The 226684-nt window shown below is 36.0% G+C and carries 225 protein-coding genes, 6 tRNA genes and 1 pseudogene (2 of these 232 running past the window's edge); 158 read left to right on the top strand and 74 right to left on the bottom strand.

Annotated elements, in window-relative coordinates:
* The 6 genes from F1847_RS06115 to F1847_RS06090 form a co-directional block, all read left to right on the top strand.
* Positions 1 to 295 carry the 3' portion of an N-acetyltransferase gene (locus F1847_RS06115; RefSeq protein WP_150072194.1) on the top strand. Its footprint begins 158 nt before the window's first position, so 295 of the gene's 453 nt are visible here — the last part of the coding sequence; the start codon falls outside the window, past its left edge; its stop codon occupies positions 293 to 295.
* 116 nt (positions 296 to 411) lie between these two features.
* The gene (locus F1847_RS06110) at positions 412 to 732 is read left to right on the top strand and encodes a TusE/DsrC/DsvC family sulfur relay protein (protein ID WP_150072193.1); all 321 of its coding nucleotides are present in this window, start codon (positions 412 to 414) and stop codon (positions 730 to 732) included.
* Positions 733 to 741: 9 nt separating this feature from the next.
* On the top strand, positions 742 to 1233 hold the full coding sequence (locus F1847_RS06105; RefSeq protein ID WP_150072192.1) for a ComEA family DNA-binding protein: 492 nt from the start codon (positions 742 to 744) through the stop codon (positions 1231 to 1233).
* A 198-nt stretch (positions 1234 to 1431) separates the two neighbouring features.
* The gene (locus tag F1847_RS06100; RefSeq protein ID WP_150072191.1) at positions 1432 to 2583 is read left to right on the top strand and encodes an acyl-CoA dehydrogenase family protein; all 1152 of its coding nucleotides are present in this window, start codon (positions 1432 to 1434) and stop codon (positions 2581 to 2583) included.
* Positions 2584 to 2596: 13 nt separating this feature from the next.
* The gene (locus F1847_RS06095; protein WP_168194282.1) at positions 2597 to 3391 is read left to right on the top strand and encodes an electron transfer flavoprotein subunit beta/FixA family protein; all 795 of its coding nucleotides are present in this window, start codon (positions 2597 to 2599) and stop codon (positions 3389 to 3391) included.
* Between the two features lie 9 nt (positions 3392 to 3400).
* Positions 3401 to 4408, top strand: coding sequence for an electron transfer flavoprotein subunit alpha/FixB family protein (locus tag F1847_RS06090; RefSeq protein ID WP_150072189.1), 1008 nt, complete (start codon positions 3401 to 3403; stop codon positions 4406 to 4408).
* On the opposite strand, the gene F1847_RS06085 is transcribed toward F1847_RS06090, so the two are convergent.
* Genes F1847_RS06085 through leuC form a run of 8 tightly spaced genes read right to left on the bottom strand, consistent with a single transcriptional unit; the run spans position 4398 to position 11607 of the window.
* Positions 4398 to 4850 (bottom strand): Mut7-C RNAse domain-containing protein, encoded by a 453-nt coding sequence (locus F1847_RS06085; protein WP_150072188.1) that lies wholly within the window; start codon positions 4848 to 4850, stop codon positions 4398 to 4400. The two genes, F1847_RS06090 and F1847_RS06085, sit on opposite strands and share 11 nt — an antisense overlap.
* Positions 4847 to 6649: an aspartate--tRNA ligase gene (aspS, locus tag F1847_RS06080; protein ID WP_150072187.1), complete on the bottom strand. Its 1803-nt coding sequence runs from the start codon at positions 6647 to 6649 to the stop codon at positions 4847 to 4849. The genes F1847_RS06085 and aspS overlap by 4 nt, the downstream gene beginning before the upstream one ends.
* Before the next feature lie 46 nt (positions 6650 to 6695).
* Positions 6696 to 7472: a TatD family hydrolase gene (locus F1847_RS06075; protein WP_150072186.1), complete on the bottom strand. Its 777-nt coding sequence runs from the start codon at positions 7470 to 7472 to the stop codon at positions 6696 to 6698.
* Complete coding sequence (locus F1847_RS06070) at positions 7453 to 8301, bottom strand: metal ABC transporter permease (protein WP_150072185.1); 849 nt, start codon at positions 8299 to 8301, stop codon at positions 7453 to 7455. Before F1847_RS06070 ends, F1847_RS06075 begins: the two co-directional genes overlap by 20 nt.
* Positions 8302 to 8304: 3 nt before the next feature.
* Positions 8305 to 9036: a metal ABC transporter ATP-binding protein gene (locus F1847_RS06065; RefSeq protein WP_150072184.1), complete on the bottom strand. Its 732-nt coding sequence runs from the start codon at positions 9034 to 9036 to the stop codon at positions 8305 to 8307.
* A complete protein-coding gene (mazG, locus tag F1847_RS06060) occupies positions 9033 to 9815 on the bottom strand; it encodes a nucleoside triphosphate pyrophosphohydrolase (RefSeq protein ID WP_150072183.1) in 783 nt (260 codons plus the stop codon). Before mazG ends, F1847_RS06065 begins: the two co-directional genes overlap by 4 nt.
* A gap of 2 nt (positions 9816 to 9817) precedes the next feature.
* Entirely contained in the window at positions 9818 to 10318 is a 501-nt protein-coding gene (gene leuD / locus F1847_RS06055) for a 3-isopropylmalate dehydratase small subunit (RefSeq protein ID WP_150072182.1), read from the bottom strand.
* A gap of 14 nt (positions 10319 to 10332) precedes the next feature.
* Positions 10333 to 11607: a 3-isopropylmalate dehydratase large subunit gene (gene leuC / locus F1847_RS06050; protein ID WP_150072181.1), complete on the bottom strand. Its 1275-nt coding sequence runs from the start codon at positions 11605 to 11607 to the stop codon at positions 10333 to 10335.
* 371 nt (positions 11608 to 11978) lie between these two features.
* Between leuC and lhgO the strand changes: the two genes are divergently transcribed.
* From lhgO to dprA, 6 genes are all read left to right on the top strand, one after another.
* Positions 11979 to 13172, top strand: a complete 1194-nt coding sequence (gene lhgO, locus F1847_RS06045; protein WP_150072180.1) for an L-2-hydroxyglutarate oxidase — start codon at positions 11979 to 11981, stop codon at positions 13170 to 13172.
* Positions 13173 to 13415: 243 nt separating this feature from the next.
* Entirely contained in the window at positions 13416 to 14930 is a 1515-nt protein-coding gene (gene dnaX / locus F1847_RS06040; protein ID WP_150072179.1) for a DNA polymerase III subunit gamma/tau, read from the top strand.
* A 3-nt stretch (positions 14931 to 14933) separates the two neighbouring features.
* Entirely contained in the window at positions 14934 to 15272 is a 339-nt protein-coding gene (locus tag F1847_RS06035; RefSeq protein ID WP_150072178.1) for a YbaB/EbfC family nucleoid-associated protein, read from the top strand.
* Between the two features lie 5 nt (positions 15273 to 15277).
* Positions 15278 to 15886: a recombination mediator RecR gene (gene recR / locus F1847_RS06030; RefSeq protein ID WP_150072177.1), complete on the top strand. Its 609-nt coding sequence runs from the start codon at positions 15278 to 15280 to the stop codon at positions 15884 to 15886.
* Positions 15883 to 16482, top strand: coding sequence for a hypothetical protein (locus tag F1847_RS06025; protein ID WP_168194281.1), 600 nt, complete (start codon positions 15883 to 15885; stop codon positions 16480 to 16482). The genes recR and F1847_RS06025 overlap by 4 nt, the downstream gene beginning before the upstream one ends.
* Positions 16472 to 17524, top strand: coding sequence for a DNA-processing protein DprA (gene dprA / locus F1847_RS06020; protein WP_150072175.1), 1053 nt, complete (start codon positions 16472 to 16474; stop codon positions 17522 to 17524). The genes F1847_RS06025 and dprA overlap by 11 nt, the downstream gene beginning before the upstream one ends.
* Here dprA and F1847_RS06015 read toward each other — a convergent pair.
* The gene (locus F1847_RS06015; protein ID WP_150072174.1) at positions 17514 to 18779 is read right to left on the bottom strand and encodes a class II fructose-bisphosphate aldolase; all 1266 of its coding nucleotides are present in this window, start codon (positions 18777 to 18779) and stop codon (positions 17514 to 17516) included. The two genes, dprA and F1847_RS06015, sit on opposite strands and share 11 nt — an antisense overlap.
* Positions 18780 to 18900: 121 nt before the next feature.
* On the opposite strand from F1847_RS06015, the gene F1847_RS06010 reads away from it, so the two are divergent.
* Complete coding sequence (locus F1847_RS06010) at positions 18901 to 19305, top strand: hypothetical protein (protein ID WP_150072173.1); 405 nt, start codon at positions 18901 to 18903, stop codon at positions 19303 to 19305.
* Here the strand turns inward: F1847_RS06010 and pgsA are convergent.
* The gene (gene pgsA / locus F1847_RS06005) at positions 19302 to 20162 is read right to left on the bottom strand and encodes a CDP-diacylglycerol--glycerol-3-phosphate 3-phosphatidyltransferase (protein WP_150072172.1); all 861 of its coding nucleotides are present in this window, start codon (positions 20160 to 20162) and stop codon (positions 19302 to 19304) included. The two genes, F1847_RS06010 and pgsA, sit on opposite strands and share 4 nt — an antisense overlap.
* Positions 20163 to 20335: 173 nt before the next feature.
* On the opposite strand from pgsA, the gene F1847_RS06000 reads away from it, so the two are divergent.
* From F1847_RS06000 to F1847_RS05950, 11 genes are all read left to right on the top strand, one after another.
* Positions 20336 to 20410: transfer RNA gene (locus tag F1847_RS06000), tRNA-His, on the top strand.
* Between the two features lie 55 nt (positions 20411 to 20465).
* Entirely contained in the window at positions 20466 to 20831 is a 366-nt protein-coding gene (gene rplS, locus F1847_RS05995) for a 50S ribosomal protein L19 (RefSeq protein ID WP_150072171.1), read from the top strand.
* Positions 20832 to 20877: 46 nt separating this feature from the next.
* The gene (locus F1847_RS05990) at positions 20878 to 21519 is read left to right on the top strand and encodes a ribonuclease HII (protein WP_150072170.1); all 642 of its coding nucleotides are present in this window, start codon (positions 20878 to 20880) and stop codon (positions 21517 to 21519) included.
* Entirely contained in the window at positions 21516 to 21899 is a 384-nt protein-coding gene (locus F1847_RS05985; protein ID WP_150072169.1) for a YraN family protein, read from the top strand. The genes F1847_RS05990 and F1847_RS05985 overlap by 4 nt, the downstream gene beginning before the upstream one ends.
* Positions 21871 to 23661 (top strand): DUF6178 family protein, encoded by a 1791-nt coding sequence (locus F1847_RS05980; protein WP_150072168.1) that lies wholly within the window; start codon positions 21871 to 21873, stop codon positions 23659 to 23661. Before F1847_RS05985 ends, F1847_RS05980 begins: the two co-directional genes overlap by 29 nt.
* Positions 23662 to 23668: 7 nt before the next feature.
* The gene (locus tag F1847_RS05975) at positions 23669 to 25435 is read left to right on the top strand and encodes an adenosylcobalamin-dependent ribonucleoside-diphosphate reductase (protein ID WP_150072167.1); all 1767 of its coding nucleotides are present in this window, start codon (positions 23669 to 23671) and stop codon (positions 25433 to 25435) included.
* A gap of 23 nt (positions 25436 to 25458) precedes the next feature.
* On the top strand, positions 25459 to 26760 hold the full coding sequence (locus F1847_RS05970) for a homoserine dehydrogenase (RefSeq protein WP_150072166.1): 1302 nt from the start codon (positions 25459 to 25461) through the stop codon (positions 26758 to 26760).
* A 21-nt stretch (positions 26761 to 26781) separates the two neighbouring features.
* Entirely contained in the window at positions 26782 to 27264 is a 483-nt protein-coding gene (locus F1847_RS05965) for a chemotaxis protein CheD (RefSeq protein ID WP_150072165.1), read from the top strand.
* Positions 27261 to 28112 carry an HDOD domain-containing protein gene (locus tag F1847_RS05960; RefSeq protein ID WP_150072164.1) on the top strand — a complete coding sequence of 284 codons (852 nt, stop codon included), beginning with the start codon at positions 27261 to 27263 and terminating at the stop codon, positions 28110 to 28112. Before F1847_RS05965 ends, F1847_RS05960 begins: the two co-directional genes overlap by 4 nt.
* Positions 28113 to 28200: 88 nt before the next feature.
* Positions 28201 to 28434 (top strand): hypothetical protein, encoded by a 234-nt coding sequence (locus F1847_RS05955; protein ID WP_150072163.1) that lies wholly within the window; start codon positions 28201 to 28203, stop codon positions 28432 to 28434.
* 23 nt (positions 28435 to 28457) lie between these two features.
* Positions 28458 to 28676 carry a hypothetical protein gene (locus F1847_RS05950; RefSeq protein ID WP_150072162.1) on the top strand — a complete coding sequence of 73 codons (219 nt, stop codon included), beginning with the start codon at positions 28458 to 28460 and terminating at the stop codon, positions 28674 to 28676.
* Between the two features lie 54 nt (positions 28677 to 28730).
* Here the strand turns inward: F1847_RS05950 and F1847_RS05945 are convergent, their stop codons facing one another.
* Together F1847_RS05945 and F1847_RS05940 are read right to left on the bottom strand one after the other, a co-directional pair.
* Positions 28731 to 29321 (bottom strand): hypothetical protein, encoded by a 591-nt coding sequence (locus tag F1847_RS05945; protein ID WP_150072161.1) that lies wholly within the window; start codon positions 29319 to 29321, stop codon positions 28731 to 28733.
* A gap of 25 nt (positions 29322 to 29346) precedes the next feature.
* The gene (locus tag F1847_RS05940; protein ID WP_150071130.1) at positions 29347 to 29604 is read right to left on the bottom strand and encodes a hypothetical protein; all 258 of its coding nucleotides are present in this window, start codon (positions 29602 to 29604) and stop codon (positions 29347 to 29349) included.
* Here F1847_RS05940 and F1847_RS05935 point away from each other — a divergent pair.
* The gene (locus F1847_RS05935; protein ID WP_150071129.1) at positions 29560 to 30759 is read left to right on the top strand and encodes an IS110 family transposase; all 1200 of its coding nucleotides are present in this window, start codon (positions 29560 to 29562) and stop codon (positions 30757 to 30759) included. The two genes, F1847_RS05940 and F1847_RS05935, sit on opposite strands and share 45 nt — an antisense overlap.
* Positions 30760 to 30970: 211 nt before the next feature.
* Here F1847_RS05935 and F1847_RS05930 read toward each other — a convergent pair whose 3' ends face one another.
* Positions 30971 to 32269: an endonuclease Q family protein gene (locus tag F1847_RS05930; RefSeq protein ID WP_150072160.1), complete on the bottom strand. Its 1299-nt coding sequence runs from the start codon at positions 32267 to 32269 to the stop codon at positions 30971 to 30973.
* Between the two features lie 138 nt (positions 32270 to 32407).
* Between F1847_RS05930 and zapB the strand changes: the two genes are divergently transcribed.
* From zapB to F1847_RS05910, 4 genes are all read left to right on the top strand, one after another.
* Entirely contained in the window at positions 32408 to 32626 is a 219-nt protein-coding gene (gene zapB / locus F1847_RS05925; RefSeq protein WP_150072159.1) for a cell division protein ZapB, read from the top strand.
* 20 nt (positions 32627 to 32646) lie between these two features.
* A complete protein-coding gene (locus F1847_RS05920) occupies positions 32647 to 32955 on the top strand; it encodes a cell division protein ZapA (RefSeq protein ID WP_150072158.1) in 309 nt (102 codons plus the stop codon).
* A gap of 224 nt (positions 32956 to 33179) precedes the next feature.
* Positions 33180 to 34784 carry a ribonuclease Y gene (gene rny / locus F1847_RS05915; RefSeq protein ID WP_150072157.1) on the top strand — a complete coding sequence of 535 codons (1605 nt, stop codon included), beginning with the start codon at positions 33180 to 33182 and terminating at the stop codon, positions 34782 to 34784.
* A 16-nt stretch (positions 34785 to 34800) separates the two neighbouring features.
* Positions 34801 to 35586, top strand: a complete 786-nt coding sequence (locus F1847_RS05910; protein WP_240702769.1) for a TIGR00282 family metallophosphoesterase — start codon at positions 34801 to 34803, stop codon at positions 35584 to 35586.
* On the opposite strand, the gene def is transcribed toward F1847_RS05910, so the two are convergent.
* The gene (def, locus tag F1847_RS05905) at positions 35576 to 36073 is read right to left on the bottom strand and encodes a peptide deformylase (RefSeq protein WP_150072156.1); all 498 of its coding nucleotides are present in this window, start codon (positions 36071 to 36073) and stop codon (positions 35576 to 35578) included. The genes F1847_RS05910 and def overlap by 11 nt on opposite strands.
* Before the next feature lie 322 nt (positions 36074 to 36395).
* On the opposite strand from def, the gene F1847_RS05900 reads away from it, so the two are divergent.
* The 6 genes from F1847_RS05900 to F1847_RS05875 all read left to right on the top strand — a co-directional run bounded on the left by F1847_RS05900 (position 36396) and on the right by F1847_RS05875 (position 43708).
* Positions 36396 to 37457: a DRTGG domain-containing protein gene (locus F1847_RS05900; protein WP_150072155.1), complete on the top strand. Its 1062-nt coding sequence runs from the start codon at positions 36396 to 36398 to the stop codon at positions 37455 to 37457.
* Positions 37458 to 37462: 5 nt separating this feature from the next.
* Positions 37463 to 38770: an amidohydrolase family protein gene (locus F1847_RS05895; RefSeq protein ID WP_150072154.1), complete on the top strand. Its 1308-nt coding sequence runs from the start codon at positions 37463 to 37465 to the stop codon at positions 38768 to 38770.
* A 229-nt stretch (positions 38771 to 38999) separates the two neighbouring features.
* On the top strand, positions 39000 to 39392 hold the full coding sequence (locus F1847_RS05890; RefSeq protein ID WP_150072153.1) for a CBS domain-containing protein: 393 nt from the start codon (positions 39000 to 39002) through the stop codon (positions 39390 to 39392).
* A gap of 42 nt (positions 39393 to 39434) precedes the next feature.
* The gene (acs, locus tag F1847_RS05885; RefSeq protein ID WP_150072152.1) at positions 39435 to 41411 is read left to right on the top strand and encodes an acetate--CoA ligase; all 1977 of its coding nucleotides are present in this window, start codon (positions 39435 to 39437) and stop codon (positions 41409 to 41411) included.
* A gap of 84 nt (positions 41412 to 41495) precedes the next feature.
* On the top strand, positions 41496 to 42671 hold the full coding sequence (locus F1847_RS05880; protein ID WP_168194280.1) for an iron-containing alcohol dehydrogenase: 1176 nt from the start codon (positions 41496 to 41498) through the stop codon (positions 42669 to 42671).
* Entirely contained in the window at positions 42668 to 43708 is a 1041-nt protein-coding gene (locus tag F1847_RS05875; RefSeq protein ID WP_150072150.1) for an NAD(P)-dependent oxidoreductase, read from the top strand. The genes F1847_RS05880 and F1847_RS05875 overlap by 4 nt, the downstream gene beginning before the upstream one ends.
* On the opposite strand, the gene F1847_RS05870 is transcribed toward F1847_RS05875, so the two are convergent.
* A complete protein-coding gene (locus F1847_RS05870) occupies positions 43699 to 44361 on the bottom strand; it encodes a 2,5-diamino-6-(ribosylamino)-4(3H)-pyrimidinone 5'-phosphate reductase (protein ID WP_150072149.1) in 663 nt (220 codons plus the stop codon). The genes F1847_RS05875 and F1847_RS05870 overlap by 10 nt on opposite strands.
* Entirely contained in the window at positions 44354 to 44983 is a 630-nt protein-coding gene (locus F1847_RS05865; RefSeq protein ID WP_150072148.1) for a CDP-alcohol phosphatidyltransferase family protein, read from the bottom strand. The genes F1847_RS05870 and F1847_RS05865 overlap by 8 nt, the downstream gene beginning before the upstream one ends.
* A gap of 197 nt (positions 44984 to 45180) precedes the next feature.
* Between F1847_RS05865 and rplU the strand changes: the two genes are divergently transcribed.
* From rplU to F1847_RS05790, 15 genes are all read left to right on the top strand, one after another.
* Positions 45181 to 45489, top strand: coding sequence for a 50S ribosomal protein L21 (gene rplU / locus F1847_RS05860; protein ID WP_150072147.1), 309 nt, complete (start codon positions 45181 to 45183; stop codon positions 45487 to 45489).
* Positions 45490 to 45506: 17 nt separating this feature from the next.
* Positions 45507 to 45761, top strand: coding sequence for a 50S ribosomal protein L27 (rpmA, locus tag F1847_RS05855; RefSeq protein ID WP_150072146.1), 255 nt, complete (start codon positions 45507 to 45509; stop codon positions 45759 to 45761).
* 100 nt (positions 45762 to 45861) lie between these two features.
* Positions 45862 to 46473: a glycerol-3-phosphate 1-O-acyltransferase PlsY gene (gene plsY, locus F1847_RS05850; RefSeq protein WP_150072145.1), complete on the top strand. Its 612-nt coding sequence runs from the start codon at positions 45862 to 45864 to the stop codon at positions 46471 to 46473.
* Positions 46466 to 47884 carry a FapA family protein gene (locus F1847_RS05845; protein WP_150072144.1) on the top strand — a complete coding sequence of 473 codons (1419 nt, stop codon included), beginning with the start codon at positions 46466 to 46468 and terminating at the stop codon, positions 47882 to 47884. Before plsY ends, F1847_RS05845 begins: the two co-directional genes overlap by 8 nt.
* Before the next feature lie 5 nt (positions 47885 to 47889).
* Positions 47890 to 48651: a hypothetical protein gene (locus F1847_RS05840; protein ID WP_150072143.1), complete on the top strand. Its 762-nt coding sequence runs from the start codon at positions 47890 to 47892 to the stop codon at positions 48649 to 48651.
* On the top strand, positions 48641 to 50005 hold the full coding sequence (gene tilS / locus F1847_RS05835) for a tRNA lysidine(34) synthetase TilS (protein ID WP_168194279.1): 1365 nt from the start codon (positions 48641 to 48643) through the stop codon (positions 50003 to 50005). The genes F1847_RS05840 and tilS overlap by 11 nt, the downstream gene beginning before the upstream one ends.
* Positions 50002 to 51420: a DUF342 domain-containing protein gene (locus F1847_RS05830; protein ID WP_150072141.1), complete on the top strand. Its 1419-nt coding sequence runs from the start codon at positions 50002 to 50004 to the stop codon at positions 51418 to 51420. Before tilS ends, F1847_RS05830 begins: the two co-directional genes overlap by 4 nt.
* Before the next feature lie 179 nt (positions 51421 to 51599).
* Positions 51600 to 52157, top strand: a complete 558-nt coding sequence (locus F1847_RS05825) for an RsbRD N-terminal domain-containing protein (protein WP_150072140.1) — start codon at positions 51600 to 51602, stop codon at positions 52155 to 52157.
* Between the two features lie 18 nt (positions 52158 to 52175).
* Positions 52176 to 53234 (top strand): sulfate reduction electron transfer complex DsrMKJOP subunit DsrM, encoded by a 1059-nt coding sequence (gene dsrM / locus F1847_RS05820; RefSeq protein ID WP_150072139.1) that lies wholly within the window; start codon positions 52176 to 52178, stop codon positions 53232 to 53234.
* 17 nt (positions 53235 to 53251) lie between these two features.
* Entirely contained in the window at positions 53252 to 54874 is a 1623-nt protein-coding gene (gene dsrK, locus F1847_RS05815) for a sulfate reduction electron transfer complex DsrMKJOP subunit DsrK (RefSeq protein WP_150072138.1), read from the top strand.
* 22 nt (positions 54875 to 54896) lie between these two features.
* Positions 54897 to 55283, top strand: coding sequence for a sulfate reduction electron transfer complex DsrMKJOP subunit DsrJ (gene dsrJ / locus F1847_RS05810; RefSeq protein WP_150072137.1), 387 nt, complete (start codon positions 54897 to 54899; stop codon positions 55281 to 55283).
* Positions 55274 to 56038 carry a sulfate reduction electron transfer complex DsrMKJOP subunit DsrO gene (gene dsrO / locus F1847_RS05805; protein ID WP_150072136.1) on the top strand — a complete coding sequence of 255 codons (765 nt, stop codon included), beginning with the start codon at positions 55274 to 55276 and terminating at the stop codon, positions 56036 to 56038. The genes dsrJ and dsrO overlap by 10 nt, the downstream gene beginning before the upstream one ends.
* Positions 56039 to 56065: 27 nt before the next feature.
* The gene (dsrP, locus tag F1847_RS05800) at positions 56066 to 57256 is read left to right on the top strand and encodes a sulfate reduction electron transfer complex DsrMKJOP subunit DsrP (protein WP_150072135.1); all 1191 of its coding nucleotides are present in this window, start codon (positions 56066 to 56068) and stop codon (positions 57254 to 57256) included.
* 88 nt (positions 57257 to 57344) lie between these two features.
* Positions 57345 to 58742: a cobyrinate a,c-diamide synthase gene (locus F1847_RS05795; RefSeq protein ID WP_150072134.1), complete on the top strand. Its 1398-nt coding sequence runs from the start codon at positions 57345 to 57347 to the stop codon at positions 58740 to 58742.
* A 12-nt stretch (positions 58743 to 58754) separates the two neighbouring features.
* The gene (locus F1847_RS05790) at positions 58755 to 58943 is read left to right on the top strand and encodes a ferredoxin family protein (protein ID WP_150072133.1); all 189 of its coding nucleotides are present in this window, start codon (positions 58755 to 58757) and stop codon (positions 58941 to 58943) included.
* A gap of 35 nt (positions 58944 to 58978) precedes the next feature.
* Here the strand turns inward: F1847_RS05790 and coaD are convergent, their stop codons facing one another.
* Both coaD and F1847_RS05780 read right to left on the bottom strand, forming a co-directional pair.
* Complete coding sequence (coaD, locus tag F1847_RS05785; protein WP_150072132.1) at positions 58979 to 59482, bottom strand: pantetheine-phosphate adenylyltransferase; 504 nt, start codon at positions 59480 to 59482, stop codon at positions 58979 to 58981.
* A gap of 30 nt (positions 59483 to 59512) precedes the next feature.
* A complete protein-coding gene (locus tag F1847_RS05780; RefSeq protein ID WP_150072131.1) occupies positions 59513 to 60973 on the bottom strand; it encodes a hypothetical protein in 1461 nt (486 codons plus the stop codon).
* Between the two features lie 158 nt (positions 60974 to 61131).
* On the opposite strand from F1847_RS05780, the gene F1847_RS05775 reads away from it, so the two are divergent.
* From F1847_RS05775 to trmFO, 10 genes are read left to right on the top strand one after another with little or no spacing between them, the layout of a single operon-like run.
* Positions 61132 to 61521: a bacteriohemerythrin gene (locus tag F1847_RS05775; protein ID WP_150072130.1), complete on the top strand. Its 390-nt coding sequence runs from the start codon at positions 61132 to 61134 to the stop codon at positions 61519 to 61521.
* 21 nt (positions 61522 to 61542) lie between these two features.
* Positions 61543 to 63195: a hypothetical protein gene (locus F1847_RS05770; RefSeq protein ID WP_150072129.1), complete on the top strand. Its 1653-nt coding sequence runs from the start codon at positions 61543 to 61545 to the stop codon at positions 63193 to 63195.
* Between the two features lie 16 nt (positions 63196 to 63211).
* The gene (locus F1847_RS05765) at positions 63212 to 65215 is read left to right on the top strand and encodes a dynamin family protein (RefSeq protein WP_150072128.1); all 2004 of its coding nucleotides are present in this window, start codon (positions 63212 to 63214) and stop codon (positions 65213 to 65215) included.
* The gene (locus F1847_RS05760) at positions 65208 to 65876 is read left to right on the top strand and encodes a hypothetical protein (RefSeq protein ID WP_150072127.1); all 669 of its coding nucleotides are present in this window, start codon (positions 65208 to 65210) and stop codon (positions 65874 to 65876) included. The genes F1847_RS05765 and F1847_RS05760 overlap by 8 nt, the downstream gene beginning before the upstream one ends.
* Before the next feature lie 39 nt (positions 65877 to 65915).
* The gene (gene pilM / locus F1847_RS05755) at positions 65916 to 66968 is read left to right on the top strand and encodes a pilus assembly protein PilM (protein WP_168194278.1); all 1053 of its coding nucleotides are present in this window, start codon (positions 65916 to 65918) and stop codon (positions 66966 to 66968) included.
* A complete protein-coding gene (locus F1847_RS05750) occupies positions 66965 to 67507 on the top strand; it encodes a PilN domain-containing protein (RefSeq protein ID WP_150072125.1) in 543 nt (180 codons plus the stop codon). The genes pilM and F1847_RS05750 overlap by 4 nt, the downstream gene beginning before the upstream one ends.
* Positions 67507 to 68115, top strand: a complete 609-nt coding sequence (locus F1847_RS05745; RefSeq protein WP_150072124.1) for a type 4a pilus biogenesis protein PilO — start codon at positions 67507 to 67509, stop codon at positions 68113 to 68115. Before F1847_RS05750 ends, F1847_RS05745 begins: the two co-directional genes overlap by 1 nt.
* The gene (locus F1847_RS05740; protein ID WP_150072123.1) at positions 68112 to 68573 is read left to right on the top strand and encodes a pilus assembly protein PilP; all 462 of its coding nucleotides are present in this window, start codon (positions 68112 to 68114) and stop codon (positions 68571 to 68573) included. Before F1847_RS05745 ends, F1847_RS05740 begins: the two co-directional genes overlap by 4 nt.
* 3 nt (positions 68574 to 68576) lie before the next feature.
* Positions 68577 to 70535, top strand: a complete 1959-nt coding sequence (locus F1847_RS05735) for a secretin N-terminal domain-containing protein (protein WP_150072122.1) — start codon at positions 68577 to 68579, stop codon at positions 70533 to 70535.
* Positions 70536 to 70538: 3 nt separating this feature from the next.
* The gene (gene trmFO, locus F1847_RS05730) at positions 70539 to 71852 is read left to right on the top strand and encodes a methylenetetrahydrofolate--tRNA-(uracil(54)-C(5))-methyltransferase (FADH(2)-oxidizing) TrmFO (RefSeq protein WP_150072121.1); all 1314 of its coding nucleotides are present in this window, start codon (positions 70539 to 70541) and stop codon (positions 71850 to 71852) included.
* A 6-nt stretch (positions 71853 to 71858) separates the two neighbouring features.
* On the opposite strand, the gene yajC is transcribed toward trmFO, so the two are convergent.
* Genes yajC through F1847_RS05710 form a run of 4 tightly spaced genes read right to left on the bottom strand, consistent with a single transcriptional unit; the run spans position 71859 to position 75235 of the window.
* On the bottom strand, positions 71859 to 72197 hold the full coding sequence (gene yajC / locus F1847_RS05725) for a preprotein translocase subunit YajC (RefSeq protein ID WP_168194277.1): 339 nt from the start codon (positions 72195 to 72197) through the stop codon (positions 71859 to 71861).
* A 15-nt stretch (positions 72198 to 72212) separates the two neighbouring features.
* A complete protein-coding gene (gene tgt, locus F1847_RS05720; protein ID WP_150072120.1) occupies positions 72213 to 73334 on the bottom strand; it encodes a tRNA guanosine(34) transglycosylase Tgt in 1122 nt (373 codons plus the stop codon).
* 9 nt (positions 73335 to 73343) lie between these two features.
* The gene (locus F1847_RS05715) at positions 73344 to 74528 is read right to left on the bottom strand and encodes a pyridoxal phosphate-dependent aminotransferase (RefSeq protein WP_150072119.1); all 1185 of its coding nucleotides are present in this window, start codon (positions 74526 to 74528) and stop codon (positions 73344 to 73346) included.
* Between the two features lie 20 nt (positions 74529 to 74548).
* Positions 74549 to 75235 carry a hypothetical protein gene (locus F1847_RS05710; protein WP_150072118.1) on the bottom strand — a complete coding sequence of 229 codons (687 nt, stop codon included), beginning with the start codon at positions 75233 to 75235 and terminating at the stop codon, positions 74549 to 74551.
* A 182-nt stretch (positions 75236 to 75417) separates the two neighbouring features.
* On the opposite strand from F1847_RS05710, the gene F1847_RS05705 reads away from it, so the two are divergent.
* The 7 genes from F1847_RS05705 (at position 75418) to F1847_RS05675 (ending at position 85051) form a co-directional block, all read left to right on the top strand.
* On the top strand, positions 75418 to 76926 hold the full coding sequence (locus F1847_RS05705; RefSeq protein ID WP_150072117.1) for a flagellin: 1509 nt from the start codon (positions 75418 to 75420) through the stop codon (positions 76924 to 76926).
* Positions 76927 to 77203: 277 nt separating this feature from the next.
* Positions 77204 to 77827 carry a TetR/AcrR family transcriptional regulator gene (locus tag F1847_RS05700; RefSeq protein ID WP_150072116.1) on the top strand — a complete coding sequence of 208 codons (624 nt, stop codon included), beginning with the start codon at positions 77204 to 77206 and terminating at the stop codon, positions 77825 to 77827.
* The gene (locus tag F1847_RS05695) at positions 77812 to 78921 is read left to right on the top strand and encodes an efflux RND transporter periplasmic adaptor subunit (RefSeq protein WP_150072115.1); all 1110 of its coding nucleotides are present in this window, start codon (positions 77812 to 77814) and stop codon (positions 78919 to 78921) included. The genes F1847_RS05700 and F1847_RS05695 overlap by 16 nt, the downstream gene beginning before the upstream one ends.
* A 2-nt stretch (positions 78922 to 78923) precedes the next feature.
* Positions 78924 to 82043: an efflux RND transporter permease subunit gene (locus tag F1847_RS05690; protein WP_150072114.1), complete on the top strand. Its 3120-nt coding sequence runs from the start codon at positions 78924 to 78926 to the stop codon at positions 82041 to 82043.
* On the top strand, positions 82040 to 83440 hold the full coding sequence (locus F1847_RS05685) for an efflux transporter outer membrane subunit (RefSeq protein ID WP_150072113.1): 1401 nt from the start codon (positions 82040 to 82042) through the stop codon (positions 83438 to 83440). The genes F1847_RS05690 and F1847_RS05685 overlap by 4 nt, the downstream gene beginning before the upstream one ends.
* A gap of 7 nt (positions 83441 to 83447) precedes the next feature.
* Complete coding sequence (trmB, locus tag F1847_RS05680) at positions 83448 to 84485, top strand: tRNA (guanosine(46)-N7)-methyltransferase TrmB (RefSeq protein ID WP_168194276.1); 1038 nt, start codon at positions 83448 to 83450, stop codon at positions 84483 to 84485.
* 113 nt (positions 84486 to 84598) lie between these two features.
* Positions 84599 to 85051, top strand: coding sequence for a tetratricopeptide repeat protein (locus F1847_RS05675; protein ID WP_240702768.1), 453 nt, complete (start codon positions 84599 to 84601; stop codon positions 85049 to 85051).
* 27 nt (positions 85052 to 85078) lie between these two features.
* Here the strand turns inward: F1847_RS05675 and F1847_RS05670 are convergent, their stop codons facing one another.
* Positions 85079 to 86146 carry a branched-chain amino acid aminotransferase gene (locus F1847_RS05670; RefSeq protein ID WP_150072111.1) on the bottom strand — a complete coding sequence of 356 codons (1068 nt, stop codon included), beginning with the start codon at positions 86144 to 86146 and terminating at the stop codon, positions 85079 to 85081.
* Between the two features lie 90 nt (positions 86147 to 86236).
* Here F1847_RS05670 and F1847_RS05665 point away from each other — a divergent pair, with 90 nt between their 5' ends.
* Genes F1847_RS05665 through mqnE form a run of 3 tightly spaced genes read left to right on the top strand, consistent with a single transcriptional unit; the run spans position 86237 to position 90845 of the window.
* The gene (locus tag F1847_RS05665) at positions 86237 to 86860 is read left to right on the top strand and encodes a hypothetical protein (protein ID WP_150072110.1); all 624 of its coding nucleotides are present in this window, start codon (positions 86237 to 86239) and stop codon (positions 86858 to 86860) included.
* The gene (locus tag F1847_RS05660; RefSeq protein WP_150072109.1) at positions 86805 to 89744 is read left to right on the top strand and encodes a PD-(D/E)XK nuclease family protein; all 2940 of its coding nucleotides are present in this window, start codon (positions 86805 to 86807) and stop codon (positions 89742 to 89744) included. Before F1847_RS05665 ends, F1847_RS05660 begins: the two co-directional genes overlap by 56 nt.
* A 21-nt stretch (positions 89745 to 89765) precedes the next feature.
* On the top strand, positions 89766 to 90845 hold the full coding sequence (gene mqnE, locus F1847_RS05655) for an aminofutalosine synthase MqnE (protein ID WP_150072108.1): 1080 nt from the start codon (positions 89766 to 89768) through the stop codon (positions 90843 to 90845).
* Positions 90846 to 90867: 22 nt separating this feature from the next.
* Here mqnE and F1847_RS05650 read toward each other — a convergent pair whose 3' ends face one another.
* Positions 90868 to 91083: a DUF2905 domain-containing protein gene (locus F1847_RS05650; RefSeq protein ID WP_150072770.1), complete on the bottom strand. Its 216-nt coding sequence runs from the start codon at positions 91081 to 91083 to the stop codon at positions 90868 to 90870.
* Between the two features lie 651 nt (positions 91084 to 91734).
* Here F1847_RS05650 and F1847_RS05645 point away from each other — a divergent pair.
* Positions 91735 to 92106 carry a cyclophilin-like fold protein gene (locus F1847_RS05645; RefSeq protein ID WP_150072107.1) on the top strand — a complete coding sequence of 124 codons (372 nt, stop codon included), beginning with the start codon at positions 91735 to 91737 and terminating at the stop codon, positions 92104 to 92106.
* Positions 92107 to 92108: 2 nt separating this feature from the next.
* Here F1847_RS05645 and F1847_RS05640 read toward each other — a convergent pair whose 3' ends face one another.
* Genes F1847_RS05640 through F1847_RS05625 form a run of 4 tightly spaced genes read right to left on the bottom strand, consistent with a single transcriptional unit; the run spans position 92109 to position 94003 of the window.
* On the bottom strand, positions 92109 to 92963 hold the full coding sequence (locus F1847_RS05640) for an NAD(P)H-hydrate dehydratase (RefSeq protein ID WP_150072106.1): 855 nt from the start codon (positions 92961 to 92963) through the stop codon (positions 92109 to 92111).
* On the bottom strand, positions 92951 to 93505 hold the full coding sequence (locus F1847_RS05635; RefSeq protein ID WP_150072105.1) for a DUF3343 domain-containing protein: 555 nt from the start codon (positions 93503 to 93505) through the stop codon (positions 92951 to 92953). The genes F1847_RS05640 and F1847_RS05635 overlap by 13 nt, the downstream gene beginning before the upstream one ends.
* Complete coding sequence (locus F1847_RS05630; RefSeq protein WP_150072104.1) at positions 93505 to 93720, bottom strand: sulfurtransferase TusA family protein; 216 nt, start codon at positions 93718 to 93720, stop codon at positions 93505 to 93507. Before F1847_RS05630 ends, F1847_RS05635 begins: the two co-directional genes overlap by 1 nt.
* 25 nt (positions 93721 to 93745) lie before the next feature.
* Positions 93746 to 94003 carry a hypothetical protein gene (locus tag F1847_RS05625; protein WP_150071130.1) on the bottom strand — a complete coding sequence of 86 codons (258 nt, stop codon included), beginning with the start codon at positions 94001 to 94003 and terminating at the stop codon, positions 93746 to 93748.
* On the opposite strand from F1847_RS05625, the gene F1847_RS05620 reads away from it, so the two are divergent.
* Complete coding sequence (locus F1847_RS05620) at positions 93959 to 95158, top strand: IS110 family transposase (RefSeq protein ID WP_150071129.1); 1200 nt, start codon at positions 93959 to 93961, stop codon at positions 95156 to 95158. The genes F1847_RS05625 and F1847_RS05620 overlap by 45 nt on opposite strands.
* Positions 95159 to 95197: 39 nt before the next feature.
* On the opposite strand, the gene yedE is transcribed toward F1847_RS05620, so the two are convergent.
* On the bottom strand, positions 95198 to 96295 hold the full coding sequence (gene yedE, locus F1847_RS05615; protein WP_150072103.1) for a YedE family putative selenium transporter: 1098 nt from the start codon (positions 96293 to 96295) through the stop codon (positions 95198 to 95200).
* Between the two features lie 193 nt (positions 96296 to 96488).
* Here yedE and F1847_RS05610 point away from each other — a divergent pair, with 193 nt between their 5' ends.
* Positions 96489 to 97379 carry a selenium metabolism-associated LysR family transcriptional regulator gene (locus F1847_RS05610; protein WP_150072102.1) on the top strand — a complete coding sequence of 297 codons (891 nt, stop codon included), beginning with the start codon at positions 96489 to 96491 and terminating at the stop codon, positions 97377 to 97379.
* Here F1847_RS05610 and F1847_RS05605 read toward each other — a convergent pair.
* The 5 genes from F1847_RS05605 to F1847_RS05585 form a co-directional block, all read right to left on the bottom strand.
* Positions 97369 to 98127, bottom strand: coding sequence for an acyl-CoA dehydratase activase (locus F1847_RS05605; protein WP_150072101.1), 759 nt, complete (start codon positions 98125 to 98127; stop codon positions 97369 to 97371). The genes F1847_RS05610 and F1847_RS05605 overlap by 11 nt on opposite strands.
* A 9-nt stretch (positions 98128 to 98136) precedes the next feature.
* A complete protein-coding gene (locus F1847_RS05600; RefSeq protein ID WP_150072100.1) occupies positions 98137 to 99402 on the bottom strand; it encodes a double-cubane-cluster-containing anaerobic reductase in 1266 nt (421 codons plus the stop codon).
* Between the two features lie 119 nt (positions 99403 to 99521).
* Positions 99522 to 100577 (bottom strand): selenide, water dikinase SelD, encoded by a 1056-nt coding sequence (gene selD, locus F1847_RS05595; RefSeq protein ID WP_150072769.1) that lies wholly within the window; start codon positions 100575 to 100577, stop codon positions 99522 to 99524.
* On the bottom strand, positions 100564 to 101055 hold the full coding sequence (locus tag F1847_RS05590) for a molybdenum cofactor biosynthesis protein B (RefSeq protein WP_150072099.1): 492 nt from the start codon (positions 101053 to 101055) through the stop codon (positions 100564 to 100566). Before F1847_RS05590 ends, selD begins: the two co-directional genes overlap by 14 nt.
* Positions 101052 to 103031 (bottom strand): translation factor GTPase family protein, encoded by a 1980-nt coding sequence (locus tag F1847_RS05585; RefSeq protein WP_150072098.1) that lies wholly within the window; start codon positions 103029 to 103031, stop codon positions 101052 to 101054. Before F1847_RS05585 ends, F1847_RS05590 begins: the two co-directional genes overlap by 4 nt.
* A gap of 246 nt (positions 103032 to 103277) precedes the next feature.
* On the opposite strand from F1847_RS05585, the gene F1847_RS05580 reads away from it, so the two are divergent.
* From F1847_RS05580 to F1847_RS05550, 7 genes are all read left to right on the top strand, one after another.
* On the top strand, positions 103278 to 104390 hold the full coding sequence (locus F1847_RS05580; RefSeq protein WP_150072097.1) for a DEAD/DEAH box helicase: 1113 nt from the start codon (positions 103278 to 103280) through the stop codon (positions 104388 to 104390).
* Between the two features lie 128 nt (positions 104391 to 104518).
* On the top strand, positions 104519 to 105070 hold the full coding sequence (locus F1847_RS05575) for an archaemetzincin family Zn-dependent metalloprotease (RefSeq protein WP_150072096.1): 552 nt from the start codon (positions 104519 to 104521) through the stop codon (positions 105068 to 105070).
* 32 nt (positions 105071 to 105102) lie between these two features.
* Positions 105103 to 106377, top strand: coding sequence for a phenylacetate--CoA ligase (locus F1847_RS05570; protein ID WP_150072095.1), 1275 nt, complete (start codon positions 105103 to 105105; stop codon positions 106375 to 106377).
* A 161-nt stretch (positions 106378 to 106538) separates the two neighbouring features.
* Positions 106539 to 107711, top strand: a complete 1173-nt coding sequence (locus F1847_RS05565; protein WP_150072094.1) for a cytochrome c3 family protein — start codon at positions 106539 to 106541, stop codon at positions 107709 to 107711.
* Positions 107711 to 109417 carry a multiheme c-type cytochrome gene (locus F1847_RS05560; RefSeq protein WP_150072093.1) on the top strand — a complete coding sequence of 569 codons (1707 nt, stop codon included), beginning with the start codon at positions 107711 to 107713 and terminating at the stop codon, positions 109415 to 109417. The genes F1847_RS05565 and F1847_RS05560 overlap by 1 nt, the downstream gene beginning before the upstream one ends.
* On the top strand, positions 109417 to 110058 hold the full coding sequence (locus F1847_RS05555; protein WP_150072092.1) for a cytochrome b/b6 domain-containing protein: 642 nt from the start codon (positions 109417 to 109419) through the stop codon (positions 110056 to 110058). The genes F1847_RS05560 and F1847_RS05555 overlap by 1 nt, the downstream gene beginning before the upstream one ends.
* A gap of 19 nt (positions 110059 to 110077) precedes the next feature.
* Positions 110078 to 110443, top strand: coding sequence for a cytochrome c3 family protein (locus tag F1847_RS05550; RefSeq protein ID WP_150072091.1), 366 nt, complete (start codon positions 110078 to 110080; stop codon positions 110441 to 110443).
* Between the two features lie 37 nt (positions 110444 to 110480).
* Here the strand turns inward: F1847_RS05550 and F1847_RS05545 are convergent, their stop codons facing one another.
* Positions 110481 to 110759: a hypothetical protein gene (locus F1847_RS05545; RefSeq protein WP_150072090.1), complete on the bottom strand. Its 279-nt coding sequence runs from the start codon at positions 110757 to 110759 to the stop codon at positions 110481 to 110483.
* A gap of 142 nt (positions 110760 to 110901) precedes the next feature.
* Here F1847_RS05545 and trpS point away from each other — a divergent pair, with 142 nt between their 5' ends.
* On the top strand, positions 110902 to 111903 hold the full coding sequence (gene trpS / locus F1847_RS05540; RefSeq protein WP_370516790.1) for a tryptophan--tRNA ligase: 1002 nt from the start codon (positions 110902 to 110904) through the stop codon (positions 111901 to 111903).
* Here trpS and ligA read toward each other — a convergent pair.
* Positions 111880 to 113937 (bottom strand): NAD-dependent DNA ligase LigA, encoded by a 2058-nt coding sequence (ligA, locus tag F1847_RS05535; protein ID WP_206202386.1) that lies wholly within the window; start codon positions 113935 to 113937, stop codon positions 111880 to 111882. The genes trpS and ligA overlap by 24 nt on opposite strands.
* 369 nt (positions 113938 to 114306) lie before the next feature.
* Here ligA and F1847_RS05530 point away from each other — a divergent pair, with 369 nt between their 5' ends.
* The 5 genes from F1847_RS05530 to lepB all read left to right on the top strand — a co-directional run bounded on the left by F1847_RS05530 (position 114307) and on the right by lepB (position 118613).
* Positions 114307 to 114519, top strand: a complete 213-nt coding sequence (locus tag F1847_RS05530) for a hypothetical protein (protein ID WP_150072089.1) — start codon at positions 114307 to 114309, stop codon at positions 114517 to 114519.
* A gap of 81 nt (positions 114520 to 114600) precedes the next feature.
* On the top strand, positions 114601 to 115332 hold the full coding sequence (locus F1847_RS05525) for an ABC transporter ATP-binding protein (RefSeq protein WP_150072088.1): 732 nt from the start codon (positions 114601 to 114603) through the stop codon (positions 115330 to 115332).
* Complete coding sequence (locus F1847_RS05520) at positions 115316 to 116119, top strand: ABC transporter permease (RefSeq protein WP_150072087.1); 804 nt, start codon at positions 115316 to 115318, stop codon at positions 116117 to 116119. The genes F1847_RS05525 and F1847_RS05520 overlap by 17 nt, the downstream gene beginning before the upstream one ends.
* Before the next feature lie 53 nt (positions 116120 to 116172).
* The gene (gene lepA, locus F1847_RS05515; RefSeq protein WP_150072086.1) at positions 116173 to 117984 is read left to right on the top strand and encodes a translation elongation factor 4; all 1812 of its coding nucleotides are present in this window, start codon (positions 116173 to 116175) and stop codon (positions 117982 to 117984) included.
* A 17-nt stretch (positions 117985 to 118001) separates the two neighbouring features.
* The gene (gene lepB, locus F1847_RS05510; protein WP_150072085.1) at positions 118002 to 118613 is read left to right on the top strand and encodes a signal peptidase I; all 612 of its coding nucleotides are present in this window, start codon (positions 118002 to 118004) and stop codon (positions 118611 to 118613) included.
* Positions 118614 to 118633: 20 nt separating this feature from the next.
* Here the strand turns inward: lepB and phoU are convergent, their stop codons facing one another.
* A complete protein-coding gene (phoU, locus tag F1847_RS05505; protein WP_150072084.1) occupies positions 118634 to 119977 on the bottom strand; it encodes a phosphate signaling complex protein PhoU in 1344 nt (447 codons plus the stop codon).
* Between the two features lie 483 nt (positions 119978 to 120460).
* On the opposite strand from phoU, the gene F1847_RS05500 reads away from it, so the two are divergent.
* The 5 genes from F1847_RS05500 to F1847_RS05480 are packed head-to-tail and all read left to right on the top strand — an operon-like array spanning position 120461 to position 126133.
* Positions 120461 to 122749, top strand: coding sequence for a TonB-dependent receptor (locus tag F1847_RS05500; RefSeq protein WP_150072083.1), 2289 nt, complete (start codon positions 120461 to 120463; stop codon positions 122747 to 122749).
* Between the two features lie 17 nt (positions 122750 to 122766).
* Positions 122767 to 123588: an SAM-dependent methyltransferase gene (locus F1847_RS05495; protein WP_150072082.1), complete on the top strand. Its 822-nt coding sequence runs from the start codon at positions 122767 to 122769 to the stop codon at positions 123586 to 123588.
* Positions 123578 to 124930, top strand: coding sequence for an APC family permease (locus tag F1847_RS05490; RefSeq protein ID WP_206202385.1), 1353 nt, complete (start codon positions 123578 to 123580; stop codon positions 124928 to 124930). The genes F1847_RS05495 and F1847_RS05490 overlap by 11 nt, the downstream gene beginning before the upstream one ends.
* Before the next feature lie 3 nt (positions 124931 to 124933).
* On the top strand, positions 124934 to 125656 hold the full coding sequence (locus F1847_RS05485) for a DUF4198 domain-containing protein (RefSeq protein WP_168194275.1): 723 nt from the start codon (positions 124934 to 124936) through the stop codon (positions 125654 to 125656).
* A 24-nt stretch (positions 125657 to 125680) separates the two neighbouring features.
* Positions 125681 to 126133 carry a DUF4198 domain-containing protein gene (locus tag F1847_RS05480; protein WP_150072080.1) on the top strand — a complete coding sequence of 151 codons (453 nt, stop codon included), beginning with the start codon at positions 125681 to 125683 and terminating at the stop codon, positions 126131 to 126133.
* A 49-nt stretch (positions 126134 to 126182) separates the two neighbouring features.
* On the opposite strand, the gene F1847_RS05475 is transcribed toward F1847_RS05480, so the two are convergent.
* The 10 genes from F1847_RS05475 to F1847_RS05430 all read right to left on the bottom strand — a co-directional run bounded on the left by F1847_RS05475 (position 126183) and on the right by F1847_RS05430 (position 132598).
* Positions 126183 to 126257 (bottom strand) — tRNA-Glu (locus F1847_RS05475).
* Positions 126258 to 126273: 16 nt separating this feature from the next.
* A tRNA-Lys gene (locus F1847_RS05470) sits at positions 126274 to 126346 on the bottom strand.
* A 45-nt stretch (positions 126347 to 126391) separates the two neighbouring features.
* Positions 126392 to 127084, bottom strand: a complete 693-nt coding sequence (locus tag F1847_RS05465) for a molybdopterin-guanine dinucleotide biosynthesis protein B (protein ID WP_150072079.1) — start codon at positions 127082 to 127084, stop codon at positions 126392 to 126394.
* A gap of 9 nt (positions 127085 to 127093) precedes the next feature.
* Entirely contained in the window at positions 127094 to 127777 is a 684-nt protein-coding gene (locus tag F1847_RS05460) for a metal-dependent hydrolase (protein ID WP_150072078.1), read from the bottom strand.
* Positions 127778 to 127804: 27 nt separating this feature from the next.
* Positions 127805 to 127878: transfer RNA gene (locus F1847_RS05455), tRNA-Gly, on the bottom strand.
* Between the two features lie 50 nt (positions 127879 to 127928).
* Entirely contained in the window at positions 127929 to 128909 is a 981-nt protein-coding gene (locus tag F1847_RS05450) for a thiamine pyrophosphate-dependent enzyme (RefSeq protein WP_150072077.1), read from the bottom strand.
* 4 nt (positions 128910 to 128913) lie between these two features.
* Positions 128914 to 130083: a pyruvate ferredoxin oxidoreductase gene (gene porA / locus F1847_RS05445; RefSeq protein WP_150072076.1), complete on the bottom strand. Its 1170-nt coding sequence runs from the start codon at positions 130081 to 130083 to the stop codon at positions 128914 to 128916.
* A 1-nt stretch (position 130084) separates the two neighbouring features.
* Positions 130085 to 130378: a 4Fe-4S binding protein gene (locus F1847_RS05440; RefSeq protein ID WP_150072075.1), complete on the bottom strand. Its 294-nt coding sequence runs from the start codon at positions 130376 to 130378 to the stop codon at positions 130085 to 130087.
* A 14-nt stretch (positions 130379 to 130392) separates the two neighbouring features.
* Positions 130393 to 130941 (bottom strand): 2-oxoacid:acceptor oxidoreductase family protein, encoded by a 549-nt coding sequence (locus F1847_RS05435; protein ID WP_150072074.1) that lies wholly within the window; start codon positions 130939 to 130941, stop codon positions 130393 to 130395.
* A gap of 121 nt (positions 130942 to 131062) precedes the next feature.
* Positions 131063 to 132598, bottom strand: a complete 1536-nt coding sequence (locus F1847_RS05430; protein ID WP_206202384.1) for a B12-binding domain-containing radical SAM protein — start codon at positions 132596 to 132598, stop codon at positions 131063 to 131065.
* A 155-nt stretch (positions 132599 to 132753) separates the two neighbouring features.
* Here F1847_RS05430 and argF point away from each other — a divergent pair, with 155 nt between their 5' ends.
* From argF to F1847_RS05385, 9 genes are all read left to right on the top strand, one after another.
* The gene (argF, locus tag F1847_RS05425) at positions 132754 to 133665 is read left to right on the top strand and encodes an ornithine carbamoyltransferase (protein ID WP_150072073.1); all 912 of its coding nucleotides are present in this window, start codon (positions 132754 to 132756) and stop codon (positions 133663 to 133665) included.
* Between the two features lie 35 nt (positions 133666 to 133700).
* A complete protein-coding gene (locus tag F1847_RS05420; RefSeq protein ID WP_150072072.1) occupies positions 133701 to 134183 on the top strand; it encodes a peptidylprolyl isomerase in 483 nt (160 codons plus the stop codon).
* Between the two features lie 41 nt (positions 134184 to 134224).
* A complete protein-coding gene (locus F1847_RS05415) occupies positions 134225 to 135175 on the top strand; it encodes an ABC transporter ATP-binding protein (protein WP_150072071.1) in 951 nt (316 codons plus the stop codon).
* Positions 135168 to 136124: an ABC transporter ATP-binding protein gene (locus F1847_RS05410; RefSeq protein WP_150072070.1), complete on the top strand. Its 957-nt coding sequence runs from the start codon at positions 135168 to 135170 to the stop codon at positions 136122 to 136124. Before F1847_RS05415 ends, F1847_RS05410 begins: the two co-directional genes overlap by 8 nt.
* A gap of 355 nt (positions 136125 to 136479) precedes the next feature.
* Positions 136480 to 137826 carry a chromosomal replication initiator protein DnaA gene (locus F1847_RS05405; protein WP_150072069.1) on the top strand — a complete coding sequence of 449 codons (1347 nt, stop codon included), beginning with the start codon at positions 136480 to 136482 and terminating at the stop codon, positions 137824 to 137826.
* Complete coding sequence (locus F1847_RS05400) at positions 137810 to 139183, top strand: FAD-binding oxidoreductase (RefSeq protein WP_150072068.1); 1374 nt, start codon at positions 137810 to 137812, stop codon at positions 139181 to 139183. The genes F1847_RS05405 and F1847_RS05400 overlap by 17 nt, the downstream gene beginning before the upstream one ends.
* Positions 139184 to 139199: 16 nt before the next feature.
* The gene (locus tag F1847_RS05395; RefSeq protein WP_150072067.1) at positions 139200 to 140000 is read left to right on the top strand and encodes an ATP-binding protein; all 801 of its coding nucleotides are present in this window, start codon (positions 139200 to 139202) and stop codon (positions 139998 to 140000) included.
* An 11-nt stretch (positions 140001 to 140011) separates the two neighbouring features.
* On the top strand, positions 140012 to 140788 hold the full coding sequence (locus F1847_RS05390; protein ID WP_150072066.1) for a ZIP family metal transporter: 777 nt from the start codon (positions 140012 to 140014) through the stop codon (positions 140786 to 140788).
* A gap of 55 nt (positions 140789 to 140843) precedes the next feature.
* Positions 140844 to 142229: a sigma-54 dependent transcriptional regulator gene (locus tag F1847_RS05385; RefSeq protein ID WP_150072065.1), complete on the top strand. Its 1386-nt coding sequence runs from the start codon at positions 140844 to 140846 to the stop codon at positions 142227 to 142229.
* On the opposite strand, the gene tsaD is transcribed toward F1847_RS05385, so the two are convergent.
* Genes tsaD through F1847_RS05370 form a run of 3 tightly spaced genes read right to left on the bottom strand, consistent with a single transcriptional unit; the run spans position 142226 to position 144606 of the window.
* Complete coding sequence (gene tsaD, locus F1847_RS05380; protein ID WP_150072064.1) at positions 142226 to 143227, bottom strand: tRNA (adenosine(37)-N6)-threonylcarbamoyltransferase complex transferase subunit TsaD; 1002 nt, start codon at positions 143225 to 143227, stop codon at positions 142226 to 142228. The genes F1847_RS05385 and tsaD overlap by 4 nt on opposite strands.
* Positions 143228 to 143233: 6 nt before the next feature.
* Positions 143234 to 143812: a D-sedoheptulose 7-phosphate isomerase gene (locus tag F1847_RS05375; protein ID WP_150072063.1), complete on the bottom strand. Its 579-nt coding sequence runs from the start codon at positions 143810 to 143812 to the stop codon at positions 143234 to 143236.
* Between the two features lie 14 nt (positions 143813 to 143826).
* A complete protein-coding gene (locus tag F1847_RS05370; protein ID WP_150072062.1) occupies positions 143827 to 144606 on the bottom strand; it encodes a YdcF family protein in 780 nt (259 codons plus the stop codon).
* Positions 144607 to 145036: 430 nt separating this feature from the next.
* On the opposite strand from F1847_RS05370, the gene F1847_RS05365 reads away from it, so the two are divergent.
* Positions 145037 to 145240: a rubredoxin gene (locus F1847_RS05365; RefSeq protein ID WP_150072061.1), complete on the top strand. Its 204-nt coding sequence runs from the start codon at positions 145037 to 145039 to the stop codon at positions 145238 to 145240.
* 61 nt (positions 145241 to 145301) lie between these two features.
* Here the strand turns inward: F1847_RS05365 and F1847_RS05360 are convergent, their stop codons facing one another.
* Positions 145302 to 146612, bottom strand: a complete 1311-nt coding sequence (locus F1847_RS05360; RefSeq protein ID WP_150072060.1) for an ATP-binding protein — start codon at positions 146610 to 146612, stop codon at positions 145302 to 145304.
* An 82-nt stretch (positions 146613 to 146694) separates the two neighbouring features.
* Between F1847_RS05360 and F1847_RS05355 the strand changes: the two genes are divergently transcribed.
* From F1847_RS05355 to F1847_RS05345, 3 genes are read left to right on the top strand one after another with little or no spacing between them, the layout of a single operon-like run.
* Entirely contained in the window at positions 146695 to 147042 is a 348-nt protein-coding gene (locus tag F1847_RS05355) for a hypothetical protein (protein WP_150072059.1), read from the top strand.
* 3 nt (positions 147043 to 147045) lie between these two features.
* Entirely contained in the window at positions 147046 to 147708 is a 663-nt protein-coding gene (locus F1847_RS05350; protein WP_150072058.1) for a protein-L-isoaspartate(D-aspartate) O-methyltransferase, read from the top strand.
* Positions 147692 to 148153 (top strand): TIGR00725 family protein, encoded by a 462-nt coding sequence (locus F1847_RS05345; RefSeq protein ID WP_150072057.1) that lies wholly within the window; start codon positions 147692 to 147694, stop codon positions 148151 to 148153. Before F1847_RS05350 ends, F1847_RS05345 begins: the two co-directional genes overlap by 17 nt.
* On the opposite strand, the gene F1847_RS05340 is transcribed toward F1847_RS05345, so the two are convergent.
* From F1847_RS05340 to F1847_RS09350, 4 genes and pseudogenes are all read right to left on the bottom strand, one after another.
* Entirely contained in the window at positions 148099 to 148863 is a 765-nt protein-coding gene (locus F1847_RS05340; protein ID WP_150072764.1) for a pseudouridine synthase, read from the bottom strand. The genes F1847_RS05345 and F1847_RS05340 overlap by 55 nt on opposite strands.
* A 12-nt stretch (positions 148864 to 148875) precedes the next feature.
* A complete protein-coding gene (locus F1847_RS05335) occupies positions 148876 to 149790 on the bottom strand; it encodes a DMT family transporter (RefSeq protein WP_150072056.1) in 915 nt (304 codons plus the stop codon).
* A gap of 126 nt (positions 149791 to 149916) precedes the next feature.
* Positions 149917 to 150153 carry a transposase gene (locus F1847_RS05330; RefSeq protein ID WP_150072055.1) on the bottom strand — a complete coding sequence of 79 codons (237 nt, stop codon included), beginning with the start codon at positions 150151 to 150153 and terminating at the stop codon, positions 149917 to 149919.
* A pseudogene (locus F1847_RS09350) lies at positions 150126 to 150549 on the bottom strand (transposase). The gene F1847_RS05330 and the pseudogene F1847_RS09350 overlap by 28 nt, the downstream one beginning before the upstream one ends.
* 319 nt (positions 150550 to 150868) lie before the next feature.
* On the opposite strand from F1847_RS09350, the gene mnmG reads away from it, so the two are divergent.
* Together mnmG and F1847_RS05310 are read left to right on the top strand one after the other, a co-directional pair.
* Positions 150869 to 152740 carry a tRNA uridine-5-carboxymethylaminomethyl(34) synthesis enzyme MnmG gene (gene mnmG / locus F1847_RS05315; protein ID WP_150072052.1) on the top strand — a complete coding sequence of 624 codons (1872 nt, stop codon included), beginning with the start codon at positions 150869 to 150871 and terminating at the stop codon, positions 152738 to 152740.
* Entirely contained in the window at positions 152734 to 153813 is a 1080-nt protein-coding gene (locus F1847_RS05310; RefSeq protein ID WP_150072051.1) for a CCA tRNA nucleotidyltransferase, read from the top strand. The genes mnmG and F1847_RS05310 overlap by 7 nt, the downstream gene beginning before the upstream one ends.
* Positions 153814 to 153820: 7 nt before the next feature.
* Here F1847_RS05310 and F1847_RS05305 read toward each other — a convergent pair whose 3' ends face one another.
* Positions 153821 to 154579 carry a hypothetical protein gene (locus F1847_RS05305; RefSeq protein ID WP_150072050.1) on the bottom strand — a complete coding sequence of 253 codons (759 nt, stop codon included), beginning with the start codon at positions 154577 to 154579 and terminating at the stop codon, positions 153821 to 153823.
* 94 nt (positions 154580 to 154673) lie between these two features.
* On the opposite strand from F1847_RS05305, the gene F1847_RS05300 reads away from it, so the two are divergent.
* Positions 154674 to 156017: a sigma-70 family RNA polymerase sigma factor gene (locus tag F1847_RS05300; protein WP_150072049.1), complete on the top strand. Its 1344-nt coding sequence runs from the start codon at positions 154674 to 154676 to the stop codon at positions 156015 to 156017.
* On the opposite strand, the gene F1847_RS05295 is transcribed toward F1847_RS05300, so the two are convergent.
* Positions 156007 to 157509 (bottom strand): UvrD-helicase domain-containing protein, encoded by a 1503-nt coding sequence (locus F1847_RS05295; RefSeq protein WP_150072048.1) that lies wholly within the window; start codon positions 157507 to 157509, stop codon positions 156007 to 156009. The two genes, F1847_RS05300 and F1847_RS05295, sit on opposite strands and share 11 nt — an antisense overlap.
* A 22-nt stretch (positions 157510 to 157531) precedes the next feature.
* Positions 157532 to 158548: a tRNA 2-thiouridine(34) synthase MnmA gene (gene mnmA, locus F1847_RS05290; protein ID WP_150072047.1), complete on the bottom strand. Its 1017-nt coding sequence runs from the start codon at positions 158546 to 158548 to the stop codon at positions 157532 to 157534.
* Positions 158549 to 158615: 67 nt separating this feature from the next.
* Here mnmA and F1847_RS05285 point away from each other — a divergent pair, with 67 nt between their 5' ends.
* From F1847_RS05285 to F1847_RS05210, 16 genes are read left to right on the top strand one after another with little or no spacing between them, the layout of a single operon-like run.
* Positions 158616 to 160358 (top strand): YcaO-like family protein, encoded by a 1743-nt coding sequence (locus tag F1847_RS05285; protein ID WP_150072046.1) that lies wholly within the window; start codon positions 158616 to 158618, stop codon positions 160356 to 160358.
* A 16-nt stretch (positions 160359 to 160374) separates the two neighbouring features.
* Positions 160375 to 160809, top strand: coding sequence for an NIL domain-containing protein (locus tag F1847_RS05280; protein ID WP_150072045.1), 435 nt, complete (start codon positions 160375 to 160377; stop codon positions 160807 to 160809).
* A 47-nt stretch (positions 160810 to 160856) separates the two neighbouring features.
* Positions 160857 to 161948 (top strand): type IV pilus twitching motility protein PilT, encoded by a 1092-nt coding sequence (locus F1847_RS05275; RefSeq protein ID WP_150072044.1) that lies wholly within the window; start codon positions 160857 to 160859, stop codon positions 161946 to 161948.
* A 7-nt stretch (positions 161949 to 161955) separates the two neighbouring features.
* Positions 161956 to 163119, top strand: coding sequence for a type IV pilus twitching motility protein PilT (locus F1847_RS05270; RefSeq protein ID WP_150072043.1), 1164 nt, complete (start codon positions 161956 to 161958; stop codon positions 163117 to 163119).
* A 9-nt stretch (positions 163120 to 163128) separates the two neighbouring features.
* Positions 163129 to 163605 carry a hypothetical protein gene (locus tag F1847_RS05265; RefSeq protein ID WP_150072042.1) on the top strand — a complete coding sequence of 159 codons (477 nt, stop codon included), beginning with the start codon at positions 163129 to 163131 and terminating at the stop codon, positions 163603 to 163605.
* Positions 163602 to 164486, top strand: a complete 885-nt coding sequence (locus tag F1847_RS05260; RefSeq protein ID WP_150072041.1) for a UTP--glucose-1-phosphate uridylyltransferase — start codon at positions 163602 to 163604, stop codon at positions 164484 to 164486. Before F1847_RS05265 ends, F1847_RS05260 begins: the two co-directional genes overlap by 4 nt.
* Before the next feature lie 6 nt (positions 164487 to 164492).
* The gene (gene priA / locus F1847_RS05255) at positions 164493 to 166850 is read left to right on the top strand and encodes a primosomal protein N' (RefSeq protein WP_150072040.1); all 2358 of its coding nucleotides are present in this window, start codon (positions 164493 to 164495) and stop codon (positions 166848 to 166850) included.
* 42 nt (positions 166851 to 166892) lie between these two features.
* Entirely contained in the window at positions 166893 to 168515 is a 1623-nt protein-coding gene (locus tag F1847_RS05250) for an AAA family ATPase (protein WP_150072039.1), read from the top strand.
* A gap of 4 nt (positions 168516 to 168519) precedes the next feature.
* A complete protein-coding gene (locus tag F1847_RS05245; RefSeq protein WP_150072038.1) occupies positions 168520 to 168876 on the top strand; it encodes a PleD family two-component system response regulator in 357 nt (118 codons plus the stop codon).
* 11 nt (positions 168877 to 168887) lie between these two features.
* The gene (gene ahbC, locus F1847_RS05240; protein WP_150072037.1) at positions 168888 to 170072 is read left to right on the top strand and encodes a 12,18-didecarboxysiroheme deacetylase; all 1185 of its coding nucleotides are present in this window, start codon (positions 168888 to 168890) and stop codon (positions 170070 to 170072) included.
* Positions 170073 to 170101: 29 nt separating this feature from the next.
* Positions 170102 to 170692 (top strand): IMP cyclohydrolase, encoded by a 591-nt coding sequence (locus F1847_RS05235; protein WP_150072036.1) that lies wholly within the window; start codon positions 170102 to 170104, stop codon positions 170690 to 170692.
* A gap of 3 nt (positions 170693 to 170695) precedes the next feature.
* Positions 170696 to 171403 carry a type I 3-dehydroquinate dehydratase gene (gene aroD, locus F1847_RS05230; RefSeq protein ID WP_150072035.1) on the top strand — a complete coding sequence of 236 codons (708 nt, stop codon included), beginning with the start codon at positions 170696 to 170698 and terminating at the stop codon, positions 171401 to 171403.
* 1 nt (position 171404) lies between these two features.
* Entirely contained in the window at positions 171405 to 172244 is an 840-nt protein-coding gene (locus F1847_RS05225) for a shikimate dehydrogenase (protein WP_150072034.1), read from the top strand.
* A complete protein-coding gene (gene aroA / locus F1847_RS05220) occupies positions 172231 to 173514 on the top strand; it encodes a 3-phosphoshikimate 1-carboxyvinyltransferase (protein ID WP_150072033.1) in 1284 nt (427 codons plus the stop codon). Before F1847_RS05225 ends, aroA begins: the two co-directional genes overlap by 14 nt.
* Positions 173507 to 174034, top strand: coding sequence for a shikimate kinase (locus F1847_RS05215; protein ID WP_150072032.1), 528 nt, complete (start codon positions 173507 to 173509; stop codon positions 174032 to 174034). The genes aroA and F1847_RS05215 overlap by 8 nt, the downstream gene beginning before the upstream one ends.
* A gap of 10 nt (positions 174035 to 174044) precedes the next feature.
* Positions 174045 to 174692: an MBL fold metallo-hydrolase gene (locus tag F1847_RS05210; RefSeq protein WP_150072031.1), complete on the top strand. Its 648-nt coding sequence runs from the start codon at positions 174045 to 174047 to the stop codon at positions 174690 to 174692.
* Here the strand turns inward: F1847_RS05210 and F1847_RS05205 are convergent.
* Together F1847_RS05205 and F1847_RS05200 are read right to left on the bottom strand one after the other, a co-directional pair.
* The gene (locus tag F1847_RS05205; RefSeq protein ID WP_150072030.1) at positions 174687 to 175994 is read right to left on the bottom strand and encodes a UDP-glucose/GDP-mannose dehydrogenase family protein; all 1308 of its coding nucleotides are present in this window, start codon (positions 175992 to 175994) and stop codon (positions 174687 to 174689) included. The two genes, F1847_RS05210 and F1847_RS05205, sit on opposite strands and share 6 nt — an antisense overlap.
* Before the next feature lie 25 nt (positions 175995 to 176019).
* Positions 176020 to 177135 carry a D-alanyl-D-alanine carboxypeptidase family protein gene (locus F1847_RS05200; protein ID WP_168194273.1) on the bottom strand — a complete coding sequence of 372 codons (1116 nt, stop codon included), beginning with the start codon at positions 177133 to 177135 and terminating at the stop codon, positions 176020 to 176022.
* Positions 177136 to 177371: 236 nt separating this feature from the next.
* On the opposite strand from F1847_RS05200, the gene polX reads away from it, so the two are divergent.
* Genes polX through F1847_RS05185 form a run of 3 tightly spaced genes read left to right on the top strand, consistent with a single transcriptional unit; the run spans position 177372 to position 182427 of the window.
* Positions 177372 to 179105 (top strand): DNA polymerase/3'-5' exonuclease PolX, encoded by a 1734-nt coding sequence (gene polX / locus F1847_RS05195; RefSeq protein WP_150072028.1) that lies wholly within the window; start codon positions 177372 to 177374, stop codon positions 179103 to 179105.
* Positions 179092 to 181413: a hypothetical protein gene (locus tag F1847_RS05190; protein ID WP_150072027.1), complete on the top strand. Its 2322-nt coding sequence runs from the start codon at positions 179092 to 179094 to the stop codon at positions 181411 to 181413. Before polX ends, F1847_RS05190 begins: the two co-directional genes overlap by 14 nt.
* Before the next feature lie 15 nt (positions 181414 to 181428).
* Positions 181429 to 182427: a YeeE/YedE thiosulfate transporter family protein gene (locus tag F1847_RS05185; protein ID WP_150072026.1), complete on the top strand. Its 999-nt coding sequence runs from the start codon at positions 181429 to 181431 to the stop codon at positions 182425 to 182427.
* 120 nt (positions 182428 to 182547) lie between these two features.
* On the opposite strand, the gene hpt is transcribed toward F1847_RS05185, so the two are convergent.
* The 4 genes from hpt to F1847_RS05165 all read right to left on the bottom strand — a co-directional run bounded on the left by hpt (position 182548) and on the right by F1847_RS05165 (position 188111).
* Positions 182548 to 183081, bottom strand: coding sequence for a hypoxanthine phosphoribosyltransferase (gene hpt / locus F1847_RS05180; RefSeq protein WP_150072025.1), 534 nt, complete (start codon positions 183079 to 183081; stop codon positions 182548 to 182550).
* 14 nt (positions 183082 to 183095) lie between these two features.
* Positions 183096 to 185507 (bottom strand): DNA topoisomerase (ATP-hydrolyzing) subunit B, encoded by a 2412-nt coding sequence (gene gyrB, locus F1847_RS05175; protein WP_150072024.1) that lies wholly within the window; start codon positions 185505 to 185507, stop codon positions 183096 to 183098.
* A 40-nt stretch (positions 185508 to 185547) separates the two neighbouring features.
* Complete coding sequence (dnaN, locus tag F1847_RS05170) at positions 185548 to 186666, bottom strand: DNA polymerase III subunit beta (RefSeq protein ID WP_150072023.1); 1119 nt, start codon at positions 186664 to 186666, stop codon at positions 185548 to 185550.
* Positions 186667 to 186728: 62 nt separating this feature from the next.
* A complete protein-coding gene (locus F1847_RS05165) occupies positions 186729 to 188111 on the bottom strand; it encodes an NAD(P)/FAD-dependent oxidoreductase (protein WP_150072022.1) in 1383 nt (460 codons plus the stop codon).
* Positions 188112 to 188336: 225 nt separating this feature from the next.
* Between F1847_RS05165 and F1847_RS05160 the strand changes: the two genes are divergently transcribed.
* The 3 genes from F1847_RS05160 to F1847_RS05150 all read left to right on the top strand — a co-directional run bounded on the left by F1847_RS05160 (position 188337) and on the right by F1847_RS05150 (position 190961).
* Entirely contained in the window at positions 188337 to 190268 is a 1932-nt protein-coding gene (locus F1847_RS05160; RefSeq protein WP_168194272.1) for a Cache 3/Cache 2 fusion domain-containing protein, read from the top strand.
* A 43-nt stretch (positions 190269 to 190311) separates the two neighbouring features.
* A tRNA-Arg gene (locus F1847_RS05155) sits at positions 190312 to 190385 on the top strand.
* Between the two features lie 30 nt (positions 190386 to 190415).
* Positions 190416 to 190961 carry a macro domain-containing protein gene (locus tag F1847_RS05150; protein ID WP_150072021.1) on the top strand — a complete coding sequence of 182 codons (546 nt, stop codon included), beginning with the start codon at positions 190416 to 190418 and terminating at the stop codon, positions 190959 to 190961.
* Here F1847_RS05150 and F1847_RS05145 read toward each other — a convergent pair.
* The 6 genes from F1847_RS05145 to lptA all read right to left on the bottom strand — a co-directional run bounded on the left by F1847_RS05145 (position 190958) and on the right by lptA (position 196187).
* Complete coding sequence (locus F1847_RS05145; RefSeq protein WP_150072020.1) at positions 190958 to 191779, bottom strand: ATP-dependent Clp protease proteolytic subunit; 822 nt, start codon at positions 191777 to 191779, stop codon at positions 190958 to 190960. The genes F1847_RS05150 and F1847_RS05145 overlap by 4 nt on opposite strands.
* Positions 191780 to 191794: 15 nt before the next feature.
* Positions 191795 to 192277 (bottom strand): rhomboid family intramembrane serine protease, encoded by a 483-nt coding sequence (locus tag F1847_RS05140; protein ID WP_240702883.1) that lies wholly within the window; start codon positions 192275 to 192277, stop codon positions 191795 to 191797.
* A 255-nt stretch (positions 192278 to 192532) separates the two neighbouring features.
* Complete coding sequence (locus F1847_RS05135; RefSeq protein ID WP_150072019.1) at positions 192533 to 193543, bottom strand: hypothetical protein; 1011 nt, start codon at positions 193541 to 193543, stop codon at positions 192533 to 192535.
* Between the two features lie 5 nt (positions 193544 to 193548).
* Positions 193549 to 194961, bottom strand: a complete 1413-nt coding sequence (rpoN, locus tag F1847_RS05130) for an RNA polymerase factor sigma-54 (RefSeq protein ID WP_150072018.1) — start codon at positions 194959 to 194961, stop codon at positions 193549 to 193551.
* 2 nt (positions 194962 to 194963) lie between these two features.
* Positions 194964 to 195680: an LPS export ABC transporter ATP-binding protein gene (gene lptB, locus F1847_RS05125; protein ID WP_150072017.1), complete on the bottom strand. Its 717-nt coding sequence runs from the start codon at positions 195678 to 195680 to the stop codon at positions 194964 to 194966.
* Between the two features lie 24 nt (positions 195681 to 195704).
* On the bottom strand, positions 195705 to 196187 hold the full coding sequence (lptA, locus tag F1847_RS05120; RefSeq protein WP_150072016.1) for a lipopolysaccharide transport periplasmic protein LptA: 483 nt from the start codon (positions 196185 to 196187) through the stop codon (positions 195705 to 195707).
* A 151-nt stretch (positions 196188 to 196338) separates the two neighbouring features.
* Here lptA and ftsH point away from each other — a divergent pair, with 151 nt between their 5' ends.
* From ftsH to F1847_RS05080, 9 genes are read left to right on the top strand one after another with little or no spacing between them, the layout of a single operon-like run.
* Positions 196339 to 198129, top strand: coding sequence for an ATP-dependent zinc metalloprotease FtsH (ftsH, locus tag F1847_RS05115; RefSeq protein WP_150072015.1), 1791 nt, complete (start codon positions 196339 to 196341; stop codon positions 198127 to 198129).
* 2 nt (positions 198130 to 198131) lie between these two features.
* Positions 198132 to 198986 (top strand): dihydropteroate synthase, encoded by an 855-nt coding sequence (gene folP / locus F1847_RS05110; RefSeq protein WP_150072014.1) that lies wholly within the window; start codon positions 198132 to 198134, stop codon positions 198984 to 198986.
* Positions 198987 to 198990: 4 nt separating this feature from the next.
* Positions 198991 to 199812, top strand: a complete 822-nt coding sequence (gene cdaA / locus F1847_RS05105; RefSeq protein WP_150072013.1) for a diadenylate cyclase CdaA — start codon at positions 198991 to 198993, stop codon at positions 199810 to 199812.
* Positions 199790 to 200422, top strand: coding sequence for a YbbR-like domain-containing protein (locus F1847_RS05100; protein ID WP_150072012.1), 633 nt, complete (start codon positions 199790 to 199792; stop codon positions 200420 to 200422). The genes cdaA and F1847_RS05100 overlap by 23 nt, the downstream gene beginning before the upstream one ends.
* 6 nt (positions 200423 to 200428) lie before the next feature.
* Positions 200429 to 201787, top strand: coding sequence for a phosphoglucosamine mutase (gene glmM, locus F1847_RS05095; protein WP_150072011.1), 1359 nt, complete (start codon positions 200429 to 200431; stop codon positions 201785 to 201787).
* Between the two features lie 7 nt (positions 201788 to 201794).
* Positions 201795 to 201929: a hypothetical protein gene (locus F1847_RS09410; RefSeq protein ID WP_255449501.1), complete on the top strand. Its 135-nt coding sequence runs from the start codon at positions 201795 to 201797 to the stop codon at positions 201927 to 201929.
* The gene (locus F1847_RS05090) at positions 201926 to 202804 is read left to right on the top strand and encodes a 4Fe-4S binding protein (protein ID WP_150072010.1); all 879 of its coding nucleotides are present in this window, start codon (positions 201926 to 201928) and stop codon (positions 202802 to 202804) included. The genes F1847_RS09410 and F1847_RS05090 overlap by 4 nt, the downstream gene beginning before the upstream one ends.
* Positions 202776 to 203951 carry a class I SAM-dependent rRNA methyltransferase gene (locus F1847_RS05085; protein WP_150072009.1) on the top strand — a complete coding sequence of 392 codons (1176 nt, stop codon included), beginning with the start codon at positions 202776 to 202778 and terminating at the stop codon, positions 203949 to 203951. Before F1847_RS05090 ends, F1847_RS05085 begins: the two co-directional genes overlap by 29 nt.
* 15 nt (positions 203952 to 203966) lie before the next feature.
* The gene (locus F1847_RS05080; protein WP_168194271.1) at positions 203967 to 204737 is read left to right on the top strand and encodes a sulfite exporter TauE/SafE family protein; all 771 of its coding nucleotides are present in this window, start codon (positions 203967 to 203969) and stop codon (positions 204735 to 204737) included.
* 2 nt (positions 204738 to 204739) lie between these two features.
* Here the strand turns inward: F1847_RS05080 and F1847_RS05075 are convergent, their stop codons facing one another.
* The 4 genes from F1847_RS05075 to F1847_RS05060 are packed head-to-tail and all read right to left on the bottom strand — an operon-like array spanning position 204740 to position 207975.
* Positions 204740 to 205621: a hypothetical protein gene (locus F1847_RS05075; RefSeq protein ID WP_150072008.1), complete on the bottom strand. Its 882-nt coding sequence runs from the start codon at positions 205619 to 205621 to the stop codon at positions 204740 to 204742.
* Positions 205611 to 206297 carry a nucleoside phosphorylase gene (locus F1847_RS05070; RefSeq protein WP_150072007.1) on the bottom strand — a complete coding sequence of 229 codons (687 nt, stop codon included), beginning with the start codon at positions 206295 to 206297 and terminating at the stop codon, positions 205611 to 205613. The genes F1847_RS05075 and F1847_RS05070 overlap by 11 nt, the downstream gene beginning before the upstream one ends.
* Complete coding sequence (gene sfsA, locus F1847_RS05065; RefSeq protein ID WP_150072006.1) at positions 206279 to 207451, bottom strand: DNA/RNA nuclease SfsA; 1173 nt, start codon at positions 207449 to 207451, stop codon at positions 206279 to 206281. The genes F1847_RS05070 and sfsA overlap by 19 nt, the downstream gene beginning before the upstream one ends.
* A complete protein-coding gene (locus F1847_RS05060) occupies positions 207445 to 207975 on the bottom strand; it encodes an RNA methyltransferase (protein ID WP_150072005.1) in 531 nt (176 codons plus the stop codon). The genes sfsA and F1847_RS05060 overlap by 7 nt, the downstream gene beginning before the upstream one ends.
* A 163-nt stretch (positions 207976 to 208138) precedes the next feature.
* On the opposite strand from F1847_RS05060, the gene F1847_RS05055 reads away from it, so the two are divergent.
* The 20 genes from F1847_RS05055 to F1847_RS04960 all read left to right on the top strand — a co-directional run.
* Positions 208139 to 209161, top strand: a complete 1023-nt coding sequence (locus F1847_RS05055; protein ID WP_150072004.1) for an aspartate-semialdehyde dehydrogenase — start codon at positions 208139 to 208141, stop codon at positions 209159 to 209161.
* A gap of 3 nt (positions 209162 to 209164) precedes the next feature.
* Positions 209165 to 210265, top strand: coding sequence for a radical SAM protein (locus F1847_RS05050; protein WP_150072003.1), 1101 nt, complete (start codon positions 209165 to 209167; stop codon positions 210263 to 210265).
* Entirely contained in the window at positions 210253 to 211515 is a 1263-nt protein-coding gene (locus tag F1847_RS05045) for a hypothetical protein (RefSeq protein WP_150072002.1), read from the top strand. The genes F1847_RS05050 and F1847_RS05045 overlap by 13 nt, the downstream gene beginning before the upstream one ends.
* Complete coding sequence (gene rph / locus F1847_RS05040) at positions 211515 to 212225, top strand: ribonuclease PH (protein ID WP_150072001.1); 711 nt, start codon at positions 211515 to 211517, stop codon at positions 212223 to 212225. Before F1847_RS05045 ends, rph begins: the two co-directional genes overlap by 1 nt.
* Complete coding sequence (locus F1847_RS05035; protein ID WP_150072000.1) at positions 212222 to 212860, top strand: XTP/dITP diphosphatase; 639 nt, start codon at positions 212222 to 212224, stop codon at positions 212858 to 212860. The genes rph and F1847_RS05035 overlap by 4 nt, the downstream gene beginning before the upstream one ends.
* Positions 212854 to 213582 (top strand): peptidoglycan editing factor PgeF, encoded by a 729-nt coding sequence (gene pgeF / locus F1847_RS05030; RefSeq protein WP_150071999.1) that lies wholly within the window; start codon positions 212854 to 212856, stop codon positions 213580 to 213582. Before F1847_RS05035 ends, pgeF begins: the two co-directional genes overlap by 7 nt.
* A 4-nt stretch (positions 213583 to 213586) precedes the next feature.
* Entirely contained in the window at positions 213587 to 214840 is a 1254-nt protein-coding gene (locus F1847_RS05025; protein ID WP_150071998.1) for a 3-deoxy-D-manno-octulosonic acid transferase, read from the top strand.
* A 62-nt stretch (positions 214841 to 214902) separates the two neighbouring features.
* Positions 214903 to 215487 (top strand): biotin transporter BioY, encoded by a 585-nt coding sequence (locus tag F1847_RS05020; protein ID WP_150071997.1) that lies wholly within the window; start codon positions 214903 to 214905, stop codon positions 215485 to 215487.
* Between the two features lie 51 nt (positions 215488 to 215538).
* Positions 215539 to 215632 (top strand) — tRNA-Ser (locus F1847_RS05015).
* Positions 215633 to 216067: 435 nt separating this feature from the next.
* Positions 216068 to 218494, top strand: a complete 2427-nt coding sequence (locus tag F1847_RS05010) for a phage tail tape measure protein (RefSeq protein ID WP_150071996.1) — start codon at positions 216068 to 216070, stop codon at positions 218492 to 218494.
* A gap of 358 nt (positions 218495 to 218852) precedes the next feature.
* Complete coding sequence (gene fliL, locus F1847_RS05005; protein ID WP_150071995.1) at positions 218853 to 219347, top strand: flagellar basal body-associated protein FliL; 495 nt, start codon at positions 218853 to 218855, stop codon at positions 219345 to 219347.
* Positions 219348 to 219349: 2 nt separating this feature from the next.
* A complete protein-coding gene (gene fliM, locus F1847_RS05000; protein ID WP_150071994.1) occupies positions 219350 to 220330 on the top strand; it encodes a flagellar motor switch protein FliM in 981 nt (326 codons plus the stop codon).
* 19 nt (positions 220331 to 220349) lie between these two features.
* The gene (fliN, locus tag F1847_RS04995; protein ID WP_150071993.1) at positions 220350 to 220859 is read left to right on the top strand and encodes a flagellar motor switch protein FliN; all 510 of its coding nucleotides are present in this window, start codon (positions 220350 to 220352) and stop codon (positions 220857 to 220859) included.
* Positions 220860 to 220862: 3 nt separating this feature from the next.
* Positions 220863 to 221114: a flagellar biosynthetic protein FliO gene (locus tag F1847_RS04990; RefSeq protein ID WP_150071992.1), complete on the top strand. Its 252-nt coding sequence runs from the start codon at positions 220863 to 220865 to the stop codon at positions 221112 to 221114.
* Positions 221104 to 221802, top strand: coding sequence for a flagellar type III secretion system pore protein FliP (fliP, locus tag F1847_RS04985; protein WP_150071991.1), 699 nt, complete (start codon positions 221104 to 221106; stop codon positions 221800 to 221802). Before F1847_RS04990 ends, fliP begins: the two co-directional genes overlap by 11 nt.
* A 16-nt stretch (positions 221803 to 221818) precedes the next feature.
* On the top strand, positions 221819 to 222088 hold the full coding sequence (gene fliQ, locus F1847_RS04980; protein ID WP_150071990.1) for a flagellar biosynthesis protein FliQ: 270 nt from the start codon (positions 221819 to 221821) through the stop codon (positions 222086 to 222088).
* An 8-nt stretch (positions 222089 to 222096) separates the two neighbouring features.
* On the top strand, positions 222097 to 222879 hold the full coding sequence (gene fliR, locus F1847_RS04975; protein ID WP_150071989.1) for a flagellar biosynthetic protein FliR: 783 nt from the start codon (positions 222097 to 222099) through the stop codon (positions 222877 to 222879).
* 16 nt (positions 222880 to 222895) lie between these two features.
* Positions 222896 to 223966, top strand: a complete 1071-nt coding sequence (flhB, locus tag F1847_RS04970) for a flagellar biosynthesis protein FlhB (RefSeq protein ID WP_150071988.1) — start codon at positions 222896 to 222898, stop codon at positions 223964 to 223966.
* Positions 223967 to 223970: 4 nt separating this feature from the next.
* Positions 223971 to 226043 carry a flagellar biosynthesis protein FlhA gene (gene flhA, locus F1847_RS04965; RefSeq protein ID WP_150071987.1) on the top strand — a complete coding sequence of 691 codons (2073 nt, stop codon included), beginning with the start codon at positions 223971 to 223973 and terminating at the stop codon, positions 226041 to 226043.
* Positions 226044 to 226053: 10 nt separating this feature from the next.
* Positions 226054 to 226684: the 5' portion of a hypothetical protein gene (locus F1847_RS04960; RefSeq protein WP_150071986.1), read on the top strand. It continues 365 nt past the right edge of the window; the window shows 631 of its 996 coding nt (coding positions 1-631); it begins with the start codon at positions 226054 to 226056; its stop codon lies off the right edge, out of view.

The raw sequence follows: 226684 nt of genomic DNA, 5'->3' as shown, positions 1-226684 counted from the left end.
TTGTGCTTTACAGATTTGCTGGGAAGATTTAGCAGAGATAAGATCTTTGGTGGTAAGTGAAGAGTATCAAAAAAGAGGTATTGGTTTAGCCCTGGTAATGGCTTGTTTAGATGAGGCTAAAGAGCTTGAAATACCGAAGGTTTTTGTGTTAACCAGGGTACCTGCTTTTTTTGAGAAAATAGGTTTTGTAAGAGTTAATAAGTCTGAGCTACCTTATAAGGTATGGTCAGATTGTGTAAAATGTACCAAATTTCCCGACTGTGATGAGATACCTATGGTTAAAGAAATTTTTTAAAATTACCCTTGACTTTTTTTTAAAAACATATAAAAATAAGATACAAAAGTAAGTTTTAAAGTTTTAAATATTTTTGAAAAAAGGGTTTAATTAAAAAATAAAAGGAGGTGTTAGGTATGCCAACAGTTGAGTACAAAGGTAAGGTTTTTGAAGTAGATGAAGACGGTTTCTTAGCAGGTGGTCTTGATGCTTGGTGTCAAGAATGGGTTGAGTATGTAAAAGAGTTAGAAGGTATTCAGGAGTTAACCGAAGAGCATTGGAAAGTTATTAACGTTCTTCAGGACTATTACAAAAAGAACGGCGTAGCCCCTATGGTTAGGATTTTATCTAAAGTAACAGGTTTTCCTTTAAAGAAGATTTATGAATTGTTCCCCTCTGGTCCTGGAAAAGGAGCTTGTAAAATGGCTGGATTACCTAAACCTACTGGGTGTGTGTAAAAGATAACAATGTTTTTTTATAAAAGGGGTGGGATTACTCACCCCTTTTATTCTTTAGTTTTTTCTTTTCTATTATTTTCTATAATTTATTTGTTTTTAACTTCTGTAGGGTTAGCTAAAAAGTTAGACGTAAATCAAGCTACAGTAGAAGAGCTTGAAAAACTTCCTGGTATCGGCAAAAAAACCGCTCAAGCCATCGTAGATTATCGAGAAAAAAACGGCCCATTTAAGTCTTGGGAAGATTTAGAAAAGGTAAAGGGTCTTGGTCCTAAAAAGATACAGTTGTTAAGATCTTATCTTACCTTGGGAGAAGAGGGAGAGAAGGTTAAACAAGATAAAAAAGAAAATACTAAAGCTAAAGGTAAAAATACCTTTAATAGTTCTTCTTTTAAACCTTTGATCTATTATTATGTAGATGAAAAAGGAAAAATTCATTATACCCAATTTCCTGAAAGTGTTCCTCTAAAATATAGACATTCGTTAAGACCTGTAAATCCTTAACAAATTGTTAACCTAAAATAGATAAATACCAAGTGGTTGCTTGTTTTGGTTAGTAAAAAACCTTGATTAACCCATAGAAAACTAATGGTTATTGCCCCAAGATAGAGAATTTTCTCATAGATCTTGGTTTTTGTCTTGCTTAACGGGATTTTTTTAGTAAAATAGAGAAAATTTTGGATTTTTTGAAGGGGTGTTTTTATGGTTGATTATGGGTTGAATGAAGATCAAAAGATGCTAGTTGAGCTTATAAAGAGGATTGGAGAAGAGTATATCAAACCTTATGCTTTAGATTGGGACGAAAGAGAAATTTATGATGAAACACCTATCAAAGCTTTAGCCCAAGCAGATTTTTTTGGGATAATCGTCCCTAAGGAGTATGGTGGTTTAGGCTGGGGGAGTTTAGAGATGTGCCTTGCGGTGGAGCATCTTTCTTACTATTGTGCTGGAATATCTACTACTTACGCTGCTTCTTTTCTTGGGGCTTATCCTATTATTTTTTTTGGTAATGAAGAACAAAAATCTCAGTATTTACCTCGCATCGCTAAAGGAGAAAGTCTTTGTGCTTTTGCTTTAACAGAACCTCAAGCAGGAAGCGATGCCTTTGGTATAAAAACCACTGCCAAAAAAGAAGGGGAATATTATATATTAAACGGAGTAAAACAGTGGATAACCAACGGAGGTATTGCTGATATCTATGTAGTTATAGCTCTTACAGATCCTTCTAAAGGGGCTCGAGGGGCTAGTGCTTTTATTGTAGAAAAGGGAGATCCAGGGTTTTCAGTAGGAAAGAAAGAGAAAAAGTTAGGTTTAAGGGCCTCGGTTACTACCGAGCTTTTTTTTAACGATTGTGTAATCCCTAAATCAAGACTAATCGCCAGAGAGGGTATGGGTTTTATCGTAGCTTTAAAAACATTAGATTATGCCAGATGCGGAGCAGGAGCACAGGCTGTAGGTATAGCCCAGGCTGCAATGGAGGTTTCTTTAAAGCATGCTGCATCAAGGATTCAGTTTGGTCAACCGGTTTATCAGTTTCAAGCAGTGAGTCATACCTTTGCTGAAATGGCGATGAAAATAGAGGCAGCAAGAAGCTTACTTTATAGTGTGGCAAGATTTATAGACCGAGGAGCTAAAGATTTTTCTGGAGCTTCTTCTATGGTAAAATGTTTTGCTACAGACATGGCTATGTGGGTCACAGAAAGGGCCATCCAAATGATGGGTGGTTTGGGATATATGAGGGATTATCCTGTGCAAAAATACTTTAGAGACGCAAAATGCTTGCAGATTTATGAAGGAACCAACGAGATCCAAAGAAATGTGATAGCCAGAGAACTTCTCAAATACTATAAATAAAATGGGGTTAGAGATGGAAAAAATAATTCTTTGTATAAAAGGAGTGCCTAAGCCAGGCACAGTCAAAGTAGACCCTAAGACCCACACCTTAAAAAGAGAAAGTTTAGAGTTAATCCTTAACCCACCTGACAGACAAGCAATAGAGATGACAGCCCGGCTTAAAGAAACTTACGGTTTTAAAGTTTATGTTATTACTATGGGACCTCCCAATGTAATACCTCTTTTAAAAGAGGTATATGGGATAGTAGCCGATGAGATGGTACTTTTATCTGATAGAGCCTTTGCTGGTTCAGATACCTTGGCTACCAGTTATGTGCTTGCTCAGGCTATTAAAAGGTTGTCGCCTTATTCTTTGGTGCTTATGGGGCTTAAATCTATAGACGGAGAGACTTCACAAGTCCCTCCAGAAACCGCAGCTTTACTTGAACTACCCTCTCTTACCCATGTTAAAGCTATCTATAAAGAAGAAAATAGTTGGGTGGTAATCCGCCAAACAGAATACGGAGAAGAGGAGTTAGAAGTAAACCCTCCTTTTGTAGCTTCTATTTTACCTGAGGCTTTTGACTATTTAAGACCGCCTTCTTTAAAAAGACTTTTAGAAGCCAAGGTAAAGGAACCGATGGTTCTTGCCGCTAATGATTTGGATTTAATCCCTGAAAGATTAGGTCTTAATGGGTCACCTACCCAAGTAGTAGACGTTTTTGAGAAAAAGATAGAAATTAAAGGCCAGGTGATAGAAGGAGATCCTTCCTTTTTGGTAGAAAAACTTGTTTCAGTTTTAGAACAAAAAGGAATAATCAATCCTTAGAGGTGGGATATGTTTAAAAAATATAGATTAGAAAATCTTGAGAAGGGAAATCTTATAGCCTTTGGTGAGGTCTTTCAAGGAATGTTACATCCTTCATCCATAGAGATTTTAACCCCTTTGAAAGATTTAGGTTTAAAACTGAACAAAAAAGTAGTCCTTGTATGTCTGATAGATGATGTAGATTCTTTTAAAGATTTAGAACTACTTAAAAAATGTATAGCCGATGAAATTTGGATGGTTTGTCATCAAGAACTGGCTCATTTTAGAGATGATTTATATGCTGAAGTTTTGGTGGAAATGGTAAAAGCTACCGATCCTTGTGGTTTGTTTTTTCCTGCAACCTCGATAGGGTGCTCTTTAGCTCCTCGGATAGCAGGTAGGTTAAATTTAGGCCTTTGTGCCCATGTTAACCATTTAGAGATAGAAGATGGAAAGATAGTAATGACAAGGCCTACTTACGGAGAAAACATCATCGCTAAGCTTATTTCTAACACCAGTCCTGTGATGGCAACCTTATCTATAGGTGCGTTTTCTGCTATCTATGGCGAAAAAGAACCTAAGTTTTTTGAAGTAGAGATGCCTTCTGATTTTTCGTGGGTAAGTAAGCTTAAGGTTAGGAGGTTTACGCCGGCTGCAAAACAACCTAACAGACTCTCTACGGCTAAAGTGGTGATAGCTGGAGGAAGAGGACTTAGGTCTAAAGAAAACTTTCAGAAACTTTTTGAATTGGCAGAGGTTCTTAGAGCCGAGGTAGGGGCCACTCGTCCGGTATGTTATGAGGGTTGGGTTGAAGAAGATAGGATGATAGGCATAAGTGGGGTAACGGTAAGACCCAAGGTTTATATAGGTTTAGGGATCTCAGGGGCGTTACAACATACTGTAGGTATGGAAAACTCAGAATATATCGTGGCGGTAAACATCGATAAAGAAGCTCCTTTGGTTAAGATGGCACATCTTGGATTGATAGGAGATGCTCCTAAAGTGTTAGATCTTTTGATAAAAAGACTTAAGAAATAAGCTTTTTAAACTTTTCTTTAAGCCTTTTTATGTGGTCTCCTTCCCAGTAAAGTTTTTGGCAAAGGGGACAGTAGTTAAATTCATTATAAAAGCGATAGACCTTTTCAGGAATAAGGTCTTTAAAATCCTCTTTGTTTACCGGGATAAGTTCGGTTCCACATAAGGTACAAATGTTAAGTTGAAGGTCTGTTGTAAGGTTTAAACGGTTTATACAAAGTTTAAGTTGAGTTTTCAAGTTTTCTCTTGGTAAAAGCAAAAATTTTACCCCTGCTTTTTCTAACTTAGATGCGGTTTCAGGGCTGGTTATCAAGAAAAAACAATCTTTATGTTTTAAGATTTCTTGGTCGGTAATCTTACCTTTACAAAAAATCACTTGAAAACCTATAAACCTGAGCCATTTTCCTAAACCTTTAAGACTTTCTTCTAAAAAAAACTTTATCATTCAGGTTTAGGCTTTTTTTCCCATCCAGGGAGAAGGTGTAATTCTAATATCTGTTCTATTTTTACTTCAGAAGGTGCGCCGGTAAGTAGACATTGTGCCCTTTGGGTTTTGGGAAAGGCGATAACCTCCCTTATGCTCTTTTTACCAAGCATAAGCATGATTAACCTGTCAAGTCCAAAGGCTATTCCTCCGTGAGGAGGGGCTCCAAACTCTAAGGCATTAAGCAAGAACCCAAATTTTTCTTCAGCTTCTTCGTTAGAAATGTTTAACAGTTTAAAAATCTTTTGTTGAAGCTCTCTGCGATGTATACGTATACTCCCTCCGCCTACTTCTACACCGTTTAGCACTAAATCATAGGCTTTAGACCTCACTTTTAAAGGATCGGTGTCTAAGAGATGAAGGTCTTCCTCTTTAGGATGAGTAAAGGGATGGTGCACCGAAACCAGTCTGTTTTCTTCAGGGTCCCATTCAAAAAGAGGAAAATCTACTACCCAGGTAAAGGAAAAAGTCCCTTGAGGTATTAAGTTAAGCTTGGTAGCTATATGTTTTCTTAGTTCTCCTAAAACCAAATTAGCTATCTCTTTAGTGTCGGCTACAAAAAAGAAGGTAGCCTGTTCCTCTTCTGTTTCAAACCTTTCTGCTAACCGCTCTAAAAGAGAGGGTTCAAAGAATTTTACGATAGGAGAGCTCCATTTTTCTTCAAAAGAGCTACCGTTTTTATTATATTTTATCCAGGCAAGACCTTTTGCTCCTAAGTCTTGAGCAAATTTAGTTAAATCGTCTAATTCCTTTCTTGAAAAAGAGGCTGGAGCCTTTAAACCTTTTATCACACCGCCTGCGTCTAAAGCCAAACGAAAGACCTTAAAAGAAGTTTCTTTAAAAAGTTCAGAAAGATCTTTTAACCGCAAGTCAAACCTTAGGTCAGGACGGTCTGTGCCGTATTCTTCCATAGCCTTTTCAAAGGTTATCACCGGAAAGGGGATGGAAAGGCTAATTCCAAGGTTTTTCTCAAACACGTAAGCCATCAGTTCCTCTATCAATGCCATTACATCTGTTTCTTCTACAAAAGACATTTCCATATCTAATTGAGTAAACTCAGGCTGTCTATCTGCTCTTAGGTCTTCGTCCCTAAAACATCTTACAATTTGGTAGTATTTATCTACCCCTGCTACCATCAAAATCTGTTTAAAAAGCTGAGGAGATTGAGGTAAAGCATAAAACTTACCAGGATAAAGACGACTTGGGACCAAATAGTCTCTTGCACCTTCTGGGGTGCTTTTGGTTAGATAGGGTGTTTCTATCTCTAAGAATCCCTTAATGTTTAAAAACTCTCTTATACAATGGTTTACCTTATGTCTAAAAATAAAAGGGGTTAATCCGTCGGGACTTCTCATTTCTAAATAACGATAATTTAAACGGATTGACTCAGAAACCTCTGAAAGGTCTTCGTCAAGAGGAAAAGGAGGGGTTTTTGAGGTATTATGTATCTCTACGTCAGTGGCTACCAGCTCTATGTCTCCTGTAGAGATTTTTGGGTTTTCCATCCCTTCTGGCCTTTTTCTTATTTTTCCTCTTACACTTATTACATATTCTATCCTTATAGAGTCAGCTAAAGCATGAACCTCTGGGTCTATGTCTTCTTCAAAAACTACCTGAAGAAGACCAGACCTATCCCTTAAGTCTAAGAAGATGATACCACCGTGGTCACGTCTTCTAAGCACCCATCCAGACACTGTAACTTCTCTTCCTATAAAGTCTTTGTTTAGCTCTCCTATATAAACCTCTCTCTTAAGACGCATCTAAATCTCCTCCTTTTTACCTTAAAACTTAAAAATTGCCCTTATATTATAGCACCAAAGAGAAAAATCCTATAGTATTTGCTTTAACTTTTTCTGAAAACTCTTCTAAAGAAACCCCTTTTATCTCCGCGATTTTTTGAGCAGTATATGGCAAAAAGGCAGGTTCGTTTCTTTTTCCTCTAAAAGGCACAGGGGCTAAGTAAGGGCAGTCGGTTTCTATCAAAATCCGGTCTAAAGGAATAAGTTTTATTGCCTCTCTTAGGTCTTCAGCCTTAGGAAAGGTTACAACCCCAGGGATAGAGATATATCCTCCTATATCAAGGACCATTTCTGCTATTTTAGCACCTGCAGTAAAACAGTGAGATACAAACTTAATCGGCAAAAAGTTTTTAAGAATATCCACGGCGGTTTTCCAAAGGCCTTCGTCTCCTCTAAGATGAAGGATTACAGGTTTTTGATAGGCTTTAGCCAAGGAAAGTTGTTTTTCAAAGTGTTTTATTTGCATCTCTTTAGGTGAATATTCCTTTACCCAGTCAAGTCCAATTTCTCCAAGAGCTACTGCTTGGGTTAATAAATTTTCAAGCTCCAAATAGTCTTTTTCTGCGATTTTTTTAACCTCATGGGGATGAAACCCTATAGCTGGAGAAATGAAGTCAGGATATTTTTGATACAGTTCTAAGGCTTTTTTGTTGGTAGAAGGGTTAATACCTACTACTATGCAGTGTATAACCCCTGCTTCTTTAGCCCTTTTGATGGTATCCTCTAAATCTTTTTTGAACTCTGGAAGGTTAAGATGGGCATGACTATCTATAAATTCTACCACCTAAGACCTCCCCTTTTTTAAAAATAAGTAAAATCAATAGCCAAAAACTCATACATAAGACTACTGCGCTTGAAAAAGGTATATCCCATAGAATAGAAAACAGCATTCCGGTTAAAAGGCTTAAAAGGTTGGTTAAAGTAGTTAATAAGATAGTTTGTTTAAGATTTTTACCTATTTTTAACCCAAAGGTGCTGGTAAACACAAACAGAGAAGAAACCAACAGCACCCCCATAAGTTTAATGCTAATAAAAACCTGAAGGGTTAGAACGACTAAAAAAAAGAAATTAGGCCATTTAAAATCAATCCCTGGGACCTCAACGTCTGTGGTTTGGGTTACCCAGAGAGGATAATACTTAAAAAACACCACTCCGGTTAAAAGGGATATCCATAGGCTGTCAAAAACTTCTTTAGAACTAACCACTAACAAACTTCCAAAAAGATAGGAAAGAAGTCTGGTGTCATATTGAGAGGTTTTTGCGATGATGATTAAAGCTATGCCCAGGGCTAAGCTGGTAATGATAGAAGTTGCAGTATCTTCATAAAGTTTAAGCTTTCTTTTTAAGAAAAAAATTAAAAAGGTACAGAAAAAGGCTATCAGTCCCATGATAGGGTATTCTAAAACAGGATAGGCTAAAAGAGAGGGGAAAAATTCTGAAAGTACAGAAATAAATATAATGGCTAAAAATAAAATGTGGGTTAAGGCATGAGGAAAAAGAGAATTTCTTTTTAAGACCAAAAAAGGAGAGGTAAAGGCAAAAGAAATTCCAAGGAAAACTCCAGATAAAAGCCCATACTTTAAAATATCTAAAGATAACCAAAGCTCGTTCATTTTTTACCAGTGGGTATGTTCTATCCGATGATAGTCAGAATAAAAATCTTTTTGGGTGCTTAAAACACAAAACTCTTCGTGACTTCCGTGGAAAAATAGATTTTTGTTAATACAGGCGATTTTATTTACCGATTTGGTGAGCAACCAGGTTTCATGGGTGATAAGAAGAATGGTAAGGCCTTTTTGATGTAGATCTTTTAACACATTATGAAATCTTTCTTGAGAAAAAAAGTCAAGGCCTACCGAAGGTTCATCAAGGATCAAAACCTGCGGTTTTAAAACTAAGGCCCTTGCTATATAAGCTCTTTGTAGTTGTCCGTAAGATAGTTGTCCTAATTTTTTATTTAATAAGTTTTCAAGCCCAAAAAGGTGGATAACCTCTGCTAAATAGGTTGGGTTTAAACGTTTATTATACCATTTTTCAGGTAGTATTAAAAATTCTTTTACTGTAAGGGGGGTTAAAAAGTCTATCAAATCACCTGCCCTTTGAGGGACATAACCTATTTTAAACCATTCTTTAAAATCTTTTAATTCTTTATTCCACCAAAAAACCTTCCCTTTAATCGGTTTTAAAAAGCCTAAGATACATTTGATTAGAGTAGATTTTCCCCCTCCATTAGGACCTATCAGGGCTAAGAAATCTCCTTGTTTCACCTCAAAGTTTATATCTTTTAATACTAAAGCTTCGTCGTAGGCAAAGTAAAGGTTTTCTACCTTTAATACCGTTTGGTTCATAAAGAATTTTTAATCTCTTCCCAGATTTGATCAAGCTGTGTCAAACTTAGTTCTTCCCAAGAAAGCCCTCTTTTTTCTACTTCTTGTTCTAAGCGTTTAAACCGAGTCTCAAACTTTTCTAAAGCTACTTTTAAGGCTTCTTCAGGATTGATGTTTAGTTTACGAGAAAGATTGGCTACGGTGAAAAGAAGGTCTCCTATTTCTTCTTTTAAGGCTTCTTGGTCTCCTTTTTTAATCGCTTCTTTTAATTCTTCTGTTTCTTCTTTAAGCTTGTTTAAAACCTCTTCAGGAGCTTCCCAGTCAAAACCTACTCTTGCTGCCCTTTCTCCTAAACGGAAAGCTCTTTGCAACGCAGGCAAGCTTTTAGGAATGTTCCCTAAAACCGAAGAACTTTTACCTTCTTCTTTTTTTACCCTCTGCCAATGTTTTAACACCTCTTCCGCAGTCTTAGCTACCTCGTCTCCAAACACATGAGGATGGCGTTTTATCATCTTTTGAGCGGTATAATAAAAAAGGTCTTTATAGGAAAAGACCCCTTTTTCCTCATAAAGATAGAGGATAAAAATTAACAAAAATAATAAGTCCCCTAACTCTTCTCTGACTTCTTCATCCTTTTCTTTTTCTATGGCTTCTATAAGTTCGTAGGTTTCTTCTATAAGATATTTTTTTAAGGTTTGGGGGGTTTGCTGTTTATCCCAAGGACAGCCCTTTTCTCCTCGTAAGTTTTTTACTATTTCTCTTAGAGTTTCAAACCCAGCCTGATCTTTAGTAACCTTCATTTTTAGTCCTTTTTAAACTTTTTCATGATGTGAGGAATTAATCCTCCGTCTTCTAAAATTTCTTTCATAAACTGCGGTAAAGGTTTGGTAGTATAGGTTTTATTCTTGGTAAGGTTTATGATTTTTCCTTCTTCAGGATAAACCTCAAGCTCATCCCCTGTTTCTATGTCTTTTGATGCCTCTTGGCATTCAAGGATAAGAAGTCCGGTGTTAAAGGCATTGCGGTAAAAGATCCTGGCAAAGCTTTCGGCTATCACACAGGAGATACCACAGGCTTTTATCGCTATGGGGGCATGTTCTCTGGATGAACCACAACCAAAGTTTTTACCTGCTACTATGATATCGCCAGGGTTTACCTTTTTGGCAAACTCTGGGTCTGCATCTTCCATGCAATGTTTGGCAAGTTCTTCTGGGTCGGTGGTATTAAGATATCTTGCAGGAATGATAACATCTGTGTCTATGTTATCTCCAAACTTCCAGGCTTTACCTTTTATGTTTTGCATAACTAACCTCCTTTTTATAGACCTAATTCTTCAGGTGTGGTAATGTATCCTGTAACCGCACTGGCAGCAGCTACGGCAGGGCTGGCTAAATAAACCTCACTTTCAGGATGTCCCATCCTACCTACAAAATTTCTGTTGGTAGTAGCTACAGCCTTTTCTCCTTTGGCAAGGATACCCATGTGTCCTCCTAAACAAGGTCCACATGTAGGAGGAGATATTATAGCCCCAGCCTCTATAAAAATGTCTAAAAAGCCTTTTTTTAGGGCTTCCTTATAGATTTTAGGAGTAGCAGGGATAATGATACATCTTACGTTAGGATTTACTTTTCTTCCTTTAAGGATTTTAGCAGCTATGGCAAGGTCTTCTAACCTGCCGTTGGTGCAGGACCCTATCACTACTTGGTCTATATAAATTTTAGGAAGGTCTTTCACTGATTTTACGTTAGAAGGAAGGTGAGGTAAAGCTACTACAGGGTCTATTTGAGAGACATCATATTCCCTTATTTCTGCATAAGTGGCTTTTTTGTCAGGTTTTAAAACTAAAGGAGGTTTAGTAGAATGTTTTTTAACATAGGCTAAAGTTTTTTTATCTGGGATTATTAATCCTACCTTTCCCCCAGCTTCTATCGCCATGTTGGACATGGTAAACCTTTCTGCCATCGATAGACTTTCTATAACTTCTCCGGTAAACTCCATCGCCTTGTAAAGGGCTCCGTCTACCCCAATGTCTCCTATGGTATAAAGGATTAAGTCCTTTCCTGTAACCCAAGGCTTAAGCTTTCCGTAATAAACAAACTTGATGGTTTCAGGCACCTTAAACCAGGTTTTCCCGGTTATCCAGGCACCGGCAAGGTCTGTAGACCCAACTCCTGTAGCAAAAGCACCAAGTGCTCCGTAGGTACAAGTATGACTATCCGCACCTATTACTATGTCTCCAGGCACAACCAGTCCTAGCTCAGGTAAAAGGGCATGCTCTATTCCGCAAGCCCCACCTTCATAATAATGAGGAAGACGGTACTTTCTCGCAAATTCACGACATATCCTTACCTGTTCAGCACTTTTTATGTCTTTATTTGGGGTAAAGTGATCCATAACTAGGACTATCTTTTCTGGATCAAAAACTCGGTTTATTCCAGTAGCTTCAAAAACTTTAATGGCTAAAGGACCGGTGATATCGTTAGCTAAGGTAAGATCTACCGGTACTTCTACTAATTCTCCTGGTTCTACATAGTCTTTTCCAAACTTGTGAGCTAAGATTTTTTCTGCTAAAGTCATCGGCTTTTTTCCCATATCTTTACCCCTACAGGTTTTTTTAGAGATAATAAATTTTAAAACTTAAGAAATATTTTGCAACCTAAATTTTTTAGAAGATTGCTCAAAATATTCCACCTAAGCAGTAATATATGGCAGGAAGTGGAGAACGTGGGGTGTTATCTCATTAATTGTATAAAGGCCTTAAGAATAATAAAAGGCATGGTAGCTTCCTCAAGAACTAACACACAAAAATTGTCTACCTTCTCATTTCTTAGAAAAGATTTTTAACTTGTTCCATAAGAGGTATTTTCAAGTCAAAAAGTTTTGACACAATAAAATAGACACTTGTAATATCACCTATCTGAGGACGCCTTGACTACAGGAAAAAAGATATTAAAGTTAGCCTTATGAAAAAGGTAAAGGCTGATTTCCTTATTATCGGGGCAGGTATCATAGGGCTTGCCTTAGGTTTAAAACTAAAGGAGCGTTTTCCTGAAAAAGAAGTCTATATCATAGAAAAAGAAAAAGAACTCGGGTTTCATAGCAGCGGAAGAAACAGTGGGGTCCTTCATGCAGGTTTCTACTATTATCCAGATTCCTTGAAGGCTAAGTTTACTAAAAAGGGAAACGAAGAACTAACCCGCTACTGCGAAGTCAAAGGCCTTGGTATAAGAAAATGCGGTAAGGTAGTGGTTGCTAAGTCTGAAGAAGACCTTCCTACCCTTTATGAACTAAAAAGAAGAGGAGAGGCTAACGGGGTAGAGGTTTATTTGATAGACGAAAAGGAGCTTAAAGACCTTGAACCTAATGCTAAAACCTTTCAGAAAGCCCTCTGGAGCCCGACTACTTCAACCGTAGACCCTATAGAGGTTCTTAACGCTTTAAAAAAAGACTTGGAAACGATGGGTGTTAAGTTTTTCTTTAACACCCCTTACCAAAAAAGACTTGGTGAAAACGAAATTTTTGCAGGAAAAATCCTTTTTTCAGCAGAAAAAATCATCAACGCCTCAGGCCTTTACGCCGATAAAATAGCTAAAGATTTTGGTTTTGGTAAAGACTATGTGATTTTACCTTTTAAAGGTCTTTATTTAGAATATACTGGCACCTCTCAGTTTATTTCAAGAAATATTTATCCTGTACCAAATCTTAAAAATCCTTTCTTAGGGGTACATTTTACGATAAAAATTGATGGGACCATTAAAATCGGTCCTACTGCTACTCCTTGTTTATCAAGGGAAAATTACGGCCTTTTTTCTAACTTTAAACTTAATGAGATGACAGAGATTGGGAAGTATCTCTTTTTGCTTTTTTTTAAAAATTCTAAGTTTAGAAGTCTTGCTTTGGATGAGTTAAAAAAATATTGGAAGTCTTATTTGATAAGTGAAGCCCAGAAATTAGTCTATTATATGGATCAGAGAGGGTTTAACCGTTGGGGGAAACCAGGTATAAGAGCCCAACTTTTACACAAGGATACTTTGGAGTTGGTGCAAGACTTTGTAGTAGAAGGAGACCAACATAGTCTTCACATCTTGAATGCAGTGTCTCCAGCGTTTACCGCTTGTCTTCCTTTTGCTGAATATGTAGTAACTCGGTTTTTATAAAATTTTAAGGAAAAAACATGCAAAATCCTGACCAAACTTTTCACAAAGAAGATTTTCTGGTTTGTAAATACTGTGGAGGAAAAGCGGTTTTAGAAGGAACCTGAGCAAAAGGGAAGGTAAGGTGCCTTACCTGCGGAATAGAAAGACCGGCTAAGGAATATGAAGAGGAAATCGAAAAATTAAAAGAAGCTTGGATTTCAGGCCTCGGTTGTAAACTTTCAAAATAGCTTTAAAATAATAAACATGTCTTATATAGTTTTAGCCAGAAGATATAGACCTCAGTCGTTTAAAGAAGTAGTAGGACAGACCCATGTAGTCAAAACCATAGCCAATGCCCTTAAATTAGGTAAGCTTTCTCATGCCCTTTTGTTTTCAGGTATAAAAGGAACAGGTAAAACCACGGTAGCAAGGCTTGTAGCTAAGGCTTTAAACTGCCTAAATCCGATAGAAGGATATGAACCCTGTAATCAATGTCCTAACTGCTTAGAGATTAATCGTGGGGTTTTTGTAGACGTTATAGAAATAGATGCTGCTTCAAACCGAGGAATAGACCAAATAAGAGAGATCATCGAAAACCTTAAATATGCTCCTACTCGAGGTAAAGCCAAGGTTTATATCATAGACGAAGCCCATATGCTTACTAAAGAGGCTTCAAACGCCCTTCTTAAATCCTTAGAAGAGCCACCTTCTCATGTATATTTTATTTTAGCTACTACCGAGCCTAACAGGCTTTTACCTACCATCCTTTCTAGGTGCCAGCGTTATGATTTTAGAAAGCTTGACCTTCCTCAATTAATAAAGCATCTAAAAACCGTTTGTGAAAAGGAGAGTTATCAGATAGAAGAGGAGGCCTTAAAACTTATCGCTAAAGAAGCTCAAGGGAGTTTAAGAGACGCCCTTTCACTTTTAGACCAGGCTATGGCTTATGGAACTCATACCAAAGAGGATGTCATTCAAGCCTTTGGATGGCATGAAGCCTTGTTAATAGAGGAATTAGCTCAAGTTTTGTTGGAGAAAAACCTAAAAAAAACCTTAGAGGTTGTTCAAAAGGTTTACGAACAAGGAACCGACCTTATCTATCTTATGGAAAAACTAACCGAATTTTTCAGAGAGCTTTTCTTGACAAAAGCTCTACCTCAAGAAAATACCCAGCATTTTCAAAATCCAGTTCTTAGAGATTTAGTCTTAGAATACGAATTAGAGGAAATTTTTCTGATCTTACAGAGCTTAACCAGAGACCTTGAGATATTAAGAAGAAGTAGTTATCCTCAGCTGCAGTTTGAATTAGCCTTGGTAAGGGTTTGCGAACAAGCTAAATTAGTTCCTCTAAACAAATTGATAGAGAAAATAGAGACTTTACCTAACCTTTCTTTTGACTATAAAAACCTTGAACCTTCACTTAAAGAAACTGAAGAAAAAAAAGAACCTTTAACTTTTTCTGAAAAAACTTGGCAAGATTTTTTAGAACTACTTGCAAAAGACCGTCCAATTCTTTACAGTCTCGCTAATAGTTTACCCTCACCTGTCTTTAATTTACAGCGTTTACATATAAAAGTTAAGGAACATTTAAAAAATACTACATATTTTGATGAACTTATAGAGAAGATGAAAGAGTTTTTTAAGAAGCCTGTAGAGGTTGAGGTAGAGGTTTCTCCTCAACCTAAGCTTGAAGAGATAAAAGAAAGGCCTGAGGTAAAAGAAATTTTAACCCATCTTTCTGCTAAAATATCTTATATTCAAATATTAAACAAGGAGTAAGATATGAAACTACCACCCCAGTTACAGCAAATGATGAAAGAGATCCAAAAGATGCAAAAAAAGTTAGAAGAAGCTCAAAAGATGCTTGAAGAAAAAACGGTTACCGTTCAGGTAGGTGGAGGGATGGTAACCGTTACTGCTAACGGTAAGCAAGAAATCTTAGCCATAGAAATCGAAAAAGAACTTTTAAATCCTGAAGAAAAAGAAATGTTAGAGGATTTGATTTTAGCCGGGGTAAACGAAGCCTTGAAAAAGGCTAAAGAAATGATAGAAGAGGAAATGGCAAAGATTACAGGAGGTCTAAAAATTCCCGGAGGTTTTAACCTCCCAGGATTATTTTAAATCTCATGTCGATGGTTTATCCCCTTACTCTAAAAAAGCTTATAGAATCTTTATCTAAGATTCCAGGCATAGGGGAAAAAAGCGCTACCCGTATCTCTCTATATTTGTTATCTAAACCTGATTTTTGTGAAACGTTAGGTGATTTGATAAAAGAACTGCCGTATAAGGTAAAGTTGTGCAAGCTTTGCAGGAATCTTTCTGAAGATGAAGTGTGTAGGGTTTGTCAAGATGATAACCGAGAGGCTAAATCCCTTTGTGTGGTGGAAAATCCGGTTAACCTTTTTCATATAGAAAACACAGGGATATATAAAGGTTATTATTTTGTATTGCATTATCTACTTTCTCCTAAAGAAGGTATCGGTCCTAAAGAATTAGAGATAGATAAACTTCTTTTTTTAGTTAAAAAAAGGGGGGTAGAAGAGATAATTTTTGCCCTTTCTCCTACCTTGGCTGGTGAAGCTACCATTAATTATATTTTACAGGTCTTGAGAAATTATCCTATAAAGGTTAGCAGATTAGCCTGCGGAGTTCCGATGGGGATGGACCTACAATTTGTAGACCCTTTAACCCTTAAAAGGGCTTTAGTTTATAGAGAGCTTTTAAAAGAAAAATGAAAGAAGACCTCTTTTTTTGTAAAACTTTAGCTTTGGGAAGTTTAACCAAAGGATATTTTCATAATTTAAGGGGAATGTTACAAGGGGCTTTTTTGGAAGTTCAAATCCTTTTGATGAAAAAAGCCTCTTTAACTCAAGAAGAGCTAACCCAAAGGTTAGAAAAGGTTTTTAATCAACTTAAAAAGCTTAATCAACGATTAGAAATAGCCTATTCTGACTTAAACGATGATTCTCTAAGTTCTTGGGATTTGAAAATTCTTATAGAAGAAGCCTTAGCCTTTTGGGAAGCAGACTTAACCTTTAAACATAATGTAGCTAAAGAGATATTAGAAGAAAAAAAAGGAGAAGTAAAATTTCCCAATAATCTTATAAGAGGTTTTTTCTGTGGTTTAGGGGAGCTTTTGTTCTTAAGTCTAAAAGAGGGAAGGCTTTGGATTAAAATTAACGGAGAACTCCTTGAATTTAGTTGGGATAGAACTTTAGAGCCTCCTTCTTTAGAGAGACTTAAAACGTTTTTAGAGGGCTTTACCACCTTGATAGACTTTGACCTAAACCACCAGAGGTTAAGCTTAAAGTTTAAATCTTATGAAGGATAAAATTCTTTGGCTGGGTTTTTATCTTAAAGAAAGAAACCTTTTGAAAGCCATTAAATTTTTTGAAGAAAATATTTCATTAGAAGATATTTTAGCTTACAAAAGGTATAGTTTAAAAGAAATAGAAGGGTTAGGTCTAAAAGAACTTGAGAAAGCTCAAAAATTAGGTATAGAAATTTTTTTTAGAGAAGACCAAGAATTTCCAGATAAAATTAAGGCTATACCTTATGCTCCGATTTTTCTTTATGTAAAAGGTAGTTTAGAAAAGATAACGCCTTCGGTTGGGGTAATAGGTTCAAGAAGACCTACTAATTACGGAAAAGAGGTGGCATATAAATTTTCTAAAAAACTTTCCCAAGCTGGAGTAGTAATAATATCAGGTCTTGCAAGAGGGATTGATACCATAGCCCACAAAACTTGCTTAGAGGTAGAAGGAAGGACCATAGCGGTTTTAGGCTCAGGGTTAGACGTTGTTTACCCTCCAGAAAATCAAACATTATTTAATAAAATTGCCTCTGGGTATGGAGCGGTGGTTTCAGAATTTCCGTTAGGAACCCCCCCGCGGAAAGAAAACTTTCCGTTAAGAAATAGGCTTATAAGTGGATTTTCAGAGGCTATATTGGTGGTAGAAGCAGGGCCAAAGAGTGGGACGCTTATCACCGCTAAATGGGCTCTCCATCAAGGAAAAGAAGTTTTTGCGGTACCTGGGAGTATTTTTTCTATCCAAAGCGAGGGGACCCATTTTCTTATCAAATCAGGGGCTCAGCCGGTTTTTTCTCCAGAAGAATTGTTAGATTTTTTAGGGATAACAGAGGATTTAAAAACTTTTGGTTTATTTAAGTCAGAAGATAATAAAAATGATAAAGACCTTACCGAAGAAGAGCAAAAGGTTTTGTCTCTACTTTCTTCTTATCCTATCCATTTAGAGGATCTTTTGTTAAAGATAGAACTCCCTGCCGCTGAAGTATTATCGGCTGTCACAGAACTTGAGTTTAAGGGTTTGGTCCAGGTCTTACCAGGTAGCTTTATAAAACTTAAAGATTGAAAACCTCTTTTATTAAACTCTCTGTATTTTTAAGGTTTAATTTTAAAAATATTTTTTCGAACAAGCCCTCCATATCCTCTAAGATGTGTTTTTTAACCTTTAAATCAAGGTCCCACCAATCTTTTTTAAAGGCTCCAAACCCTTTTTTTCTGGTTTTATAGATAAATTGCGATTCAGAAAGGCCTTCTTCCCATTCGTGTTTAAGGTTTTCTTTAAGGTATCGGTAAATTTTTTCTCTAAACTCAGCAGGAAGGGCAGGATGGTCGTAAAGAAAGTTTTGAAAGGCTGTGGCTAAGTGGACCTCTACGCATTCATTTTCGGGGAAAAGGCTGAAATAATCTTCTGGTAGGGTAGAAGCTCCATGCTGGACCGCACCTGCAAGTCCAAATTCTTCTCTAGCGATTTTAGAAAGTTCTTTTAGGGTTTTGAAATCTAGTTTGACTTCAGCGATTTTACCGTCTGGTAAAACCACTCCACCATGGATAGTTCCTGTTTGAACACTTATTTTGGAAATTCCTTCTTCTTTTTTTAAGGTTTGTTTTAGCCCTTTCATAAAGGCCCTAAGCTCTTCAGGGGTGCTGTTTTTACCTCCTATTTCTCCGATTTCTCCTCCTAAGGTAACTTTAATTCCTGTGGGTTCGATTTCTCTTACAAAATCACAGAGCTCAGCGGTTACTTCGTAATTATACCTTTGTTGCTCAGAAATTTCCTTTTTTTCTAAATCAACCAAAGTAGAGGCGTCTATGTCTATGTTATAAAACTGAGCAGATAAAGCCTCTTTAATAAGGTTTTTAAGGTTGTTTTTTTCTTTTTCAGGGTTGGCAAAAAAAGACTTTCGGTTAAGTTGAAAGTGGTCTCCTTGAATAAAAACCGGAAGCCGATAGCCTTCTTTAAAGGCTGCCGCTAAAACCACGGTAGCGTATTCTAATGGTGGTTGTTTAGTATAACCTATTTCAGACTTAGCTATCTCAAAGATAAAGGCTCCGGCTGAAAGCCTTTTAGCTGTTCGAAAAATTGCTCTGGCTACATCATAAGTCATACCACGCAGATTAATTGCAGGCACGGTAAAACCAAGAAACTTTTTGGAAAAGCGTTGGTATAAAGGATAGATACTATAACCTTTGATCCCTAAATCTTTTAGCGCCTCGTGTAAAACCGATAGTAGTTGTCTATCTTCAAAAACTGCCTGATAAATTAATCTATCTATAATTTTAGGGTTTTCCGTAAGTTCAGCCAATATTTGTTGTTTTTCCATAAAAGCCTCCTTTGAACCAATCATTATTCCTAAGGTAACCATAAAACCAAAATTTTACAACTCAAACTGTAAACCTCCTGTAAAAGGTTGCAAAAAAGTAAAAGGAGAATAAAATAAAAACATGGCTGAACCAAACATAGACAAACAACCTGTGCTTTTTCAACTGCCAACGGGTCTTTTCTTAGGTGTGGTTTGTTATAATACTTTTTTTGAATCCCTTCAGTTTGTTCTGGAAAAAAAGGAGTTTTTTGAGGTAGAATGGCCTGCTTTGGTTCAGTTTGATAAAACAGGGCTTTATCCTATCTTACTTGGTATACCTACTATTACCTTACAGAGAGTTCATATTATCTGGTATACCCTTGATTTACCAAAAACGCTTTTTAGCCTCTACCAACAGGCTGTTCCTATTCAGTTGACAGACCCCTTTTTACCTCCCGGCCCAAAAGGAGGAGGTCCTAAAAAACCAGAAAAAAAAGAAACTCAGGAAAAAATCATACCTTTTCCGTTTAAAAAAGAAGAAGACTAAACCTTCAAAGATTCTTTAAAAACTCTAAGGCTTTTAATTCCTTCCTTAAAAAGGAGGTAAACTAACAAAAGAAACAATGAAAATTTGAGGTTTTTCAGTAAAATAAGCTCGGTTATTATTACTAAAAATAAAACAATAAAATCAAAAAAAATAAACCTCTCTTCCCTTTCTGGTTCAAAACTTTTTGCCCCTTTTAAAAAGATTATTCCCATAAGCAAAGGTACTATCCAGAAAACTTCTTCTATGAAGGGAAAAATTAGCAACAAAAAAAGAGGATATAAAATCTCATATATCAGTTTATTTCGAAAATTTTTATGAAATAAGAGGTTTAAATTGTTCATATTACGTAAAACATATCCAAAAGCACTAAGATAAGAAAGAAAAACAACCCCCCAGATAAGCATTTCTATTAGAGAGGTATTTAGATTAGGGTAAAAGGTTTTGGCTAAGACTACGCCTACGGCTAAGGTCATTTGAAAAAAAGTTTTAAATTTAGCTATTAGATGGACCTTCATTTTTTGAGGGAAAATACTCCTTAAAAAGGAAATCCAAATTTCTCGTAGAAGAAGCAAAAATACCGGTAGATATGGGAAATAATTAAGTTTTACTAAGATAAGATAGATGGTAGTTATAAAAATTTTGTCGGCTATAGGGTCAAGAAGGGCCCCGAGTTTTGAAGTTCGGTTATATTTTCTGGCTAAAAGTCCATCAAAATAGTCGGTTAGAGAAAGAAATAGCAGTAAGACTGTAGCTATAAGGTTGGAGAGAAAGGAATTTATAAAAAGAAGAATACAAGGGATAGGTAGAAAAAATATTCTCATTAAAGTAAGAAGATTAGGATTTATTTTTTTGTTCACGTTTTAAATTATACTATAATTTTAATGTTTTACACAGTCAAAGATTTATTTCTACAGGAGAATTATTACTTATTTGAGATAAAGGTTAAATTTGAGTTTTTTAGGCTTTTGAAGGTTAAGCTATTGAATTTTTTGTAGGGTAGACTATAATATTATAACACTCTTTAAAGGTGGAGGCCGTAGCTCAATGGTAGAGCACCGGGCTGTGGCCCCGGGTGTTGCGGGTTCAAGCCCCGTCGGCCTCCCCATTTTTATTATTTAATTAAGATTATTAAATAGGTCCTGTGATAAGGAGGTTGATTTATGCATCCCTTAGTAAGAGAAGTAGAAAAAAATTATTTAAAAGAAGGACTTCCTAAGTTTAATCCAGGAGATACGGTAAGGGTTCACTTTAGGCTTAAAGAAGGGGAAGAAAAGGAAAGGATTCAAGTTTTTGAAGGGGTTGTTATAAGAAGAAGAGGTTCTGGTATTAATGCTACTTTTACTGTGAGGAAAGTCTCTTTTGGAGTAGGGGTTGAAAGGACTTTTCCTTTACATTCTCCCAGGATTGAAAAGGTTGAAATCGTTAAGAGAGGTAAGGTAAGAAGGGCAAGGCTTTACTATCTTAGAGAACGTTTTGGTAAGGCTGCTCGTATTAAAGAAAGGTTTGATAATAAAGTTATGGAGTAAAAAATAAAAAAGAGGGGTAGAAACACCCCTCTTTTTTAAATAAACCTTGGTTAAAGAACAAAACGTTTTTTCTTCTGTCGAAAGTTCATTCGATAGATTTTCAGATTTAGAAAAATATTTAAAAAACTTAGGCTATAGCATAATAGCCGGGGTAGATGAAGCAGGTAGAGGGGCTGTCGCAGGTCCTGTTTTTGCTTCAGCAGTTATTCTTCCTAAAGATTTTATTTCTAAAGAGATAAAAGATTCAAAAAAATTAACCCCTAAAAAAAGAGAAGAGTTGTTTGAATATATATGTTCTCATGCTTTATCATATGCTATCGCTAAAGTAGACGTAGAGGAGATAAACGCTAAAGGTATTTTAAAGGCTACGTTTAAGGCTATGTATGAGGCTATAAAAGGGCTTAACCCTTCACCTCAGGTGGTATTGGTAGATGGACCTTTTTTAATTCCAGAATACCATGGTGTTCAAAAGGCGGTGATAGACGGAGACAATCTTTGTGTTTCAATAGCGGCAGCTTCTATATTGGCTAAAGTGGCTAGAGATCGGTATATGCAAGAATTGTCTAAGGTTTATCCTCAATACGGTTTTGAAAAACATAAAGGTTATGGAACTAAGCTTCATCTTGAGAGGATAAAACTCTATGGTCCATGTGAGGTTCATAGAACCTACTATCGGTGTTTTTTATGATTAAAAAATTATTTGAGGTCCTCTCCTCTAAACAAAAAGGTGGATTAGCTGAAAGTTTAGCAGAAAAATACCTTAAAGCCCAAGGTTTTAAAATAATCGCTAAAAACTTTCGGACTAAACAAGGGGAAATAGATTTAATAGCCATGAAAAAGGATCTGTTGGTTTTTGTAGAGGTAAAGGCTGATTTTCAAGGTTTAGATTTTATTGCAGAAGAAAAGATAGACCAAAGAAAAATAAGAAAGATTTTTGGGGTGGCTGAAGAATTTTTGTTTAAAAATTCTAAAAATTTAAGTAAAATAAAAAATATCAGGTTTGATGTTGTGGTGATTAGAGGGGAGGAGGTATTTCATTATGAAGACGCTTTTCAAAAAGACGTTTGAGGGACTATCTTTAGATTTAAAGGAAATTTTAAAGCTTTCTGAGAAAGAGTTAGAAAAAAGATTGCAGGCTTTAGATTTTTATCAGGCCTATGATTTGGTGCTTAATGCCCCTTGGGAGGATAAGGCTAAACTTATACTAAACTCTCCTTATCCTGAGGGTTTAGTAAAAAATCTTCCTTATCAAGAGTTGTTTTTAACCATCAAAGCTTCTTCTCTTGATTTATCGGTTGAGCTTCTTTCTTATGCTAAAGGAAGTCAAATTCAGTTTATGTTTGATATGGATTGTTGGTATAAAGACCGAATTAAAAAAGAAAGGGTTGCTTCTTGGATAGTCCTACTCTTTCATGCGGGAGAGGGAAAAGTTTTAGAATGGTTAAAGGTAGCTGATTTTGATTTTTTGATAGCGATGTTTCAGAAGTTTATTAAGGTATACAAAAAGCCAGACGATATAGAGTTAATAGAAGCTATGGACTTTTTGCCTTATTTTACTTTAGATGATTTCTATTTTATAGAATTTCAAAATGAGGCTTTAGAATTTTATTTCAGGAGAATGATAGAGATTTTAAGAGAGGAAATGGCAGAAACTTATTTTGCCTTGCTTGAGTCTGTAATCTGGGAGATTCCAGCAGAGGTAGAGGAGAGGGCTTATCGGTGGAGAAACGGAAGGTTAGCTGATGAAGGTATTCTTGAATATTTTGAAGCTTTAGACGTTTATACTATTTTGCATCCCAAAAGCTTAAGAAAAATAGAACCTATAGCGCTTCCTTCTTCAGAAGAGAAAGAGGAATTTTCTCCGATTAATATCATGGTTTATCCTGGAGAGGAGGAGTTGTTGATTTTTAAAGTTGTAGAGGCTATAAATGACCCTTATCAGATAGGAAGAATAAAAAAAGAACTTGCTTGGTTGGCTAATAAGGTAATCATCGTAGACAACGTCGTCATAGACGAGATAGAGCAGGTTAAAAAAAGTTTAGATAAATTATGGGGTAGTTTAAACTTAGGGATAGAATATCTTTCTCAAGGGAACAGAGAGGTAGCCAAAAGTTTGGTAGAAGAACATTTCCTCGAAGACCTTTTTAGGGTAGCTCAGACCCTACTTAAACAACTTCGAAAATTCGCCCTTTCGGTTACTAAAAGTAAAGATTTTGATCCTTCGGTTTTAAGATATCTTGACCAACCTTATAAAGGATATCTTGAAGGGGTTTTGGTGAAAAAAATAAACGAAATAAGGTATTTCCGTCCAGAAAAAATAGGGACATTAGAAGAATACACCTTTTTTAAGAAAATAAGCGAAGTAAATACCGCTCGTAGGTATATAGAGGAAATAGGTTATATAGCTCCGGTGATGGAGAGGATGTTTGGTTCAACCCTTAGTTGGATTAAAGAAGTAAACCAACCAGGTAGAAATTATGATGTAAACTTTTTAACCTGGAGTGGGCTTATCCTTACTTCTTTTTTTCACTGGAAATTAAACGGAGAGTTTATTTTTAAAGCCATACCTAAAAGTAGTTGGGCTAAAGTTTTAAATGAACTTTTTGAAGAAAAAGAAGATCATTGCGAGCTTAAACCAGAGATGAAAGAGACATTTTTTAAAAGTTTTGAAAACTATGTAAAAACGAACTGGTATTATGAAGGAGAATTGTTAAACTCTTTTCTCAACTTTGTCATAGAAAAACTTTCTTTAGAGTTTAGAAATATCGACCTTAAAAACCCCCCTGATCCCAAATACCAAACCTTGATTTTGATAGACCTAAACCATTGAGGATTTTATGGAAAAAAAGTTTATTAACTTGAAAGAGTCTGCACTGGCTATTTTAAAAGAAAGATATCTTCTAAAAAAAAACGGAGAGGTAGTAGAGTCCCCTGAAGAACTTTTTCAAAGGGTGTCAAAGGCAGTAGCAGAAGGGGAACTATCTTTTGGCGGAACCTCTCAAGCAGAATTTTATCAAGAAAAATTTTATCAAGTGATGGCCAATTTAGATTTCTTACCTAATTCACCCACCCTTATGAATGCAGGAACTCCTTTAGGGCAACTTTCTGCCTGTTTTGTGCTTCCTATAGAGGATTCTTTAGCTTCTATTTTTGAGGCCTTAAAACAGGCAGCCCTTATTCATAAATCTGGAGGAGGCACCGGTTTTTCTTTTTCTAAAATTAGACCTAAGGGGGATATGGTAGCAAGCACCCAGGGAATAGCCAGTGGCCCTCTTTCGTTTATTCAGGTGTTCGATGCGGCTACCGAGGCTATCAAACAGGGTGGAAAACGACGTGGGGCTAACATGGGGGTTCTTAGGGTTGATCATCCTGATATAGAAGAATTTATAGAGATAAAGTTTAAAAATCCTGAGGCTTTAAGAAACTTTAACCTTTCAGTAGGACTCACCGACGCTTTTATGGAGGCAGTAAGAAAAGAAGAAAAATTTCCTTTGGTTAATCCAAGAAATAAAAAAATTACAAAACATGTAGACGCTAAAGAACTTTTTGAAAAGATTAGTTATTTTGCTTGGGCTTCAGGGGACCCAGGGGTTTTATTTTTAGATACCATAAACCGACACAACCCTACACCACATTTAGGAGAGATCGAAGCTACCAATCCTTGCGGAGAACAACCACTATTACCTTTTGAGTCTTGTAATTTAGGCTCGATAAACTTAGCTAACTTTGTAAAAGATCAAAAAATAGATTGGGAGAAGCTAAAGGATGTTGTCTGGTTAGCCGTTAGGTTTTTAGATGATGTGATAGAGGTTAACAGGTTTCCTTTACCTCAGATAACCAAGATTACCAGACTTACCAGAAAGATAGGTTTAGGAGTAATGGGTTTTGCGGACATGCTCATCAAGTTAGGTGTTTCTTATGCAGAAAAAGAAGCTTTAGAAATAGCAGAAAAATTAATGAGTTTTATCGAAAGAGAATCGGTAAAGGCTTCGCATCATTTAGCTAAGGAAAGAGGATGTTTCCCTGCTTTTTATGGTAGTTTTTGGGACAAAATTAACCTCCCTATGAGAAATGCGACCACAACTACCATCGCTCCTACAGGTAGTATTTCTTTAATAGCAGGTGTTTCTCCAGGCATAGAACCTCTTTTTGGCGTTTATTATGAAAGAAAAACCTTAGAAAATAAGATTTTAAAAGGATTTCATCCGTTGTTTTTAGAGGTTTTAGGTAAAGCAGGGTATAAAGAAAATGAAATAAATGAGATTTTATCAGAGGTAAAGAAGGTAGGGCTCTTAAAATATGTAAAAATTTCAGAAAACATAAAGAGGCTTTTTGTAACCACCTATGAGGTATCTCCTGAGACGCAACTTTTGGTTCAGGCAGCTTTTCAAAGACATACCCATAACGCAGTTTCTAAAACCATCAATCTACCTCCTAATACCACAGTTGAGGAGATTAAAAAGATTTATCTTAAGGCTTATGAATTAGGTCTTAAAGGGGTTACGGTTTATAGGTATGGGTGTAAGAAAGAACAGGTGATATATTTAGGGGAAGATAACCCTGAGGGTTTAGGTTGTTTAGTATGTGATTTATCCTTAAGATAAATCTTTAAAAGGAAGGAGGGTTTATGGAAGAAGTAAAGATAGGGCTTTTAGGTTTTGGCACTGTAGGAACCGGAGTATTTGAGTTATTAGAAAAGAACCGAGAGCTTATAAAAGAAAGGATTGGTTTAGTTCCGGTTATTAAAAAAATTTTGGTTAGAGACCTAAAAAAATCAAGAAATACTCAAGTGAATCCAGAATTATTTACTACCTCCTTTGAGGAAATATTAGAAGATCCTGAGATTTCTATCGTTTGTGAGTTGATAGGAGGGATTTCTCCTGCCAAAGATTATGTTTTAAGGGCCTTACAAAAAGGGAAAGAGGTGGTTACGGCCAATAAAGCCATACTTGCTGAGTATGGAGATGAAATCTGGGGTGAGGCTTTAAAGAACGGAAGATTTTTAGGGTTTGAAGCCTCGGTAGGCGGAGGAATACCTATAATAAAAACCCTTAGAGAGGCTCTTATTGGGAATGAGATAAAGTCTATAGTCGGGATAGTAAACGGGACTACAAATTATATCCTTACTAAGATGTTAGAAGAAAACATGGATTTTAGAGAAGCTTTAAAAGAGGCACAAAAAAAGGGCTATGCAGAGGCAGACCCTACCTTAGATATAAATGGAATGGATGCCGCCCACAAGATAGCTATTTTAGCCTCTCTTTCTTTTGGTAGTTTTATTAAATCCTCTCAAGTTTATGTAGAAGGGATAGAAGATATAGACCTTATGGACCTTACTTTTGCTAAAAATTTTGGTTATATCATCAAATTGTTAGCCTATGCTATTAAGCAAAAGAATTATATAGAAGTGAGGGTTCATCCTACCCTTATTCCTGAAAATCATGTGTTAGCCTCTATTCGGTTAAACTACAATGCTTTTTATCTTACAGGAGATTTTGTAGGAGATGTATTACTTTATGGTTTAGGGGCAGGTAAAGAACCTACGGCTAGTGCGGTAGTAAGCGACATCATAACTGCTATAGAATTTTCTTATTTTAGAAAAAAGCCTTTTATAAAATATCCCTTGACCTTTAGCCAGAAAAGTTATAAAATAAGATCCATGGATGAGGTAGAGTTTAAATACTATTTTCGTTTTTCTGCGTTAGATAAACCTGGGGTATTGTCAAAAATTTCTGGTGTTTTAGGAAAATATAACATAAGTATTGCTTCAGTGGTTCAGATAGGAAGGCAAAAAAAGAAACAAGCGGTGCCTATAGTAATGCTTACTCATGAAGCTAAAGAAAAAAACGTAGCAAAGGCATTAGAAGAAATAGATAATTTAGAAGTAGTAAGTGCACCTACTAAAAAATATCGTATTATGGACTTTTAACCTAAGCAAAAGGGAAATATTATGAAAATAAAAGTAGAGATGGGACAATATCAGATTTTAAAAGATAATCCTGCAGTCTTAACTACTGGTTTTTTGGGAAGTGGTTTAGCCATTGGTGTGGTTGATAAAACACACCCACAAGGCGGGTTGTGTTGCTTTGTTTTGCCTTATAAAGATTTAGACATAGAGGTAGAAGATGATTTAGTAGTGTTTTCTGGAGAAAACCTTTTACCTTTGTTTTTAGAAGAAATGGAGAAGTCTGGAATAAATTGGAGTAATGTTAAAATCGTGGTTGCTGGAGGAAGTGTTTACCAAAATAACCCTGAATTTTTGAACCTTGCAGATTTAAACCTCAAAATAACTAAAATGATGTTTAAAAGATATATGATACATGAAGATTCTATAATTTTTAGGACAGGTCTTAACAGTGCATTGGAGGTTGAAGTAGATTTAGAAGAAAAAGCCATAAAAATAAAAATAGATGGGAAAGAAGAGAAACTATGATAGAACAAGTATTAGAAAAAATTTTTGATAAGGTTGACAAGATTCCTACCTTTCCTAAGGTAGCCATGCAGGCTTTGGAGCTTTTGAGAAAAGAAGAGGTAGATTTAAAGGAGGTAGAAAGGGTTATTAAAAGCGACCCTGGAATTGTAGCCAACTTTTTGAAGATTGTTAACTCACCTGCTTTTGGTTTACCTCAAAAAGTAGATTCTTTATTTAAAGCTTTGATGCTTCTTGGGGTTAACCAAATTAAATTTATCATCGTTGCCTCTGTAGCTAAAAATTATTTTGAAAAGGATTTGATAGGTTATGGAATAAGCTCCGAAGATATTTGGTTGCATTCTTTAGCTTGTGGTTTTATAGCAGAAGAAATAGCTTTAGATGTTGGGTTTTCGATAAACAAGATAGAGGCAGTTTATGTAGCTTCAGTTTTGCATGACATAGGAAAAATCGTTTTAGACATCTATACCAAGCTTGAACTAAACAAGTTTATAAAGACCTATGAAGAAAACATAAAACAAGATTTTCTACAAGTAGAGTGGTTGGTTCTTGGTGTAGACCATGGTTTAGTGGGAGCAACCCTTTTACAGAGATGGGGTTTTCCTGAAAACATTTATTTTGCGATAAGAGCTCATCATGACCCTGACCTTATGTTGCAAAGCGATGTGGCAGCTATAGTTGCACTTTCTAATATGTTAACCAATATGTTGGGAATAGGTGGAGGAGTAGACGTTTTTAAGTATAAAGTTCCTTCCCAGCTTTTAAGTTTTTTAGGCTTAAAACAAGAGAGACTATTAAAGTATATGAAAATAGGTCTTTATAAATCATTAGTTTTTAAAAAGGAATTTTAGAATTTTGTTTTTAAAAACCTCTTGACAAAAAAAATAAAAGTTGAATATTTTATATAAACTTCAAAATCAAAGGGAGGAGGTAAGGGAGATGAAGAAGGTAGTATCTTTCATGTTAAGTTTGGCTTTAGCAGGTGTGATTGGTTTAGCTGGATGTCAGCAGAAGAAGGAAGAGGCTCCAAAGCCTGAGGCACCAAAGACTGAGGCTCCAGCTCCTGCAGCCCAGCCAGCTAATCAGACAGAACAGCCAGCTCAACCTGCAGGTGAGAAACCAGCTGAGAAACCTGCCGAGAAGCCAGCTGAAAAACCAGCTGAAAAGAAGTAAAATAAAAGGGAGAGGTGTAAACTATGTTGAAAAAATTGTTAGGAACAGTAGTAGCTTTAGCTCTTTTAACCTCTCCTGTTTTCGCTGCTGAACAAGTAGCTAAACCAGAAGCTACCAAAGGTAATGCTACCGAGAAAAAGGTGGAAAAGAAAGTAGAGAAAAAAGACAAGAAAAAAGAAACAAAAAAAGAAGAAAAAGCTGCTAAACCAGCCGGTGCTAAGAAAAAAGTAGAGGGCTGCTAAGTTTTATAAAGAATTTAATTCCCCGGGAAAGCCTTTTTCCCGGGTTTTTATCTATTATTTTTTGGGATGGTGTTTTGTAAATAATTTTTCATGTAAGATTATAAGATCTGGATGTTTATCAAACTCAGGTTTTAATCCTATAGGTTCTATTTTGTAGTAATCTGCCATAAAATAAGCGTTAGCCAATACTATTAGGTCATGGTCAGAAAAGATAATTTTATGCTTAGTATGCTTTTTATGATATCCCCATGCTTTTCCATAAGGAGGACCATAGGTGGGTTCGTGGATGACGATAATTTTTTTAAACTCTATCTCTGGTTTAATCCCAAAATAGATAAAGATATCATACCAACTATACCCTCGATTACGTAAATCTATGATAAAATCCGGACTAACCCTTCTTTTTTTACTTATATAAAGGACTAACGGTATTTCTTCTTCTCTAATGGTAGAAGCTTTCTTTTTAAGGATGATAATTGTTTCCTTTGGAACCTGGAAGTAGTCTCCTACCGCTAAAAAAAAGTGATCTATTCGATTTTCAGAAATAGAAACTCCAAGGTTGATATTTTCTGCTTTTAAGTTTATGGGAGTTAACAAAAAGAATAAACAAACTCCTAAAATTCCCCTTTTAAACTTTTTTTTCATGTTTTATCCTCCTGCAATTTTTATGTTAAGGTTTGTTTAACACATTTTGTTTTGTATAATAAAACAAAAGCTTATAAGTTAGAGAGGGACAGGGACTCCATTTTTGGTAGGCCTTTGAGCCTCTTAAGGAGTATGTCCCTCTGTCCCTCAACACCCGATAAGTTGGTTGGGCTACCAAAGCCCCAGCTACTCGGGAGGATGGTGTGAGGGACAAAAATCTTAAAAAGGAGGTAGCATCATGACCCATTACATCGGTGTTGACATTTCTAAAGATAACTTCCACTTCTGCATCCTTAACCATGAAGCTAAAACCCTCTCCTCCGGCAAACTCTCTATGTCTCTTCAAGGCTTCTCTGATTTCTTTAACCTTCTCAAAACCCTCTCTGACCCTATCGTTGTTATGGAATCCTCTGGTAGGTTCCACATCCCCCTTTACTGCTTCCTCGTTGAAAAAGATATCCAAACCTTCATCCTTAACCCTAAAATCGTCCACAGATTCTTTGAATTTATCTCCGCTAACAACCCCTCTAAATACGACACAAAAGATGCCAAAATCCTTGCACTCTTCGCTCTTAATAACCCTGAATTCCTTAAATCCTATCCTGAAAACTCTGAACTCCGTAGTGCTTCTCGTCTTATCCAAAAACTTAAACATGAACTTGCTGAAGCTAAAACTCAAATCAAATACGCCCTCACTGTTCTTTTCCCAGAAGCTGAAAAGCACTTTAATATTTACTCCCACTCCTTCCTTAACATACTCCTTAAATTCCCCTCTGCTAAAACCCTTAAAAAAGCTAAACCAAATGAAATTTCCGAAATTATTAAATCCTCTGTTCCTAAAGGTAAAACCCCTTCCTTTTCTCCCGATGAAGTCATAAACCTTGCTAAAAACTCTATCGGGGTTGACAATCCTTATCTCTCTCAAACTCTTATCATCTACATCGAAAAACTCTTTTTCCTTGAGCCAAGAATAAAAAAGCTTGAAGAGATGCTTGTAGAGAAAATGGATGAAGACCAGCAAGAACAAATTAAGCTCATTTCCTCTATAAAAGGTATTTCCTCTAAACTTGCAAGTCTCTTTTTGGCTGAAATCAGAGACGTAAAAAGATTTTCTAATGCCAAAAAGCTCATAAAGTTTGCGGGCACAGACCCAGTAACAAAACAATCTGGTAAGTATAAAGCTAAGATGAGCATATCTAAGCAAGGGTCGAGCTTTCTCAGAAATGTTCTTTTCCAGATGGCGGTAGGTGTAGTAAAATGGAATTTTTACTTCAGATCCTATTTTATACGTAAGAAGAAAAACTTTGGCAGTTATAAGAAAGCTATGATAGCAGTTGTAAACAAACTTATAAGAGTTATCTATGCAATTTGTAGAAAAAAAACTTTCTTTAATCCTGCTTTTTCTAAGTTCCCTGTTCTGGAGGTCTCTCATGTTTAATTCCTATTTTCTGATAGTTGACTCCTTTTATTTAGTTTTTTGGATTTTATTAGCAAAAGATGTGCCTAAGGTTAGACTTAGAAAATAGGAGTTTTAAACGATTTATAGAGGGGGTAAAGTTTTAAGTATTTTATAGATTTTGTAAAAAAGTAAAAAGTTGTAATTTTTACATGGTTAGCTTATATCTTTTTAAAAAGGAAAAAAATTTTTTTTAAAAAGAAAAAAGAGTTTGTTGTTTAAGATAGGGTTCTTCTGGTTCAAAGGCTGCAAACACTTTAACTACTCCATACTCTCCATCGTAGCCAGGCTTAACAAAGACTTCACCTTTTCTGACTCTAAGTATGGCTTCTGTCAGTTTTTCAGGGAAAAGGTTAAACAAATCTTCTTCGGGTAGTTTGAGAAGTAAGTTAATCTCTGTATCAGCCATAGAGGTGTATTGTTCGTAAAGCTTGGTTAAGGTTTTAGAGGTCGGAGAAAGGTTGAAGACCTCGCTTAGGATTTCTATCAAGGGTACTAAATGTATTGAAAGAGGTTTATTAGAAGGCCTATAGGTTTCGTCTCTATCAGCCAAGTCTTCTATCCTGTGAAGTACTCCTATGGTTAATTTTCCGCCACATTTAGGACATTTAAAGCCTAAAGCTTTAGCCTCCTTAGGAGAAAGACACACTTTACAGCTTCTGTGTCCGTCATAATGATATTTGCCTTCTTCAGGATAAAATTCTACAGTAAAAGCAAGGTTTCCTGTTTTTATTGAAGAATAAATGTTTTCATAGGTAAGAGGATAAAAAAAGGCGGTAGCCTCTCGTCCTAATTTGGCAGGGGAGTGGGCATCAGAACAAGAAATAAGGGCAATATGGTCTAATTTTGAGATCCTCCAGTTCATTTCCGGGTCTGAAGAAAGCCCGGTTTCTATAGCGTAGATATAAGGAGTAGCTTCTTCAAAAGCTTCTTCAAGGCTATCAAAACCAGAAAAAGCTCCAAAAATAGAATACCAAGGTGTCCAGGCATGGGCAGGAATAACTAAAATTTTTTCTGAAATTTTCATCAAATCTAATACCAGTTTTTTACAAGAAATCCCAAAAGTAGGCCTTCCGTCTGCAGTAAGAGAACCGAGTTTAGAAAGATAAAGGTTTATCTCTTCCGCTACTTCAAAGTTAGGAGCTATAATTACAAGATGGACCCTTCGGTTGGTTTTATTTCCCTGAGAAAAAATAAGAGAGACCTCAGAAGTAAGAATAAATTTAGGACCTTCAGGTAGGTCTTTAAAGATTAAAAGGTCTGAAACAGGGTCAAATTCAAGCTGAGTTTTTAGTTCTTTAAACCAAGCAGGATGGGTAAAATCTCCGGTACCTATCAATGAGAGCCCTTTTTTCTTTCCAATCCTTGCAATTTGGGGAATTTCCATAGACCGGCTACAAGCTCTACTATATTTTGAGTGAATATGAAGGTCAGCCAAAAAAGAATTTTCTAAAAGTTCTTTTGAAGGTAAAGTTTGATTTTTATTTTGCATTTTATATTAACTTTATCAAACTTAGGTTTTTTTGTCAATCCTATGTAGGACAAACTTTTTCCCTTGACAAAACCTAAAGTATATTTTATTTTTAAAAAATAAATTAGAAACTTAAAGAATGACGAGGAGGTTTTATAAATGGATTTTCAAGAAATTGTCAGCTTAGAGGAAAAGATAGATACCATTATTTCTTTAGTAGTTCAGCTTAGAAATGAAAAAGAAGAGCTTATAAATAAATTAAAAATGAAAGAGGAGGAAAACGCAAGGCTTATAGAGGAAATAGAAAGGAGGGAGGAGGAAAGGAGAGCTTTAAAAGAAAGAATTGGCAGTTTGATAGAGAAACTCTCCCAAATATAGATTAAATAAGCTTATAAACCATGTTAAACTCAAAAGAAGTTAGTTTTAATTTTTTAGGTCAAAGTTTTACCTTTCGAGCTTACATCTCGGAAGAAGAAATAACAGAGGTTATGGCTTATTTAGAGGAAAAAAAGAAAGAAGTAGAAAATATTAAGAAGGTGTCTACTTTTAAGCTGGCTGTTTGGCTACTTTTGCAGGTAGCCCATGATTACGTTAAGCTTAAAAAAGAAAAAGAACAGTTAGAAGAGTATCTTAAGATACAAGTTTTAAAACTGGGAGAGTTTTTAGAAAAGGAAAAGCCATACCTGGGGTGCTCGTGGAAAGAGTAACGCCCTGCCAAGCTAACATCAAAAGTTTGTTGGGGTTAGGTGGATCTGGGGTCTTTTGCTCGTTAAGAGCTTCTAAGATTATCCAGACCCCACCCCTAAGGTTTTAAGCTAAGAGCTTGGAGCAGGGAGCTCCCACGACACCCTGGGGTTTATCATAAGTCTTGTTATTATATATCTTTTTTCTCCTCCCTCCTTAAAAAATCATATATAAAGGAGGCATTCTTATGGGTCTTTTGTTAGGTTTAGTTTTAGGGTTGATCTTAGGTGTGGTTGCTGTTTTTGTTTATTTCTATCTTCAAAGAAAAAGAAGTCTTTTGGTTCAAAAGACCGCAGAAGAAATCATCAAAGAGGCAGAAAACAAGGCTAAAGAAGTTTTAGATAGAGCTGAAACTGAGGCCAAATTAAAGCTTCAACAGGCAGAGCTCAAAGTTAAAGAACAGCTTTTAGTTCACAAACAAAGATTAGAAGAAGAGTTTAATAAAAGGCTTCAAGAAGTGATCTTAAAAGAAGAAAGGATTGCAGGTAAAGAAGAATACCTTTCTAAAAAAGAAAATGACCTTTTTAAAAGAGAAGAACAGCTTTTAAAAAGAGAAGAAAATTTAGAAAAAAAGCTAAGAGATATTGAAGAACTCAAGAAAACATTAGAAGAACAAAAAAATGAAGTAGAAAGAATTTACCAGCAGGCAAAAGAAGAACTTGAAAAATTAGCTGGACTTTCTGAGAAAGAGGCTAAAGAGATTTTACTTAAAAGGGTTGATGAGGAGTTGATAGAGGAAAAGGCAAAATTAATTATGAAAATAGAAAATGAAATCAAGGAAGAGGCTAAAAGAAAAAGCCAAGAGCTTCTTTCCTATTCAGTGGCTAAAGCTGCTATTCCTTTTGTAACTGAAAAGACAGTTTCTACCGTCCAACTTCCTAATGAGGAAATGAAGGGTAGAATTATAGGAAGAGAAGGGAGAAACATTCGTACTTTTGAGACCTTAACAGGGGTTGATCTTTTAATAGACGATACACCTGAGGTGGTGGTGCTTTCTTGTGTAGACCCACTGAGGAGAGAAATAGCACGTTTAGCTTTAGAAAGGTTGATAGCAGACGGAAGGATCCATCCTACCAGAATAGAAGAGGTGGTTAAACAGGTAGAAGAAGAGATGGAACAACATCTTATAGAAATAGGTGAAAAAGCTTGCTTTGAGTTAGGGGTTTATGGTCTTCATCTTGAGTTGGTAAAAATGTTAGGTAAACTTAAATATAGAACAAGCTACAGCCAAAACGTACTTCAGCATTCTATAGAAACAGCCATTATTTGTGGTGCTTTAGCAGGAGAATTAGGTATAGATGTTAAAAAAGCCAAAAGGGCTGCTTTACTACATGACATCGGTAAGGCTGCTTCCTATGAGTTAGAAGGTCCTCATGCTTTAATAGGGGCTGAAATCGCAAGAAAATATGGGGAAGATGAAGAAATAGTGAATGCTATAGCCTCTCACCATGAAGATATTCCAATAAGCAGCCTTTTAGGCATCCTTTTACAGATAGCTGATGCTATTTCAGGTGCAAGACCTGGTGCTAGAAGAGAACTTTTAGAAGCTTACATAAAGAGAATAAAGGAATTAGAATCTATAGCCTACTCTTTTGAAGGGGTTGAAAAAGCCTTTGCCATACAGGCAGGTAGAGAAATAAGGGTAATCGTAGATGATAAAAAGATTACAGACGAACAGGCTTATGTATTGGCCAGAGAAATTGCTCAAAAAATCGAAAAAGAGGTGACTTATCCGGGTATCATTAGGGTTACTGTAATAAGAGAAACCAGAGTGATAGAATACGCAAAATAAGATAAAAGGTGTTTTTATGGAAAAAAAAATAAAGGTTTTGTTTTTAGGAGATATCGTAGGTAGTGCGGGTAGAAAAGCGGTTAAAGAGCTACTCCCTGAACTTTTAAAAAAATATAAACCCGATTTTGTAGCAGCTAACGGAGAAAACGCCGCAGGTGGTTATGGTCTCACAGAAAAAGTCGTAGAAGAACTCTTTTCATATGGTATAGATGTATTAACTTCAGGTAATCATATTTGGAAAAAGGAATTTTATCCCTACCTTAATAAGTCTGAAAGGGTTATAAGGCCTGCTAACTATGGGGAAGGGGCACCAGGAAAGGGATGGACTATTTATACTAAAAAAAATTTAAAATTAGGTATAATTAACTTAGAAGGGCGTGTTTTTATGCGCCCTTTAATTAACCCTTTTTTAGTAGGTAAAAAATTAGCCTTAGAAATAAAAAAAGAAACACCGTTTATTTTGGTGGATTTTCATGCAGAGGCTACCTCAGAAAAAATAGCTTTAGGTTATTTTTTGGACGGCTTAGTTTCTGCAGTGATAGGCACTCATACCCATGTCCAAACTTCAGACGCCAGAATTTTACCTCAAAATACTGGTTATATAACAGATGTAGGGATGTGTGGAGCGGTAGAAAGTATTATCGGAATGAAGATAGATCAAGCTATAGAAATGTATCTTAATATGGTCCCAAGAAAATTAGAGGTAGAAAAGACGGGAAAACTTAAGCTTGAAGGAGTTTTTTTGGAATTAAACGAAACAGGAAAAGCTTCTTTTATCGAAAATTTTAGGTTTATTTTTTAGGTTGATTTTTTTTCCACCATTTTTGAAAAAGGGTACGTTTTAAGGGAGAAAGTCGGTCTACAAAGAGTATCCCTTCTAAATGGTCGTACTCATGTTGAAACGCTATGGCATGTAACCCATCAAGCTCTTTTTCAACAAGATTTCCTTGTAAATCTAAAGCTCTTATATAAAGCTTAGAGTATCTTTCTACCTTGGCATAATACCCTGGAATACTAAGGCATCCTTCTTCGTAAGTGGTATATCCTTCAGCCTGTAAAATTTCTGGGTTTATATAGACCTCTAACTTAGGGGTTCCCTCCTTCTGCAAGATGTCTAACAAAAAAATCCTCTTTAAAACCCCTACTTGGTTGGCTGCTAACCCAAGTCCTTTAGCCTTATACATGGTTTGAGCCATTTCCTCAACCAACTTTTTAATCTCCCCATCTATGTTCTCTACAGGCAAAGCCTTTTCTCTTAAAGTAGGATGACCTAAGGTTAATATTTCCATGTTTTTCTCCCAAATAAGTTTTTATAAATATTATTTTAAAATTGATTTAAATTTTTTCAATTGCCTAGTACCATATTTAGTAATCCTGTTAAGGATTGGTTAGATAATACTGCTAAATAATATCAAAGGCTCTATCTTTTAAAGAGATAAACCCTTTTTATATCGTTTGGGATGACAAAGGCTTAAGAGTTTAGGTTTTATAGAGAATTTTAAATAGTTAAACAAGATTTTTTGGTAAATAGGCTTTTTTTAGAGTTGTCAAAAAGCTTATTAGAAGGCATAATAATAAAAAATAAGACAAAAAAAATCTGGAGGTATAGATATGAAGGCTATATTTTTAGTGTCAAACAGACCTTTTACCGGAAGAAACGTTTTAGCTTTAGGACTGGCTTTAAACCTTAAAGAAAAAGGTAATAAGGTTGGGTACATGAAGCTAATAGGTAAAGTTCCGATAAAGGTAGGAGATAAGATCCTTGACGAAGAAGCCATGTTTATCCATCAGGTCTTAGAAAGTGAAGACCCGGTTGAGTGGTCCTGCCCGTTTGTGTTTACTTATGATATCCAGTATAAACTTTTTGAAGGAGAAGGTGTAAGTTTAGACCAACAGATAAAAGAGGTGATAAAAAAACAAGCTGAACTTAAAGATTATCTTTTTGTCGTAGGAGGAGACAACATTTTTGAAGGCTACAGCCTGGGGATAGATTGTTTTCATTTGATAAAAGAGTTAGATGCCAAGGGAGTAATAGTTCAGCTTTGGGATGGGGAGACCTCGGTAGACGATATCCTTGGGATAAGGGAGCTTTTGGGTGCAAGTTTTGCGGGTGCGGTGATAAACAAGGTCCCTGTTGAGGAGTATCCTTATGTAAAGGAGAAGGTGGTGTCTTATTTAGAAGGGAAAGGGGTAGAGGTTTTAGGGGTATTTAAGCGGGATAAGTTGCTTGAGGCAGTAACGGTTAGGACGTTGCTTGAGGTGGTTAACGGAGGGATAGTGTGTTGTGAGGATAAGCTTGATGAGTTTGTAGAGAACATAACGATCGGTGCGATGGACCCTGAGAATGCGATGAGGTATTTTTTGAGGATACCTAACAAGGTGGTGATAACCGGTGTAAACAGGACAGACATTCAGATTTTAGCCTTAGAGACCTCTACTAAGTGTTTACTTTTGACAGGAGGATTATACCCAAGTGAGATGGTGGTTAACATAGCTAAGACCAAAGGGGTGCCTGTGGTGGTTACTTCTCTTGATACCTTTTCCTCGGTTGATAGGATCCAAAATTTAGTGGGCAAGGCCATTCTCAAAGAGAAAGGCAAAGCTTTAAGGGCTAAAGAGATGGTAATGAAAGAACTTAGTTTGGAAAGGTTTTTAAACTTGGTAAGAGGATAAAGGTTATGGGTGAAAAGTTAGTTTTAGCCAAGTGGATAGTTCCATCAGCCTACGAAAAACCTATAAGAGACGGAGGAATTTTAATAAAAGACGGATTTATTTTAGACATAGGTCTTGGAGAAGAGCTTAAGGTGAAATATCCAAATGCAAATAAAGAGGTGTTTAAAAGTGGTATAATTATCCCAGGGTTGGTAAACGGGCATACCCATATTCCGATGAGTATTTTGAGGGGGATAGCAGAAGACCTATCCCTTATGACTTGGCTACATCAGTATATCTTTCCGGTAGAAGCTAAACTAAAGAGAGATTGGGTTTATTGGGGAAGTTTACTTTCTATCATAGAGATGATAAGGTCAGGAATTACACTTTTCTGTGATATGTACCTTTTTGAAGAAGAAGTAATAAAAGCCGTTGAGGAAGCCGGGGTAAAGGCTTTGGTTGGTGAAGGACTTTTTGATTTTCCCTCTCCTAGTTATGGCCCTTTAGAAAAAGGTTTTGAACTTACAGAAAGTTTGTTAAAAAATTTTCAGAACCATTCTTTAATAAAAATAGCAGTATGTCCTCATACTTTATACACCTGTTCTTCTGAAACGGTAAAAAGGTGTATTAAACTTACAGAAAAATATGGAGTTAAACTTCACATTCATCTTTCCGAAAATCAGGAAGAAATAAAGGTAGTAAAAGAACGTTATGGTAAAACTCCGATAGAACTTCTTTATGATATAGGAGGGGTTAATGAAAACCTTATAGCGGTTCATGGAGTTAAGATAACTCCTAAGGAAATAGAGCTTATGGCTCAGGCTAAGGCCAGTTTTGTTCATTGTCCTGAAAGTAATTTAAAGTTAGGATCAGGAATCGCACCGATACCTGAAGTGATAAAAGCTGGGATAAACTTAGCCTTAGGCACCGATGGCCCTGCCAGCAATAACGACCTTGATATGTTTTCTGAGATGCGAACAGCAAGTTTAATACAGAAAGGAGTAAAGGAAGACCCAACGGTTATAACGGCTAAAGATATTTTTTACGCTGCTACAGAAGGTGGGGCTAAAGCCTTGGGTTTTTCAGATACAGGTAAACTAGCTATAGGTTATAAAGCTGACCTTGCAGTAATAGACCTTTCTAATCATTCTTTACAGCCAGACTATAATCCTTTTGCTTTGATAGTTTATACAGCCAAGGCAGGGTGTGTTTCTCATCTAATGGTTGACGGAAGATGGATCATGAAGGATTATAAAATCCTTCATATAGATGAAGACATGGTAATAGAACAGATAGATAGAATAAAAACAGAAGTTTGGGAGATTATTACCTAAAAGATTAAATGAGGCGATTTTCCTCTTTGAGGCATTTTGCATCACCACAATTTTAATAAAAATAGACATTTTTTTTGTTTTCTTAGTGTGCAAGTCAGGCATAAATTTTGTTATAAGAATGTTGTAAGTAAAATATATTAGTGAAATTTTTAACAAAGCTATTTTAAATTTTAGTATGTTTGTAATATAGAATTTAATAACTACAAATCATATTTATAAGGAGGGGCTTATGATTGAGATTGAAAAAATAAAAGTAAGAGATGTAATGACTACACCTGTGGCTACCATCGACGGTAACGCAACAGTAAAAGAAGCGGCAGAACTTATGATGAAAACCGGTTATAGAGGATTGGTAGTAGATAAGGTAGATGAAGAAGATGCCTACGGAATTATTACGGTTAAAGACATAGTTTATAAGGTTATAGCTAAAGGGTTACCTTTAGAAAAGGTCAGGGTTTTAGAAGTTATGACCAAACCTTGTATCACTGTTCCAGATTATTATGATATCAAATATGCGGCTAAACTCATGTCGATGGCAAATGTAGTAAGACTTCCTGTAACCTCAGGAGGAAAACTGGTAGGTATGGTAACTTTAAGAGACATCATAAAGCCGCATGTATAAATCTAATGGTTTACATAAAAAATTTTAAACAAGGAGGGAAAGATGGGAGAGTTAACATCTTTGTTAAAAGAGGGTAGGATTTTTTATCCACCTCAAGAAGGTAAGGACCAAGCTTATATTTCTTCTCGTTACAAATATAAACAAATCTATCAATATTCTTTAGATGATCCCGATGAGTTTTGGGCTGAAAGGGCTAAAGAGTTGATTACTTGGTTTAAATATTGGGATAGGACTTGTTATTGGGATTTTTATAAACCAGAGATTAAGTTTTTTGAGGGAGGTAAGCTTAATGCTTGTTTTAACTGTGTAGACAGGCATTTAGACAATCCAGCTATTAAAAACAAAGCCGCCATCATTTGGCAAGGTGAGCCTGACAGAGATATCAAGGTGTATACCTATAATATGCTCCATAGCGAGATATGTAAATTTGCTAAGATTTTAAAAAATTTAGGGGTAGAAAAAGGCGACAGGGTGACGATTTATCTTCCTACTATGCCAGAGGCTGTGGCAGCCATGTTAGCTTGTGCAAGGATAGGAGCTATACATAGTGTAGTGTTTGGAGGTTTCTCTTCAGAGGCGCTTAAAGTTCGTATCCTTGACGCTCAGTCTAAGGTAGTTATTACCTGTGATGGAACTTATAGGGCTGGAAGGCGGATCACTCTATTAGACAGAGCTGAAGAGGCGATAAAAGATTGTGATTGTGTAGAATACTGTATTGTTTTAAACCGTTTTGGAGATCCTATTGAGTTAAAGGATAACCGTTGTGTTTTTTATGACGACCTTAAAAAGGATTTAAGCATAGCTGAGTACTGCGAGTATGAGATAATGGATGCGGAAGATCCTCTTTTTATTTTGTATACTTCGGGAACTACAGGAAAACCGAAGGGGGTTTATCATACTACTGGTGGATATTTAGTATATGCTGCCCATACTACTCAATGGGTCTTTGACCTTAAACCTGAAGACATTTATTGGTGCACTGCTGACATAGGTTGGATTACCGGACATTCTTATGTAGTTTATGGACCTTTAGCTTTAGGGGCTACTGTTTTTATGTATGAGGGAGTTCCTACCTATCCAGACCCAGGAAGATGGTGGGAGTTGGTAGACAGATATGGGGTTACGGTGTTTTATACAGCTCCTACAGCGATAAGGGCTTTGATGAGAGAAGGAGATAAATGGCCTAAAAAATATAATCTTTCTAGCTTAAGAATTTTAGGTACAGTGGGAGAACCTATAAATCCAGAAGCTTGGGTTTGGTTTTATGCTCACGTAGGACGTAATCGCTGTCCAGTCGTAGATACTTGGTGGCAAACTGAGACCGGTGGACATATGATAGCCCCAATACCTTTTGCTGTGCCTCAAAAGCCAGGCTCAGCTACCTATCCTTTACCTGGTATAGAGCCTGTAATTTTAAGGGCTGATGGAACAGAGGCGGACATCAATGAAGGAGGACATCTCTGTATAAAAAGGGCTTGGCCTGGTATGGCAAGAGGAGTTTGGGGAGATGAAAAGAGGTTTAAAGAAGTTTATTTCAGTAGGTTCCCAGGATATTATTATACTGGAGATGGTGCCAGAAAGGATGAAGACGGATATTTTTGGATTATGGGAAGGCTTGATGATGTTATCAATGTGTCAGGCCATAGGCTTGGTACGATGGAATTAGAGTCTGCTTTTGTAGAACATCCTGCAGTAGCAGAGGCTGCGGTTGTTGGATTTCCTCATGAAATAAAAGGTGAAGGTATTTTTGCCTACATAGTCCTAAGAGAAGGTTTTGATCCTACTCCAGAGCTTAAAAAAGAATTGGTAAACCATATTAGGAAAGTTATTGGTCCTATAGCTACTCCAGACCATATCCTTTTTGCTCCGGGATTACCTAAGACCAGAAGCGGAAAAATCATGAGAAGGATTTTAAGAAAAATAGCTTCTGGTCAGTTTGAAGATTTAGGAGATACCAGTACTTTGGCAGAACCAGAGGTAGTAGAAAAACTAGTAAGTTTAAGAAAAAATTTGGCCTAACCTGTTGATTTATTTTTAATTTTGATTAAAAATAGACCTATAGGGTTTATCCCTATAGGTCTATTTTATTTTGGGGGAATGTGGATGAAAAATTTTGGGTTTTATCTTCCGACAAAGGTTTTTTTTGGAAAAAAAGTTTTAAGGCAATTCCCTAAGGAAATTCCAAGTTTAGGTAAAAAGGCTCTTTGGGTGTTTGGAAGAAGTTCTATAATGAGAAATGGAGTTTACGAACAAGTTAAAGAGGTATTAAAAAAGGCTAAAATAGAGTATGTAGAGTTTGGAGGAGTAAAGGCTAACCCTTTATTGTCTAAAGTTTTAGAAGGGATAAAAGTGGCTAAAGAAGAAGGAGTAAGTTTTATTTTGGCTACTGGTGGAGGAAGTGTTATAGATACTGCTAAGGCTATCGCTTGTGGAGTTTTTGCAGAAGAAAAGATATGGGATTTTTATGAAAGAAAGGCATTCCCTACGGAGGCGTTACCTATAGTAGCTATTCCAACCATCTCTGGAACAGGTTCAGAGCTTAATAACATAAGTGTTATCGTAAACGATGAGACCAAGGTTAAACTCTCTATGAGCTCTCCCTTTATTTTTCCTAAACTTACCTTTTTAGACCCTACGTTTACTTTTAGCGTTCCCCCAGATTATACCGCTTATGGAGCTTTTGATGCCTTTTCTCATGTTTTTGAGGTTTTTGTAAGTAGGGAATATAAAAAAGATTGTCTTACCGAAGACTTGATGGTAGCTTTAATGAAAAATATTATGAGATGGTCTAAAGTTGCTATGTATGACCCTACCAACTATGAAGCTAGGGCAAACCTTATGTGGGCTTCTTCTTTAGCTTTATGTGGTTTACCTAAGGCAGGGGTAGGCAAATATCGCTTTTTTATCCATGCTTTAGAACACACCTTAAGTGGAGTTTATGACCTTCCTCATGGTTTAGGTTTGGCAGTGATTACTTATGCCTGGATGAAAGTTCATAAAAAAAATAAACTTCTTCATAAATTTTTCGAAAAAGTCTTGGGCATAAAGGTAGAAGATAAGATTTCGGTAGAGATGGGTATTGAAGTTTTTGAAAACTGGTTGAGAGACTTGAGATTGCTTTATACTTTAAAAGACTTAAAGATTCCAAAAGAAGATTTAGACTACTTGGTAGACAAGGCTTATCATATTTTAACCATCTGGGAGGTAGCTGAAGAAATTTCTAAAGAAGACATAAGAGGGATTTTCCATTTAGCCTATTATGAAGAGAAAAACCTATGAAAATAGCGATTTTTGAGATAGAAAAAGACTGGGAAAAGGAATATTATGTAACACAATTAAACCAAAAATTGGGACCTGCTTTGTCTAACATAGAGATTATTTTTACCTCAGACCCTTTAGATGAGTTTTCGGCAAAATTATATACAAATTTAGATATAGTAGTAATTTATATTAGTTCTTTAATAACTGAAAAAGTACTAAGTCAACTTCCTAATCTAAAACTCGTGATTACGAGAACTACAGGTACAGACCATATAGATGTTTTATGTTGTCAAAAAAGAGGAATAATGGTTGCTAATTCTCCTTATTATGCTTCTAATACAGTAGCAGAGCATACCATAGGGCTTATTTTTGCTTTGGCTAAAAGAGTAAATGTAGCTATCTCAAAAATTAAAAATTTGGATTTTTCAAGAGAAGGACTTTTAGGTTTAGACCTTTTTGGTAAAAAAATAGGGATTATAGGGACAGGAAGAATAGGAAAAGAGGTAGTAAGGATAGCCCATGGTATAGGGATGAAGGTTTTAGCTCATGATATAAAGCCAGACCCTCAGTTAAAAGAAAAGTTTAATGTAACCTATCTCTCTTTAGAAGAGTTGCTTAAATTATCCGATATCATAGTAGTAATGGTACCTTATTATCCTAAAACTCACCATATGATAAACCTTGAAAACATAAAATTGGTTAAAGATGAAGCCATGTTGATTAATACTGCCCGTGGTCCTATTGTAGACACAGAAGCTTTAATTTGGGCCTTACAAAATCAAAAACTTCAAGGAGGAATCGCTCTTGATGTGTTTGAGGGAGAAAAACTCTTGCTTGAAATGAAAAAGGTATTGGAGGGTAAATTTTCTCTTCAAGATTATGAAAGGGCATTTAAAACCCTTCATTTATTAGGTTATCCTAATGTTATTTTTACGCCCCATACAGCCCATTATACTAAAGACGCCATAAAAAGAGATATCCTTTGGGTAGTTGAAGTAATCGCAGAGTTTTTAAACTATAAACAGCTTTCAACCAGTTATCAATTCTATTTTTGAACCTTCCATTCAGAAATTAAAAATTCGTCAATTTTAAAAAAATTTTTTATTTCTAACCTTAATACTTTGGTAAGAGATTTAAAACCTTCTCCACCTACAAAAGTAGGTACGTTTTCTCCTCCTACTATTATTGGAAGGTGGATAATTCTTATTTCATCTACGTATCTATTTTTTACAAACTCCCAGTTTATAGAGGAACCCCCTTCTACCATCAGTTTTTTAATACCTCTTTGATAGAGGTCTGGTAAAAGTAAACTAAAGTCTACCAACTCTTCCCCAGAGATGATAACCTCAGCCCCAAGTTCTTTCAATTTCTCTATTTTTTCTTTAGGAGCTCTTTTGGTAGTAGCTATGATGGTAGGAGCTTCTTTAGAAAGAATGTTAGAGTTATAAGGCACATTAGCCGTAGAACAAGGTATAATCCTTACAGGATTTTTTCCTTCTACATATCTTACGGTTAAGCTTGGGTCGTCTGTTCTTACTGTTTCACACCCTACCATGATACCGTCAACCTCAGCCCTTATAGCATGCAAATAACGATAAACCTCTTTAGTCATAATACTCATCAATTCTTTGCTTGAAGCCCCTCTGTATAAAGTAAGTTTTCCGTCTATCGTTACTTCAGAAACGATTATTACATAAGGTCTATTCATCCTTTACTCCTCTAAAGTTTTGGTATAGATATACTAATCTACTGATAAAAGAAGCTAAGCTTAACAAAGTAATAAGTTTAATACCGAACTCAAGCCCTATATCATAAAAACTAAGTTTTTCTAAAAAAGTAAAAAAAAGAAGGCTTAAATGGGTTTCAGGACGTCCAAAGAAACCTGTGTTTTCTAAAGGGTCTTGAATTTTCCCTTTTAGTTTTACTTGATAACCTATTTCGGCATATACTACAGGTTTAATAAAAGAATGAAGCATCGAAGACACTATAGCTAATATAGTCCAAAAAGCATCTGTATATACATAAGCAATCGTTCCTAATACTACTCCATCTACCCATTTATCAGCGATCCAATCAAAAACCGCTCCAAATTTGGTGGGACGACCTGAAAGCCTGGCTAATTCACCATCAAGAAGGTCTAAAAGGCCTGATAAAAATAATAAAAAAGCAGCCGTAATTAAGTAATCATAATAAAAACATATACCTGCAAAAGTTCCAGAGATTAAAGATAGAGAAGTAACAAAATTAGGAGATAGGTTAACTTTATAAAGAAAAAGTCCTAACAGAAAATAGAAACGTCTGAAATAAGCCTTTTTTGAAGTAAGGTTCATAATTATAATATTTTATTTGATAATCAAACAAAAGTCAATAATAACCTATTCCCCCCTCTTGGGTGGTCTTTAGAAGTAAGATAATAGTATTTGGGTAAAAATATTTTAGACGTTAAAAACATCTTCTGAAAAATATTGACAAAACCTGTTTTTAAGCTATCTTTTAGGATGAAAAATTTAAGCAAGGGAGGGTTTCCGTGTTTGCTGTAATTAGGACTGGTGGAAAGCAGTATGTAGTAAAACCTGGCGATAGAATTAAGGTAGAAAAATTAGAAGCAAATGTAGGAGATACCATAGAAATTTCAGAGGTGCTTTTGGTTAACAAAGAAGGAGAAGTAAAGTTAGGAAATCCTGTAGTTGAAGGGGCAAAGGTAGTAGCCTCTGTGGTAGACCATGCCAAAGGTCCTAAAGTGATTGTCTTTAAGAAAAGAGCCAAAAAAGGTTACAAAAGAAAAAAAGGTCATAGACAACTGATAACTACGATAGAGATTAAAGAAATTTTGTAAAAGGAGGGAAGGTTTAAATGGCTCATAAGAAGGCTGGTGGTTCTTCAAGAAACGGAAGAGATTCTAACTCTAAACGTTTAGGGGTTAAAAGATATGGAGGTCAGTTTGTAAAAGCAGGAGAGATTATAGTTAGACAAAGGGGGACTAAGGTTCACCCAGGATTTAACGTAGGGGTGGGTAAGGATTACACCATCTTTGCTAAAATAAGCGGTTTTGTTAAGTTTGAAACCAAGAACGGAAGAAAAGTAGTAAGCGTTTATCCTAATATATAGCTTCTAAGCATTAGGTGGGTTGGTCCATAGATACACTAACCCACCTAATTTTATCCGTTAATTCCTTGCCATTTATTAAAAATTCGTTTAAAATTTTTTTGTGGTTTATTTAATTTTTATCTCCACAATAAGTTATATTTTAGGATCAATCCCCTTTGCACTGTTAGTGTCTTTACCTTTTGGAGTAGACCCAAGAAAGGAAGGTAGTAAAAATCCAGGTGCTACAAATGTAGCCAGACTTTTAGGGAAAAAATGGGGGATAATAACCTTTTTAGGGGATGCTTCAAAAGGTGTTTTAGCCCTTTTGATAGCCTATTTGTTTAAATCCAAAATCTCTTATCCTCAGGAACTAATCCTTTCTTTAGCTGGTTTTTTTGCTGTTTTAGGGCATCTTTTTTCTGTTTTTTTAAAGTTTAAAGGCGGAAAAGGGGTTGCTACTACCATAGGAGTATTTTTGTTTCTTGCACCTAAGGCTATGTTAGTAAGTTTATTAACCTTTCTTGCAGGGGTAGCTTTGACAGGCTTTGTTTCTGTAGGGTCTTTACTTGCCACCATTTTTTTACCCATCAATCTTTTTATTTTTAATTATCCTACCGAATATATAATATGTGCAACCCTTTTAGGTGTTTTAATTTGGTATAAACATAAAGACAACATAAGAAGGCTTTTAAGGGGAGAAGAAAAATCCTGGAGAAAGCACAAACATGGATAAAGAAGAAATAAAAAAAGAAGGTATTCTTTTAGAAGGTTTTAAATTTAGGATTTCAGATGATGAGCTAAAGATTTTTTTAGAAGAGCCTCCTAACGAAGATGTTTTAAAAAAATTTAAAGAGCTTTGGCCTCAGGTAAAACAAAGGCTTAGCGAAGAGGGTTTTTTTGGCATTTTAGAAGAGCCAGAGGTTTTAGAAGATAAATTAGTAGTAGCCAAAGGTATAGATATCACTCCTTTTGTTCCAGAAAAAATAGAACTTTTAGAAAAATTTGCAAAGGTTGTTAATTTTCAACCAGACCAACCAGAGTTTCAGGAAAAAGATAAAATAAAGGATATAAGGGAAATACATAAAAAAATAATCTGTGCTGAAGAAAGTGAAGTTCTTGGTAAATGGTTTCCTCCGATTCCAGGGATAGATGGAGTTAATGTTTTTGGGGAAACTCTTCAAGCTCCTCAACCGGCAGGGCAGCCTCAAGTTCAGTTAGGAGACAATTTGTTTATAGACGAAGAAAAATTTATAAAAGCTAAACAGTCAGGTGTTTTAGTGTTTAGTCAAAATAAACTTGAGATTTTTCCAGAATATGAAATAAAAGGAGATGTAGATTTTTCTATAGGAAACATAGATTTTATCGGAAAAAAATTAACAATAAAGGGAGATATAAGGTTTGGGTTTAAGGTAAGGGTTAAGGGAGATTTAGAGCTTCAAGGAGGAACAGAAAATAAAGTATTTATAGAAGTAGACGGAAACTTTGTTTGTGATGGTATCATAAGAGGAGAGGAGACTAAGGTTAAAGTTAATGGTAAGGCAGAGATTAAAGGGGTTGAGCATGCTAAGTTAGAAGTCTTGGGAGATTTATTAGTAAAAAATTATCTTATTTTTTCAGAAACCACCGTATTTGGAAAGATAGAAGCCACTTCAGGCAAAGGGATTATCTATGGAGGAGTAATTAAATCCTGTGAGGAGATAGAAGCTAAGATTTTAGGTAATGAGACCCAAACTTCTACCAAGGTCTTAGCTGGATATAAATCTGACTTAATCGATGATTATCTAAAAAAGCTTCAACAAGCTATACTTTTAGAAGAAACCTTAAATAAACTTAAAGTAGGGATAGATTTAGGAAGAAAGCTTAAAGAAGAAGGGGGATTATCTTCAGAAAAACAAAAAATCCTTGAAAAAATCCAAAAACAATATGAACTTTATTCTAAGGAGTTAGAAGAACTTTTAGAACAATTAAAGGCTATAAAAAAAGAGTTAAACGTGTATAAGTCTAAGTTTGTTAAGGTTACAGAAAAGGTTTATCCTGGAGTTATGATAGGTATCGCTGATGTTTTTTATACGGTGGTAGAAGAAATACCTGGACCAGTAATTTTTAGGTTAGAAGACAATAAAATAAATATAGAAAAAGGTTAGACTAAATGATAAAAAATTGGGATGAACTTTCAGAAAGCTTAAGTATAGAAATCAAAAAAGAAATAGCCGAAACTTATTTTAGAGAAAAAATTTTTTTAGAAGAAAAATGGAACCTTTTTAAAGAAGAAATCGAGCAGTTAAAAGGTTTATATAAACGGGTTTTTAACAACAGCTGGAGGGTGTTTTTTTTACTAAATAAAGATGAGGACTTAGTGGCTGAGTTTGAGAAAATTACTGATTTTCCTTTAAGAGAGACTTGTAAATTAAGTAAAGAAGTTTTTGCTAAAGAATTTAACCTCCCTGAGGAGGTGCTTAAAAAAAAGCTTTTTGCTAATGTAACTTCTTCTTTTGCTTTAACTACTAAAAGTAAGTTTGTAAAACTTTTCTTTACAGTTTATAAAAGGTTTAGCAAGGTTTTAGAGGATTTTATATTAAAACTTAAGAAATTAAAAAAGGCTTATCAAGAGTTGGAGGAGGAAACCCAGAACTTTTATAAAAGATTTGATTTAAGTTATATTTTAAATTTTTTTCATAAGCTCTCTGGAGAAAGCTTAGAAATAGGTTCTATAGAGGATAAAGAAAAGGTTTGGTCTTCGCTTACAGAAGCTTTGAAAATAGAGAAAGCGCCCTCTTTAGAGTTGTTGTTTAAAGAGTTTAAACCTCTTCCAAATTTTGCTGAGATTTATCATAAACTATCTTTACTTTCTAAAAAATCCTATGAGCTTTATCCAGAAAACGCCAAAACTATTCTTAGCTATGTTTATTAACACTATAAAACAGGCAATCGAAAAGTTTAAGCTTTTACAAAAAGGAGACCGAGTACTTCTTGCCATTTCTGGAGGTCTTGATTCTGTAGCTCTTTTAGAGGTTTTTTGCCTTTTACAAAAAGAATACAAACTTTCTCTTTTTGTATCTCATTATGACCATAAAATAAGAAAAAACTCTTATAAAGACGCTATGTTTGTATATCAACTATGTAAACAAAAAAGTATTCCTTTTTTTTACACTGCTTCTCCTGTGCCTCTTTATGCTAAACGTGAAAAACTTAGTTTAGAAATGGCAGGGAGGGAACTTAGGTATCGTCTATGGTATTTTTTAGCTAAAAAGTATGATCTACAAAGGGTAGCTTTGGCTCATCATTTGGATGACTTGGCAGAAGAGGTATTTTTAAAAATAATAAGGGGTACAGGCAAAAGAGGACTATCAGGTATTCCTATAAAAAGGGAAGACCTTATTATAAGACCCTTTTTGTTTGTAAGTAAAGAAGAAATAAGGCGGTTTGTAGAAGAGCGAGGATTAAAATGGGTCGAAGATCCAACCAACAATGACCTAAGGTTTGTAAGAAATAAGGTAAGACATCTTTTAATCCCTTATTTAGAACAAAATTTCAACAAAAACATCAAACAAAACCTCAAAAAAGTAGCCTTAATCATAGCGGAAGAAGAAGAACTGATAGAGGATCTTGCCAAAAAACATTATGAAAAATTGAAAAGTTTTGATGGAAAGAACATCCGGTTAAAACTTTATGACCTTAAACAACTTTCTACTACGTTGAGAAAGAGAATATATTTTTTGGTTTTCCAAGAAATAAACCTTCCTTTATTTAGGGTCTCTTTCTCTCATATTGAAAACTTGGAGAGGCTACTTACTAAACATGTAAAGGGACCTGTTTATCTTCCAGGAGATTATATAGCTTATCGTGGTCCAGGTTACTTAGCCTTTTCTAAAAAGGTTTTTAACCTTCCTTTTTTTGAGTTAGAAATAAAAACCGAAGGAGAGTACCTTCTTCCTAATCAAGAAATTTTAAAGGTTTATAAAATAAAAACTTCAGAAATAAAAAAAACTCCTTTGGTAATGTGTTTTTCAGCCAAAAAACTTTCATTTCCTTTTATAATTCGGAATAGAAAACCAGGGGATAAGGTTTTCATCCCTTCTTTAGGACACAAAAAATTAAAAAAGTTTTTTCAAGAAAAAGGGATCCCTCATCATTTAAGAGATCAGGTTCTAATTATAGAACATGAAGGTAAAATAATAGCCGTTTGGGGTATCTATATTGCCCCAGCTTACAGGCCAAAGGAAGATGAAGAAGTTTTAGTTTTAGAGGTTTTCCCTTTAAAATGATAGACCGAAATCAGTTTAAAAAAGAAGGTCTGTGGTTTGGAGATTTCCTTTTATATCTTAGTCAGGATGAAATGATGGTATATTTCCCTGTAAAACCTTCAGAAAGGATTTTGCTTAAAGATTTTATCAAAAATTGGGAAAAAATAAGAGAAGAAATAAAAAAAGCCAACATTTTTGGAATTTTAGAGGAACCAGAGCTTGTTGGGGATAAAGTTATAGTAGCCAAAGGATTACCACCTAAACCACCTTTTCCTGAAAAAATAGAGTTTTTAGATAAATTTGCTTTTTTGTTTGAAGAAACTAACCAAGAAGCAGAAAAAGAGGTTGATCGTCAAGACATAAGAGAAGTACCCAGAAAGCTTGTTTGCATAGACCAAAACGAGCCTATAGCTAAATGGATTCCCCCTATACCGGGTATTCCAGGAATGAATGTTTTGGGGGAGCCTATACCTCCTCCTGAGGTGAAAGAACCATCTAAAATAACCTTAGGAGAAAACCTTTTTATCGATGAAGAAAACTTGGTAAAAGCTAAGACTGCCGGGGTTTTAGTTTTACAAGGAAATAAATTGGAGGTCTTCCCAGAGTATACCATCAAAGGAGATGTAGATTTCTCTGTAGGAAACATAAGGTTTATCGGTAAAAAGTTAACCATTCAGGGAGATATAAAGTTTGGATTTAAGGTAAGGGTTAGAGGAGATTTAGAGCTTCAAGGAGGAACAGAAAATAAAGTATTTATAGAAGTAGACGGAAACTTTGTTTGTGATGGTATCATAAGAGGAGAGGAAACCAAGGTTAAAGTTAAGGGCAAGGCAGAGATTAAAGGGGTTGAGTATGCGAATTTAGAAGTAAACGGAGATCTTTTGATTAAAAATTATATGATTTTTACTAAAGCCTTTATTTCTGGTAATGTTTGGGTTACTACAGGTAAGGGCTGGGTTTATGGAGGTGAGATAAAAGGCGGAGGTAGCGTAGAAGTTAAGCTTTTGGGTAATGAAAGCCAGACACCTACAAAGGTTTATGCTGGTTATAACAAAAAATTGTTAGAAGAGTATTTTGAAATTTTGCAAAAAAGTATCCTTTATGAAGAAACTTTAAATAAATTAAAATCAGGTATCGAACTGGGAAAAAAACTTATTAAAGAGGGTAGGGTGCCTCCTGAAAAAGAAGAGGTTATAAACAAACTTATCGAACAACAAGATCTTTATACTAAAGAATTTCAAAACTTGTTAGAAAGAATAATAGAGGTGAAAAAAGAACTTTCATTGTTTAAACAAAAAACGATAAAGGTTTTAGAGAAGGTTTATCCTGGGGTTATCCTTGGGATAGCCGACCAACAAGAAGTTATTAACGAAGAAATAAGAGGTCCTTTGCTCTTTTATTATCAGGAAAGTAATATCGACGTTAAAAAACTTTAAGAGTTTCAACAGATTATCTTTTTGAATGAAAAATTGAAAAAATTTAAAAAAATAAAAAAAAATCTTTTTTTAACTAAAAAAGAAGTCAAAAAAGGGAGTTTACCTTTTAAAACAAGGGTTGACTTTTCCATAGATAATTGTATAAATTTAGGTTAAAATCTCTTTAGAGGGCTTAAAGATTGTCTGAAGAATTAACTAAGTTTTTAGAAGAGAACCAGGAAAAGATTTTAAAGAAATGGAAATCTGTTTTTTTAAACTCTTTAGGAGAAGAGACTCAAAAGTATTTTAGTAGAGAGGTTGACCGATTCCAAAATCCTTTTGGTTATAGGATTGAAGAGGTTTTTGAAGGTTTGACAAGGGTTTTGTTCGGGGAATTTAACTGGGAAGAAGCTAATTATTACTTAGAAAGGCTTGCTCAACTGGTTGCTGTTCAAGAAGAGGTCCCCTCTAAAGCCTTAAGGATGTTTATTCAGCTTAAAGGTATTATAAGAGAAGAAATTGGGGAAGAGTTTTTGCATAGGTTTGGGATAGAGGAGTTTCTAAGATTAGAAGATAAAATAAACGCCCTTCTTATCAAGGGTTTTGATTATTTTTATGAATATAGAGAAAGGTTAAACAAAATTAAATATGATGAATGGAAAAGGGCGCATTTTTTACTTTTAAAGAGGGCAGGTCTAGTTTACGATCCTATGGAAGGGATGCCTCATGTTGAGGCTGAAGAAAAAATAAACCAATAAAAAGAGAGGGAGAGAGGTATGAACGTAGGCTGGAGTTTTTTGATCTTTTTGGTCTTACTTCTTATCCCCTGGATTGGGGTCGGGGTTTTAGGTTTGCAAGGATTGTTTGCTATAGTGATACCTTATGTATGTTTTTTGATTTTTGTGGTAGGGCTCATTTATAGGATAGTAAGCTGGGCCAAATCTCCTCAACCCTTTAAAATTCCAACTACCTGTGGTCAGCAAAAAAGTTTCCCTTGGATAAAGTACAGCCGTTTAGAATCTCCTTTTACTACTTTTGATGTAATCTTAAGGATGTTGTTAGAAGTATTATTTTTCAGAAGCCTATTTAGAAACCTTAGGGCTGACCTTCAGGGGAAAAGGCTTATTTATGGATCTGCCAAATGGTTGTGGTTAGGGGCCATACTTTTTCATTGGTCTTTTTTGATTATTCTTATCAGACATCTTAGGTTGTTTACCAATCCTGTTCCTTCAGTGATTCAGTTTTTAGATTATATGGATAGCTTTATTCATAGTTTTGGTGTGCCTCCGGTTTATATTACCGATATTTTGATTATAGCAGGACTTTCTTTTCTGCTTCTTAGAAGGTTGGTTGACGCAAAAGTTTCCTATCTTTCTCATGGATCTGATTATTTTCCTTTATTTCTTATTTTAGGTATAGCGATTACAGGGGTGTTGATGAGATATAACCTAAAGGTTGATGTGTATGCGGTAAAGCAGTTAACCTTGGGGTTAGCTACGTTTAAACCTTCTTTACCTGAGGCTAAAATAGGAACGATTTTTTATATTCATCTCTTTTTGGTATCTGTTTTAGCTGCTTACTTTCCTTTTAGTAAGCTTGCCCACATGGTAGGTGTGTTTTTTAGCCCCACCCGTAATATGGCTAATAACAATCGTGCGGTAATGCATGTTAATCCTTGGAACTATCCGGTAAAGCATTTAACTTATGCAGAATGGCAAGAAAGGTTTAGAGAAGCTATGGAAAATGCCGGTATTCCTATTGATGAAGAAGTAGAAAAAGAAGAGCATCATGAATGGTATACCATATACGGACCTCATAAAAATCTAAACATATAAAATTAAAGGAGGTAAGAATGAGCCTTCCCAAGCCTGAAGAGTTAATATCTGATGTAAATTTGCAGAGCACTCCAGCCAAAGATTGGATGGAAATAAAACCAGAACTTAAAAAAGGTTATTATTTAAGTATTGTAGAGCCTAAATATTTAGAAGAGTTAGACCTTCCCCATATGGGGAAATGGCAACCTTATGATGAAAAGTGGCCTCTTCCTGAAAACTGGCAAGAGAAGGTTAAAGAAGAGTTGCAGAGAAGAATGAGAATAAACCGTGCATTTAAACTATTTATGGATATATGTGTAAGGTGTGGAGCCTGTGCTGACAAATGCCACTTTTTCCTTGGGACAGGTGATCCCAAGAATATGCCTGTATTGAGGGCTGAATTGGTAAGGTCTGTGATAAAGGGTGAATTTAGTGCTTTTGGAAAGTTGTTTGGAAGGTTGGCAGGTGCAAGAAAGTTAGATGAAGATGTAATAAAGGAATGGTTTTATTATTTCTATCAGTGTACAGAATGTAGAAGATGTTCCGTTTTTTGCCCTTATGGGATAGACACGGCAGAAATAACCATGATGATGAGAGAAGTTTTACTTGAGCTTGGTATCGGTACAGACTGGGGAATTAAGCCTGTTCACAATAGTTATTATATAGGTAACCATGTCGGTGTGCCTCCTCAATCTTTTAAAGAAAATTTAGAGTTTTTAGTATGGGAGTTTGAAGAGCTTACGGGTATTCGTATAGATTTGGATAAGTATATAAACAGAAAGGGTGCAGAAATTATGTTTGTGCCTTTGTCTGGAGACTATTTTGCTGAACCAGGTATTTACACCATGTTAGGTTATCTTGTATTGTTCCATTATTTAGATTTAGACGTTACGATGAGCCCTTTTGCTACTGAAGGTGGAAATTTTGGCTTTTTTAACTCTATGGAGATGGCTAAAAGGCTTCATTCTAAGATATACGAAGAGGCTAAAAGGCTTAAGGTTAAGTGGTTGCTTGGTGGTGAGTGTGGACATATGTGGAGGGTATGGCACCAGTATCATAACACCTTCTTTGGTCCGCTAGACTTTTTAGAAGTTCCTAAATCTCCTATTACAGGAACAGTTTTTGAACACGCCAAATCTAATAAAATCGTTCATATAGTTGAATTTACTGCGGACTTAATAGCTCATGGAAAGTTAAAGTTAGACCCTTCAAGAAATGACCATGTAATAGCTACATTTCATGATTCTTGCAATACTTCAAGAGGTATGGGATTTTTTGAAGAGCCAAGATTTGTGTTAAAACATGTCTGTAATAACTTTGTAGAAATGCCAGAAAATACTATACGCGAAAAAACCTTCTGTTGTGGTAGTGGTTCAGGACTTAACGCTGGAGAAAACATGGAAATAAGGATGAGAGGTGGTTTCCCCAGGGCAAACGCTTTAGAATATGTGCATAAAGAATATGGAGTGAATCAAGTAGTTTGTATTTGTGCTATAGATAGAGCTGCTTTACCTACCCTTTTCCAATACTGGGTCCCTGGGGTGGAGGTAAGCGGTCTTCATGAGTTGGTGGCTAATGCTTTAGTTTTTGAAGGTGAAAAGTCAAGGGATGTGGACTTAAGAAGAAGACCGTTAAAAAATCCTGTAAAAGGCGTAGATTAAATCTTCCTAAGGAGGACTGAATATGTATAATGCGGGTAAGGTAATTATTTTTATAGTAATCCTAATAGGATTTTTGAGTACACCCATGTGGTTAAACTTTGGTAGGTTAGAAGCTATTCCTCAGCCAGAGCTTCCAAAAGATAAAGAGAAGTGTATTGAATCTAAAGAATATATGAGAGCTTATCATATGAAATTATTAGATGACTGGAGAAAGCAAGCTATTCGTGAAAATAAACATTTATATATAGCTAAGGATGGTGAAAAATATTTTATTAGTTTACAGAAAACATGTATGAAATGCCATACTAATAAAGAAAAATTTTGTGATAGTTGTCATAATTTTGTAGTAACACACCCAGATTGTTGGCATTGTCACATTGCACCGGAGGTGGCAGAAAAATGGCAATAAAAAGAAGAGACCTTTTAAAATTAGGTGGATTAACTTTAATAGGTACAGCAGCTTCAGCTGCTGTAGGTGGGGTTTACACTAAACCCCAAGAGGCTTTAAAAGGTAGCAGATGGGCTTTAGCTATTGATGTGGTTAAGTGTAAGGAGAATAGGGCTACTTGTGGTTTAAAATGTGTAGAGGTGTGTCATTCTTTACATAATATTCCTAACATACCGGATAAGAAAAAGGAAATCAAATGGATTTGGGAAGAAAAGTTTGAACATGCCTTTCCAGAACACGAAGCCAACCACTATTTAAACGAAAAATTTCATGATGCACCTTTTTTACTTCTCTGTAATCATTGTGATAACCCTCCTTGTGTTAGGGTATGCCCTACTAAGGCTACTTTTAAAAGAGAAGATGGTATTGTAATGATGGATTATCATAGATGTATAGGGTGTCGTTTTTGTATGGCTGCTTGTCCTTATGGAGCAAGGTCTTTTAACTGGATAGACCCAAGACCCTTTATTTCAAAGGTTAATCTTGAATATCCTAGTCGTATGAAAGGTGTTGTAGAAAAATGTACCCTTTGTTATGAAAGGATAGCTGAGGGTAAGGTTCCTGCTTGTGTAGAGGCTTGTCCTGCTAAAGCTATATATTTTGGAGACCTAAAAAATCCAAACGATGAAATTAATAAGATATTGAAAGAGAGAATAGCCATCAGAAGAAAAGAAGAGTTAACCACCTATCCTTCGGTTTTTTATTTAATCGGATAGAAAATTTAATTAGAGAGGGGTAGAAACATGATAGAAAAGGCATTAACAGGAAGTAAAAAGTATTGGTTATGGCTTGCCTTTTTAGGTACTCTCATTTTTATAGGGTTTTTATGTTATTTACAGCAGTGGAAGATAGGTTTAGGTATAACCGGTATGAGTAGAGATGTGTCTTGGGGTTTTTATATTGCAAACTTTACCTTTTTGGTTGGAGTAGCTGCCTCGGCGGTTATGGTAGTCCTTCCATATTACTGGCACCACTATAAAGATTTTGGAAAGATTACAGTGTTAGGTGAGTTTTTAGCTATTTCAGCGGTTTTGATGTGTATGCTTTTTATCTTTGTAGACTTAGGTCAACCAACCAGAGTATTAAACGTTTTGAGATATCCTACTCCTAACTCTGTATTCTTCTTTGACGCCTGCGTCCTTTCTGGTTATTTGCTCTTAAACCTTCTTTGTGGATGGACTGTTTTACATGCTGAATACAAAGGGACTAAATATCCTTCTTGGCTCAAGCCATTTATTTACTTAGCCATCCTTTGGGCTCCAAGTATTCACATCGTAACTGCCTTTATCTATCAAGGTATACCTGGAAGGCATTTTTGGTTAACAGCCATTATGGCTCCTAGGTTTTTAGCTTCTGCATTCTCTGCTGGTCCTGCCCTTATCATTTTATTAGCTTTATTGTTAAAAAGGATAGCTAACTTTGATGCTGGTCAGAGGGCTATTCAGACCTTAGCTAAAATAGTAACCTATGCTTTTGTTTTGAACTTGCTTTTCTTCTTCTTCGAAGTTTTTACTGCTTTTTATAGTGGTATACAATCCCATCAAGCACCTATTAAATATCTTTTTGCTGGACTTCATGGACATGCAGAATGGGTACCATTTATGTGGGCTTCTTATGTCCTCGCTTTTATAGCTTTGGTTCTTTTAGTGATTCCAGCTACTAGAAAAAATGAAACCACATTAGCCGTTGCTTGCTTAGCAGTGTTTATAGCTGCTTGGATAGATAAAGGGATTGGTTTGATTACCGGAGGTTATACCCCTACTCCTTTTGAGACCATCACTCCTTATCGTCCCACCTTGTTAGAGATAGGAATAGCTATAGGGATTTGGGCTGTAGGGTTCTTTGTTTTAACCATCCTTTATAAGATAGCCTTAGGGGTAAAAGAGGCCAAAGAATTGAGAGTAAAATATCAAGGAGTTTTATACAAAAAGTAAACAAATGTATACTTTATCTATAAAAGGGAAGAAGTTTAAATAAACTTCTTCCCTTTTATTTTTTCTAATCTATGTTACACTGCTCTATATGAATAAGGTTTTTAATATTCCTAGAGTTCTGATTTCTTCTCATAAAGGTGGTTCAGGTAAGACTTTATTAACTATAGGTCTTATTTATGTTTTTAGAGAATTAGGTTTAAAGGTTGCAGGTTTTAAGAAAGGACCTGACTATATAGATGCAGGTTGGCTGTCTAAGATTTCTGGGTCAGCTTGTAGAAATTTAGACCCTTTTTTGTTTAAAGAAGAAGATGTTTTGAGGTCATTTTATTTAGGTGCTAAAGAATGTGACCTTGCGGTGATAGAAGGCAATAGAGGGCTTTTTGACGGTATAGATGTTTACGGAAGTTATAGTACCGCTAAATTAGCTCAGCTCCTCCGTTCTCCGGTAATTTTAGTTCTTGATTGCACAAAAGTTACTAGAAGTTTAGCTCCATTGGTTAAAGGATTTTTAAATTTCGAGCAAGGGATAGATATTAAAGGGGTTGTTTTAAACAAAATAGCCAGGCCCAGGCATGAAGATATCATAAGAAGATCTATAGAATATTATACAGGAGTAAAGGTATTAGGAGCTTTGCCTAAGCTTAAAAATTTGCCTCCAGAAAGGCATTTAGGGCTGATTACTTCTTTTGAATATCAACAGGAACTTTTTTTAGATGAACTTTCTAAAGCGATCAAACAAAACTTTGATTTAGAAGGACTTTTAGGGATAGCTAAAAATGTTCCTCCGTTTGAGGTAAACCTTTCTTTTCAGGTTGATCAGAGAAGCGAGTTGAACGGGATTAAGATAGGGGTGTTTTGGGACAAGGCTTTTCAGTTTTATTATCCTGAAAATTTAGAAAGTTTTCAGACCTTTGGGGCTGAGGTTAAGTTGATAAATGCTTTTGAAGATAAAACCCTTCCAGAAATAGATGGACTTTATTTAGGTGGGGGATTTCCTGAAGTTCAAGCAGAGGCTCTTTCAGAAAACAGGGATTTAATGAAAGACTTAAAAGAGGCGGTTTTAGAGGGTATGCCGGTTTATGCTGAATGTGGAGGTTTGATGTATTTAGGAAAACAAATAATTTGGAAAAATCGGAAATATCCAATGTCTGAAGTATTACCTATAATTTTTAAGGTAGAACCTACCCCCCAAGGTCATGGATATGTGATAGCTAAAGTTAAAAAAGAAAATCCTTATTTTGATTTAGGTCTTTCTATAAAAGGACATGAATTTCATTACTCAAAACCTGTGGAGTTTGAACCTCAACAAGACCTTAAATTGATTTTTGAGCTAGAAAAAGGGGTAGGTTTTGAGGGAAAAAAAGACGGAATTTTGTATAAAAATTTATTAGCAGCCTATACACATATTCATGTTTTTAGTGTAAAATGTTGGGCAGAAAAATTTTTAAGAAAGGCTAAAGAGTTTAAACTAAAAAAAACATCATAAAGGAGGTGTAACATGTTTGAAATTACCATTAACTATGACACCTGTGATGCCTGCGGAACTTGCATCGAATCTTGTCCTGCGCAGGTTTACGACAAAGGAGATGATGGCAAACCTGTAATTTCAAGGGCAGAGGATTGTCTTGGCTGCATGACCTGTGTAGAGGTTTGCCCAACCGGTTCTATCACAGTTAAGGAGATCTAAGCTTTTTAATCGAAAAATTTCCCCTCTGGGACTATCTAAAGCCCCAGAGGGAATTTTTCTTTTAGTTTTTCAAAAACGATCTTAGGGACTAAGTCTTCTACTTTTCCTCCTAATCTTGCTGCTTCTTTTACGATAGAGGAACTTAGAAAAATCCATTTAAGACTAGGCAAAAGGAAAATAGTATCTATGCTATTAGAAAGTTTTCTATTCATAAGAGCCAATTGCATTTCATATTCAAAGTCTGAAACCGCCCTTAACCCTCTTATTATGGCACAAGCCTTTTTAGACTTAGCAAATTCAACCAACAATCCAGAAAAAGCTTCTACTTCTACCCTTATCCCCTCAGGAATTTCTTTTACAGCCTCTTTTACCATCATCAACCTTTCTTCTATAGAAAAAAGAGGTTTTTTAGTTGGATTTTCCCCTATAGCTACTATTACTGTATCAAAAAGCTTTAAGGCTCTGTTTATAATGTCAAGATGGCCGTTGGTGATCGGGTCAAACGTTCCAGGATAGATAACCACCTTGCGGTCAGGCATCCTTTCCTCCCATTTGATTTTAGAAGAGTTTTATGGGCGTTTTTCTATCGGAATATAAAGTATTTTGAGAACAGGTAAACCGTTTTTCTGACCTATACCAAAAAGTCCTTCTAAGATTTCTACATAGGCTGTTTTTTCTCCCTCTACAATCCTTAAAAGAGGACCTAATTCTTGTACTTTTCTTTGTTTATATCTTTCGTATCTATAAAGCCCCCATAGAAATTTAAACATTACATAGTCTTGTTTTTGGTAATATTCCATTAATTTTAAAAGAGGTCCATAGTTTCTTTCTAATCCTTCATCAAAAATAGGCAAAATTGCTGGAAAATACCATATGTCTATATTATCTGGAGGGATACCTTGAGAGAGTTTATAAAAAAGAGGCCAAATTCTAACTTCTTGCAAGACAGTCTGGTTTCCCTCTAAATTTTTCTGAAACTTAGATAAAAAAAGGAAACGTTGTACTTCTTCATAATAAGTTTTATCTTTATAATTGATAGAAGTATGTTGGTAGGAATAAAGCGGCCATAAGATGAAATAATCAAAGGTTTCAGCTTTTTTAACATATCCATATAAAGGCCAAAAACGTTTACCCTCTATATCTTTTCCTTTTATTTCCCTAAAAAAGGGCCAGGGTGCATCTAACTGATAGTAGGACTGGTCTGGGGTGGTTATTTTTTGAAAGAAAGGCCATAAGACTATAGTTTTTTCAAAGGTGTCGTTTTTTTCCTTTATATAAAAGGGAAAACTTATAAGCTTTTCTGAAAAGTCTCCCTCTGCAGAACGAAAGGTTTCTTTGATGTAAAAAGGCCATAAGATAAATTTTCGTTCTTCTTCCTTTTCTTTAAACCTTCCATAAAAAGGCCATACTTTAAAACCTTGATAGAGAACTTGATCTTTTTTTTGATTGGCGGAAATCTTTCTTATAAAAGGCCAAAGTATGTTATAAGCTGTGTATTCTTCATATTGAGTCCTACTATAAAGAGGCCATAAGAAAAAGGTTATTTCTTCAGCACCAAAACGGTTTTTAATTTTTCCATAAAGAGGAAAGAACCCCCCATAAGTTTCATTAGAGGCGGTTTTTCCTTTAAAAAAAGGAAAAAAGGTAAACTGCTCTTCTTTAGCTTCTTGTGGCTCGTCTTTGTACCAAGTTTTGTTGATAATAGGTACAAGCTTTAGGGTTGATGTTTGATTATCTGTTTTATAAATACCTAAAGGAGATAAAAAAAATACCTTTTTTTCTCCTGGGGTATTAACCTTAGAAATTATCGGTCTTACAGAAGTAGAATTTTCTTGAGTGAAGGTTATTTCTTGATAAAATGGCCCTAAGGCTTCTATCCTGGTAGAGTTAAGCTCATGGTTCTTAGAAAAAAAAATCAGAGGCCAAAGGTTAAGCCTTTTTTCTGTAAGGTCTTCGTAAGAAAAAAGGTTAGAAGAAAAGATTAAGTTTATAAAAATTAAAAAGCTAATGATTTTAAACGATTTAAACATAATTTACGATTATAAAAAAAATTTTAAAAATGTCAACAAAAATCTTGATAAAAGCAAAAATTTTTATAAAAAAAACATTTTTCGGTTTTTTTTAGGATTTGACTAAATCTTAAAAATTTGTTATTTAATTTTTTAGACCTTAATTAGGAGGTTTTGTTGTGTCTTTTTTAGATTGGAATGATACTTTTCTTACAGGGATTAAAGAAATTGACATGCAACATAAAAAGATGTTTAACATGGTTAATGCTTTATATGAAGCGGTAAGATTAAAGGTAGACAAAAATTTTTTAAAAAGTTCATTGGATACGCTTAAAAACTATTTTGAAAACCACTTTAAGTTTGAAGAAGAGATGTTAGAAAAGTATGGTTATCCTGAAGCAGAAAAGCATAAAGAAGAGCATAGTAATTTTAAAAAAGATTTTACTGAATTGGTTTCTCAGGAAGAGATTAATTTTACTGAAATTTTAAAATATCTAAAAAATTGGTGGATTAATCATCTTTTGAACCACGATAAAAAATATGGAAGTTTTTTAATTGATAAAAAATAAATAGATAAAAAGGGGGTAAAGATGTCTTCGCAAGGGTGGTTCAGTAGTTTAAGTAAAAAATTAGAGTTACATCAAAAGATTATCCCTATTATCGTTTTGTGTTTTTCTATTTTGATAATTTTAACTATAATTGTTACTTCTTATGCTAATTACTTCTTCGGTTTAAGACATGCTAAACTATATTTAAGAGAAAAACAAGAAATGGTATATAGTACCATAATCAAACATGGAGCTATTCTTGATAAGATGGTAGGGGATAAAAGGCAAAACTATAAAATCATTAGAGAAGAGTTTTTAAAACAGCAACCTAATATCAGAATTATAAGAGCTGAGAAGATAGACGAATTATATGGTAAAGAAGCCCCCCAATATTATGCCCAGGATGAGTTAGAAAAGAAAGTTTTAAAAGAGGGAAACGAAGTAATTATAAGAGAAGGCTTTGATTTAAGAGGAGTTTTTCCAATAAAACCTGACATAGAGTGTTTGAGATGTCATTATAACGTAGGAGAAAAAGAAGTAATGGGGGCTATAAGTATAGTTATTCCGATAGAATATATTTTTTCTGAGACAAAGTTAGTAACGATCGTTTATGTGTTTTTAGGTTTAGGAGGTATTTTAACCGCGGCTCTGTTGGTGTATTTTACCTACATAAAAATAGCCCATCAGCCTTTAGAGGTAATGGTAAACAGCCTTGATAAAATAGCAGAGGGAGACCTTACGGTTGAAATACCCTCTGTTTTTAAAGAAAGAGAAGACATGATAGGAAGATTAGCTAAAGGATTAGACAAAGTGCTAGAATATATGAGAAACTTTACGTCTAAAACTTTAGATTATTCGGTAAAATTGGTAGACCAGGTAGACAATGTTTTCAGGTTGGTAGATAATGTTAACGAAAAAATCAAGTTTCAAAATCTAAAGGTAGCCCAAACCTCTATCATAGCAGACGATTTTGCTTTAACCGTAGGAGCTATTTCAAGGAACACCAGTTCTATAAACAACATCGCTAAAGAAATACTGGAACAAATAGAAATTTTTAAACAAGATGAGGTTAAAGAAAAACAAGAAGTGTTGGCCAAGATTTTAGGATTGCTTGATGATTTAAACACTAAGGTTTTAGAAATAGCCGAAGATTTAGACAGAGGTTTGAAAACCTCTGAAAGCATTAACGAAGCCTTTGAAGAAATTACCCAAGTTTCAAACGAGATAAGTCAGCTTATGGATAAGATGAGTGAAAACGCCTATGAGACCTTACTTATTTCTTCTTATATGAAAACCATAGCCTCAACGGTAAAAACTAAGAAGATGGAAGATATGCTTTTTGAACTTTTTGAAAAAGATATAGATCGTTATCTATTACGTTTGCAAGCCCATATTAAAGGTATAGATAGACTTGACCCTGATAGATGGGGAGATTATCAAGCTTTTCCTATAGGAAAGTGGTATTACTCTGAAGAGGGACAAAAATTGAAACAGATGGTTAAGGATTTTGATTTTGAGGAGTTTGAAAGTATTTTGAAGAGTTTGCATACTATAGGGAGAGACCTTATTATTGCCCATGACCAAGAAGATTCTATAAAGGCAGAAAAGCTTCAAACCCAACTTAGAAGTATAGCCAGAAGGTTAAAACTTTTGTTAGAAGAATTGAGAGAACAATACCATAAAATAAAAGCTTAAAAAGAGGTAAAACAATATGCCTTCTCGTTTAAGATTTGCGGATTATAAGCTTTATAAACAACAAGTTATAGAGGCCTTTGAAGTCTATAAATCTTTAAGAGGTAATCATAACGACGGCATAGACCTTGAAAGCCTAACTACCAAGGTTGAAAATTTAAAAAACAGTCAGTTTTTGGTAGCTGTAGCCGGTGAGGTAAAGGCAGGAAAATCAAGTTTTATAAATAGTTTAATAAAAGAAGAAATACTTCCGACCGATGTGTTGCAAGCTACCAGTGCCCTTATTGAGATTTTTTATTCGAAAAAACCTTTTTTAAAGGTTACCTATGCCTCTGGTAGGGTAGAACTTTTTGAAGAAGAGTCTAAAGAGATTTTTAGAGAAAGGCTTAAAACTATTGCTTCTATTCCAGAAGAATATCGGGACATACCGGTAACCTTGATAGACCTTTATATTTTAGAGCATGATAAAGCTCCTTTTATAGATGAGGATTTCATCAAGTATTTAGAAGAAAGGTCTGGTATGGAAAAACTTAAGGAGGTAAAATATAAGCTTGAACAATATGCTTTTAACCGTAGTAAAGATAATATTCCTATAAGGATAGAGCTTGGCTATCCTTTTGATTGGGAATTTGACGAATTAAGGTTGGTTGACATGCCGGGAGTAAATGCGGTAGGAGGTGTTTATGACATCTCTTTTTCCTTTTTAGACAGGGCTAATGCAGTGCTTTTTATCCATCCTATCAAGCCTGTAGAGTCAGAATCATTTAAAAGGTTTGTCTCCTCGGTTATTACTAAAAAAAGTAAAGATGTATTGTTTTTGGTTTTAACCCATGCAGCGGTTTTTTATGAAGAAAAAGAAAGACTGGTTGAAGAGGCTAAACGTATATATGGTTCTATCATTTCTCCTGAGCGAATTTTTGCGGTAGACAGTTTGTTAAAACTTATTTATGAAGAGCTTAACAGAGGTAAAAATTTAGCTGAAATTAAAAAAGATAAAAGTAAAAGAAAATGGGTGGTTTATTTTCAGGACTTAGCAGAAGAAGAAGGGTTAGATGAAAAAGAGGCTTTTTTAGATTTTTCCGGATTTAAACAACTGCTTCCTAATCTTGAAAGATTTTTGGTTGAGGCTCCTTTCTCGGTTTTAATTGAAATTTTAGAAAACATCAAAGAAGGATATAAAGAACAAATCAACCTTCACCAAGAAATGATAGAATTACTTCAAAGTCAAAAGAAAAATAGAGAGGAGTTTTTAATAGAGATAGAAAGGAGACAAGAAGGCTTAAAAAAATTAGAGGCGTACTGTTATTTAGTTTTAGAAGAGGCTACTACCATCTTTAAAGGGGTTCATTCACCGGTTGAAACCACGTTAAACGAGTTTAAACTTAACTATTATGAACTTTTTTTAAAAAGTTCCGATTTAGAAGAACTGAGAAAACATTATCGAGATGCAGAAAATGATTTAGACCAGATAGTAAGAGAAAATCTACAAAAGATTAGTGAGTTTTTTAAAAACAAGTTAAACCAAATAGGAGAGCAATTTAAAGAGGAATATAACGTAACTCTACCTAAGATAGACTTTAAAGCCATAGAAGAAAACTGTAAAAATAGAGTAGTGAAAAGGGAAGAGATCGTAGAAGAAAAAGTAGAAGACCTTTTGGAGAATTGGAATTTTCTTAAACCTTGGAAATGGTTTAAAGCTGGTCGTACCAAAAAGACGGTAATAGGAACCAAAGAAGTATTGGACCAAGAAATGTTTTTTAAAACGTTAAAAAACAACCTTATAGAAAGTTTTATAGATATCATAGAAAGGTTAAGGGAAGAGTTTTATAAGGCTTTTGATTTTTATAAAAAAAGGATTACTTTAATCTTAGAGGAAAAAAGACAAGGGTTAGAAAAATTGAGGCAAGAGTTAAAATCAAATGAATTAATAGACTATGAGATCCTTATGCACCAAAAGGATATTAATCGTATAGAAGTAGAGCTTAAGAAGATTGATAATCTGAAGAGTGACCTTTATGCTTGATAAAGATACTATAAAAAGCATAGAAAATTTACTGGAGAAAGATTTAGATAAAGAAATGGATTTGATTAAAAACGAACTTTTTTATTTTTTAGATAAAGATTTAGACATGTTTTTTTTAAAAGAGTTTATCAAACATTATCCGGTAAAGCTTTTGAGGGAAAGGTCTGAGGTTTTGCTTGATACTGTGCTTAATTATCTTATGAAAGAGGTTTTAGAATCCATTAGGAAGCAAACTTCAGACATACAGTATGCTTTTGCAAGGGAAAATTTAAGAGAAAAGGTAAAAAATTGGGCTTTAACTAAAGAAAATAGATATAATCCTGATATACTAAGGTTAAAAGAGGAAGAGACCTTTGTTGAAAAAACGATTACTGTTGCCCCTGGGGTAGCGGTCAGTGCAGGAGGGTTAATTGCTGTGGCTTCTGTGCCTGAGACTTTAATTTTAAAAGCCATACCTGCAGTTTCTACCTTAGCTGGTCCGATTTATATTTTTAAAAAGATTAAAGAAAAAAACAGAAGATTAAAAAACATTTGGAAAAAAGAAATCAATAACTACTTAGAAAAATCAAAAAAAGAAATAAAGGTTTGGTTGAAAAAAGTAATAGAAAAATTTGAAAAAGAACTAGGGGAGTTTTACCAAAAAAATAAAATTGAAGCTTGACTTTGATTTTTAAAAAAGTATTATAAAAATATGAAGCAAATGTTTAATCTTCAGCAATTTAAAGAATTTTTTAATTTTAAAAAGTCTCAAAAAAACTCTTATATAGGGATAGATATAGGGACTTATTCTATTAAGTTAGCAGAGGTGGTATTAAACAAAGGAAAAATAATTCTTACTAATTTTATCCAGGGTAAAACCTATCCTAACGTTATTGTAAACGGGATTATCAATGATTTTCAGTATCTTAGCACCAACCTAAAAAATATTTTTGAGGTTTTTCATCCTAATTCTCATCAAGTCAACCTTTCTATTTCTTATGATGTAGTTATATATGATTCCTTTCAATCTCAGTATATACCCTCGGAGGAAGAGATAAAAAAAAGACTTAATGATGATATTCCTTATAACTTAGACGATGTTTATTACAGTTATTTTATTTTCCCCATGCAAAATGTTTATAAAATTTTGTATTTAGTTATAAAGAAAGATATAGCACATCAATATGAGAACCTTTTAAAGGGTCTCAATTTTAATGTGAATAACATGGACACTGATTTTATAAACCTTCATAATCTTGTTGAGTTTTTAGAAATGGGAGAAAAAGCTAAGCTAATCATCGACTGGGGAGAAAGCAAGGTTAGGCTTCTTTTTTCTAATAAGGATATTCCAGTTTACAACCGAGAGCTTTTTAATCTTGGTTTAAAAAATTTAAAAAAAGAAATAAAAAAATTGGTACCTGATAAAGATTTGGTTGAGATGACTATGGTTAATCCGTTGAAGTTTGAAAAGTTTCAAGAAGTTAAAAAGGTTTATATAAATTACATCGACGAAATCTTAAAAGAAGTTGAGTATACTATAGATTTTGTGCAAAGCAAGTTTAATCTGAGTTTAGAAACGATTTATCTTGTAGGTGGTGGGGCAAGAATTTTAGACATAGAAAAAATTTTTACCACAAAACTTAACCTTGAAACCAAAAAATTGGAACTTCAAGAAAGGATAGATATAGACCCTAATATAGATCCTTCTTATCTTAAAATTATAAATACTCAAGGAGCTAACGCCGTAGCTGCAGCCTTGAGGGAATTTATATGATTATTAAGTTTAACCTTTTACCTAAACCTAAAGAGGTTGTAAAAGAAGAGGTTCATAAAGAACCTTTTAAGTTTTATAAACTTCTTATAGCTTCTGTGTTTTTTGTTCTATCTTTACTGATAAGCGGTTTTATTTCTATAGAAAAACAAAAAAAAGAGCTTGTTAAAGAAAAGACGACCAAAGAAGCTAAACTTCAAGAATACAAAAGCATATCTCAAAAAGTAGTCCAACTTGAAAAGGAAAACGAAGAGGCTAAAAAAAGGATAGAAACTATTTTATCTCTTAAAAAAGAACAGGAAAAAGTATTAAAAAAGGTAAATGTAGTTTTTAGCAATTTTGGTAAAAACCAAGTTTATTTTAGTTTATTAAAAGTAAATTCTAATCAAACAAAAATAGAAGGTGTAAGCATTGATATGAAAGAAGTAGGAGAGTATTTTAAAACATTAGAAGAAAAAAAGGATATAGTAAAGCAGGTAAACATTACTCAGGTTAAAAAACAGGATAAATTGGTAGAATTTCAGGCAGAGGTTTTATTTTGATGAAAATAATAAAGGTTTTAACCGAAAGGATTAAAACCTGGGATGAAGTTACCCCGCTCAGGACAAAAATATTGGTTTTAATCGTTTTGGTGTTAGGTCCTCTTGCCTTGTTTTATCAATTTTATTACCAACCAAACAAAGAAAAAATCAACATTTTAAAAGAAGATATTAACAAATTAGACCTTGAGATTGCTAAGTACTCACAAGTAGTAACTAAGCTTGAATTTCTTAACAAACAGATGGCAGCAAGGAAGGAGTTTTTAGAGGTAGTTAAAAACCTTTTTCCAGATGAAAAAGAAATACCCATTATTTTAAAAAAAGTGGCAGAGCTTGCTAAAAAGAACAACTTAGAAATAATTTTATTTAAACCAGAGAAAGAAGTGGTTAAAGATTATTACCAAGCTATACCTATAACCGTAGAACTTACAGGAGACTTTAACAACATGATAGCGTTTTTAAACGAAATTCAAAAGCTTCCACGTTTAGTGGTAATAAACGAACTTGAGTTTAAGATTAAAGATAAAAGACTTACCCTTGGGTTAAATTTAAGTACTTTTCAGTACACAGGCAAACCGGTAGAAAATAAAGAAGGTAAGGAAAAGAAATGAAGTTTAAATTTTGTTTAATCAGTTTGTTTTTTTTGGTTGTTTTTTTGATGGGATGTAATAATAAAAAAGAGGACACATCTCCAAAGGCAGTAAGTTTTAATGCAACTTTAATAGATAAAGAGCTTGAAACTTGGAAAACTGAACTTGCTAAAGAAGCTTATGTAATAAACCCTAAGGAAATTAAAAATCCCTTTGTTTTACCGGTAGTAGGTAAGACTATAAGTTATGAAGACGTGATTTCTATCCGGTTAGTAGGAATAGTTGATAAACAAGGACAAAGGATGGCCCTTATTCAAGATGAAGGAAGGATAGGTTATTTGGTAAAAACCGGCAGCAAAGTAGGAAACTATAAGGTTTTAAAGGTAGAAAAAAATCAAGTTTTAGTAGAAGAAGAGATCGTAGACCTCTATGGAAACCGTAAAAAAGTGCAAAGGGTTTTAAGTTTAATCAAGGAGTGAGGTATGGATATAAGGAAAATTATGTTTGGTATACTCATATTTATTTTAACTTTTTGGGTGGTTGAAGCTCAAGCTAAGGTTAATCTAAGAGAGGTTTTATATTTAAAACAACCTGTGGATATGTTGATTTTCGAGTTTGACGGAAAACCACAATATACTTTAAAGGTTGATCAGACAAGGCTGACCTTGTTTTTACAAAATGTAGTTCCTTTAAAATCAAATTGGGTAAGGCATTTACCCAAAGATTTAATCAAAGAGGTAGACGTTAGTTTAGAAAAAAGCGGGATAGTTTTAACCTTAACCTTAACCCAAAAGTTTAATGTTCAAGCCAAAGACTTAGAAAATAAAATATTGTTAGAATTTTTATGGGAAAAACCTTCAACCCCTATAAACGTAGTTATCAAAGATAAAAAGGTGGAAACTTTAGAGGAAAAAACTTTAAGAGAAGTTAAGGCTATTTTAGAAAATAGGATTTCTAACCAACCGTATGAAATTTTTTTAAATGAAAGAAGGTTTACTTCACCTCTTTCAGGGGATAAATACACAGGTATTCCTATAACGGTTGATTTTCAAGGGGCTGATTTGCATGCTGTTTTAAGACTCTTAGCAGAGGTGGGTAAGATTAACCTCTTGGTTAGTGATAAGGTTAACGGGATGGTTACCCTAAGGGCTAAGAATGTTCCTTGGGATTTGATTTTGGATGCTATAGTTTCTAATTTTGGTTTGGCAAAATTAAAAACAGAAAACTTGATGATTATCGCAACCTTAGATGAGGCCAAAAAGTATGCTGAAATCTATAAAGATTATTTAAAAGCCATAGCTCAAGGTAAAGAAGGCGTCAAGACAGAGATAGAAGCTCAAAGAGACATCTTTGATGCTTTGCAAAAATTACAAGAAGAAAAAAACGTGCTGATTACGAAAACTTTTACCCTTAAATATCTAAGGGCAAATAAGGTAATAGATCTTTTAAAAACCCATCGTTTTTCTGAAAAACTTCAGGAATTACTTAAAGATCCAAACAAGGTTACCTTTGAGCCTATGACTAATACCATCATAGTTAAGGCTACTCCTAAGATCTTAGATGAGGTTGAGGCTATCATCAAGGCAGTAGATAGACCAAGACCTCAGGTAGTAATAGAAGCAAGGATTGTTGAGATAAGAGATGAGTACACCCATAAATTAGGGATTAAATGGGGTGGTGCTGCTTGGAAGGCAACAGACCACAGCATGTGGGGGGTTTCTCCTAATCCTTCGGCTAACACCGGACAAACTAATTATCCTTATCCCAATCCATATGGACCAGATGCTAAACAACCCTCTACAGGCAACAGTACTATTAATGTTCCTGGTTCAGCCATCTTTGATTTAGGGGTAGCCGGGGCTACGAGTAATTTGGGAGTAATACTTGGATATTTTGGTAAGACAGGAGCTGTGCTTGATGTAACCCTTTCTGCCCTTGAAGAAACAGGGGTTGCAAGGGTGCTTTCAAGACCACAAATCTTAACCTTAGATAAAGAACAGGCTGTAATCCAGCAAGGATACAGAATCCCTTATTTAAGTTATGCCGCTAACATCAACCAAGCAACCGTTAATTTTATAGATGCAGGTTTAAGACTTTTAGTCACACCTTCAGTAACCCCAGAAGGTAAAATCTTTGTTGATATTTCTATAGAAAAGTCAGAACCTGATTGGAGCCGTACTGTTTCTGGAGAACCAACCATTAATACTAGCAACATCGCTACCTCGGTTTTACTTGATAATGGAGAAACTTTAGTAATCGGTGGGGTAAAGATTAAAAACATCTCTGACAATATAGACAACGTTCCTGGGCTTGCAAGCATTCCTGGGGCTGGAGAGTTTTTTAAGAGAAAAGAGAAAATGTTGTCTAACTCTGAACTACTTGTTTTTATCACTCCTAAAATAGCCTACATCCCCATTGAAGGGATCGATTATCAACCATAGAAAATGTCTGAGGTTTGGGTAGTAGGTGGAGGTCTTGCCGGGTCTGAAGCTGCATGGCAGCTTGCGATTAGAGGGGTTAAGGTCTCTCTTTTTGAGATGAGACCTTTTAAAAACACCCCAGCCCATAAAACAGAGTTTTTGGCTGAACTTGTCTGTTCTAACTCACTTCGTTCTAAAGAACTTACCAAGGCAGTAGGACTTCTAAAAGAAGAGCTTAAGCTTTTAAAATCTTTGATAATAGAAGCTGCTTTAAAATTTGAGGTTCCTTCAGGTAAGTCTTTAGCGGTTGATAGGAAACTTTTTTCTGAATATATCACCCAAAAGATCCTATTTCATCCTAATATAAAGGTTATCAGGGAAGAAGTAAAAGAAATTCCAGAAGACAAGATAGTTATTATCGCTACCGGTCCTCTTACCAGCGAAGCCATGGACCAGGCTTTAGCTAAGTTGATAGAAGTGCCTTATTTACATTTTTATGATGCCATTTCTCCGGTAGTTTATGCAGAGACCATAGACTGGGAAAAGGTGTTTGTGGCAGACCGTTATGGTAAAGACGAAGAAGGGGCATATGTAAACTGTCCTCTTACGAAAGAGGAATACGAACGGTTTTGGGAGGCTTTAATTACAGCCGAAAAGGTTCCTCTGCATCCTTTTGAGGACCCAAAGTATTTTGAGGGATGTCTTCCGATAGAGGTGATGGCTGAAAGAGGAAAAGAGACTCTACTTTATGGTCCGATGAAGCCGGTAGGGTTGATAGACCCTAAGACAGGGAAAGAACCTTATGCTGTGGTCCAGCTAAGGCCTGAAAACCAAGAAAAAACTTTGTATAACCTGGTAGGTTTTCAGACCAAGCTTAAGTATGAAGAACAAAAAAGGGTATTTAGAATTATACCAGGCCTTGAGAAGGCTGAGTTTGCAAGGTTAGGGTCCATCCATAGAAACACCTTTGTCAACGCACCCTTAGTCTTAACCCCTACTTTACAACTTAAAAAGAAACCAAACGTATTTTTAGCAGGACAGCTTACAGGGGTTGAAGGTTATGTAGAGTCTACGGCTATGGGGCTTTTAGCAGGGCTTAACGTAGAAAGATTGGTCAGAAATAAGCCTTTGTTAATACCGCCTAAGGAAACAGCCATCGGTGCGCTGGTTCACTATTTGGTTGAGGCAAACCCAAAGCACTTTCAACCTATGAACATAAACTGGGGACTTTTCCCTCAGCTTGAAAGAAAAGTCCCTAAAAATCAAAAATACTTTCTTATGGCACAAAGGGCTTTAAAGACCCTTTCTGATTGGATAAATAACCATCAAGTGCTATAAAAAAGACTAAAAATTAATAGGTCCTGCGATATAACCCTTTACTACAGGTATGTTGGTATCCTTGTCCACCTCTAACCACACGATGTCGCCTTCTATCTTTACTACTTTCCCTACGATACCACCGGTGGTGAAAACCTTTTGTCCTGGTCTTAGTTCAGAAAGAAACTTTTGGTGTTCTTTCATCCTTTTTTGCTGAGGTCTGATAAGAAGAAAGTAAAAGATGACAAAGATGATGATAAGAGGTAAAAGAGAGATGATAAACCCTACCAATCCTCCTTGAGGGGCTTGTCCTTGAGGTGCACCCATAGCCCAAAGATTAGAAACCAAAAGGGAATTCAAATTCATAAAACTGCCTCCTTTTTAATTTGATTTTTCGTATAAAGTTTTTAGCTTTTGGATCAAGCTTGGCAACTTTTCCTGCTGGATGCTTTGTTTTATTTCCTCTATAAGTTTAGCATAATAAAATAAGTTGTGAAGGGTTAATAATTGATAGACTAAAAGTTCTTTAGCATGGAAAAGATGTCTTAAATAACCTCTGGAGAAATTTCGGCAGGTGTAGCAGTCACACATAGGGTCTATAGGCTCTGAATCAGTTTTAAACTTAGAGGATTTTATCGATAAAGGACCTTGGGAGGTAAACAGACTTCCTCTCCTTGCGTTTCTGGTTGGCAGTACACAATCAAACATGTCTACTCCTCTGGCTACTGCCTCAGCAATATCCAGAGGAGTTCCAACTCCCATTAGATATCTGGGCTTATTCTTAGGCATAAGACTGGTTGAAATCTCTATCATTTCGTTCCTTAGCTCTAAAGGTTCTCCTACCGAAAGTCCACCTATGGCATATCCTTCAAACTCTAAAGAAGTAATAAAAGCTGTGCTTTTTTGTCTAAGGTCTGGAAACATACCCCCCTGAATGATACCAAAAACCGCCTGTTTATGGTTTTCATGTCTTTGTTTATACTTAAAGGATTCTAACGCCCATCGGTGTGTAAGGTCGGTAAGAGCCTTGGTTTCTTCGTAAGAAAGGGGATAGGGAATACAGGTATCAAGCACCATAGCTATGTCAGACCCAAGTTTTTTCTGGATTTCTAAAGCCTCAATCGGGGTGATAAAGTGTTCTGAGCCATCCAGATGGGACTTAAAAACTATACCGTCTTCTTTAATTTTTCTAAACTGAGATAAGCTGTAGACCTGAAAGCCTCCGCTATCAGTTAGGATAAGCCTTGACCAGTTCATAAACCGATGAAGCCCCCCTAAATCTTTTACAACTTCAGCGCCAGGTCTTAGGTAAAGATGGTAGGTATTGGCTAAGATAATCCTATAACCTAAGGAGGCTATTTTTTCAGGGGGGACGGCTTTGATGGTAGCCTGGGTGCCTACAGGCATAAACACCGGGGTTTCAACCACCCCTCTATGGGTAATTAATCTTCCTATCCTTGCTTTAGTAGTTTGACTTTCGTATAGAAGTTTAAACTTAAACATCAAGAGTATTTAGGCTTGACTAAGGATGGTTTTTACCGCTTCTACAAAAAAAGTTTTCATTTTTTTAAGGGTTTCTTCGTCTACGCAAAAAGAGAGTCGGATATGGTTTGAGACCCCAAACCCTCTTCCGGGCACAGCCAATATTAAACGTTCTTTAAGCCTTTGACAAAACTCTACATCATCCATCGGTACCTTAGGAAAGATAAAAAAACCTCCTTTAGGTTTAACAAACTCAAGGCCTGCTTCCTGCAACATCTCGCAAATAAGGTCTCTTCTCCTTTGATATATACTTACTTCTACCTTAGCAAAGGCACATTCTGTCGCAAGTCTCTGGGCTAAAGCCGGTGCGTTTACAAACCCTAAAATCCTGTTGCAAAGAACTAAACCGTCTAAAATCAGCTGTTTAGGGGTTATTTCAGGATGGACTGCCACAAACCCTATCCTTTCTCCTGCAAGAGAAAGCTCTTTAGAAAAGGAATAGGCTATAAAGCTGTTAGGATAATACTTAAAAATAGAAGGTACTTTTTCTCCGTCAAAGGCTAAGTTCCTGTAAGGTTCATCAGAAACCAGATAGATAGGACGCCCTAAATTTTTACTTTTTTGGGTTAAAAGGTCAGCAAGACCTTTTACCTCCTCTTCAGTATAGATTTGACCTGTAGGGTTGTTAGGGGAGTTTATCAAAACTACCTTGGTTTTTGGGGTAATGTGTCGTTCTAAAGCCTCAAGGTTAAGGGAAAAATCAGGGTTGGTAGGCACAGGTTTAGGTATCCCCTGATGGTTTTCAGCATAAAAAAAGTATTCTACGAAAAAGGGAGAAGGAAAAATTACCTCTTCTCCTGGATTAAGAAGGGTTTTAAACACGATGTTTAAGGCACCGGCTGCACCACAGGTCATAACTACGTCTTCAGGATTGACCGCAACTTCTTGTTCGGCAGTTACCTTTTTAGCCATCATTTCCCGGGCAAAAGGAAAACCGGCATTAGGCATATAACGATGAAAACAAGGGTCGTAATTTTCTACCAATTTTTGTAAAGTTTCTCTTACTTGAGGAGGCGGTGGAAGGTCTGGATTTCCTAAGGTTAAGTCTAAAACCCGGTCTTCTCCATACGTTTTTTTAAGTTTAATACCTTCTTCAAACATTTTTCTTATCCAGGAACTTCTTTCTAAGTAGCTTGCAATCTGAGAAGAGACCATAGGCGTCTCCTAAGGTAATTTTATAGGTTTTTAAAAATATCTGGGGTAAACCCGGTTGTTTGGGACATCTCCCAGAGGGTTTCAAAGGCCTTTAGGATAAGAGGGTCTTCTATGTAAAACCTGTAGCCAAAACAGGCTGAGTTAACCGAAGGGATAAGGACTTGTCCTTCCATCCAGTCAAACTGAAGCACCAAATGCTGGTGGACAAAACCTTCTTGAAAGGTAAGAATAAGCATACCCTTGTCAAGCCACTCAACCGTCCAAAGATGAGTATACGTATAAACGTTTGGTTGGTTAGGGGGAACAAAGGTTGGGTCTGAAAAAGGAAGGTCTTTTAGTTTAGTAAGGGCTTGATAAGGTAGAGGTTGGGTTGAGCGGTTGTCGATTAAGTAGGTTTCTTCTTCTAACCGTAGAAGGTATTCTTTGGTAGCCCCTCCTTCAGTAGAAAGGACCTCTACCCAAGCAGGTTTGGTAAGATAAAGCTTTGTTGGGGGAGGTTGATGTTTAGCCTTATCGTATAGCGAAAGAAAATGAGAAATTTTAAGAGGAAGGTCTGGGGGAGGTTCGTCGTGTTCGTCTTTGGCTTTAAAAACTAAATACTCAAAATCTGGAGAAAGAAAAATAGACTGGTCTTTGGTTTTTTGACGGGATTTTAGGTAAGATAAGGCTTCTAATTTTTCTTGGGTTGAAAAATTTTTAAAAGTCATGTCCAATCCTTTGGTTAAGACTTGGGTTTAGGTTTTATCTTTGATTTTATTTTAGCATTTTCTTAGAAAAAGTAAAAGGGTTAAAGTTTTTAATTTTTAAAGGATAGGGCTAAAGTTTTTTCAAAGCTTTCCGATAAAAATATCCAAAAGCAGAAAGAAAAAAACAAAAGGAGGTGGCTGATATGGCAGTCAGAATTAACTTTAATGAAGGTGCCGCTCAGACCCATACATCATTGTTGAGAAATGAGCGTGCACTAAACAAGAGTTTGTTGAGGTTGTCTACAGGAAATAGGATTTTGAATGCTGCAGACGACTCAGCAGGTTTGTTTATCGCAGACATGCTTGGAACGGTGGCTAAGGGTTACGAACAGGGTAATAGAAACATCCAGACAGGTATTTCAGCCTTACAGATTGCAGAGGCTTCAGCCGGACAGATTTTTGACAAACTTCAGGAAATCTATATAAGGGCTCAGAATGCAGCCAACGACATCAACGACCCGACAGCAAGAAGCGCATTGCAACAGGAAATTAGGAATTTTGTTGATGCTATTCAGAAAATAGGTGCTGATACAGAGTATAACGGGATTAAGCTTTTGGATGGTACGTTTAAGGACAAGTATATCCATTATGGGGCTCGTCTTGAGCAGACGGTTTATCTATCGGTAGATGATGTGAGGGCTCAGAGTTTAGGTGCTCACATGGTTAAAACCAGCGGATATAAAGGACAAGCTGCTTCTTTCACAGGTCTAACTGATGTTGTTTCTGCTAGTAACCAGACTATAACCATTGGCGGAAGGGTAATAGATGCTACCATAAAAAATGGAAATGATTATATCCTTGATGCAGGGTATATAGCAAAGCAGGTTAACGAAAAGTTAAACGATGTTGGTTTTAAGGCAAAAGCTATTAATGTTAGCGTGGGTGAAAAATATACAGGAATAGCCGATGTTTCTGGAACGGCGACTATAGCTTTTAAAGTAGGAGATGTTTCTTTTAATTTTGATGCAGAAACTACAGTATCTCTTGATGAATTGGTTGAAAAAATCAACCGTGCTGCTGCTACAGCTGGAGCTGACTTGACAGCTTCTACTGACGCAGGAAGGCTTGTGCTTACCTCTTCCAAAGGTTATACCATAGGTGTAGAGATTTCTTTAGCAAGTGGAAGCGGTACGATTAATATAAATCAGATAATAAATGACCTTGAGGGTGCCTCTTCGGGTAGTGTAACCGCTATTACTAATTCTTCTACTGCTGCTGCAGTTAAGGTGGGAGACCTTTATATTGCCAACGATAAAGAGTTTGAGATGAATATAGATACTAATATAGCAGGTAAATTAGGAGACTTCGAGATTGGTAGTGCAGGAGGTTCTCAGTTTAAGAACCTTTATTCTATAGACGTTACCTCAAATGAAGGTGCAGAGGCATCGATGCTTATCGCAGAGATAGCCTTAAGAAAGGTTGACACCATAAGAGCCCAGATCGGTGCCACTATGAACAACCTTCAGTCTATTTTTGACTCTCAGAAGGTTGCCTACGACAACACCAAAGAGGCCGAATCCGTTATCAGGAACACCGACTACGCCAAAGAAATGGCTGAGTTTACCACCTACCAGATCCGTATGCAGGCAACTATTGCCATGCTTGCCCAGGCTAACACACAGCCTCAATTAGTGCTTCAGCTGTTGAGGTAATAAGCTCTAAAGATTGAAAAAAAAGGGCGGGTTTGAAAACCCGCCCTTTTTTTCTTTTTAAAAGACTTTTTGATGAGTCTTATGCTATTAAACGAGGTTAGGATATTCCTTTGTATTGTGACGTAAACAGAGAAATATACTATCTGAGTCTTCATCCTAAAGATTAAAAGATCAACCTTTACAAAACATTCTCTAACAGTATTAATAGTCTTGATAAAAATAAAAACCATGCTATAGTCAAATTTTAATGTAAGTGCTTACTAAATGTGGTTGAGGGATGGCAAGAAACACTCGGGAAAGGTTGCTTGAGGCAGGTTTAAAGGTTTTTTCTGAGAAGGGATTTTTAGGGGCCACAACCAAAGAAATTGCCAAAGAGGCAGGGGTAGCTGAAGTCACCCTTTTTAGGCATTTTCGGTCTAAAGAAAACCTGTTTGCTGAAACCATCAATCGGTATTCCTTTTTGCCTAAGCTAAAAGAGATCCTGCCTTTAATAAAGGGAGACCCTCCAGAGACGGCTTTAAAAAAGATAGCAAGAGAGTTTTTAAACGTTCTTGAGTCTAAGAAAAAGTTGATAAGGATTATGCATACAGACTTTCATCGCTATCCTGATTACATCAAAAAAATTCACGAATCAATCATAGAAAACATCATAGACCTTCTTTCTGGATATTTTAACGAGCTAACCGAAAGAGGTTTTTTTAGAAGAATAAACACCCAGCTTGCAGCCAGGGCTTTTTTAGGGATGTTTTTTTCTTATTTTTACGCCAAGGAAATTAAAGAACTGCTAAACTTAAGAAAAAACGATTTAGAGGAAATTATAGAAGGTTATGTAGACATTTTTATAAGAGGGGTTGAGCTTCAAAATATGTCGGAGGAACAAGGGGTATGTTTAGGAGATTGATCTGGATACTTTTAATCACCTTAAGTTTTTTTGGTTGTTCTGAAAAAAAGGTAGAAAAACCTCAGACGATGGTGATACCTGTAACCGCCTATCAAGTGCCTCAACCAAAGGACCAGGCGGTTGAGCTGGTCTATCCAGGAAAAACAAGAAGCGTTTCTTTTGTAACGGTCTCAGCAAGGATTACCGGGATTTTGCAGAGACAGTATTTTAAGGAAGGTGATTTTGTCAAAAAAGGACAGGTGCTTTTTTTGATAGAGCCGGACTTGTATGAGGCAGCCTATATAAGTGCTAAAGCCGGTTTAGAAAAAGCGCTTGCTGATTACGAAAAGGCTGAAAAGGATTGGAAAAGGATTGAGGCCTCTTTTAAGGCAAGGGTTGTAAGCGAACAAGAAAGAGACGCAGCCTTTTCTGCTTACAAAACCGCTAAGGCAAACGTTGAGTATGCCAAAGCCCAGCTAAGGCAAGCTGAGATAAACCTTGGGTATACCAAGGTGATAGCTCCGGTTTCTGGAATAGCCGGGCAAAGACTGGTTGACGTAGGTAATTTAGTAAATCCAGGAACTCCTCTGGTAACGATCAATCAGGTAGACCCGATCTATGTAGACTTTTCTTTTCCGGATAGGGATTTAATCAAATTAGGGTTTGAGCTTACCAAAAAAGGGTTGGCAGGGGTTAAAGGTCTTAAGGTGGACTTGCTGATCGAAGGAAAGGCTTATGGTTATTCAGGGATTATAGACTTTATAGATACCCTTATCGATGAAAACACAGCCTCGGTTAAAGCCAGGGCGGTGTTTAAAAACCCAGAAAAAGTTTTACTTCCTGGGCAGTTTGTGCAGGTAGTGGTTAGGGGGGTAAAAAGAAGAAATGTTATCCTTATTCCTCAGAAGGCTGTTTTTCAAACACCTACCGGTCCTGTGGTGTGGGTAATAAGGGATAATAAGGTTCAACCTCAACCGGTAAAATTAGGAGAGGCCTCAAACGATTATGTGGTGATAGAAGAGGGCTTGAAACCAGGGGACCTGATAGCCATAGACAATCTCCTTAAACTTAAGCCAGGTATTTCGGTAAAAGTGGAAAAGGTGGTTGGAGAATAGGTATGATTTCTAAGTTCTTTATCGAAAGACCAAGGTTTGCCGCGGTCCTCTCAATCTTTTTTGTTTTGCTTGGTGTTTTGGCCATTCAAGTTCTTCCTATTCAGGAATATCCTGCCCTTACTCCTCCTCAAATAATGGTTAGGACGAATTACCCAGGGGCAGATGCTGAGACGGTATTAAAAACGGTGGTTACCCCTTTAGAAGAGAATATAAACGGTGTTCCTAACATGATTTATATGTCAAGCACCGCCTCTTCAAGTGGTGATGTTAACATCAGCGTATTTTTTGAGGTAGGGACCGATGTTAACGTTGCCAAAATGGACGTAAACAACAGGGTGCAAATGGCTTTAAGCAGACTCCCTGAAGAGGTAAGAAGACAGGGGATTCAGGTTAGAGAACGGTCTCCTGACCTTGCTCTTGTGGTGGCTTTTGTATCTGAAGGTAATAAAAGAAGTCCAGTAGAAATTTCTAACTTTGTGGCGTTAAATGTAGTGGAGGAGTTGAAACGCATTCCAGGTGTTGGGGATGTCTTTATTTTTGACGACAAAAGTTATTCCATAAGGGTTTGGTTAAAACCTGATAAACTCGCTAAGTTTGGTTTAACCCCGAAGGAGGTAGCTAACGCAATCGCAAGCCAAAACCAACAGTTTTCAGCCGGTGGGCTTGCCCAAGAACCTACAGACAAGTCTTATGTATTTTCTTATACGGTAAAAGGGGAGTCAAGACTGGAAAAGGTGTCCCAGTTTGAAAACATCACTTTAAGGGCCAACCCTGATGGGTCTAAACTTCTTTTAAAAGATGTAGCCACCGTTGAGTTAAGCTCTGAAAATTTTAGTAGAGAATCCTTTTACAAAGGAAATCCCGCCATTCCGATGGGTATATTTTTAGCACCAAACGCTAATCTCCTTGAGGTAAACCAAAAGGTTAAGTCTATTTTAAAAGAACTTTCCCGCACCTTTCCAGAAGACATAAAATTTTATTATCCTTATGACCCTGCCCCTTATGTTAAGGAGGCTATAAAGGAAGTTGTCGTTACGTTTGTTATAGCGGTTCTGTTGGTGGTTTTTGTTATCTATCTGTTTTTAGGTAATCTAAGGGCGACAATCATTCCTGTGCTTGCCATACCGGTTTCTATCATCGGGACCTTTGCCGGGCTTTATGTTTTAGGTTTTTCTATCAACCTTCTTACCCTTTTCGGTTTGGTTTTAGCGATAGGGCTGGTGGTAGACGATGCGATTATCGTTATAGAAAACGCAGAAAGGATAATGCGGGTTAAAAGGCTTCCTCCTAAGGAAGCAACGATTGAGGCGATGAACGAGATCACCGGACCTATCATAGCGATAGTGCTTGTGCTTTCTGCAGTGTTTATACCTGCGGCTTTTTTAGGAGGGTTTACCGGGGCTTTTTATAGACAGTTTGCGGTAACCATCGCTATCTCTATGATAATCTCTGGGATTGTAGCCCTTACCTTAACCCCAGCCCTTTGTGCTCGATTTTTAGAAGAAAAAGAGCATAAGGCGATCTTACCTATCAGGTTGTTTAACCTCTTTTTCCACAAAAGCAGAAAATGGTTTGTTAGCACCGCGAAAAACTTTATTAGGTTTGCACCTTTAGGGGTTGTGATTTTTGTTTTTGTAATAATAGGCTCTTGGTTTTTTATCAAACGTCTGCCTACAGGTTTGGTTCCTTTTGAAGATAGTGGTCTTATTAACATTTTTGCCAACCTGCCTCCAGGTGCTTCTTTGAAAAGAACGATCGAGGTTTCCAAGGAGATAGACCAAACCTTAGCCAAGACCAAAGAAGTAGAAGAGTGGCTAAACATAGCAGGTTTTGACATCCAAACCTTAGGTTTTAAGACAGATTCTTTAACCGCTTTTATTCATCTTAAAGACTGGAAAGAAAGAAAGGGAAAAGAACATTCTTCTTTTACCTTGGTTCCGAGGTTGAACCAAGCGTTTGCAAAAAATAGAGAGGCTTTGATTTTTGTAGTTAATCCTCCTCCTATTAGAGGTATGAGTTTGGTGGGTGGATTTGAGATGTATATTCAGGATAGGTCTGGGGGGTCGATTTTAGACCTCTATAGATATGTGCAGGAAGTGGTGACTAAAGCTAATCAAAGGCCTGAACTTACGGCAGTAAGAACCACTTTTATTCCTAACGTACCTACCTATAAAGTTACCGTTGACCGAGACAAAGCTAAGGCCTATGAGGTTGAGGTAGATGAGGTTTACAAAACTTTAAATATGGTTTTTGGAAAGTATTATATCAACGACTTTAACCTTTATGGTAGGGTTTATCACGTTAACATAGCGGCAGAAGGCGAATATCGTGATGATTTAAGGGATTATAGCTATGTTTATGTGCGTTCTAAGAAAGGAGATTTAATCCCTATTAGCAGTTTGATTAAATTAGAGCTTATTCCAGATGCACCGATCTTAGAGAAGTTTAACATGTTTGTAAGTGCTAAGGTTTTGGGGGTACCTAAACCTGGATATAGTTCAGGTGATGCTATCAAGGCTATCTCTGAGGTAGCCAAAGAGGTTTTACCCCCAGGTTATACCATAGCTTGGGGAGGGGTGTCTTACCAAGAGATTAAAGTTCAGACTAAAGGTAACTTAGCCCTTATCTATGCGTTGGTGTTTATTTATCTTATTTTGGTTGCCCTTTATGAAAGTTGGAGTGCTCCGGTTGCCATCCTTTTAGGGGTACCTTTTGCTATCTTTGGTGCAGCCTTAGGATTAAACCTTTTTGGTTTGGAAAACGATGTTTATTTCCAGGCAGGACTTTTGGTATTGATAGGGCTTTCTGCTAAAAATGCCATTTTGATAGTAGAGTTTGCCGAGGAAAGGCTGAAACGAGGTATGGGATTACTTGAAGCAACCTTAGAAGGGGCTCGGTTAAGGTACAGACCGATTATGATGACTTCTTTTGCTTTTATCGCCGGGGCTTTACCCCTTATGTTAGCCACCGGAGCTGGAGCTAACAGTAGACACATCATCGGAACCACCGTGGTGATGGGTATGACCTTTGCTACATTATTTGGGGTTTTCTTTATCCCACTTTTTTATTACTTGGTGGTTAAAGCAAGGACCAAACTTTCGCAACTAACGGGAAGAAAATGAGGAAAACTAAATTAATTTCATTAGGATTAAGCACGGTTATTTTTTTTGGTTGTTCTTTAGCCCCTGAGCTAAAGAAACCAGAAATACCTTTGCCTCAAAGCCTTAGATTAGAAAACTCAACGGCAATTTTAACGGATAGGTGGTGGCAAAACTTTAACGATCCTTATCTAAATCAATTAGTAGAAGAGGCTTTAAAAGAAAACGACGACCTTTTGATAGCTCAAGCCCGGGTTGAACAAGCTTTAGCCACCCTTGGTGGTTTAAAGGCTCAACTTTATCCTTATGTGGGCTATCAGGGAAGTGCTCAAAGGGGTAGAACTTCTGAATATAGTTCCCCTTATGGGGGACAAACAGACTACCTCTTTTCCCTTTCAGGGTTGGTTTCTTATGAGTTAGACCTTTGGGGAAAACTTAGGAATCAAGAAAAAGCAGGACTTGCAAGGCTGCTTTCTTCTAAAGCTAACCAAGAAGCCTTAAAGATCAGCCTTATCTCAAACGTAGTTTCTACCTATTTAAACTTGATTTCAGTAAACCTACAGCTAAAGACCGCAGAAGAATACACCGAAAAACTTAGGGAGACCTATCTGTATAGACAAACTCAGTTTCAGCATGGTTTGGTTAATGAATTGGTGGTAGAGCAGGCAAAGGCTGAGTATGAGTCTGCAAGGCTAAGGGTAGAAACTTTAAAAAACCGGAGAGAGACTTTAAAAACCGCTCTGTCTCTCCTTTTAGGAAGGACCCCTAAGGAAATCTTTGAAAAGGACCTTTTAGTTCAAAGGGAACTACCTTTACCTTTAAAACCTCCTTCGGTTTTACCTTCTGAACTTTTAACCCGTAGGCCTGACATCATCGCAGCAGAAGAGGCTCTTAAGGCCGTTAACTTTGAAATAGGGGTAGCAAAGGCTGCTTATTTCCCAAGCATTTCTTTAACCGGTGCCTTAGGATATAAAAGCAATGAGTTAGCCAACCTGATTACCCATTCTGCCTCTTTTTGGAGCCTGGGGGCTTCTTTAGTAGGGCCGATACTTGATTTTGGTAGGACTAAGAGTCAGATAGAATTAAAAGAAGCACAAAAAAAAGAAGCCTTATATAACTACCTAAAAACCGTCAAAACTGCTTTTAAAGAGGTATACGATGCTTTGGCAGCGGTTGAAGCAGCAGAAAAAAAGTTAGAGGCTCAAAAAGAGCAAATAGCCTCTTTAGAGAAGGTTTTAACCCTTTCAGAGAAAAAGTTTGAGCAAGGGTTGGTTGACTATTTAGTGGTGATAGACGCCCAAAGAAGCCATCTTAACGCAAAGCTTAACTTAATACAACTTCAAACAGACCTACTTAATGCCTATGTCAGCCTTTACAAGGCCCTTGGCGGTGGATACTCTAATCGAAGTACTAAAGAGTAAAATTTATTTGAGAGAAGAAGATTTAGACTTTCAGCCTGATTGGGCTGAGGTTTTTGGAAACGCAAACCCTATCTATGTTGAGATAGGGATAGGAAACGGGGAGTTTATCGTCCATCTGGCAAAAACCTATCCTAACTTTAACTTTGTTGGCACAGAGATTTCTCGGGAGGTGCTAAGAAAGGCTTTAAAAAGAGCCTATAGAGAAGGGGTTGATAACGTTAGACTCTTACCTATGGAAGGGGCTACATTGCTTATCAAAGGTTTTACCTCAGAAAGCATAGCCGGAGTATATCTTAACTTTCCTGACCCATGGGATAAAAGAAAAAAAAGACAAAACCGTTTAGTAAATAGAGCTTTTGTATGGCTTCTTGCAGACCGGCTTAAAGAAGGTGGATTTTTTCGTATGGCAACAGACCATAGACCATATCTTGAAGAGGTAGTGCAGTTTTTTACCGAAAACGAGGCCTTCTCTCCCCTGTGGAATGATCCCATAAGAACTGAGGTTGAAGATTTTTATCCTACCAAATACGCAAGAAAATGGCTTTCTCAAGGTTTGAATTTATATTTTACCGGGTTTAAAAAAACTAAAAAAGTTGTCCTATCAGACTGGGTAAAAGAGTTTTATCCTTTATTAAAACTTACTAAGGAGGATTTCTTGCCGGTAATCAACATCTTAAAGGTAAAGGGTTTGCCAGATTTTAAAGCTTTATCTCAGGTGATAACCAGGGGGTTTCTCTATCAGGAGGGAGAGGATTTTATCAAGGTCTTAGACGTTTATACTAAAGAAGACGGTCTGCTTATTGACCTTATGGTCTCAGAGAAAAGCCTGCAACAGCGTTTCTTTGTTGCGGTTAATCCTTATGGCAAGGAAGGTCTTATCATCTCAGTCCATAGTTCAGACCATCCTGAACCAACCGATGGGGTGCATCTTGCTTTGGCTTTAATCACACAAAAGATACAAAATTTTTTGCCTAAGGCTGAGTTAATAAAAACTACCTGTAAAACTAAAGTTTTAAAACAAACTAAGACTGTGGCTTTTAAGTAGTAAAGAAAGGGACTTTGTAAGAGTTTTGGATAATCATTTGCAAAGTTTTAGGGTTGAATTCTTTTAAAAAAAGTATAAATTTTAAACAAAGAAATTTTGAGGGGGAGGATAAAATGTCACAGATAGACATAGAAGACCTTTTTTTGGAGGGAGCAAAGCTAATAACCCTTAAAAAATTTGAAGAGGCCTTAGAGTATTTTGAAAAGGTTTTAAGTTTAGACCCTAATCATGTAAAAGCCTTGGAAGCAAGGGCGGTTATCTATATGCAAAAGGATCAGTTAGATTTAGCAGAACAGGACTTAGAAAAGGCTATCTCATTAGAACCAGAAAACGCAAGGTTGTATTTTAGGTTAGGACAAATATCCTATCGGAAAAAAGATTTAGACAAGGCCCTTGAGCTTTTTACTCAAGCCATAGATTTAGAGCCTGTTTATCCGGCAGCTTATATGGCAAGAAGTCAGATATTAAGAGAAAAGGGCCTGGAAGAAGCCGCAGATTTAGAATTAGACAAGGCTGTAAAAGTTCAAAGAGAGCTTGCTAAGGCACGGAAAGTAGTAGATTTTTAACCTCTAACTTTTTGGTCTAAAAACCACTTAGTCTAAAACTACCGTCCAGTTAAACAGGTCTTCTTTCTCTCCGTATTGAATACCGGTAATGTAATCAAATAATTTTTTAGTAAGTTCGCCTGTCTTCCCTTCGCCTATAACATAAGGTTTATCTTTATAACAAATTTCTCCTACCGGAGAGATAACAGCTGCGGTTCCTGTGCCAAAGCATTCTTTTAATCTACCTTCTTCTATACTTGAGATGACCTCATCTATAGAAATCTTTCTTTCCTTAGAAGGGATACCTAAGTGAGTAGCAAGTTTTAAGACCGAGTCTCTGGTTATACCAGGAAGGATAGACCCAGAAAGGGCAGGGGTTGTTAGTTCATTTTCAAAATAGAAGAAGATGTTCATGCTACCTACCTCTTCTACATACTTCTTTTCTTTACCGTCTAACCAAAGAACCTGAGTGTATCCCTTTTGCTGGGCTATAGCCTGTGCTTTAAGGCTTGCTGCATAGTTTCCACCGGTTTTTACCTCACCTGTTCCACCTGGGCAGGCTCTGACATATTCCTCAGTAACATAGATTTTCACCGGGTTAAAACCTTCAGCATAATAAGGACCTACAGGAGAAAGAATAATCATAAAAAGATATTCATGACTTACTTTAACCCCAAGGGTGTTTTCTGTAGCAAAGATAAAAGGCCTGATATAAAGGGCTGAACCCTTTTGTTTAGGTATCCAATCTTTATCTAACAAAACCAAGGTTTTTATGGCCTCAAAGGTAAGTTTAGGGTCTATTTGAGGAATACACATTCTATCTGCTGAGCGGTTTAGTCTGGCTATATGGTCAAAAGGCCTAAAAAGCCTTATTTTTCCGTCAACACCACAATAGGCTTTCATACCTTCAAAGATGGTTTGTGAATAATGCAGAACTATAGCCGCAGGATGAAGCTCTATGTTAGAAAAAGGAACGATCTTAGGAGAATGCCAACCCTTTCCTTCTTCATATTTCATCACAAACATGTGAGGGGTAAAAATTTTTCCAAAAACCAGTTTGTCAAAGTTAGGAGCTTTTCTGGACTCTGATGAAGCTAAATTAATCTCTATTTCCATCTTTAAGCCCCCTTTTAGGTTTTATTACTTTAAAAGGATATACCCTTTCGTTTTTTTGACAAGCCCTTTTTATAAGGTAAAATTAAAATTATGGGTTTAATTTTAAACCAAAGCAAGGGCTTTAAAGGAGACCCTGATAGAAAAAACCTTAACCTTCTCATAGGGAAAATTTTACACTTTATTTTGGAAAATTTATTGGTTTGTGAAAAAAATATTGAATACCTATTTAAGGATAAATCCCTTTTTTCGCAAAGGTTAGGTTTTTATTTAGACAAAGCCTTGGCTTTCTATCTAAACCTTTTCTTTGAAAGGCAAAAGATAAGAGAAGAGATTAAAAAGACCTTAGACCAACTTTTTGAAAGCTTAGAGTTTAAGAATTTGGTCTCTCAAGTTTTAAGACAGGCTAAAGAGGGATATTCCGAAGTAGAAGGGTTTCTTAGGAATAAAAACTCAGGAGAGGTTAAAAACCTCAGGCCAGACTTGATATTTAGGACCTCTTCTGGTTGGGTAATTTTTGAGCTTAAATTTCATCAACTTGACATTTTACAGGATAGAGAGCAACTTGGAAATTATGTTTCCTTATTGCAAAATCTTTATCCTGGTGCTAACATAGAAGCATATCTAATAGTTTTAAACCCTTTTAAGATAGAAAAACAGGATGTCACAAGCTTTACTAATCCCACCCAACTCTCACTTTTTGAAAACCTTAGTTAACTTTTTTTTAGAAGGAAGGTCCTTAGACGAAAACATCCTTAAAACTTGGGTGATTTTTCCTAACAGACGTTCTGCTTTGTTTTTTAAACATTATCTCCGAGAAAAAAAACTAAACGATACCGCAGGTTTTTTCCCCCGAATTTTTTCTTTTGAAAACTTAATAGATTATCTTTATGTAATGCTTGAGGAAATACCCCTTTCTAAAGGAGCGGAGATCTTAAGGCTTTTAATCCTTTTAGAAGTCTTAAAAGAAGAGACAAAAGAAAGGTTTGAAAAAAACTTTTTTTGGGGTCAAAAGTTCCTTGAGGTTTTTGAAGAGTTTGAAAAAGAAGGAAGGATTCCTCAAAACCTAATTTATCCTCCAGAAAACCTACCCCCTATAGCTAAGGAAATTTTTGAAAAACTTCTAAAGGTTTACTCTAATTATGTCTCCCTTTTAAATCAAAAAGGCGGGCTTAATACTTCTTCTCGGTTAAGGAGAATAGTAGAAATCTTGGAAAAAAAATCTTTTAAAGAAACCCCTTTAGCTAATTTAATAGACGAGGTATGGTTGGTAGGGTTTGCCGGTTTAAGAAAGATAGAAGAGAGGTTGTTTAAAGCCTTTTTAAGGGATTTTGATAAAACCTTTTTGGTTTTTGAGGCCTTAGAGCCCTTACCTGAAGTAGTAGAAAACACCTTAAGGTTGTTTGGATTTAACAGAAACTATCAAGTTTTACCTAAAAAATATTATGAAAAAGAAATAAAACCTCCTTTGATAAAATTTTATTGTACAGTAGACCCCCATTTGGAGATAAAGCAAGCTTTAGATTTGATTAAGAAAAATCCAGAAAGTCCAGATGAAATAGCGGTTGTTCTTTCTGATCCAAGGGCCTTGGTTCCTCTTATCTATCAACTTGAGCAAAAGGATTTTCCTCTTGAAGTAAACGTTTCTCTTCTTTGTCCGATGGATAACCTTCCGTTAAACTCCCTTTTGATTGCAGTGATAAAGGCACAAAAAGAAAAAAACAACGGTCTTTATCCTACTCAGTCCTATTTAAAGGTGTTAAAACATCCTTTGCTCCATCATGCTTCTTTCTCGGGAGTGCTTGTTTGGGATCAAGTTATAAAAGATTTAGAAAGATTTTTAAGGGATAAAGGGTATATAGGGGTGAGTTTAGAGGAAATAGAAAGTGGGTTTAACGGGTCTTATCAAGAGATTATAGCTCGAATCCATCAAGTATTTTTTAAAAACTGGGAAAAGATAGAAGAACCAAAGGATATAGCCAAAAGTTTGAAAGAAGTCTTAGATTTTTTAGGTTTAAGACATCTTGTTTCTCAACCTCAAAGCTCTTGGCAGGATATCGTCTTAAACAACTATCTTGACGTGTTTGAAACAGAAATTTTGCCTCTTTTTGAAGGGGATTATTTTAAGCCTTGGTCATACCCTAAGGAAAACCTTTTTATTCTGTTGGAACACCTTTTAAAAACTCAGAAAATTCCTTTTTTTGGCGATCCTCTAAAAGGTCTACAAATTTTAGGTTTTTTGGAAACAAGACTTCTTTATTTTAAAAAAATTATCCTTTTAGATGTAAACGAGGGGAATCTACCCCCTTCTTCAGAATTTAATCCGCTACTTACCGATGAAATTAAACGCTATCTTGGTATTCCCGTTTATCATAACGAGCTTTGGGATTATTATTTTATCAGGCTTATAAACGCAGCTGAAGAAGTTCATATTTTTTATTTAGAGGTTGAAAAGGCAAACATTCAAGAGTTTAAGGAACCTTCGCGGTTTATCCATAGGCTAAAATGGGAGAAAGAAAAACAAGGTGAAACCCCTGAAGAAACGGTAATACAACCTAAAGTAGAGATTTTTTCTAAAAAAGAAGGGATACCTAAAACAGAGAAGGTAAAAGAACATCTTTTTAAATACTTATCTACAGAAAAGGTAAGCCGTTCTTATTTTGAGACCTATCTTAAGTGTGGGGCTAAATTTTATTTCAAATATGTGATGAAGCTTAGAGAGCCTGAGAAATTAGGTTTTAAGGTAGAAGACCCAGGGAAGTTTCTTCACAAGTTTTTTGAAAATTTTTTTAAGCCTTATGAAGGCAAGTCTTTTCTTACCTCTAAGATTTATGATAAAACTCAGATTGAGACCCAACTCGAAAACCTTTGGGAAGAGTTTGAATTTAAAAGAAAACTTGACCCTCTAAGCCATTATCTTTCAAAAAAAATCGCCTTTATAAGTGTTTTTAGATATTTAGAATTTTGGATAAATAAAGAAAAAGAAGGACAAATAAAAGCCAACAGGGTGTTGGGGGTAGAAAAAAAGGTGGTGTATAAAGATAGATTAACCCTTCTTGATGGAAGGGTTTTAGAACCGACTTTTTGGGGTATTTTTGATTTTATAATAGAAAGAAAAGAGGAGATTTTAAAGTACTTAATCATGGACTTTAAAAGTAATCCCTCTTACACTCCTCAGCCTAAAAAAATGAAAGAGTTCTTAGAGAAGTTTGAATTTTCAGACAGGTACGATTTAGAAGGGGTGCGTTCTGTGCTTGAGGCCTTTGGAAACGACCTTTTTAATTTTCAGCTTTTCTTTTACTATTACCTTTTTCATCAAAACAAAAACTTTTTTATCTCTCCTGAACCAGACCGTTATATTATAAACGCGGGTTTTATAAGACCTTCCCATTTTAAGAAACCCGAGGTTTTTCTTTTTAACCTAAAAAATAAAGATTGGGCCTTGGTTAATCAATGTTTTATACCTAAAGCTAAAAGGTTTTTAGAGTGGTTGATAAACCATCTGTTGTTTGCTGATAAGTTTTACTTTACCGAAAGAGATAAGTTTTGTGAGTATTGTGAGTATGTATCCCTTTGCAAGAATTACCGGTATTTAATATAATTTGCATAAGGAGGTTAAGTTTTGGATAGATCTTTAATAATCAAGACTTATACCCAAAAAAACGATTTTTATAAAAAAGTAGCAGAAAAAGTGCTTTCTGGTAAAGGGTTAGAGGCTGAAGAAGCTTTAAGGTTGTATCAGGAAGGAGATCTTTATTTTCTTGGGGAGCTGGCTAATGCTGTAAAAGAAAGGTTACATCAAAAACGTTATTATTACACGATAAATAGACACATTAACTATACAAACATATGTGCCATCGGCTGTAAATTTTGTGGATATCACAAAAAACCTGGAGAAAAAGATGGTTATACCTATACCATAGAGGAAATAATAGAAACACTAAAGTCAACCCCGGGATTAAAAGAGGTTCATATCGTAGGAGGGTTAAACCCAGAGTTGCCCTATGAGTATTATGTGGACCTTATACGTAAAGTTAGACAAAATTTTCCTTCCTTAAGAATAAGGGCTTTTACTTGCGTAGAAATAGATTGGTTGACTAAAATCTCTAAAAAATCGGTAGCAGAGGTTTTGACCGAGTTGAAACAAGTAGGGCTTAATTCCCTTCCAGGAGGAGGGGCTGAAGTCTTTTCTGAAAGGCTGCATCAGGAGTTATATCCACGGAAAATAGGCTACCAAAGATGGCTTGAAATAGCTAAAACCGCCCATAGGTTAGGTATCCCTACTAACGCTACCCTTCTTTTTGGACATTTAGAAACAGAAGAAGAGATAATAAGACATCTGTTTACCTTAAGGGAAGTGCAACAAGAAACTAAAGGATTTTATTGCTTTATTCCGCTGGCTTTTATACCCAAAGGTAACGAACTTTCTTATCTTACTGGTCCCTCAGCCTTAAAAGTTTTGAAGACTATCGCCATTTCTCGAATTATTTTAGACAATTTTCCTCATATTAAAGCCTATTGGGTTTTTTTAGGGGTAAAGTTAGCACAGGTTTCCCTTTTATGGGGAGCAGACCATTTTCATGGAACGGTCATAGAAGAAAAAATAAGCCAGTCGATGAAAAAAGACACAGTAGTTCAGCTTTCTAAAGAAGAAATCGAGAGACTTATTAAAGAAATAGGCGGTAATCCTGTAGAGGTTTAACCGGTTTATTTACTAATATCGTTTATTTACGAAAAAGAAGGTTTAAAAGGATCGTAAGTAAAAGGCTTATAAGGATAGAAGTAGCCAAAGGGAAATAAAAGGTAAAGTTGTCTTTTTTGATATAGATATCTCCAGGAAGTTTGCCTAAATATGGAATTTTAGGAAGCATAGAAAGCAAAATTCCTACTAAGATTAAACAAACTCCGATCAAAATTAGAAATTTACCCAACCCAGACATTTCAGACATGTTTAAAATATAAACATTTATTAAAACTCTGTCAATCTGTCTCTTTCATCTCAGATTTTTGTTTTGTCAGCCTTTGACATAGTGCCTTTTTTATTGTGTAAAAACTCTCTTGAAGGGCATGTTAGTCCCCAACTTAACCTCCATTAAATCCTTAAGCATACTAACCTCTCAGCTGCCCCTTCATCCGAAGATACCTCTATCACCTTCACCCTCCTTTTTATCTATCTTGCTACCCTCTCAAAGCCTGATTTGTTGCACTAAGCAAAGCCTTTACTTCCTCATCACGCAACCAAATTTCCATTTTTGATTCGTGGCTCTATTAAGCCTTCTACTTCCTCATACTTTGTAAGTAATTTTCTGATATAAAAGCCGTTTTAACTTTCTTGTTGCCGGTCAAAGATAAATAGGTGTTGAACTCCTTATAAAACAAGTTTAAAAACTCTTCTAAAAAATGAAAAGGTAGATAGTTTTTTGTGGGTTAGCCTTTAGAGAAGCTACCATACCCTTTATTATTCTTAAAGTCTTTATACAATTAATGAGATAACACCCTCTTTGAGAAACTGGTTGTTAATTCTTGTTTTTTTGAGAAAATATGGTTATATAAGAACCAAATCGATTTAAAATTTAGGTTTTTACTCTAAAATGAAGATTAAGTTGATTTTTGACGGAAAAGAGGAAATTTTAGCTGAACTTTTGGATAATTCCTGTGGAAAAGCGGTTTACGAAATATTGCCTATTAAGGCCAAAATAAACACTTGGGGTGATGAGTTTTATTTTTCTATTCCTTTAGACTATCCTTTAGATGAAACAGCTACCCTCAAAGTTAGGATTGGAGATATCGGTTATTGGCCTCCTGGAAAGGCTATAGCCATATTTTTTGGACCTACCCCTGCTTCTTTTGATGAAAACCCTGTGCCTGCAAGTGAGGTAAACCTTATAGGAAGGGTTTTAGAAGACCCAAAGAAACTAAAGAACCTTAAAAGTTCTAAAGAAATAACCATCATTCCTGTTTAGGTTTAATCTATAAGCCGTTGTAAGGCTTGGGGAATAAAGTTAATGATGGTTGAGATTTGAGTTGCTGGGGTAGGGCAGGCCAAAGCACCAGCTAATCTGTTAGCTTTAGCAGCGATAGCTCCTGCCTTTTCTGTAGGATAGCCAGCATAAATCAAGGCTGAAACCAATCCGGTTAGGGTATCCCCTGTTCCTCCTATAGCCTCAAGCTCAGGGACTAAGGGTTCTTCTATGGTTAGTAAGACCTTTTTTTTAAAAACTATTCTATCTTTTTCTCCTTTAACCAAAAGATAAGGTGGTGCGTTTTGATGTTTATATGCCCTTTCTATTAAGCTTTCTACATCATTTTCGTTAGACAGTAAAAATCCTCTGGTATAAAAAGGGTGAGGGGCTTTCTCATCTGCTAAAAAGGCTAATTCTCCTATATCTGGGGTAAAAAGATCAAAAAAATTGGCATATCCTGCCATTTTGACCGCATACATAAACCCTGCGTCTGCTATCAGAAAAGGTTTCTTGGAAAATTTTTCTATCGCTAAAATTACTTTCAAACACCCGTCTATTTCCGGAAGGATGTAGTGAAAAGTAAGTGTCTTAAAAGAATATTGGGAAAGGTTTTCTGCTAAAAACCGGTATAAAACCTTACTTCCTTTGCCTGTGCCTATGTCTCCTACAAGAAAGACCAAAGGACTGGGCTTTTTTAAAAACTCTAAGGTTTTTATCGCCGAGGCAATAAGAGCAGCTGTTCCACGTTCTACAGGTATTTGCCATCGGTCTACGATTAAAAAATTTTCTACTAAAGTAGGGGTTCCATAAACCAAAGGAAAATTTTCATCGGGTATGATGCCTACTATTCCGAGCATAACAGTTCTTTAGTTTTTTTAAAAGCTAAATGTAGAGCATATCCACAAAGGGTGTGTCCTTTATCTTTAAGAGAAAAAATATCTTTTAGATTTTTACCTACTAAAACAGAAGCTAAATATGGAACATCAGGGCATCCCCCGCCAGAGACATTAACGATGGTTAAGGTTTTTTTATCTACCGTGATTTTCATGTTAGCAGCCCTTACCATTAGATACTCCCCAAAGTCTTTAACGTTAAAGAGGTCTACAGGTTTTAAAATTTCATCTTCAGAAAAGGAAATAAAGTCTAAAGGTTCTATCTTTTTGGTTTTTAACAGATTTAAGATACCAGGGATTTCTACTACCGGGACTTCTATAGCTAAATCGCAGCCTTTTCTTACCTCAGGAGGAGGGCCAACCACCTTTACTTTATAACCTTCTTTTTGTAAAACCTTTTCTGCCTGGATAACTTCAGAAGTGTTTTCAAAGATAAGAAGAGCCCTTTGGGCATTTTCTTGGGTTTTTTCTTTTTTAGGTAGAAAAAATTTAGTTAGCCAGTTCATCATTTTTTGATAACCACTTTAATAGTATCAGGGAGTTCTTTTATTTCAACCACCTCCCAGCCAGAGGTTTTAGCAGCTCTGATTACGTTTTCTCTTGCCGTTGGGTTGTCTACCCAGACTTCTAATTCCCCTTGCCCTAAGGCTTTTATAGCTTCTAATGTCCGTAAAACTGGCTCTGGACAAGAAAGTCCCCTTGCATCTACCACCTCAGCCATATTTTTACCTCCTGCAATTTTTATGTTAAGGTTTGTTTAACACATTTTGTTTTGTATAATAAAACAAAAGCTTATAAGTTAGAGAGGGACAGGGACTCCATTTTTGGTAGGCCTTTGAGCCTCTTAAGGAGTATGTCCCTCTGTCCCTCAACACCCGATAAGTTGGTTGGGCTACCAAAGCCCCAGCTACTCGGGAGGATGGTGTGAGGGACAAAAATCTTAAAAAGGAGGTAGCATCATGACCCATTACATCGGTGTTGACATTTCTAAAGATAACTTCCACTTCTGCATCCTTAACCATGAAGCTAAAACCCTCTCCTCCGGCAAACTCTCTATGTCTCTTCAAGGCTTCTCTGATTTCTTTAACCTTCTCAAAACCCTCTCTGACCCTATCGTTGTTATGGAATCCTCTGGTAGGTTCCACATCCCCCTTTACTGCTTCCTCGTTGAAAAAGATATCCAAACCTTCATCCTTAACCCTAAAATCGTCCACAGATTCTTTGAATTTATCTCCGCTAACAACCCCTCTAAATACGACACAAAAGATGCCAAAATCCTTGCACTCTTCGCTCTTAATAACCCTGAATTCCTTAAATCCTATCCTGAAAACTCTGAACTCCGTAGTGCTTCTCGTCTTATCCAAAAACTTAAACATGAACTTGCTGAAGCTAAAACTCAAATCAAATACGCCCTCACTGTTCTTTTCCCAGAAGCTGAAAAGCACTTTAATATTTACTCCCACTCCTTCCTTAACATACTCCTTAAATTCCCCTCTGCTAAAACCCTTAAAAAAGCTAAACCAAATGAAATTTCCGAAATTATTAAATCCTCTGTTCCTAAAGGTAAAACCCCTTCCTTTTCTCCCGATGAAGTCATAAACCTTGCTAAAAACTCTATCGGGGTTGACAATCCTTATCTCTCTCAAACTCTTATCATCTACATCGAAAAACTCTTTTTCCTTGAGCCAAGAATAAAAAAGCTTGAAGAGATGCTTGTAGAGAAAATGGATGAAGACCAGCAAGAACAAATTAAGCTCATTTCCTCTATAAAAGGTATTTCCTCTAAACTTGCAAGTCTCTTTTTGGCTGAAATCAGAGACGTAAAAAGATTTTCTAATGCCAAAAAGCTCATAAAGTTTGCGGGCACAGACCCAGTAACAAAACAATCTGGTAAGTATAAAGCTAAGATGAGCATATCTAAGCAAGGGTCGAGCTTTCTCAGAAATGTTCTTTTCCAGATGGCGGTAGGTGTAGTAAAATGGAATTTTTACTTCAGATCCTATTTTATACGTAAGAAGAAAAACTTTGGCAGTTATAAGAAAGCTATGATAGCAGTTGTAAACAAACTTATAAGAGTTATCTATGCAATTTGTAGAAAAAAAACTTTCTTTAATCCTGCTTTTTCTAAGTTCCCTGTTCTGGAGGTCTCTCATGTTTAATTCCTATTTTCTGATAGTTGACTCCTTAAGTTTTTGATTTTAAGCTTTTTTAGTCCTCATAGTAAACCCTATCACCAGACATACCGCAAAACCTAAGATTATGGCTTCAGGGGTATGAGGTCCTATACCTTTGGGAGAAGCAGCTAAACCAAAATTATGAGCTACTGCTGCACCTACTATCATACCTGTAGCAAAGATGGCTGCATCTCCGTCTCCTTCTCCTGAAAGGAAAAGTTGCCTTCCAGGACAGCCTCCTGCTAAGGCAAAACAAAGTCCTGCTAAGGTCATGCCTAAAAAGTTCCACAACTGCATCGTATGGGCGATAGGTTGATTTTCAAATCCAGGGTTAAACTGCCCTAAAATAAGGTTAGTAATCAATGCGGTAACAAAAAAGGAGGCAACTCCTAAGAAAAGATGAAACTGCCTGAAAAGAATAACATCCCTGAAGGCTCCCATGGTGCAAAACCTGCTTCTCTGGGCAAGCACCCCTATAAAAAGTCCTACTAAAAGAGAAACCAAAATAGGGGCGTGTTGTGAACCAGGCCCCTTAATGCTGAAAAATAAAAATTCTCCTTTGTTGGTACCAGGGGCAGGTGCATCTATCAAAAGTAAAACCAGACAGATTAGCATCAAAAAGGGAAAGCCTAAACCAGCGGCTTTATAAGGTAGGCCCTGAGACCTACCGAGCGAATACCCCATTCTGAAAAAAATTGTTCCGATAAATACACCAAAAATAAGACCTACCAACCCCAAAATAGCGTTGAAATCTCCTCCAGCAAGTCTAAGGATAGTCCTCCAAGGGCAACCTAAAAAAGTCAAAGCACCTATCATCGCAAACATCCCTAAGATAAACCGGATAAACGGGGCAGACCCTCCTCTTGGACGATATTCCCTAAACAAAAGGGCACTTAAAAAAGAACCTAAAACAAAACCGATTATTTCTGGTCTCATGTATTGGACTACCTCTGCTCTGTGAAAACCAAGGGCTCCTGCAATGTCTCTTTCCATACAGGCAACACAAATCCCCATATTAGGTGGGTTTCCCAGCTTTTGAAGAATAGGGGCTAAAATTCCTATAATAGCTCCTACTAAAATAATGCCCCATCTGGTGGCAAAAAAATTACCTATCCCGTTCATGCACACCTCCTTTAGTTTAAAAGTAGTAGTTTATCAATTCTAAAAAAATATAAAAAACGCAATTTAAAGTCAAATAGAAAAAATCAATATGTTTTAGAAAGATTTATAGACTTTTTCTATAAAAAATGCCCTTGTCTCTAGAGTGTTTTTTTGTATACTCAATATCAATATTTCAAACCTTGAGGATTATGATATGTTAGACTTAAGGAAATTAGAGGTTTTTATCAAGGTATACGAAACTCAGAGTTTCTCTAAGGCTTCTGCTGTTTTACATCTTGCTCAACCTACCATTACTCTTCATATCAAGGACCTTGAAGAAGAGTTAGAGGTAAGTCTTTTTGACCGAAATACCAGAAAAGTTGTACCCAGTAAAGCAGGAAAGATAGTCTACCGTTATGGAAAAGAGGTCTTAAACATTATAAAGCAAATGGAGAAAGAGTTGAAACTACTTAAAGACGAAAAAGTAGGTATGATAGAAATCGGAGGAAGCACCATCCCAGGACAATATATACTTCCTAAGATCATAAAAAGTTTTAAGGAAAAGTACCCGAACATTTCAGTTTTTTTAAAAGTAGGTGACAGTAAAGAGGTTGTAGAAAAGGTGTTGGCAAAGGAGATAGATTTTGGGATGATTGGAGCGGTTTTTGTTAATAAAGATTTAGTGTTTTTACCTTGTTATGAAGATGAGATAGTCCTTATTGCTCCTACTGACTTTGCTAAAGAAGAAATAAGTTTAGAAGAACTTTATAAAATACCTATTTTAAAGCGTGAGGAGGGGTCAGGCACTTGGAAAAATTTTTTAGAAGCTTTAGATAAAAAGAATATAGACTGGACTAAGCTTAATATCATCGGAGAGATGGGGTCAACAGAGGCTATAAAAGAGGCGGTAAAAGCAGGTTTAGGGTTTGGTTTGGTTTCTTCTTTAGCCGTAGGACTTGAAACCTCTCTTAATCTTTTAAAGGTAGTGAGGATTAAAAATCTGGTGATAAAAAGAAAGTTTTACATGGTTTATCTACGGATGACTAAACTTTTACCGATAGAACATAAATTTTTAGAATTTATCAAAGAATTTTCTAATCTCTAGTTTTTAACAAACCAAAAACCCCAGCCCCTATCGCCCCTAAAAAAGGGGATTCTTTTAAGGTTATAATCTTGGTTTTTAGCTGGTCTTCTAAAAGTCTTTTTAAAAGCTTATTTTGTGAACAACCTCCAGCAAAAACTAAATCCTCTTTAACAGAAATTCTTTTAAGCATAGAAATCACCTTATAGACCACAGAAAGATGAACTCCTTTTAAAATTTCTTCCCTTGGCAACCCTTGGGCTATCAGGGAGATAACCTCTGATTCTGCAAAAACCGTGCAGAGGCTGCTAATTTTTACCTTAACCTCTCCTTCTATTTCCAGATGATTTAACTCCTCAATCTGATAACCTAATGCTCTGCACATTATCTCTAAAAACCTTCCTGTGCCTGCCGAGCAACGGTCGTTCATCTCAAACTTTACCACCTTACCTGTTTCATCAAGGCTTATAACTTTGGTATCCTGTCCTCCTATGTCTAAGATGGTTTTTACTGTCGGATGAATAAACTTTGCACCTATGGCAAAAGCTTTTATCTCAGAAATAGTAGTACAGTTTTCAAGGTTTGTATGAACCAAGTTTCTTCCGTATCCGGTAGCAACTACTTGATCTGGTTGGTATTTTTCTATATAATAAAGAGCTTTTTCTAAAGGTGTATAGGAAGTATTATCTCTTTCTAAAGCTTTTAAATTTTCCTTTTCAAAAAGGGCTATCTTAATGTAGGTAGAACCAACATCAAGCCCTAAAACCTTCATAATAAATCTTTATAAGGTTTCTATAAAGGCCTCACATCTTGTTTTGAGTTGTCCCACGTCTTCCATGCTGTAGTTGGTATCTATTTTTAAAAAGGGAAGGTCAATTTCTTTTTCTACTTGATAAGCCTCAAAAAGGTAGGGTGTACAGAATTGAATAGAGTAATAAACAACCCCTTGAGCTTTTAGTTGGTTGGCCATATCTTTGATGTCTTCTGTTCTTTCTGTATTAGGGGTAAAACAAGCACAGTGGGTCTTTAAGTATCTATCGGCTAAGAGTTTGATACCTGCTTCTACACTCTCAAAGTTTTCAGGAACCAAGGTATGATAATACCTTCTTCCTATGCAAGATTCTTCTCCTACGACTACTGCTCCGCTTGTTTCTATTATGTGATGAAGTTTCCAGTTGGGTAAGGCAAAGGGACAACCAGTAATAAGTATTCTTGGGGTTCCTTTGGGTTTAACGCCTAAGCCCTTTTTAACCCTTTCTTCGAGTTCATCACAAAGTTCGTTTACCTTTTGGGTCAATCTTACTGGATCGTCATAAAAGGCTATCTGATTAACCAAAAGGGCGTCAAGACCTGAAATAGGAGCTGGGTCATAAGCCCTTAATCTTTCAAGCCTCATCAAAGCTTTTCTTTTTTCGTTTACTATCCTTATACCTTCTTTAAGGGTTTCTACCGACATTTTTTGACCGGTTAATTCTTCTAACTTCTCTTTTAAACCAAAAAGTTCTTTTAAAAACAATTCTCTACCTACCTCTGTTTTTCTGTGGGGGACTTCCATAACATAGACCTTTCTGGTAAGTTTATCAAGGACTTCATAAGCTTTTTTCTTACCATCGCAGGTGGTTTCGCCTACCAAAAGGTCGCAGCTTTCTATATAAGGACAAACCTGGGTAAGCTTAAAACCTATAAAAGCCTTGATGAGGTCACAGGTATTCTTTGGTAAAACCTTTTCTGCCTCATCAAAACCTATTGGAGCCCCTGCACAAAGACCTACACATATTCCGTTTGTTGCCAGTATCATTTCCTCAGGTACATAAACACAGAAGGTTCCTATAATCTTTTTTCCCTGTTTTTTAGCCTCAAGAAGCTCTTTTATCCTAAGACCATGAGCCTCTGAGATAACAAAATCAAAATATTTCATCCCTTCGGGGCGGTTTTCTTGAGTAAGATACACCTGTTGATATATATCGGCTAAAGCCTTGAGCAAACAATCATGGTTTTCTAAATTTAGACCTAAATCTTGCCACATTTTTACATAGTCTTGTGTCATAGATCCCTCCCTGGAGGTTTTTTCTTAAAAATTTAGAAAAATTTTTAGTAACAACTGAGAAAAGTCAAATAGGATTTTTCAATAAGTTTTAGGTTGATATATAGGAAAAGTTTATAAATCTAAGGATAAACCCTTACGGTTGGACAGGAGCCCTCTGGTGGTTTAACTTCTCCGATAAGGGTTAGGTTGGTAAGCCCTAATTCAAACGTTTTTTTCTCAAAGATTTCTTTTTTTTCTGGAGGTACGGCTACTAAAACCCCTCCAGAGGTTTGGGCATCAGATAATAAGATTAATTCATCCTCTGAGACGTCTGGGTGAACATAGATCGATTTTTTGCAGAAATGAAGGTTGTGGTAATCACCTTCAGGCACTATTCCCATAGAAATACAATCTTTAGCCTCTTTAAAACAAGGGACTTTGCTTGAGTAGATGATAAGGTCCTTTTTGCTTGCAGTAGCCATTTCAAGGGCATGGCCTATTAAACCAAAACCTGTAATATCTGTTGCAGCTTTAATCCCTAAGTCTACCATTACCGAACAGATTTTATCGTTTAGCTCAGTCATGGTTTTTACCATCTTTTGATAAATCTCTTTGGTTTCATCAAAAAGTTTACCTTTATAGGCGGTTATTAAAATTCCTGTTCCTATAGGTTTAGAGAGATAAAGGAGGTCTCCTGCTTGGGCCTGATTGTTTCTTATGATCTTTTGAGGATGAACCAGGCCAACTACAGCAAGACCATATTTAGGTTCTGGATCATCAACGCTATGTCCACCTACCAACAAAGCACCTGCTTCTTTGATTTTAGACAAACCACCCTTTAGAATTTCTTTTAATACCTCCTTAGGGATACCTTTTTTGGGAAAGGTAATAAGGTTTAAGGCTAAAAGGGGTTTTGCTCCACAGACATAAACGTCTGCTAAAGAATTGGCTGCGGCTATTTGCCCAAAGGTATAAGGGTCGTCAACCACAGGGGTAAAAAAGTCGGCGGTAAAAACCAAGGCCTTTTCTTCGTCTAACTTGTAAATCCCTGCATCAGCTCCGTTTTCAAAACTTTGAATAAGGTTAGGATGAGAAGGAAGCTCTAAATCTTCAAGTATTTCCACAAGAAACTCTTGTGGAAGCTTAGCCGCTCAACCTGAGGCTTTTACCATTTTAGAAAGTTTAACCTCTGGCACACTCACTTGGGTCTCCTTTGATCTTTTCTACCGCATGTTTTATGATGGCTATCAAGTTGGGGAAAATTTCTTCGATAGCTTTAGGGCTACCAGGTAGGTTGATGATAAGGGTTTTACCCCTAACCCCAGCTACTCCTCTGGTTAAAGCAGCCATAGGGGTTAGGGGATAGCTGATATACCTTATAAATTCAGGTATACCAGGAATTTCTTTTTCTATTACCTCTCGGGTAGCTTCAGGGGTAACATCCCTTGGATAAACCCCAGTTCCTCCGTTGGTAAGAATAAGGTCTAATCTTGCTTCATCAGTCCAAGCTTTAAGGGTTTCTACTATTTTTTCCTTTTCATCTGGTAGAATTAAATATTTTTCTACTAACCATCCTTCTTTTTCTACCAAGGTTTTAAGCAGTTTTCCAGATTTATCCTCTCTTTCTCCTTTAAACCCTTTATCACTAAGTGTAAGGATGCCTACTTTTATCATTCTTCTTTTGCAGCCTCTAACTGGGATTTTCTTTCTGCTATCACTTTTTCTGCTACAAACGGTGGGGCTTCTTCGTAATGGGAAAACTTGGAGATAAAATACCCTCTCCCTCCTGTAAATCCTTGTAAAGCTACTACATAGTTTTGAACCTCTGCCATCGGAACCACAGCGGATATTTTAGTCATTTTTTTATCTTTTTCAATCCCTAATACTCTGCCCCTTCTTGAGTTGAGGTCTCCTACTACGTCCCCTACGGTTTCGTCTGGAACATAGATTTCCATTTCTATATAAGGCTCTAAGAGCACAGGATTAGCTTGTTCCATACCTTTTCTAAAACAATGAATGGCTGCTATTTTAAAGGCAAGGTCAGAGGAGTCTACTTCGTGAGATTTTCCGTCATAAAATTGGACTTTTACGTCAACTACCGGAAATCCTGCCAAAGGTCCTCTTTCCATCGCTTCTCTTACCCCTTTTTCTACTGCAGGTACATAGTTTCTTGGGACATTCATTCCAGTAAGGGTTTCTAAAAATTCAAAGCCTTTACCTCTTTCTAAGGGAAAGAGGTTGAAATGGACTTCAGCAAACTGTCCTCTACCTCCGCTTTGTTTTTTATGTCTATAAATTACACCATGTACTGGTTTTTTGATGGTTTCTCTATAAGGGATTTTAGGGGTAGTAAGTTTTACCTTTACCCCAAACTTTTCCCTTAATTTTTCTATGGTTTTTTCTATATGGATTACCCCTAAACCAGAAATAAGAAGTTCTTTAGTTTCTTCATCTCTGGTAAAGATGATAGAAGGGTCTTCTTCTTTGATTTTAGTTAAAGCTCCGCTTATCTTGTCTTCGTCAGCCCTGGTTTCTGGGTGTAAAGCCATGGTTATCATAGGTGAAGGTAGTTTGGGTAGTGAAATAGGTTTAACCCCAAGATTTTTAGCAAAGGTTATCCCTGTAGACAATCCGTCAACTTTAGCAAAAACGATTACTTCTCCTTCTTTAACTTCCTTTACTTGTTGTAGTCCATCGCCTTTGGGTACAAAAATTTGGGTATACTTTTCTTCTTTGCCGTTAGAGGTAAAAACCGTGCTGTCTGAGTTAAAAGAACCGGCAAATACCCTTCCATAAGAAAGTTTGCCGGCAAAGGGATCGATGATGGTTTTGAAAATAAAACCAGAAGATTTTTCGTCTGTTTCGTTCCTTTTTCTTACCAGTTCGTAAGAGGGAACAAACTGGTATAGATATTCGAGAAAAGTAGGCACTCCTATTCCAGGTTTAGCCGCCCCAGTAAAGATTAAAGCGATTTTATTGTTGGCTAAACCAGCTTTTAAACCTTCTAAAATTTCTTCTTTGGTTAAACTTCCGGTATCAAGATATTTTTCTATCAGTTCATCTTTTCCTTCAGCTGCTGTTTCTATAAGATTTTCTTTTAAAGTAGAAACTCTATGTTTTAAATTTTCTGGATAGTCTATATATTCTATTTTACTACCCTTTTCTACTACGGCCTTATCTTCTATCAAATCAACTAAAAGAGGCTGTTCTTTTTCTCCAAAGGCATAGATTATAGGGACCTGTAAAATTTCTAAGTTATCTTGCAGGTCGCAAATGGTTTGACCAAAGTTACTTTTTTCTTCGTCTAATTTGTTGATAAAGATAAAAAGAGGAACTTCCATCTCTTTTGCCATTTCAAACACTCTTATGGTGTGATATTTGATGGGGTTAGAAGAATCAACCACTAAAATAGCAGCATCAGACACCTTAAGTGCCCATTTAATCTCTCCTAAAAAGTTTTCATCACCTGGAGTGGTTAAAAGATAAAAAGGTGTATCTTTGTAATTAAATCCATAGACTCTCAGATAGAAGTTTGATTCTTTTTTTTGTCCCTTGATGGCTTCTCCACAAACTTTACAAAAGGCTTCAGAAAGTCTTGCTTTTCCTGCGTCGGTTTGGCCTAAAATCGTTAATACCTTAGGTACCCCCATAACCTACCCTCCTGTTTTTAGATTACTTAAAAATATTTAATAAAAAAATTTATTTAAATAGTCAAGGGCAATTTTAGTTTCTAAAATTTTTATAATCTGCCTTTTGTTAACTTGTTTTTTTTATATTCCATGTTATTTTTTAAAAAAGCAGTAAAAAAGAGGTTATTTAAACTTCTCAAAAGTTCATTTTAAGTTCAAAATGACTTCTTTTCTCTGCAAACAAAATTAATAAATCATGGAGGATTTATGTTAGATTTTCAGAGTTTTAACCTTTCTCAGGGAACGCTTGAAGCGTTAAGTTCTATGGGGTATACAATCCCTACAGACATTCAGAAAAAGGCCTTACCTTTAGTCTTAGCAGGAGAGGACTTGGTAGGTCAAGCCCAGACAGGAACTGGGAAAACCGCAGCTTTTGGAATACCTATCGTAGAAAAAGTAGACCTTAAAGCTAAGGAAATTCAGGCTTTAGTGCTTGTTCCTACTAGAGAACTTGCTATTCAAGTAAGTGAAGAAATAAGAAACATAGGAAAAAACAAAAGACTTTTTGTGCTTACTTTTTACGGTGGGAAACCTTTGCAAAAGCAAAGAGAGCTTTTACAGAAAAAAATAGGTAAAGTTTTAGTAGGAACGCCTGGAAGGATTAAGGACCTTATTAACAGAGGTTATCTTAAACTTGATAAAGTAAAGATTTTAGTTTTAGATGAAGCAGACAGGATGCTTGACATGGGGTTTATTGAGGACATAGACTATATAATCTCAAAAACACCTAAGGGAAGGCAAACCCTTTTGTTTTCTGCTACTTTGCCTAAGGATATTTGGGCTTTAGCAGAAAAATATCTTAGAGAGGGTTATAAAACCATAAAGGTTAAGCCAGAAGAAATCACTTTAAAACAAATTAGCCAAGAGGTTTATAAGGTTCCTTCCCACATGAAGTTTGAAAAACTAACAGCAATTTTAGACCTTTGGCAAGAACCAAAGGTTATTATTTTTGTACAAACCAAGTTAGAAGCAGAAGATTTAGCCAAAGCTTTAAGGGAGAAAGGATATTCAGTAAAAGCTATCCACGGAGACTACCCTCAGAAAAAAAGAGAAACAGTGATGAGAGGTTTTAAGGCAGGGGAGTTTAAAATCTTAGTAGCTACCGATGTAGCTTCTCGAGGTTTAGACATCAAAGACGTTGGGTTGGTCATTAATTATGGTTTACCAAAGGATGCTGAATCTTACATCCATCGTATCGGAAGAACCGGAAGGGCTGGTCAAACAGGCACAGCTATTTCTTTGATGAGTAGGTCTGAAGAAAAATTTCTGAGAAACATCATGTTTAAAACCAAAGTCAACCCTATGGTCAGGTCTATATAAACAACCCCCTTAATAAATAACTTTTAGCCAACCTTGTTAGACTCTCAAATCTAACAGGGTTTGGTTTATAAGAAAAAATCTTCTAAAGAACTTGACATCATGGTTAAAATTGATATTTTAACTATGACATGAAAAAAATCTCTATTTTTTTAGTTTATACGGACTTAAAAGACGAGATCCTTTTAGTATTAAAGTCTCACTTAGAAGCTGTTTTTGGTTGCCCTGTTAATTTTTATGGATTGGTTTTTGATTTTTCTCAAGCCTATAATCCTAAAAGAAATCAATACCGTTCTACCAAAATTATAGATCTATTTTCTAAATACAAAAAAAACCCAAGAGAAAAATGGGTAGTTTTGGTGGACGTAGACCTTTATGCCTATGGTTTAAACTTTGTTTTTGGAGAAGCAGATTTAAGGCGAGGAATAGCGGTGGTATCTTTTGTTAGGCTGAATCCAGAGTTTTATGGGTTAGAGTTTGACGAAAAACTTTTTACTGAAAGACTTATTAAAGAGGTTACCCACGAGATTGGTCATCTATTTTTTCTCCCTCATTGTTTTAATCCAGGATGTGTGATGGCTTTTTCTAATACCATCAGAGATACAGACAGAAAAGGTAAAAATTTTTGTCTTATATGCGATAGTCGTTTAAAGGCCTATTTGAGTATGGAAAAACTATTATAAATATTATTATATAATAACTTTAGGAGGAGAAGATGTTTAATCCCAAAATGGAATCCCTTCCCAGAGAAGAAATCGAAAAAATTCAACTTGCAAGACTACGAAAAACCATAGCTTTTCTTAAGAATTCTAAGTCCAGGTTAAAAGAAAAGATAAAAGAGGTTCATCCTGAGGACATTAAAAGTTTAGATGATCTGAAGTATTTACCTTTTACTACCAAAGATGACTTAAGAGACTGTTATCCTTTTGAACACATTGCGGTAGATCCTTCAGATTGTGTAAGGATGCATATGAGTTCAGGGACTACAGGGATACCGGTTTTAAACCTTATGACTAAGCATGATGTAGATCAATGGGGTGAGATTATGGCTCGCTGTTTAGCTTGTGCTGGGCTTACCTCAAAGGATAGGTTGCAGATCATGCCTTCTTTTGGTTTGTTTAACGGAGGGTTTGGTTTTCATTATGGAGCAGAAACTTTAGGATGTTTTATCGTGCCCGCAGGGGCTGGAAGAAGCCTTATGCAGCTTAAACTTATAAAAGATTTAGGGGTAACTGCCATAGGAGCCATATCTTCTTATCCTGCGAGGCTTATAGAGGTGGCTAAAGAAAACGACTTTGATTTCCGAAAAACTAAGCTTAGGGTAGCTATTTTAGGGGCTGAGACCTGGTCAGATGAATATAGAAAGAGAATAGAAGACCTAATGGGAGTTAAAACCTTTGATATCATAGGAATGACAGAAACAGGGGGGGTAGGTTTAGGAATAGATTGTGAGGCTAGAAAGGGTATCCATGTATGGGAAGATCATTACATAATAGAAATCGTAAACCCTGAAACAGGTGAGGTGTTGCCTCCAGGGGAAGAAGGAGAATTAATAGTAACTACTCTTACTCGCGAAGGTTTGCCTCTTATAAGATATAGAACAAGAGATATCTCAAGGATAGTAAGCTATGAGCCATGTGAATGTGGTAGAACCCATGTGAGGATAGACCGAATAAAAGGAAGAACAGACGACATGTTAAAGGTAAAAGGAGTAAACTTTTATCCTTCTCAGGTAGAAGCTATTCTTTTAAAATATAAAGGACTTGCTCCTTATTATCAGCTGGTTATAGAAAACATAAAAGGTAAGGACGAAATGACCATCATCGTAGAAAAAACCGATGGTGGATTGACTGATCAAGAGATGGAAAAACTAAACTTAGAACTTTATGACTTATTAGGATTTAGAAGCAAAATCCAGATAGTTCCTGAAGGAACCATTCAAAGAGTTCCTGGTAAAGCGGTAAGAGTAATAGATAAAAGGAAAAAATAAAAAAAAAACTATAAAAACATGGTGATTAATATAATTTTATCCCTAAAAACCTATATTTTTAGGTTTTGTAAGGCTTGACTGAAAGATTGAGATTGTATAATATCTATATTCAATAGGGAGATTAGGATTATTGTAAAAATCTTTCTTTATGGAGGTTTATAATGGGAAAAGGTTTTAGATATTTTTTTCTTGGATTGTTTTTATCTGGAGTGCTTTTATGTTTAAGTTTTTTTCTTTCATTAACTTTTAATAAAGCTTTGGTGGCAAGTAGTGGTGGTTCAAACGAGGACTGTTTGAAGTGTCACAGGTTAGAGAGGCTTCATAAGGTTTTACCCAATGGAGAAAAGATGGCGCTTTATGTGGACCCTGAAGGTTTTAAAACTTCAGTTCACGGAAGTATAGACTGTCTTTCTTGTCATGCTGATATTAACGTAAAAGAACACCCAAAACCGATAAAAATTTCAAGCAAAAAAGAATATAGGAAAAAGGTTTCTGCTAATTGTGTAAGCTGTCATGTTACAGAGAGCTTATCTCCTATTCACAAAAACATCGTAAGAGAAAACAAACTTTCTTGTGCAGAATGTCATGGTTCGCACTACATCCAGCCTATAAAAGAAGAGTTTAACAAAGTAGCTAAGGACTGTTTGAAGTGTCACAGGTTAGAGAGGCTTCATAAGGTTTTACCCAATGGAGAAAAGATGGCGCTTTATGTGGAGGAAAAAAGATTTTATCAATCTGCCCATGGCCAGAAGGTTCACTGTTTGTTCTGTCATCAGGATATCGATAAGTCTACCCATCCCAAACCTATCAAAATAGAAAGCCGTTATGCTTATTCAAAAGAGATAAATCGAAATTGTCTTATCTGTCATCCATCTTCTGGACTTTCTTCTTTTCATCAAAACATCGTAAAAGAAGGAAAAGTCCTTTGTTCTGAATGTCATACTTCTCACTATGTAAAAAATATGAAGTTAGTGAAAAAACAGACCCAAGAATGTATTCAGTGTCATAAAGCAGAAAGGTCGCCAAAGGTTTTAGCTAACGGAGACAAGATGTATCTTTATGTAGATCCAGAAAAATTTGCTCTTACTCCTCATGCTAAAACAGGTTGTTTTGCTTGCCATTATGACATCTATAACGCGGACTTTCATCCTAAACCTCTAAACATTAAATCTTTAAAAGATTATACTAAAGAAATGGCCTCTCGTTGTATTAAATGTCATACTTATGAAAGTATATCTAAACATCCAGGTCATGCTATAGTAGCCAAAGATAAAAGATTTATGTGTATTGATTGCCACGGATATCATACCAATATTCCTGTGGGGGGTAAATAATGAAAAGAAAAACTCTATATTTTTCTTTCTTAATACTGAGTTTGTTTTTATTAGCAACCAGTTTGGTTGCCGCTACCTCTAAAAAGGTTGTAGGGAGTTTACCTTCTAAAGAAGACTTTAGTCTTAAAGAATGGAAGCAAAAGGCAAGTTTTGATGAATATTGTATGTCTTGTCATAAGATAGATTTGAAGAAAAACCTTAAAAGTGGAGAAACCTTAGACCTTAAAGTAAACTTAAACGAAATTAAACAATCGGTCCACGGCAAGTTTCAGTGTATAATATGTCATTCTGATTTTTCAAAGACTAAACACCCTACTTATAATTTTAAAAATAAAAGAGAATATGCCGTTACTCTTTCCAAAACAATCTGTCAAAAGTGTCATACCGATGCCTCATTAAAGAGAAATCCGGTACATTACAACATTTCTAAAACTGCTTCTTGTATCGAGTGCCATGGATACCATGGGGTTAAACCGGCTAAAATAGCAAAACACTTGCCAGAAAATCAGTATTGTTTGACCTGCCATAGCAGAAACATAACCAAAAAGTTTGAAAACGGGGAGGTACTTTCAGTAAGAGTGGATGGAGCACATCTTTTAAACTCCGTCCATAAAGACCTTAAATGTAGTGATTGTCATAAAGGTTATTCTAAAACAGAGCATCCTATTAAGAAGATAGCTTCTTTGAAAGAGTATAGAAAGCAAGCTATAGAAGTATGTAAACAATGTCATACTAAAGAGACTGAGCAGTTTAATAAAAGTATTCATGCTAAAGCTTTTTATCAAGGAAAAGAAAACGCCCCAGACTGTTTAAAATGTCATGATTACCATAAAGTTGCTCGGATTTTGCCTAACAATGAACTTAAATTAAACCTTTGTGCTAGCTGCCATGGAGAAGAAGCTAAAGCTTATAAAGAAAGTATCCATTTTAAAGCCCTATCTGAAGCGAAACCTAATGCACCTAACTGTTCTAATTGCCATAAGGCCCACGATGTTTTGCCTATTAATATGGCTAACTTAAACGATTCTTGTTTGGCCTGTCATAAAGATTCTAAAAAAGCTCATAATAAATGGCTCTACAATCCTCCGTTTACCTTGGAATCTTTTGTAGACGTGCATTTTAAAGGTTCTTCTTGTAGTGCTTGTCATGCTAAAGGTGAAAAGGCAGTAATACTTACTTTAGTAAATAAGGATAAAAAGACACCTTTTACGATAGATGAGTTAAGTAAAGTCCTTAATTGGGATGTTGAACAGGTAGTAGAGAAAATCGATTTTAATAAAGATGGTTTGATTCAGGAAAAAGAACTTTGGGAATTTTTGGGTACGGTTAAACAAAAAGTTAAGGTAGAGTTAAAGGGTAGAATAGATATAACCAATCCTAATGATGCGCATAAGATCCTTTCTAAGAAAGAGGCTATAAAAGATTGTGCGGTTTGTCATAGTTCTGAGGCTAAGTTTGTCGGTGTTTTAGAAATCAACAAAGAGGGAGAAAAAACTCTTAAGACCTCGGTTGATAGAAAGGTTTTAAATTCTTTTTACGCTATACCTAATGTAAAAGATTTTTACGTTTTAGGTCTTTCAAGGATTAGTGTATTAGATGTGTTGTTTGTTTTAGCTGTAGTTTGCGGTTTAGGTTTTGGTTTAGGTCATTTAGGTTTAAGGATTATTACTACACCTATTAGAAGAAAAAGAAGGGAGGGTAAATAATGAAGAAGGTATATCTCCATCCTTTACCTATAAGGATATGGCATTGGGTAAATGCGTTAAGTTTTATTGTTCTTATTATTACTGGCTTACAAATTAGGTTGGTTGACAAGCTAACCCTTATGTCCTTTCATACGGCGGTAAAAATACATAGTTGGTTAGGTTTTATCCTTCTTGCCAACTATTTTATTTGGTTAGTTTACTATCTGGTTACCGGGAAAATTTTTAAAATCTATGTTCCACCTTTTTGGAGGCCTATAGATTTCATAAAGAGAGCTTTTAATCAGGCCAAGTATTATGCCTATGGTATTATGGTAGGAGACAAAAACCCTCATCATCCAACCCCAGACAATAAATTTAATCCTTTACAACAGGTCTTTTATTTTATTATTATGGTTTTTTGTATACCTTTACAGATTTTAACCGGTCTTGTGCTTTGGGACCCTGTGCAATTTAGTTGGTTAGAACGGTTGATGGGAGGTATTCAAATAGTTTCTTTAATCCATAATGGGCTTTGGATATTTTATGGATTTTTCCTTTTTGTGCATATTTATTTAAGTACCTTAGGACATACTCCTTTAGCACATATTAAAGCTATGATTACTGGTTATGAAGAAGAACCAGAGGAACACAAACATAATTAACCATAAAGGAGGTAATGTTATGAAAAAGATTTTAGGGGGTTTGATAGTAGGGAGCTTTTTATTTGGAGGTGCTTTAGTTTTTGCCTTGCCGTCAGAAATAGAGTTAAAGTGGGAGGGAATGAAGTTTCCTCCCGTAAAGTTTAATCATGCTAAACACATAGATGAATACAAGGTAGAATGTAAGATTTGTCATCACGCAGACGCAGACCCTAATAAAGAAGTAAAAAAATGTATAGAATGTCATGATATCGCTCAGGCTCAAGATAAGATATTAAAAGCTATGGATGCTTATCATAAAACTTGTATTGAATGTCATAAAAAAGTTAATGCTGAACAGGCTAAACAGGCGCCTACTAAGTGTAACGACTGCCATAAGAGGTCTTAGTTGATAAAGAAGGATAGCTAATAACTAAGCATATTTTTTAAATTTCTTCTTCCTCTATTTCTTCTAAATCTTCATCATATATATATTTTACCTCTTCAGAAAACTTAAATTCGTTTTCTTTTGGAGGTTTATGAGGAACCCTTATAATTTCTCTTAATTGTTCCAATTCTAAAGGTAGGGTTTCATCTTGTTGACAAATTTCACAGTTTTGTACATGTTTTTCTACAAGTTCCATCATTTTAACCGGAGAAAGGGTAAAGGACCTTACTTCTTGGTACCAGTCTCTAATAAGGTTTTTTAATCTCTCGCATTCCATTTTAATTCTACCTCCCTTTTGATACAGTTACCTGTATGAAAAATATTTTATCCAAAATCAGTTATTTTAAAAGATGGTTTACTCCAAATTTTTGGATTTTGTGGTAATTTTAGAAAACTATCAAAAAAAATTAGAAAGGGTGATGAAGGTGAAAAGTTTTAGAATTTTAAGCGGTATGCGTCCTACAGGTCCTCTTCATTTGGGGCATCTTCATGGGGTTTTAAAAAATTGGTTAACCTTTCAAGAGCAGCATGAATGTTTTTATTTTGTGGCAGATTGGCATGCCCTTACTACTGAGTATGAGTCTCCTCAAAAGATTAAGGAATTTGTGAAAGAACTTTTTTTGGAATGGTTGTCTGTGGGGCTTTCTCCAGAAAAGAGTGTATTGTTTTTACAATCATTAGTAAAAGAACATGCTGAACTTTCTTTAATTTTTTCTATGATTACTCCAGTAGCTTGGTTAGAAAGAAACCCAACTTATAAAGATATGATACAAAATCTTCAAAACAAAGATCTTACCACTTACGGATTTTTAGGTTATCCAGTTTTACAGGCAGCTGATATTTTAATTTATAAAGCAGAAAAAGTGCCTGTGGGGTTAGACCAAGTACCCCATTTAGAGTTAACCAGAGAAATAGCCAGAAGATTTAACTTTTTATACGGTACTGAATTTTTTCCAGAACCTGAGGCCCTTTTATCCGAGGTCCCCAAGATACCAGGAATAGACGGAAGGAAAATGAGTAAAAGTTATGGTAATGCCATCTTTTTAAACGATCCACCAGAAGTAGTAAGAAAAAAAGTTTTATCCTATGTAACCGATGTACAAAGACCAAGAAAATCAGATCCAGGAGACCCGGAAAAAAGGTGTGTAGCTTACAATCTTATAAAATTTTATTTTTCTGAAGAAGAAAAAAAAGAGGTGATAGAGGGTTGTAAAAATACTCAACTAGGTTGTGTAGAATGTAAAAAAAAGTTAGCTGATAAAATAATAGAAAGTTTAACGGAGATATGGGAAAGACGTACTAAGATAGAAAAAGAAGACTGGGAAGAGATGTTAAGAGAAGGAGTAAAAAAAGCAAGGGCTATCGCTAAGAAAACGATGGAAGAGGTTAACGCATTATTAGGCTTCACCTATAAGCTTTAAAAATTCTTCCTCAGTAATGGTTTTTACTCCAAGGGTCAAGGCTTTTTGATATTTAGACCCAGGTGCTTCTCCTACCACTACATAATCTATATTTTTAGATACATGGTCTGAAACTTTCCCTCCTAAGCTTAAAACTCTCGCTTTAGCCTGGTCTCTGGTCATTGATTTTAAAGCACCGGTAAACACAAAGGTTAATCCTTGAAGTTTGGGGATTACTTCCTCGGTTTTTTCTTCTTCAAAAATAATCCCAGCATCTAATAATCTCTTAATAATTGCTCTGTTTTGTTCGTTTCTAAAAAATTCTACTATCGATTTAGCCACTTCATAACCTACACCCTCTACTGTCATTAAGTCAGCCATAGAGGAGTTCATAAGGTTTTCTAAGGTTTTAAATTTTTGAGCCAAAAGTTGTGCCATTGCTTCTCCTACATGCCTTATACCTAAAGCATAAAGAAACCGAGCTAAATTAGTTTTTTTGCTTTTTTGAATGGCTTCATAAAGATTTTTAGCTTTTTTGTAGGCAAAACCAGGTAGTCTTAAGAAATCTTCTAAACGAAGGTAATAAAGGTCTGCTATGTTTTCTACCAATCCTCTGTCTACCAAATCTTTAGCTACCTTTTCTCCTAGGCCTTCTATGTTCATTGCATTTCTGCTAGCAAAATGTAAGATTTTTCTTATCAAGCTTGCATAACAGTTAGGGTTAGGACATCTCCAAACTGCTTCACCGGGCTTTTTGACAAGTTTGGTGCCACATCTTGGACATTCTGTAGGAAATTTTATTTCTTTTTCTTCGCCTATTCTTCTTTCTTTAATCGGCATAATAATTTGAGGAATTACGTCTCCTGCTCTTTGGACAAGCACCCAATCACCTATCTTAATGTCTAAGTTTTTTATATAATCTTCGTTATGAAGGGTGGCCCGTTCTACTATTACGCCTCCTATTTGGACAGGTTTTAAAATGGCTACCGGAGTTATGGCTCCAGTCCTACCTACCTGAAAAACTACATTTAAAAGTTTGGTAGTGACTTGAGTAGGTTGAAATTTATAAGCAATGGCATATCTTGGGGACCTGGCCTTAGTTCCAAGTTTTTCCCATAAAAAAAGGTCGTTTACCTTTATAACTATACCGTCTATTTCATAAGGAAGTTCTTGTCTTTTCTTTTCCATTTCATGATGATAAGCAATCGCCTCTTGGATGTTTTTTACTAACTTTACTAAAGGATTAACTTTTAGCCCCCATTTAGGTAATGTTTGAAGTACTTCCCATTGGGTCTTAAAGGTATAACCTTCTATTTTGCCTATGCCATAGAAAAATATGTCTAACTTTCTTTTGGCTGTTATCGATGGGTCAAGCTGGCGAAGTGAACCAGCTGCAGCGTTTCTTGGATTAGCAAAAGGTGGTTCTCCTCGGCGTATTCTTTCTTGATTAATTTTTTCAAATTCGTCTTTATTTAGGTAAACTTCCCCTCTTACATCTATTCTTGGTGGAATTTCAGGAGAATTTTCGTCAAATTTTTTAAGTTTTAGGGGGATAGATTTAATGGTTTTGATGTTAAGGGTAACGTCTTCTCCTACATATCCGTCTCCTCGGGTAGCTCCTACCTTTAATATCCCTTCTTCATAAACCAACTCTACTGCGAGTCCATCTATCTTAGGCTCAACAGTGTATTCTATAGAGGTATTTTCTGGGAATCCTAAAAATTTTTTAATTCTTTTATCAAACTCTAACACCTCGTTTTCGTTCATAGCGTCATCAAGGGATAACATAGGCTCTGCATGAGGTACTTCTTTAAATCCTTCTGCTGGCTTAAAACCTACCCTTTGGGTTGGGGAATCAGGGGTAATCAATTCGGGATATCTTTCTTCTAACTCTCTGAGTTCTCTCATTAAGGCATCGTATTCAGCATCTGAGATAACCGGAGAATCAAGCACATAATAACGATAGTTATGATATTCTATTTCTTCTCTAAGTTTTTTAACCCGCTCTATCACTTCTTGAGGGATGTGAGAAAGGTCTTCTTTTTTCTCAGTCATGGTTATATCCTCCGGGTAGGTTTGTTGATATATTTATTTTAAACCTCAAATTTTATAACTACAACCATTATTTAACTACCTAACTACCTAACTTGTAATCCTTACTATTTTATCGATTAAATTCGCCTTTCTTTCTCTCCGGTTTATAAATACGATTGACTTTAGTTATTCTTTGATTTGTTCTTAAACCTTAAAATAGGTTTGGATATTAGGTTGAAAGGATAGCTAATTAACATGATAATTATATTTAGAAATTACGTCGCAATATTTTAAAATAGTAACCACACAACCATCTGTTTGGGGTTGACAAAAAAATAAAAACCTATATATTTTTAACCAAAACTTTATCATTTCAAGGTGGAGGTACTGATGGCAAGACATAAAAAGATAGAAAGGCAGAGAGAAATCGAAAGAAGGAGAAGAAGAAGGGAAAAATTAGCTAAACTTCGTGCTAAGGGCCTTTTTCCTCGTCCCGAAGGATATGATACTACAGTTTATTCTTATATAGCTTATGCGGTAGCTAAGGGTATTATGACCTTAGACGAAGCCTTATCAAAATTAGAAAAGGCTAAAATATCTTAAGCTATTTTAGTCTTAACGTTTAAAATCAAATTTTTAGGCTATTAATCCCCCTAATCAAAATTTGGATTAGGGGGTTTACATATGGATTTTATTCTTCAAACAGTTTCTCTTTCTAAGTTTTTTGGTTCTAAGAAAGTGCTTCAAGATGTCTCTTTTGAGTTAAAAAGAGGCGATGTTTTGGGGGTAATTGGTCCTAATGGTGCGGGTAAAACCACTTTACTTTATTTATTATTAGATGTTTTAGTTCCTACTTATGGAAAGATTTTTTACTTTGGTAAAGATTTCAGAAAACATAGAGCAGAAATTTTGGCTAAGGTTGGCTTTGCTTCTCAGTATCTTAGTCTTCCTTATTCTCTTACTGTAGAAGAAAACCTAAAGGTTTTTGGTTATTTTTATAAAGTGCCCTCTCTTAGTCAAAGGATAGAAGAATTGTTAGCTCTTTTTAAGTTATCCCATAAAAAGAAAACCTTAACTCGTTCTTTATCTTCAGGAGAGATGATGAGGTTAAACTTGGTTAGAGCTTTTTTACATCGTCCTGAAATAGTGTATTTAGATGAACCTACTGCTGGCCTTGACCCTGAATATGTAAAATATGTATCTCAAGTTTTAAAAGAGGAAGTAGCCTTAAGAAAGACTACGATTGTGCTTACTTCTCATCAATTAGGAGAATTAGAAAGGGTTGCCAACAAAATACTTCTTCTTAAGCAGGGTAGGGTGGTTGGGTTTGGTGAGTTAAAACATTTGTTGGTTCAATTTCAGGTGGAGTCCTTAGAAGAATTATATTTTAAGGTGTTTCATGAAGACGGTCTTTAGCTTTAAAAGGATTTATGGCGTAGTTTTAAGACATTTTTTTCTTTTAAAACACAGTCCAAGTAGGTGGTTAGACCTTTTATATTGGCCAACGGTTGACCTTTTACTTTGGGGTTTTATTACTATATACTTACAAAAGGAGATTTATTCTCAAGGTTTTTGGGTTTTTCAGTTTATCGGGGCTTTAATTTTTTGGAATATTTTGATAAGGGCTCAACAAGGTTTAGCAGTAGGTTTTTTAGAAGATGTATGGTCCAGAAACTTGGTACATATTTTTGTCTCTCCTATAAGAGTTTATGAATATTTAGCAGGCTTGATGATCTATAGCCTTTTTAAGGCGGCTATTGCTTCGGTTATTATGGTGTTTATTGCCGGTACGGTGTTTAATTTTAAATTTTGGCTAACAGGGTTACAATTTTTTGTTTTGGTTTATGGTTTACTAATCTTTGCCTGGAGTATAGGTTTACTTACAATGGCACTTATTTTGTTTTTTGGTCAAGAGGCAGAAATTCTTGCCTGGGCTTTAGCCTTGTTTTTTCTTCCTTTTTCTGCTGTGTTTTATCCGTTAGAGGTTTTACCAGAACCTATAAAAACTTTTGGTAAATTAGTACCCGCTTCGTATCTTTTTGAAACCTTGAGAGAAATTTTAAAAACGGAAAAATGGGATATAGGTTTAGTGCTTAAATCTTATTTTTTAAACTTAATTTATTTAGTAGTTAGTTCTTTAGTTTTTGTTTATGCTTTAAGATTAGCTAAAGAAAAGGGAAAGCTTCCTAAAATAGGAGAGTAAATATAGAGTAAATATCTTGTTTTTTCTAACAAATTTGTTATTTTTAAATTGCTATGAAAAAGGAGCCGAAGCTTTTTCCACAGGAAAAAATTAGAAACTTTAGTATTATTGCTCATATAGACCATGGTAAATCTACGCTTGCCGACAGGATTTTAGAGGCTACCGGTGCTGTTTCAGCCCGAGAGATGCGGGACCAGTATTTAGACCGCCTTGATTTAGAGAGAGAAAGAGGAATTACTATAAAAGCTCAGGCAGTAAGGCTTTATTATCAGAGTGAAGACGGGGAGGTCTATCAATTTAACCTTATAGATACTCCGGGACATGTAGATTTTACCTATGAAGTTTCAAGGGCCCTTGCTGCGTGTGAAGGGGCTTTACTGGTGGTAGACGCTTCTCAAGGAGTTGAAGCCCAAACTTTAGCTAACGTATATTTAGCCTTAGAAAACAACTTAGAAATTATACCGGTTATCAATAAGATAGACCTTCCCCAAGCAGACATAGAAAAAACTAAAAAAGAGATAGAAGAAGTTATCGGGCTTTCGGCAGAAGAAGCTATTTTGGTAAGCGCTAAAATTGGAATAGGAATTAAGGAAGTTCTAGAAGCTATCGTTAAGAAGATTCCTTCTCCTAAAGGAGATAAAGAAAAACCTCTCAGGGCTTTGGTGTTTGATTCTTGGTATGACCCTTATTTAGGGGTGGTCGTTTTAATAAAGGTGGTTGATGGCAAGCTTTATACAGGACAGAAAATAAGGTTTTTCTCTACAGGTAAGGTATACGAGGTTACAAAGGTGGGTGTGTTTGCTCCTGAGCCAACATCGGTTGATTTACTTTCAGCCGGAGAGGTTGGTTTTATAGCAGCGGGGATAAAAGAGGTTAGAGAGGCTAAGATAGGTGATACTATTACCGAATCTCAGGCTCAGGTAGAACCTTTACCAGGTTTTAAAGAACAAAAACCTGTGGTTTTTGCAGGTATTTTCCCGGTTGACAGCGACGATTTTGAAGACCTAAAAGAGGCTATAGAAAAACTTTGGTTAAACGATCCAGCTTTTTCTTATGAAATGGAAACTTCAGCAGCCTTAGGGTTTGGTTTTAGGTGCGGCTTCCAGGGGCTTTTACACATGGAAATCGTCCAGGAACGTTTGGAAAGAGAATATAACCTTAACCTTATTTCTACATCCCCTTCGGTTAAATACAAGGTAAGACTTAAAAACGGAAAGGAAATAGAGGTAGAAAATCCGGCAAAGTGGCCTGATCCAAGCTTGATAGAGGAGGTGCTTGAACCTTACATAAAGGCAGAAATCTATACTCCTAAGGAATTTTTAGGCCAATTGATAAATCTTTGTGAAGAAAAAAGAGGAATCCAAAAAGAACTTAAGTTTCTCACCCCAGAAAGGTGCGTTTTAGTCTATGAAATTCCTTTTAGCGAGGTAGTCTTAGATTTTTATGATAAACTTAAAAGTTATTCTAAAGGTTATGCATCTTTAGACTACCAATTTATTGGATACAAACCAGGAGATTTAGTAAAAATGGATATTTTAATCAATAAACAACCTGTTGACGCTCTATCTTTAATAGTCCATAAAGACAAGGCCTATTATAGAGGAAGAGAACTTGTGACTAAATTAAAAGAGGTAATACCAAGACAACTTTTTGAAGTCGTTATCCAAGCGGCTATCGGTAGTAAAATTATAGCCAGAGAAAGAATTGCTCCACTTAGAAAAGATGTGCTTGCAAAGTGTTATGGAGGAGACGTCACCAGAAAGAAAAAACTTTTAGAAAAACAAAAAGAAGGTAAAAAGAGGCTTAAATCTATAGGTCAAATAGAGATTCCTCAAGAAGCCTTTCTCGCAATTCTAAAAATCTAAACACTAAAGGAGTAGAAATGAATACAGGTAAAGAAAAGGTCTTAGATTGGATTAAAAGTTTAGTCATAGCTTTAATTTTAGCCCTTTTTATCCGCACCTTTGTAGTGCAGGCATATAAAATCCCTTCTGGCTCTATGATACCTACCTTATTAATAGGAGACTACCTTTTGGTCAACAAACTCTCATTCGGAGTTAAAAATCCGATTCAAGGAGGATTTATCTATTTTAGGGAACTACCTAAAAGACAAGAAGTAGTAGTTTTTACCTATCCTTTAGACAAAAAGTTAGACTTTATAAAAAGGGTTATAGGGCTTCCAGGGGATACTATACAGATAGTTAACAAAAAAGTTTATGTTAATGGTCAACTTCTTTATGAGCCTTATGTACAGTTTGTAGACCCCGAGGTTTACCCTCGTGAGGTTAGTCCTCGAGACAATTTGGGACCGATAAAAGTCCCTCAAGGAAAGATCTTTGTTTTAGGAGACAACCGTGATCAAAGTTATGATAGTAGGTTTTGGGGTTTTGTTCCGATAGAATATCTTAAAGGTAGGGCTCTGATTATATATTTTTCTTGGGACTCAGAACATTTTCGAATAAGATTAGATAGGATAGGGCAAGTAATAAAATAAATCTTTTAAAAAACATTATTTTATTTAGCTATCATAGCCCGCATAAGGTCTGCAGTATTTTCTGCATGATGAGAAATCCCTAAAATCAGGTCTACTAGTTTTAAAAAGTAAAAAAGGGCTAAAGGATCTTCTATTTGGTTAAAAATGGCCTTTTTAACTTTGTTCCCATAATCTTCAGCTAAGTACTGTCCATACCTAATTTCTCTGATCAAATCTTTGGCACGGTTTCTGCTTTCTTCATTTTTAGTTAAAATAAAATCCGCAGAATATAGGATCATTTCTTCTAAAAATTCAAGAGGCTTAATACTTTGGTTTAGAAGTTCTTCTATATGTTTAAAAAGGTCTGAGGAGACAGGGAGATGTTTAAAGGAAAGCCAATTAAGTATTTCTTCAGCTACGTCAGCAATGGCGTCTTGTTCTTTGAGATACATAAAAAGCTCAAACCTTTCTACCGGTAAGATAAGTCCTTTAGGTAAGTGTCCTCTGATGTTTCTTTTTAGTTTATCAGCTTCTTTTTCTATCTCAAAAATATGTTTAGCCGTTTCCTCAAGCCTTTCTTGATTAAGGTTATAATAAGCCTCTAAAGAAAGAGAAAGCCTTTCAACACATTCTATCACTAAACGGGCATGCTTCCTTAATAACTCAAATACAGGCAAGTCTTTTAAAATTTCTTCTTTGATGTTCTTTATAGAGATAGTTCTTTCTTCCAGTTTTACCATTCTTCCTTCAGTTACAAAAATGACCCCTTCTGCGATGTTCGTTGCTAAATCAGCTATTCTTTCTATATTTTCTATTACTTTAATATATTCTATCCCTGGATCTATATTGTTAGGACTTCTTTTCATGCAATTTTTTACATCCTCGATAAGATCCCTTTGTAAACGGTCTACTATAGAATCATATTCAATCACTGACCTTGCTTTTTGAGTATTTTCAGTGACAAAGGCATTGATGGCTGAATGAAGCATGGTTAAAGCTTCGTTAGCCATTTCTTCTATGGCTACTTTACATTCCGGAAAGGCTCGATTTTCTTGCTTTGATAAAGTGAGAGCACTGTAAGCAATATTAACCGACTGATCTGCTGTCCTTTCTAAGTTCCTGGCTATGTCTATAGCAGTGATTACAAACCTTAAATCTCTTGCTACTGGTTGTTGTAAGGCTATGATTTCAAGTGCTGTTTGGCATACCATATGTTCATAGTAATCTATTTGGTCATCTGCTTTGATTACCTTTTCAGCTATCGTTGCATCTAATTTATTTAAAGCTAAAATGGTACCATTTACCATTTCATCTACATTTTTTGCCATATCAGTTATTAGATTTTTTAAGATTTGCAACTCCTTGCCAAGCGCTATTCTTGTCATGAGAAGCCTCCCCAACTAACCGCAATTAATTTATTATAATATAATTTTTAAGAACGGTCAAACTTATAGCAGGCCTTCCTCTAAAATTGTTAATTTTAAAGATGCTATCGGAGCCACAATGGCAGTTTTTAATTTGCTTTTGCTTGTATCATTAAAATTACTATGTCGGTTGATCGGAATTTTTTTAAATAACGATGGATTTAATTAGTTTTTTAAGGATCTATAAGAAAATAAAGCTTATTTGCATAGTCTTCCTCTATGCCCTAATCTCAATCTTTTTTAAGTAATACTTTAAATATTTATATTTCACATTTTAAGCACTATATATCTATTATTTTATATTTTTTTTCAAATTTTAAACTCATAAAAATATAAAATAACTTTAATATTGACAATTTCTAAAATTTATGATACTAAATAATTAATTTCCATTTAAAATTGTGTAAGGTATAACAAATATATTTTTTTAAAAAGGGGGAGGATATGGGTAAAAATAAAAGAATTTTTTATATAAGTTTGGCTATTTTAGGATTTTTAGTTTCTTCAGCCTTTGGAGAGGAGATAAAAGAAGAAGAAAAATTTAAAAAGGCTGAAGAGCTACCTGAGGTTGTGGTTGAGGGAGAGAAAATTATTACTCCTACTAAAGAAACCGCAGAAACGGTTTATACAGGAATTGGAATCACTAAAAAGGGAATTGAATTATCTGGGGAAAAGGGAAGTAGTAATGTGTGGTCCATTTTAAATTTTTTACCTGGAGTCCGTTTTGAGAGTCCTGATCCAACAGGTATTTCCTCTACTCAACGTACTATTACCATAAGAGGGGTAAGTGGTTCCTTGGGGACTATGTCTGTTGAAGGGGTGCCTGTTTACGGAGGAAACCCAATCGGTCCAAGAGAATACATCTTTGATTTAGATAATATTGAAGCGATTGATGTTTATAAAGGGGTTATTCCTGTTAACCTTGGGACAGGGGCTGGAACAAGGGGAGGAACGGTTGAGGTAAAACCCAAATGGGCAAAAGATAGGTTTGGTTTTGAGTTTAAACAAGGCTTAGGTATGAATGACTACACCAAGACTTTTGCAAGGTTAGATACTGGAAAAATTAATCCCTTAGGGACAAAAATTTCTCTGTCCTATTCATATACTGAAGCAGATAAATGGAGAGGTAAAGGAAAAATTGGTCCAAGAAATAATGTAAACTTTACTTTGGTTCAACCAATAGGAGAGATGATTAATATAAAATTCTGGGTAAACTACAATGATATTGAACATCACAAATATGCTACCCTTTCTTATCAAAATGCTAAAAAAGATAGATGGTTAGATTACAATGAAATCTTTACAGGTAATACTACGAAAGACTGGTATTATTACAAGTATCAAAAGCTTGGATGGACAAACTATGATTATTACGGTTTTATAGATGTTAAGTTATTAAATAGTCTTGTGCTTCAGATAAAACCTTACTACAGGATAGAGGAAAAAGAGGATTGGAGTGGGAGTTCAAGAATCTCTGGTCCTTCAGGACCACCTAAACCAGGAGTAAGCTGGAGTGGATGGGAAGTTACACGTAAAGGAGTTTTGGGGGAGCTTGTTTTTGATTTTAGGCTTGTTAAAGGGGTTTTAGGTTATCATTATGAGCGTCAAGAGTGGGATGACAGACCCTCAAAAAATTACTGGTTAAATGCTAATGGTAGTTTGACTTTTATCGGATGGGGGAGGTTTACTAAAAGCATTTCAGATGGCTATTCTTCAAGTCCGTATTTAAAGCTTTCAGGAAACCTTGGCAAATTAAACTGGCAGGCAGGAATAACTTATATAAAGAAAAAGGACGGTGAAAACGAAGGGTATATTACTAAATATAATGGAACAACACCATATTTAGAAAGGGAACCAAGGCTTGATTATGGTGGAAGAAGCTATTCTTCCTGGGTTCCTTCTTTTGGTATTTCTTATGCCTTTAGTGATAAGATAGAGGCTTACACAAGCTTTGGTAAAACCTTTCAAACACCATACATGTATATGCCTCTCATTAACCTTTATTATCGGCTTTATGATAAGTTCAAAAAAATGGGTATAACCTTAGATGACCTTTTTAACGATTACCAATGTGAAGAAACTTATAATTGGGATTTGGGGCTTAGGATTAGAACACAAAGGTTTGAGTTATATCCCACCATATACTTTTCTAAACATAAGAATTTAAACACTCCTTTTACTCCGGGATGGAAAGATCCCGATAATCCGTCCCAGCCTTTGATTGACCCTCAAACTGGAAGACCGGTAAGCTTTAATACCTTTATCGGCAAGGCAAGGGGATATGGGTTTGAGCTTGCTTCAACGTTCTATCTGACGGATAGAATCTCCTTTTTCTTTAATCCTTCTTATGTAAAAATGAAATATGATGAAGATATCGTAAGTGGTGGAATTCGCTATTCTGTTGAAGGAAAACAGGTGGTTGGTGTACCAGAAAGAATGTTAACCACAGGACTTATAGCAAGATACAAAGGGTTTGAAATAACCCCAAGGTTTAGGTATGTAGGTAGTTATTATGGAGATTTACAACGCACAGAAAAAGTATCAGGATATGAAGTTTTTGATTTTATAGTTTCTTATAACAAAGAAGAAATAAAAAGTCTTAGGCTTAAAAACATAAAATTAAGCCTTGAGATTTACAACCTTTTTGACAGAAGATACATTTTTGGTACTTCTAACAGTTATTATCCAGGGGTGCCTTTTACTGTGTTTAGCTCAATATCCTTTAATTTTTAAAAAAGTGGAGGTAGGTTATGAAAAAACTTAGAAAAAATTTCCTTTTAAGCCTTTTGTTTTTGATTTTCAGTTTTTCCAAAGCTTGCGCAGAAGGAAGACTTTATCTTGTTAGTACCGGTGTGGGAGACCTTGATAATCTTACTTTAAGGGCTTATGAGGTTATCCAGAAAGCTGACATTGTATTTTGCAGTAAGTGGAGTTGCGAAAGGATGAAAGATTTAATCAAAGGAAAGGAGGTTTATGACGCAGGGTTTGGGATTTTTCATCTTTTTTATCGAAAAGAAAAAGAAATTTCCTCATCTGAAATAAGACCCCATGATTTTAACAGAGAAGAAAAAAAGAAAGAGCTTGAAAAGATAACTAAGATAGTAAGAACTGCCGTAAAACAAGGTAAAGTAGTAGCGGTGCTTGATGAAGGAGATCCCACCGTTTATGGTCCTCATATCTGGTATATGGAGGCTTTTAAAGATTTGAACCCAGAAATTGTTCCTGGGGTTAGCTCTTTTAACGCTGCAAACGCAGCCATTAAAAAAAGTCTTACAGGGGGAAAGACGTTAAGTATAACCCTGGCTTCTGGTTTTTCTGACCTTGAAAGCCTTGCTAAAACAAGGACAAACCTTGTTCTTTTCACCATGAGAATAAAGGACATAGCCGAGGTTTTAAAAAAGATTGAAAAATATTATTCTCCCAAAACTCAGGTAATTTTTGTGCTTTATGCAGGTTATAAGGAAAAAGAAAGGGTCATAGCAGGAACCTTTGAAGACATTTATGAAAAAATTAAAGGGATTAAGCTTCCTTTTGAATACTTGGTTTATATAGGAGATTTTGGTGAAATCTGAGGAGTTGGTTGAACTGAAAAATATTTCTATTTACGAAGAAGAAAGATGGCAATTAAAAAGAGAAGTGGGACTTTTTTCTGCTATAATGCTTGTTGTGGGAAATACCATAGGAACTGGGATTTTTACTACCTCAGGGTTTATCATAAAAGAGATTAAAGATCCAGCAGCTCTTCTTCTTGTGTGGATTTTGGGAGGGTTGATAGCCCTTTTTGGGGCTCTCAGTTATGCTGAGCTTGGGAGGATGTTCCCTCGGGCAGGAGGTGAGTATACCTTTTTAAAAGAGAGCTTTGGTGAAGTCTTTGGATTTCTTGCTGGATGGATTTCGCTTATAGTTGGGTTTTCAGCTCCTATCGCAGCAACCGCCATTGCTTTCTCAAAATACTTTTTAGAGCTTTTCCATTTCCAAACCTTTGAGATAACCTCAAAACTTTTAGCCATCTCAGTGATTTTACTTCTTTCCTTGGTTCATGTGCAAAGAATTAGGATAGGTGCTAACCTTCAGGCAGGGTTAACCCTTTTTAAAATCCTTTTTCTTTTTGGTTTTATTTTATTAGGGCTTTGGTATTCTAAGGAGGGGTTAAATACCTTTGAGATAGAGGGTCTAATTCCTAAAAAAGAAGCCATTTTAAGCTTAAGTTTTCCTGTTTCTCTTATCTATGTTATGTATGCGTATAGTGGTTGGAATGCTGCAACTTACATAGGAGAGGAAATTAAAAACCCGCAAAGGAACATTCCCTTATCCCTGTTGTTAGGGGTTTTAATAATAGTAGCTTTGTATCTCGGAATAAACCTTTTATATGTTAAGTCCCTTTCTGTGGAAGAAATGTCTGGAGTTGTGGAGATAGGAGCTAAGACCGCAGAAAAGCTTTTTGGAGAAAAGCTTTCTTTTCTTTTTACTGCTGGAATTACTTTTGGGCTTCTTTCAGTTTTAAGTGCTATGATAATCGCCGGACCAAGAGTATATTATGCCATGGCAAGGGATGGAATATTTTTTAAAGTCTTTTCAAAAGTCCATCCAGAAAAGAAAACCCCTGTTTTTTCTATTATTTTTCAGGCACTTATTGCTATTTTTATGGTTTTAACCTCAACCTTTGAAGCCCTTCTTCTTTACATAGGTTTTACCTTATCTTTATGTGCATGCTTAACGGTTTTTGGACTTATGAAACTTAAAAAAAGATTTTTTTTCCCGGCTTTTGCTTTTATTTTAGCTAACCTTTGGATGATTATTTTTACCATCCTAACTAAGCCTTTAACCATTTTGGCAGGGATTTTAACTATTTTAGTAGGTTTTGTTTTATACCAGTTTAAGTTTAATCAAAAATTAAAAAACAAAAGGGGGTAAATGATGAAGAGAATAGTCTTAAGCTTTGGTTTATCAGTTTTAGCTATATTTTTGTTTGTATCCGTGGGTTTTTGTCATATGCTTTGGATAGAAGAAACCAACGGAAAGTTTAAGGTGTTTTGGGGTCATAAAAGTAAGGTTGAACCTTATGATCCTGGAAGGATAAAAGAGTTAAAGGTTTTTGATAATAAGGGAAACTCAGTGAAACTTAAAAAAGAAGTGGTTGATAACCAACTTGTTCTCTCAGTTGAGAAAAAGCCCTCAGTAATTCTTGCCTCTATGGAAGGAGTTTATTTAGTTACTACCCCAGAAGGTAGAAAAAGGATGGATAAACTTGAGGCCCAAAAGCAAGGTTTGCAAGTAATAGAGAGTTTTTATGCCCTTCAGGCAACCAAAGCGATTTTTGCGGACTCAACCCTTTTAAACAAACCCTTAGGTTTAAAACTTGAACCAGTTTTTGTGGAAAATCCATATAAAGGGAAAGACGAAGCGATGGTTAAGGTTTTATATGAAGGGAAACCTGCTGAAGGAGTAATCGTTTTTAATCCTTTTCATAAAGAAATAGCAAAAACGGATGCTAAGGGTATGGCAAGGATAAAGGTTGAAGAACTTAAGATGAAAGAAGGGTATTATGCCTTGGTTTGTTTTTACAAGGTAAAAATTTCAGACCCCAAAGCTGACTATCTATGGCTTATTACTTCCCTTACCTGGCAGAAAAAGGATTAAAATTTTTCTCTGGAGGTTAGAAAATTGAAAAAAATCCTGTTTTTGGTGGTTTTACTATGTTTATGTTTTTTAAAAGAGCTTTTTGCTCATGAAGTAAATTATCAGGTAGAGGAGGCTAAGGGGGTTTGTGTAAGTTTCTTTTTTGCAGGTGGTGAACCGATGAATTATGCAGAAATAGAAGTTTATGAGTCAGAAGAAAAAATACCCTTTCAAAAAGCAAGGGCTGATAAAAATGGAATTTTTTGCTTTATGCCTGATAAAAAAGGTATTTGGAAGGTAAGGGCTCAAGGAGAAACAGAGCACGGGCTTCATGCAGCAGAGGTTGCGATAAAAGTGAAAGAAGACTTAAGTATAGAGGGGTTTAAAAAGCCTCTTGTTGCCACCTATACCAAACTATTTATTGCCCTTGGAATCGCAGGATGGCTTGTTGGGTTGACAGGAGTTTATTTATTTTGGAAACATAAACAGTCAAGGTAAAAATAGATTTTTCAACCTAAATCCAAAACGACTTCTCAAATAAAAAAAGCGCCCCCAAGGGGATTCGAACCCCTGTCGCCGGCGTGAAAGGCCGGTGTCCTGGACCTGGCTAGACGATGGGGGCACTTATTTTATTTATATGGGCCGGGCAGGACTCGAACCTGCGACTCTCGGCTTAAAAGGCCGATACTCTACCGACTGAGTTACCGGCCCAGTCTCCCTAAAACTTTTTTAAATATAAACGATTTCTTGGTTTTGTCAAGATTGATTTTTGATTTTTACTTCTATTTCTAGAATCTCTTCAGGGACCCCTTTTAATGCTTTAACAAAACCTAAAACAGGATAGGCTAAAATATCTTTTACAAAATCTTTAAGAGGAACTTTTTTACCATTAACCCTTAACATCACTTTTTCTTTTTTTTGTTCTATAAAACCTTTTAAAAAGTTTAAGATTTCTTCCTCTTTTTCTAAACTAAAAAAGGTTTCTTCTGGGAAACTTTTTTTCCACCACTCTACGTTTTCTTTTACCACAAACCCCAACAGATTTTTTATTTCTTTTTTAACAGACCTTAAATCTTCATCTTTGTCCTTTATCACCCAAAGTTTAGAAAGAAAATCAACCTTTTTAAACCCTTCAAACAGCACTAGGTCGTATTCCCAAAAAATTGATAAAAAATAACCATGCCAATCCTTAGGTGAGGTAAGGTTGTTTTTTGGAGGGTCTAAATAAAGAGTAAACAAGTTTTCTTGAAAAAGCACAACCCCTGATGCCCCTTGTTCCCGGTAGACCCAAGTATCCTTGTTGGGTAAATCAGTAAAAATTTCTGATTCTTTACAAGATTTAACTACTCCTACTTTATAACCGCTCTCACTAAGTTTTTTTACCAAAAACGACCCAAATGTGGTCTTCCCTGAACCGCTATATCCAGATATCGCCAGAAAACAAGGCATAGATAAACTTTAAAGACTATACTCTTCGCCAGGTCTTAAAGCTATTATTTTAGTTTCAAGACCGTATTTTTTGACTTCCTTTTCTAAATCTTCTACTTTACCAGAAAGAATAGGAAATGTACCATAATGCATAGGGATAACTACTTCAGGGTTTATAAGTTCACAAGCCTTAGCAGCCTCTTTAGGACCCATCACATAATGGTCTCCTATAGGTAAGAGAGCAATTTTAGGGGTATAAAGTTCTCCTATTAATTTCATATCGTAAAAAATTCCTGTATCACCAGCGTGATAAATACTTAATCCATTTTCTAAAGTAATCACAAAACCACAAGGGTCCCCACCATAGCTTCCGTCTGGGAAAGAGGAACTATGTAAAGCAGGAACCATAGTAAAAGAAATCTCACCTGAACGATAAGTACCTCCTATGTTCATGCCGATGGCTTTGGGGGCTCCTTTTTTAAGAAGATATTGTTGAATTTCATGAATGGCTATTACTTCTCCCCCTTTTTTAGCAAGGGATAGAGCCTCTCCTAAATGGTCTCCGTGGGCATGTGTAATCAAGATGTAATCATAAGGTCCTTGGTCGGCATTTTTAGGAGAAAGGGGATTGGTTAGCCAAGGGTCTATGATAATTTTTTTCCCTTGTTCAGAGACTATTTTAAAACAAGAATGACCATAAAATACCAACTTCATAGCTTGACACCATCAAAAAGGATAAAGAGCGGGCGACGGGATTCGAACCCGCGACCTGCTGCATGGCAAGCAGCCGCTCTACCAGGCTGAGCCACGCCCGCTTGAATAACATTAATTATAATTTATTTTTTTCCACTGTCAAGAAGAATTTTTACTCTTCTTGGTTTTGTTTTGTTTCGGTTTTTTCTTCTCCGAAGCATTCGGCGAGTTTAATTAGTTTTTCGTATTCTTCGTTTACTCTTTGTTGGATGTAGGTTATTTGTTCTGGGGTAAGGTGTCTAAACCTTCTTTGGAGTTTAAGGTATTCTTCTACGGGTTTAGGTTTGTCTATTTTGCGGTTGATGATGTATTTTCCGTCTATTACTTCGTAGAGAGGGAAGACCCTTGTTTCTACCGCAAGTTTAGCTGCAAGTAGGCTGTCTTCGCTTTTACATCCCCAACCGGTGGGGCAGGTTGCGAACACATGGATAAAGGCAGGACCGTTTATCAGGGCAGCTTTTTTAACCTTATTCATCAGGTCAAGAGGGAAGGCTGGGTTAGCGGTAGCGGCATAAGGTATGTTATGGGCTACCACGATGCCCATTAGATTTTTTTTCCAGGTGGTTTGGCCTTTGATGACTTTACCGGCAGGGCTTGTGGTGGTGTGGGCTCCGAAGGGGGTTGCTCCAGACCTTTGGACCCCTGTGTTCATGTAGGCTTCGTTATCAAGGCAGATGTAGACAAAGTCATGGCCTCTTTCAAGGGCACCAGAGAGCCACTGGAGACCTATGTCAAAGGTAGCTCCGTCTCCGGCAAAGACGACGATGTTTATTTTTTCTTTGGACTTAATTTTACCTTTTCTTTTAAGGGCTTTGATGGCGGCTTCTATGCCTGAGGCGACGGTAGCGGAGTTTTCGAAGGCAACATGTATCCAGGGGACTTCCCAGGAGGTATAAGGGAATGGACTTGAGATGATTTCCATGCAGCCGGTTGAGGTGACGGCGATGGTGTTTGGGCCTAAGACTTTAAGGGCGAGTCTTAGTGGGAGTACGGTGCCGCAACCTTGGCAGGCTCTATGGCCTTGAGCAAAGCCTTCATACTGAGGTAAGTTTTTCATGGTAAAGGGTTTAAAGTTTTTAAGTTCTGGTCTCATAGGCTTACTCCTTTACACCGTATATTTCATAGGGTGTAGATGGTTTTTTAGCAAGGGTTTCAAAGGTTTTTTCGAAGATTTCGACGAAGTCTTCTTTGGTAACGTCTCTGCCGCTTAGGCCTGCGATGAGGTTAAGGACCCGAGGTCTTTTGTTAGACTGGTAGAGGGCAGACCTTACTTCTATACCGACAGGGCCACCGGTAGCGGCATGGCTAACGGCTCGGTCAACCACGCAAAGGGCTTTGACTTTACCGATAGCCTTGATGAAGTCTTTAAGTGGGAAGGGTCTCCAGAGTCTTATTCTTACTAGTCCTACTTTTTTACCTTTAGCCCTAAGGAGGTCGACGGCATTCATGGCGTTTTCAGCAAGGCTTCCCATGATGACAAGGCCTACTTCGGCATCTTCCATTTGATAGGTTTCAACAGGAAGATATTTTCTGCCGGTGAGTTTTTCGAAGTCTTTCCAGGCTTGGACGATGGTTTTGTAGCTAGCTTTAAGGGCTTCGTCTTCAGCCTTTTTAGCCTCGGTATAGATTTCAGGGACCCCGATGGCACCGATGGTGATAGGTTTTTTGGGGTCGAGTTTATATTTCATTTTAAGGGGGGGAAGGTATTTATCAACCAGGGTTTGGTCTAAGAATTCGATAGGTTCTACCACATGGGATAGAATGAAGCCGTCGATGTTTACAGCAACAGGAAGTAAGGTTTTTTCAGCGACTTTGTAGGCATGGTAGATGAGGTCAACGGCTTCTTGGCCGTTTTCAGCGAAGGTATGTATCCAGCCGGCATCTCTCATGGACATGACATCGGAGTGGTCGTTCCAGATGCTGATAGGGGCAGAGACAGAGCGGTTGACAAGAGCCATAACGATAGGCAGGCGTAGAGCAGGAGCGATGTAGAGGTTTTCGTACATGAGGAGGAGGCCTTGTGAGGAGGTAGAGGTAAAGGTTCTAGCCCCTGTTGCAGCAGCACCGATGCAGGCACTCATGGCAGCATGTTCAGACTCAACAGGTATGTATTCGGCATCAAGCTCGCCGTTGTTAACAAGTTCTGCGAGGTGTTCGACGATATGGGTTTGAGGGGTAATAGGGTAGGCTGAGATGACGTCAACATTACACTGGGCTACAGCCTCAGCCACGGCAACGGAGACTTCTTTAGCGATTTTTTTAGCCATGTTATTCCTCCTCTAAGACCATGGTAATGGCTTTTTTAGGGCAGTGTGCGGCACAGATACCGCAGCCTTTACAGTAGAAAAGGTTAGAGATGAAGAAGCCTTCTTGGTCTGGTTGGTAGCAGATGTCAGGGCATAGGATATAGCACATACCGCATTTGATGCATTTATCTTTATCGAGGACGGGTTTGAAGGCTCTCCAGTCACCGGTTTTAAACTTTTTGGAATTACCAGGCTCAAGGATATACATACCTGGTGCGAGTTGTTTCCAGCTTACGAGGCCTTGTTCTTTAGGCATGGCTTAACTCCTTATTAGTAGATTTTGGTTTCATCGATAGCCCTTTTGAGGGCATTGATGTTTTTTTCGGCAAGGCGTCCGAAGCGAGCATTTAGAGCGTCTTCGATGGCTGATAGGGAGATGAGGCTTGTGGCTTTAAGGAAGGCACCGAGCATGGTGGTGTTGGTGATAGGGAGTCCGAGTTCTTCGATGGCGATTTTGGTGGCATCAACGGCAGCGATTTTACCTGGGAAGTTGTTAAGGAGTTTACGTAATTCGGGTTCAGGGAGATGGGAGTTAAGGATAGCGATACCAGAGGATTTAAGTCCTTGGGTGATGTTAACGATTTTGGGTAGAGTGGGGTCAAGAACGAGGATGACGTCAGGTTCATAGATTTTTTCTCTTGAGCGGATAGGTTTTTTGTCGATTCTTGCGAAGGCTTGGACCGGAGCCCCTCTTCTTTCAGGTCCGAAGCTTGGGAAGGCTTGAGCATAATCACCCTGGGAGATAGCAGCCACAGCGATAAGCTCGGCAGAGGTAACCGCCCCCTGCCCACCTCTTCCATGTAGTCTAATCTCAATCATATCCCACCTCTTATTGTGGTTTATTGCTTTATTGAAGATCTTCAATATGTCTACTATATTATCTAAAAAAATCAAGTAGAAAGTTCAAAATTTCACAGTATTTCACAGTTTTTGGTAAACGCTATATTTTTCCTGAAAGGAAAAATGGGCGAAAAACCTTTCTAAAATGGTATCCTCCTAAAACTTGAGCTATAAAAGTGGCAAAAACCTTGGGTTTTTTAAAAAAGGTGTAAAAAAACATTTTCCAGAATAAAATTCTTCCCTTTTCTAAAACCCCAAATTTAAAGATTATTTTAGGAAGGTTCAAAAGGTAAAAAGGATGATTTTTTACATAAGCTTTGTCTATCTTTATATGGGTATAGGGGTTAAAATCTTTTAAAAAACCAAAAACACGTTTATAATATCTTTTGGTTTCATATAGGTTGGTGATTACTTTTTTGTATCCTTGTAATAGAGTTTCAAATCCCATTTTAGGGATGATGTTGGTTGAAAGGTCGGTGTTGTTGCCTTTAAAGAGGGGTCTAATTCTACCTTCTGTCTTAAGTCTTTGGTATAGGTTAGTCCCGGGAGGTGCGTTTAAAAGTCCTACCATCGCTATAACGATTTTACTTTCTTCTATAAACTTGACAAGGGAGTTAAAAACATTGGGAGGGTCAGAATCAAAACCTACAATAAAACCTCCCATTACCTCAAGACCCTTTCTTTGGATTTTTTTGACATCTTCTACCAGGTTTCTGTTTAAGTTTTGACGTTTTTGCACCTCTGCTAAGCTTTCTTCAACCGGAGTTTCTATTCCTATAAAAACAGAATTAAAGCCAGCTTTTACCAAAAGTTCTATAAGTTCGTCATCGTCGGCTAAGTTTATTGAAGCTTGGGTATAAAAAACAAAAGGATATCTATGTTTTTCTTGCCAACGTATCAACGAAGGTAGTAGTTCTTGTTTAACGGTAGGTTTTTTTCCTATAAAATTATCATCTACAAAGAAAACCGAACCTCTCCAACCAAGTTTATAAAGGTTTTCTAATTCAGCTATTATTTGATCAACCGTTTTAGTTCTAATTTTACGTCCAAAAAGGTTGGTTACATCACAAAATTCACAACTAAAAGGACATCCTCGAGAATATTGAATACACATAGAAGTATAATCTTTAAGTTTTATCAAATGATAAGAAGGAACAGGTGAAAACTTCAGGTCTACAAACTCAGAGGTATAGTATACTTTTTGGGGACATCCTTTTTCCCAGTCTTCAAGGAATTTAGGTAAGGTTATTTCTCCTTCATTTAAAACTAAGTGGTCTACTTTCTCGATAAAATCTTGATAAAAAGCAGTAAAGAGAGGCCCTCCAGCTATGACCGTTTTCCCAAGACTTTTAGCTATTTTAATAACTTCTTCAGCACTTTCCCTTTGCACAGACATAGCGCTTATCAATACCCAATCAGCCCATTTAAAAAACTCAAGATTAAGAGGACTTGTGTTTAGGTCTAAAACCTTAAGTCGAAAATCCTTAGGAAGTAAACTAGCAATGGTTAATAAACCTAAGGGAGGATGAGAGGCTTTCTTTTTGACAAATTTCAAAGCATTTCTAAAGCTCCAAAACGTATCTGGATAACGTGGATAAACCAATAAGACTTTTATCATAAGGTTCAATGTTTCCAAGTTTGTTACTTATCATTTTACAAAAATATTTTTTTAAGGTCAAGTATAAAATTTTTCGAAAAAAGCACTTTACAAAATTAAAAATTGATTAAAAATTAAAAAATTCAAAGTTTTTGGATAAAAATTCTTTTTAATTTGCTATAAGAGGTGAAAAAATGGGTATAAGACATTTTTTAAGAATTTCTGACCTTGCTAAGGAAGAGATTTTAAGTTTATTCTCTCGTGCGATAGGGTTTAAACATAAGGGTTATCCTCAGGAGGCTTTGAAAGGTAAAATTTTGGGGTTGATTTTTGAAAAACCCTCAACCAGAACGCGTCTTTCTTTTGAGTCGGCGATGATAAAATTGGGAGGAAGTAGCCTTTTCCTTTCAGCAAGGGATTTACAGCTTACTCGAGGGGAACCAATAAAGGATACTGCAAGAGTGCTTTCAAGATATTTAGATGTTTTGGTATTAAGGACTTATAGCCATCAGACTATACAAGAATTTGCTAAACATGCTACGATCCCAGTGATTAATGGACTTTCTGACTTTTATCATCCCTGTCAGGCCCTTTCTGATGTGCTTACAGTAATAGAAAAAGGAAGGGACCTTACCAAAGAGAAAGTGGTTTGGATAGGAGACGGAAACAACGTAGCCCATTCTTGGATAGAAGCAGCTGCAATTCTTGGTTTTAAAATCACCGTGGCTTCACCTCCTGGATATGAACCATCTAAAGAACTTATCGAAGAGTTAAGGCAAAAATACAATCTACAAGTAGAAATTTTAAACGACCCTAAAGAGGCGGTAAAAGGAGCTACTATTATAAATACCGATGTTTGGGTAAGTATGGGTCAAGATGAAGAATCCCAAACCAGGAAAAAGGTTTTTCAACCTTTTCAAGTTAACTCAGACCTTTTAAAATTAGCCAGTCCAGAAGCGATGGTTTTACATTGTCTACCTGCCCATAGAGGAGAAGAGATTACAGAAGAAGTGTTGGAGGGTGAGCATTCTGTAGTTTGGGACCAAGCAGAAAATAAAATGTGGTTTCATATGGCTCTACTTGAATTTTTATTAAAATGTGTTTAATTTTTTAGTAAAAAAATAAATATTAGGGGGAAGGGATGGAAGGTATTAAAGAAGATTTTTATGTTAAGATTTTCTATCGTTTAGAACTTGAAGATGAAAAAGCTCCAGATTGGTTTTCTCAGGAGCTCGAGACTTCGTTTATTTTGGGTAGAGAACATATCCCCAGGGTTATCGAAGAGGCTATCTTAGGAAAAAAAGAAGGGGATGAGGTGAGGATCGTAATTCCTCCTGAGTCTGCATATGGACCTCATCTTCCTTATTTAATAAAAGAGGTAGAAATGGGTAGCCTTAAGCACCCTGAAAAGGTAAAGGTAGGGGAATGGTATGAAGAAGTAAGTCCTTACGGAGCAAGGATTTCTTTTAAAGTACTTGAAATAAACGGAGATAAAATCAAGGCAGATTTTAATCATCCTGCCGCAGGGAAAAACGTAGCGATTAATATTAAGGTATTAGAGGCAAGACAGGCAACTCCTTATGAAATTATGGCTGCTGAAATGAAGGCCTGTTCTGGAGGTTGAAGATAGGTTCTACCAGAGAGGTGTCTCTGGAGAATTAAAGGGTGAAACCAATCTTAGCTATAAAGGACCTTACCTTAGGATTAACCTATAAAAAAGTTCCTTTAGTAGAAAATGTAAGCTTTACAGTAGAAAGAGGAGAGGTCCTTGGGGTTTTAGGGGAAAGTGGGTGTGGCAAAACCTTAACAGGTTTTGCCCTTCTTAGGCTTTTCCCTCCTGGTGTTTGCTATTATTCGGGAGAGGTTTGGTTAGATGACCTTTCTCTTTATTCTTTAGACGAAAAAGAACTTATCAAAATAAGAGGTAAAAAAATAGCCATCATTCTGCAAGATCCGTTAAGCTCTTTAAATCCGGTTTTAACGATTAGAGAACAGTTAGAAGAGGTTTTTAAGGTTCATCAGCCTGAGTTTTCTAAAAAAGAAAGGCAGGATAAAATGATAAGTCTTTTAAAAGAAGTAGGAATTCCAGACCCAGAGATAAAGTTAAGGAGTTATCCTCATCAACTTTCTGGGGGATTAAGACAAAGGGTAATGATAGCGATAGCCCTTGCTGGAGAACCAGAAGTTTTGGTAGCTGATGAACCTACTACTGCACTTGACCCAACCTTGCAGGTTCAAGTTTTAAACTTATTAAAAAAGCTAAACAAGACCAGAAAACTTACGATAGTGTTTATTTCCCATGATTTAGGGGTAGTAAGATGGATCGCTGATAGGGTAGCTGTTTTTTATGCGGGAGAGATAGTAGAAATTTCCCTGGTAGACAGGCTTTTTTTAAACCCCTTACATCCCTATACACAAGCCTTGATAGACTCCTATCCTAAAGAAGGTGAATTTAAGGTTAGGTTAAAAGGAGGGGTCATAGAGCTTACTCAAAAACCTGAAGGCTGTTATTATAGATTACGTTGTGATGCACCTTGTAAAGAAGGTAAAATTTATCACCCACCTCTGATAGAAGTAACTTCTCAACACATGGTAAGATGTTTTAGGTATGGATAAACCTGTGCTTGAGGTTAGAAATCTCTGGAAGACTTACCAAGTAAAGGTTTTAGGTGGTTTAAAAACTTATAGAGTTATTGCTTTAAGAGGGGTAAGTTTTAAGATAGAAAAGGGTGAGGTATTAGGTCTTTTAGGAGAGAGTGGATGTGGAAAATCTACCCTTGGAAAAATAGCTTTAGGACTTGAAATCCCAGATCAGGGAGAGGTTTACTGGTTTGGAAAATCTCTTAAGACCATTGACAAAAAAACCTACCAAGCTTTAAGACCTAAGGTTCAGGCTGTTTTACAAGACCCTTATTCTTCCCTTAATCCTCGATATAAAATAAAAGACATCCTTTTAGAGCCATATCTTATCAACATAAGTTCTAACAAAAAAGAAGGTTTAGATAAAGCTAAAGAACTTTTAAATCAGGTAGGGATGGACCAAAAGGTTTTAGAAAAATATCCTCACGAATTAAGCGGAGGCCAACGGCAGAGAATAGCCTTAGCCAGGGCTTTAATGGTTAACCCTGAATTGATAGTGCTCGATGAACCAACTTCAGCTTTAGATGTAACCATCCAGGCGCAAATTCTTGACCTTATGAAAGTCTTAAAACAACGTTATCAGTTGAGCTATCTTCTGATCACCCATTCTTTACCTGTAATTTTTTATCTTGCCGACTGGATTGCTGTAATATATCTTGGGGTATTGGTAGAACTATGTCATAAAGCTAATTTTAAAGATCTTATCCATCATCCTTATACCGAACTTCTTTTAAAATCTTACCTTGACGCATTTTCTCCTTCTCCTCCGTTAATTATTGAGACCGACACCGAAGGGACGGTTTTACCTTCTAAAGGCTGTGTTTTTTTTAATAGATGTCCTAAAAAGACGATACAATGTTACGATAAAGAACCCAAACTTACTCAAAAAAGCAACCTACAATATATAGCTTGTTTTAATTTATAGTGTAATATTGCTCAATTTAACCCCCTTTTTTTTATGTTAAAAATCTAAACAAAAGAAAAAAAACAAAAATAAGAAAATGTTAAAGAAAAAAAGAGATGTTCAATATAAAGGCCATGTTTCTTAATAAAAACTTTCTCTCAAAAACCCCATACTTATTTACTTCTTAAATTTCGATTTTTTTAAGTCTTTGTTTTTTTGTTAAAAATTAAAAATAAAAATTGAACTTGAAACCAACCCCAACCATCCTTTTTTCGATTTGAAATTTTAAAAGGTTTTAGGTAAATTAAATATCCAAAGAAGGTCTTAAAAATTTATTTTTTCTTCAATCCATTCACTTGTAGTTTTTGGAGGGGTTATGTCTGTTAGTTGGTCCTTGGTTAAAGGAAGAATAAAGGAGTTATTGCCTGAACCTATATTTAAGGTTTGGTTTGAGGCTAACAAAGGAGAAGTAGTTGATGGTAAACTTATTTTAGAGGTTCCAAATGAGTTTACCAAAAATTGGATAGAAGAAAATTATGCAAACTTACTAAACCAGGTAGTAGCAGAATATGAATTAATAGGCTACAGTTTTATAGTAAGAGAAAATCCCAAAGCAGAACAGTTAATTATCCCTTATAATCCTATAAGTTTGATAGGAAGGAAACTAAGTCCTAAGTATACCTTTGAGGATTTTGTGGTAGGTAAATGTAATGAATTTGCTTATAATGTTTGTTATCAGGTAGCCGATGAAAGACCCAAAGGATATTTGATTTATCTTTATGGAAACTTTGGTTTAGGTAAGACCCATCTTACCCAGGCAGTAGGTAACACTCTTTTTAGCAGAGGATTTGACCGGGTATATTATTTAACCGCCCAAGATTTTTTAAACTACATGGTAAAATACCTCAGGTCTGGGATGATAGAAAACTTTAAAGAAAATTTTAAGGAATATTGTGAGGTTTTGTTGTTAGAGGGTATACATTTCTTTGTAGGAAAGGAATATACTCAAAACGAACTAACCTTTCTTTTAGACTATCTTTTAGACCAAGGGAAAACCGTTATTTTTACTTCACACAAGATGCCTCAAGAATTAAATAACATAGATAGTTCTCTTAGGTCAAGGCTTAATTCAGCTTTGATTATCAAACTTAATGCCCCTGATTTTCAAACCCGTAAAAAGATTATCAGGCATAAAGCGAAAAAATTGGGGTATAACATAGGATATGAAGTAGTAGAATATTTAGCAAGAAAAGTAAGGGGTGATGTAAGACAGATTGAAAGTGTAGTGTTAGGGCTTATTGCTAGGGCCTCGCTTTTAAAAGAGCCTATTTCTTTAACCTTGGCTAAGGAACTTATAGAAGAGATTGGATTAAAAGATACCTCAGATTCGGTAGACTTTGTTATAGAGACTACTTGTAAGTTTTTTGGGATAGGTAGAGAAGACTTTTTTTCTTCTTCTAGAAGAAAAGACCTTTCCCTTTCGCGTCAGGTAGTGATCTATCTTCTCAGGAACGTTCTTAAAAAGTCTCTAAAGGATATTTCTAAGATCTTCAAAAAACAACACTCTACCATCATCTACAACCTTAAGACCTTTGAACAAAAGGTTCAAAGAGATGTATCTTTAAGGACCAGGCTTGATTACTTGATAAAAGAGATTAATTTAGAGCTAAACGATAAGGTATGGGAACCAGAACTTGGGTCTTCTGATGAAATACTCCTTTAAATTTCTTTCAAAGCTTGAGGAAATATTAGGAAAAGAAAAGGTTTTTACTGAACCTAAGGATTTGTTGGTATATTCTTATGACTCTTCATCTGCTACAGGGGTTCCTTTGGCTGTAGCCTTTCCTGAAAGAAAAGAAGAGGTAGTTGAGGTTTTAAGGCTTATAGCAGAGTATAAAGTTCCTCTGGTGCCAAGAGGGGCTGGGACAGCAACCACGGGTAGTGCCGTTTCTCATAATCATGGATTGGTCCTTTCTTTTGAACGGATGAACCGTATTTTAGACCTAAACCTGGAAGAAAGATTGGTAGTGGTAGAACCTGGGGTGTTAAACGGAGAGCTGAAAAGGTATTTGAAAAAATTTGGGCTTTTTTATCCTCCAGACCCAGCAAGTTATGCTTATTCTACCATAGGAGGAAATGTTGCCACAGGTGCAGGTGGTCCAAGAGGTCTTAAGTATGGCACAACCAAGGATTATGTTTTGGCCTTAGAAGTAGGATTGCCGGGAGGTAAAATTTTTTGGACAGGTCCTTTTACCCTTAAAGGAGTTGTGGGTTATAATCTAACCCCACTTTTTGTTGGGTCTGAAGGGACCTTAGGGGTTTTTACCGAGATAGTTTTAAAGGTAATTCCTTTCCCAGAGAAAAGGGTACTTTTGGTTTCTTATCACAGAGAAGAAGAAGAACCTTTAGAGATAATCTCAGAGCTTTTGAAAAGTCTTATTACCCCGGCTTCTGCAGAATTTATAGACAAAACTACCCTTTTAGCCTTACTCAAGAATAAACGGTTAGAACTGCCAGACAAAGGAGTTCAGTCTCTTCTTTTTTTAGAATTAGACGGAGAAGAAGGAATGGTGCAGAAGGAGCTTAAAAAAGTAGAAGACCTATATCAAACCAAAGGTATTTTTTATCATAAAGCTGAATCTGAAGAAAAAATTGAAACCCTTTGGGAGGTAAGAAGAGGTGTTTCTCCTTCAGTAAGGATGTTAGGAGAAAAAAAGATTTCTGATGATGTAGTTTTGCCAAGAAGAAATATGAAAGAGTTTTTAAAAAGGATTAGGGATTTGGAAGAAAAAACCGGTGTTTATGTGTGTTGTTTTGGACACGCTGGGGATGGAAACTTTCATGTTAATCTTCTTTTTGGTCCAAAAAAAGAGGAAAAGGCTAAAGCCCTAAGGAACACTATTTTAAAAGAGGTTTTAAATCTTAAGGGTACCCTTTCAGGGGAACATGGAATAGGGTATGTAAAAAGGTCTTTTGTAGCTTGGGAGCTTAGTTCTTTTCAATTAGAGCTTATGAAAAACCTCAAAAAGATGTTTGACCCAGATAATCTTTTAAATCCAGGGGTAAAAATTCCATTTTAAGGTTATAAATATCAAGATGAGCCTTTATAATAAGATAAAACGTTTGGTAGGTAAGGCAATTTTCGGATATCAAATGCTATCTGCAGAGGATTTTATTATTGTGGCCATGTCTGGAGGAGAAGATAGCCTTGCTCTGGCTTATTTTTTAAGTGAGTGGAGAAAAAAATTAAGGGTTAATTATCGGTTGATCGGGGTACATTTAGACATGGGATTTCCCTGTGATCAAGAGGTTTATGAGAAGGGGGTTGAGAGGCTTAGAAATTTTTGCCAAAGTCTTAATATGGAATTTTATGTAGAAAAAACCGATTGTGGAAAGCAGGCTTTAGAGGTTGCAGAAAAAAAGACCACAGCCCCTTGTTTTGTTTGTTCTTGGCATAGAAGAAAACATCTTTTTAAACTGGCTGAGGCTTGGCAGGCTAACAAGATAGCCTTTGGACATCATAAAGACGACCTTTTGGTAACTTTTTTTATCAACCTTTTTTACCATGGAGAACTTTCTACCATTCTACCGGTGCAAGAAATGTTTAAAGGAAATCTCTATCTAATAAGACCTCTTGTTTTTGTAGAAAAAGACATGATTTCTCGTTTTGTAAAGTCCCAAGGTTGGGAGGTTTTAAAAAACCCTTGTCCTTTTTCTGAACAAACCAAACGTAAGTTTATAGAGAATTGGCTTAAAGAAAATGTATATCTCTTAGACCCAAGGATTAAAAAAAGCATCTTTAACGCAATGTTTAACCCAAAGTTTGAGTATTTACCTAAAAAGCCTGCTTCAACTTATAAAAATAACCTTTTCAATAAAAACAACCCTGAGGAATAAGTGTAGAGTAAATGATAAACGTCCTTTTAGCAGGCATTTTTACTTGGTTAACTACTGGGTTGGGTGGTTTAGGAGTTTTCTTGTTTAACCGACCGAACCCTAAATTTTTTTCTATTTCTTTAGGGTTTTCAGCTGGGGTAATGATTGCAGCAAGCTTTTGGTCTTTGTTGGTTCCAGCTTTAGAGATAGCTAAGGCTTCAGTTTTTCCACCTTTTGTTTCTGTAAGCATAGGTTTTATTTTAGGTGTTTTGTTTTTAAGACTTTTGGATTTAGTTGTACCTCATTTACATCTTTTTGCTTCTAAGGAAGAGACCGAGGGGTTTAAGGTTTCTTTAAATGTTAGCGTGTTAGTTTTTTTAGCCATTACCCTTCATAATATACCCGAAGGATTGGCGATAGGAGTTGCCTTTGGTAGTGTAAATGAAGATACATATTTGCTTAAAGAGGCCATAAATTTAGCCTTAGGAATAGGAATTCAAAACATCCCTGAAGGCTTAGCCTTAGGGTTGACCCTTAAATTTAGTGGAATGTCTAAATTTAAGGCGTTTTATTTAAGCTTTTTCTCAGCTATAGTGGAACCAATCTTTGCGTTAGTAGGTTTTGGTATAGTTTCTTATTCTTCTTATTTTTTACCTTATGCTTTAAGTTTTGCTGCAGGTGCGATGATTTTCGTAACCATAGAAGAGTTACTTCCTGAGGCTCAAAAAGCTGCCAATACCGATTATTCTTCCTTAGGTTTTGGTTTAGGTTTTCTTATCATGATGTCTCTGGATACTTATTTAGGATAGAATAATCCTCGGAATTAATCCTTGACATTTTAAAAGAGAAGGTCATATTTTTAACATGATGAAAGAAGTTTGGGTTCTTGATGATGAAATCGGAATTTTAGAAGTTTTAGAAGACATTCTTAGAGACGAAAACTATCGTGTAAAAACCTTTCTTTATGCTAAAGATTTTTTAAAGGAGATAAACTTTAGACCTCCAGATGCGGTTTTTTTAGACCTTTGGCTCAAAGACGCAGACGGCCTTGAGGTCTTAGATACCATCAGGAAGATGTATCCTTTTTTACCGGTAATCGTTATTTCTGGGCATGGGACCATAGAAACCGCAGTAAAGGCTATTAAAATGGGAGCCTTCGATTTTATAGAAAAACCTCTTTCTTATGAAAGGATAATAGTTACCTTAGAAAATGCCTTAAAGGTAAGTTCTTTAGAGGAAGAAAACAAAAGGCTAAGAGAAAAATTGCTTGGCGAGGTCAAATTAACCGGGGTTTCATCTGCCATTAAAAATTTACGAGACATTATTCATAAAGTAGCCCCTACTGATACTACCGTCCTCATTTTAGGTGAATCAGGGGTAGGAAAAGAAGTAGTAGCTAAGCTTATTCATCTTTATTCGCATAGGGCTAAGGAGGCTTTTGTAGAGGTAAACTGTGCAGCCATTCCTGATACCTTGATAGAGGCTGAGCTTTTTGGGTATGAAAAAGGGGCTTTTACTGGGGCTTTTACTTCAAAAGCAGGAAAGTTAGAGTTGGCTAATCGTGGCACTCTGTTTCTTGATGAAGTAGGAGATATGAGCCTTGCTTCTCAAGCTAAGATGTTAAGGGTTTTACAAGAAAAAAAATTTGAAAGGTTAGGTGGAACCCGATCTATAGAAGTAGACGTAAGGATTATAGCAGCAACCAATAAAGACTTAAGAGATGCCATAAAAAAAGGCTCGTTTAGAGAAGACTTGTTTTATAGGCTTAATGCTTTCCCTATCTATATCCCGCCTCTAAGAGAAAGAAAAGAGGACATACCGGTTTTGGTAGAAGAATTTTTAGAAGAGATGAGTTATAAAACAGCCTCTGGTAGGAAACATCTAAAACCAGATGCCCTTTCAGTTTTAATGGAATATCACTGGCCTGGCAATGTGAGAGAGTTGAAAAATTTTATAGAAAGGTTAGTCATTCTTTCTAACAAAAAAGAAATCGGATATGAGGACCTACCTGAGGATTTTAAGCATCTTTTAAAAGATAAGACCTATGTTTTCTCTCAAGACCAGCCTTGGTTTAAGGAAAAAGATCTTAGGTCCGCCAAACAACTTTTTGAGAAGGAATTTATTAGGAGAAAACTTTTAGAACATGGGGGCAACATTTCTCATACTGCAAGAGAAATAGGTATTGAAAGGGCTTATCTTCAGAAAAAAATCAAAGAATTAGGAATAAAAGAAGAATTAGAGGAATTTTAAATAATATTGATTTTTTGAAAAACAGCCCTTGCATAAGGTTCTGTGCTTAGGTCGGCATACTTCTTGTTTATCCAACTTTTATATCCTACTAATCCTACCATGGCTGCGTTATCGGTACAAAATTCTAAAGAAGGAAAATAAACTTCTGCGTCAATAGTAGAGGCCTTTTCTAAAAATCTTTTTCTCAGCCTTTTATTAGCTGCTACCCCACCTGCTACCACCACTCTTTTTATGTTTAAGGCTTCAACCGCTTTAAAGGTTTTAGTTATTAATACGTCGCACACCGCCTCTTCAAAACCAGCACAAAGGTCTTCTATTTTATAAGAAGGGTGGTTTTTAACATAGTTTAACACCGCGGTCTTAAGTCCAGAAAAACTAAAGTCTAAGGATTTAGATTCTAAAAGCGGTCTGGGAAAACAGATAGCCTCTGGGTCTCCTTTTTCAGCAAGCTGACTTATTTTCGGACCACCAGGATAACCTAATCCTAAGATTTTAGCTACTTTATCAAAGGCTTCCCCGGCTGCGTCATCTTTAGTATGACCTATAACATAGTATTCAAAAAAAGATTTTACCCAAAAAAGGGCTGTGTGTCCACCGGAGACAAGTAGCCCTATGAAGGGAAATTCTACCTCTTTTTCTAAAAAAACAGCCGTTAGATGGGCATGTAGATGGTCTACTGCAATAAGAGGGATTTTAAGTGCAAAGCTAAGGGCTTTAGCTATTGAGACCCCTACCAAAAGAGACCCTATTAATCCAGGTCCAAAGGTAGCAGCTACAGCTTTTATCTGAGAAACCTCAGTATGGGTTTGTGCTAACAGGTTTTTTATAAACGGGTAAAGCACTTCAAGCTGTTTTCTTGAGGCAATTTCTGGTACGATACCCCCAAAGGGAGAATGAATGGCTACCTGAGAGTAAAGAAGATGAGAGATAAGTTTTCCTTCTTCAGAAAAAAGAGCAACCCCTGTTTCGTCGCAAGAAGTTTCTATGGCTAACAGCATGTTTATTTATGAAAAAATAAGGTCTTCAAGCAACTCTGAAAAAAGATGAAGAAAAAGTAGGTGTCCTTCTTGGATGCGTGGGGTGTCTTGGCTTGGCACGACTATTAGATGGTCACACCAAGGCTTCATTTTTCCACCGGTTCCACCGGTCAACCCCACGGTATAAAGCCCAAGCTCCTTAGCGGTTTTTAATCCTTCTATGACGTTTGGAGAATTTCCGCTGGTGCTTATTCCTAAGGCTAAATCTCCCTTTTTTCCTAAGGCTAAAATCTGTTTTACAAACACCTGAGAAAAATCATAATCATTAGAAACCGCCGTAAGTATGGAGGTATCGGTAGTGAGGGCGATGGCAGGAAGGGGTTTTCTCTCTTTTTTAAATCTGTTTACCAACTCTGCTGCGAGATGTTGAGCATCAGCCGCACTTCCTCCATTACCAAAGATTAAGATTTTACCACCTTTTAGAATGACCTCTTTAGCTAAAACCGCAACCTCAACGATTTTTGGGCCTTCAGTCTTTAAAAACTCTTCCTGAATTTTTCTTGAACTTTCTCCTATGGCTAATACTTTAACAATCAGTTTTTCCATAACAAAGGCCTCGTTTAAAACAAGAGAAATTTAATCTTATAAAATAGTATACCAAGGTATTCATGAAAAGCCAAATTAGTTAAACTAAAGTAAAGGTCGTTAGGAAAGAAGTTGCTAACCGAAAAGTCTGGTTTACAAAGTTTGTGGTTGTAGTTAGTAGGATAAGGAATAGGATTTAATCCTTCCTTTTTAAAAAGAATAATAGCCCTCGGAAGATGATAAGCTGAGGTTAGCAGAAGAAATCTTTCTTCAGGAGAAGAAAGTAATTTTTTAATGGTTTTTACGCTGGTTTCTGTATCTAAGGGGATATCTATAGCCTCAACCTGATAACCTAATTTACCGGCAAACTCCTTTAAATAAGAAGCACCCTTGAAGTTAAGGTCTTCGTATGAACCCCCTACGATGATGACCTTTTTTTCAGGATAGACCTTTTTTAATTCTAAAGCTTTAAAAAATCTTACTAACGTTTCTTTACTAAATCTCTCTTCTAACCCAAGGTCCTTTTGACCATACACCCTACCTGTCAAAACTATAATCTTTTCAACTTTTGCTATCTCTTCTTGAGGAGGAATAGGATAATTTTTTTCTAATTGTTTTAAGAGAAAATAAGGTAAAAAAGGTGTGGTTGATAGATAGTAAAGAGCCACAGCTACAAAAAGAAAAAACCTCCGTCTTCCCCTTCTTTTACCAAGAACCACATAGATACTTACAGTTAAAAGAAAGAGAAATATTAAACTTGAGGGACGAAATAGGAAAACAAAAAACTTTTTAATTATAAAAAATAAATCAGACATGACCAACTTATTTAGGTGCCATCAGTAGCTTCTGTATTACGCTTTTTAATTTAATATGTTTAACTGTTTAGCATATCAGATTTGATTAAAAAATCAAGACTAATAATCGGTAGTGCCTTATTAATTGCGTAGAGCTTGAAGAATAATAAAAGGCATGGTAGCTTCTTTAAGAAAAACAAATAGAGATTATTACTTTTTCATTCCTTAGAAGAGATTTTAAAAATTGTTTCATAAGAAATTTAGCATGTATTTATACTTGAGGATTTAATAAAGTGTAATCTGGGGACTACCATACCTCCTCAAAAGAGTCTTTATACAATAAAAGAGGCACTATGACAAAAATTTATTTAAATTTAAAAATTTTTTAATAGTTGTAAAAACTATTTTTTGATTTATTCTTCTAAATAAGAGATGTTTTAGGAGGCAGAAGATGCCAAAAGATTTTGAAGGAGCTTGGATTTGTTCAACGACAAACTGTGGTTATATTTATGTTCCAAGCAAAGGGGATAGAAAAGGTAAAATACCTCCAGGTACACCTTTTGAGAAATTACCTGATGATTGGAAATGTCCGGTTTGTGGGGCAACTAAAAAAGCTTTTAGGCCTATGGATGAAATAGGAAAGGAAAGTTCTTAATAGTTAAAATTTTTAAAAAAGCCAGGGTTTGATGGAACTTTAATCCTCACCCTTGGCTTTTTTAACTTATTAGTTTTTCAGGAGAACCTATGTTAAAGGCTTTTATCCCTATTTTCCTAAGTTTTAAGGTTAAAAGATAACTTAGTCGGCCAGTATAACAATAGAAAAACAGGGTTTTATCTCTGTAGGCCTTAAAAAGTTTAGCAAGTTTTCGAGAAGAGCTATCTACTATCTTAGGGTCAATCCATAAAGCCCCTTCAAAAGCCCCTTTTTCAAAATCTTCTTTTTCCCTAAGATCAAAGACTACCCAACTTTCCCTCGGCTGGGTTTGTATAAACTTTTTAAACTCCTCTGGAGTTACTTCTAAGGTTTTGTCTGGTATTTTTTCTAACAGAGAAACCCTTTTACAGCGGCTACATACTTCATCTGCTGAAGTGGTGATCTCCCCACATTTAATACAATTTTTAACCTCAGGAAGAGAAAATCGGTAATCTGGATGGGTTTTTAAAAGGGGGATGAGTTTTTTCACAAACACAGAAAGGAGTTGATACTTAAACTGTCTATTTTCTTGCTCAAAGATTTCTAAGATTTTTTTATTCTTTTTACTTGGGGTAATTTCTCCATGAGGACAACCGCACCTTTCTATAGGTATTTTGTTTAGTGCTACGTAGTAAAAAATTTCTTTTTCAGGGGTATGATAAAGGGGTTTAACCTTGGTTGCTTGGCCAAGATAGATAGGAGGCAACACAGGACCAAGCTTTACTATTCCTTCAAAATCTCCTTGAAAAAAAAGGGTTAACATGGTAGAAACGGTATCGTCAAGGTGATGCCCTGTGGCGATGACATCTATTTCTAATTTTTTGGCAATTTTTGAAAAAAGATAACGCTTTATAACCCCACATACAGAGCATATTTTATTTTTAAACATCGTGTGCACAAACTCATCTATACAATATCCTTCTTCTTGGGGTAAGTTGTAGACATAAAGGGGAACGTCTATGTCTTGGCAGAGGGTTTTAACCGTTTCTTCTGCAAGTTCTGAATAGTATTTTATGCCTAAGTTAAGATAGATAGCTTTAAGGGATAAGTCAGGAAAGATTTTTTTTAAACCAAACAAAAGAGCAGCACTGTCTTTTCCTCCTGAAACAAAAACTCCTATTTTTTTAGCTTTACGAAACATTTTATATTTTTCTATAGTGTTTTTTAAGCGGTTTTCAAAAAACTGGTTAAAGCAGTCAGGACAAACCTTGATACCCTGGGAAGGAATTTCTACCAAAGCCTCTTTTTCTTTACATCTTTTGCATTTAAACGGAAGGGGTTTAAGGTTTAATTCAAAGGTTTCTCCGCCGCATTTATAATATTTTATCTCCATGCTGTTAATTTTAACCTAAAAGATTGTTGTTAAAAGAGGGATCTGTGTTAATATTTTTGTTAAAGATAAGATAGGTGCTAAAATGAAGTTAAAGAGTTGGTTGTTAATTTTACTTTTAAGTTTTTTTTATTATGGCTGTGCCACTAAGCCTGGCCCTAATTTAGCTTCTAAAGCCAGCCTTATCAAACCTAATCAGACCACTAAGCTTGAAATCACCCAAATTTTAGGCCCCCCTGTTCAGGTTTTTATCTTTCCAGACGGAAAGGAAGAATGGTATTACTATTATAGGGTTAAAAATTTTTGGGAGGGTATACCTTTAGCCAGCCGTTATAAAGGAGAAGATTATACCGAAATACTTAAGGTAGTTATTTATAAAGATCAAGTGGTTGATTGCTATTACTATACTGTAGAAAAACCTAAGAAAAGATAACATATGCAAAGTTTTTACGACAAAGACCTGTATAGAATTTCTCGGGAAAAAATGGTTAAGTCTCAAATAATAGCCCGAGGTATTAAAGATGAAAAGGTACTTCGGGCTATGTTAAAGGTTCCGAGACATCTCTTTGTAGAGGAGGCTTTAAGAGACCAGGCGTATGGAGATTTTCCTTTACCTATAGGGAAGGGGCAAACCATTTCTCAGCCTTATATCGTTGCTTTTATGACCGAGGCTTTAGAATTAAAAGGTAAAGAAAGGGTTTTAGAAATAGGGACAGGTTCTGGATATCAAACGGCCATCCTTGCGGAGATTGCCTTGTGGGTCTATACTATAGAAAGGGATTACGAGCTTTCTGAAAAAGCAAAAAAGGTGCTTTTAAGTTTAGGTTATAAAAACATTTCTTTTAAAGTTGGAGACGGAAGCTTAGGTTGGCCTGAGGTAGCACCTTTTGATGCTATCATCGTCACCGCAGCTTCTCCTCAAATTCCACAACCTTTGATAGACCAGTTGGCTGAGGGCGGAAGATTGGTTATTCCAGTAGGAGATGAATTTTCTCAAATATTGATAAAAGGGATTAAAAAAAACGGGAAACTTATAACCCAGACTTTAGAACCGGTAAGGTTTGTTAAATTGGTGGGGGCTTATGGATTTAAAGAATAAAAGGATAGCGGTGATAGGGGCAGGGATTACCGATGAAAAGACCTACCAGATAGCCTATAAGGTAGGTAAACTTTTAGGTGAAAAAGGGGCTATAGTTTATACCGGAGGGTTAGGTGGGGTAATGGAAGCAGCTTGTAAAGGCGCTGTTGAGTCAGGGGCTATTACCGTAGGTATCCTACCTGGTCATAAGCCTGAAGAGGCTAACCCTTATGTTAAAGTGTTAATCCTTACTGACATGGGACATGCACGCAACGTAGTTTTAATAAGGTCGGTTGAGGCGGTAATAGCGGTTTCAGGGGGATATGGAACCCTTTCTGAAATAGCTTTGGCATTAAAGATGTGGAAACCGGTGATAGGTCTTCACACCTGGGAAAACCTATCAGGTGTTTATTATGTGTCTTCCCCTGAGGAGGCTTTGGCTAAGGTTTTAGAGGTTTTTAGCTGAGATACAAACCTAAAAAGTTTTTGTAGTTCTGCTTTAGAAAGAGGTCTTATTTCTCCTGGTTTAAGATTTTCCAGAACTAACGGACCAAACTGGACCCGTAATAGTCTGTGAACCTTCCCTTCCAAATAGGCTACCATCTTTCTAACCTCTCTTTTAATACCTTCTTTTACACATACCTCGTAAACATAGTTTTTACCCTCGGTTTTAATCAACCTAAAGACAACAGGTTTAACTACTTTACCCTCTATGTTTACCCCTTCTTTTAACATTTGGTTTATTTTTTTTTCGTTTAATTTAGGAGTTACCCATACTAAATAACGTCTTTCTACCGCATACTTAGGGTGAAGAAGAAGATTGGCTAAATCTCCGTCGTTGGTGAGTAAAAGTAACCCCTCGCTGTGTTTATCAAGGCGACCTACAGGGAAGACCCTTTGAGGCAGTTTTTCTAAAAACACCTTTATGGTTTCACGATGGTGTGGGTCATAGAGTGAGGTTAAAAAACCTTTAGGTTTATAAAATAAGTAGTAAACCTTTTCTGGTAAAGAAACTTTTTTCCCTTCTACCACTACCTCATCTTTTTTAGGATCAACCGTATAGGAAAGGTCGGTGACCATGTTTCCGTTTATAAAAACCTTTCCTTGTTTTATAAGTTCTTCTGCTTTTCTTCTTGAGGCTACCCCACAGGCTGCTAAAAACTTGTTTAGTCTCATTTTGTTCAACGTTTATCCCCTAAAAAAGTATTTTAGCTTTTTGGGGTCGAGACTCAAGCTTTTTTGATTTTCCTTTTGAGCCAAGAATATACCTATAAGTATGGTAATTCCTCCCAAAATTAAATGGGAAGTTATTTTTTCAGAAAGAAAAACCCAGGCTAAAAAGCTTGCTAAAACCGGTTTGACAAAAAAAATCATAGAACCACTACCTGCATTAGTTAGACTAAGTCCTTTAAAATAGGTATAATAGGCTACCCCGGTTACAAAAACTCCAAGATAAAGGATAGGTATCCAGGCTTTTTCAGGAAGGGAAAAAATAGGTTGTTGGTTGATTAAAAGAATCGGTAGCAAAAGTAGACTTCCTATGAGAAAAGAAAGGGAATTCATCACTAAGTTATCTATCTTTTGAGTAACCTTTTGTGCAAAGGCGGTGTAAATGCCATAGGTTAGGGCTGAAAAAATCAAGGCTATTATCCCATAGGTGTAAGAAGGGTCTATGTTTAAATCTTTATAAAACGTAAGAAAGAGCCCTATAAGACCGATGGCTAATCCTAAAACTTTGTGGAAAGTTAAGGGTTCTTTTAAAAAGAAGTAAGCAGAAAGAACTACAAAAAGAGGGTTTGAACTAAAGACTACAGCTGCCAAACTGGCTTTGGTCTGATTGATGCCTATCTGTAAAAGACACATGCTAATAACCACATTAATCAAACTTAAAAGAAAAAGTGAGAATAGGTCGTTAAGGCTAAGGTTTAAGGCTCTTTTTCTAAGGGTTATTAGGGCAAAGGGAAGAAGAAAAATTCCCCCAATTAGAAACCTTAAGAAAATAACCTGAAAGGGGTTTACGATACCTGTAAGGGTTCTTCCTACTACTTCGTAGGAGCTAAAAAAAAGAATGGTTATTCCAAGATAAAAAAAAGCTTTATTCACAGTTTTTTTATTTTACCATTTTGTTAAAAAATAGAAAGAGATAACCCGGGACAGCAAGCATGGTGTTTCTTTTATTGTGTAAAAATTTTATTAGAAAGGGTATGGTAGTTCCCAAATTTAATCTTATCAAATCCTCCTAAGCTTGCTTAAGTTTAACCTCTCATCCATCTCCTTCACGATCAAGTATAACTTCGGATATCTCAAAAATCTCAATAATGCATACGCTTTATCCTCCCATTTCTTCACTACCTTAGGATATACCTTACCCCATCTTTCCCTTAATCTTAATATCCCCTCCTTAGCTCTTTCTTCTGTTTCTGCTCTATATATCCTTTTTAAATCCTTTTTAAAATTTCTTCCCAATTCTTAGCACTTTCCCTGGCATACCCAAATATCCAAAATCCAAGTATCTCTCTTCTCCCATCAGGCTTTATCCCTAAAACTAAATATACTGGCTCCTTTGCTACCTCATTTCGCCGAATAGACAAATAAGTTCCATCTAAAAATATTGCCAAATACTCCTCTGAAAGAGCTCTTTCCCTCCAACTCTTTACTTCATCTTCAGTCACCTTTATTAACCGGGAAATGCTTTTCAGCCCTCCTTCTTTCAGGAAGTAGGAAGACACGAAAACCACCATTCCTGACCCGGGGTACTTTTAAATCTTGGACCTTCCCATACTTTGTAAGTAAATCTCTGGTATAAAAACCGTTTGCATAGTCTTCTTGCTCTTCTAAATAAATCCTTCTTTCTTCAAGCATAAGCTTTTATAAAAGGTTTTTAATAAGATTGTTGACTTCTTGCTGAAAAAAGTTTAGAATCCCTTCTATAGGTTGTTTTGTTAAAGTTTTAGTTTTTTTTTTCACGGTAGCTTTCCCAATGCTTAATACCCAAACCTATCAGAAAGGAGGGGAAGCTACCATCCCTTTCCTTCAAGTCTTTACACAATTAATTAGACACTACCGGGATTATACAAGAAATTGTTAAGAGGTCAGGGATTTGAGAGAAAGTTTGATGTGGTATAATAATTAAAAGTTTGGGATAAATAAAAAAGGATATATCAAGCTGAGGTAGGTTGTTATGGTTTTTCTTGACCATTTTGACGTTATAGTTATAGGAGCAGGTCATGCTGGGATTGAGGCTTGCTTAGCGTCTGCCAGGATGGGATGTAAGACCCTTCTTATTACCATAAACCTTGAAAGAATAGGGGCGATGAGTTGTAATCCTTCTATAGGAGGGATTGGTAAAGGCCATTTAGTAAAGGAAATAGACGCTCTTGGCGGTGAGATGGCCTTAGCCATAGACGAAACAGGGATTCAATTTAGAAAACTTAACACCAAAAAAGGTCCTGCGGTAAGGGCTACCAGAGCCCAAGCAGATAGATTTAGATATCAAGTTAGGATGAAAAAAAGGTTAGAAAGAGTCCCTAATCTTTTTATTAAACAAGGATTGGTTACTCAAATTTTAGTAAAAGATAAAAGAATAATAGGGGTTAAGACCAAGGCTGGAGAAGAGTTTGGGGCTAAAGCGTTGGTAATAGCACCAGGAACTTTCTTTCATGGCCTTATTCATATAGGGCTTGAAAGCTTTCCAGCAGGAAGACTTGGAGACCCTCCTTCTAATAGGCTGGCAGATAATCTAAAAGAATTGGGGTTTGAACTTGGAAGGTTTAAGACAGGGACTTGTCCAAGGCTTGATGCTCGTACCATAGATTATACTAAGTTAGAAATTCAATGGGGAGATTTTCCTCCACCTCTTTTTTCCTTTAAAAACATAGGTAAGCGCCCACCACTTCCTCAAGTACCTTGTTTTATTGCCTATACGACCGAAGAGACCCACAAAATAATCCAAAATGCCTTAGACCGGTCCCCTCTTTTTACCGGAAAGATTAAAGGAAGAGGGGTAAGATATTGTCCTTCTATAGAAGATAAGGTTTTTCGTTTTCCAGACAAAGAGAGACATCAAGTTTTTATAGAACCTGAAGGCCTTGATACTATAGAAGTCTATCCCAACGGAATAAGCACCAGCCTTCCGATAGACGTTCAATGGAAAATGGTAAGAAGTATACCTGGGCTGGAAAAGGCAGAAATTTTAAGGCCAGGGTATGGTATAGAACATGATTTTGTTTTTCCTACCCAACTTAAACCTTCCTTAGAAACTAAACTGATAGGAGGTTTATTTTTAGCAGGTCAGATAAACGGTACTACAGGGTATGAAGAGGCTGCAGCCCAAGGGCTTATTGCAGGTATCAATGCAGCCCTTTATGTAAAGGAAGAGGAGCCTTTTATTCTTGACCGTTCTGAAGCTTATATAGGGGTTTTGATAGATGATTTAGTAACCAAAGGGGTAGATGAGCCATATAGGATTTTTACTTCAAGAGCAGAATATAGATTATTGTTAAGAGAAGACAACGCAGACTTAAGGCTTACCGAAAAGGCAAAAAAGTTAGGGCTTATCGATGAAGAAAGATGGGCAAGGTTTGTGGATAAAAAACAAAACATAGAAAAATTACGGCAACTTCTTCAGGAAATTAGAGTTTCTCCTGACTTGATAAACGGATATCTTCAGAGCAAAGGTTTAGCTCCACTAAAACAAACCACCAAAGCCTATGATCTGTTAAGAAGGCCAGAAATAGACATAGAGGATTTAGCAGAGTTTATCCCTGAATTAAAAAAGTTTGACCAAGAGGTACTTTCAGAGGTAGAAACCGAGATAAAATATAGTGGATACATAGAGAGACAGCTTAAAGAAGTGGAAAAGTTTAAACGTTTGGAAAATATAAAGTTACCAGAAGACCTTAATTACTATGAAATACCAGGACTTACTAACGAGGTGCGTGAAAAACTTACCAAGATAAGGCCTACTTCCTTAGGCCAGGCACTAAGGATCCCAGGAACTACTCCTGCAGCTATCTCAGCTATTCAGGTTTATTTAAAGAAGAAAAAGTGTTAATCCTTCCTGTCCCTAAGCCAGAATTAAAAATCATAAAACGTTTAAAACAACAAGGATATACTACCTATTTGGTAGGGGGGTGTGTAAGAGACCTTCTTTTAGGGTTAGCGCCTAAGGACTATGATATCGGAACTACAGCTACCCCTAAAGAAGTATTAGCCCTTTTCCCAAGGAGGGCCTTTATCATAGGAAGAAGGTTTCCTATAGTTCACGTATACTTAGACAAGAACCGATATGTAGAAGTAAGCACCTTTAGAGGAAAAGAGGAATACGACGGAAAAATAAAAGAAAACTATGGCACCCCAGAAGAAGATGCCCTAAGAAGAGACTTAACGATAAACGCCCTTTTTTATGATGTTTTTTCGAAGGAAATCATAGATTATGTAGGAGGTTTAGAAGACCTAAAAGCAGGTATTATAAGGGTTATAGGAGACCCAGACCAAAGGTTTTTATACGACCCTGTTCGTATGTTAAGGGCTATAAGACATGCATCAAGATTAAAATTTAACATCGAAACAACAACTTGGGAAGCAATTCTAAGAAATTCTCATTTAATTAGAAAGGTAGCTTGGGAAAGGTTAAGAGATGAGATTTTAAAAGATTTGAGTGGGTTTTGGGTGGCAGATTGGTTTGGGCTTTTTAAAAAATCTGGGATTCTTTATCAGATATATCCTTTTTATCTTAAGATGGAGAAAGAGAAGTCGGTAGATGAAAGGATCGTTTGGAGTTTTTTAAACAGACTTTCTCAAGACCAAAGCTTAAGTCTTGAAGAGCGAATTTGTCTTTTTGCTTATATTTTTCTACCTTTAATAAACAAACCATATCGTCCTTTGTCTTTTCAACCTGTTCCTGTGTTTGAGAGAAAGGAGTTGTTATGTCTGTTTTTTGCGTTGTTTTTTACCTTTAGGTTTAACCGAAGATTGTTTGAAAGGTCTATGGATTTATTAAGAGACGTTTACAAAGGTTTTTATTTTTCTCAAAAAAAACAACCTTTTCCTAAAAAACTACAAAAAAAGCCTTATTTTTATCAAATGGTTAGGTTAATCGAGGTTTTAAAACAACTTTTAGGTTGAATTAAACTTAATCGGTGTCTGTTTTTAGTTTGGCTTTCTTTTTTTGGTATTTTTTCCAGGGTTTTTCCTTCTTTTTACCGTGGGTAATTTTTCTAAAAGGGAGGTCTTGGTCTGGTTGATTGTTATCTTGGGTTGATATTATAGGCTGATTAAAAGGTATGATAAGAGATGGTTTTTCTGCAGGCTTTTCTGGAGGTAAATATTTGCGGATAAATTTTTGGTCTATAGCTGGTCCCTTTAAAAAGTCATAACTAAGATAGCTGAGTAAAAATACTTTTTCGCCAAATTTAAAGACTTCGAGGTTTTCAGGGAATTTATAAGGTAAAACCTCTATCACAAGACTACCTTTGGCTTTAGCCCAATTTTCTGCCAGTTCTTTTTCAGTAAACACAGGTATTTTCCTATCTTTAGGCACCCGTTTTTCGCCTAAAGATAACTGATACCAGACCTTGGGCTTGACAAACGTCCAAAGTTTTCTAAAATTATAAAGTTGTGATAAATCTACCGGTAAAGGAGGTAAGTATTTTTTCTCTTTAGGTTTGACTAAGTTGAGATTGTCTAAAAATTCAAAAAAATCTCTATAATAATAAGAAAAAGCTTGGTTTAATATGTTTAAGTTTAGTTTTTTAAATTTTTTAGTAAAATTTAGAACTTGAAAAATTTCTTTTATTTTGAAAAATTCATTATTATCAGGAATAAGACCGAACTCGTCGGGGTGATAGCTTAATATGTATTTTAAAGTTTTTAATAAAAGTGGGTCGAGCATGGTTGAAGGTTAAATGTTTAATGCTTATTTTTTAAAAAATTTTATTTTATAATCTAACAAAACAAATTAAAAATAAAAGGGGTGGTTGAAGTAAATGGCTCAAAAGGATCTTAACGAAAAGATTTTAGAGTTAGGAAAAACAGGTCAGCTTACTTATGAGATTTTAAACAAAATTTTACCTGAAGAGTATAACGACCCTGACAAGATGGAGGAAATTTTTGACCTTCTTGAGAGCTATGGGATAGAACTAAAGGAATTAGATCCTTATGAACGAGAAGAGTATATAGAAAAAAAGGTTCATGATAAGATCAAAGAACTTTCAACGTTTGTTGAAGGAGAATTAACCGAAGAAGAGACTATTTCAGAGCCTGGGTCAGAGGAGCTTTTGTCTCTGTATCTCAAAGAAATGGGTAAGTATGAGCTTTTAACCCCTGAAAGAGAAGAAGAACTGTCAAGAGAGATAAGAGAAGGATTTGATAATATTTTAAAATTGATAAAAGAAACATGGATCGATTGTAAGGAAATTATAGACTTAAAAGCAGTAGTTCAAGAATGGCAAAGAAGAGACCCTAATCTTAAACCTAAAAAGACTTATGTTAACTATCTGGAAAAATTGGTTAAAGAGTTAGAAGAAAAATACGTTAAAGGTCAAAAAAACAAGGTAAGCATTCAAGGAATAAAAGAATTTTGTGCTGATATAAAAAAGAACATCAACCGGATAGAAAAAGCCAAAGATGAAATGGTAAAGGCTAATCTTAGGTTGGTAGTTTCTATCGCTAAAAAATATGTAAGGCAGGGATTATCTTTAGCAGACCTTATCCAAGAGGGAAACCTTGGTTTGATGAGGGCTGTATACCGGTTTGATTATAGAAAAGGTAATAAGTTTAGCACCTATGCTTCTTGGTGGATAAGGCAGTCGATTACCAGAGCGATTCTTGATAAAACAAGAACCATAAGACTTCCGGTGCACTTTTTAGAACTAAGAAACTATGTATTTAAGGTTTTTTACGAACTTTCTAAAGAATTGGGAAGAGAGCCTACCCCAGAAGAGCTGTCCCAAAGAACCGGCGTTCCTTATGAAAAAATCTTGGTTATCTTTGAAACCTCAAAAGAGCCTGTATCTTTGGAGACCCCTATAGGGGATGAAGATAGCACTCTTGGGAATTTTATAGAGAATAAAAAAAGCCCTTCCCCTTATGATACAGCAAGAAAAAGAGATATTTCAGACAAGATAAAGAGATTTCTGGCTACCCTTTCTCCTAGGGAAGAAAAAATCATCCGTATGAGGTTTGGACTTGGAGAATACGAAGGTTATACCTTAGAAGAGATAGGTTATATGTTTAAGGTCTCAAGAGAAAGAATAAGACAGATAGAGAAAAAAGCCCTTTATAAGATGAGACAACTTGCTCAAAAGGAAAAATTTGATATTAGAGACTAAAAAGGCTTGATTGCTTCGGTTTAGGAGGTTTAGGTTTAAAGGTTTTTAAGGGCATACCTTTAAATAAAGGAGATAATCCAGAGTTTAAACAAAATTGATAAACCTTTCTTTCTTTTACCGCAGAAAAGTAAAATTCTCTTTTAGTTCGGGTTATAGCGACATAGATTAGTCTTTTTTCTTCTTCCTCGTCTGTATCTTGAAAAAGGGTAAGGGGAATAAGTCCTTGTTCTACTCCTACTAAAATGACTACTTCAGCCTCAAGTCCTTTTGAGGCATGGATAGAAAGAAAATTAACCCCTTCTTGGTCTATCTCTATAAGGTCTGAGTAGTGAGTGCTAAGAAGATAGCCTAAAAATCTTTCTTTATTTTGGTCTGAAAGCTCCCAAAGGTTTTCTGAGTAAGTTTTAATCTTAGGATGGGCTTTTTTTATCAAGTCTTCTACAGAAAAAGCCGAGGTTTGAACCTCAGAGATAAATTCTTGTAAGGTTTCGTAAGCGGTTTTTGCTTCTTCTTCTACTAAGTTAACCGGGATACCGGCTTTAATAAACGTCTCTTTTAAAGGTTGAAAGACCTCTTTTAGTCTGGCAAGCACGAAGATTTCCTTGGGAGGAAGTCCTTCTTGGGTTTGTTGTTCTAATTGGAGTCCTCCTAAAAGTTTTTTTACTAAATCGGTTAAAACCTCTTTTTCTTGAAAGGTCTTTTCAAAAAACATCCCTTCTACCTTACCACCTTTTTTAACACTGGTATAGGTTATTTTTGCCCACGGAGAGCTTTTAAAGTTTTCAGCATGTTTGAGGATTTCTTCAGGACATCTAAAGCTTTGGGAAAGAGCAAGGATTTTAAGGTTAGGTCTAAAGTTTTCCCAAAAAGCTTTCAGATTTTTAAGATTAGCCCCTCTAAATCCATAGATAGATTGGTTGGGGTCTCCAAACAACGTAAAGGTTGCATCGTTAAAGAGGGTCAAAAATTTTAGGATGTCTTCTGAGAGGTCTTGAAACTCATCGATTATGACATGATAACCTGCGAAGTTTATATTAGAGAGGGATAAAGCTTCATAAAGTAAAAGCTCAAAGTCTAAAAGCTGGTTCTTTTTTAGGTATTCAAAAAAACTAAGTTTATGGTTAGGTAGCTTTAGAGGGTTTTTAGTTTTTCCAAAAAGTTTTTTTAAGATTTCTTTTTTTTCTTGTTCGGTAATCAGCTTAGGAGGTTTTTGATGGTGTTGGCACCACAAATCATAGGCATAGCCGTGAAAGGTATCTACTTTTACATGTTTTAAGCCATGCTTAATCAATCTTTGTTTAAGCTCCTTTGAGGTTTTAAGGGAATAGGTTAAAACTAAGATTTTTTCCGGAGAAACGTAATCCTTTTCTATAAGGTGCTTAACTTTAGCTACCAAGGTGTAGGTTTTACCAGTTCCGGGGCCGGCTATTACAAGAGTATCTTGAAAGGTATTTAAGACCTCTTGTTGTTCCTGGGTTAGGCTGAGCTCCATAGGCTCTGATTATAGCTTAAACTTAAAGTTTGTCTACGATGATCCCACCCCCTAACAAAAAATCTTTCTCATAAAAGGCGCAAACCTGTCCTGGGGTGACCCCAAACACAGGTTCTTTAAAATAAACCTCGGTTTTTTCTTCTTTTTGCACCACATCTTTAACCTTTACCAAAGGGGCACGGTATCTTATCTGAGCTTCAGGAGAAGTCCATCGGTTTATAGGAAGGTGGAGGTTTAGGTTTTCTAATACTACCCCTTTGGCTGCAAGGTCCTCTTTTTCTCCAAGAAAAACGGTGTTGGTCTTGGCCTCTAAACGGATGATGTAAAGAGGTTTCCCTAAAGGAATTCTAAGCCCTTTTCTTTGGCCTATGGTATAGAAAAATATCCCTTCATGTTGACCTACTACCCTGTCTTTATAAACTATCGGACCTTTTTGAGGGTTTAAAAAAAGTGATAAAAATTCCTTTATAGATTTACCTTTTAAAAAACATACATCTTGGGATTCTTTAGAAGTTTCAAGGTTAAAGATTTTTTTAGCCAGGTTTTTGATATCTTCTTTTAGATAGCCATTTAAAGGAAAGGTTAAAAAAGGCAAAGCCTCTTTAGTTATCAAGGACAAAAAGTAAGATTGGTCTTTTTTGTGGTCTTTTGCTTTTTTTAACAGGACTTCTCCTTGGTATGCTTCTAAGCCTACGTAATGTCCGGTGGCTAACTTTTCTACCTTTAAAGTTTTTAAGGCCCATTCAAGCACCTTACCAAACTTTATTTTTCGGTTACATAAAGCACAAGGGTTTGGGGTTTTCCCTTCTTGATAGGTTTTTACAAAATAGGAGATGATTTGAGCTTGAAATTCGTGAGAAAGGTCTATAATATGGTGAGGTATCTCAAGTTTTTCAGCGATCATCTTCGCTTTTTCTATCTCTTCTTGGTTCTCAAAAAGTTTAAACGTAAGCCCTACTAAAGAGAAACCTTGTTCTTTTAAAAGATAGGCTGCAAAAGAACTGTCTACACCACCACTAAGACAAATAGCTATTTTCATGTTTTATGGTAAAATAAAGTTTACTAAAACGATTTAATTTTTTAAATTATAAACAAAGGAGTTAGATATGGAAGACCTTTTAAAAAAATTTTTTCAGCCTTCTAAAAAGGTGATAGCTGATAAGGCAGCTCTTCCAGAAGAGACGGTATCCAGGGTAGAAAACAGGCTTAAAAGTTTAGGGCTTAAGGTTTATAAAGGGGTTCAAAGGATAGATAAAGGTAGGCTTGGGATTCCGGTATATATAAGTCTTTATGATATAGATGGACAAAAGGTTACTGGAAATTTTAAACAAATGGGGAAAGGTTCTACCGAGGTTTTAGCCAAAGCAAGTGCCCTTATGGAACTGGTAGAAAGATTTTCCCTTTTTTCTTTTTATCAAACGGTAGAAAATGTAGGAAAGCTTACTACTTTTGAAGAAATAGGAGATGAAGCCCTTTCTTGGGAGGTTTTTTTGAGGTCTGTAGAGGATGAAGAGACAAATAAAGTCAAAGAAATAGCCTATCGGTATATAAAAAAGACTCCTATGTGGTTTGTTCCAGGGTTAGAGGTTACTACTAAAAAGGTCAAATATTTACCTTTTCATTGGTTTTGGATACTTTATGAGTATAACGGGTCTGCTGGAGGGAATACTTATCCAGAGGCTGCTGTTCAAGCCATCTGTGAGTTGGTAGAAAGACATGTAAACGCCCTTTCAATAAGGACAGGTATGCCTATGGCTGAGATCAAAAGGGGGTCTATTTCAGGAGAAGGAGAAAGCCTTCTCTCTTGTTATGAACGTTTAGGTATAAAGGTATGGATAAGAGACATGACCTTAGGTATGCCGGTTCCTACTATAGCGGTAATGGCGATGGATCCTTCTACTTATCCTAAAAGAAGTGAAATCGTTTATGCCGCAGGAACAGGTACTTCTCCTGAAAGGGCTTTGATAAGGGCTTTGACTGAGGTAGCTCAACTGGCAGGAGATTTTGATACCGAAGGAAAATATTTAGAAAGCGGACTTCCTAAGTTTCGGACCTTAGAAGAAGCCTCTCAAGTTATCACTATTAGTGGGGAAGTGAACTTGCAGGATCTTCCAAATCTTTATGCTGAAAACCATACAGAGGAACTTGAGACTTTAACCCAACGTTTAAAAGACATAGGATACCAAACTTATTTGGTTGATATAACCCATCCAGACTTATCAATTCCTGCGATTTATGCGGTTATCCCAGGATTTCTTTTTAGGGAGAGAACTAAAATTTCTTACCTTTATCAACTGGTAAGGACCCTAAGCCTTTATCTTCCTTTTGAGGTTCAGAAATCGATTTTAGAAGATTTAATAAAAGAAGCACCTGAAAAGTATTATCTTTGGGCTTTTTTGGGTAATACCTATAAAGAACTGCAAGAATTGGAAAGAGCGATTAAAGCCTATCAAAGGGCACTTGAATTAATAGACTTTGAAGATGACAATATAGCCCTTTATACCCATTTAGCTGATGCCTATCTAAAAGATGAACAGTACAAAAAGGCGGTAGAAGTTGCCTCGCAAGGGCTCTCTTTAGAAGAGGTTCCTGAACTTTACAATATTTTAGGAAGGGCTTATTATAAGTTAGGAGAATATTTTTTAGCTATGGATGCCTTTTTTAAGGCGATCGAATTAAACCCTGCTTCTGCTATAGATTATGCAAACATAGGTTATTGTTTTAAAGCCTTAGACCAGCTACCCACTGCAGAGGTTTTCTTTTTAAAAGCCTTAGAAATTAATCCTGATTTGACGGTTGCTAAAATGGGATTAGAATATTGTGGGAAGGTTTTAAACACACAAAATTAAACCTTGGAGGTTGAGTGTGGTCTACAAAAAGGGTTTTTATCTTAAGTTTAATCCAGAGATAGTAGATAAACCTATAGTGTATAGACTGGTAAAGGATTATGACCTGGTTTTTAATATCCTTAGAGCGGTTATTACTCCTGGTAAAGAAGGTATTATGATCCTTGAACTTGAAGGGACGCCTGAAAAACTAAAAGAAGGCTTAAATTACCTTAAAGAGGTAGGAATAGAAGTTAAGTCTTTGGAACAACAGATTATCAAAAATGAAGAAAAATGTATTCATTGTGGAAATTGTACAGCCGCTTGCCCTACAGGAGCTCTTTATATAGAAAGGGATAGTTTTTACGTAAGATTTAATCCTGAAAAGTGTACAGCTTGTGAATTTTGCGTAGCGGTTTGTATTACTAAAGCGATGGAAGTTCACGTAGAAAGAGAGGTTGAGAGCTTCACATAGGAAAAAACCATTGACTTTTTAGAAAATTTTTATAATAATTATACACAATGGCTAAGTTAGACGCCTTTTTCAAATTGATGGTAGATACTCAAGCCTCAGACCTGCATCTTTCTGCAGGAAATCCCCCTCTTCTAAGGGTTCATGGGGACCTTCAGAGGGTAAAGTATAAGGTCTTAGAAGATGAAGAACTTAGAGAAATGCTTTATGAAATTGCTCCGGAAGAGGTCATCAAAAAATTTGAAGAAGAAGGAGAGGTAGACTGGGGATATGAATTTCCTGGCTTAGCAAGGTTTAGGGTTAACTATTATCGTCAAAGAAGAGGTGTAGCTGCAGCCTTTAGGCTTATCCCTAATAAGATTAAGACGGTAGAAGAATTAGGTCTTCCTTCAATCCTTAATCGTTTAGCTCTTTTACCTAGAGGGTTGATTTTAGTTACCGGTCCTACAGGTTCAGGTAAATCTACCACCCTTGCAGCTATCATAGATTATGCCAACAGGATGCGTTATGACTATATTCTTACCATAGAAGACCCTATTGAGTTTGTGCACGAGCCGAAAAATTGTTTGATAAACCAAAGAGAACTTGGTACCCACACTAAGAGCTTTGCCAATGCTCTTAGGGCTGCTTTGAGAGAAGACCCTGACATCATCATGATAGGAGAAATGAGAGATTTAGAGACTATTTCTTTAGCCCTTGAGGCGGCTTTAACCGGACATTTAGTGTTTGCCACCCTTCATACCATCAGTGCAGCCCAAACGGTAAGCAGAATTGTAGATGCCTTTCCACCAGAAGAAAGGGACCAAATAAGGGTTTCTTTATCAGAAGCATTAAGAGCGGTTGTTTCTCAAACTATGTTTAAAAGAATAGACAGACCTGGTAGGATAGTTGCTATGGAAATCATGATAGCTACCCCTGCTATCAGAAATTTGATAAGAGAAAACAAGATACATCAAATACCTTCGATGATACAGATGGGTAAGAAATATGGTATGATGTCTCTTGACGACTGCATCATGGAGTATCTTAATAACAAATGGATAAGCCCTGAGGAGGCCTTTATCAAGGCGGTAGATAAGAGCAGGTTTATTCCTTATGTGCAAAATAAAGAGATTTTAGACTTTACCGAAATGCCTGGTTAATAACGGCATGTTGACAGATTTTGATATAAAAGACTTGTTTTTTAGATTGGTTAATGTAGAGCCAGGAGTGTCTGATGTTTTTATCCTTTCAGGTTATCCTTTTCAGGTAATGGTCTATGGAACGATGAAAAACGTTTTTTTAGAAGATTTTTATGTAGACAGATTAACTCCCTTTCAAACTGAAGCTATAGCTTTTAATCTTTTAAAAGACAATCCTCAGCTTTTTTTAAAACTTTTTAAGGATGGATATGCAGATTTTTCTTATTTTTTAGATGATAATACAAGGTTTAGGGTAAACGTTTTTTCTCGTCAAAAGACTTATAACATCATCATGAGAAAGCTTGACAGTAGGGTTAAGGGTATAGATGAATGGGGCCTTCCTGAGGTATTTTATAAGATTGCCAAAGAAAAATTTGGGATTGTGTTGGTTACTGGAGCTACCGGACAAGGTAAAACCACTACCTTAGCAGCCATTCTTCACGAAATCAACAAGACCCAGCCTGTGCATATTTTAACCTTAGAAGACCCTATAGAATACCTCCATCAACCTATAAAAGCGACCATTAACCAAAGGGAATTGGGGACTGATTTTAGCTCTTATGCTGAGGGACTTAGGGCAGCTTTAAGAGAAGCCCCTCATGTTATTTTGGTAGGTGAGATAAGAGATAGAGAAACCATGGATATAGCCCTTATGGCGGCTGAAACCGGACATTTAGTGTTTTCAACCCTACATACCATAGGAGCTTCGCAAACCATTAACAGGGTTATAGGGTTTTATCCTCCTGATGAAGAAAATTTTATAAGACAAAGGCTTGCCTCTTCGCTTAGATGGGTGATAGGCCAAAAACTTTTACCTAAAATAGGAGGAGGACGGATTCCTGTTTTTGATATCCTTTATAACAACCTAAGGGTAAAAGAAATCATACTTACAGGCGAGTCAGAGGGTAAAACTTTTTATGATGCCATGACCCAGGGAAAACCTTTTGGGATGCAAACCTTTGATCAACATCTTATTGAGCTTTATGAAAAAAATCTTATTGAGGAAGAGTTAGCGGTATATCATGCCTTAAGAAAGGATATAGTAGGAAGACAAATAGACCTTATTAAAAAGAGAAGAGAGGTGAAAGAAGAGCCTACTTATTTAGAGCTTGGAGGCAAAGGGGTAAAATAAGAGGTTGGTATGGTAGTTGAGACTTCAGATCTGTTTTTACAAAAGCCGATAGTAGCTTTCTTTTGGAAACTTCCAATTTCTTTTCAGCCTATAGCAGAATGGTTTGAAAAACATAAAGGTTATACAATAAGAGAGACTAAAAATCAAGAAGATTTGGTGTTTTGGATAAAAAACAAACTTTTAAAAGTCGTGGTGATAGGGGTTAATTCGTTAGAAGAGGCTAAAGAATTAAAGCAATTTTTGGATTTTAAAATCTCAATAGAATTAAGAAGAGAACTTGAACTGATTTATGTTTGTCCTGAGGCAGAGACCTTAGACCCTAAAAAAACCTTCCTATGGAGTGCTAACTTAATTTTAAATCCCCAACATTTAAAGGAATTTGAGACAGTCTATAATAAAAGCTTATCTTATTGGGAAGAGGTTTATAATTATTTCAAGAGAATTCAGAATTATCTTTTTGAAAAAAATTTGGAGAGGTGGTTATGAAGGTAAGAAAAGCTGTTCTTCCTGTGGCAGGACTTGGAACAAGAATGCTTCCGATTACTAAAGTAGTGCCTAAGGAGCTTTTACCGGTTATAGAAAGACCCACCGTAGAATACGTAATAGATGAAGCCATTCAATCTGGGGTTAATACGTTGATTTTTATCATTTCTCAAGGAAAGGGAAAAATCATAGATTATTTTGATATTGATCTAAACTTAAGAAGTTTTCTTAAAGAAAGAGGAAAAACAGACCTCTTAGAAAAGGTAAAAGAGGTAGAAGAAAAGATAAAATATCTTATAGAAGTTAGACAAAAAGTCCCTGAGGGTTTAGGACATGCCATTTTGATGGCAGAGGAAGCTGTAGGAAAAGAGCCTTTTGCTGTTTTATTAGGAGACGACCTGGTGGACGCAGACCCACCTTGTCTTAAGCAGATGTTAGAGGTTTATCAAAGTTTATCTCTTAAAGTTTCAAGAGTAAGTCTTATAGCGGTAGAAGAGGTAAGTTGGGAACATATTTCAAGATATGGGATTATCGATGGGGAAAAAGTAGAAGAAAACCTTATAAGAATAAAAAACGTAGTAGAAAAACCTGCCCCTGAAGAGGCACCTTCTAACCTTGCTATCATAGGGCGCTATATTTTTGACCCGGTGATTTTTGATTATTTAAAGAGAATACCTAAGGTTAACGGAGAGTACCAGCTGACTGACGCTATACAACTTATGGTAGATGAGGGACATGAGGTTTATGCTTATTTGTCTAAAGGGATAAGATTTGATACAGGAAATAGAGAGGGATTTTTTAAAACTATCCTTCATTACGCCTGTAAAGACCCAAAACTTGAGGATGTTTTAAAGAGTTTTTGCCAAAAACGTTTCCAAATTTAACTTTTGATGTACCTTGTTGAGGTAGTCCTTCCTTTACCTTTAAATCAAACTTTTTTTTATTTAAGTCATAGTTTTATCATTCCTGGAATAAGGTGCATCGTTCCTTTTAAAAACTTTAAATTAATAGGGATCGTTCTTAGTTGTGAACCAGTAGAAGAAGAGAACCTCAAAAATTCAAAGTTTACCTATAAAGAAATAGAAGAGATTATAGACAAAGAACCTATAGTTCCACCTAAGATTTTCCCCTTTTTTGAATGGATAGCCAATTATTATTTATGTCCTTTAGGTTTGGTATATAAAACAGCTCTACCTTCTGGAACATTTATTCTTCCTAAAAAAAGAATCTTTCTAACACCTCTCGGTAAAGAAGCTTTAAAAAAAGGAGAACTTCCTGAGGTTTGTTCTTTGATAAAAACTAAGGGGTATGAGTTTAAAACTTTTTTAAGAAAAGCCAAAGTTTCTTCAAAAGAATTACTAAAATGGAAAAAACAGGGATTTTTAGAAATTCAATATTATTTTCCTGAAGTAAAACTACCTAAAGAAGTTTTTATTAGATTAAACCCAGCTTTAGAAGAAAAAGATATAGAAAATAATAAAATTTTACATTATATAAGCAGTTTAAAAGAAGTTCCTGAGAAAGTTTTAAAGAATCTCTTTCCGGCTAAGGAGGTGAATACTTTAATAAAAAAAGGGATTTTAGAACGGGTTGAATATCCAAAAATGAGGAAGGTTTCGATTTTTATGTCTGTGCCTGAAGTTTATCGTTTGACCCCATTACAAAGAAGTGTTTTTTTGAAAATTAAAGAAAGAATTGATACAGGAGGTTTTAGGCCCATTTTACTTTTTGGTGTTACAGGAAGCGGAAAGTCCTTAATATATTTAGAGGCGATAAAAGAGGTTTTAGCTAAAGGGAAAAGGGTTTTGGTTTTAGTACCAGAGATTGTTCTGACCACTTACATGGAAATGTTATTGCTTAAGCATTTTACAACTGACATAGCTGTTCTTCATAGTGGTCTTTCTAATGGTGAAAGGTTTAAGGAGTGGCAAAGGATAGTTAAAGGAGAGGTAAAAATTGTGGTAGGTGCAAGGTCTGCTATTTTTGCTCCTATAGAAGGCTTGGGTTTGATAGTAGTGGATGAAGAGCACGACCATTCCTATAAAGAAGAAAACCTTACTTGTAAATATAATGCCAGAGACCTTGCTTTGATACGGGGGCAAATGGAGAACATACCGGTAATTTTGGGTTCAGCTACCCCAAGTGTAAAAAGCTTTTATTGGGCTTTAGAAGGGAAATATGACCTTTTGGTTTTAAAAGACCGTCCTTATACTCAACTTCCTAAGATAAAACTTATAAAAAATCCTGGCTTTAAATTAGTGACTGCTACGCTGAAGCAAGCCATAGAAGAAGAACTTGCAAGGGGAAAGTCGGTTTTTTTATACCTTAACCGAAGAGGATATGCCCCTTTGGTAAGGTGTGAAGATTGCTTTCATTTATGGCAATGCCCTAATTGTGGTATTCCTCTTACCTATCATAAAGAAGAGGAAAGCCTTTTATGTCATTATTGTGGTTTTGAAATAACCAAAACTCTTGTCTGTCCTAACTGTAAAGGAACTAATCTAAAGTTTTATCGAGCAGGAACCGAAAGGGTTGAAGAAGAGTTGAAAAAATTTTTTCCAGAGGTAGAGGTGGTAAGGTTAGACCGAGATAGTATAAATACTGAGAAAAAATTTTTAAAAGTGATGGAAAAAATTTACCAGCCCATACCTAAAATCATCGTAGGCACTCAAATGGGGGTACATGGACATAACTTTCCAGAAGTAAGTTTGGTTGGGGTTTTAAGGGCTGAAGAGGGTTTGTTTATACCTTCTTATAGGTCTAATGAAAGGACTTTTCAGTTGCTTACTCAGGCGGCAGGGAGAGCAGGAAGAAAGGCTGAAAGAGGTAAGGTGTTTTTTCAGACTACTTTAGAGGAACATTATGTGATAAATTATGCCCTAACCCAGAACTATGAAGGTTTTTATCACCAAGAAATAGAGTTAAGGAGGGCTTTTGGCTTCCCACCTTTTGTGAGGATGGCGGTTATCAAAATAGAAGGTATTAAAGAAGAATTGGTAAAATTAGGAGGTATTAAGGCTAAGGAAATTTTAGAGGCTATCGTAGAAGAAGAGGGTTTGGAAGGTATAAAGATAATAGGACCTTCTCCCTGTCCTCTTAGAAAATTAAAGGGTTTTTATCGTTGGCATCTTATATTAAAAGCGGAAAGTTATAAAAAGATTAATCAACTTTTAAAGGTTTTTTTGGTTCGTTTTGGTTTAAAAGGGATAAAATTAACCTATGATATCGACCCTGAAGACCTTTTATAAGGTTTACATTTTAAAAAAAAGGCATATATTATAGTTTTAAGTATGATTAAAAGTTCTAAATTGAAATTGGAAAAATTATCTTCTGAGAGATTCTCTTCCATCTATGAGTTTGACCTTAAACCCCTTGAACTTGAAAGTTTTTTAAATGACTATGTAGTAGGACAAAAAGAGGCTAAGGCTGTTATTTCTACCAAAATTTGCACCCATTTTCAAAAGATTAAACATTATGTTTTAAAAAGAAACGAGGAGTTTGATTTTGTCAAAAACAACCTTCTTATCATAGGTCCTACAGGAGTTGGTAAGACCTATGTGATGAAACTGATAGCTAAAAAAATAGGGGTGCCTTTTGTAAAAGGAGACGCTACAAAGTTTAGTGAGACTGGTTATGTAGGAGGAGATATCGAAGACTTGATAAGAGAACTTTATTGGGAGGCTGAAGGAGACTTAGAGAAAGCTCATTATGGAATGATATTTTTAGACGAGATAGACAAAATTGCCTCAACCGGAGAAAACATAGGACCTGATGTTTCTCGGACAGGGGTACAAAGGGCCTTGTTAAAACCTTTAGAAGAAACTACCGTAGAAATAAAATTGCCCCCAGAGGTAGGGCAAAGTTTTAACCATAAAGATTTTTTTGAAAAAAACCGTAAAAAAAAGTTAGTTTTAAACACTAAGCATGTGCTTTTTGTAGCAAGCGGGGCTTTTCAAGGTTTAGAGGAAATTATCAAAAAGAGATTAAGAAAACAGAAAATGGGTTTTCTTTCTGACTTAGAGGAAAAAATAGACCAAAAGATTAATTACCTAAAGTTTGTTTCGCCTGAAGACTTAGTAAACTATGGTTTTGAAAGAGAGTTTGTAGGAAGGTTTCCGGTAATCGTGGTTTTTGATCCTCTTTCTGAAGAAGACCTTTTTGAAATCTTGGCTAATCCTAATAACCCTATAGTTTTAAATAAAAAAAAGGATTTTAATGTCTATGGAATAACCTTAGCTTTTACTAACGGAGCTCTGAAAGAAATTGCACGGCTTGCCTCTCAAGAAAACACCGGAGCAAGGGCCCTGGCTATGGTTTTAGAAAGGGTTTTAATCCCTTATGAAAGGGTGTTATCCTCTAAAGGTTTAAAATATTTAGGGGTAACCGAAGAGTTGGTAAAAGACCCTGAGGGAATCCTTCAAGCTATGTTATCCTCTCCTAAAAACGAACGTTGGATGGTTAACTTTAAGACTGCCCTTTTGGAAGAAGAAGGGCGGTTTAAAGATTATTTAAATTCAAAGAATGATTTTTGGGTTGATAAATCTTTTGATTTAACCCCAAAAAGGGTAAATTTACTTTTTAGTTTTTACTTAAGTTGGGCTATAGAGCCTATAAAGGTTTGGGAAAGGCTTTTTTATGTTTGGCAGCAAATTAAGAACTATGAAAAGTTTTTTGAAAATAGGTATAAATTAAGGATTTTATTTTCTGAAGAAGCTATAGACCTTATTATCGAAAGAGTTATAAAAAAAGAGGTTGGAGTTTTTAGCCTTTGTGACAAGATAATGTCTCGTTTAAAAGATGAACTCGTTTATTTAAGAGATGTTTTAGGTATAAACCACGTAGTTATAACTCCAGAAGCTTTTAAAAATCCAGAAAAATTTTGCGAAGAAATCTTAAAAAATAAGATGATTTAGGAATATGATATACTTAGCCCTTTCTGAGGATTTATTTAATAGATTAAAAGAGGTTTTAGAGAAGCTTAAACTAAAATACAAACTGATAGAAGACGGAGAAACTCTTCTTAAGTTGTCTAAAAAAGAAAAACCAAAGTTGATAGTTTTAGAAAAGGACATCCCGTTGTTAGACGGATTTGCTACTACCTTACTTTTAAAATCCTCTCCAGAAACTCAAGACATCCCTATATTAGGGGTTTGTAAAGTGCCGTTAAAGGAAGAAGAGACTAAAGCTAAAGATTGTGGTTGTGATGACATTTTAGTTTATCCTTTTAAAGAAGAGGAATTTTTAAATAAAGTTTTAAAGTATATAAAAAAATAGAGGTTTAAGAAATGATAGGTATTTCCAAGCTTTATTGTGGGACCATAGAAGCGTCCGACCCTTTAAGGTATGGTAGACATTCAAAAAAACTTCCCTCCCATCTTCTGCAGTTTTCTGAAGACAAAAAACCAGTAGTGGTATGGAATGTCACCAAGGCTTGTAATCTAAGGTGTATACATTGTTATGCCAAAGCAGACAACAACCCCCATCCTGACGAACTTACTACAACCGAAGGTATGGCATTACTTGAAGATTTAGCTCATTTTGGGGTACCGGTAGTTTTGTTTTCTGGAGGAGAACCTTTGGTAAGACCAGATATTTTAGACTTAATAAAAAAAGCCGTAGATTTAGGGATGAGGGCAGTGCTTTCTACCAACGGGGTTTTGATAGATGAAGCTTTAGCTAAAGAACTAAAAACAATTGGACTTTCCTATGTAGGGATTAGTCTTGACGGTTGGAGGGAAGTGCATGATAAGTTTAGAGGGGTAAAGGGGTGTTTTGATAAAGTGATCTCTGCTATAGAGACATGTAAAAAAGAAGGAATAAAAGTAGGGCTAAGGTTTACCATCAACAAACTTAACGCCCAAGAAATCCCTAAGGTGTTTGACTTGGTTGAAGAACTGGCTATTCCAAGGATATGTTTTTATCATTTAGTCTATGCAGGAAGAGGTAGCAATTTAATAGAAATGGATTTGGACCATAAAGAAACCAGGTATTGGGTTGATTATATCATAGACAGAACCAAAGAATTACACGATAAAGGACATAAAGTAGAGGTTTTGACGGTAGACAACCACGCAGATGGTCCATATCTTTATCTTAGAATGAAAAGAGAGGGCAATCCAAGGGCAGAAGAAGTTTATGAACTTCTTAAGATGAACGGAGGTAACAATAGTGGGGTAGGTATAGGCTGTATTTCTTGGGATGGAGAGGTGCATGCAGACCAGTTTTGGAGACACTATTCCTTTGGAAATGTGAGAAAAAGACCGTTTAGCACGATTTGGACAGATCTTTCAGACCCTCTGATGGCTAAATTAAAAGAAAAGAAAAAGCATGTTAAAGGTAGATGTGCCGTCTGTAAGTTTTTAGAGGTGTGCGGAGGAAATTTTAGAGTAAGGGCAGAGGCGGTTACAGGAGATGTGTGGGCTCCTGACCCAGCCTGCTATCTAACCGATGAAGAAATAGGTATAGCCTAAAAAACTGCCTTAAAAAGGAGATTCTGATTATGAATAAAATAGAACGGGCTTTAATCAGTGTAACCGATAAAAGGGGAATAGTAGAATTAGCCAAAGAGCTTGAAGGTTTAGGTATAGAAATCGTCTCTACCGGTGGCACGGCTAAGGTTTTAAGAGAAGGCGGAGTAAAGGTGGTAGAGATTAGCGAAATAACCGGTTTTCCTGAGATTTTAGAAGGAAGGGTAAAAACCTTACATCCCCATATACATGGAGCCATCCTTTTTAAAAGAGACGACCCAGAACACATAAAAACGATAGAAGAACTTAAAATAAAACCTATAGACTTAGTGATAGTAAACCTTTATGCCTTTGAAAAGGTGGTAGAGAAGGGAGGAGACCTAAAGGAGGCTATAGAAAACATCGATATAGGAGGACCTACTTTACTTAGGGCTTCTGCTAAAAACTTTCATTATGTTACGGTGGTGGTAGACCCTCAAGACTATGAAAAGGTTCTTCAAGAGATAAAAACCTATGGCAATACAACCCTTGAAACCAGGTTTGAGCTTGCCAAAAAAGTTTTTGCTTTAACCAGTAGGTATGATCAAACCATCTTTGAATACCTTTCTAAGTTTCATGTATAAGAGATGTTCTGCGTTACCTTAGCAGAAAAGAACGTAGATGAAATTTTTAAAAGGATAGAAAGTTTATCAGAGTTAACCGAACTTTTCGAATTAAGAGTAGATGCCTTAGAAAACCCTTCAAAAGAGGCTTTACAAAAGGTTTTAACCTATCCTTTTAAGTTTATTTTCACTTTTAGGAGCCACAAAGAAGGTGGAAGAAAAAAAATATCTACCCAGGCCTATTTAGACTGGATTTTATGGGCCTTACAACAGCCTTTCTATCTGGTAGACATAGAATGGAGATTTTTGAAGAAAAATTATAAAGACTTTAATTTAACTAATTCTAAATACGAGAAAATTTTAGTATCGTATCATAATTTTAACCGAACCCCTGAGAAAGGATATTTAAAAAAGATGTTATTCCAGATGAAAGAAAGAGGTATTAAAAAGGCTAAAATCGTAACGATGGGTAAGGTTTTTGACGATGGGTTAAGGCTTTTAGATTTGATACTTTTTGCTAAGGAGATAGGGATAGACCTTGTAACCTTTGCTATGGGAGAGGAAGGCAGGTTAAGTAGGGTTTTATGTTTGTTAGCAGGCTCACCTTTTACCTATGTTGCTCCTTCAGAAGAGGAGATAGTAGCTCCAGGACAACTTGACCTTTTAACTGCAAAAACCATTTACTCTAACCTTATAAAATATCTACCTAAACCTGACGAGGATAAGGTATAAAATGTATAATGTTTATGGAGTGATAGGTTATCCTGTAAAACATTCCCTCTCTCCGATTATCCATAACCTGGGGTTTAAACTTTTAGGCCTTAAAGCTGTCTATGGAACCTTTGAAGTTTTACCTGAAGATTTAGAAAAGGCGGTTATGGGAGTAAAGGCTTTAGGGATTAAAGGGCTTTCTGTAACTGTTCCTCATAAAGAACGTATTATCAATTACTTGGATGTTATAGATGATATTTCTTCTGAAATAGGGGCGGTCAATACGGTGGTAATGGAAAACAGAAAGCTTTTAGGGTTTAATACCGATTGGATAGGGGTATTAAAGGCTTTTGAAACTAACGGTGTGAGTTTGAAAAATAAAAGGGTAGTGGTGGTTGGTGCAGGAGGAGCGGCAAAATCAGTTATTTATGCCATGAAAAAGGCTGAAACAAAAGAAGTGATAGTTTATAATCGAACCTATCAGAAGGCTATAGAATTAGCCGAGAGGTTTTCTGTAATAGCTAAACCTTGGGAAGAATTAGAGAAGGCAGAAGGAGAGGTTATAATCCAGACTACCAGCGTAGGGTTAAACTCTAAAGTAAGTGTGGTTGGACCAGAGGTGTTGGCAAGATTTAAGGTAGCGATGGATTTGGTTTATTCTCCTTTAAAAACTACTTTTTTGTCTTATGCTGAGGAAGTGGGTTGTCAGACTATAGATGGACTGCTGATGTTGTTTTATCAGGGTATTGAACAGCTTAAAATTTGGTCTCAAAAGACTTTACCTTCAGAAAGTTTAGACCTTATTAAAAAAGAACTCTATGCAGAGATAAAAAGGAGACAAGGTTTAGATGACAAAGATTAAAGAGATTTACCCATTAAAAGATTTTAAGAAAATAGAGTTAGAACTTCCTTCTTCTAAAAGTTTGACCCAAAGGGCTTTAATTTGTGCCTCTTTGGCAGAGGGCACTTCTCATTTGATAAACCCTTTGATTAGTGAAGACACTTTACTTTTAAAAGGAGCTTTAGCAGCCACTAACGTAGGGTTTGATGAGATTGAGAAAGATAAAGTTTGGAAGGTTAGAGGGGGTTTTCCTCCTTTGCTTTCAGGGGCTAAGGTTTATTTAGGAAACAACGGTACTGGTTCGAGATTTTTTCTAAGTTATGCCTGTTTGGGAAAAGGGAGTTTTATAGAAATTTATGGAAAACCAAGACTTCATGAAAGGCCAGTTAAACACTTAATCGAGTCTTTAAAAAGGCTAAACGCTGAGGTTAAGTGTTTAGAAAAAGAAGGGTACTTTCCTGTGCAGGTAAACGCAAGTGCCTTAAGGTCTGAGGTTATTAGTTTACCAGGAGATGTAAGCAGTCAGTTTGTGTCTTCTTTGCTGCTGATAGGACCTTATTTACCCAATGGGATTGAAATCCTAATAGAAGGTCCTTTTTTATCAAGGTCTTATGTAGAGATAACCTTAGAGGTGATGAAAGAGTTTGGGGTTGAGGTTTATGCTGAAGACCGTTATTTTAAGGTAGGGCATGGTAGATATACCCCTAAGGTTTATGAAATCGAAGCTGATACCTCAAGTGCTTCATATTTTTTAGCCCTTCCTTTAATTTTAGGTGAAGGTGAGGTTTGGGTTAAAAATTACAACTTTTATTCTAAACAAGGGGATACCAAGTTTTTAGAATTTATCAAAAAAATGGGGGCTCAAGTAGAACCTGTTAATCCTAAAGGGGTAAAGGTAAGTTTTAAAGGAAGGCCTAAGGCAGTAGAGATAGATTTAAGAGATACACCTGACCTTTTTCCTACGATGTGTGTTTTGGGGGCGGTAGCAGAAGGAAAGACAGTGCTTAAGGGAGCTCCTCATTTAAGGTTTAAAGAAACAGACCGTATAAAGGCGATGGTTACCGAATTGCAAAAATTAGGGGTTAATGCTCAAGAGCTTCCTGATGGAGCAATAATAGAAGGTAAAGAAAAATTTTTACCTGCAGAAATAGAAACTTATGATGACCATCGAATAGCGATGTCATTTGCGGTTTTAGGTTTAAAGACAGGAGGAATTAGGATATTAAAGCCTGGTTGTGTAAGCAAATCCTTCCCGAGTTTTTGGGAATATTTTGAAAAGCTTTATGGATAAAATTTTACTTATAGGTTTTAGGGCTACAGGAAAGACCACGGTAGGTAAACTTCTCAGTGAGGTTCTAAACTGGGACTTTATCGATACAGACCAGGAGATACAAAAACGTTCTGGAAAAACGATAAGAAAACTGGTAGAAGAGAAGGGTTGGCAACATTTTAGGGAGATTGAAAAAGAGGTTATAAAGTCCTTGGTTGAGAAGAGCAAAGTGGTTATTTCTTTAGGTGGAGGAGGGATATTACATCAACAAGAAATTAAAGCTTTAAAACAAAAGTCTTTTGTAGTATGGCTGAGAGCTTCTCCTAAAATCATTATAGAAAGAATGTTAAAAGATGAAAAAACCTTAGAAGAAAGACCAAAACTTACTTCAGAGGATTTGACTACTGAGGTAGTTCAGGTGTTAACCCTTAGAGAGCCACTTTATCAGGAGTTTGCCGACCTGACCGTAGATACAGAAAGGCTTTCTTTGGAAGAGATAAAAAGTTTTATTTTAGACCGTTTTAGTAGATTTAAAAATTAGGAGAAAGGAGATGAAGGTAGAAAGATTGATCGTAGGTGGTTTTGAAGTTTGTTGTTATATCGTTTATTGTGAGCAAACTAAAGAAGGTATTATCATAGATCCTGGAGCAGAAGACCCAAAGATTTTAAACTTGGTAGAAAATTTAGGAATTAAGGTAAAGGCCCTTTTAGGTACCCATGGACATCCTGACCATGTGGTAGGTGTTTATTTTTTAAAAGAGGCCTTAAACGTTCCTTTTGTATTACATGAAGAGGATGACCGGTTTTTTCAAGATAAGACCAATTTTTCCTTTTTTAAGTCTTGGGGCTTTCCAGAAAACCCAAAGGCAGACACAACCTTAAAAGAAGGAGATGAGGTTCTTTTTGGTAAGGAGAGGCTTAAGGTAATCCATACCCCTGGGCATTCTCCTGGGTCGGTGTGTTTATATCATCCAGAAAACCACGTTTTATTCACAGGAGATACTTTATTTGTAGAGGGGGTTGGAAGGGCAGACTTACCAGGAGGAAACTTTTTTCAGATGATGAACTCTATCAAAGAAAAAATTTTAACTTTACCTGAGGAAACGGTAATTTTCCCAGGACATGATTATGGGTCTAAACCTGTTTCAACCATAGGAGAAGAAAAGGTAAACAATCCTTTTTTAGAGGAAATTTTATAATCTACCTATTCCTTCGTAGCTAAACCCTAAGGCTTTTACTACCGAAGGTTCGTAGATGTTTCTCATGTCTATAAGCACTGGATTTTTCATTACCTTTTTGATCTGAGATAGGTCCAAAAATCTAAATTCGTTCCATTCAGTAAGGATGATTAATCCATCGGTTTCGGCAGCACAACTGATAGGATTTGAGGCATACTCTATGTTTAATCCTTGGGATAATTTTTTAAACTCTTCCATGGCCACAGGGTCGTAAGCCTTTACTTTTGCCCCTTTTTCTAAAAGAATGGGGATAATAGATAAAGAAGGACTTTCCCTTACATCACTCGTGTTAGGTTTAAAGGAAAGACCTAACACCCCGATGGTTTTATCTTTCAGGTCACCTAAAAATTTTTCTAATTTTTCTATTACCTTTAACTTTTGTTTTTCGTTTACCTCGATTACCGCTTCAAGAATTTTGAACGGTGAGCTCACCTTTTTTCCTTGATGGATAAGAGATTTTACATCCTTAGGTAAACAAGACCCTCCAAATCCAGGCCCAGGGTTTAAAAACTTTGAACCTATCCTTGGGTCTATTCCTATTCCTTTAGCTACGATGGTAACATCAGCCCCTACTTTTTCGCAGAAATTAGCGATTTCATTGATAAAAGAGATCTTAGTAGCTAAAAAAGCATTGGTTGCATATTTGATAAGTTCAGCGGTTTCAAGGTTGGTAATTATAAAGGGAGTTTCTGCTAAGTATAAAGGTCTATAAATGTCTTTAATGATGGCAATGGCGTAAGCACTTTCTCCTCCGATAATTACCCTATCTGGATGAATAAAATCTTCTACCGCTGAGCCTTCTCTTAAAAATTCGGGATTAGAGATGATGTCTACAGCTACTGAGGTTTTTTTGTTCGCATCTATCAAGTTTTTAATCCAACGATTAGTTCCTACAGGAACCGTGCTTTTAGTAACGATAACCTTGTATTCATCTATTATCTCTGCTAATGACAAAGCTACCTCTTTTATCTGAGACAAGTCTGAAGAACCATCAGGATTAGGAGGAGTTCCTACACAAATAAACACCACCAAGGAATTTTTGACAGCTTCTTCTAAATCGGTAGTAAAGAATAGCCTGTTTGCTTTTACATTCTTCTTTACTAATTCTTCTAAACCTGGTTCATAAAAAGGTATGATCCCGTTTAAGAGTTTATCTATTTTTTCTCGGTCTTTATCTACACAAAAAACTTTCATTCCAAAATCTGCTAAACATGCCCCAGAAACTAAACCTACATATCCTGTCCCTATGATGGTAATATGCATCTTTTTATCCTTTAAAAAGGTAGATTTATGAACGTTTTTTGTGGTTTTTAGAGGTTTTTGTCGCTAAAGCTTTGTTTTTATTGTTTTTTGTTTTGTTTGCAGTCAAAGTTTTAGCTTTTTTAGAAGTTTTAGAAGTTGAAGCTATAGCCTTGCTTTTTTTAGAAGATTTTTGGACTAAAGTTTTAGATTTTTTAGAGGAAGCTTTAACCACAGAGTTAGCTTTAAACAGTTTGGTTTTAGAAACATGGCTAATAGGGACTTGAGAAGTGACTACCGTATTAAGATATAAAGGTTCTGCCTTATTTTCTAAAACAAGCTGACTGAACTTGATAAGTTCTTTAGAATCGCGCCACAAGCTTTCTCTGGAAGGGGCTCCAAGGACTGAGGTAATGATTAAACGATTATGAACCTTAGAGGCGGTTACTAAACAGTGTTTAGAAGCCCTGGTAAAACCAGTTTTTCCACCTAAGATATAATCTTTTAGTTCAGGGTCCTCTAAAAGATGATTAGTATTTTTAACCACAAGCACCCTTCCACCTTCAGAAGAGATGATTTTTGTATGAGTACCGATAATCTCTTTTATCAAAGGATATTTAAGGGCTTGATAAAGGATTAAGGCTAAGTCATAGGCAGTGGTGTATTGACCAGGGGAAGGTAAACCAGAAGCAGAAATAAAATAAGAATTGTTTAACCCCAATTCTTTAGCCTTTTGGTTCATGTATAACGCAAATTTTTCTTCAGAACCAGCTACCTCTTCTGCCAATGCTACCGCAGCTTGGTTAGAAGATTTCATTAAAAGTAGATATAAAAGGTTGTTTACAGTATAAACTTCCCCTTCTTTTAAAAGGGGAGCTACGCTTGGGGTTTCAGCTGCCGTTTTAGAAATAACTACCTTCTTGTTTAAAGGAAGTTTGTCTAAAACCACCATTGCTGTTATTAATTTTACCGTGCTAGCTGGAGGAATTTTTAGATTAGGATTTTTAGCAAAAAGAACTTTACCTGTAGTAGCGTCTAAAGTAACAGCAGTTACCGCACTTATTTCAGTTAAATTGTTTAAATCTTCAGCTATTCCTCTTTGTCCCCAGAGGATAATACAAAAGAAAAAGAGCAGTCCTAAAAATTTTTTTATGGTTTGTTTCATCATTTTCCTCCTTTTTTAGAAATTTAAAGTTAAAATTTAAAAAAAAACAAAAAGTTTTAAAAAGACAAGGTAAAAGTTAAACAGTTTTTAAAAAATTACCATAAAAACCTGAAAAAGTCAAATATCAAAAAAAGACCAAAACTTTAAAAAAAACAAAGAATGGTTAAAATTTAAAAAGAAAAAAGGCTTATTGAAATAATTTACTGAATTATTATAAATATTTGGGGTTTTTAACGATGAAAAACAAAGAAGTAGCGGACATTTTTTATAAAGTTGCAGCCCTTTTAGAAATCAAAGGGGATAATCCATATAGGGTTAGGGCTTATCAAAGGGCAGCGCAAGTGATAGAGGCTCTCTCTCAAGATTTAGAGGTATTAGCTAAAGAAAATAAGTTAGAAAAACTTCCTGGAATAGGAGCAGATTTAGCCAGCAAGATCAAAGAGATTTTACAAACAGGAACTTTAAAGCTTTATGAAGAGCTGAAAGCAGAAATACCGCCGGCGCTCCTTACTTTTTTAGAAATACCTGGACTTGGGCCTAAAAAAGTAAAAGTCCTTTATGAAAAATTAAACATTTTAACCTTAGATGAGTTAGAAAAGGCTTGTAAGGAACATCGTTTAGCCAAACTTCCTGGTTTTGGAATAAAAACCGAAGAAAACATCTTAAAGGGTATAAAACTATTTAAAGAAAAGGTAGGGAGACGTCCTTTGGGAGAGGTTTTACCTTTAGCAGAAGAAATAGTAAAAACCTTGCAAGCTATAAGCCCTGTAGAAGAAATCGCTATAGCAGGAAGCATTAGAAGAAGAAGAGAAACGGTTAAAGATATAGACATTCTTATTACTTCCCAAAAACCTGACCAGGTAATGAAAAAGGTTGTTGAACTTCCTTGGGTAGAAGAGGTGATAGCCTTTGGTGAGACAAAAACCAGCGTTCGTTTAAAAACAGGCATCCAGATGGATATAAGGGTTGTGGCCTCTGATTCTTGGGGGGCAGCTTTGGCTTATTTTACCGGTTCAAAGGCTCATAACATAAGAATAAGAGAACTGGCCTTAGAAAAAGGGTTAAAGATAAATGAATACGGGGTTTACAAAGGAGAAGAAAAAATTGCCGGAAAGACCGAGGAAGAAATTTATCAGGTTTTGGGTTTACCTTTTATACCTCCTGAAATTAGAGAAGACCGTGGTGAAATAGAAGCTGCTCTTGAAAGAAGGTTACCTAAATTGGTAGAATATCATGAAATTAAAGGAGACGGACATGTCCATTCTAAATACAGCGATGGAACAGCAAGTTTAGAAGAAATCCTTAAAAAAGCAGAAAGTATGGGGCTTGAATGGGTAGCGGTTTGTGACCATTCTCAAGGCTTAAAAGTAGCAGGAGGTGTGCCGATAGAAGACCTTTTTAAGAAAAAAAAGTTAATAGAAGAATTAAACAAAAGGTCTAAAAAGGTTAAGCTTATTTTTGGGGCAGAGGTAGATATTCTTTCAGACGGGTCTCTTGATTACCCTGATGAGGTTTTAAAAGAAATAGACTTTGTAATCGCTGCTATACATACAGGATTTCAACAACCTGAAGAACAGATTACCAACAGGGTTATCTCTGCCCTTAAACATCCTTTAGTTCATGCTATCGCCCATCCCACAGGAAGGATAATAGGAGAAAGAGAATCTTATGCCATAAACCTTCCTAAGGTTATAGAGGTGGCTGCCCAATATAAAAAAGCTCTGGAAATAAATGCCTACTATAAAAGATTAGACCTTAATGACTTAAACATAAGGGCAGCGATAGAAAAAGGTGTTCCTGTTATCATAGGCACAGATGCCCATTTTATAGACCAGATGGACTACCTTTTTTTAGGAATAGCTACAGCAAGAAGAGGTTGGTGCGAAAAACATCACGTTTTAAACACTTTTTCTTATTCAGAGTTTATATCTTGGTTAAAAGAGGTTAAGAGCATAAGTGCAAAGGGGTAAAATACAGGAATATTTAGAAATACAACAAGTTTCAACCCATAACTTAAAGGGGTTTGACCTTAAGATACCGTTAAACTCCTTGGTAGTTATTACCGGGCCTTCTGGTTCTGGAAAAAGCTCCTTGGCTATAGATACGATAGCCGAGGAAGGTAAAAACAGGCTTTTAAAAGTTTTGAATTATGATAAAGAATTTTATGTAACCACTTCTTATCAAGCTACTTTTTCTTCTTCTCTTCCTCCAGTTTTTGCTTTAGCTCAGGGTATAAAAAACTGGTTCCCTTACAAAACCGTCGGAGAATTTTTAGGTTTGCTTAAACTTTTAGAAATTTTGTTTTTGCATGAAGGGGAGGTTTTTTGTCCCTCTTGTGGGTTTCTTAATCGGGTTCATTCTGTTTCACAGGTGCTTTCTTGGTATGAAAATTTGAAGGAAGGAACCAAGTTTTATTTTTTAATCCCTATTTTAGAGCCTACTCCTAAAGCCATAGAATATCTTGTTTCTCAAGGTTTTGTAAAGTATCTTATAGACGGAGAAGAGAAAGACCTTTCCGAAGAAACCTTTCCCAGAAGTTTTCAAGAAATATTTTTAATCTCAGACAGGATGGTTAAGGAAGGAAAGGGGAGGGAAAGACTGGTAGAAAACATAAGAACCGGTTTTTTTCTTAGCAACGGAAGGTTTCTTTTAAGAACTATAGATGGAGTTGAGGCTCAGTTTAGTTTAAGACCGGTATGTTTTAATTGCGGTGGTTTTTTGGCTATAGGTTGGTCTTACTGCAAGATTTGTAAGGGAAGGGGTTATAAAGAAAAAACTTTTTGTGAAACTTGTGGAGGGTTAAAGCTAAAAGAGGAGATTTTAAAAAGCAAACTAAGGCATTTTAGGATAGAGGAAATATTAAAGTTAGACCTTAAAGGGTTTAAAAATTTTATCTCAGAGTTCTCTGATACCAAAGGGTTAAAAAACCTAATAAACTCTGTAGCCTATAAGTTAGACCAGGCCGAATTTTTAGGCATAGGTTATCTTAGGCTTTCTGACCCTGTTTTTAAACTTTCGGTAGGAGAAAAGAAATTGATAGAAGTTTTACAGGTCTTAACCGCAGACCTTAGACATTGTCTTTTTATTCTTGATGAACCAACCTTAGGGCTTGAGTTAGAACAGAGGATCAAAGTATTAGAGTTTTTAAAAAGATTGGTTAAACAAGGAAACTCTTTGTTAGTGGTAGAACATGACCCTTTATTTATTGCCGAAGCTGATTTTATCGTGGAATTAGGGTTTGGAGGAGGGGATAAAGGAGGATATTTATTAGCTGCAGATTATCATGCCCAGTATTTTGAAAACAAACAGGGTTTAACCTCAGCCTATTTTTCTGGAGTGAAAAAACTTGTTAAAAACGAAAAATCTAAAGAGGTAAAAACGGTTGATTTTCCTTTAAGTTTAGGAAAGGTTAAGGTGCTTCTTAATCGATTAAACTTGATTTATGGAAAACCTGGAAGCGGAAAAACCGAAGTTTTTAAAGAACTCTTTGAAGTTTTATTAAAGCAGAACAAACAAGTAGTTTTTAGCGATTTATCTTTGTTTAAAAGAAAACACGATTGGGTTATTCATTATTTAGACCTTTGGGACCATTTAAGAGAGGTTTGGGTGCAACTTCCCTATTCTAAGGTAAAAGGTCTTACTAAAAAACACTTTAGTTTTACCACCAGAGAAGGAGTTTGTGCAGGTTGTCAAGGTAAAGGTAAAAGGGTTTATAAAGAGGAGGAAACTCTGATCGAGGTTTTATGCGAAGAATGTTTAGGAAAAAGGTTAAACTTAGAGGTATTAAACTTAGATTATAAAGGTTTTAAGGTTTTTGAAATCTTAGATTTTACCATAGATGAGGCACTTCAGGTATTTTCAAACCTTCCTAAGGTAAAGGAAAGGTTGATCCAAGCAACAGAAATAGGGCTTGGATATCTAAAACTTTCTCAAGAGATACAAACCCTTTCTGGAGGAGAAAAAACCAGACTTTCTTTGGTAAAAAAGCTGGCTGAAAAAAGAAACGCAGAGTATGTGTTTTTAGAATTTCCTTTTGAAGGACTTCACTTAGAGGACATAAAAAAGCTTTATCGGTGGATAGAAAAGATGGTTGCAAAATCAACAACTTTTATTATTTTAGAGACTAATCCTTTAGCGGTGTTTTTGTCTGATTTTTTGATAGAGGTTAGAAAACATCAGATAGCTTTTTATGGTTTTCCTGAAGAATGGTTGGAGACCCAACCTAATGAATTTAAAAAAATATTTAATTTTTACCAAAGCTTTATTTCCAGACTTTAAGAGAGGAGGCTTTTTATGGATGTAAGGTTAGGAGGGTTGTTGTTGGCGATTTTATTGGTTTTAGGAGAATATTTGGGAGAGCCTTGGGGGATTACCAACCAACCTTTTCTTAATCTCTTTGTCCTTTGGTTAGGGGCTTTTTTTTCAGCTAATCTTTTTAGAGAGTGTGGGATAAGAATACCTGATAGTCAGGAATGGATAAAAAGCATTATCGCTGGGCTTTTGATGGGAATAGGGGCTTTTTTATCTTTAGGGGACAACGTTACTTCTTTTGTGATGCCTTTTGTTAACCTTTCAGGCGGGGCTTTGGTTGTGCTGGTTGGTTTATGGATAGGAGGATTGATCGGGGTAAAATATCAGTTGTGGGAGTTAGAAAGACAAAGACAGAGTAAGGCTGTACAGATAAGGTTTCCCAAGTTAAATCCTATTTTGGCTTTGTTAAGTCTTGGGGCTTTAGTTTGGGTCGCTTTTAAATCTTGGGTGCTTATCCTTTGGGCAGCCATTGGGATGGTTTTACAAAAAAGCCACTGGTGTATGGGGAATACTTTAAAAGAACCCTTTTTCTCTGAAAAAACCATAAACAACCAGGCTGTTATCTTAACCTTAGGGTTAGCTACTTTGGGTATATGGGGCCTTAAATCTTATCAGGTATTAAACCCTTATACCTATGTTTTACCTAATTTTGGGCTATTAGGCCTTTTAGGAGGTATTCTTTTTGGGGTTGGAATTATTTTAGCAGGTTCTTGTGGAGCAAGCCTTTTTGCTAAGTCAGGAGAAGGAGACCTGAAGTCTTTGGTTGCTTTAGGAGTTTTGATAGGGTCCTATAAGTTTTTAACTTCCTTTTTGTCTTTTGCTACTTTAGAGGGAATTTTTAATGGTAAAACGGTCTATCTACCAACTTATATTTGTTATTCAGGGGCTTTATTAATCCCACTTTTAGTGTTAGGAGGATGGATTATCTTTGTATGGTGGAATAGCAAAACCAAAAAGTTGATTAAGCGTTATTATTTTTAGGTTGCTTACTTAAGCCTTAACAATTTTATCAACGTATAAGCAATAAAAATAGCTCCTGAAATTCTTATAACCCATAAATACCAGGGGCTGTTTTTAAGATAATTCAAGATAAACTTTCTTTTACTCATCTTTTACCATCTCGTAAACTTCAGAAAGATGTCTATATTTCTCAGCAAAGTCCAACCCATACCCTACTAAAAACCCCTTTTCCACCTCAAACCCTATATAATCTACTGGGATATCTACTTCTCTTCTTTCTTTTTTATCTATTAAAGCACAAACTTTAAGGGTTTTAGGCTTTAAGGCTTTAAGTCTTTCATACAAAAATTTTAAGGTAAGTCCTGTATCTACGATGTCTTCTACAATGATTACATTTTTTCCTTCTACCGGTATTTCTATGTCTTTTATTAACTCTACCTTCCCAGAGGATTTATCTGAAAGGCCATAACTTTTTACCCTTACAAAATCTACTTCTACGTTAGGATTTTTAATATGTTTTAAAAGGTCTGAAGCAAACATAAAAGCCCCTTTTAACGTAGCTATAAAAACAATAGGTTCTTCATCAAAATCTTTATCAATTTTTTCGGATAATTCTTTAATTTTAAGGGATATTTCATCCTTAGGTATGACCAACCTTAGTTTAGGTTTTTCCATATTAAATCCCCTTATTAAATGTCTAATTCTCTATATTCTAACGCATGTTTATAGATAAATTCTCTTCTTGGTTCGACGTTTTCTCCCATAAGGATAGAAAATAGTTCATCTGCTTGTTCGGCATCTTTTATGGTTACCTGTTTTAAAACTCTTTTTTCTGGGTTCATCGTAGTTTCCCACAGCTGTTTTGAGTTCATCTCTCCTAATCCTTTATATCTTTGAATAAAGAGCCCTTTTCTTCCTTCTTCTCTAAGATAGGTAAGTATTTCAGAGATATAGAAAAACCAATCATCCCAAGATTTTTTTTCTCCTTTGTATTCTATGTTAATCGTATAACCTAAGTAAGGTTTGAGATGGGAAAACACCTTTAAGGCCTCTCGGTAGTCTTTTTCTAAGATAAGCTCTGGTCCTACTTGACAGGAAATGGTGGCTTCTTTTTCAGAGAACACAAAAAATTCGTAATACTTAGGGTTGTGCTCACTTGATTTTACCTTAGAAACTTTAAAACCTGCCTTTTGACATTCAGAAGCTATTTTTTCGATTTTATTTAGGTCTTCAAAATAAGAGAGATTATCAAAACCTGCTTGAAGCACAATAAGTACGACCTTAGGAGGATAATTTTTTTTGAGTAGGTTAAGAAGTAGTCTATCAAGTTTGGCGCAGTTTAGGAAAAAGTTTTTAAAGTCCTTAAGGGAAAGAATTTGTTGGTCTTTGGTAAAAGAAATTTTTATGTTTTCTGCCAATCTATTTATGATGTATTTGTCTAATTCTTCATCGTTTTTAAGATAAACTTCTTTTTTATTGTCAACTACTCTATAAAGAGGGGGTTGGGCGATAAATATCCAACCTTTTTCTATCAAATCGTACATCTGTCTGTAAAAGAAGGTTAGCAAGAGGGTTCTTATGTGGGCTCCGTCTACATCTGCGTCGGTCATGATGATTATTCTATGGTATTTACACTTCTCAGGATTAAAATTATCAGAGCCTATCCCTGTCCCTAATGCAGCTATTAAACTTTTTATTTCTTCCGAAGAAAGCATTTTTTCTATATTAGCCTTTTCTACGTTAAGTATTTTTCCCTTTAGAGGAAGGATAGCTTGAAATTTTCTGTCTCTGGCTTGTTTGGCAGAACCTCCTGCAGAGTCGCCCTCTACGATAAAAAGTTCTCTTTTTTCTGGGTCCTTTTCGGAACAATCAGCTAATTTTCCTGCCACTATAAATTCTTCTATTTCACTTTTTTTTCTTACCAGTTCTTTGGCTTTCCTTGAAGCCTCTCTTGCTTTAGCAGCAATAACTAATTTTTGGATGATTTTTTTGGCTTCTCCTGGATTTTCTTCAAAAAACTTTAAAAGTCCTTCATAAACGATAGATTCTACGATAGGTTTTACTTCGCTGTTTCCAAGCTTCATTTTGGTCTGACCCTCAAACTGCGGTTCAGGCACTTTAAGAGAAATTACTGCACAAAGTCCTTCTTTTACATCTTCTCCTTCGATTTTTACCTTAAACTGCTTAGGTACTTTGTCGTCTGAGATGTAACGATTTATGGCTTTAGTAAGGGCAGATCTAAACCCTATTACATGGGTGCCACCTTCCTTGGTAAAGATATTATTAACATAACTGTAAATGGTTTCTGTATATCCTGAATTATATTGTAAAGCTATTTCTACTTTGATATTTTCTCTTTCTCCGGAAAGGTAGATTACTTTAGAATGGACCGGGTTTTTTTTGGCGTTTAAGGTTTTAACTAACTCAACTATACCTCCTTTATAATGAAATTTTTCGTTATAACCTATCCTTTCGTCTATAAGATAAAGTTTTATGTCTGGGTTTAAGTAGGCTAACTCTTTTACCCGTTTTTTTATGATGTCTAAATCAAAATCTAAGTCTCCAAAAATTTCCCTATCAGGTTTAAACCTAACTAAAGTTCCTCTTTTTTTAGTCTCTCCTACTACTTTTACAGGTCCGTCTGGAACCCCTCTTTTATAAGTTTGTTTGTAAATTTTCCCTTCTCTATAAACTTCAGCTATCAACCATTCTGAAAGGGCGTTTACCACTGAAACTCCCACGCCGTGAAGACCACCTGATACCTTATAAACCCCGTGGTCAAATTTTGCTCCTGCGTGTAGTCTGGTCATGACTAACTCTAAAGCAGGCACCTTTTCTTCTGGATGAATATCTACTGGAATACCTCTTCCGTTATCCTCTACGCTGGCAGAACCATCTTGGTGAAGCCTAATCCAGATTTCGGTAGCATATCCAGCTAAAGCCTCATCTATAGCGTTGTCTAAAACTTCCCAGAGTAGATGATGAAAACCTGAAACATCAGTAGACCCTATATACATAGCTGGTCTAGTCCTAACCCCTTCTAAACCAGATAAAACCTTAATACTTTCTGCTGCATACTGTTCTTTTTTTTCTGTATTCATAGCCTACACAACACCTTTAGATAGATTTTAGGTTTTGAAATTATAAAACCATAGGCATTAATAAGTAAAGAAACCCTTCATCTCTGTATCCTGTGAGGATGGCAGGGGTTTTACCTGCACCTATTTTCATCTCTATTTCTTCGGAATTCATGATTTGCAAAGCATCAAGTAGATAGTCAGCATTGTAACTTACTACCATAGGCTCTCCTTCATATTCTGCACTAATCCTCACCTGAGCTTTACCCAATTCTGTTTCTTGAGAGGTAAGGATAACTTCCTTGTTTAGTAATTCTAAGATTATAGGTTTAAACCGCTCGTTTGCCACCAAAGAAACCCTTTTTAAAGCATCTATAAAGAGCTTTCTGTCTATTTTTAAGAAATTGTTATATTCAGAAGGTATGACCATACGATAGTCTGGATAGGGACCTTCTATCGTTCTGGTGAAAAATAGAGCGTTAGAGGTCCAGACAACTACGTAGTTGTTAGTAAAACCAATCCTTACTACCAGCTCATCTTCTGCTATCTCCTCTATTTGTTTGGCTGCCTTTCTTGCAATGATAAAACCTTCGGCAGGAAAGTTTTCAATCCCTGTAACTTCTCTGTCTAAAAGGGCTAACCTATGACCGTCTGAAGCTACGGCTCTTAGTTTACCTTCCTCTTTTAATGGCTCTAAATAAATTCCCCCTAAAACAAAACGAGTATCTTCCTTAGAGGCGCAAAAAGCAGTGGTAGCTATAAGCTCTACTAAGGTTTTTCCAGGGATCTCTAAGGTATTTTCTTCGACAAACTCAGGTAAGCTCGGAAAATCTTCTCCATCCATTATGCTAAGGTTATATACAATTTTTTCTTCTTCGTCTTTTAGAATTAGTTTATTTTCTTCTTTGATAAGATAAATAGTATCTTCGGGAAAGTTTTTGACGATTTCGTAAAATTTTTTTGCAGAAACACAAAAAGGAGAGGAGAATCCTTCTATTTCAGCAAAAGTTTTACCTTTATATCCTATTTCAAGGTCAGTAGCCGTAAGATAAAGGGTATTTTCTTCTGGTATAGGTTCAACTAAGACCATAGAAAGCACAGCCATAGAAGCCTTTTTGTCTGAAACTTTTTCTATGTTTTTAAGCATCTTTTCTAACTTAGAGGTTTCAGCTTTAATCTGCATAAACTGCCTCCTAAACCAGATTTGGTTTTATTATAACATAATTTTAATTGTTTGCAGTTTTTTTAAGAAAAACGTCTTAAGATTTCCCGGGCTACAATTACCCCTGAAACTGAAGCCTGGATTAACCCTCTGGTAATACCTGCGCCGTCGCCGGCAGCAAAAAGATTTTTAACCTCTGTTTCTAAGTTAGAGGTTAGTTTTATCCTTAGACTGTAAAATTTCACTTCTACCCCATAAAGTAAAGTATAAGGAGATCCTACCCCTGGAATTACCCTGTCAAGGGCATCTAACATCTCTAAAATATTTACTAAATACCTATAAGGAAGGACAAAACTTAGGTCCCCTGGGGTGGCAGTTTTTAAGGTTGGTTGGACTAAGTTCCTAGCGATTCTTTTTTCGTTTGACCTTCTACCTCTTTTAATATCTCCTAACCGTTGTACTAAAACTCCGTTTCCCAAGAAATTGGCTAATTTAGCAATGTTTTTTCCATATAAAACCGGTTCTTTAAAGGGTTCGGTAAAATAGGTGCTACAAAGGATGGCAAAGTTGGTGTTTTCAGTTTTTTGAGTAGCATAACTATGTCCGTTTACCGTCCATATACCGTCTATGTTTTCCGTAACTACCTCACCATAAGGATTAACACAAAAAGTCCTAACTTTATCGTCAAAGGTTTGGGAAAAATAGATAAATTTAGGTTCATATATCTTGGAGGTAAGATCTTCCATCACCGCAGCTGGGACCTCAACCCTAACTCCTATATCCACAGGGTTGATGCTTGTAGAAAGTTTAAGCCTTTTACATTCTTTCTGAACCCATTCATTGCCAGACCTACCAGGTGCTATTACCACAAAAGAGGCTAAAATTTGTCTTCCGTCTTTTAACTTAACCCCTTTTACCTTGTTTTTACTAACCAAGATTTCTTCAACCTCTGTTTCAAAAAGAAGGTCAACTTTCTTTTCTAAATAATTTTGAAGGTTGGTTAATACTTCTTTACATTTCTCGGTGCCTATATGTCTGATTTTAGAAGGAATAAAAAGAAGACCGTTTTTAGCAGCTTCAGCAGTAATTTTTTTTAAAGTTGCTTCATCAGGGGCATAAAGAACCTCAGGGGCACCAAAGCTTAGGTAAATTTGGTCTACATATTCTATAAAATCAGAAAGTGTTTTAGGGTCTATATATTCGCTTAAAAAACCTCCTATTTCTTTAGAAAGATTAAGCTTTCCGTCACTAAAAGCTCCAGCCCCTCCCCATCCGCTTATGATGTTACAAGGGATACATTTTGCACATTTGCTTATTTTAAGATTAGGACACTCCCTTTTTCTGATATCTTTCCCTTTTTCTATGATAAGAACTTTAAGATTTTTATTTTTTAAAAGTTCTAAGGCTGTAAAAATCCCCGCTGGTCCAGCACCAACTATAACTACATCATATTTTAATGACCTCATATTTTAAACTATACCACAGCCTAAAAGATAAAGCAAACTTAAAATACCGCGGTAACCCCAAGGTAAAGAAAAGATTATCCAAAGGACATTCTAAATTTCTACCTTTAGTTGATATAGGACCAAGGGTTGATTTTTAAAATTTTGATTTATAATATTCTTTATAATATTCTATAATAGGTTTAAAAAATTTTTATAATTTAATTTTTCGAAGGAGGTTGATATGGAGTGGTTAAAAAAATGTTAGGAGAGGCCTCATTAAGTAAAAAAATCTTTATTTTAGTTTTTGTTGCGATTATGCTGGTTTATTCAGTGGTTGCGGCGTTGGTTTATTTTCAAACAAGTTCTTCTATTAAAAAAACTGAATTTGCTACCCTTAAGATTGAAGTAAAGACCATAATGCATGAGTTGCAGACTTTTGATGAATTTGCTAAATATTCAGCAGATAGGTTTATGAATATTTTTTTATCTATGAACCCGAGAGATGCTTCAGCCATTAGACCTGATAATGAGGTCTGCGATAGATTTACGGCAATTACTGGAGGAAGTGTAGCTACTATTTTTAAAAGGGAAGGGGATGATTTTTTAAGAATAGCCACTTCTCTTAAAAAAGAAGACGGAACCCGTGCTGTTGGCACCACCTTAGATAGAAACCATCCTGCTTATCAGGGTCTTTTAAGAGGAGAAACCTATGTAGGTAAAGCAACCCTTTTTGGGAAAGAATACATGACTAAATACGTGCCTGTTAAAGATGGAAGTGGAAACGTGGTAGGGGTGCTTTTTATTGGTTTTGATATTACTCAAGTAATAAATAATTTTAAAAACTATCTGGGAAATCTAAAAATAGGAGAAAAAGGATTTGTTTCTGTTTATGATGTTTCTAAAGGAGAGCCTAAGCTTATTGCAGGAAAAGATTTAGGTAAAGAAAGCTTAGAAAAATTTTTAAAGGCTAAGTCTGATAAGGTTTTAGAAATTAAAGTAAACGGTGAAAAGACAACTTCAATCTTTGAGGTATATCCTGGTTTTAAATGGTTGATTAGTTTAAACGTTCCTAATTCTCAGCTTTATAAAACGGTTTACACTTTTAGAAACATAATGTTTGTTTTAAACGTTATAGCTGCTATTCTCATAGGAATACTGGTTTATATAGTTACCCAAAGAAGTTTGGTTGCTATTCCTGACATGGCGGCAAAGCTTGGTGAGGTTGCTAAAGGAGATTTTAGCAGGATTGGTTTTGGTAAAGGTTATAGAAATAGAAACGACGAAATAGGCCTTATTGCTAAGGCGGTTATACAGGTAGAAGAGTTTACACAAGGTTTGGTAAAACAGATTAAAAGTTCAGCTAATACGATTTACGAGGTAGTCGGTAATCTTATTGGAAACGTAAATACTGTTAAGAAAAAGATTGACTTTCAGACCAATCAGGCTAATCAGATTGCAGCAGCCGTTGAGGAGATGAGTGCAACCATTGCAGATGTGGCAAAAAATGCTCATTATGCTCAGAACCTTGCTAACGAATCTCAGAAAATATCAGAAGATGGAGCTAAACTTGCTGAACAATCTATGGTTATTATAAATGAAACTACCGCAGCAACCGATGAGCTTAAGAAGACTTTAGATGCTTTAAGTTCAAGAGTAAGTGAAATAGGAGATATCGTAGGATTGATTAAGGACATAGCAGACCAGACAAACCTTCTTGCATTAAACGCAACGATTGAGGCAGCAAGAGCTGGAGAACATGGAAAAGGTTTTGCGGTTGTTGCAGGAGAGGTAAGAAAACTTGCAGAAAAAACCATTAAAGCAACCGAAGATATAGCTAAAAGAATAACAGCGGTTCAGCAAGAGTCTGAAAATTCTGTCCAAAACATGGAAATAACCGTTGCAAAGGTAGGAGAGGCTTTAAGTGCCTTGACGCAGATTAGGGAGGTGCTTGATAAGATTGCTCAATCAAGCATGCAGGTAAGAGATGCTATTAATCAGATAGCGGCGGCTACTGAAGAGCAAAGTGTAGCAAGCAATGAGGTAGCTCAAGCTGCCATACAATCAAGTCAGCTTGCGATGGAGGTAAAAGAGTTAAACGAAAGAGTAACAGAAGAAATAGAAATTTTAAAGAACGTGATTGCAGAGCTTAACAAAGCGGTTGAGGGAGTAAAGATATAGTGTCTTGTGGCTTAAAATCTGATATAATATTTAAAAAGATAAAGGGTCTGTAGCTCAGCTGGAAAGAGCACTGGCCTCCGGAGCCAGGGGTCGGGGGTTCGAATCCCCCCAGACCCGTAATTTTTGTAAAATTATAGAGGAAATCTCATGAAAGTTTTGGTTGAAGGGTGTGAAGTTAGTCTGGTCAAAGGAGATATTACCGAACAAGATACCGAAGCCATCGTCAATGCAGCCAACGAAGCCCTTATTCCAGGAGGAGGGGTTGACGGAGCTATTCATAGAAAGGGAGGACCTGCGATTCTTGAGGAATTGAGAGCCAAATATAAAAGATGCCCAACCGGTCAGGCGGTGATAACAAGAGGTGGAAACCTCAAGGCAAGGTATGTAATCCATGCGGTAGGTCCAATCTATAAAGACGGAAAAAGTGGAGAACCTGAGCTTTTAAGAAGTGCTTATCAAAATGCTTTAAGGTTAGCTTTAGAGTATAACCTTAATTCGCTTTCTTTCCCTGCCATCAGCACAGGGGCTTATGGTTATCCTTTAAAAGAGGCTGCCCAAATATCTCTTCAAACAACACTTGCATTTTTAAAAGAGCACAAAGCCCCCAAAAAAGTAGTTTTTGTTTTGTGGAGCGACGAACATTATCAAGTTTTTACAGAAACCTTAAAAGAACTTCTTTCTTCAAAAGATTAAGATTTTCCTTTTTTTGGTAACGGTATATATTCTACCGAAGAGGTGGTTTGCATCGGTTGAGGAAAGAGTTTCATAAGCTGATATATTTCTACAGGCATGTCTTTACTTACCGGAAGCCCTAATTCTAAGGCTTTCTCATAGGTAATAGGATAATCATGGGTAAAATAGCCTTGAGACAATACCTCTGCTAAGGTATTTATTTTTTCTTCTGAATACCGGTTGTTTAGGATTAGTTTTAAGTTTTCTTTCATCTGTTTTAAGGCCATTTCCGCAACATCTGCTAAAATCAGGGTTTTATCATCGATGTGTTCTAAAGGTTTTCTTTTAACCGCTCTTAAAATAGAAGCAGCTGGATATTCACCTAACTGAGGGTCTACCGGTCCAAGGACTGCATGTTCATCCATAACTATTTCATCACAGGCAAGGGCAATAAGGGTTCCTCCACTCATGGCATAATGTGGAATAAAAGCGGTAACCTTGGCAGGATGTTTTTTAATCGCAAGGGCGATTTGAAGGGAGGCTAAAACCAAACCTCCAGGGGTATGTAGTATTATGTCTATAGGTACATCTTTATCGGTAAGATGGATAGCCCTTATTACTTCTTCAGAATCGTTTATATCTATATACCTCATCAACGGAAAACCAAAAAAAGACATCTTTTCCTGGCGATGAACTAAGAGGATAACCCTGGACCCTCTCTTTTTTTCAATCTGTTCTATAGCTTTTTGTCTGGCTATTTCTAAAAACTTTTGTCTTAAAAAAGGTTGCATAGCTATCGCCAAAAGAATGATCCAAAAAAGGTCTCCTATACCAGCCATAAATTCCCCCCTTTATCAAGACTTATCTATATCAAATAAAGAACCAAAATAGGTATATTCATCACGATAAAACCTGCATTTTTTATTGCAAAAAACTCTGTATAAAATCGCCCCTGCTAAAAAACCACCTATGTGGGCAAACCAAGCAACCCCACCAAAACTATCTGGGAGAACCAACGAAAAAAGGCCGTTATAAAACTGCATCAAAAACCATAAACCTAAAAACAAAAAGGCAGGGACCTCAAAAAAGAGGGGAATAAAAAAAACAGGAAAGACTACTAAAATTCGAGCTAAAGGATACAACAAGAAGTATGCTCCCATAACTCCAGAAATAGCCCCAGAAGCACCTACCAAAGGGATAACCGAGTTGGTATAGATAAAAGAGTGAAGCATCGTAGCCAAAATTCCACATACCAAATAAAAAAGTAAAAACCTAAAGGGACCTAATCTGTCCTCTACGTTATCTCCAAAAATCCATAAAGTCCACATGTTGCCTATAAAATGAAGCCAGCCTCCGTGGATAAAAAGATGAGTAAAAAGGGTTAAAAACTTATGATACCAAGGGAATCCTACAAGAAAGGCAAAATAGGGGTCAAAAAAAGTGGCAGGAATAAACCCCCAGGTTTTAAAAAAGATTTCTCTTTCAGAAGGCGACAGAGAAAGTTCATAAAAAAAAAACTATAGAGTTCAAAATAATGATAAACCAAGTGATTATCGGGGGATTACGTCTTGGTAAGATGTCTTGTAAGGGGATCATCCTAAGTCTCCTATCAAAGCCCCTCTTACGATTTTTCTAAACTCTTCGCATTTTTTTAATAAGTTTTCAAATACTTCAGGTTCATTAGGAATTTTTTGGAACTCATAATCTCCAAAAGAAACAAATCTTTCAAGCTCCTCTTTTCCTCCTTCAATAAAAAGTTTAACCAAGTCTTTAAAAATCAAACCGTTTTTGCTTAAACCATAAAATTCCCCTGTTTTTAAGGCATATCTGTTGGGATTAAAGGCTAACGATATTCCTTGATTTTCTTTTATTAGACTTAGGGCTTGCATGTCGGTAATACTATCTCCTGTATAAAACCCTTCAGAAAGAGGAAGGTTTAATTTTTCAGCTATTAGTTTACAAGCCCTTGCTTTTTCTTCTCCTCCGATAGGGTTAACCTCCCTTAAAAATACTCCGATCTCAAGGTTCCATATTATCTCAAAAAAGATTTCTTCCATTCGTTCAAGCACCTCTAAAAGCTCTGTCGGAAGGTCAGAAGGAGAAGAGGCTTTTAACGGAAACTCTATAGGAGGAAAAGAAAGAATTTCTTGATATAATTTTTCTAAAACCTTAGCCTCTTCTTTAGAAAGTTTTACCTTATCAAGGTCTACCTCTGTACAAAAAATTTGTTCCATCGGAAAATCTATAGTTTCAGCCAAAGCCTCTAAATAAGGCTTATAACTAGTACTGATGATAAAAGTAGGAAGTATCTTTTTTAAATCCCTTAAAACCTCAGGTGTTTTAGGTAAAAAAATTAGGGTTTTTTTAGAAAACTCTCTAAGGCTTTGATTAGTTGCTCCAAAGAGTTTTAAAAAAGGAAGTATTAGTTTAAGGGTATCTCCTGGTTTATATCCCGGACGTTTTTGGATGTCTGCTAAATAATCGTCAAAACGAGAAACTTGTTTAAAAAATTTATGCCCCTCAGGAACAAGAAACTTGCAGTATTCAAAGGCGTTGTCGTTTAAAGTCAAAGGACCTTCACAATCAAAAGCTATAAAAGGCATATCAATTACCCCTTCTTTTGCTTTTTTCTCTCACGAACCGAAGGAATTTGTAGTTCCTCCCTATATTTGGTAACCGTTCTTCTTGCGATGTTGATTCCATATTTAGATTTTAAAACCTTAGCTATTTCGTTATCACTTAGAGGTTTAGTAGGATTTTCTTGAGCGATGATTTTCTTGAGAAAGTCTTTTATCGCTTTAGAAGAAAAAGTTGAACCGTCGGAGGCTTTATAACCTGAAGAAAAGAAAAACTTAAGAGAATAAACCCCTGTAGGGGTTTGTACATATTTATGATTAATGATCCTGCTAATGGTAGACTCGTGAAGTTCTGTCTCTTCTGCTACCATTTTTAAGGTAAGAGGTTTTAAATACTTAATTCCCTTTTCTAAAAAATCTTTTTGATGCTTCAAGATAACCGTACCAACTTTATAAAGACTGGTGTATCTGCTATCTAAAGCTTTTAATAGATTTTCAGCCTCTTTAAGTTTTTCCTTTAAAAACTGTTTTGATTTTAAAAATTGAGAATTTTTCTTCTTTAGTCTTAGGTATTCTCTGTAAAAATTGTTTAATCTTACTGTAAATGTTTTTTCTTTAAGAACTTCAACCTTCCATTCACCATCTTCTTTATAAAATCTAAGGTCTGGTTCTATGTAAGTTGAGGTTTCTACATAAAAATTTCTGGCAGGATAAGGCTCTAAATGTTTAATGACTTCTAAAGCCTCTTCAATTTTTGAGGGTTCTATTCCTAAGTGTTGGGAAAGGACTTCTATTCCTTCAGGAATTTGCTCAAAATATTTTTCTACCAACACATAAGGTAGGCTTTTCTTGTCATAACCCAAAAACAAAAGCTGAGTAAGAAGACATTTTTTAAAATCATAGGAAGCAACCCCTACCGGGTCTAAAAATTTGATGATCGACCTTACTTTTTCTACCTTATCTTCAGTAAGGTGTAATTCCTTAGCGATGTCTGCAGAAGAAAGAGTAAGATAACCTTTTTCATCAAGGTTTCCTACAATATATTGGGCTATTTCATATTCTATAGGGGTAACCTCTTTCATCCTAAACTGCCAAAGAAGATAATCACTAAGCTTTTCTTCGGCTTTAAGGGTTTTTTCCCAGATAGGTTCCTCTGGCTCTTCTTGGGTTTCTATTAGATATAGACTTTTTTCTAAAAATTCTTCGGTACCTAAGTCTATTTCGTCTGTAAGTTTAACCTCTTTTGCTGAATAATCTTTTTCTTGATTAACCTTTGGAGCTAAATCTTTATACTCTATTTCTAAAAAAGGATTTATTTGGACTTCTTGCAGTAAATATTCTTCTAACTCCAAACTGTTTAACTGAAGAACCTTTAGCAAAAGTTTTAGTTGAGGGGTTAAAATTAGTTGTTGAGTAAGTTTTAATTGATTTTTTAGCTCTATCATTTTTAAATGTTAAACCTTTCTCCTAAATATTTTTCCTTAACGATTTCGCTTTCTAATATTTGCTGAGGAGTACCTGCGCCTATGATTTGACCATCAGCTATAACATAGGCTCTATCACAGATTTTTAAGGTATCTCTTACGTTGTGGTCTGATATTAAAAGGCCGATGTTTCTTTCTTTTAAGGTTTTAAAAATGGTTTTTAACTGGTCAATACCGATAGGGTCAATTCCTGCAAAGGGCTCATCAAGTAAGATAAAAGAAGGTTCTACTAAAAGTGCCCTTACTATCTCTACTTTTCTCTTTTGTCCACCAGAAAGGGTATAAGCTTTTTGATTAAGTACCTCTCTTAAGCTAAAAAGGTCTACATAAAAATCAAGCTTCTCTAACAGCTCCTTTTGTTTAACTTCTAAACGCTCTACCACCACTTTAAAATTTTCGTATACCGTAAGTTTTCTAAAAACAGAACTTTCTTGAGGAAGATAAATAATTCCATGTTTGGCCCTTTCAGAAACATCATAATCGGTTATATCCTTATCAAAAAGGAAAATCGCACCTGAATCAGGTTTAAGAAAACCTGCTATCATGTAAAAAGAGGTAGTTTTTCCTGCTCCGTTTGGGCCAAGTAAACCTACTACCTCTCCTCTTTTTACCTCCACAGTAACTCCACGTACTACCTCTTTTTTCTTAAAGAATTTTTTTAAATCCTTAGTTTTTAGCATAATAAAATTGATAAGTAAAAAGTTTTATTTAAGATAAAAACGAGCCCTTACCCTGCCTTCGTTTTTGGATAGAACCTCACTTCTGTCTTCGTTAAAGTAAAGAACTACGATATCTCCCTCAACCAAATTTTTTTCATTCCAGACCTTAGGGTTATCTTCTAAAACTAATTTTTCTTGGTCTTTATAATAAACCGCTTTCTCTGCATAGGCTTTCCATTTCCCTTTATAAATCACCACTTTTCCTAAAGCCACCACTTTGGTTATGTTCTTTTTCTCTTCTTGGGTAGTATAGTACACATAAAGTTTATCGCAAAAAACCTGCATATCTCCTCGGGTAGCCTGGACTTTACCGGTAAAAACCGCTATTCCTTCACTTTCCATAACCTCCATCTTGTTGGCTACTATGTTAATTTCAGAAGCCAATCCTAAGGACTGGAATTCTATTCCAAAAAAGAAGAAAATTAATAAACCCTTTAAAAGTATGCCTATTAAGTTCGTTTTTTTCATATATTTAAAAATTATAATCTAAAATTAGATTCTAGGCAAGGCGAAAAATTAACCCTCAATCTCCTTAAAGGATTTTATTAAGAGATTCGAGATTGAATTTCAAGAAAGTTGTAATAAATTTAAAAATGATAGAGAAAAGGGGGAAAAGTAGATGTGGCAGAAAAGTAAAACTTTACTGATTTGGATCTTTATTGGTTTGTTTGTTTTGGTTGCTTATAATTTTTTCTATAATCAGACATTATATACCTCAAATACCGTCAGTTATACTGAATTTTTGGAAAAGGTAGAAAATGGTGATATTAAAGAGGTAACGATAGAAGGACAAAAGGTTATTACGAAGGTTTCTTCCAAGGAATTGATTACTTATATTCCAGATGATAAGGATTTGATTCCCTTTTTAAAACAGAAAGGGATAAAGATTGTGGTTAAGCCAGATTCGCAGCATAGTTGGGTTACTACCTTTTTGATTTCTTGGCTTCCTTTTATCGTGCTTATTTTGCTTTGGATTTTTTTTATCAAACAGATGCAACCTGGAAATAAACCATTTAGTTTTGTAAAGAGTAGAGCAAGGTTAATAAAAGAAGGAGAAACTAAGGTAACCTTTAAGGATGTGGCTGGGGTAGAAGAGGCTAAAGAAGAACTACAAGAAGTGGTAGAATTTTTAAAAAATCCTCAAAAATTTACTAAGTTAGGTGCCCGGATTCCTAAAGGTATCTTGCTGGTAGGACCTCCAGGAACAGGAAAAACCCTTCTTGCTAAAGCTATAGCTGGAGAAGCAGGGGTGCCTTTTTTTAGCATAAGCGGTTCAGATTTTGTAGAAATGTTTGTTGGGGTAGGAGCTGCTAGGGTTAGAGACCTATTTGCTCAGGCTAAAGCCCATGCACCTTGTATCGTTTTTATTGACGAAATAGATGCCGTTGGTAGACAGAGAGGTGCAGGTTTAGGTGGAGGTCATGACGAAAGAGAACAGACTTTAAACCAGTTGTTGGTTGAAATGGATGGATTTGACACTGCAGAAGGTATAGTGGTGCTTGCTGCCACTAACAGACCTGATATTTTAGACCCAGCTCTTTTACGTCCAGGAAGGTTTGATAGACAGGTTTTTGTTCCTCCACCAGATGTAAACGGAAGAGAGGCTATCCTAAAACTTTATGCTAACAAGTTTAAAGTAGATCCTAATTTAGACCTGAGGTCTATAGCTAAAGCCACTCCAGGTTTTACTGGTGCTAACTTAGAAAATATGTTTAACGAAGCTGCACTTATTGCTGCCAAAAAAGGAAAGGAAATGATCGAGCAGGAAGATTTAGAAGAGGCGAAAGATAAAATAATCATGGGTAAAGAAAGAAAAGGGTTTATGTTAAGTGAAGAGGAAAAAAAGGTTATAGCCTATCATGAGGCAGGACATGCCTTGGTGGCTTATTATTTACCTGACCCTGACCCGGTTCATAAAATAAGTATTATCCCCAGGGGACAGGCCTTAGGAGTAACCCAGCAGTTACCTTTGGACGACAGACATATTTATCCTGAAGATTATTTACTTAAAAAGATAACGGTGCTTTTAGGTGGTAGGGTTAGTGAGGCAACGGTGTTTAAATCTATAAGTACAGGGGCTCAAGACGACATCAAAAAGGCTACCTATATTGCTAAAAAGATGGTCTGTGAATGGGGCATGAGTAAAAGGTTAGGTCCTTTAGCTTTAGGTAAGGGGGAAGACCATATCTTTCTTGGCAAAGAACTTTTGCAGATAAGAGATTATTCCGAAGATACCGCAAGACTTATCGATGAAGAAATAAAAGAAATCATACAAAATTGTTATGAAAGGGCTAAAAAGATAATAGATACTTATATAGACAAACTCCACAAAGTCGCCTCTGTTTTGTTGGAAGAAGAGACGATCGATGCAGAAAGGTTTAAATTGATTTTAGAGAACGAAAGCCATTAATCATGCTTTCTCCTTTAAGGATAGGGTCTAAAATTTTTGATTGGAAAGATTGTCCTTACTTTTTTGGGGTTTTAAACATAACTCCGGATTCTTTTTCTGACGGAGGAAGATTTTTTAACTTAAAAGATGCGGTTTTAAGGGCTAAAGAATTGATAGAAGAAGGTGCGGATATCATAGATATAGGAGGAGAATCTACCAGACCTTTTTCTGACCCTATAACCGAAGAAGAAGAGCTAAAAAGGGTTATTCCTGTGGTGAAAGTGGTTTGTGAAGAATTTCCTGGAGCGATAGTTTCGGTAGATACATATAAAAGCAAAGTAGCAGAAGAGGCTTTAAAAGCTGGAGCCTCTATGATAAACGACATAAGCGCAGGGACTTTTGACCCAAATATGGTTGATGTGGTGAAAGATTTTGGCTGCCCCTATGTGATTATGCATATCAAAGGAACCCCAAAGAACATGCAAGAAAACCCTATTTATCAAGACGTAGTAAAGGAAGTAAGAGAGTTTTTGGTAAGACGGATAGAATTTTTAGTAGATAAAGGGGTCTCTGTGGAAAAGATAATCATAGACCCTGGTTTAGGGTTTGGGAAAACCTTTGAGCACAATTTAGAAATTTTAAAAAATTTAGAAGAATTTTATACCTTAGAAAGACCTCTTCTTTTAGGGCATTCAAGAAAAAGTTTTGTAGGTAAAATCGTAAACCGAGAAAACCCTTTAGCCAGAGAGGGAGGAACGGTAGGTTTTTCTGTTTGGGCTTATCTTAAGAGAGTACATTTTTTAAGGGTTCATCGCGTTGACCTTAACAAAGATGCAGTTATAATGTTTAAGTTTCTTCGGGAACATTTAGGAGGTTAAGATTTTGAATTTTGAGTTTTTCAAAATTTCTGAAATGTTTAATTCTATCACTTGGAAAGATATCGTAGACATCTTTGTAGTCAGTTTTTTTATCTATAGGATACTTTTGCTTATTCAAGGGAGTAGAGCTTTACAGATGGTAGCAGGTTTGTCTGTAGTGGTCCTTTTATATTTCGTCTCTGATGCTTTGCAGTTGTTAACCTTAAACTGGATTTTAAACACCTTTATGTCTTCTATCTTGATTTTAATCATTATAGTTTTTCAAGACGACATAAGAAAAGCCTTAGCCCAGATAGGAAAGCATCCTTTTACCAAATTTCAGACAGAATATTCTTATGGTATAGAAGAGGTGGTTAAGGCAGTTACCAAACTTGCAGAGAAAAAAATAGGAGCTTTGATAGTTTTTGAAAGAGAGATTAGTTTGAAGGATTTTTTAGAAGGGTCTATAGTGTTAGACTCAAAGATAAGCGAAGAGTTGTTGATAAGTATCTTTAATCCTAAAAGCCCTCTTCATGATGGAGCAGTAGTTATCAGCAAAGGTAAAATCGTAGCCGCAGGTGTAGTATTGCCCCTTTCTACCAACCCAGACATAGCCAAAGATTTGGGGACCAGACATAGGGCAGCCATAGGTATTACAGAGATTACCGATTCGGTAGCTATAGTAGTATCTGAGGAAAAAGGTTATATTTCTATAGCAGTAAGCGGAAAAATCACCAGAGACGTAACCCCTGCTACTTTAAGAAAAATGCTTTCTCAGCTTTTAGGTTTTGAGTCTAAGGCACCATGGTGGACAAGGATTACTTATGAGATTCAAAAGGGAACATAAACTAAAAGTTCTTTCTTTTTTGATGGCTCTTACCTTATGGTATTTTGTAGTATGGGGACGTTCTATAGAAAAGACTATAGAAATTCCTGTGAATTATAAATTACCTAATCCTAACTATATGGTGGAAATAACTCCTTCTACGGTGGTTTTAAGGATACAGGCTATAAGAAATCTTTTAAGAAACCTTAACGAAAAACAAATTACTTTAGAAATAGATACCAAAAACTTCCCTCCAGGGGTTCATCAGATAAGGGTGCCTATAGAAAAGATAAGTCTTCCTGCAGGGATAAAGGTAAAAGAGGTAAACCCTAATTTTCTTACCTTGGTTGTGAAAAAAATAGGGACTAAAAAGGTTCCTGTAAAACCTGTGTTTAAAGAAGAAGAAAAGTTTTATTTTACCCAAGGAAGAATAAAAGTAATTCCCAAGTATGTTTTAATCAAGGCCCCTGTAGAGGTTCTTCCAAACATTCAGGAGGTACAAACAGAACCTATAGACATATTAAAACTAAAATTAAACAAGGCTTTAGAGGTTGACTTAATGCCACCGTTAGGAATTATTAGTGTGGACGTAGAAAAAGTAAAAGTCGTCTATGAAGAAAGGAAGAGGTAGGGGGGTATGGTAGAAAGAAAGCTTTTTGGCACAGACGGAATAAGAGGTGAGGCTAACTTTTTTCCTATGCTACCTGAAATTGCTTTGCAAGTAGGTAGGGCTATAGGATTTTTGTTTAAAAATCAAAATCACCATACCACCAAGGTGGTTATAGGCAAAGATACCAGGTTATCTGGATATGTGTTTGAGTCTGCCTTGGTTGCAGGGATATGTTCTATGGGAGGATATAGTTTATTAGTAGGACCTATTCCTACTCCTGGAATTGCTTTTTTAACCAAAGATATGCGGGCAGATGCAGGTATCATGATTTCTGCTTCCCATAATCCTTATTACGATAATGGAATTAAAATCTTTGGTAAAGATGGGTTTAAACTTTCTGATGAGACAGAAGCCAAGATAGAGGAGTTGATTTTTGATGAAGGGTTTAAAGACTTAAGGGTACACAAAGATGCTTTAGGAAGGGCCTTTAGGATAAAGGATGCTATAGGAAGATATGTGGTGCATCTAAAGTCTGTCGTTCCTTCAAACGTTGATTTTGAAGGTTTAAAGGTGGTGATAGATTGTGCCAACGGAGCTTGTTATCAAGTAGGACCAAGGGTTTTAGAAGAACTTGGGGCTGAAGTAATAGCCATAGGCTGCAACCCAAACGGAATCAACATCAACGAAAAAAGCGGCGCCCTTTATCCCGAAAACATTCAAAAAGCGGTTTTAGAAAATCAGGCAGATTTAGGTATAGCCCTTGATGGAGATGGAGACCGTATCGTGGTAGTAGATGAAAAAGGAAATTTGTTAGACGGAGACGATCTTTTAGCTATTTTTGCTATAGAATTAAAGGAAAAAGTCCAACTTACTAACCTTACGGTAGTAGGAACAATAATGAGTAACCTTGGGTTAGAACTTTTCTTAAAAAAAGAAGGTATTAATTTTCTGAGAACTCCTGTAGGAGATAGATATGTAGTGATGAAAATGAGGGAGGTAAACGCTGTTTTAGGAGGAGAAACCTCAGGTCATATTATTTTTCTTGATAAAGCTACCACAGGAGATGGCCTTTTAGCAGGATTGCGTCTTCTTTCTTTGGTTAAACAAAAAGAAAAGCCTCTTTCTGAATTGGCTAAACTTTTCGAAAAACTTCCTCAAGTTATAAAAAACATAAAAGTTAGTAAAAAAATTCCTTTAGATGAAATAGAGGGTATCCAAGAAAAGATCAAGCAAGCAGAAGATAGGTTAGGAAAAACGGGAAGGATAGTGATAAGACCTTCAGGTACTGAGCCTAAGTACCGTATAATGGTTGAAGGAGAAAACCCAAATTTAGTAGAGGAAATAAGCGAAGCATTGAAAGAATTTCTTCAGAAAAAGTTAGGTTAGGGGAAACGTGCGCTGGAAAATCTTGGTTTTCTGGATTAGTATCGGATTATTTCTTTGGGCTGGATTTAAGCTTAAAGGTTATGAATTTGTCCATTCTAGAGGGGCTGTAGCTTGTCTTTCTTGTATGGGCCTTGAAGAATGAAAAGAAGGATTGTACAGGTTTTTTCTTTGTTTCTACATAACGGATATTTAGTTTTTCCCTTTACTAAAACCCTTTATACAGGTCCTTTAAAAGGGTTTTGTGCTCCGGGATTAAATTGTTATTCCTGTCCTGCCAGCCTTTTTTCTTGCCCTTTAGGGGTTTTACAGAATATATTAAGTGCATTAAAGATTTTAAAATGGCAGACATTGATAGCCCCTTTTTTGTATTTGTTAGGTTTTTTTCTGTTTTTTGGGCTAACCTTAGGAAGGTTTATCTGTGGTTGGGTTTGTCCTTTTGGTTTTTTACAGGACCTTATCTACAAAATACCCTTTTTAAAAAGAAAAATTACTTTTCCTTGGAGGACACAAAAATACTTAAAACATTTGGTGCTTATAGGACTGGTGTTTTGGGTGCCACTAACTTTTCAAAATGAAATCGGATACGGTATTCTTGGGTTTTGTAAATTTCTTTGCCCGGCAGGAACCTTAGAGGCAGGTTACCTAAACCTGATTCTAACCTCAGAACTTTGGGATTATATAGGAAGACTTTTTTACTTTAAGACCTTGTTTTTATTAGGGGTTATGATTTTGGTTTTGGTAGATTACAGGTTTTTTTGTAAAAACCTATGTCCCTTGGGTTTAATATATGGGCTGTTTAATAAGTTTAGTTTTTTGCGATTTAAAATAGACGTGGATAGATGTACTCGTTGTAAGGCCTGTGAAAAAATTTGTCCAGTTGACATCTATCCTTTAGAAGAGCCAAATTCAGTCGAATGTATCAGATGTCTAAACTGTGTAAAAATTTGTCCTCACCATGCTATACATATAGAAAAAGGAGATTTTAACCGTGTTATACCCTCCGGTTGTTTTAAATAAACTTGGGGTCCAAAATTATTTAAGAAGAAGCCTTTGGTTTACTCAAAAAGACATAAAAGATTTTGAGAAACTTTCAGAAAAAATTTCCCCTGGGGATTTGGTAACCATCTTTTCAGAGGAAAAATATTTTTTGGGGATAGGATATTTTAACCCTCAGTCTTTTTATTGTTTAAAACTTCTTTCTACCGAAGAACAAAAAATAGATATAAACTTTTTTGTACAGGTGTTTAGTAAAGCCTTAAACCTTAGACGGTCGTTATATCCTGGAGAAGGCTGTTTTCGTTTGGTTTTTTCTGAAGGAGATTTTGTACCTGGTTTAGTAGTAGACCTGTTTGAAAAAATTGCGGTGGTGCAGACCCATACCCTTGGTATGGAAAAACTTTTAGCTTTTATTATAGAAGCTTTAAAAGTGGTGCTTTCTCCTGAGGCTATAGTCTTAAAAAACGACCATGTTAAAAGACAAGAAGAGGGGCTTCCTCTTTACGTAAATGTAGCTTATGGGAAGGTAGAAGAACCGATTTTGGTTACTATAGATGACATAAAGTTTTTAATTCCGATTATTTCAGGACAAAAAACCGGGTTTTTTTTAGACCAGAGGGAAAACCGAAGGTTTGTAAGGGATCTTTCAAAAGGTTTACAGGTGATAGACGGATTTTCTTATATCGGTGGTTTTGGATTTTATTGTTTGAAAGGTGGGGCTGAAAGGGTTTTCTTGATAGACCGGTCTGCTGCTGCCCTTTCTTTGGCTGAAGAAATCGCCAAACTTAACCACTGGAAAGATAAACTTATAGCCCTTCAAGGAGACATTTTTAAAATACTCAAAAATCCGCCTAAGGTAGATATGGTAGTCCTTGACCCTCCAGCCTTTATAAAATCTTATAAACATATTTCTGAGGGAGAGAAAAAATACGAAAGCCTTTATTTTTTAGGTCTTAAAGCTTTGGAAAAAGGATATTTTTTTGGGTTTTCTTGTTCTCATTTTTTAAAATTTGAAAGACTTTGGTTTTTGATAAAGAATTCTCTTAAAAGCTTACAACTTAACGGGAGGATTATTTTCCAAGGCATACAGGCTAAAGACCATCCTATTAATCCTTTTGTAGAAGAGACTTTTTATCTAAAAGGAATAGGAGTTTATGTAGAAAAATAAAGGGAGAAAACCAAGATGATAAAAAAAGAAGTTTTACATGCTTTGTGGATAGGGGTTTTGGCAGGATGTTTCGGTGGGTTGGTAGGCTTAGGGGGTGGGGTGGTGATGATACCACTTATGGTAGGTGTTTTAAAACTTTCTCAGCATCAAGCCCATGGAACCAGTCTTTGGGCTTTGGTTTTTACAGGGCTTATCGGGGCTATTACTTACGGGATGCATGGTGCGGTAGATGTTGTTGCTTCATTGATTATAGCTATTACCGCGATGATCACCGCAAGAAAAGGAGCTAAGTTTGCCCATAGCCTTCCTGAATGGAAGCTTAAAAGGTCTTTTGGTGCCTTTTTAATCTTTGCTTCTATTTTACTTTTAGTAAAACCCTATGTAGGAAGCCTCTATCATTTCTCATTAGCAGGAACTGCTAAGATTTTAGCGTTGCTGCTTACAGGGGTGTTTGCTGGTTTTATAGCCGGGATGATGGGAGTAGGTGGAGGAACGATTATGGTACCAGCTTTAGTTTTAGGTTTAAACTATGGACAACATCTTGCCCAAGGAACCTCGCTTTTATGTATGGTCCCAGCTGGGCTGGTTGGTGCCTATACCCACCTTAAACTGGGAAATGTGGTAAAATCCATCTTACCTGGTCTGGTCATAGGGATTATCATCGGTACCTTTATAGGAGGAAACGTTGCCAATCTTTTACCTGAAGCTTACTTGAGGGTCTTTTTTGCTACGATAGTCATCTGGACAGGGATAAGGTTTCTGAGAACTCCTAAACCTAAGGATTAACCCTATTCTAAACTTTTAGACGAAGATTTTTCAGAAACCTCTTTTTTAAGAAGAAGCGCACCGGTTAAAAGAGGAATAACCTTTTCTAAAGAAACTTCTTCTTTTTTTAAAAGAACTCCTTCAAAAACTACATGTTGAGGTTCATCAGGTTGGAAAAAGAAGAGATAGGCGTTTGTTTCAAGTTCTGGGTTTAAGAAAAGTATACATTCTTGCAAAAAAATTTCACGATCGATCAGGTTTTTGTAAGCCTTTTCTTTTTCCTTAAAAGGTTTTTCTAATAAAACCCAAGGCTCTATGTAATTTCTCTTGATAGAGCCTAAAAACCGGTAGTTTTTTATTTTATACCAGGTACCTTTAGTCCCTTCCTTTTTTAGCACTTCAGTTCCTACAAGGTAGAGTTCCTTAAAAAACAAAGATTTTTTAGAAGTTTTTACATAAGAAAAGTTGAGATGAGATACCAGGTCAAACACCTTTAGTTTGTAAACCTTCCCCTGGCTAAATTCTTCTATAAAACCTGGTCTTTCAATCAGTAATTGCCAGTATTTTTCTTTTAAAAGGTCTGCTAAGAAAGACAACTTGCGGTTTTGAGCTTCAAGGTCTTTAAGTTTAGTATACATGGTTTTGCGTGAAAGCCTTTGGATGTATTTGTTTCTATATTCTTTAAAGAGTTTTTCGTTTTTTTCTAAGTTTAAGGTTTCGTAAGCTAAGTTTAATTCCAAAGCCTTTTTAGGGTCACCTCCTTTGTCTGGATGATGGTAAAATTGAAGCACCCTATAGATAGCTTTGATAAGCTTAGCAAGGGTTTGTTCATCAAGTTCTTTTACTATTTTAGGGGTTAAGCCGAAAATTTCAAAAGGATTGGTCTTTAAGGTTTTAGAACTCATGGTTTAAAAACTTTTTCAAAAAATTTAAGAGTTTTTCTCTTTGTGGTCTTAATAACTTTTCAGGCCTCTGGTTTATGAGTTTACCTACCTCATCGGTAATAAAAAGGATAGGCTGGGTTTTAAGATTAAAATATTTACCCAAAGAAAACACCGCCGAAGTTTCCATGTCCAAAGCACAAACCTTTGTTTTCCATTTTTTTATAAGTTGTGTATTCTTTTCAAAAATAAAAGGGGCGTCAACAGAAACAATACTACCTAAGGAGGGGATAAGCCCTGTTTGAATAAGATTTTCTTTAATTTTAATAAAAAAACTTTGTTCTGGTTTAAAAACTTTGGTTTTTCCTAAGTAAAGCCTTGAAGTCCCTTCTAAAGAATAGGCCTTAATAGGAAGAAAAAGGTCTCCTATCTTAAGGGTTTCTCCTAATTTAGCCGCCCAGCCTATGGTTAAAAGTTCTTTAAGACTCCAATGATTAAAGACTTCAAAGAGTAATCCTAACATAGGAGCCCCTAAAACCGGCCCACAAATAAACCCTCTTTCATCGTATTTTATCGTAAGGTTTAAAAAAGAAAAATGTTTTTTAAAAAAAAGGTTTTCCTTAGCGAACCGCCATTCAGGTAAGGTTAGAAATAAAATCCCACGCTCCCCTGTTTTTAAGTCTATTTTAGGTAAGAACATAGTCTGTCTATCCGGTATTTTATTATCAAATCTTGGAAAGCAGAGTTTTTTAAAGGGGAAGAAGAAAAACAGAACAGATGAGAAAGACAACGACAATCGGTTGAACCAAAACCAGATACAACTTCTTCCGACAGTTTAAAAAGGTCAGAGGCAATAGCACATTCAAGTTTTTCAGAGGCACGGATAGGGATAGGAAGGATAGCCGTTGCTTGGGCTAAGAGATAGTCTATGTGCCAATGAGGTTTTTTGTGCTTTCTCAAATGTCTTTTAATCCTTGCTTCAAGCCCTTGCATAGCAGAGCCAACATATACATAAAAACCTGGTTTAATCGTAAAATTTTTTTGGTTAGTTGAAAGGTTTACCCATCTATCTATCTTAAAAACCAGAAGATAGGTTCCTTGGTCTTTAAGTTCCTTTTCTAAAAGGTTAAAAGGAATGTTAACATGTTTTACTTCTTTTACCTCAGTAAACCCTTCATCCCAACCTAAGGCAACAGCCCTTAAACTTATCTGGTTTTTAACCTTTAAAAAGGTTTCTGCAAAACCAAAATCTATATGATAGGCAGGAAGAAAGTATTCTATGTCTGGATTCATAACCACAAAAAGCATCTCGGCTTGATAGCCCTCTTGAGAAAGGTTTAAAAGCTCTAAAAGGTGTTTTTGGCCTCTTTTGGTCTCTGCGTCAGGAAACATAGCGATTTTTTTACCAAAGAGGGTACAGGTTTTTATTTCTAAGACCCTTCTTTCCTGAGAGATTAGATTTCTTAAAAGAAGGTCAAACCTTCCATCAGCATAAGATGGTTCTGTCTTTTCTACCTCAAATTCTCTATAAAAGGCTATCTTTTGTTGGGTTATAAGGGTTGAAATTACTTGGTTGGTTAGATGGGTGTGAAGAAGCACATAGTTTTTTCCTTTTTTGCAGGCTAAGACTGTATACGGAAGTTTAGCCTCCCCTGTATTAGGCACTAACAAAAGCTCTGTTCCTTCTAAAAGCAACTCCCAAAGCCTTCCAGGATTGGGTAAATAGGCAAGATAAATTCTATCTTTAGAGCTAAATCCATTTTTTATTTTGATTTTAACTACAAATCGGTTAACTCTATCTATGAAAAAAGCAGGGATTTTATCAAAACAAAAAGGATAGGTTATTTTTAGCATGTTTTTCGTAATTTTTCTATAAGAAGAAAGATAGCTACCCCAAAGGCTATGGCTACGTTTAATGATTCTTTTTCTCCATAAAGGGGAATTTCTAAAATCATATCCGCTTCTTCAAGCACCCTTTCATCGACTCCGGTAACCTCATTTCCTATAACCAAAGCTAAGGGAAAATCAGATAAACCAATTTTTTGAATAGGCAGACTACTGTCGGTAATTTCTAAAGCTGCTATTTTATATCCAAGATTTTTTAAATGTTTTACTGCTTGATAGGTGTCCCCAAAATACTCCCAAGGCATGGTTTTAGTGGTTCCTAAGGCTGTTTTTTCAAGTTTGGAGTTAGGAGGATAAGCAGTAATACCGCATAAAATAAGTTTAGAAAGGTAAGCACATTCTGCTGTTCTAAACATAGACCCTACGTTGTAGGCACTCCTTATGTTGTCAAGCACAGCTACCAAAGGAAATCTACTATTAAGACGGTTTTGACGCCATTTTTTTAAGATTTCTTCACCTTCTAATTTTTTCATACTCGTTAATTTTAAAATAATCTCAAGAAACTGCAAATAAAAAGAAGAAGCCTCTCTTTATTTTAAGGAGGAGATTTTTAATAACAGATACGTGAAAATGCCTTGAAGTTTTTAGGTTTTATGATAGTTTCTTAAATTAAAAATAGGACTTAAGGAGGCCCTTATGAAAGAATATACAGTAGCCGTGGTTGGTGCAACCGGTGCCGTAGGAAGGATGATGATTTCGGTTTTAGAAGAAAGGAACTTTCCTGTAAAAGAAATAAGGTTTTTTGCCTCTTCTAAGTCTAAAGGATTGAGACTTCCTTTTAAAGGTGAGGAGATACCCGTTGAGGTTTTAGAAGAAACTAAAAGTTTTAAAGGGATAGACATCGCTCTTTTTTCAGCAGGAGCCCAAAGAAGTTTAGATTTTGCCCCGCTTTTTGCAAGAGATGGTGCAGTGGTTATTGATAACTCAAGTGCTTGGAGGATGGACCCTGAGGTTCCTTTGGTAGTGCCAGAAGTAAATCCTCATGCGGTAGCCCAATATAAAAATAAAGGTATAATTGCCAACCCTAATTGTTCTACTATCCAAATGGTAGTAGCCTTAAAACCTTTACACGACTACGGTAAAATTAAAAGAATAGTAGTAAGCACCTATCAATCGGTTTCTGGAGCAGGACAAAAGGCTATTGCTGAGCTCGAGGCTCAAGTTAAGGCTTGGTGCAGTGGAGAACCTATGCCAGAACCTAAGCATTTACCTCAGTTTATCGCTTTTAACTGCATTCCTCAGATAGATGTTTTCCTTCCTAACAGATATACCAAAGAAGAGATGAAAATGGTAGAAGAAACTAAAAAAATTATGGAAGACGAGAGTATTAGAGTAACCGCCACCACAGTGCGAGTGCCTGTGTTTTACGGACATGCTGAATCTGTAAACATAGAAACAGAAAAGAAAATTAACGTAGAAAAGGCTATAGAACTTTTAGAAAAAGCACCTGGTGTATTGGTGTTTGACAATCCAGAAAAGAAGGTTTATCCCCTTCAGATAGAGGTTGCAGGAAGAGATGAGGTGTTTGTAGGAAGGATTAGAGAAGATTTTTCTGTAGAAAACGGACTAAATCTGTGGATTGTAGCAGACAACCTAAGAAAAGGGGCTGCTACCAATGCCGTTCAAATAGCGGAATTATTGATTAAACACTATCTTTAAGTAATGAAAATTTTAATAGAAAAAGAGGCTTTTCCTTATCTTCTAACCCAAGAGATAATCGCTAAATATCCCTATGAAATTATTTCATCTTACGAAGAATTTCATTGGGAGGCAGGAGCCTTTCCAGCATCTGTTATTTCCTTAGGCAAAAAATATCTATTTTTGATGAGGTTCAGAGGTAGGTTTTTTAGGAATTGCCCTGGAACTAAAAACTATCTTTGTTGTGGTTATAAAATCTTTCATTTTGCAGAAGGCTGTTTGTTTGACTGCACCTATTGTATCCTTCAGGTTTATTTAAATCGTCCAGGTATAAAACTTTGGGCTAATTTAATAGAAGAAGGATTTCCTGAACTGGAGACAGTTTTAGATAATGCTAAAAGAGAGGGTAGGGTATTAAGAATAGGAACAGGCGAGTTTGCAGATAGTATGGTGTTAGAACCTTTCGGAGGTGTTTCTGAAAAGCTGATAAATTTTTGGGAAGAAAAAGACCCTTGGGCTGTGCTTGAACTAAAAACCAAGGCTTTTATCAAAGAAACCTACTTTAAAAAATTTAAACCAAATCCTAAGATTATATTTGCTTGGTCTGTTAATACGCCTTTTATCATACAATCAGAAGAAATAGGAACCCCATCTTTAGACCAAAGACTTGAAAGCGCGAAGCTTGCAGTAGCCCATGGGTTTACCGTAGCCTTCCATTTTGACCCTATCATCTTCTATGAAAACGCTGAAATCGAATATCCTAAGGTGTTAGAAAGGATTTTAAACGAAATACCTTGGGAAAAAATCGCTTGGATAAGCTTAGGAACCTTAAGATACCCCAAAGAATTAAAATATATTGCTGAAGAAAGGTTTCCAAAAACCAAGATTTATAGTTATGAATTTATCGAAGGGCTGGATATGAAAAAACGCTACTTTATAGACCTTAGAAAAAGGCTTTATCAAAACCTTGCTAAACTTATAAAAGAAACTGAAGACAAAATAGCCTTTTACTTTTGTATGGAAAGCGAACGGGTTTGGAAAGAGGTTTTAGGAAAACCTTTTGAAAATCCTGAACAGGTTGTTCAGCTTCTTGATAAAGTGGCTTATAGACTGTGTCAAGGATAAAATCAAAACTTTTAATCCTAATCTTAATTTTTTGGCTTTCAGGTTGTGTTAACCAATCTCAACCTAAAAGTTGTAAAGACTGCCATCCTCAGGTTTTTTTTGACAGGTTTCATCAACAACTTTCTTGTATCCAATGTCATCAAGGTAGAGAAAAAGCCACCTCTAAAAAAGAAGCACATAAAGACTTGTTAAAAAATCCACCTGCTGATTTAGTTTATCAGGTATGTATAAAATGTCATAAATTTGAAGTAGAAGGTTTTAAAAATTCTTTACATTATACCTATCGCAAGATGATTTCTCATACTTTTCAAGCCTTTGGAATACCTAAAAATCTTAGTGTAAGAGAACTTAACGCTTATAGGTTTGAAAAGCCTTTTGACCCAACCTCAACCTTGATAGATTTTCTCAGAAGAAGATGCTTTCTCTGCCATGTAGACTATGAAGGAGAGGATTATCCAAAAACCAGAAGGGCTAAGGGCTGTTTAGCTTGCCATTTTAGGTATCAAGAAAAAAAACTAACAGGACATTTTATCCTCAAACCTAAGATGGATAACTGTTTAGCCTGTCATTATAGCAGTTATATAGGCTGGGATTATTTGGGATATAGTCCTCATAACTGGTATGAGGACTATCGTGCTCCTTTTATCAAAGGGAAAACTCCTGAAAGACCCTATGGGATCGAGGCTTATCAACTTTTAAGAAGTGTCCATTATGAAAAAGGTATGGTCTGCACCGATTGTCATAAAAAAGAAGAGATAATGTTTCAACGCCAAAAAATTAAGTGTTTAGACTGTCATCAAAAACTTAGTAAGCCTATACATACTCGAGAAAATCTTTTAAAATATAGATGTGAAGTCTGCCATGTAAACTTTGTTAACCTTGATGGGGAACTTTATTGTAGACTTGAGCTCAACCCTTTGTTAGAGGACTGGGAAGGACTTGCTGTACAAGAATCTTCTGAGGTTGAAAGATTTTTTAGTCTATTAATTAAATCTCCTAATTTGCCTAAACCTTTGATGAAAGACAAGCTTAACGGAGAATTAAAAGAAGGGTTGTGGTTATGTGGTTTGGGTGAAAGAACCTTTGAAAAGATAGTTTTAGGAAGGGATTTATATGGTAAAATTTGTGTTTTGAGAAAAAAACGGATAACCATAGAGTATGAAGATTGGGAGTTAGAGGGGACTCTTAGAAAGTGTGTTTCTCCTCATTCAATAGGAAAAGGTAAAATCTTTGGTGTAGGAGGTTTTTGATGAGGTATGACGGGAGGGCTTTTGACCAGCTTAGAGAAGTAAGGTTTACAGTAGATTTTTTGAAAAATCCCTTAAGCTCGGTGTTAGTAGAATTTGGAAATACCAAAGTGCTTTGTACGGTAAGCTTAGAGGAAAAAGTCCCTTCTTTTCTTAAAGGTACAGGAACCGGTTGGATTACAGCAGAATATGCCTTTATACCTGGGGCTACCCATGAGAGAACCCCAAGGGAAACCATGGGAAGAAAAGGTAGGTCTATGGAAATACAACGTCTTATAGGAAGGGTATTAAGAGGGGTCGTAGACCTTTCTAAGTTAGGAGAAAGGACGTTATGGATAGACTGTGAGGTCTTAAACGCAGACGGAGGGACCAGGACCGCCTCAGTTACCGGAGCTTTTTTAGCTTTAAATCTTGCTGTGAAAAGACTTCTTGAAAAAGGAGTTTTATCTACTTCCCCAGTATTAGAATTTTTAGCAGGTGTTAGTGTAGGTAAAATAGGAGAAAATTTTTTATTAGACCTTGATTATCAAGAAGATATACTTGCAGAGGTAGACGCTAATTTTTTTATGACTGAATCTGGAAAAATAGTAGAAATTCAAGTAAGCGCAGAAAAAAGTCTTTTTACCTGGGAGGAATTAGAACAGATGAAAAACTTGGCTTTTAAAGGTATAAAAGAACTTATAAACAAACAAAAAGAGGTGTTAAAGGTATGAGTAAAAAACTGACTTTGATTATCGCTACCTCTAACTTAGGTAAAGTTAAAGAAATCACCGAAGCCCTTAAAGACCTTAAAGAAGAAATAGGTTTAGAAATAGAAAGCCTTAAGGATTTTCCAGAGATTCCTCCTCCTGAAGAAACAGGTAAAACTTTTTTAGAAAACGCCATGCTTAAGGCTAAGTATTATGCCGAGAAAACAGGTTGCTTGTGTCTGGCTGATGATTCCGGGCTTGAGGTAGATGCATTAAAAGGTGCACCTGGGGTATACTCTTCTCGTTATGCCGGGGAAGGGGCAACCGATGAAAAAAACAACCAGAAACTTTTACAAGAATTAGCAGAGGCTCCTTTTGAAAAAAGAACTGCAAGGTTTAAATGCGTCATGGTTCTTTATCATCCTACCGGAAAATATTTAGTTTCAGAAGGGGTTTGGGAGGGGAGGATAGGTTTTGAGCCCAAAGGCTCTTTTGGTTTTGGATATGACCCTCTTTTTTTAGTTCCAGAATATAACTATCAAAAAACCGCAGCAGAACTACCTTTAGAAGAAAAAAACCGTCTAAGTCATAGAGGAAAAGCACTACAAAACCTAAAAAAAGAAATTTTACCCTTTTTAAAACAATTTACGCAATGTTAAAACAAGAACTTTTAGACTTTTCTCACAAATTAAACACAAATTTTATTTTTCCAGATAATTTACTTAAAATCGGTGTATTAGCCGCTTTTTCGCAGAAACTTTCTAAAAATTTTGATTTTAGTATTTTAAAACAAGTTAATGATTATAGATGGTTTTTTCCTAAACAGGTGCATAGCGATATTGTAATTTTTCTTTGGGAGAAAGATTTGGTTCCAGAGATTTTTGGAATAGAAGGGGATGCGGTGCTTACTAATCAGAAAAAACTTTTGGTGGGGGTTAAGACCGCTGACTGCGTACCGATCCTCTTAGCCACCCAAGATGCTAAAATAATAGGTGCTGTTCATGCTGGATGGAAGGGGACAGTGTCTAAAATTTTAGAAAAGACCCTTAAAACGGTCTTAACCTTAGGTTATAGACCTGAAGAAATCTTTTTGGCCATAGGCCCTCATATCAAAGCCTGTTGTTATGAAGTCCAAAAAGATGTTCTCCTTTATTTAGAAAAAAATTTTTCTTTTTATGAAGATGTTATAAGATATAATCAAGAAAAATTCTTTTTGGATTTGGAAAGATTAAACGTTTATCAAGCTTTGTCCTTAGGTATACCTGAAAGTAATCTTTGGATTTCTCAGGACTGTACTAAGTGTTTATCAGGCCTTTATTGGTCTCATCGTTGCCATGGAAAAGACAGAGGAGTACAAATATCTTTTATAGGGAACTTTTAGGCTTATGTTTTGGGTATATACTCTTATCTATTACCTGGTAGCAGGTTTGCTTTTACCTAAGGAGTTTTTGAAAAGACCTCCAGAGTTAAGGTTAAAATGGTTAAAGGATAAGTTTGCCCTTTTTAAAAAGTCTGAAAATTTTTCTTCAGGTTCTACTATCTGGGTCCATTGTGTATCAGTAGGGGAAGTCATAGCACTTTCTTCCCTTGTTAAAAGGTTATCCAACAACCACAACATCCTTATAAGCACTATTACTGACACAGGACAAAAGGTAGCTAAGGATCGGTTCAAAGGCCTTTCGGTAGAAGTGATCTACTTACCTTTAGACTGTCCTTTTGCGATAAAGAGAACGTTAAAGGCTTTTAATCTTAAGGCTTTAGTCATTTCTGAAACAGAGATTTGGCCTAATCTTATCCATACTGCAGCCCAAGAAATTCCTGTTTTTTTGGTTAACGCACGTCTTAGTCAAAAATCCTTTAAAAACTATCAAAAAATAAAGTTTTTTATCCGAAGGGTTTTGGAAGACCTTACTTTAATCGTGGTTCAAGATAACCTCTATAAGAAGAGGTTTAAGGCTTTAGGGGTGCCTGAAGAAAAAATTATCGTAGCAGGAAACACTAAGTTTGACCTTGAAATCCCTTATGTTGAATTTCCCTGGGAAGATAGGTTAAAAAAACCGGTTATCATTGCCGGAAGTACTCATCATCCTGAAGAAGAAATAATTACCGAGGCTTTTCTTTCAGTAGTAGAAGAAGGAACATTACTTTTAGCCCCAAGGCATCCTGAACGCTTTGAGGAGGTATTTTCTCGGATAACTTCTTTGATATCTAATCAAAAAGAAAACAGGTTTTACAGGTTAAGTAGCCTAAATTACGAAAAATTAAACCTTCAAGACGCTAAAAGGATTATCCTTCTGGTAGACCAGATAGGGATTTTAGGGAGCCTTTATAGGTTGTGCGATTTAGCCATCATAGGAGGAAGCTTTATCCCCCATGGAGGACAAAACCCGTTAGAGCCTATTTACTGGAAAAAGCCTGTGGTGTTTGGCCCTTCTATGGAAAATTTTCCTTTTGTCCAAGAATTTTTAGAAAAAAAGGCTTGCCTTCAAGTTTCTTCAGAAAAACTTGCTGAAACGCTAAAAGACCTTTTAAATAATCCTCAAAAACTTGAAAATTTGTCTAAAAAAGCTTACCAAATCTATCGTTCAAAAACCGGAGCCACCGAAAGAATTATTCGTTTGTTAGAAAAATATCTTTAAATTTTTGTTAACTCTGATAAAATTATAGTTAACAAAAATCTATTAAGTTATTGGAGGCGACTATGAAAAAATTTGCAGAGGTGATGGTTTTAAGGAAAGGGGTTTTAACATCCGGCAATTTAGGTATAGAAGTATTTTGGGGCTTATTAGGTGCTCTTTTAATAGGGCTTTCAGCTCAGCTTAAATTTTATCTTCCTTTTTCTCCTGTGCCTGTAACCTTTCAAACCTTTGGGGTTTTTCTAACCGCGCTTCTTTTTTCTCCTTTTAGATGTGGTTTAGCTCAATTTTTTTATTTATTTTTGGGTGCCTTAGGACTTCCTTGGTTTGCTGGAGCAACCGGAGGTTTTTTAACCTTGGTTGGTCCTACAGGAGGATACCTTTTAAGTTTTTTACCTGCGGGATTGATGGTAAGTTTTCTTTATCATAGGTTTATCTGGACAAAAAGTTTCTTGGGTCTGGTTTTTCTTCTGGTTATAGTAAACTTTGGGGTTATTCATCTTATGGGTATGCTTTGGTTAGGCTGGATATTAAAAATTTCTGACATAAAGGTTTTATTGTTGATGGGAAGTTTACCTTTTATTTATGGAGACCTTCTAAAAATTTTTTTGGTAGTTTTTACTTTAAAGTATATATTAAGAAAGTTTTAAAAGCCTCTTGCCAAAATTTCGATTAGGTTTTAAAATGTTAAAGTTAGATTAGGAGGGGTGCCCGAGTGGACGAAGGGGTGCGACTGGAAATCGCATGTACGGGCTAAAACCCGTACCGCGGGTTCGAATCCCGCCCCCTCCGCCATTTCTTTTCTTATTTTTTCTTCTTTTCAATTCTTAGTTATAACTTCTAAAACGTTAGAGATTTTACCGAGATTTACAACCCTTTATTAACGCCGAAACAATCCTCTCAATGATAAAACATGGGTTTTCATATAAGGACCTTGCAGAGATGTCTTATCAAGAGCTTAAATTTTGGCTTTTCAAACTTACAGAATTTTACAAAAACCTTACGGAAGATATTTAAGCCTTTCTTCCAAAATTTTTTTGAGCTTTTTACGCTCCTTTCTACGAGTAAAATATACTCTAAGACCGGGAGTTAAAAAATGTTTTCCTATAAGCCAAAAGATAATTGCTATAAAAGCAAGCGGTATGAGGAAAATAACGAGCCCACCTAAAATGTATCCTACCAGGACGTATAATCCAAGTAAAAAAACGAAAGGCATAAGGATATTATACTATGGATTTTAAAATTGCCATAGCTTTACAACTTATTGATAACTTTTCTCGTCAGCTTTTTGAATTAAAAGAGAACGTCTCAAGGTTTAATCACGAACTTCAACAAACACAAAACAAGTTAAAATCTTTCCAAGAAACACTTCGTAAAGCTTTTGACCCGAAAGCTCTCTGGGAATTTTCAGAAAGGTTTGAAGATTTTACTGCAAAGATGGCTCAAGCAACCGCTCTTCCACTTGCTGGTTTTACTAAAGCAATACATAGCTTTTCAGAAATGGAACAAGCAAGAGTGGAAATGGAAGTTGCCTTCATGACAAAAGAAGGGCTACCTAAACAAATTGAAGAACTAAACAAGCAAATTGAAGAGCTTGGAGTAAGACTTCCTGGTAGTGCAACGGATTTTTATCGTGTAGCTACAGCCTTAAAATCTGCTGGGATGGACATTGAAAAAATAGTAGGTGGTGGACTAAAAGCAGCAAGCTATGCTTGGGTATTATTTAAAAGAGAAGCCTCTCCAGAACAAGTAGCAGAATATATGCAACAATTTGCTAATGCGTTCAAAATACCTGCAGAAGGTTTTTCCGCCTTTGTAGATCAACTACAAAGGCTCAAATTTGCCTCTGGATTAGAACTTTCAGAAATTGCTTATTCAACTAAATATTTTTCTTCTGAGCTTAATCAACTCGGAGTAACAGGTTTAAATGCATCTAAAATAATGTTTGCTTGGATTGGTACGCTTAAACAATTTGGTATCAAAGGTGAAACAGCAGGTACATCGATACGTTCTGTTTTACAAAACATATCAAAACTTGAAGAAAATCTTAGCAAATTACAAAAGAAAGAAGGTATAGATCTTCAAATTTCTGTCAAAGATTTTTTTGACGAAAGGGGAGCATTTCAATTAGAAAAATTTTTAATTACTATTCGAGAAAGACTCTCCGCTATACAAGACCCTCTCTTACGAATGAAAATCTTGACTACTTTATTTGATGCTGAAGGCATGCGTGCTATAGTTCCACTTCTCGTGAAATCCAAAGAAGAAGCCCTTGCTTATTTAGAAACTATTAAAAATACTTTAAAGCCAGAGGAATATACAGCCTTACGAGAACAAATAAAAGAAGGGGGATTTTCTGGACTTGAAGAAATGGCAAAAAAAATGGAAGAACAAGCATCTTTACAACAAAGAATTAACGTAACTTTACAAACATTTGCCAATGTGTGGGAGTCTCTGCAGGGGACGTTAACTCAAGTTGCAGCTATTTTTGGTTCTCTCGTAGCTCCTGGTTTGATTAAAATATTTAATTTTCTCAATAATGTGCTTGGGAAAGTGGCAGATTTTATAAACGAACATAAAACCCTCTCAGCAGTTTTTGCTTACACTATAGGTGGATTTGTAAGTCTTCTTGCAGTTGTTGGGACCTTCTCTCTTGTTTTGGGAACAGCATTAAAACTTCTAAGTCTTGCTTTTACTTCAGCTTTGTGGTTGATGAGAATAAATTTAGTAAAAAATTTAACAGGAGCTTTACTACAAAATTCAATAGCTTTCCTTAAATGGATAATAACAGGACAAGCAGGAATAACATGGCTTAAAACCTTTGATTTTTGGCTTTTAAAAGTAAAATTTTCAATTTTACAAGCAGTTTCTGCTCTTAAAGCTAAAACTACAGCTTTACTACACTTTATGGGTGTTATGGCACGCTATGTATGGGCTTCTTTTTTATCTGGTTTAAGGGCATTAATTTCTGGTTTTCGTTCTGCAGTAGTTGCAGTAAGAGCTTTTAGTTTGGCTTTAATTACAAATCCAATTTTTCTCATTATAACAGGTATAGTAGCACTCATTACTGCAGGATATCTCGTCTATAAACACTGGGATAAAATAAGCAAAGCTTTATCTGGAGTGTGGAACTGGTTAAAAGCAAATTGGAAAAAAGTCTTAGAAGTTTTTTTATATGTTAATCCCATTACAGCCCCTATTATGGCTCTTAGAAAGCTTGTCCAGTATGTGATGGGTATTGACCTTTTTGTAGCAGGGAAAAAAATTATAGAAAGCCTTTGGGAAGGTATAAAAACCGTTGCTACTAAGCCAATAGAAGAAGTTAAAAACATCGTCCAAAAAATTAGAAATCTTCTCCCTTCAAGTCCAGCAAAAGAAGGTCCACTAAGCGATCTTCATCGCATTAAGTTTATTGAAACTATTGCAGAAGCAATCAAACCATCCCCTCTACTTATTGCAATGAAACAAGTCCTTGAACCTGTAAAGCCTGCTGGAGCAACCTTTACTGGTCCTACAATTCATATCGGGTCTATTCAATTTGTAATACATGGAACGATCACCGAAAAAGAAAAAGAAACTATAGCTACAGACCTTCGAAACATCATTGAAAGAACCTTACAGCGTATCAATTATGAAAGAGAAAGGCGTCGTTACTAAAAACCGAACGACTATAATTCAATTTGTATCAAAAAAAACCGAACAAATTTGTATCAAAAACCGAACAACTGCAAACTTGCAAAAAACTTTCTTTGACCAATCCCTTACAAATCAAGCTGTCCCAGATAGTCCCACTTAGTCCCGGATAGTCTCACAACCCTTGACACCCGTTCGGTTTTCCTGAAAAATTACATCAATTCTTAGTTATAACTTCTAAAACGTTATCTTTATCTTTTATCCTTTTGTTTTTTGACAAATCTGTTAAAATTTTGACATATTAGAGGGTTAAACTACCGTTTTTACGCTCTATTTTTAGGCATAAAATTTGATAGAAATTTTAAAAAGTTAGGAGGGGTTTATGGCAGAAGAGGTTAAAGAAGGTGCAGAAAAACAAGAGGCTGGAAAAAAGGGAGGTAAAAAAAAGTTTTTGCTGTTTCTGGTAGTAGGTTTATTAGTGATAGCCCTTGCTTCTGGGGTGGTTTTATTCTTGATGGGTAAAAAGGGCGAAGAAAAGGAGGGAGGTAAAAAGGCTAAAAAAGAAAGTGCGGCAGTAAAAGTAATTTATCCTTTGGAGCCGGTAGTGGTAAACCTTTTAGACCCTACAGGTAAACGCTATCTACAGGTAAGGTTGGCCTTTGGGGTTGCTGATAAAAAGGCAGAAGAAGAGATTAAGGTTAAAGAACCGATGATAAAGGATGTAATCATTACCTATCTTAGTAGTAAAACCCCAGAAGAGGTTATGCAGCCTGATGCTAAAGAGGCGATTAAAAAAGATTTATTAGTTAAAATAAACGAGGCCTTAGGAGAGGAAATTGTGTTGGCTATTTATATAACCCAGTACATAGTGGAGTAGTTATGGAAAAGATACTTAGCCAAGACGAAATAGATGCCCTGCTTTCAGGTCTTTCTGAAGGTAAGATAGATACCACTCCTGAGACTAAAGAAGAGATAAAGACTAAGCCTTTTGACTTTAGAAACTACACCATTTCTACCCGTCTTAAAATTCCAGGGCTTGAGGTCATTAATGAGCAGTTGGCTCGAAGTTTAAGAATGCAACTTTCTACCCTTTTAAGAGAAATGTTAGACATCTCCAACCTTCCTCTTCAGATGGAAAGATTTAAAGATTTTTTAAACAAAATTCCTGTGCCTACCTCTATTCATATTTTTAAGTTAGAACCTTTAAAAGGACAAGCTCTTCTTATCATTGACGCTACCTTAGCCTTTCTTTTTATCGAAAGGTTTTTAGGTGGTGAAAGAAAACATATTAAGGTTGAAGGCCGAGAGTTTACCCCTATAGAACAGAGATTGCTTAAAAAGGTGGTTGACCTTGTTTTCCATGAGTTAGAAAAAGCTTGGAAAAACATTTATCCTGTTAAACCTAAATATATCAGAGGAGAAGTAAACCCTCAGTTTGCAAGGGTTCTTATGCCAGAAGAAACTGTTGTTGTGACTGGTTATACCTTGGAGCTTGAGTCTATTAGCGGAAAAATTCTTTTTTGCTATTCTTTAAGTACTTTACAACCGATAAAGGATAAGCTCTATTCTCCCTATCAGTTAGAGGAATATGTAGACTTAAGCTGGAAAAAGAATTTAGAAAACTATATCCTTAATAGTGAAGTAAAACTTAAAGCTCTTTTAGGTAAAGGGACTATCACCTTAGAAGATTTGGTAAATCTTGAAGTAGGAGACGTAGTAGTCCTTGATAAAAAGATAGAAGAGCCTGTAGAGGTTTTTATAGAAGGAGTTCCCAAGATTTTAGGTAAATTAGGGGTTTTTAAAAACCACCTTGCTATTCAGGTAGATAGATTTTTATCTTCGGAAGATACCGAAAAATAAGAAATTAGGAGGAACATAAATGGCTGAAGAAGAAAAAATCAATGGAAGTCCTCAAGAAGAATCCACCCTTAGCCCTGAAGATTTAATGGCTATGTGGGAGGAGGCTTTAAAAGAGGCACAAGTAGGAGGTTCAGAAACTAAGGAAGAAACTCCTCCAGAAACCCCGCAAGAAATTTTTCAAACGAAAGAACCTTCAATCAAAGAAAGACCTTCTACCCAACCTGCAAGTTTTGAAGAACTAAGCCCTGTCCAAAGAAGTGGTTTGCATCCAGATTTGGAGTTTATTTTAGACATACCTTTAGAAATTTCGGTAGAAATTGGCAGAAACAAAATGTTGATAAGAGACCTGCTTAAACTAAACCAAGGTTCTATTATCGAGTTAGACAAGTTTGCTGGAGAACCTGTAGAGGTTTATGTAAACGGTAAACTTATGGCTAAAGGAGAGGTAGTAGTGGTAAACGAAAGGTTTGGGGTAAGGATTACGGAAATCATAAGCGCCCAAGATAGGATTAAAAAATTAGGGTCTTAACCCATGGAATGGTTTTATTATTTACAAAGCTTAGGAATTTTGCTTTTAGTGTTAAGCCTTTTTCCAATAGCCTTTCATTTTTATAAAAAATATACTGTCAAAAATACGACAGAAAATCCAATTAAGGTTTTAGCTGTTAAACCTATTAACTATAAGGCACAGATTTTGCTAATAGAGGTTGAAGGCAAAAAGTTTTTGGTAGGATATTCAGACAAAGGGTTTAACCTTTTAGGAGAGATAAAGCATGATGGTTAGTTTGGTAGCCATAGCTTTGCCTACGGTAAAAATAGGAGTTGAGGCAGCTAAAAGTCCTGAACAAGTGTCTACTCTTTTACAAGTGCTTATTTTACTTACTGTTTTGTCTGTAGCCCCAGCCCTTCTTTTGATGTTAACCTCTTTTACTCGTTTGGTGGTAGTATTTTCAATACTTAGACATGCTATAGGTACCCAACAGACCCCACCTAACCAGATTTTGCTTTCCTTAGCCCTTTTTTTAACTTTTTTTATCATGGCTCCTACCTTTAAAACAGTATATCAAGAAGCTTTTGTCCCTTATCTAAACAAACAGATAGGAGATACTGAATTTTTAGAAAGGGCACAGAAACCTTTTAAAGATTTTATGCTTAAAAACACCAGAGAAAAAGACTTAGCTCTTTTTATTAAATTAAGACAGGAAGAGCGTCCAAGAACACCTGATGATGTGTCTTTTTTTACGTTAGTGCCGGCTTTTATGATAAGCGAGCTTAAAACAGCCTTTCAGATAGGTTTTTTACTATATATTCCCTTTCTGATAATAGACGTAGTAATTTCAAGCGTTCTTATCTCTATGGGTGTTTTGATGCTTCCACCTATGATGATTTCTCTTCCTATAAAACTTTTGTTGTTTGTTTTGGTTGACGGTTGGAACTTGTTGGTAATGTCTTTGGTAAAAAGTTTCCATTAAAGGAGGTGTTAATAAAATGACAGATGCCACTATTTTGACTTTGGCTAAGGAATCAATTAAACTTTGTATTTTAGTTTCTGGTCCTTTTTTGCTTACAGCTTTGATAGTTGGTTTGGTTATTAGTATTTTACAGGCGGTTACTCAGATCCAAGAAATGACCCTTACTTTCGTTCCTAAGATTTTAGCTATGATAGTGGTTTTTGTTTTAACCTTACCCTGGATGTTAAAAAAACTAACCAATTTTACTGAAAATTTGATTTTAAACATTCCACACCTTATTAATTGATAGAAAATATGGAACTTTTAGATCTTGTTGAAAAACAAGTTTTCTTGTTTTTTTTGGTTTTCTATAGAATACTACTACTTTTTATTCTTTTTCCTGTTTTTGGGGCGGTTTATTTTCCTACCAAAAGTAAAATCGCCCTTTCCTTGGTTTTAGGATTGGCCTTAACTCCGGTAGTTAAAGGAAATATTCCGTTTTTTTACAACGCCTATCAATTATTTTTGCTTCTTATCTCTGATTTTTTATTTATTTTTATGATTTCTCTTGTTTTTAGGATTATCTTAGCAGGTATACAGATAGGAGGCGAATTAGTAGGCTATCAGATGGGGTTTGGGATTACCCAGACGATCGATCCTCTCTCAGGGTTTAGCTTGCCTGTGATATCTCAATTTGTTTATATCATCTTTCTCTTTGTCTTTTTTGTGTTTGATTTTCACCATTACTTAATTAGTTTTGTCTATTACAGTTTTGAAAAAATCCCTCCTGGCAGTTTTTGGTTAGATACAAACCTTGGACTTTTGATAATAAAAAAAAGCAAACTGATGTTTGATTTGGGAATAAGGTTTCTTGCTCCTTTGATGGTGCTTATGATGTTGGTTTATATAAGCCTTGCGATTGTAGGAAGGTTAATCCCTCAGATAAACGTCATGTTTATAAGTTTCCCTTTAACCATAGGTATAGGGTTGATTTTTTTAGGACTTATGCTGGTTTTATTACCAAAAATATTGGTTCCTAATATCAAAGATTATTTTAACACCTTAAACGGTGTACTTTTATATTTTAAACAACAGTAAAAAGAGGTAAGAGAATATGCCTGAGGAGCCTTTTGAAGAAAGGACAGAGGAGCCTACACCTCGACGGCGAGAAGAGGCTAGAAAAAGAGGACAAATTGTTAAAAGCCGCGAACTTTCTTCTGTAGCGGTTTTAGGAACAGGCTTCTTGGGTTTTATGCTTTTAAGTTTTTTATTTTTTCAGCAGTTTTATTTGATTTTTTATCATTGTTTAAATAGCTACTATACAGAATTTAGCCTTCCTTTTTTGGTTTATTTGGCACATTTTTTGTTAAAAACTTTAGGGAAGGTTCTTTTACCTTTTTTCTTTATACTTTGCTTGGTAGTGATTTTGGTTTACCTTTTGCAGACAGGGGGTGGAGTTTTGGCTTCTCAAGCCATCGGGTTTAATTTTGAGAGGATTAATCCCGTTTCAGGTTTTAAAAGACTCTTTTCTCTTACAGCGGTGTTTGAATTAATAAAATCTATCCTTAAACTTGCTATCATAGCAGGAGTTTCTTATTTTATCGTGATGAAGTATTTTCCTTATATTTTAAAACTTTTTGGGGTCAACCCTAAGTATTTGGCTTTTAGCTTTAAGATATTTTTAAAAGACTTTGTTTCTAAGCTTTTAATATTGCTCGTTTTTTTAGGAATTCTTGACTGGCTTTATGCCCGTTGGGATTTAGAAAAAAAGCTCAGGCTTACCCGTAAAGAATTAAAAGAAGAAATTAAACAAACAGAAGGAGACCCATGGGTTAAGGCTAAAATCAGGCAAAAACAAAGAGAAATGGCAAGAAAAAGGATGCTTGCAGAGGTGCCTAAAGCAGATGTGGTTATTACCAACCCCACCCATTATGCTGTAGCCCTTAAATATGAATTTGGGAAGGCCCCAGCTCCACAGGTAGTAGCCAAAGGAAAAGACTTTCTTGCTCAAAAAATAAAGGAAATCGCTATAGAGAACAAAGTTCCTATCTATGAAGACCCACCTTTAGCAAGGCTTCTGTATGAAAAGGTAGATATAGGAGAATACATTCCTCAAGAACTGTATCAGGTGGTAGCTAAAGTATTGGCTTATATATACAAACTAAAAAATAAAAAGGTAGTATAGGTAAATGGAAAAAGGCTTAGTTGCTAAAAATCTTCCAGACAGATATAGTTTATTTGCTGTTTTAGGGATAGTTGTTCTTTTTGCGATAATGCTTTTTCCCCTACCTCCTTATCTTATAGATTTATCTTTAAGCCTTAATATTTCTATTTCGGTATTAATTCTTATCATGACGATGCAGGTTAATAAACCTCTTGATTTTACAGGTTTTCCAGCACTTCTTCTTTTAACTACCCTTTTTAGGTTAGCCATGAATATCGCAACTACCAGAGTGATTTTGCTTAAAGGTCATGAAGGAACGGTATCCGCAGGTTATATCATCAAAAGTTTCGGAGAGGTAGTAGTAGGAGGAAACTATATTGTTGGTTTTATCGTATTTTTAATCTTGGTGTTGATAAATTTTGTAGTAATTACCAAAGGAGCAGGTAGGATTGCTGAGGTAGCTGCTAGGTTCACCTTAGATGCCATGCCTGGGAAACAGATGGCCATTGATGCAGACCTAAACGCAGGATTGATAGACGAAAAAGAAGCCAAAAGAAGAAGGGAAGAAATCTCTAAAGAAGCAGATTTTTATGGAGCGATGGATGGTGCTTCGAAGTTTATAAGAGGAGAGGCTATAGCCGGGCTTATCATTACTTTTGTTAACATCATAGGAGGGATACTGATAGGGACATTGCAAAAAGGGTTAGACCTTGGAGCCTCTGCTAAGACTTATACTATCCTAACTATAGGAGATGGCTTAGTATCTCAGATTCCAGCACTTATCGTTTCTACCTCAGCAGGTATTTTGGTAAGCCGTGCGGCAGCAGAGGCAGGACTGGGAAAAGATTTGGTTATGCAGTTTGCTAACAAACCAGAGGTTATTTGGTTGGCAAGTGGGATAGTTTTGGCTATAGCCTTGATACCAGGGATACCTTTTTTACCACTTTTTATGTTCAGCGTTATTCTGTTTACTTTAGGTTATTTAGCTTATAAAAATCAACAAAAAGTAGAGTTAGAAGAGGTAACTAAAGAAGAGGCCATTCCTTCTCCTCCTTCGGAATTAGAGGAGATAAGACCAGTAGAACTTTTAGCCTTAGAGTTAGGGTATGCCTTAATCTATCTTGCGGATGAAAACAGAGGAGGGGATTTACTTGAAAGAATTAAAAATTTAAGAAAACATCTTGCTCAGGATTTAGGGATAAGAATACCTTCGGTCCATGTAAGAGATAACCTCAGTCTAAAGCCTGGAGAATATGTCATCCTGATAAAAGGGGTAGAGGTGGCTAAAGGAGAGCTTATGCCTAATTATCTCATGGCCCTTCCTTCTTCTCCTGACCTACCACCCCCTCCTGGGGCTATTCCTACTAAAGAACCTACCTTTGGTATGACCGCATATTTTATTCCTGAAGACCAAAAAGAAGAAGCAGAAATGTCCGGTTTTACTGTAGTTACCCTTTCTACGGTTATAACTACCCATCTTTCAGAGGTCGTAAAGAAATATGCTGACGAATTTTTAACCAAACAAGAAGTACAAAGAATTTTAGATAATATAAGTAAATATTATCCCAAAATAGTTGAAGAATGCTTAAATAATGCTAATTTAACTTTAATACAGAAGGTTTTACAAAACTTGATAAAAGAAGGGATCCCTCTGAGAGATTTTGTTACCATTTTTGAAACAATAAGTGATTATGCTCCTGCCATCAAAGATCCTGACGTATTGACTGAATATGTAAGGCAAAAATTAAACAGGTATATAGTTAAACCTTATTTAGTAAACGGAACTCTGCCGGCGGTAGTGGTAGGAGATGATATAGAAGAAGCCTTAAGAAAGGCTCTTCAAAGAACAGAACAAGGGGTATTTTTGATGGTAGACCCTAAGATAGGGAGCAAAGTAGTGGCAGCGTTAACCCAGGCCGTAGAAAGGGCAGGGCAGAAAAATTTGGTTCCTGCTATAGTTTGTAGTCCTACTATAAGAAGACATCTTAGAAAATTAATAGAAAGAAGTCTTTATTATGTTCCGGTTATTTCGCAGGCAGAAATTCCGTTTGAGGTTAAGATAGAAGTATTAGAGGTAGTTAAAATAGTCAGAGAATAAGGTATAAAAAATGAAAATTAAAAAGTTTAGAGGCAAAACCATTTTAGAAGCCTTAAATCAGGTGAAAAAGGCGTTTGGAGAGGATGCGGTTATTTTAAGCTCAGAAAAGGTAAAGACTGAGGAAGGAGATTTTTTTGAGATTACTGCAGCCATAGAAGAAACCGAAATACTGGTTCCTTCAGCTGTTAAAGAAGAAAAAAAATCTCATAACCTTACTAAATCCTTAGATGAAGAACTCAAAAATGATTTAAGAGAAATTAAAGAGCTTTTAAAAGAAGTTTTAAATCCACAGCTAAAAGATGCGACTTATTTAAAATATTTAGAAAAAGGGATACCGGCTTTTATTGCTAAGGATATGGTAGAAAAAAACATGGACCTTCCCATGTATATTGCTACTAAGATTAAAGAAAAAGGGGTAGTTCCTCATTCTAAGTATCAGGTTTTCATAGGAGAAGGTGGTGTAGGGAAGACTACTAACATTTTTAAAATAGCCGTTTGGTATAAATACAAATATGAAGCCAAAGTGTTAGTTTTAAGTTTAGACACCTATAAGATAGGCGGAGCCTTTCAAACCAAAAGATTAGCCGAACTTTTAGAGATAGATTTTGACATAGTAGACATAGAAGATTTTAAAGAGATAG

The organism is Thermodesulfobacterium sp. TA1, assembly GCF_008630935.1.
GTDB lineage: Bacteria > Desulfobacterota > Thermodesulfobacteria > Thermodesulfobacteriales > Thermodesulfobacteriaceae > Thermodesulfobacterium.
Note: the sequence above shows the minus strand (reverse complement) of the source record. Positions and strands in the feature narration are given on the sequence as shown.

What these genes read in the sequence shown, in the direction of transcription:
- F1847_RS06110 (WP_150072193.1), top strand. Translation starts at nt 412, where the DNA reads ATGCCAACAGTTGAGTACAAAGGTAAGGTTTTTGAAGTAGATGAAGAC.
- F1847_RS06105 (WP_150072192.1), top strand. Translation starts at nt 742, where the DNA reads ATGTTTTTTTATAAAAGGGGTGGGATTACTCACCCCTTTTATTCTTTA.
- F1847_RS06100 (WP_150072191.1), top strand. Translation starts at nt 1,432, where the DNA reads ATGGTTGATTATGGGTTGAATGAAGATCAAAAGATGCTAGTTGAGCTT.
- F1847_RS06095 (WP_168194282.1), top strand. Translation starts at nt 2,597, where the DNA reads ATGGAAAAAATAATTCTTTGTATAAAAGGAGTGCCTAAGCCAGGCACA.
- F1847_RS06090 (WP_150072189.1), top strand. Translation starts at nt 3,401, where the DNA reads ATGTTTAAAAAATATAGATTAGAAAATCTTGAGAAGGGAAATCTTATA.
- F1847_RS06085 (WP_150072188.1), bottom strand. Translation starts at nt 4,850, where the DNA reads ATGATAAAGTTTTTTTTAGAAGAAAGTCTTAAAGGTTTAGGAAAATGG.
- aspS (WP_150072187.1), bottom strand. Translation starts at nt 6,649, where the DNA reads ATGCGTCTTAAGAGAGAGGTTTATATAGGAGAGCTAAACAAAGACTTT.
- F1847_RS06070 (WP_150072185.1), bottom strand. Translation starts at nt 8,301, where the DNA reads ATGAACGAGCTTTGGTTATCTTTAGATATTTTAAAGTATGGGCTTTTA.
- F1847_RS06065 (WP_150072184.1), bottom strand. Translation starts at nt 9,036, where the DNA reads ATGAACCAAACGGTATTAAAGGTAGAAAACCTTTACTTTGCCTACGAC.
- mazG (WP_150072183.1), bottom strand. Translation starts at nt 9,815, where the DNA reads ATGAAGGTTACTAAAGATCAGGCTGGGTTTGAAACTCTAAGAGAAATA.
- leuD (WP_150072182.1), bottom strand. Translation starts at nt 10,318, where the DNA reads ATGCAAAACATAAAAGGTAAAGCCTGGAAGTTTGGAGATAACATAGAC.
- leuC (WP_150072181.1), bottom strand. Translation starts at nt 11,607, where the DNA reads ATGGGAAAAAAGCCGATGACTTTAGCAGAAAAAATCTTAGCTCACAAG.
- lhgO (WP_150072180.1), top strand. Translation starts at nt 11,979, where the DNA reads ATGAAAAAGGTAAAGGCTGATTTCCTTATTATCGGGGCAGGTATCATA.
- dnaX (WP_150072179.1), top strand. Translation starts at nt 13,416, where the DNA reads ATGTCTTATATAGTTTTAGCCAGAAGATATAGACCTCAGTCGTTTAAA.
- F1847_RS06035 (WP_150072178.1), top strand. Translation starts at nt 14,934, where the DNA reads ATGAAACTACCACCCCAGTTACAGCAAATGATGAAAGAGATCCAAAAG.
- recR (WP_150072177.1), top strand. Translation starts at nt 15,278, where the DNA reads ATGTCGATGGTTTATCCCCTTACTCTAAAAAAGCTTATAGAATCTTTA.
- F1847_RS06025 (WP_168194281.1), top strand. Translation starts at nt 15,883, where the DNA reads ATGAAAGAAGACCTCTTTTTTTGTAAAACTTTAGCTTTGGGAAGTTTA.
- dprA (WP_150072175.1), top strand. Translation starts at nt 16,472, where the DNA reads ATGAAGGATAAAATTCTTTGGCTGGGTTTTTATCTTAAAGAAAGAAAC.
- F1847_RS06015 (WP_150072174.1), bottom strand. Translation starts at nt 18,779, where the DNA reads ATGGAAAAACAACAAATATTGGCTGAACTTACGGAAAACCCTAAAATT.
- F1847_RS06010 (WP_150072173.1), top strand. Translation starts at nt 18,901, where the DNA reads ATGGCTGAACCAAACATAGACAAACAACCTGTGCTTTTTCAACTGCCA.
- rplS (WP_150072171.1), top strand. Translation starts at nt 20,466, where the DNA reads ATGCATCCCTTAGTAAGAGAAGTAGAAAAAAATTATTTAAAAGAAGGA.
- F1847_RS05985 (WP_150072169.1), top strand. Translation starts at nt 21,516, where the DNA reads ATGATTAAAAAATTATTTGAGGTCCTCTCCTCTAAACAAAAAGGTGGA.
- F1847_RS05980 (WP_150072168.1), top strand. Translation starts at nt 21,871, where the DNA reads ATGAAGACGCTTTTCAAAAAGACGTTTGAGGGACTATCTTTAGATTTA.
- F1847_RS05975 (WP_150072167.1), top strand. Translation starts at nt 23,669, where the DNA reads ATGGAAAAAAAGTTTATTAACTTGAAAGAGTCTGCACTGGCTATTTTA.
- F1847_RS05970 (WP_150072166.1), top strand. Translation starts at nt 25,459, where the DNA reads ATGGAAGAAGTAAAGATAGGGCTTTTAGGTTTTGGCACTGTAGGAACC.
- F1847_RS05965 (WP_150072165.1), top strand. Translation starts at nt 26,782, where the DNA reads ATGAAAATAAAAGTAGAGATGGGACAATATCAGATTTTAAAAGATAAT.
- F1847_RS05960 (WP_150072164.1), top strand. Translation starts at nt 27,261, where the DNA reads ATGATAGAACAAGTATTAGAAAAAATTTTTGATAAGGTTGACAAGATT.
- F1847_RS05955 (WP_150072163.1), top strand. Translation starts at nt 28,201, where the DNA reads ATGAAGAAGGTAGTATCTTTCATGTTAAGTTTGGCTTTAGCAGGTGTG.
- F1847_RS05950 (WP_150072162.1), top strand. Translation starts at nt 28,458, where the DNA reads ATGTTGAAAAAATTGTTAGGAACAGTAGTAGCTTTAGCTCTTTTAACC.
- F1847_RS05945 (WP_150072161.1), bottom strand. Translation starts at nt 29,321, where the DNA reads ATGAAAAAAAAGTTTAAAAGGGGAATTTTAGGAGTTTGTTTATTCTTT.
- F1847_RS05935 (WP_150071129.1), top strand. Translation starts at nt 29,560, where the DNA reads ATGACCCATTACATCGGTGTTGACATTTCTAAAGATAACTTCCACTTC.
- F1847_RS05930 (WP_150072160.1), bottom strand. Translation starts at nt 32,269, where the DNA reads ATGCAAAATAAAAATCAAACTTTACCTTCAAAAGAACTTTTAGAAAAT.
- zapB (WP_150072159.1), top strand. Translation starts at nt 32,408, where the DNA reads ATGGATTTTCAAGAAATTGTCAGCTTAGAGGAAAAGATAGATACCATT.
- F1847_RS05920 (WP_150072158.1), top strand. Translation starts at nt 32,647, where the DNA reads ATGTTAAACTCAAAAGAAGTTAGTTTTAATTTTTTAGGTCAAAGTTTT.
- rny (WP_150072157.1), top strand. Translation starts at nt 33,180, where the DNA reads ATGGGTCTTTTGTTAGGTTTAGTTTTAGGGTTGATCTTAGGTGTGGTT.
- F1847_RS05910 (WP_240702769.1), top strand. Translation starts at nt 34,801, where the DNA reads ATGGAAAAAAAAATAAAGGTTTTGTTTTTAGGAGATATCGTAGGTAGT.
- def (WP_150072156.1), bottom strand. Translation starts at nt 36,073, where the DNA reads ATGGAAATATTAACCTTAGGTCATCCTACTTTAAGAGAAAAGGCTTTG.
- F1847_RS05900 (WP_150072155.1), top strand. Translation starts at nt 36,396, where the DNA reads ATGAAGGCTATATTTTTAGTGTCAAACAGACCTTTTACCGGAAGAAAC.
- F1847_RS05895 (WP_150072154.1), top strand. Translation starts at nt 37,463, where the DNA reads ATGGGTGAAAAGTTAGTTTTAGCCAAGTGGATAGTTCCATCAGCCTAC.
- F1847_RS05890 (WP_150072153.1), top strand. Translation starts at nt 39,000, where the DNA reads ATGATTGAGATTGAAAAAATAAAAGTAAGAGATGTAATGACTACACCT.
- acs (WP_150072152.1), top strand. Translation starts at nt 39,435, where the DNA reads ATGGGAGAGTTAACATCTTTGTTAAAAGAGGGTAGGATTTTTTATCCA.
- F1847_RS05880 (WP_168194280.1), top strand. Translation starts at nt 41,496, where the DNA reads ATGAAAAATTTTGGGTTTTATCTTCCGACAAAGGTTTTTTTTGGAAAA.
- F1847_RS05875 (WP_150072150.1), top strand. Translation starts at nt 42,668, where the DNA reads ATGAAAATAGCGATTTTTGAGATAGAAAAAGACTGGGAAAAGGAATAT.
- F1847_RS05870 (WP_150072149.1), bottom strand. Translation starts at nt 44,361, where the DNA reads ATGAATAGACCTTATGTAATAATCGTTTCTGAAGTAACGATAGACGGA.
- F1847_RS05865 (WP_150072148.1), bottom strand. Translation starts at nt 44,983, where the DNA reads ATGAACCTTACTTCAAAAAAGGCTTATTTCAGACGTTTCTATTTTCTG.
- rpmA (WP_150072146.1), top strand. Translation starts at nt 45,507, where the DNA reads ATGGCTCATAAGAAGGCTGGTGGTTCTTCAAGAAACGGAAGAGATTCT.
- F1847_RS05845 (WP_150072144.1), top strand. Translation starts at nt 46,466, where the DNA reads ATGGATAAAGAAGAAATAAAAAAAGAAGGTATTCTTTTAGAAGGTTTT.
- F1847_RS05840 (WP_150072143.1), top strand. Translation starts at nt 47,890, where the DNA reads ATGATAAAAAATTGGGATGAACTTTCAGAAAGCTTAAGTATAGAAATC.
- tilS (WP_168194279.1), top strand. Translation starts at nt 48,641, where the DNA reads ATGTTTATTAACACTATAAAACAGGCAATCGAAAAGTTTAAGCTTTTA.
- F1847_RS05830 (WP_150072141.1), top strand. Translation starts at nt 50,002, where the DNA reads ATGATAGACCGAAATCAGTTTAAAAAAGAAGGTCTGTGGTTTGGAGAT.
- dsrM (WP_150072139.1), top strand. Translation starts at nt 52,176, where the DNA reads ATGAACGTAGGCTGGAGTTTTTTGATCTTTTTGGTCTTACTTCTTATC.
- dsrK (WP_150072138.1), top strand. Translation starts at nt 53,252, where the DNA reads ATGAGCCTTCCCAAGCCTGAAGAGTTAATATCTGATGTAAATTTGCAG.
- dsrJ (WP_150072137.1), top strand. Translation starts at nt 54,897, where the DNA reads ATGTATAATGCGGGTAAGGTAATTATTTTTATAGTAATCCTAATAGGA.
- dsrO (WP_150072136.1), top strand. Translation starts at nt 55,274, where the DNA reads ATGGCAATAAAAAGAAGAGACCTTTTAAAATTAGGTGGATTAACTTTA.
- dsrP (WP_150072135.1), top strand. Translation starts at nt 56,066, where the DNA reads ATGATAGAAAAGGCATTAACAGGAAGTAAAAAGTATTGGTTATGGCTT.
- F1847_RS05795 (WP_150072134.1), top strand. Translation starts at nt 57,345, where the DNA reads ATGAATAAGGTTTTTAATATTCCTAGAGTTCTGATTTCTTCTCATAAA.
- F1847_RS05790 (WP_150072133.1), top strand. Translation starts at nt 58,755, where the DNA reads ATGTTTGAAATTACCATTAACTATGACACCTGTGATGCCTGCGGAACT.
- coaD (WP_150072132.1), bottom strand. Translation starts at nt 59,482, where the DNA reads ATGCCTGACCGCAAGGTGGTTATCTATCCTGGAACGTTTGACCCGATC.
- F1847_RS05780 (WP_150072131.1), bottom strand. Translation starts at nt 60,973, where the DNA reads ATGTTTAAATCGTTTAAAATCATTAGCTTTTTAATTTTTATAAACTTA.
- F1847_RS05770 (WP_150072129.1), top strand. Translation starts at nt 61,543, where the DNA reads ATGTCTTCGCAAGGGTGGTTCAGTAGTTTAAGTAAAAAATTAGAGTTA.
- F1847_RS05765 (WP_150072128.1), top strand. Translation starts at nt 63,212, where the DNA reads ATGCCTTCTCGTTTAAGATTTGCGGATTATAAGCTTTATAAACAACAA.
- F1847_RS05760 (WP_150072127.1), top strand. Translation starts at nt 65,208, where the DNA reads ATGCTTGATAAAGATACTATAAAAAGCATAGAAAATTTACTGGAGAAA.
- pilM (WP_168194278.1), top strand. Translation starts at nt 65,916, where the DNA reads ATGTTTAATCTTCAGCAATTTAAAGAATTTTTTAATTTTAAAAAGTCT.
- F1847_RS05750 (WP_150072125.1), top strand. Translation starts at nt 66,965, where the DNA reads ATGATTATTAAGTTTAACCTTTTACCTAAACCTAAAGAGGTTGTAAAA.
- F1847_RS05745 (WP_150072124.1), top strand. Translation starts at nt 67,507, where the DNA reads ATGAAAATAATAAAGGTTTTAACCGAAAGGATTAAAACCTGGGATGAA.
- F1847_RS05740 (WP_150072123.1), top strand. Translation starts at nt 68,112, where the DNA reads ATGAAGTTTAAATTTTGTTTAATCAGTTTGTTTTTTTTGGTTGTTTTT.
- F1847_RS05735 (WP_150072122.1), top strand. Translation starts at nt 68,577, where the DNA reads ATGGATATAAGGAAAATTATGTTTGGTATACTCATATTTATTTTAACT.
- trmFO (WP_150072121.1), top strand. Translation starts at nt 70,539, where the DNA reads ATGTCTGAGGTTTGGGTAGTAGGTGGAGGTCTTGCCGGGTCTGAAGCT.
- yajC (WP_168194277.1), bottom strand. Translation starts at nt 72,197, where the DNA reads ATGAATTTGAATTCCCTTTTGGTTTCTAATCTTTGGGCTATGGGTGCA.
- tgt (WP_150072120.1), bottom strand. Translation starts at nt 73,334, where the DNA reads ATGTTTAAGTTTAAACTTCTATACGAAAGTCAAACTACTAAAGCAAGG.
- F1847_RS05715 (WP_150072119.1), bottom strand. Translation starts at nt 74,528, where the DNA reads ATGGTCTCTTCTCAGATTGCAAGCTACTTAGAAAGAAGTTCCTGGATA.
- F1847_RS05710 (WP_150072118.1), bottom strand. Translation starts at nt 75,235, where the DNA reads ATGACTTTTAAAAATTTTTCAACCCAAGAAAAATTAGAAGCCTTATCT.
- F1847_RS05705 (WP_150072117.1), top strand. Translation starts at nt 75,418, where the DNA reads ATGGCAGTCAGAATTAACTTTAATGAAGGTGCCGCTCAGACCCATACA.
- F1847_RS05700 (WP_150072116.1), top strand. Translation starts at nt 77,204, where the DNA reads ATGGCAAGAAACACTCGGGAAAGGTTGCTTGAGGCAGGTTTAAAGGTT.
- F1847_RS05695 (WP_150072115.1), top strand. Translation starts at nt 77,812, where the DNA reads ATGTTTAGGAGATTGATCTGGATACTTTTAATCACCTTAAGTTTTTTT.
- F1847_RS05690 (WP_150072114.1), top strand. Translation starts at nt 78,924, where the DNA reads ATGATTTCTAAGTTCTTTATCGAAAGACCAAGGTTTGCCGCGGTCCTC.
- F1847_RS05685 (WP_150072113.1), top strand. Translation starts at nt 82,040, where the DNA reads ATGAGGAAAACTAAATTAATTTCATTAGGATTAAGCACGGTTATTTTT.
- F1847_RS05675 (WP_240702768.1), top strand. Translation starts at nt 84,599, where the DNA reads ATGTCACAGATAGACATAGAAGACCTTTTTTTGGAGGGAGCAAAGCTA.
- F1847_RS05670 (WP_150072111.1), bottom strand. Translation starts at nt 86,146, where the DNA reads ATGGAAATAGAGATTAATTTAGCTTCATCAGAGTCCAGAAAAGCTCCT.
- F1847_RS05665 (WP_150072110.1), top strand. Translation starts at nt 86,237, where the DNA reads ATGGGTTTAATTTTAAACCAAAGCAAGGGCTTTAAAGGAGACCCTGAT.
- F1847_RS05660 (WP_150072109.1), top strand. Translation starts at nt 86,805, where the DNA reads ATGTCACAAGCTTTACTAATCCCACCCAACTCTCACTTTTTGAAAACC.
- F1847_RS05650 (WP_150072770.1), bottom strand. Translation starts at nt 91,083, where the DNA reads ATGTCTGGGTTGGGTAAATTTCTAATTTTGATCGGAGTTTGTTTAATC.
- F1847_RS05645 (WP_150072107.1), top strand. Translation starts at nt 91,735, where the DNA reads ATGAAGATTAAGTTGATTTTTGACGGAAAAGAGGAAATTTTAGCTGAA.
- F1847_RS05640 (WP_150072106.1), bottom strand. Translation starts at nt 92,963, where the DNA reads ATGCTCGGAATAGTAGGCATCATACCCGATGAAAATTTTCCTTTGGTT.
- F1847_RS05635 (WP_150072105.1), bottom strand. Translation starts at nt 93,505, where the DNA reads ATGAACTGGCTAACTAAATTTTTTCTACCTAAAAAAGAAAAAACCCAA.
- F1847_RS05630 (WP_150072104.1), bottom strand. Translation starts at nt 93,720, where the DNA reads ATGGCTGAGGTGGTAGATGCAAGGGGACTTTCTTGTCCAGAGCCAGTT.
- F1847_RS05620 (WP_150071129.1), top strand. Translation starts at nt 93,959, where the DNA reads ATGACCCATTACATCGGTGTTGACATTTCTAAAGATAACTTCCACTTC.
- yedE (WP_150072103.1), bottom strand. Translation starts at nt 96,295, where the DNA reads ATGAACGGGATAGGTAATTTTTTTGCCACCAGATGGGGCATTATTTTA.
- F1847_RS05610 (WP_150072102.1), top strand. Translation starts at nt 96,489, where the DNA reads ATGTTAGACTTAAGGAAATTAGAGGTTTTTATCAAGGTATACGAAACT.
- F1847_RS05605 (WP_150072101.1), bottom strand. Translation starts at nt 98,127, where the DNA reads ATGAAGGTTTTAGGGCTTGATGTTGGTTCTACCTACATTAAGATAGCC.
- F1847_RS05600 (WP_150072100.1), bottom strand. Translation starts at nt 99,402, where the DNA reads ATGACACAAGACTATGTAAAAATGTGGCAAGATTTAGGTCTAAATTTA.
- F1847_RS05590 (WP_150072099.1), bottom strand. Translation starts at nt 101,055, where the DNA reads ATGATAAAAGTAGGCATCCTTACACTTAGTGATAAAGGGTTTAAAGGA.
- F1847_RS05585 (WP_150072098.1), bottom strand. Translation starts at nt 103,031, where the DNA reads ATGGGGGTACCTAAGGTATTAACGATTTTAGGCCAAACCGACGCAGGA.
- F1847_RS05580 (WP_150072097.1), top strand. Translation starts at nt 103,278, where the DNA reads ATGTTAGATTTTCAGAGTTTTAACCTTTCTCAGGGAACGCTTGAAGCG.
- F1847_RS05575 (WP_150072096.1), top strand. Translation starts at nt 104,519, where the DNA reads ATGAAAAAAATCTCTATTTTTTTAGTTTATACGGACTTAAAAGACGAG.
- F1847_RS05570 (WP_150072095.1), top strand. Translation starts at nt 105,103, where the DNA reads ATGTTTAATCCCAAAATGGAATCCCTTCCCAGAGAAGAAATCGAAAAA.
- F1847_RS05565 (WP_150072094.1), top strand. Translation starts at nt 106,539, where the DNA reads ATGGGAAAAGGTTTTAGATATTTTTTTCTTGGATTGTTTTTATCTGGA.
- F1847_RS05560 (WP_150072093.1), top strand. Translation starts at nt 107,711, where the DNA reads ATGAAAAGAAAAACTCTATATTTTTCTTTCTTAATACTGAGTTTGTTT.
- F1847_RS05555 (WP_150072092.1), top strand. Translation starts at nt 109,417, where the DNA reads ATGAAGAAGGTATATCTCCATCCTTTACCTATAAGGATATGGCATTGG.
- F1847_RS05550 (WP_150072091.1), top strand. Translation starts at nt 110,078, where the DNA reads ATGAAAAAGATTTTAGGGGGTTTGATAGTAGGGAGCTTTTTATTTGGA.
- F1847_RS05545 (WP_150072090.1), bottom strand. Translation starts at nt 110,759, where the DNA reads ATGGAATGCGAGAGATTAAAAAACCTTATTAGAGACTGGTACCAAGAA.
- trpS (WP_370516790.1), top strand. Translation starts at nt 110,902, where the DNA reads ATGAAGGTGAAAAGTTTTAGAATTTTAAGCGGTATGCGTCCTACAGGT.
- ligA (WP_206202386.1), bottom strand. Translation starts at nt 113,937, where the DNA reads ATGACTGAGAAAAAAGAAGACCTTTCTCACATCCCTCAAGAAGTGATA.
- F1847_RS05530 (WP_150072089.1), top strand. Translation starts at nt 114,307, where the DNA reads ATGGCAAGACATAAAAAGATAGAAAGGCAGAGAGAAATCGAAAGAAGG.
- F1847_RS05525 (WP_150072088.1), top strand. Translation starts at nt 114,601, where the DNA reads ATGGATTTTATTCTTCAAACAGTTTCTCTTTCTAAGTTTTTTGGTTCT.
- F1847_RS05520 (WP_150072087.1), top strand. Translation starts at nt 115,316, where the DNA reads ATGAAGACGGTCTTTAGCTTTAAAAGGATTTATGGCGTAGTTTTAAGA.
- lepA (WP_150072086.1), top strand. Translation starts at nt 116,173, where the DNA reads ATGAAAAAGGAGCCGAAGCTTTTTCCACAGGAAAAAATTAGAAACTTT.
- lepB (WP_150072085.1), top strand. Translation starts at nt 118,002, where the DNA reads ATGAATACAGGTAAAGAAAAGGTCTTAGATTGGATTAAAAGTTTAGTC.
- phoU (WP_150072084.1), bottom strand. Translation starts at nt 119,977, where the DNA reads ATGACAAGAATAGCGCTTGGCAAGGAGTTGCAAATCTTAAAAAATCTA.
- F1847_RS05500 (WP_150072083.1), top strand. Translation starts at nt 120,461, where the DNA reads ATGGGTAAAAATAAAAGAATTTTTTATATAAGTTTGGCTATTTTAGGA.
- F1847_RS05495 (WP_150072082.1), top strand. Translation starts at nt 122,767, where the DNA reads ATGAAAAAACTTAGAAAAAATTTCCTTTTAAGCCTTTTGTTTTTGATT.
- F1847_RS05485 (WP_168194275.1), top strand. Translation starts at nt 124,934, where the DNA reads ATGAAGAGAATAGTCTTAAGCTTTGGTTTATCAGTTTTAGCTATATTT.
- F1847_RS05465 (WP_150072079.1), bottom strand. Translation starts at nt 127,084, where the DNA reads ATGCCTTGTTTTCTGGCGATATCTGGATATAGCGGTTCAGGGAAGACC.
- F1847_RS05460 (WP_150072078.1), bottom strand. Translation starts at nt 127,777, where the DNA reads ATGAAGTTGGTATTTTATGGTCATTCTTGTTTTAAAATAGTCTCTGAA.
- F1847_RS05450 (WP_150072077.1), bottom strand. Translation starts at nt 128,909, where the DNA reads ATGAGACCAGAACTTAAAAACTTTAAACCCTTTACCATGAAAAACTTA.
- porA (WP_150072076.1), bottom strand. Translation starts at nt 130,083, where the DNA reads ATGGCTAAAAAAATCGCTAAAGAAGTCTCCGTTGCCGTGGCTGAGGCT.
- F1847_RS05440 (WP_150072075.1), bottom strand. Translation starts at nt 130,378, where the DNA reads ATGCCTAAAGAACAAGGCCTCGTAAGCTGGAAACAACTCGCACCAGGT.
- F1847_RS05435 (WP_150072074.1), bottom strand. Translation starts at nt 130,941, where the DNA reads ATGATTGAGATTAGACTACATGGAAGAGGTGGGCAGGGGGCGGTTACC.
- argF (WP_150072073.1), top strand. Translation starts at nt 132,754, where the DNA reads ATGGGTATAAGACATTTTTTAAGAATTTCTGACCTTGCTAAGGAAGAG.
- F1847_RS05420 (WP_150072072.1), top strand. Translation starts at nt 133,701, where the DNA reads ATGGAAGGTATTAAAGAAGATTTTTATGTTAAGATTTTCTATCGTTTA.
- F1847_RS05410 (WP_150072070.1), top strand. Translation starts at nt 135,168, where the DNA reads ATGGATAAACCTGTGCTTGAGGTTAGAAATCTCTGGAAGACTTACCAA.
- F1847_RS05405 (WP_150072069.1), top strand. Translation starts at nt 136,480, where the DNA reads ATGTCTGTTAGTTGGTCCTTGGTTAAAGGAAGAATAAAGGAGTTATTG.
- F1847_RS05400 (WP_150072068.1), top strand. Translation starts at nt 137,810, where the DNA reads ATGAAATACTCCTTTAAATTTCTTTCAAAGCTTGAGGAAATATTAGGA.
- F1847_RS05395 (WP_150072067.1), top strand. Translation starts at nt 139,200, where the DNA reads ATGAGCCTTTATAATAAGATAAAACGTTTGGTAGGTAAGGCAATTTTC.
- F1847_RS05390 (WP_150072066.1), top strand. Translation starts at nt 140,012, where the DNA reads ATGATAAACGTCCTTTTAGCAGGCATTTTTACTTGGTTAACTACTGGG.
- F1847_RS05385 (WP_150072065.1), top strand. Translation starts at nt 140,844, where the DNA reads ATGATGAAAGAAGTTTGGGTTCTTGATGATGAAATCGGAATTTTAGAA.
- tsaD (WP_150072064.1), bottom strand. Translation starts at nt 143,227, where the DNA reads ATGCTGTTAGCCATAGAAACTTCTTGCGACGAAACAGGGGTTGCTCTT.
- F1847_RS05375 (WP_150072063.1), bottom strand. Translation starts at nt 143,812, where the DNA reads ATGGAAAAACTGATTGTTAAAGTATTAGCCATAGGAGAAAGTTCAAGA.
- F1847_RS05370 (WP_150072062.1), bottom strand. Translation starts at nt 144,606, where the DNA reads ATGTCTGATTTATTTTTTATAATTAAAAAGTTTTTTGTTTTCCTATTT.
- F1847_RS05365 (WP_150072061.1), top strand. Translation starts at nt 145,037, where the DNA reads ATGCCAAAAGATTTTGAAGGAGCTTGGATTTGTTCAACGACAAACTGT.
- F1847_RS05360 (WP_150072060.1), bottom strand. Translation starts at nt 146,612, where the DNA reads ATGGAGATAAAATATTATAAATGCGGCGGAGAAACCTTTGAATTAAAC.
- F1847_RS05355 (WP_150072059.1), top strand. Translation starts at nt 146,695, where the DNA reads ATGAAGTTAAAGAGTTGGTTGTTAATTTTACTTTTAAGTTTTTTTTAT.
- F1847_RS05350 (WP_150072058.1), top strand. Translation starts at nt 147,046, where the DNA reads ATGCAAAGTTTTTACGACAAAGACCTGTATAGAATTTCTCGGGAAAAA.
- F1847_RS05345 (WP_150072057.1), top strand. Translation starts at nt 147,692, where the DNA reads ATGGATTTAAAGAATAAAAGGATAGCGGTGATAGGGGCAGGGATTACC.
- F1847_RS05340 (WP_150072764.1), bottom strand. Translation starts at nt 148,863, where the DNA reads ATGAGACTAAACAAGTTTTTAGCAGCCTGTGGGGTAGCCTCAAGAAGA.
- mnmG (WP_150072052.1), top strand. Translation starts at nt 150,869, where the DNA reads ATGGTTTTTCTTGACCATTTTGACGTTATAGTTATAGGAGCAGGTCAT.
- F1847_RS05305 (WP_150072050.1), bottom strand. Translation starts at nt 154,579, where the DNA reads ATGCTCGACCCACTTTTATTAAAAACTTTAAAATACATATTAAGCTAT.
- F1847_RS05300 (WP_150072049.1), top strand. Translation starts at nt 154,674, where the DNA reads ATGGCTCAAAAGGATCTTAACGAAAAGATTTTAGAGTTAGGAAAAACA.
- F1847_RS05295 (WP_150072048.1), bottom strand. Translation starts at nt 157,509, where the DNA reads ATGGAGCTCAGCCTAACCCAGGAACAACAAGAGGTCTTAAATACCTTT.
- mnmA (WP_150072047.1), bottom strand. Translation starts at nt 158,548, where the DNA reads ATGAAAATAGCTATTTGTCTTAGTGGTGGTGTAGACAGTTCTTTTGCA.
- F1847_RS05285 (WP_150072046.1), top strand. Translation starts at nt 158,616, where the DNA reads ATGGAAGACCTTTTAAAAAAATTTTTTCAGCCTTCTAAAAAGGTGATA.
- F1847_RS05275 (WP_150072044.1), top strand. Translation starts at nt 160,857, where the DNA reads ATGGCTAAGTTAGACGCCTTTTTCAAATTGATGGTAGATACTCAAGCC.
- F1847_RS05270 (WP_150072043.1), top strand. Translation starts at nt 161,956, where the DNA reads ATGTTGACAGATTTTGATATAAAAGACTTGTTTTTTAGATTGGTTAAT.
- F1847_RS05265 (WP_150072042.1), top strand. Translation starts at nt 163,129, where the DNA reads ATGGTAGTTGAGACTTCAGATCTGTTTTTACAAAAGCCGATAGTAGCT.
- F1847_RS05260 (WP_150072041.1), top strand. Translation starts at nt 163,602, where the DNA reads ATGAAGGTAAGAAAAGCTGTTCTTCCTGTGGCAGGACTTGGAACAAGA.
- priA (WP_150072040.1), top strand. Translation starts at nt 164,493, where the DNA reads ATGTACCTTGTTGAGGTAGTCCTTCCTTTACCTTTAAATCAAACTTTT.
- F1847_RS05250 (WP_150072039.1), top strand. Translation starts at nt 166,893, where the DNA reads ATGATTAAAAGTTCTAAATTGAAATTGGAAAAATTATCTTCTGAGAGA.
- F1847_RS05245 (WP_150072038.1), top strand. Translation starts at nt 168,520, where the DNA reads ATGATATACTTAGCCCTTTCTGAGGATTTATTTAATAGATTAAAAGAG.
- ahbC (WP_150072037.1), top strand. Translation starts at nt 168,888, where the DNA reads ATGATAGGTATTTCCAAGCTTTATTGTGGGACCATAGAAGCGTCCGAC.
- F1847_RS05235 (WP_150072036.1), top strand. Translation starts at nt 170,102, where the DNA reads ATGAATAAAATAGAACGGGCTTTAATCAGTGTAACCGATAAAAGGGGA.
- aroD (WP_150072035.1), top strand. Translation starts at nt 170,696, where the DNA reads ATGTTCTGCGTTACCTTAGCAGAAAAGAACGTAGATGAAATTTTTAAA.
- F1847_RS05225 (WP_150072034.1), top strand. Translation starts at nt 171,405, where the DNA reads ATGTATAATGTTTATGGAGTGATAGGTTATCCTGTAAAACATTCCCTC.
- aroA (WP_150072033.1), top strand. Translation starts at nt 172,231, where the DNA reads ATGACAAAGATTAAAGAGATTTACCCATTAAAAGATTTTAAGAAAATA.
- F1847_RS05215 (WP_150072032.1), top strand. Translation starts at nt 173,507, where the DNA reads ATGGATAAAATTTTACTTATAGGTTTTAGGGCTACAGGAAAGACCACG.
- F1847_RS05210 (WP_150072031.1), top strand. Translation starts at nt 174,045, where the DNA reads ATGAAGGTAGAAAGATTGATCGTAGGTGGTTTTGAAGTTTGTTGTTAT.
- F1847_RS05205 (WP_150072030.1), bottom strand. Translation starts at nt 175,994, where the DNA reads ATGCATATTACCATCATAGGGACAGGATATGTAGGTTTAGTTTCTGGG.
- F1847_RS05200 (WP_168194273.1), bottom strand. Translation starts at nt 177,135, where the DNA reads ATGAAACAAACCATAAAAAAATTTTTAGGACTGCTCTTTTTCTTTTGT.
- polX (WP_150072028.1), top strand. Translation starts at nt 177,372, where the DNA reads ATGAAAAACAAAGAAGTAGCGGACATTTTTTATAAAGTTGCAGCCCTT.
- F1847_RS05185 (WP_150072026.1), top strand. Translation starts at nt 181,429, where the DNA reads ATGGATGTAAGGTTAGGAGGGTTGTTGTTGGCGATTTTATTGGTTTTA.
- hpt (WP_150072025.1), bottom strand. Translation starts at nt 183,081, where the DNA reads ATGGAAAAACCTAAACTAAGGTTGGTCATACCTAAGGATGAAATATCC.
- gyrB (WP_150072024.1), bottom strand. Translation starts at nt 185,507, where the DNA reads ATGAATACAGAAAAAAAAGAACAGTATGCAGCAGAAAGTATTAAGGTT.
- dnaN (WP_150072023.1), bottom strand. Translation starts at nt 186,666, where the DNA reads ATGCAGATTAAAGCTGAAACCTCTAAGTTAGAAAAGATGCTTAAAAAC.
- F1847_RS05165 (WP_150072022.1), bottom strand. Translation starts at nt 188,111, where the DNA reads ATGAGGTCATTAAAATATGATGTAGTTATAGTTGGTGCTGGACCAGCG.
- F1847_RS05150 (WP_150072021.1), top strand. Translation starts at nt 190,416, where the DNA reads ATGAAAGTTTTGGTTGAAGGGTGTGAAGTTAGTCTGGTCAAAGGAGAT.
- F1847_RS05145 (WP_150072020.1), bottom strand. Translation starts at nt 191,779, where the DNA reads ATGGCTGGTATAGGAGACCTTTTTTGGATCATTCTTTTGGCGATAGCT.
- F1847_RS05135 (WP_150072019.1), bottom strand. Translation starts at nt 193,543, where the DNA reads ATGCCTTTTATAGCTTTTGATTGTGAAGGTCCTTTGACTTTAAACGAC.
- rpoN (WP_150072018.1), bottom strand. Translation starts at nt 194,961, where the DNA reads ATGATAGAGCTAAAAAATCAATTAAAACTTACTCAACAACTAATTTTA.
- lptB (WP_150072017.1), bottom strand. Translation starts at nt 195,680, where the DNA reads ATGCTAAAAACTAAGGATTTAAAAAAATTCTTTAAGAAAAAAGAGGTA.
- lptA (WP_150072016.1), bottom strand. Translation starts at nt 196,187, where the DNA reads ATGAAAAAAACGAACTTAATAGGCATACTTTTAAAGGGTTTATTAATT.
- ftsH (WP_150072015.1), top strand. Translation starts at nt 196,339, where the DNA reads ATGTGGCAGAAAAGTAAAACTTTACTGATTTGGATCTTTATTGGTTTG.
- folP (WP_150072014.1), top strand. Translation starts at nt 198,132, where the DNA reads ATGCTTTCTCCTTTAAGGATAGGGTCTAAAATTTTTGATTGGAAAGAT.
- F1847_RS05100 (WP_150072012.1), top strand. Translation starts at nt 199,790, where the DNA reads ATGAGATTCAAAAGGGAACATAAACTAAAAGTTCTTTCTTTTTTGATG.
- glmM (WP_150072011.1), top strand. Translation starts at nt 200,429, where the DNA reads ATGGTAGAAAGAAAGCTTTTTGGCACAGACGGAATAAGAGGTGAGGCT.
- F1847_RS05090 (WP_150072010.1), top strand. Translation starts at nt 201,926, where the DNA reads ATGAAAAGAAGGATTGTACAGGTTTTTTCTTTGTTTCTACATAACGGA.
- F1847_RS05080 (WP_168194271.1), top strand. Translation starts at nt 203,967, where the DNA reads ATGATAAAAAAAGAAGTTTTACATGCTTTGTGGATAGGGGTTTTGGCA.
- F1847_RS05075 (WP_150072008.1), bottom strand. Translation starts at nt 205,621, where the DNA reads ATGAGTTCTAAAACCTTAAAGACCAATCCTTTTGAAATTTTCGGCTTA.
- F1847_RS05070 (WP_150072007.1), bottom strand. Translation starts at nt 206,297, where the DNA reads ATGTTCTTACCTAAAATAGACTTAAAAACAGGGGAGCGTGGGATTTTA.
- sfsA (WP_150072006.1), bottom strand. Translation starts at nt 207,451, where the DNA reads ATGCTAAAAATAACCTATCCTTTTTGTTTTGATAAAATCCCTGCTTTT.
- F1847_RS05060 (WP_150072005.1), bottom strand. Translation starts at nt 207,975, where the DNA reads ATGAAAAAATTAGAAGGTGAAGAAATCTTAAAAAAATGGCGTCAAAAC.
- F1847_RS05055 (WP_150072004.1), top strand. Translation starts at nt 208,139, where the DNA reads ATGAAAGAATATACAGTAGCCGTGGTTGGTGCAACCGGTGCCGTAGGA.
- F1847_RS05050 (WP_150072003.1), top strand. Translation starts at nt 209,165, where the DNA reads ATGAAAATTTTAATAGAAAAAGAGGCTTTTCCTTATCTTCTAACCCAA.
- rph (WP_150072001.1), top strand. Translation starts at nt 211,515, where the DNA reads ATGAGGTATGACGGGAGGGCTTTTGACCAGCTTAGAGAAGTAAGGTTT.
- F1847_RS05035 (WP_150072000.1), top strand. Translation starts at nt 212,222, where the DNA reads ATGAGTAAAAAACTGACTTTGATTATCGCTACCTCTAACTTAGGTAAA.
- pgeF (WP_150071999.1), top strand. Translation starts at nt 212,854, where the DNA reads ATGTTAAAACAAGAACTTTTAGACTTTTCTCACAAATTAAACACAAAT.
- F1847_RS05025 (WP_150071998.1), top strand. Translation starts at nt 213,587, where the DNA reads ATGTTTTGGGTATATACTCTTATCTATTACCTGGTAGCAGGTTTGCTT.
- F1847_RS05020 (WP_150071997.1), top strand. Translation starts at nt 214,903, where the DNA reads ATGAAAAAATTTGCAGAGGTGATGGTTTTAAGGAAAGGGGTTTTAACA.
- F1847_RS05010 (WP_150071996.1), top strand. Translation starts at nt 216,068, where the DNA reads ATGGATTTTAAAATTGCCATAGCTTTACAACTTATTGATAACTTTTCT.
- fliL (WP_150071995.1), top strand. Translation starts at nt 218,853, where the DNA reads ATGGCAGAAGAGGTTAAAGAAGGTGCAGAAAAACAAGAGGCTGGAAAA.
- fliM (WP_150071994.1), top strand. Translation starts at nt 219,350, where the DNA reads ATGGAAAAGATACTTAGCCAAGACGAAATAGATGCCCTGCTTTCAGGT.
- fliN (WP_150071993.1), top strand. Translation starts at nt 220,350, where the DNA reads ATGGCTGAAGAAGAAAAAATCAATGGAAGTCCTCAAGAAGAATCCACC.
- F1847_RS04990 (WP_150071992.1), top strand. Translation starts at nt 220,863, where the DNA reads ATGGAATGGTTTTATTATTTACAAAGCTTAGGAATTTTGCTTTTAGTG.
- fliP (WP_150071991.1), top strand. Translation starts at nt 221,104, where the DNA reads ATGATGGTTAGTTTGGTAGCCATAGCTTTGCCTACGGTAAAAATAGGA.
- fliQ (WP_150071990.1), top strand. Translation starts at nt 221,819, where the DNA reads ATGACAGATGCCACTATTTTGACTTTGGCTAAGGAATCAATTAAACTT.
- fliR (WP_150071989.1), top strand. Translation starts at nt 222,097, where the DNA reads ATGGAACTTTTAGATCTTGTTGAAAAACAAGTTTTCTTGTTTTTTTTG.
- flhB (WP_150071988.1), top strand. Translation starts at nt 222,896, where the DNA reads ATGCCTGAGGAGCCTTTTGAAGAAAGGACAGAGGAGCCTACACCTCGA.
- flhA (WP_150071987.1), top strand. Translation starts at nt 223,971, where the DNA reads ATGGAAAAAGGCTTAGTTGCTAAAAATCTTCCAGACAGATATAGTTTA.